Below are 230,686 nucleotides of genomic sequence, written 5' to 3' on the forward strand. Positions count from 1 at the left end.
CACCTAAAACACAACGATCACCAACCTCATAAGCAAAATACTTGGTTACGGCTAGCCCACCAGCAAAAGCAAATTTACAGGCATACCTAATAGTTGTACCTGAAGTTTGGCCAGTAATTCTAGTACTAAAGGCTTTGGGTTTACCAGATACTGGTGTCATAGCAATTTCATTAAACGGACTTTGTTGCCATAAATAAGCAATAACGCCATCCTTATTATCCAGTAATTCAAATGTAAATATCACCTCTGTACCAGATGTTTCAAAATTATAATTATAACCAATATCAAACGCGCCCTGTTGGGCTTCTGAACTTATCCCTGAACATGCGGTATTTACACTAGCAGCAGTGGTTGCTTGAATTACAATGGGATTGTTCAACGCATTATTTCCTGCTAAATCGCTCGCGGTTACTGTAAATGTGTATAAGGTTTCCGCTTGTAAGGCATTAATTCCTAATGATTGTTGAACTCCTGAATCACCAGATATTCCATTTGTTCCGGAATTATAAGATACATTATACACTACCGTACCAGAGTTATCCGTACCATTTAATAATAACTCCACTGAGGTAGACGTAATTGCACCTATTGCAGCCGTGAAATTTGTTGGTGCTTCGGTATCATTACCACCAGAACAATCAGTCCCTACAACATATTGAACATAACTAGTAACAGCAAGTCCACCTGAGAATTCGAACTTACATGCATAACTAAGTGTTTCGCCATTAGTTACGCCGCTAATCATTTTTGTGAATTTATTAGTCTCAACAAAATCCATTTGTGATTCAACAAACGGTGTCTCCTGCCACAAATAAGCGTTCCCAGAAAACTTATCATTATCAAGCAATTCAAAAGTGATGATTACATCAGACCCTATAGTTTCAAAAGTACTTTTATAGCCCATTGAGAACGCCCCTTGCAATGCTGAATTACCAGTTTCTTCACATATTTTAACTTCATCTACAGAAATATTTATAGTCTGAGATGTACCTTCCCCACCTGCATTGTCCGTAGCTTTTGCTGAAATTTGATGCGCACCTATGCTTGCGCCACTCCATTCAAAACTATATGGTTCAGAGTCATCTTCTCCTATTTTTGTAGTACCATCATAGAACTCAACTTTTGCAACAGTACCATCCAAATCGGTTGCCGAAGCCGTAATCATTATGTCTTCACCTTCCTTAAAGACTGAATTATCTGACGGGTTTGAAATGGATATTGTTGGAATCACATTACCTGTTTGAGTAACAATGATTAGCGAGGTACTATTGGATGTATGGGAACCATCATCAACTGTAAGCTTGACTTTATAAATCCCTTCTTCTAAACTAGATACATTTGGAGAAGCCACTGTTGTGCTAGAAAATGCTATTGTTGATGGCCCATAAATCTGTTCCCAATTATAGTTTAAGACCGGTGTATCGGCATCTGTACTTTGAGAGCCATCTAATGTTGCTGTTGTATTGGGTAATATAACTGATACATTATCTCCCGCATGCGACACTGGCGGGTTATAGGACAAATCTCCTGTACGTGCAAAGGTAATTCGCCCTATATTTAGTTCACCATTATCAAAAACCATTTTCAAGACATGGATTCCTTTATTTAATTCAATGTTGTTGACAGTCTTATTGGCCCAGGTAGTCCAATTCGAACTGCTTGTGGGTGTTACCAAAATATCTGGACTAATTTTAGTTCCTTCTATCTCAAAATATAATGGACCTCCGCCGGCGGGATTTCCAGACGCATATCTAAAGGACAGGTCATAAACGCCAGCTGTTTGCACATCAATAGTATATTCAACCCACTCACCAGCTGAAATCCATCCTATTATGGCTCCTTCGGATGCATTAGAGGCGGCATCAACATATTCCTCCTTTCTGAAATCACCTTGATTGTTTTGAGAGACATCAACATACGCTATACCCTGACTATTCCCTCCTTCATAGGCATCATAATGAGCTGCATCAAATGTTCCAGGAATTTGAATGGCTGTTCCTGTGTAAGGCACTTGTTCACCAACTTGAATGTTTACTATATTAGTCACGTTAAATTGCGCGCCTTCATAAACTTTGGCATACATACCGTGCGTTCCTAAAACAAGGTTACTTGCCTTTATTTGATAAGGCGCCGTCGTTATCTCCCCCAAAAGTATTGTACCGTCAAAAAATTCCACTTTAGATACGGGTCCGTTAGTTTGAACAGATAAGTTTACGCTCCCATTGGGGTATGCTTGATTAAAATCACTTGACAGGACTCCAGATACCCTAACATCTTTATTCGTGGCTATTTGATTGGCTGGAACATCTAATGTAAACCCATTAGAAAACGTTACGGTAATTGGAGCGTCTGAATAGTTATGCGCTACATAGGTAATATCTCCATTTTTATTAAATGCGGCCGCAATAGGATAATCGGCTGTTAAAGAAGCTTCAAGAGTGCCCATGGCATTCATAGCATGCAGCCAGTGGTACGTTTGCACATCTGAAACTCCAAACTTCATTATTCTTGTTGGGTAAGAATTATATAAATCAATTGCCTGTTGAGGATCAATAAAACAAAGATATTTCCAAATGGTATCATGCCATAAATTTGGATTAGTGCTTGTTGTACTTAATATTTCTGTATATGTTTTTAGTTCTTCCCAAATTTTTGAAACATAAGCTTTGTTTTGTCCTAAATAAAGCGAACCGCCATGCATAGGATATAATTCTATGCCATAAGATGCCGTGATATCTGATGTCCAGAAGGTGCCGTTATCATAAGAATTACCCCAAACTCTAGACACCAAACTGTATTGCTGTGACGGCCCAAAATTACGTTCACTCATATCAAACCAGTATTCTTCTATAGCCGTTTGTTCTGTCGTATAAAGATATATTCCTAAATCTCTAATGGCGTCGTTTCCTGTAATGGTTCCCCAATGAATCAATGATGAATTAAATTGCATACTTTCTGAGGTCGACTCTTGATCATTTCCTTGAGGAAAAGAAGCCATTCCATTTGCCCAACAATGTCCTCCATACGGACTAAAGTTTCTTAGAAAAGGAAATTGAGAATCATTTCTATCTACTGAAGCAGCATCTCTAATTAATAGGTTAATCATACCACCCCAATCATCAGCCCATCCTGGCTCAAATTGTTCCATAAAGGCAGCAGCATGTATGAAATATCCCCAATGAAAATGATGGTCATTAATATTGGTGTCTTGTCCATGACCCGCCGGATAGCCCAACATAGCAGACCAGGTATTATTATAATAAAAAAGGAATGCCTTCTCTCCAGATTGATATGTTAACCAGTCTTCCAGCCTTTCTTTAATAGTCGCCATCATTTTATCCCTTGCCTCCTTATTTCCAGTTTGATCGGCCACTCTGGCAGATTGAATTAGACGGTTCATTACCTGACCTTCATTGTAAGAATCAGTCCATGTAGCTAATTGATCATTCTCAATCTGAGCAATTTTAGCCTCTAATTCAGAGGGGTCAAAACCTTCACTATAATTTGCCATATAAGGCATAGTTGGCAAAATACCACGAAATGTGTTTTCAACTATAAATCCATTTCCGTCGAGAGTTTTTATTTCACCTCTTACCCCTTCATAGCTGTATCCATTGGGTGTTGCCGACATAGAAGACAAATTATCCCACTGGTGGGGTAACAAGCCTTGTAAAATATTAGTTTCGCTACCTTCCATAGCAACGGTAGTTACCAAAAAATTTGTTTGAACGAGACCTGTATTTGCATTATAAGACCATTCTGTTGTTGTATTAGTTGGAAACACGTAGGCATATTTTTTGTATTCATTCGCAACCGTGTTTACATTGGATATACTTTGGGGTAACATGGCCATAGACCAATAATTTTTACCATTTAAAGTTGATGTATATGTGCTCCCATTATTAGTCCACGTACCACCTGAAGGTGCGTAAAACACAAAATCTGCATCGCCACTAGCATTTTCTATGATTAATAATTCACCAATAACAGTTGCTGTTCCTCCATTGACTTTAATCTCTAAAATGTCATCAGCTTCCTTTTCAAAATAAAGAAAGGGCATCCCAATACCTGACGTAGCTTTAAGCTCGTGACTGCCATCATTCCAATTCATAGTGACCGTCCAATCGGAATAATCAGAAACTGTAGCTCTGTTTGTATTCAGTCCGGACAACCCTATTTCAATAGGTGCAGAATCACCTATAACGCCAAATGGAATATAGGTTACAATTAATCCTGTATTGGTGGTTTTCATGGTCATGGGATAATTAAATAAATTATCCGCATGATCTTCTTTTATCAATTTGGACCACCAATCATTAGTGGGCACTGGTTTTCCTGCAGTAGCACCCGATAATTGAGGTGAGCCCGACGGGAAACCGTTTCGCCCTGCTTCATCAGTTCCTGGGAAATTGGTTGTATAGCTACCACTGCCTACCGCTACTTGAGCTGTAACGTGCATGGCAAAAGAGATAAATACTAATAATAACAACCTAAACGGTGTTACATTTGAATGATTCATAGTGTAAATTTTAGAAAAACTTGTTAATTTTTAACAAGCTTTACGGTGTGCATGTTTCCTTCTTGCGTACTAAGTCTTGCTATATAAATACCAGCCTGTAGGTGCTCAGCATCAATTTTCACTGAAGTACTTTTAGAAGATAGTGACATGACGCTTTTACCTAAAACATCAAACACCTCAACCATGGAAAGTATTTGATTTTGTGTGTTGATGTTCCAGCTACTAGAAGATGGATTCGGGCTTACTGATAAACCAGTTAAATCAAAGCCATTTACACTGAGGTTACTTTCACTGGTAAAGTATATATTATCAATAAAAACAGTCCCTGTGCCTCCGTCATCAACAAAATTATACTGATAGACATCTTGAAGATTCACTCCTTGGCCACCATAAACTGATAATGGGATAAAAACACTTGTCCAAGCGTTCTTCACGATGGCTTCGCTCCCTCCTGTACCCAGAACATATTGTTTATCATTAGTAAGCGGGTTTTCAGAATTCACTCTAAATGCAAACCTTGTAGCATCTGTTGTCCAATAATCAAAATGCACGTAGGCATCACTTGAAACATCCGTATTTCGAAAACCAGCACCATAATATCCAAGATCGACTTCTAAAGCTTTATTACCATTATTTTCTATATCTACCTCCCTAAATGATTCGGAAAAGTTATAGAGGTACTCAATGTTTGTATACGTTTCTCCATAAACACTTTTAACCTTATTAGCCGGTATAGTTGGAATTGGTGCATCTTTAGAAGGTGTAGCTCGTGGTGGCACATTAACTGCACCTGCAATATCATCAATAAGATAAACATCGGTTTCAAAACTTTGGAAATCAGGAAAAATGATAAGATTTCGGTAGACACCTAAGTTAGGTCCAAAATCTAGCGTGATGGTTTGCCATCCTGTCCCTATTGTATTAAACCTTACTTCAGCGGTATAAGGAGGTGTTCCGCCCGAAAACTTCAACATATGATTCCCGCTTCCTGATCCATTCAAAGGGTTTATTCTAAAAGTGATGGTATTATTATTATCATCAGACAAGTCCACATATTGATCAAGTTCAATGGTTTGAGCCGAACCAAATTCAGCGTAATCATAGCTTGTAAGCTCCCCAACTGGATTACCAGAATCAAGGGGGTCTACTGCTAAACCAAAATTACAGTCAAAACAGGTGAAAAAATAAGCAGGATCTGTTGACTCTTCAAAACTTATTGGTAAGGATTGCGAAAACCCTAAGATACTTGAAGTCAAAAAAAGGAAAGTAATTATTTTCATAAGAAAGGGAGTTTAGTTTTAGTTTAATTTCAAAGGTCATCCATAATCCGTTCTTTAAGAAAAAAAACACCCCAACAAAACCACTACAAAACAACCATTAACCCTTTTTTACTAATACAAAACCACAACATCTATAATTCTAAAAGCAAGCAAAAGATAAAGCCTTTAAACAAGAAAAGAGTGTGACCATAAAATCACACTCTTTACAAACTACATAATAAACTACTAAACTATCTTTTTATCAATTTAATACTTTTAGAACCGGCTAATGTTTGTACAGTTGCAAAATACAAACCAGCTTTTAAGCTTGTTCCGTCAATACTAACTTCTTTTCCGTTTGCATTTATTGATAACACACCTTTACCTAACACATCTACTACAGTAACAGAAGTGATATTATTGTTTGCAGATTTAATATTCCAAACACTATTTGATGGGTTTGGATAAACTTTAAAACCAGCTATTTCATTATCATCAACACCTAAAGTTGTATTTTTATGTAAGTAAATATTATCATACCACACATTAGTTAAATTTGCCGTTGTGATACCTATTTGTGCAACATCACCTCTAGTTAGGCTGCCACCAACAACACCTCCTAATGAAGTAATATCAACATCTACTGAAACCCAAGAATTAGCAACAATAGCAGGAATAGTACCTGTATTAATATTAACTTCTAATGCAGATGCTTCTCCTCCTCCACCAGCAAAATCGACCAACTTTACGTTAAACACATCTCCAGTTAAGTCAGCGTCATCCGTAAAAAAGTCAAAATGAATATGTGTGAAACCGGATAAATCTTGTCTATCACTCTGAAAATCTATACCATGACATTCTATTCCTGCATTCTTTTGTAACGTATTGTTACCTGCTATCAAAATTGGTGTTACAGCTGCTCCACCACACCATCCGGCGTCAAAGTTATCATAAGCTATACCTCCTTCATAAGAATCACTATAAATAGAAACAACATCAGATGCCATCCTATTTGGAGGAAGAGGTGCTTGTACATTTGGCGGTGTAGGACCGGGAGGAGTGACAGAAATATCATCTCCAGCAATAGCGGTAAAATTATCAATATAAGAAAGACTTACAGCAGCATCAAACCAGCCACCAGCAGGGCCCGATGAAGAATCATAAAAAGGATAGAAAATTATAGCAGAAAATTGATCATTTGGAGGATTATATCCTGGTTGCCCCGTATCTGCGGCAACATTAAAATCAGCAGTTAACTTAGCCCATCCACCACCTGGGTGTGTTACAAAAGTTTTAGAATTTTGAGCCTCAGAAGAACCAGCATCTGCGCTCGCTAGTTTTACAAGAAAATTTCTTCCTGACATGGAGTAAACATCAAAACTCACTGTTTTATCTGCTGTTCTCATATCTATTTTTTTGTTCTGCATCATAAGGCTTGCTCCTTGCCAATTCTGACCGGCAGCCTCAGTAATTAGTTGTAATGACTTCGTCCCAGTACCTGCAGATTCAGCAGAACTTACTGCAACTGTGGCGTTAGGCCCGGCATCAAACCAAGCAGTTTCGGGTTCAGCGCCTTCAAAATCTTCCAGAATAGCTTGCTGGGAATACCCTAAAGAAATAACCAATAGGATAAAGAGAAATGTAATTTTTTTCATAATTAGGTTTTAAGAATTAATAATCGGCTATTCAATATTTGAAATAACCATTTTTGTAAAGTTAAAACCTCATCAATGCATAAGCCATAAAAAAAGCCTATACAAAAAACATACATGACAATAAAAACACTAAATTATTGAGAATATCTCAAAACAACAAGCCTTAGCACTAGAGTTTAAAAGCTTTCTTGTTTTAAGGATTAACAGAACATAAGTCGGAGCAAAGCGTCTTTTTTAAGATATGTATTGGTAATGTTGTGGTAAAAAAATCAGGCTGTATACCTGTAATATATTCTTAGATAGTCATTGACTTACAAAAAAACAGAAAATCAAAGTATCAGGTAAAAAATAATCATTAAAATAATCTAATTAACATGGCCGGTAAAAACATTTGAGACATCATTATTATTAGTCACAAGAATTAAGAAATTATTGTTTTGCTTTATTCTAGAAATAGATCGACTGTCATTTGGCACATAGAAACCGCTCTCCTGGGGGGGCATAAAGCTAAAATTATTTTTACCATCACCTAAAAGTATGGCGCCATATCCAGCGTCATATCGTGTGGTTTCCACCTCAACACCATAATGATTTCCTACCGTCATAATATCTTGAAATCCATCTTTATTAAAATCCTGAACTAACGACGATTTTAGTGGTGATAATTGAGCTTGTATAGGTAGTGCTTTTCGGCTAAGAGTTCCATTATTATTAATCAGTATGATACTTTCAAAATTATTAATCTCATATACTACAGCCCCTTTTATTTTATCTTCTGGTAGAATTTCCAACAATTTAGATGAGGCAAAGCTATTATAATCTTTAAATTTTTCAGACACATAAGGCATTTGCTGGCTTGTACACTCTCTTCCTCTTAAAGGCACATAATCATCTTTATAAAATTTAGCTAAAACCACATCATTCGTACCATTATCGTCAAAATCATTAGAATAAACTTTAAACGGATGTTCTTTTGATGCTTTGAATTTATTATTCCTGCCTAAGTTACCAACAATGTAATCATCATCACCATCATTATCTAAATCACTAGCCGTTATGGACCACCAAATACCCCTTGTATCTTCCAGTCCAAAGTTATCAGAACTATTTTTAAATTCTCCGTTATTATTAGTCAGCAAAGTAATTTTCATCCATTCACCTACCACCATGAGGTCATCATCACCATCTTTATCTATATCAGTAAAAACAGCATCTGTAACCATACCAATATTCTCAAGATCGGGCGCTAATTTATTATCTGCTTTTTTAAAGGTGCCTTTGTCATTAATTAACAAATAGCTGCTTGCAGGAAATGGGTATTGCTCTGCTATTAGTCTAGTCCCAACAAACAAATCTAAATCACCATCTGCATCAATATCAGACACCTTTACACATTGCGTACTTTCATATATTGCGGGTACTGCGTAGTCCTTTTTTGTAAATTGCCCCATTCCGTTATTGAAATATAAGCGATCCTTTAAAAATTTATTTCCTCTAATGAACTCATTGCCACCACTAGCAACATATAAATCCTGGTCACCATCATTATCAACATCAAAAAACACACAGCCCAAATCTTCAGCAGCCCTATCGTTTTCCCATGGTTGAGAATTGCTCTTTTCAAATTTTTTATTTTCTTTTTGTAAATAAAGGATAGCGCTAGATCCAGCTGCTCCACCAATAAATACATCTTCTAAACCATCTGCATTGACATCTGCCACTGCTGAGAATGGACCATTTTCAGATAATCTATGAGGTAACAATATCTCTTTTTCAAAATCGTTGAAATCATTTTCTTCATGCTTATATGCCAATCCTTGATCAGATGCATTAGAGGCAATAAGCAATCTTGGTTTTTCTATAGTTTTTATCGCTCGTATTTCCGCGCTGCTATATTTAGCTGTTAGCGTTTTATTTGCGCTAACATCCTCAAAGCGATTTACTTTTCCGTCTGGCCAAACAACTTCAACTTTTTCAACTTTTATTTCTTTTCCTAAACCAAAAAACAATCCTGGTTCTACAGAAGATATAAAACCTCTTGTTACGCTATTTTCGGCAACTTGCTTTATACCATTGTGATGAATAATGGCTTTGGCGCCATAGCCAAAAACATTCTTATCACTACCTTCTAAGTTTATTTTTAAAAAATTACCTGTAGCTTTGTTTTTATAAACAAATGCCGGCGCATCCATATTATTAATCACAACATCCAAGTCACCGTCATTATCTAAATCGCCATAGGCCATTCCACTAGAAAAACTAGGGGTATCAAAGCCCCAATCTTTAGTCACTTTTTCATACTCAAAATTTCCCTTATTTCTAAATACATAATTTGATATGCGTTGCGAAGGTGCATCTTTACTAATTTGAAATAGTTTTTCTGGCGTTATAGTTTTAGGGTCAAGATTCCTTAAAAGCGCTAAATAATCATTGTTATCCACATCTTTCTTTATACCATTTGACACCATGATATCTTTCCAACCATCATTATCTAAATCTACTAAAAGACTAGACCAACTCCAATCAGTATTGGCTATTCCCGCCAAATTTGCTACATCAGAAAAACTCCCCATGCCTGTATTAATCTGTAATGCGTTGGCCATATATTGATGATGCGCCCCGGCATCAACTAGAGTATTAAAGGCTTCGATACTCATAGAAGCCATATTCGTTTTTGATCGATAGTGATCTTCAGGAGTCATATCAGTTGTGATTAAGTCCATAAGACCATCGTTGTTTACATCTCCAGTATCAGAACCCATACTCAAATTGGTAATGTGTTTTAACTTCTCATTAATGACATTACGAAACGTACCATCGCCATTGTTATAATACATAAAATCAGGTTCGGCATAATCATTGGCAACATAGAGATCCATCCAACCATCATTATTAAAATCTGAGGCATTAACACTCAGGCCATATGCTAAATCTCTAGAAATACCAACCTCATCAGATACATCCCTAAATTTTCCATTTTCATTTTTATAAATCCTATCCTTAAAGAATTCATAATGCTTAGAGGGAATTTTATTTACTAAAGCAATTTTTTTATCAACTACTTGATTAACTTGATACATATCTAAGTCGCCATCATTATCCATGTCAAAGAATAACGCTTGAGTAGAGTATCCAACATCTGCCAATCCATATTTCATAGCAGATTCAGTAAAAGTTAAATCATGATTATTAATGTAAAGTTGGTTTTTTCGATCTTCGAGATTCATAGAATTTCCATTTCTACTTACATAAATATCAAGGTATCCATCTGCATTGACATCGGCCATGGTCACACCCCATGTCCATCCCGCGTTTTTTGCAACTTTTGACTTTTTAGTAATATCTTCAAATTGAAAATTCCCTTTATTAAGATATAATCGATCAGAAACTTGATTTCCACCAAAAAAAATATCCGATAACCCATCATTGTTTAAATCACCTATAGCCACACCCGACCCCACATAAATTTGGCTATAGAAATAATGATTTAAATCTTTAGTTTCCCTAAGTCTATTATTAAAATCAATACCCGTAACTTCCGGTGCTAATAACTCAAAACCTCCAACCAGTTTTTCTGGATAGAGGTTTCTATTTGTATTTTCACAAGCTAATACTAAGAACAAAACAGTAAAAGCAATACATCTCAATTCCTTCATTCTAATCATTTTGTAGGATCTAATTTTTATAACAATATATGAACTAAGTTCCGAATATCACAATGCGCATGAATCAACTAAGATTGAACAATCTTTTACCACGGGATTTGAAGGATTTTTCAACAAACTTAATACGTTCATCTTTATCCCAAAGCCCCCAATACGCTCCAACATCGCCCTCAGCACCAACTTTCCAAGATTCATCAAAAGAAGAAAAATAGAACATTTCTATTTGATCTTCGTTAGACCAATTTTGTCCGTTAATAAAATATTTTATAGCGTTCTCAAATGATGGCAATGCACCATGGAGTCCTTCCCCTTGACTTGGCCAGCCTGTTTCAGTAATAATCACCTTTTTTCCGTTAGCTGCCTTAGTAGCTTGAGCAAACATATCTTTCATATACAACAGAGAATATTCCAAACTACAGCCTTCCCAATACGGATAGCAGTTGGCTAAAATAACATCACATGCTTCGGTAATCTTTGGCCGTTCAGTAAATTCATAATAAGCATCCACATACCCCATAGGTATTTCAGGGATTGCTGTTTTTACTTCCTTCATGAAGTCCAGTAATTCATCTTCTGTTAAATCTCCACGATACATGACTTCATTACCTACGGCAGCTATATCAACATACCCTTCTTTAGCCAGTTGAATTAGACCGGCTATCTCCTTTTTATTAATTTCTGCATCGTTCCCTAACCATGCTCCTACTAGCGTTTTTATACCATATTCCTTCGCAATTCTTGGAATAGCCTCATTACCATCAGTACATGAAAACGACCGTATCCATTTTGTATATGGTTTTATTATTTCCATGCGTCTTCTTATTTGTTCTTCGGTTATCTGTGCACCAGGTTCTTGTCCTTCTTCGTAAGGGCTAAAACACAAACCATGCATCCCTCTATTTAATACTTTTTCAAAAACGTATTGTAAACCTTTTGTTGTTTTGTTATCCAGGTTACCTCCTGACAGCGACATTATTTTATGATTTCTTCCACTTGACATAACTCTAATTTTTATCTATTATTTTCTATAATTCTCCTCTACGGGCTACTAATTGTTCTTTTATATCACGTGCTCGTGACTCACTTAAACTGTACTTATACATAATCCAAATGGCCATACCAGCCGTGATTGACGGAATAAGAATATCTGCTATTCTTAAACTATTCATGGTCTCGACACTTTGTGTTGGTGCATCTGAAATAAAGCCTACTAATTTTAGAACCAAACCGCCTAAAAACAAAGCAATGGATTGACCGATTTTAACCATCAACCAATAAATAGCTCCAAAAGTACCTTCCTTTCTCGGCATGCCGTTTTCTAACTCATCCAGATCACAAACATCGGCAGTCATACTCATCATGAGCGTAAATAGCCCGCCTAAACCAAAGGCTATAAATGGTATAGGCATAAAAATCAACCATGGAGACCCTTGACTTGTGTCAATGCTAAACCATGTCATCCCGATACTTTCTAGAAATGGATTTAACCCTTCAAAGACCGAAGCAACACCACTGTTCAAAGATTGACCAAAACCAGTCTTATTAAAACTTTCGTTGAGCTCTGTATTAAAGCCCCACCATTTTAAGATATACCCCACAATAGAAATAACTGTGGAAATAATAAATGCCCTGCGTTTACCCCATTTATTAGCCATTTTTGAAATAATAGGAATAACAAGAAAAGCAGTTGTTACCGCGGTGATGGTTGAAAACCACGCTGGCCAAGTTCCGGCTTGGGCATAACTACCATTGTACATATAAAATACAATAATATACACACTAAATGCTGCCACCAATTGAAACCCATTAAACACCAAAAATGTAGCGCCACAAAGCTTCATGAAAGGCTTATTTTTTGACACCTGCATTATGCCTCCCCAAAGATCCTTTAAATTAGAAGCCAATGTTTTGAAGGTTATTTTTTTTCTGTTTTCCATATGCGAAGAATCAATGCCTCTACAAAAAATAGCAGGTAGTAATCCTAAAACCCCGCATAGACATCCTACAATTATGGATAAATGTCTTACGCCTTCAGCTTGTGTTTCATAAATATTAGGATCTGCAATGATTACCCAAAACCAAGGTACTATCATCCAAGCAATCTGACCCATGGTATTAGAAAAGGCCATTAATCTCGTCCGTTCATTATAATCCGAAGTCATTTCATATCCCAAACCAACTAGAGGTGTGGCATACATGGTATTTCCGGCCAAGAATAGGATGGTCAAAATCAGAAAATACCAAAAATTATACATTTGAGAGTTTTCCGGAGACATCTGCCATGTTAAGGCAAATAAAATGCCACTTAAGATGGCACCAACAAAAATAAATGGCCGTCTTCTTCCCCATCTGGATTTTGTATTATCTGTGATAAAACCCATTATAGGATCTGAAACAGCATCAAATAATCTAGGAAGCGCGCCAAGTATACCTGCATAAAGCGGATCCATACCAAATGCGGTCAATAGAAAAAACATAAAGAACCCTAGGGCGCCTGGTAACAAATTAAGAACAAAATGGCCAGCTCCAAAGGCGGCTTTTTGACCAATAGGGACTTTATCTTTTGCAGTAGTTTTTACAGTTGGCATATGGCTTTGGTTTTAATTAGTTTGGAATCACAACAGTTTGAATTGCTTTAGCATCTATCGAAAATTCCATGGTGTTTTCATTTAATAATAGGTTAATACTTTTTGGGGTTTCTGTTTCATTATAAATCACAACAGCTATGGTGTTATCGGTGTTCTTAGCTGCGGTGACCATCAGGTCATTATCTGAATTTTCTAATGCTATAATTTGAGCCTCTGGCCGTATATATTTACTAAAATGCGCCATGGTATAGTATAAAGGTGTGAAATACACCTCATCCTTATCTGTATCAACAATGACAGGGGCTACACACCAGTTTTTAAACCAATTTGGCCCGCCTTGAATATCTAATACCATATTCCAATCTACCCAGCCGTCAACCCAATTATTCAAACACCCTATAATATCTCTGGCATATCGATTTACAGGTGCATACTTTGGGTGTAAATATTTATTCTCCTCCGTGGCCCAATCATAACCCCAATCCGTAGCTTCTTTTCTCCAGTACCAGGCATCATCTTGCCATTTTGGAACTTCAGAATCTACACATGCTTCCGTTTGAATTAATAATTTATCTGGCGCCTTATGGTGGGCGTCTTGCAATTCTTGTGGAAAAATTTCATAGGTGCTATCATACCAATGAATGGCTGTTCCATCAAAATATTTTGAAGAAGCCTCTGTTTTATACATAGAATCCACCCAATCTTTTAAATGTGCTCGGTTTTGGTCGAATCCTAAAATCTTAAGATCCCCTTTACCGTCTGCCTCAAGTTTTGGTCCCAAATGATTTTGCACAAAATTGGTCATCTCATCAGGGGTATAATGCATACTCTCCCAATTATTACCATTACCCATAGGTTCGTTTTCAACAGTAAAACCCCAAATATCTATGCCTTCAGCTTTGTAAGCATCTGCATATTTTGAAAAAAACAGCGCCCAGGTATCATAATATTCAGGAAGCAATTTGCCTCCAACCCAGCTGTTATTATCTTTCATCCATGGCGCGGCAGTCCATGGCGACCCAAATAACTTGAACCCATCTTCTGATACTACCATGGCATCCTTAATCATAGGTATTAAATCATCCTTATCTTCTTCAACACTAAAGTGTTCTAATGTTTTATCACCTTCAACTGGGGTATACGAATAGTTGGATAAAGAAAAATCACAAGAATTCATATGTGTTCTTGTTAATGAATATCGCGCACCGTCTTTAGCGAAATAGGCTTTTAAAATAGTATCTCTATTTCCTTTACTTAATTGGTTTAAAAGATGGGCTGAAGCTTCTGTAAAAGCACCACCAAAACCTGTGATTGTTTGCAGTGTTGACTCCGGTTTTAACACAATCGAAACAGCACTATCCGACCTTTTGAAATTAGTTACTTTACTAAGTTTATTACCTTTTTTAGAGGTTTCAAAAACTTCAAAACGCATCATATCACTTTTTTCTTTTTGTTTAATACAACTAGCGGATAAAAGAACCGCCAATATGAAAACTATATATACCCTCTTATTCATTGTTATTGGTTTAGTTGTTTATAATAGGATTTAATAATATCAAATGTTTCTTTCTTATTTCGGTCTATATCCACCATACCCCAATACTCCTCATTTGGTGTGCCATCATAGGGCACTCCGCTGCTATTTGGTGCCCATCCCCCCGGATCTTGAGTATCTAAATTTCCGGCCTTCCACCAACCATCGGTAAATGAAAACATAGTTACTCCAGAACAGATCTCTTGATTATTAAAAACACTTTCTAAAATATTAGCATTGGCGTCTGCTTGCGCTTTTTCATTAATCCCAGCTTCATAGCCAGCCTTGGCAATGGTCATATAGCTATCCCCTCCGGCCTCAGATAAATACATAGGCTTATCACTCCTTTCTTTCCAAGCTTCGAAGATATCTGTGGGGTCATCCCATCGATATACATTCATACCCCATACATCTATATTTGGTGAAGACTTCAATGCTAATTCATCGGGTAATTCGCCATGCGCTGTGGTTACTGGATGATTTGGATCATTTTCATGAACCAGTTTGGCAGCATCATTCATGGCTTGATACCAATTTTTTAAATCACCATCAAACCATTCGGGATGATAATTATATTCATTCCCCAATTCCCACATTAATATCACAGGATGATTCTTATATGTATTCACGTAATCAATAAAAGTTCCTGAAAGTATATCAAAATGTCCGCCTTGATTATATCCAAAACCTACTATTAGTTTTATACCTGCTTCTTCAATGGCATCAAGTACTTCTAGATTATCTATGGGTGCATATACACGAATGGTATTAATCCCAGCCTCTAGCATTAAATCTAAATCTTGGTTTAAATTCTCAAAACTTCTTTGCTCAGCTCCTTTAGCCACTGGGTGATAACATATTCCCTTAATAGTAAAAGGTGTATTATTTACCATAATTGAACGTCCAGACACTTCAACAGCATTTGTGTTATCAGCACCTTTACAGGATAATAAGCCAGTAATCATTAATAAAAGAAGTATTCTTTTCATCATAATTAATATTTATTCTTAATGTTGAGGCACTAAACCATATTCTGATGGTGGTACTAAAACATCATTTAAAAGTGACGCTTTGTCTCCGCCATATGTCTTTCTTATTTCTTGACCATCCCGAGTTAAACCATCAAAAAGGCCTTGATCTACCAATTCCCAGAGTCCATATTTAGCCTCTCCTTTGAGATTAATTAAACCAAAGTGGTTTTCAGATCCCAAACTATTTTTGGCATCTTTCCATTGCTCATCAAAAGCTTCAAAATAAAAGCAGGATACACCTTCCTTATTAGACCATTCTCGCATTAATTGATAATATCTGCCAGATTTATATTCATCTGCAGCCTTTGAACCAGAAACGCCATAATGACCATTAGAAACAGTCGCCCAGCCCGTTTCTCCAATATGGATGGGTTTATCGACACCAAGACTTTTCATATACTTTGAAACCTCATCATATTGATTGATAGCAAAATCTCTAGCCCTAATCATAGCGGATTCAATTTTTTCAATCTCAGACAAATGGTTTTCATCTTTCGGAGCTATCCAAAACGCAGGATTATAATGTGAATTATGCATAGGATATGTGTGCATTGATATATAATCAACAGACTTGATTAATGCCTCCAATTCAGGTGTATGATATGAAGGATCTCCCCCGCCCCAAGAAGCAAAATCATCTGAACTTGTAATCCAAAGGTCTTTGGGTAGTTTTCCAGAATTCTTCAAACCTTGCAAATGGTTTACCCACTTTAAAATAACATTAGGTCTAACAAAATAACTTGTTGCCCATCGAATCATAGCTTCATTACCTACCGCAATTATCTTTACTATATCTGGGTATTTGTTTGCTAAGGCTACAGCCCTGTCAATTTCGGCTTCATTATAATCAGCCTCTACCTCATGATTCACTGGCAAATCTGTCCAGGCATTTTGACAATCAATCCATGCACCTAACATCACATACATTTCGAAACTAGGGTCTTCCTTTTTAAGTTCACTAATTGCCTTTAATAAGTTTGAAGCATGCGGTAGCGGTATTTGTACATTATAAGTACGCAAAACCCTTATTCCCATAGCTGATAGGATTTTCATATCTTCCTTTAACTGGGGTATTGTTGGTTGAATTTCTCTAGACTTCTGCCTATATCCTCCGTAGGAAATAGCTTGGTAGTCTGGATTACCTAAAATATCTGCTGCCGTTATATGTTTTTCTTCAATCACTTTTTCATTTTGTTTTTTAACTTTATTTGCACATCCCAAGACTGCAATTAAAGCGGTTAGTAGACCTATTTTCTTTATATTAAAAATCATTGCATTCTAAATTTAATTTTCCCTATTGACTAACTAATATTTGAGTCCATATCCATATTCAAATAGTGGTTCTATTGAATCATCCCAAAAATTAGGTCCATAAAGGCCTTTATAATCATCTACAGATTTAGGCCAAGAATGCGGGAGTTTCCCCATGAAATTATAATCCCCATAAAGTACCTCTGCAATGCCATCACCTTCAGACCCTGGTAGCCATGCGGCTATAAAGGCATCAGCCTGTTCTAATGGTTCAGTAATGACTAAAGGTCGTCCTGAAATTAAAACCACTACAGTTTTGACACCGGCATCAGCATAAGTACTAATATAATTTTGATGTGCTTCACTCAAGGTTAGCTCAAAATTTGTAGTATCGTTGATATCCCCAAAAAATTCAGCATAAGGCTGCTCACCTACCACTATTAAGGCCACATCAGCATCAAAATGTGTTCCTGTTCCTTTTACATCATAAATAATTTCTGCCTGAGATTCTTTTTTTAAACCATCCAAAATTGTTGTGGCCCCAATATAATTTTTAGTCTCTCCTTGCCAAGAAATTGTCCATCCACCAGATTGAAGACCCGAGTTATTGGCATGTTCGCCAACAACAACTATTTTACTGTTCTTATCAATTGGCAAGGCGTTATTCTCGTTTTTCAGTAAAACGAGTGATTCCCGCACCAGCTGCTTTGCTATAGTCCTATGGGGAGCGCTACCAATTTTGGAAACTAAAGTTGAGTCAGGCAAAGGGTTTTCAAACAAACCTAACCTGTATTTCTGGCGTAATACCCGTTTTACGGCGTCATTAATGCGCTCAATTGAAACAAAACCAGTTTCCACACCTGTCTTTAAACCCTTTTGAAAAACGTCGAGATCACCATCAACCGCCATGACCATATCGATACCAGCGTTGATAATTTCATTCCGTCCATATCTGGAATACCCTTTCCAATCGGTTAATACAATACCTTCAAAACCCATTTTAGTTTTTAAAGTATCCGTTATCAACGCTTTGTGCGCATGCATAGGCTTATCCATTAGGGTATTAAAAGAGGCCATAACAGATCCCACACCGGAAGCCACCGCAATACGGTATGGCGGAAGTAAGCGTGCACTAATCTCTTGATTGGTAAGGGTTGTATTTCCGCCTTCAATACCATCATCCGTAGCACCGTCTCCAATAAAATGTTTGGCCGTAGCCAACACCGTAGTTTTATCAGCAAGTTGCCCTTGATGCCCACTTATAGAGACCAATGTCATTTCTTGCGTAAGCCCCGTATCCTCAGAAAAAGCCTCATAAACACGTCCCCATTTTTCGTTGTATGGGATAGCAATACAGGGTGAAAACACCCAATTAAACCCTGTTGCTTGAGCTTCAATCGCTGTTACTTGAGCGGCTTGTTTTACCAAACTCATATTTCTTGATGCCCCCAAACCAATATTATGCGGAAATATAGTCGCCCCCGGAAAAGTATTTTGACCATGAACGGCATCTACACCAATTAAGAGCGGAATACCCAAACGTGTGGATAAGGCTTCTTTTTGAAGTTCAACAAATCTAGCTTGCCAACCCAAGGCATCTTCTCCCGGTAAAGGGCCGTTGGTATGGATTACAGAGCCTATAAACTTAGTTACAACATCTCCTTTTTTAATATCATAAAAATGCCTTACCTGCGTCATCTGACCTATTTTCTCTTCTAAAGTCATTAAGCCCAACAAAGAATCTACTTTTCGCTCTATAACAATCGCAGGGTCATGTATTTTTGCAATCGAATTTTGACAACTCAAAAGCATAACAAATCCCATAGTGATAAAAACCAAACATGATGCTATGTTATGACGCTGGATCATTCTACTTTTTTACAGAAACAATTATTTGATTAATATCACCAGTCCTTTTAAACAACATAGCTGTAGTAGAGCTATCTAATTTCAATCCCTCAATTTCATTGTGACTACCATTATTGTTTATTATGATTACCCCCTCTAAATCAGATAGCTTGTAAATAATTGGTACTTGACAATAGGAGAAACAAAGCGTATCCTTTTCCAATGCTATACTATTTGACTGACCACTTATATCTGTATAATTGTATACCGATGGTTCTATAAGAAACTCTTTTCGTTGCAATAAGAATGGCTTAAATTGTAATACACCATCTTCTACAAAGACACCTAGTTCACCAAATCTGCTTAAAATATCTTCTTTAACCTGACCAGTCATTCCTGGTTGCTGTGCGCCTTTTGTAGCAGGCGTGTGAGAATAAGGATCTGTTGGAAAGGCTCCATATAGCTCTGGCGATTTATGCACACCAATACCGGCGTTTATTTCATAATAATGATCTAAGAGTCTCCCAATCACGGCATCCGATTCTTTATTTTTTATAGCAAGCAAACAATTCTCCTGTACTGCAAGTAAAAGTTTTGATACCATATGCCAGTAAATAGACCCTAGCCCTTCATAACCAAAGAAAGTACCAGATCGTCCGGTAAAAGATTTATGGTCAAAAACAGATTCAAACATATCAAGTAATGCATCTGTATCCTCATCTACTAAAGACTTATATGTATCTTTTGGCAAAGTATTTAAAGCCGCTTTGAGACTATCAGCATTATTAAAATTACCGTTAAAATGGTAATTACCTAAAACATCCTGCTCAATAATTAAGGTATTATTATCTCGAATTAACTGTTGTAGTAAAGCAGATTGCTCTACCTTATTGGCAGGAATATTATTCTTTTTATCAAATCGAGGTAATTCTTTATTTGGATACAATATGTAACTATATTGATCTTCTCTAAAGAGGGCGCTACCCTTAAGACCATCCAGTAAATCAAGAGCTTCTTTTGGAGACAAATACCCTGAACTTAATACCGCAACCTGACCTTCAAGCATTTCTGACAAGTAAGAAATTGAAATCTCTTTGTCATTCTCAACGGTCATCAAATTATAAGCATGATACATATTGTCGGCACGTTTATTAACTGTAATGGTATGCTGTAAAAATGATTGAGTTACTTCAATAAATTTTAAAATATCAGATGTATTTAATGATGTTTTACTTCCCGTAAATGCTGAAGAATAAATGGTGGCTCTATATGTACTTCCCGCTTCTCCTAAACCATCTAACACTAGTTTTCTATCTGCATTTGAAATTGGCCCAGATAAAATATTTTTATACTTATTTAAGACTCCAAATACGGTATTAAAGAATACCTCTAATTCCTCTGAAAGTTCAATAGTTTCTGAATCAGATTTTGATACTATGCTTTCGAAAAAGTTTAAAAAACGATTTAAATAATAAAGTGTCACCATAGACACCCCATTCCCTACTAATGCATTATTAGCATCGTTCCATTCTGGACGTTGTGTATTTAACCAAATACCGCCTTCAGGAATGAAATTTGACATTTTCGCCAAAACAGTCGCTAACAATTTCTCAATAAGATTTACTTTATAAATGGCGTTGTTCTGATCTCTTAACAAGGCACCATCTGCACCTATTTTAGCCCTGCTGACATTTATCTCTGCATCTAATTTATGATCAAAATCAATGGTGTCTTTAGGATTCTTTAAGGTATCTTGATAACTCTTTATTTTATAGGGCACATTAGCATAAACAAAAATATCTTGAGTAAATAAAGATACTAATCGATTAGGATAGTGATCTTCTATGAATTCTAAGAATTTTAATAAATAGATGATTTGATGATCACCCCAATAGCCAATATATGACCATGGATCATCTTCTTCTATAACTTCCCAATCGAAGCCATCTTTTGTTACGCGATAAGGATTATAACCTTCAAATGTGGTCGCATTCAAAAATTTATGAATCATACTTTCAATAAACTCCGGATAAGAGTGCGCAAGTGCTTCCCAATTCTGGAAAATATCGCGCCAATTCCCTTCATAATCTAAAATTTTAGATCCGTCTATTTCACTTCTGGTATTTATAGAAAACTTATTCCAAGGCCTACTTGGATCACCATGACGTCTACTAAATTTTAAAGGCAAATATTCTAGGCATAGCCTTTTAAAATCTTTATCAGTATCCTTTAACGCTATGTCTTGTATATGACTAAAAGTAAACCTATTGGGCAAATTCTCTAAAGACTTCATTTTGCTTTCAAAAACATCTTTATTAGCCTTAGAAATATAAGTTAGAAAGTCATCCTTCTCTATGAAATAATCATGATCAAAAATACCTCCACGCATTATATTGAATAACGTGTTTGCAAAATGTCTTGTATTTATTAGCGAATCAGCTGTAAGTTGCAACCCATCTGAAGCACCTGACAATTGCACAAGATTTTTTGTTCCGGCTTCAATATCCTGTTCCAACATTTCAGCTAATGTATTTTCATTCTTAATCAATTCAGCGATAGAAACCACATCTGATATAGACTGATTCACATTGGCTACAAACTTCCACTGCTCTGAGGCTTGAGGCTTAAGATTAAGAATTGAAGACATAAAATATGCTCCTTTTTCGGCCTTTACATCATCTTCCGGTGTTAGGGACTTCCCTAACCTAAAGTTATCTAACTGCAAGGAAGAAACTAAATAGGTAGGTTTATCCATCCCTAAAGACCAAACAACATTGGACTTTAACGCTTCACTTGGTTCTGCTTTATCAACAATTATGGCGCTAAGCGCAAATACACCTACCCCTGAATCTGATAACAATTCACTTTTCTTGTAGGCATCTACTAAATTACTTCTACTATTTTGCAAATCGGTAGTAACTCCTGAAGGCAATATATTTTGTAAACCATCTAAAACGGTCACCTCTACCTTTTCATTGTTATTATTAATGAGCGTGGAACTTTTAACAAAACCAAATCGATTACTTGAGCTCCATTTATATCTAAAAGTTAAGCCTAGGTTCTCGTTAATTTCTTCAAATACTACCTTATTTCCATACGTATTTTTATAAAGATTTCTACGTGTTTGATAAAGTCCCATTTGCCGCTGTGAAAATGGCTCCCATATCTTAATTTCACCATCAACATGGACCTGAAAAATAGTTTTACTACCGGTAATATCCGCCGACTCTGTTATTTTATCGTCCGTATAATAGGGAAACAAAGAAGACTCACTGTTTTTTCTACCTGCCGTTAACCCGCCATTACTGGATATAAACATCCAATGATTTGAATCACTTACGATGCTCATAAAAAATGGACGCATGGCATCACTATTCGAAATTTTGTAAAAATTCTCATTATCGAAAGTCACCTGTTCTCCCCTAACATGTATATCACCTGATGCCATTTCTCTAGTTTTATTTATTGTTGTTTGATTCATTTTTTTCTAAATTATCATTACTAACTTTTAAAGTTTTAATCAACTTTTCACTAATAACTCTTCTACTTCTTCAAGTGTTTTTCCTTTTGTTTCAATAACAAATTTGTAAACAAATAAAACAGCACAGAACGATAAGATTCCATAAATAGCAAAAGTGATTGTTGGTCCTAAATTTGACAATTCCCATGGAAATACTTGAGTAACTGAAAAACTTATTAATGAGTTAAAAAAACCAACTACCGAAATAGCGATTCCTTTAATTGAACTTGGAAATATTTCTGATATTAGCGTCCACATTACGGGACCTAAGGATATGGCAAAAGAAGCCACATAAAGCAAAATGGCCATTAAAACTAAAGAAGCATTTATATCAATAAAATTTGTAATCTCGTTCCTTTTGAAGTCTAAAAATGCGGCATCATCCAGTTTCAATTGCACGGCAGAGAAAAGCTCTGCCTGATTGTCAAAAGTTCTACCTTCTAATTCAGTCAATGCTTCCTTTATTTCAGGATTACTAACTTTACTTAACGTTTCCCTATTGAAATGGTAGGTTGCATTTTTGAAGGCAAACGTTGCCATTAATAAGGCAATTGTCATTGAAATTGTACCAATTAACAATAGCGGTTTTCTTCCTAATCTATCAATTAACCAAATAGCTACAAGAGTAAAAACTAAATTTGTAAGACCTACAACAATAGCTTGTAAAAATGATGAATCCGTGCTACCTCCGGCTTGTTCAAAAATGGTAGGTGCGTAGTAAAAGATTGCATTAATACCGGTAATTTGTTGAAAAAAAGCAATACCCAAAGCAATTATCATTATGGTGGCATATTTGCTCTTAAAGATGTCTGAAAACTTTCCTTTAGTTTCCTTTTTAGAAGTACTTCGTTTAATTTCTTCAAGTGTTATATTGGCATAATCATCACCGCCAATTTTTGTTAAAGTTTCAAATGCTAAAGCCTCCTTATTCCTTCTAACGACCAACCACCTTGGACTTCTAGGCACCGCAAATAATGAAATCAAATATATTAGTGCCGGAATGGCCTCTACACCTAACATCCATCGCCAACTATCGTTCTCCAATTGCACCAAAAAGTAGTTTGAAAAATAAGCCACTGATATTCCAATTACAATATTTAATTGGTTAAAAGACACCAGACTTCCTCTTAATTTGGGTGGCGCAATTTCAGCAATGTAAATTGGAGCAATTAAAATAGCACCTCCAATACCAACACCACCAATTATTCTGGCAATGATAAACTCAAAATATCCTGTAGCCAATGCAGACCAGGTTGCAGAGACCGAAAACAAAAGTGCAACAAAAATGAGCACTTTTTTTCTACCAAAACGGTCACTCATTGGTCCAGCCAATAAATTTCCCGCCATGGCTCCAAAAATGACACAACCAACGGCAAACCCAAGCATCTCATCTGTCATTTCAAAATAGACAGTAATGCCCTTTATAGCCCCTGAAATAACAGCACTATCAAAACCTAATAAAAACCCACCTAAAGCTACAATTAGACTTATTAGTATGGTATAAGGTTTATTTAATTTGATATTATCCTGCATATTTTTGGTTGTTTCTAAACAAAAGATTGAATTGAACGCTAAATCTTTTAATTCAAGCTGTTATTAATGCCTTGATTATACTGTTCAGAATATGCTCTTAGCTATACTTAATGAACACTATACTTATCTTAACCTGTTTTTCGTTTCTGCTTTAACTGATTGATATATCAGATCAGTTAAAACAAGACATACTAAACTAAAATGTCGATATAAGCCTGTGTTTAAATTAATTGTAATCGCGATTCAAACTATTCCAAAACCATAATGACACAACTCTGAGATTAGAGCTTCTGTTTATTAATCTAACTGGTCATAAAAAAAAGGGTCGGCCGTTAGAAAAACCGACCCTTTTCACAATCTATTTATACTATTGGTATACTCTTATATAATCTATCTCAAAAGTGTCCTGAGTAAAATTAGGATCAACTGTTCCACCAAGACTTCCTCCCATAGCGAGATTTAATATCATAAACATATCTGCGTTATATGGAATTTCTGAGTTATTATCATATGAGAAAAAGAATTCATCATCCACTGACATTTTAATAGTCTCTGCAGTCCACTCAACCGTATAGTTATGGAACTCAGAAGTGGCATCTTCTACATCAATTCTACCAACAATGGCCTCACCTCCCGAGTTACCTGGGAAATGTAAGGCGCCAGAAGTTTCACTTTTATTCTGTCCGGTTTGCTCCATGATGTCAATTTCACCACAATTTGGCCATCCTACTTCAGTGAAGTTAGCTCCTAGCATCCAGATTGCCGGCCAAGTACCCTGAGAGACTGGTAACTTAGCACGACATTCTATTTTCCCATACGTATACTCTTGAAGCCCTTCTGTTTTTATTCTTGCAGAGGTATACCCGCCATTGCCATCAGCAATAGCCGTAATTTTAAGCATACCGTTTTCAATTACAACATTCTCTGGGTTGTTGGTATAGGTTTGTAATTCTTGATTACCCCAGCCACCTGCACCTAGGTCGTAAGTCCAATTAGCTGCATTTGGCGCACCATCTGTATCAAATTCATCTGACCATACAAGATCTTCAAAACCGCCTTCTGATTCATTAGGGTTTTGTGTTTGGAATGTACAATACCAAACCAAGCCCGGATCTACACCATCAACAACTCTAACATAAAGCGTGCTGTTGGTAATTGTAATGATTTCAAACAAACTGTTAATACAGTACCAGCTCATAAAGCCACCATCTGACAAAAAGATACTAGTTCCTCTATAACTTGGATCTTGAGCATCTTCAGTAGCTATAGAAGAGGATGGAATTAATGCTACACTACTTTCAATTCCTAATGCCGGAGCAACATCACTACCATGACAGGTATCGCCATCAACGCCTAAAGCACCAGCAACTGTTCCAGGAACATAAGCTTGACCAACTACTTGTTGAAACGTTAAATTACCATCAGCATCCTGAGTAAACACTAACTCAGCGTCATACATACATAATTTATCTGGATGAAAAGGGTCAGAGTTAAAGAAGGTAGGGAAGGTATGATCTCCTGGGTTTGGAGAATCTTTCACATTACTTCCTAAAGCAATATTTGAAGGCTTATCGGCCGCCCAGTACCAGGTTTTGCTATTTCCAGAACCACCACTTAAAAAGTCCTTGGCCTCGATATCTTCAAAATCGCTGCGTACAGTTACATTCATTGTTGTGCTAGATTGTACACCACCTGTACCAACGGCATTTACAACAACTGTGTACGTATTAACCCCTACACTTGTAAAACGATGTGTTACCTTACCTGTTTGATTGGTTTCAGTAAAACCATCGCCAAAATCAAACTTATAGGCTAGAGCTCCACTGGCAGTGGCAACAATATTTACCAAGCCACTTCCATCGCCATCTGCATCAGTACAATCTTCACAGATTATTTCGGCAGTAAGGGTCACATTGGTTGGTATTTTAACCGCCCCAAACGTTTGATCATCATCCTGACAACCTGTAAAAATCATTGCCAGAGCTAGGAATAAACCTAAGCCATAATATTTATACTTTATATTTCTCATAATTTATTTTTTTAGATTTTCACAAGTTTATATTGCCAATAAGTTCCTCCACCTACATCAATACTCACGTTTATAGTGTTAGCATCTGCAAAAGTGACATTATATACCACAGCATCTGGTGCGGCATTTGGATCAGAAATCTCAGAACCATTCACGGCTTTTGGCAGACCTATATAAGACCCTTTGCCATTTAGAGTAAATGTTCCGGCTCCACCATCATAAGAATATGTTGCTGGAATTGAGCCATCATGAGGTGCTACAGGAGTTCCACAAGAATCTCCTCCGCCTTGCCATCCTTCAATCCAAGTTTCAGCACCTGGAACATTTTGGAACGATCCATCTGCGCCAAACACATATAAATCATCATAATAACATGCTCTTCCTGTTACACAAGCAGGATCACAATTCCACCAGCTTACATCTCCAAGAGAAGGACCAACACCTAAGGCACCGCCTTCATTTGCTAATTGCCAAGTTCCAGTTAAAGGCGTGGTTACTACCCCTGCTCTAATCAATTTAAATTGCCAGAACGTACCGCCTCCAACATCAATATTAACTGCAATAGTATCATTATCTAAAAACTCAAGATTATAAGTTATTGACGCCGGAGCATCTCCTGGGCTTGATAATTCTCCGCCATTGTAAGCTTTTGCTAAACCAATGAAAGCGCCAACGCCACTTAAGGTAACAGTACCTGCACCCTCATCATAGACATAGGTTGCTGGGTTAGATCCATCATGAGGTGCAACTGGAGTACCACATGAGTCTCCGCCACCTTGCCAACCTTCAGTCCAAGTTTCAGCACCTAAATCATTTTGGAAAGATCCATCGTTACCAAAAATATACACATCGTCATAATAACATGCTCTGGCTGCAACACAATCCGCATCACAATTCCACCAACTAACATCACCAACAGAAGGTCCAACACCCAAAGCACCACCTTCTGGAGCCATTACCCATTGTCCTGGTAATCCTGTTGCACCACTTGAAGGGATGGTTTGATTAATATCATCTATATAAAATGTCCATTCTGGTCCTCCGGCACCAACTGTACCAAAATCAAAGAAGTACACTAATTTTTGATAAGATTGAGATTCATCAATATCAGAGAAATCAAAAACGGCTTCTTCCCATGTACTAGTACCTTCCAAAGTAACTTCCTTCTCAACAAAAATTCCAGCATCGTCAAGGTTTTCAATTTTCAATAGAAGTTTACCACCTGCTCTTGGAGACCACACATTCATTTTTATAGCTTTTTTCAAGCTAAAATCAATTGGTGAAGACATAGTGATTACGTTTCCTGCCCATACTTCTGGACCACCTTTTACAATTTCACCTACTTTTGAAGATGAATTTCCATTGGTATCGGGATTATCAATTACTGCTGCAGAAGCACCACCAAACCCAATAAAAGCAGAAGCGTCAAATACCTCAAAATCTACAGGAAATACTACTGGTGCAGAAATGGTAACTGTTTGTTCTAGTTCGCTAGATTCAACACCTCCACTTAAGGCAACTACCTTAATATTATAATCACCAACACCTGGATACTCGTTACTAACAGTACCGTCCAACTCTAAAGGCGTACCTTCTTCATCTGGATTAGTAGTGTCAAAAAATACGAGAAAACTTGATGCATAATCCGCCGTAGCCGATACATTAAGTACAAATGGATTTGCGCCATCTATCGCTGTATTAATTGTAATATTCTCAGGAGCTCTGAATGACACATTTACCGTTTGTGTACCTGTAGCTGATTTACCATTGATACCTGTAGCCGTAATAATGGCCTCAAAAGTACCTTCGGCATACATATGCTCAGCATATTCCCCAGGAGCTAAAGATTCTGAAACTTCAGAACCATCTCCAAAATCAACTACAAAACTTGCCACACCATCACCTGTTGGGGTAATCTGCGTCAACCCTGTGTTATCAGGAATAACATTTACACCAGCAGAGATATTAGTTGGTGCTGCTATATTTTTAACAAAATCGACGTTCTCATCCTTATCGCAGCCAAATATCATCAGCATAGCGATAGCACAAAAACTAGTTATATATTTCATTGTTTTCATAATTTTTCTTTTTTTTAGTAATTCGGGTTTTGTGACCAATTTCCATTAGCAAATTGAATCTCCTCGATTGGAATTGGGAAAATATTATGCTTTCCCTCTACAAATCCGGGGATTCTTGATCCATCACCAGTTCTAACCAGGTCAAAGAAACGGTGTCCTTCTCCCATAAGTTCTAAACGTCTTTCTCTAGCTATTGCACTTGTAAGATTACTACCCGAGTCGGTTATATCAACAGAGTTGTCATCAACGCCATAAGCACGTCTTCTCACTCTGTTTAAATACTCTTGTGCTTTTGTATCACTAATTCCCCCAGTATTATAAGCTTCAGCAGCCATTAATAGCACATCTGCAAAACGAATGGCTCTGTAATTCCCAGGATTTGTTAAGTTTAAATCACCGGCAGCTTCTGAACTTCTTTTTCTTGGAATATATTTTCTATTAAAATACCCAGTATGTTCATAGCCTGTCCCAAAAGTAGCACCTTCTTGTGCAGCCCATGCGTCAATATCTAAAATTGCTATGTCCTTACGTAAATCAGCATCTTCAAAAGCATCATAAGATTCTTGAGTAGGTACATTAAAACTAAATCCAGAAGAAAACAATGGACCTGTGTAGTTTCTTATACCACTAAATCCAATGGCAACATTACCTTCACTACATTGCAAACAATCAAATCCTGCACCTTCAACATCTGTATATTGAACTTCAAAAACAGCCTCTATACTATTTTCGCCTTCAGCCTCCCAAAGCATTTCATAATCTTCAACCAAATCATAAGGTCCCATTTCAATTAAATTGTCAAAAACCGTAGTAGCCTCACCGTATTTCTCTTGGTATAAATAGGCCTTACCTAAAAGTGCTTGAGCAGAACCTTTTGTCGCTCTTCCCGCCTGAGGAGCAGTGTAAGTCAAATTAGCTACAGCATATTGCAAGTCTTTTTCAATTAGAGCGTATACATCAGCTACTGGCGAACGCGGAATCGATGTTTCATCACCTATTTGAAAGCGAGATTCTTTCAACGGTACAGGACCAAACCATTTTACCAATTCAAAATAATAATACGCTCTTAAGAATCTAGTTTCAGCAATAAGTGCCTCCCTACCTTCAAAGTCGATTTTATCCTGAAATTCCATAATGAAATTTGTTCTACTCACACCAGCGTACATCCAGTTCCATACATCTCTTAAATTACTATTTACAGGGGTATGAACCATGTCATCAATTTGTTGCCACCCAATAACATCGGTAGCGCTTTCACCTCCACAAAGGGTATTATCAGAAGCGATTTCCCCAAGAATGGCATTCACGTATGAAGATTGTAATAAATCATAAGCACCTACAAGGGCATCATAATAATCTGATTCTGAATTAAAGTAATTTTCGGAATCAATATTGTAGACTTGAACATCTTCAAGGTACGCATCGCCACAAGAATGAGCTCCAAACACAACCACTGCAATGGTTAAAGCTTTCGTTATTTTATTTATATATTTTTTCATCTTGTATATTATTTTAGATTGATAGATTTAAACCAATAATAAATTGTCTCGCAATAGGGTAGAAACCATAGTCAATTCCTCCTCCAATAGCAGCCCCATTTGTCGCTGCTGGATCATAACCATTATATTTTGTAATGGTAAACGGGTTGTTTATTAAGGTATAAATACGAAGCTTTTTGATGCCAATTTTTTCAACAACATCATCCCCTAAAGAATAACCTAACTGAATGTTTTGGACTCTTAAGAATGACGAATCTTCAACATAAAAATCTGAAAACAATCTATTAGTTGTTCCTCCATTAGTCACTCTTGGAACAGAGTTGCTAGTACCTTCACCGGTCCATCTATCTAAATACAATTTCAAGCGGTTTACATTAGATTGATCACGCTCATAGTTTCTAACGGTCTCTTTTCCTAACTCTGCATACATGTATGCTCCAAAATCCCAGTTTTTATAATCAAAGCTTAAATTAAGCCCCATAATATAATCTGCTTGAGGTTTTCCCAATTTGGTTCTATCTGCATCAGTAATTTCACCGTCATTATCTATATCTAAAAAGCGAATATCTCCTGGAGCTGCATCCGGTTGTGCTGAAGCATCAACTTCGGCTTGATTTTGAAATAAACCATTGGTCTTGTACCCTAGGAAATACCCAACCGGTTGACCTGGTTCTAAAACTGCTATTTGTGGTTGACCAACACTAAAATCACCACCTCTTGAAGGAATATTGTCTCTTACCTCAAGTACTTCACCTTCAATCTTAGTAACGTTATAGTTTATGGCAAAAGCTGTGTTATCATTAATTTGATTTTTATAACCTATTGCTAATTCAATACCTGTATTTCGTGTAGTACCTGCATTTACAGTTGGTAATCCCGCTCCGGGAGCAAAACCACCTAAAATACCTGAAACAGGAAAACTAGAAATTAACAAATCTTCTCTATCTTCAATGAAATAGTCAGCTACAATAGTTAGTTTGTTATCAAACATGTTTAAATCTAAACCAACATCAAACTTTTTTGCTGTTTCCCATGAAGCATCAGGGTTTGGTATTCTACCACTGGCTCTACCGTTAGTAATTGCACCATCTAAAACATAAGTTGCTTCACCATCTAAAAGGGCTCTATATAAATCAGCACCAGTATTATTACCCAGAGTACCAAAACTACCTCTTAACTTCAAGAAATTAATCGTTTCCGAATCCTCCAAAAATGCTTCATCAGAAATTTTCCAACCTGCGGTTACAGAGGAGAAGTAATCAATTCGATTATCTGGAGAAAAATCAGAAGATCCATCTCTACGAATCATTGCAGATAATAAGTACTTCCCTTTATAATCATATTGTACTCTACCAAAGAATGAAGACAACCGACTATCATAGGTATAAGAATTTGCATTTTTTGTTTCGCTTATTCCATTAGCTAACTGTATTTCAGCAAAATCCCACGAGTTATTGGGTACGTCAAAACCTGTACCACTTAAATTATCTCCCCAATCTCTAATAACACTTGTACCAAGTGTAAACGTTGTATTATGGTTTTCAGCAAAAGTTCTTTGATAATTACCAAAGGTCTCCCAAGTGTAAGAATTATTAGTGTTTCTATATTGGTTTACACTGCTTCTTGGGTTATTAAATACTTTACCTGAACCATATTCCACCTCAGGGCTAAATGTTTTTCCTTTATCATTATAAGATCTTATACCAAGACGAGAAGTGAATGACAAACCTTCAATAGGCGTATAGACCAACTGAAATGTACCCTCAATAGCATTTCCATTATAATCGTTGTACGTGTTAGCTATTTGAGTTAAAGGATTAATCACCTCGTTTCCTAAAAAACCAGAAGGATCTCCTTCATCAACACCATACGTTGGTGCGTAATTAAGCGCGTTAAATAACGGTGTCCCTAAAGCATTTTCACCAATGGTTTGTCGGTTTGAATTAAAGTAGTTTGCGGAAGTTGTAAACTTCAACTTTTTGCCTATATCAAATCCTAGTTTGATTTTAACATTGGCTCTTCTAAAATTTGATTTTTCAGGTGAAATAATACCTTTTTGGTCTATATAAGATCCCCCAAAATAATAAGTACTTGTTTCTCCACCACCTGAAGCACTAACATTATGGTTCATTATAGGAGCGGTAGTAAACAATTCATCCTGCCAGTTGGTTCCTACGCCTAAACCACTTACATCAGGATAAGGTAAGGCCTCACCATTTGCTGCATGGCTTTCATTAAGGATTAGGGCATACTCCGTAGCATTTAAATATGGCAATTTACGTGTAGTTTGTTGCACACCAGTAAATCCGTTATAGTTGATTTTTAATGCCTGGTTCTTTTTACCACTTTTAGTAGTTACCAAAACCACCCCGTTTGCACCTTCTATACCATAAATTGCTGCTTGAGCATCTTTAAGAATTGAAAAGGTTTCAATATCACTAGGGTTAATGGTGTTTAAATCTCCTTTGTAACCGTCAACAATTACTAAAGGTCCATTGTCACCGTTTGAACTAACACCTCTAATTAAGATGTTGAATCCACCACCTGGTGAACCCGAGGGAGCGGTTACTGCTACCCCAGCTGAAGTACCTTGTAACGCCTGGGCTGCATCTACTGGTTTTAAATCCTCAATGGTTTGTGAATCTACAATGGCCACTGCCCCTGTAACATCCTTTTTCTTTTGTGTACCATAACCAATAACAACTACTTCATCTAGTTGCGCTAAGTCTTCTTGTAAGACAATAGTTAAAGGTTCATTGCTTGTGATAGTAATTTCTTTAGTTACATATCCTATGTAACTAACGGTAATTATCGAACCCGTTTCAACCTCGTTTAAAGTAAAATTACCATCAAAGTCTGTTGTAGATCCTTTGCTAGTATCCTTTACAATAATGTTTGCCCCAGGAACTGGAAATCCTGTTTCATCCTGAACAACTCCACTTATGTCCACATTTTGTGCACTGGAGTATGCTATAAAGAATAAGGTTAAAATTTTGAATAGCGTGTGTCTCATAAAATTGTTAGTTTTTGTTTTAAGTAAAATTATCGAATCACATTGTTGATTTAATAATTTACACCGCTACAAAAAACATACAATTCAAAAAAAAGGACACATTTTTATTAAAACCCCAATAATTACAAGGTTTTAACATAGATTTAAGGAAATTAAATTTTTAACCAAAAAACCACTTTTTAAGCCAATGTTGTGGTCTTGTATAGGTATAAAATAGCTGTGTTGTGGTTTTAAATTTCCAAAATATAATCCGTTAAGCTTGATTCATGCTTTAGATTCATTTTTTTCCTCAACCTATAACGTTTAACCTCAACACTTCTAGATGAGATATTTAACAATGGAGCAATCTCTTTTGATGACAAATTAAGTCTCAAATAGGTACATAACCTTAAGTCATTTGAAGTGAGTTCTGGGTGAAGAGATTTAATCTTTTTCAAAAAATCCTTATCGGCATTATTAAACGCCTCTTCAAAAACATGCCAATCATCATTATTGTTTAGATTCCTATCAATTATCTTAACCACTTGTTTGATGCTCTTACTATCTTCTGTACTTAATAATTCCTTTTTAATACTATTCAAAAACTCATTCTTTTTAATTAAACTCATAGTAGAAATACCAAGCTCTCTATTCTTACTTTCAATATCCTGCCTCAGCTTATCATTATTAAATCGCATAAGCTGCTGCTTATTTTCTAACTCCTTTAATTCCAACTCGCGCTGAGACTCTTTAAGTAATACCTCCCGCTGTTTTCTATAATACCTTGTATATACATTATGCATAAACAATGAAAATAAAAGCACTAGTATAACATATATGCCGATCATCACATTGGTTAAAAACCATGGTCTGTCAATACTAAATTCATACGACGCCGTATTTTCGGTCACTCTATTCCCAACACGTGCCCTTAATTTGAATACATAATCCCCAAATGATAAATTTTTAAACAGTGTATGAGCATCCGTAGACCAATCGCTCCATTCTGGATACATACCTTCAAGCTTATATTGATATTCTGTATCAATATACTTATCAAACTCTGCTACACTAAAATTAAAAAGCACATCGCTCTCTGAATTTTCAAAAAATCCTTTTTCCAATTTATTAACTGTATCAGGCGGCGCGTTAAATTTGCTTTTAACAATCGTGTTAAGGACCACATTATAATTCTTTTTAGGTAGTCTTTCCAAATCTACCATAGTATACCCTGTAGAAGTACCAATTAAATAGCGCTCTTTATCAATATGGGTAATATTTTCATACCCCGTCAAACCTCTTGGTAAAGATTGTGATAAGGATATCGAATTAATTTTTGGAACATCACTTAACTTACCTGGTGACAAATAATTTAAACTGTATTTTGAAAAAGCCCATAAGGTATTGGTCAATGGGGTATTAATTAACTTCCCTGAAGTATATTCATTACTTTTAAAAAGTGTGCTCAATACCGAATCTTTTACAAACTTATTATATTCATCTTGGTATGTGAAAACACCTTTTTTACAGCCGAACAATAGTTTATCCTTATATTTCACAATACTAGAATGAAGCTCTTTATCTACTGCTGGAATTTTTTCTATTTTTAATGCCTTTTTAAAATCCTTATCTACCTCTAATTTAAATACCCCTTTATATTCATGGCTTATGAAAATATGATTATTATATAATTCATAAAACCTACTTGACAAATCAAAACCTTCAATTCTATTTCTTAGCACCCAATTACCATTTTGGTTTTCTATCACATACAATCCATTGTAATTGCCCTGAAGCAGCCAATTAGGATTTCCAGGAATCGCTTTAATATCCCAAGTCCCATGATCAATGCCCTTAATTTTTTTGGCCTCTCTCCCGCTTACTATAGAGGTTCCTGTATCATGACCACAGAACAAAACATCATCAAAAACAACTAAATTCCATACAGATTCCTGAATTCCAGAAAGTAAAGCAAACTCTCCATCACTATTTAAAGGTTTATAAAACAAACCTTGATTAGTTCCTAAATACAAAACATCATTAAAGACTGTCGATGTATGCACCGTTCCTAATTTACCATCCTCATCCTTATAAGTAGTAAATGGAGATTTAATATTTATACAATTTATTCCATTTTCCAAAGCCAACCAGATATTGCTATCCTCATCCTCAAAAACCGCATGCACCGTATTATTACTCAGACCATGTATTACATCAATTTTATAATCCAGTTTCCCGTCATCAGTTAAATGAAGAATACCATCAGATCTTGTTCCTAAAACAAAGCTTCCATCTCTTAACTGAATACTTCTGAAAACACTTACTTCAGAAAGCACGTTATTAGCTGTTATATTCCACTTTGAAATACCATTATTAGATAACACATAGAACCCTTCGTTTTCGGTTTCTACTAATAAGCCATCATTAGTTTTATATATATTAACAAGCCTATTGTATGCCACAATCGGATTATCAGAAACTAACTTAGCATCCCCATTTTCTATTTTATAAATACCTTCATTGGTTTTTTGGAAATAAATACTTTCATCCACCTCAAACATTTTGTAAATAATTGATTGGGATTCTATAGTACTATAAGTACCATCTAATTTATTATATATATATATGCGCCTTAAGGATTGAAACAATATATAATCTTCAACACTAAGGATATTCCAAAAGCTTTCTTCTTCAACAAATTCTATTTCTAAGGCCTCAGAAAGGGAAGAATAGAATAAGATGCCGAAATCATTTTTTTGCCAATACCCAAAATCGTTGTTACTTCCGGAATAAATTAAATTATCAATTACACTAACAGATCGCATTATAGTTTCATTCGGCGATTCATATAGTTTCCAATAAGCGCCATTATACTCTAAAAGTCCTTTATTATTTGCGACATAAATATTTCGATCTTTAGATTGGGCAACACTCCAATTCTGTGTTTCAGCCTCGTAATCAGTAGCTGAAAATACTTCTATAGGAGGCTGTTCTTGTGCAGTTAATTTCAAAACAAAAAACACACACAACAAAAAGTGATTATAATCTATTAGTTTCATTTTAGCCATTAATTTAGTTGTAGTGTTAGCAATATATATAAAATAAAGGAATTAAGCCTGTTATTACCAATTTTGTATGGTACTCAACTCAAGTAAAAACAAACAATACAGGTTACGGAAAACACAATACATTAAACTGCTTAGATAACGATAACAAAAACACAAGGTTTTTACACCCTATTTCTTTGGCAACTCTATAGGTTGGGGTAAAGTAATATTTTATGACGCAAAACACCAATTTCAGAATACGGTAGCAGCATAAATCATAGCATCTCTAATAAAGAAAAAACACATGCCAAGCCCTTGGTAAGCCTATTTTTGAAATAGATTCCTATCTAGCAGATCCTTCTAAGCTAGAGCTCAGCATTTTTAAGACAGAAGACCTACTTTTTAAAACAACTATAGCGCCAAGACCTAAAAATGAACAACCTGCATGAATCAAACAAAACCATGCAAATAAAAAAAGCTTCAATCATTTGATAAACAAATCATTGAAGCCTTTTAATTGTGACCGCGAAGGGATTCGAACCCCCAACCCTCAGAGCCGAAATCTGATATTCTATCCAGTTGAACTACGCAGCCATTATATCCTGAATTATAGGATTATATGTTATGATAATTTCGATTTCACGATAGTAGAAATAGTTTTCCCATCAGCCCTTCCTGCCAACTCCTTATTCACTATTCCCATGACTTTCCCCATATCTTTCATCCCTGACGCACCTATTTGATCTATAGTTGCAACAACCACTTTTTCAATTTCCTCATTAGTCAAGGCTTCAGGTAAAAACTGGGCTATCACTTCAGCTTCAGCCAATTCAGGAGCAGCAAGGTCTTCTCGTCCTTGTTCCAAATAAATAGCCGCACTATCTTTGCGTTGCTTTACTTGCTTTTGAAGTATTTTAAGTTCCTGCTCTTCGCTTAAATCTTCTTTTACACCTCTTTCAGTTTGAGCTAATAATATTGCCGATTTAACCGCACGTAAAGCTGTTAGCGCTACCTGATCCTTAGTTTTCATTGCGACTTTTAAGGCCGACATAACATCTTGCTGTAAACTCATTATTTCTTTATTTGACTGCGAAGATAAAAAAAAGTTGGATGCCTAAACTTAGAAGTACAAATAAAAAAGAATTATTACTATCAACATTTTAATTACATCAAAACCTATATGGCACAGGTCCATTTTAAAGACAAAACAATCCCAATTAAAAACCCGAAAAGCTGAGGGAGGCCTATTCGGGTTCATTACATAGTAAAAGTTAGTCAATGGAACTTTAATTAATCTACGTTATCATGCAAAAAAGAATTATTACTTCTTAGTTGAATATCATCGTTATCATCTAAGCCAATACTTGTTCGTGACATATCAGTTTCAGATGAATGTTTAGCTTCATTTAAATTAACGCCCTGACGTTTGTAGGCAGGTACTTTTTCAATATCATCAATTTTAGAACTATTAAATTTATAGTTAAAATCTTTCATTTTACGCCTACGCTCTTCAGCCCGCTCCTTTAGTAATTCTGAAATAGGCGTGTTCATTGGGTCAATTTCCTGAGCATCATCTTCTTCAAGCACAACGCTTTTCACAACCTTTCTTTCAAAAGCAATATCATTATCTTCTTCTATTGGCTCAGCTACGGCATCCTTTTTACTTAAAGAAGACTCTTCGTCTGAATAATCATCTAAAGCATATCGAATATCGCCATCTTTATTAGTCTCTGTGACAGTAATGAGCTCAACATAATCATTTACAGCAATATCTTTAACATCGTCATCAATCAAATCATAAGATACCACATCCTCAACTTTTCTCTTTTCAAATTGATCCTGATCATCCTCGGATAAAGGCAAATCAAAGGTTAACGTAATTTGCTTCTCTTCTTCTATATATTCAGAAATAGTGTCTTGTTCAAGTAAACTATCTAAATCCGTAGACATTCGCGTCACCGGCTTAATAATGAAATCTTCTTCATCTTCAATAGTAGCAGAAACCTCATTATAGACAACGTCTATATTTTTTATTAAATCAGACGTTGAAATTAAATCTATGTTATGGTCTGTCTTTTCTGTTTTTTGTTTGATTGTAAATTGTTCAGCATCATCCTCTTCAACATCTAAATCTAAGGTATGACGAACAACAGGCGTTTCTTTTTCTTCTTTCAGCTCAATTACAGGTGCAATGATTACCGGCTCCTTTTGCGCTGCGTCTAACTCTTGATCTTCACTAAGAGAATGCACTACTTTTTTAGTCTCTGTATTAGAAATCTCATCCTGTTGTTCAATATTAAAACCCGTAGCAATAATAGTCACGGCAATAGATTCTTCAAGCGTTTCATCTTCACCAACACCCATTATAATATTAGCGCCATGACCAGCTTCATTTTGGATATGATCATTTATTTCCCCTATTTCATCAATTGTAATTTCCTGAGCACCAGAAACGATAAGCAACAATACGTTTTTAGCGCCGGTTATTTTATTGTCATTCAATAGTGGTGAGTCTAAAGCATTGCGAATGGCATCTTGAGCACGATTTTGGCCAGAAGCTAATGATGAGCCCATTATTGCGGTACCACTATTACTCAATACCGTTTTAGCATCACGTAAATCAATATTTTGTGTATAGTGATGTGTTATTACTTCGGCTATACCACGAGCAGCAGTAGATAAAACCTCATCAGCTTTAGAGAAGCCAGCTTTGAATCCTAAATTCCCATAAACTTCACGAAGTTTATTATTGTTTATAACAATAAGCGAATCAACAACACTTCTTAATTTTTCAATTCCTTTTTGAGATTGCTCAAGACGCATTTTCCCTTCAAATTGAAAAGGCATAGTCACAATACCAACGGTTAAGATATCCAAATCCTTAGCCATTTTAGCAATTATAGGAGCCGCACCAGTACCCGTACCTCCTCCCATTCCGGCAGTAATAAAGACCATTTTTGTATTAGAGTCTAACATTTGAGAAATATCATCAAAACTTTCTACTGCAGACTGCTCTCCAATATCGGGATTTGCTCCAGCCCCTAAACCTTCTGTAAGCGTAAGACCTAATTGGATTTTGTTTGGAACACCACTATTTTGGAGGGCTTGGGCATCCGTATTACAGACGTAAAAATCTACACCTTTAATACCTTGTTGGAACATATGGTTAATGGCATTACTTCCGCCACCACCAACGCCTATAACTTTAATTACGTTTGATTGATTCTTGGGTAAATCAAATGAAATACTTTCGAATTCTTTGTTGCTGCTCATAAATTCAGTTTTACTGGGGGTTTGTACTTTATAATTTTAATTCAATGGTTTAATCACTCAGCGTTATCTAAAAAATCTTTAACGCGCTCTGTCAACTTATCAAGGAATGAGCGTCTTTCCTTAATAGGTGCTTCTTTTGGTTCTTCTTCAACAGAGGTATCTGATTCTAATAAATCTTCAACATCCTGCTGCTGCTCAGTTTTCTTACGTTCTTGTCTTTTTAATCCGTCTAATACAAGACCAACGGCTGTAGCGAAAAGAGGGCTTGTGATATCGTCATCACTATCGCCAGCCAAATGTTCATTGGGATAGCCAATTCTGGTATCCATTCCGGTTATATACTCTACTAATTGTTTTAGGTGTTTCAACTGACTGCCTCCTCCAGTTAAAACTATACCTGCTATTAATTTTTTCTTTTGCTCTTCATGCCCATAATTCTTAATCTCAACATAGACTTGTTCCACAATCTCCACTACACGAGCATGAATTATTTTTGAAAGATTTTTTAAGGTTATTTCTTTAGGCTCGCGACCTCGTAATCCAGGAATTGACACAATCTCATTATCCTTATTTTCTCCAGGCCATGCCGAGCCAAATTTTATTTTTAATAATTCAGCTTGTTTTTCAATTATTGAACACCCCTCTTTGATATCTTCGGTAATAACATTGCCGCCAAAAGGAATCACTGCAGTATGACGAATAATTCCATCTCTAAAAATGGCTAAATCAGTAGTTCCCCCTCCTATATCAATTAAAGCGACACCTGCTTCCTTCTCTTCCTGACTTAAAACTGCATTAGCTGATGCCAAAGGCTCTAGTGTAATACCTTCTAAATTCAATCCGGCACTTTGAACACAGCGGCCAATATTTCTAATGGAAGACACTTGCCCCACTACAACATGAAAATTGGCCTCTAACCTTCCACCATACATACCAATAGGCTCCGTTATTTCAGCTTGGCCATCAATTTTATATTCTTGAGGTAAAACATGAATAATTTCTTCTCCCGGAAGCATTACCAATTTATGAACCTGATTGATTAATCGATCAATATCATCATCATCAATTACGGTATCAGAATTAGACCGTGTTATGTAATCACTGTGCTGTAAACTTCTAATATGTTGCCCTGCAATACCAACGGTAACATCTTGAATCTTCATTTCTGCAGCAATCTCAGCTTCTTGAATGGCCTGTTGGATGGATTGAATAGTTTGCGTAATATTATTTACTACACCACGATGAACACCTAAGCTTTTAGATTTACCAATACCTAAGATCTCAACCTTACCGTATTCATTCTTACGCCCAATCATGGCCACAATTTTTGTGGTTCCTATGTCTAATCCTACTGCTAAATTATGCTCCATGGCTTAAATTTTGGTACATATTACTTGGTTCTCAAACCGTAAATTCACTTTACTATACTTATTGAGTGTATTATCTTTTAAGTTTTTAAGATAAAACGCTTTTAAATTATTTACTTTTTTATCTAACAAATCAACACTTCCTAATTGCACTAAAAATTTATACTTCCTAAGTCTCAAAGCAATCGCCCCATTAACCTCTTGATGTATTTCTATAACATGTCTTTTTAAGAAGTCATCATCATTAATTTTACGTGCAACCTTATAAAGGTTTTGTAATTTGTTTTTTTCAACATAACCAGTAACTAATGGTACTCTAGCAGAATAATTTTTTGACAATGGCATAAATAAACCTTCGTCATCAATGTAATAAGATGCATTTGTACTAACTCTCGCAATTGGTGTTTTTTGCTCTATTTTAGCTTTAAGTAAACCATTTACAGCAACATACACCTCTGCAGTTTTTATCATAGGATTAGATTTGAGGGCTTTTTCTAATTCATTCAAATCTAAAGTTTCTTTGGGCACGTTTTTAACACCTCCACAATTTTGTATTAACAATTTACTAACAGTTTCATTAGTTATAAAAAGATTATTTTCACTCACAAACTCAACCTGAGGCATGGAGATCGCACGATTCGCATTCCTAGTCGTCGAAAAAGCGAATAAAACGCCTACAACGCCCAACAAAACAATCATCCTTATGTAATCCCAATTAACTCGCATTACTCAATCTTCTTTTTATATGTTGCACTTCATCCCCAATATCACCAGCCCCCATTGTTAAAATAACCTGAGCATCACTAACACTTATTTCATCCAACAATTTTTCTTTTGTCACTAACTTTTTATGCTCACAATTAACCTTACTCAACAACCATTCAGAAGTCACGCCGTCAATTGGTAGTTCTCTGGCCGGATAAATATCTAGCAATATTAGTTCATCAAACTGTGATAAACTTTTTGCAAAATCATCTATAAAGTCTCGCGTCCTAGAATACAAGTGTGGTTGAAAAACCGCAAGCACTTTTTTCTTAGGAAACATTTCTTCTATTGCGCTAAAAACAGCATTAATTGCTTCCGGATGATGCGCATAATCATCAATAAGCACAAGGTCATCTCTTTTAATTTGGTAGGTAAATCTGCGCTTAACACCGCTATAAGATGCTAAAGCTTTGGCGAGCTGTTGGTACGGGCAACCATATTCTACAGCCATCGCCAAGGCTATTAATGCATTCGACAGATTGTGTCTACCGGGTAGGTTAAATTCTAAATTTTCAAGGACCATCTTTGGTGTTTTCACATCAAAAAAATAGGTTCCTTCTTTTATTTTTATATTTTGTATTGAATAATCAGAATCATCATCAATGCCATAAGTCATACCTTCTAAGGGCAAACCGTTTCTAAAAAACAGCTTTCCGCCTGGCTTGATTCGCTTAGAGAAATCCTGAAATGATTTCTCTATTTCCGAGGCATCACCATAGATATCCAAATGATCTGCATCCATTGACGTTATACAAGCCAAATTTGGTGATAAGGTTAAAAAAGACCTATCAAATTCATCTGCCTCTACAACGGTAACCTCAGTCCCGTTAAGAATTAAATTAGAATTATAATTCTCGCTAATACCGCCTAAAAAAGCTGTTAAGGGAACATCACAAACATTCAATAAATGCCCTAAAATACTTGTTGTAGTTGTTTTTCCGTGGGTTCCAGCTACAGCTAAACAAAACGTGTTTTCAGTAATCATACCTAAAACTTTAGATCGCTTAACCACTTGAAAATTGTGAGCCATGAAATAATTCAATTCCTTATGACTTCCAGGAACAGCAGGCGTATAAACCACTAAGGTCGTATCTTTATCTAAAAAAACAGGATTAATCTGCTCAACGCTATCAACGAAATGCACAGCAATACCTAAAGTTTGTAAACTATCAGTTATTTCAGTTTGCGTTCTATCATATCCACTTACACTTTTTCCTTTTGCTTTGAAATATCGAGCCAAGGCACTCATACCAATACCTCCAATACCAATAAAATAAACGTTATGTATTTGATTTAAATTCATTTATTTTCTTTCAATATCTCTTCTATTTCGTTTGCAATTTCATCTGTTGCATCAACCAGCGCTAACTTTTTTATATTCTCCCCTAGTGATTTCTGTTTTTCACTAGATGCTACCAATTGCGAGAACTTATTTTCAAAATCCGCATCTAGATCTTCCTCCTTAATTAACATAGCCCCTTGCTTATCTACAATGGCCATAGCATTTTTTGTTTGGTGATCTTCAGCCACGTTAGGCGAAGGAATAAAAATAACTGGTTTACCTACAATGCATAATTCCGAAACGGAACTTGCTCCGGCTCTTGATATAATAAGATCCGCACTTGCATAGGCCAAATCCATAGTATTCAAAAACTCATAAACCTGAACATGCTTTGTATTGCCATAAATTTTATACTGCTGATAATAAAGCTTTCCACATTGCCATATAATCTGTACATTTTGTGCATCTAGAAAATCCAGTTTATTTTCTATCAACTGATTAATACGCCTTGACCCTAAGCTACCGCCAATAACCAATAAGGTTATTTTTTCAGGCTTTAAATGAAAAAAGGCCTTCCCTTCATCAACCTTTGCGGCAATACTTAAGAGTCCTTTTCTTACTGGGTTTCCTGTTTTTATAATCTTATCTGAAGGAAAGAAACGCTCTAACCCATCATAGGCCACACATATTTTTTTTGCTTTCTTCGCCAACAACTTATTCGTTATTCCAGGGTATGAATTTTGTTCTTGAATTAATGTAGGCACATTATTAGAAGCCGCAACGTGCAATAACGGACCACTAGCAAAACCACCTGTTCCAATAGCTATATCAGGCTTAAAAGCCTTAACAATCTGGCGGGCCTTCCAAAGGCTACTAAGTACTTTAAAAGGAAAGCTTAAATTCTTCAAGGTCAACTGACGCTGTACACCCGAAATCCACAAGCCTTCTATCTCATATCCAGCCTCTGGCACTTTCTCCATTTCCATTCTATCCTGAGCGCCAACAAATAAAATTTTAGCATCAGGAAAACGAGATTTCAACTCATTTGCAATAGCAATGGCCGGATAAATATGACCTCCTGTTCCCCCTCCTGATAATATGATATTATAGCTACTCATTTATAATGCTTCTGACAGTATTTCTAATGGATTTTCCTCTCTAATTTCTTGCTCTTTTATTTCTTCTCTTTTTGCGCTCACACTCAAAATTATCCCCACTGCCAAACAAGTCATCCAGATAGAGGTTCCTCCACTACTTATTAACGGCAGTGTTTGACCTGTAACCGGAAATAATTCTACAGCCACAGCCATATTTATTAACGCTTGAAAAACAATAGGCAAACCAACGCCAAGCACTAACAACTTACCGAATATAGTGTCAGATTTTTGTGAAACAATTACAATTCTAAATAACAACCACAAATACAGGGTCATAATCACACCGCCTCCTATTAATCCATACTCCTCAATAATTATGGCGAAAATAAAATCTGAGGATGACTGCGGTAAAAAATTCTTTTGCATGCTCTTACCGGGACCAACACCTTGAATTCCGCCTGTTGCAATAGCAATTTTAGCCTTTTCTATCTGATAATCTGCCTCTGTATCTTCAGGGTTTGAGAAGCTTTCTATACGCCCCATCCATGTATCAACCCTATTAGGCATAGCATCTGGGAAAGCCTTAGCTATCAATATAAATAATGTCAACACCAAAAGCCCTGAACCTATAATAACCGCCAAATATCTTATAGGATAACCACCGAGAAAAACCAACATCACCACCATTAAGAATATAATGGCAGCTGTAGAAAAGTTTGCCGGAAGAATCAATATCAAAACTAAAAAAACAGGCACCCAAAGTGGTAAAATAGATTCTTTAAACGACACCTCTTTATCACTAACCTTAGACATATATCGAGCGACATAAACCATGAGAACCACTGCTGCCAAAGTGGACGTTTGAAAAGACATACCAACAAAAGGAATCTGAATCCATCTGCTCGCATTAGCCCCCGCTATTGTTGTTCCTTGTAGCATTGTTAAACCTAACAACACCAAGACAATAGGAATCATTACCAAAGACAACCCCTTAAAATATCGATAAGGAATCTTATGTACACCGTACATAATAGCAAATCCCAATACAAGATGCACAAAATGTTTGATAAAAAAGGAGAAGGTGTTACCGCCTTCACCCTTATAAGCCAAATTACTGGCAGCACTATAGACGGGCAGAAATGACAAAATAGCCAATAACGCTACTATAGCCCAAATAAGCCGATCTCCCTTTATATTTTTAAATAGTGACTGCACGTATTATTAGTATTATTATTACAGTTTTCTAACCGCGTTTTTAAATTGACGTCCTCTATCTTCGTAGTTCTCAAACAAATCAAAACTGGCACAAGCAGGCGACAATAATACACTATCCCCAGCTTCAGCAATTTTATAAGCAATTTTTACAGCTTCACTCATGAACTGCGTTTCAATAATGATGTCTACCATATTTCCAAAAGTGCTCATCAATTTTTCATTATCGACACCCAAACAAATAATAGCTTTTACTTTTTCATTAACAAAAGAAAACAACTCTTGATAATCATTTCCTTTATCTACACCTCCAACAATCCAAACTGTTGGTGCATCCATACTTTCTAATGCATAATACGTAGCATTTACATTGGTCGCTTTAGAATCGTTAATATATTGCACCTTATTAATTTTAAGCACCTGCTCTAAACGATGTTCTACACCTTGAAAGTTTTCTAAACTCTCTCGAATCGTTTGTTTTCTTATTTTTAATAAATGCGCTACAGTAGAAGCTGCCATTGCATTTTTAATGTTGTGCTTTCCTTCTAATGCTAATTTTGATGTTGGCATAATTATCTCTGTATTATCTATAGTTATTTTAATATTTTCTTTATCTAAATAAGCCCCTTTTTCAATGGTTTTAATTAATGAAAATGGCAATAATGTTGATTGAACTGGATGATATTTTAAGTGATTCACGATGACTTCATCATCAGCATCATAAATCAAATAATCATCTTTTGTTTGATTCCTTGCAATTCTGAATTTAGATGCGATATAGTTTTCAAATTTATAATCATATCTATCTAAATGATCTGGAGTTATGTTAAGCAAAACAGCAATATGCGGCTTAAAACCAATACAATCATCCAACTGAAAACTGCTAATTTCAAGGACATAGTTTTCAAAATCTTCTTCATACACCTGCTTGGCAAAACTATCTCCAATATTTCCAGCCAAACCCACATTTAATTCTTGTCTCAAGATGTGATGCGTTAAGGTAGCTGTTGTTGTTTTCCCATTACTCCCTGTAATACCAACTAGGGTGGCATTAGTAAATTTTGAAGCGAATTCAATTTCAGAAAGCACTGGAATACCACATTTACGAATTTCCCTCACCAAATCTGCAGTTTCAGGAATACCGGGACTTTTCATTATGATATCAGCATTTAGAATTTTTAATTCTGTATGCCTTGTATCCTCCCATTCAATCTCATTATGTATAAGAACTTCTTTGTACTTCTCTTTTATTCCGCCTTTATCCGAAACAAAAACTTCATACCCGTTTGCTTTCGCCAAAAGCGCCGTACCAATGCCGCTTTCTCCTCCTCCAAGAACAACCAGCCTTTTCATTTATCTTATTTTCAATGTCACTATTGAAACAATCGCAAGCAATATCCCCACAATCCAAAATCTTGTAACAATTTTACTCTCATGATATCCTAGCTTCTGATAATGATGATGCAACGGTGACATTTTAAATATGCGCCTTCCTTCTCCATATTTCTTTTTAGTATATTTAAACCAACTCACCTGCATAACAACCGATAAGTTTTCTGCTAAAAAAATTCCGCAAAGCACAGGTATAAGCCACTCCTTCCTTACCGCTATAGCAATAACAGCGATAATTCCTCCAATAGTTAAACTTCCAGTATCACCCATGAAAACTTGAGCCGGATATGTATTATACCAAAGAAAACCGATAAGCGCTCCAACAAAGGCTGCGATGTAAATTGTTATTTCCTCCACACGTGGGATATACATGATATTGAGGTATTCTGAGAAAATAATATTACCCGAAACCCATGCAAAAATCCCTAAAGTAAGCACAATGATGGCAGAGGTTCCAGCCGCTAAACCATCTATTCCATCCGTCAAATTCGCCCCATTAGAAACCGCAGTAATTATGAAGATAGACACCAGAATAAAAACTATCCAAGCATATTTTTCCAGGGATGGACTGATCCATGTTATAACTTTAGCATAATCTATTTCATTTCCTTTAACAAAAGGAATGGTTGTCTTTGTTGATTTTATCTCTGCACTAAACAATTTTGAAGCTTCAAGATCTGGGTTTTCAGCTAGCAACACTTTTTGCTGCTCCAAAGGCAACTTTTCTTTCATTGTTACATCTTGGCTGAAAAACAACGTTGCTCCCACAATTACTCCCAATCCTACTTGCCCTAATACCTTAAAACGCCCTTTTAAGCCTTCTTTATCATTTTTAAACTTTTTGATATAATCATCAATAAACCCAATGGTTCCCATCCAAAGTGTTGTAACAATCAAAAGAATAATATAAATATTGTCAAGTTTTGCCAATAATAGCACAGGAATCAAAGTAGCAAGAATAATAATAACTCCTCCCATTGTTGGCGTTCCCGCCTTTTCTTTTTGCCCCTCTAAGCCTAAATCTCTTATGGTTTCACCAACTTGCTGTCGTAGTAAAAACCCAATAATTCTTTTACCATAAATAGTTGAAAATAACAGCGCAAAAATCATTGCCAAAGCCGCTCTAAAGGTTAAAAACCCAAAAAGTGACGCTCCCGGAAGCTGAAACTGTTTTTCTAAATACTCAAATAAGTAATACAACATTTAGTGTAATATTTGTTTTATTTTAAATCATTTCCTGACATCTCAGGAATGGCCCTTCTAATTTTTTAATCGCTTCAATAATTCCTTTACAATATTTAAATCATCAAAATCAAAGCGTTCACCCTTTATTTCCTGATACGTTTCATGACCTTTACCCGCAATCAAAATTATATCATGGGGTTGTGCCATTTGACAAGCCGCCTTAATAGCCTGTTTTCTATCCTCTATAGTCAATGTTTTTTTAAAGTCTTGAGGCTCTACACCTGCTTCAATCTCATTTAATATATCTTCAGGCTTCTCGCTCCGTGGGTTATCACTAGTAAAAATTACCTTAGTACTTAGTGCTGATGCAATATGTCCCATGACCGGACGTTTCGCTTTATCTCGATCACCACCACAACCTACAACCGTGATTAATTCCTCATTTTTAGTACGTATACTATTAATAGTCTCCAATACATTTTTTAATGCATCAGGCGTATGAGCATAATCAACAATAGCCGTGATTTTATCTTCAGAAACCACATATTGAAAACGCCCGCTTACACTATCTAGATCGCTTATTAAACGGAGTATCTCAACCTTTTCAAGGCCTAATAATTCTGCTACTGCATAAATAGCCAATACATTATAGGCGTTAAAACTTCCTATAAGCTTGGTCCATACTTCACTTTCATTAATTTTGAGCAATAAGCCGCTAAATTGATTTTCTAATATTTGTGACTTATAATCAGCATATTGCTTTAAAGCATATGTATATTTTTTAGCTTTGGTATTTTGAAGCATAACCAAGCCATTTTTATCATCAACATTTACCAAAGCAAAGGCATCTCCTGAAAGCGTATCAAAGAACCTTTTCTTTACATCACGATATTCTGCGAAAGTTTTATGATAATCTAAATGATCATGAGATAAGTTAGTAAAAACTCCTCCTTTAAAAGACAACCCCTCTGTACGGTTTTGATGAATACCATGCGAACTCACTTCCATAAAACAGAATTCGACTCCTTCAGCATTCATTTGACTTAAATACTTATTTATAGTGAACGAATCTGGTGTTGTATGCGTTGCTTCATATGCCTTATTATCTACCAATACTTTGACCGTAGACAACAAACCAACTTTATAGCCTGCTTTTTTGAATAACTGATACAACAAACTTGCCACCGTGGTTTTCCCATTAGTACCTGTAACGCCAATCAACTTTAAATTCTCTGATGGGTTATTATAGTAATTGGATGCTATAATAGCCAAAGCTTTACTCGAATTATCAACTTCAACATAGGTTACACCATCCACTAGGTTTTCTGGCATACTTTCGCAAACAACACTCTTGGCACCGTTTTCAACAGCCTTATTAATAAAATCATGACCGTCAGAAACCACTCCCCTATTAGCAACAAATAAATCACCTTCCATGATTTTTCGACTATCAAAATCAACCATACGCACGTTAACCGTTGTATTTCCTACAACTGCATTTATGGTTACTTTGTATAGTATATCTTTTAATGCTTTCATGAGGCTCTTAAGACTACAGTTTGATTTGACTTTAATTTTTTATTCTTATTAATGGATTGCGCCTTCACTATACCATGTCCTTCCAACTTAACATTTAGATCCACTTGCATGTTCTCCAATAACACGATAGCATCCATAGCCGGCATGCCTATTAAGTTTGGCATAATAGTCTTATAGGTTTGTGCCGTATGATAAAAATTTTCATAATCTTCATTAACATCAACTGCTTGAACCTCTAAAGACGCCACCTCATCAACCAAAGGCGTATCTGTGTATATTTTTTTCGCTACACGTTTAAAAACAGGACCAGACACGTCTGCACCATAATAACCGATACCTTTTTCAGGTTCATGAATAACCACAATACATGAATACTTTGGATTTTCAGCAGGAAAATACCCTGCAAACGAAGAAATATAATTCAACTTTTCTTTATCCCTGTAATCCTTTTGACAAGTCCCCGTTTTACCAGCCATTGAAAAGTTTTTTGCATACAACCTATGCCCTGTACCATGATCTTTTTCCACTACATTTTTTAACAGGGCTTGCAACTTTCCTATAGTTTCTTTTGAACAGATTTGCTCATTAATAACCACTCTCTCAAAAGGCTCTACTACCTTATCAAACTCCTTAACCTCCCTTAAAAATCGTGGCCTAACCATTACGCCATCATTAGCAACAGCATTATAAAACGTGAGCGTTTGCAATGGCGTAAAAGAAACTCCATAGCCATATGCCATCCACTGTAAAGCTATACCACTCCAACGTCCATTTTTAACCCTAGGGTCCGGTATAATTGGAACTGGCTCACCTATTATAGGCAAACTCAAGCTATCGTTTAAATTCATCTCATACAACCTATCAATAAATTTTTCAGGTTGTTTTCTATATCCTTGATCAATCACCTTAACAATACCAGTATTAGAGGATACCTCAAAAGCTTTTGAAACCGTTATCTTTCCGTAACCGCCACGTTTTGAATCACGAACTTTTTTACCATAAAAACTTAAAACACCCTTTTCCGTATCTACAACATCACTGGTATCAACAACCTTATCTTCAAAAGCTGCAGCCAAAGCCATCAGCTTAAATGTTGAGCCAGACTCATGACTTTCTCCAACAGCATAATTTAAACGCTCATAATAATGTCCGTTTTTATTTCTTCCCAAATTAGAAATCGCCCTTATCTCACCGGTCTTGGTCTCCATAACCACCACGCAGCCATGGTCTGCTCTATATTTTTCCAATTGTTCTAAAAGTGCATGATGCGCTATATCTTGAATGTTCACATCAATTGTAGTATACACATCATACCCATCTTTAGGCTCAATTTCGTTTGCATCACTTAAAGGCTTCCATTGCCCCTTCCCTATTTGCTGTTTTTTGCGTTGCCCATCAACCCCACGCAAATATTTTACGCCAAAAGCTCCATCAATCCCTGGCCTAGTAATATTACCTTGATCATCAATCCGCTCATACCCTATTGTTCTTTGAGCTATTCCACCCATAGGATGTTCGCGCTTAGTAGTTTGCTCTACAATCAAGCCACCTTTAAAAGCACCTAAACTTAGTAATGGAAAATTGCGAATACGCATATAATCAGAATACCCAATATTTCTTGCTAACAAATAATATCTGTTTCTGTTTATTCTTGCCCGACGAAGGTCTTTTTCTAATGTATGTGAAGCTTTGCCTGTATACAAAGACAATGAATCACATAGTGGTTTTACATACTTTTCAAACCTTACAGATGAAGGCGTCAAAGCATCAAAGCGAATATCGTATCTCGGAATAGATGTAGCCAAAAGATTGCCATGCACCGAATATACATTGCCGCGATTTGCCGGAATCACAACATCCTTAACAACGCGTTCTGTTGCCAGGGCCTTGTATTTTTCACCTTGAAGAAACTGAATGCTCAATAACTTAAAAACAACAGCAATTCCAAATATGAACATGCAGCCTGCCACAAAATACAAACGATTCAATATGTTTTTATCATCTACAGCCAATGTTACCTGCTAATTTTGAGTTTTCACTTTTATTTTTTGTGGTGGGTTTTCTGAGACCACCAACCCTTTTTCTTGCATTTCTTTTACCACATGCGATTCCATTTTCAACATCATCAACTTAGACCGGCCATCTACAAAAGCCGAACGCATTTCTTTAACTTCATTTTTTAAGCGCGCTACTTCATACACCTTTTTATCAGCACTATGCGAACTAGCAATCATCACCAAAGCCAATCCTGAGATAAACAGTATAAAGCGCCAATTTTTAAATGCGTCATCACTAACTAAAAAAGTCCCCTTTAATATGTTATAAATATTACGCTTCATCTATAGTTTCTCTGCAATCCTTAGCTTTGCACTTCTAGCTCTATTGTTTTGTTTTATTTCTTCTGCAGACGGCACAATTAAACCATTTACTTTCTTCAATGGCACCTCAAAATTGCCAAACATATCGCGCTCTGGCTCCCCTTCAAACAAGCCATTTCTAATAAACCGTTTCACCAACCTATCTTCAAGAGAATGATATGATATAAAGCTTAACCGCCCTCCTTTTTCCAGCAATTGCGGCGTTTGCAATAAAAACTCTTTTAAAGCCTCTATTTCTTGATTAACCTCGATTCTTATGGCTTGATAAATTTGCGCCAACACTTTATTTTCATGACGTGGCGGCAAAAATTTTCTCAATACTGTTTTCAATTGCTCACTAGTTACAATAGGCTCATGCTCTCTATACTCCACTATTAACCTAGCCATTGCAGGAGCAGCACGCAACTCACCATACTGCAAAAGCACCTGCTTTAATTGCTCTTCCTTATACTCATTAACAACATGAAAAGCAGATAGTTTGTTTTGTCGATTCATTCGCATATCTAAATCAGCCTCAAAACGCGTTGAAAACCCACGCTCCGCAACATCAAATTGATGCGATGACACGCCAAAATCAGCAAGAATACCATCCACCTTCTTAACCCCATGAAATCTTAAAAAACGTTTGATATATCTGAAGTTTTCATGAATTAAAACAAACCTATCATCATCAATTTCATTCCTTAACGCATCAGCATCCTGGTCAAAAGCAAACAACCTGCCTTTTTCACCCAACCTACTCAACATTTCTTTACTATGACCTCCACCACCAAAAGTGACATCCACATAAACGCCATCAGGATCAATAGCCAAGCCATCAACCGTTTCTTTTAACAATACAGGGTTATGATATTCCATGGTCGTCATCGTCTTGTCCCATTACCTCTTCAGCTAAATCTGCAAAATCAACCGCAGCATCATCAATAGCTTGTTCATACAAATCTTTATCCCAAATTTCAATAATATTGATAGCAGAAGCCACTACAATATTTTTAGAAATATCAGCAAAAACCGTCAAGTCCTTCGGAATCAGTAACCGCCCATTAGCATCTACCTCTACTATTTTTGCTCCAGCGGTAAACCGTCTGATAAAATCATTATTCTTTTTCTTAAACTTGTTCAACTTGTTCATTTTCTGCATCAAAACCTGCCACTCTCTCATAGGATAAAGCTCTAAGCATTTTTGAAAAACTGAACGTCGAACCACAAAACCCTCTTGCAACACTGACGACAACTGCTTTTTGATAGCGACGGGCATCATTAATCGACCCTTCACATCAACTTTACAATCGTATGTCCCTGTTATTAAGCTCAAAGCAGTTTGTTGGAAATAATTAGTTTACTTTTCAAATATATCGAAAATTTTACCACATTTTACCACTTAATACCACTTTGTTAATAAATTTTCGACTAAATAGGTTTTTAGACCGATTTAAAACAGGCCCGTTCAACGAGAGCGCTATCTTCCACCAAACGAAACACTTCTGTATGTGAGATTAGGATTGTTAACATCTTAATATTAATATTCCCAATTACAGCTATATGATTTTGCTTTGAAAAGAATTATTATAGTGGAAATATCAATGAAATACCTATATTTGTTTTGAACGACTGACTAATTAATGAATGGCGCATAGTTTAAAAAAAGAAAAAAAATATAGCTATATTGAGGCTGGTGAAGGCACACCCATAATCATTTTACATGGTCTTATGGGAGGTCTAAGTAACTTTGATTCTGTTACTGATTTTTTTAGTGCAAAAGGATATAAAGTTCTTATTCCCGAACTACCTATATACACCATGTCTTTATTGAAAACCAACGTAAAGAGTTTTGCGAAATACCTGCATGATTTTATAGTTTTCAAGGGCTATAAGGAAGTTATAATATTAGGAAATTCATTAGGTGGTCATATTGGATTATACCACACTAAAATGTACCCTGACACTGTAAAAGCTCTTATTATTACAGGAAGTTCTGGATTGTACGAAAGCGCCATGGGAGGTGGATACACCAAGAGGAGCGATTATGAGGTTATAAAAAAGAAAGCACAAGATGTTTTTTATGACCCCGCGGTTGCCACTAAGGAGATTGTTGACGAAGTTTACGAAACGGTTAACGACCGACACAAACTAATTAAAACGTTAGCCATTGCCAAGAGTGCGATTAGACATAATATGGCTAAAGATTTACCAAAAATGAAAAATCCAACCTGCATCATTTGGGGCAAAAACGATAATGTAACTCCCCCGGAAGTTGCTGAAGAATTCAATGAACTTTTACCTGACTCTGAATTGCATTGGATAGACAAATGCGGCCATGCGGCCATGATGGAACACCCAGATGAGTTTAATAAAATCATGAATACATGGTTAGAAAAAAGAGGATTTTAAAACCCTACTAAAAGTCACCTCTTTATATACAATCTCTTCTATAAACCTAATGATCTGAGTTATGAAAATTAAATCTGCTGAATTTGTTGTTAGCAATTCTGATGTCGCTAAATGCCCAAAAAGCAGATTACCGGAATATGCTTTTATTGGTAGAAGTAATGTTGGTAAATCTTCATTAATCAACATGCTAACCAGCCGTAAAAGTTTAGCAAAAACCTCAGGAAAACCAGGAAAGACACAACTTATAAACCATTTTTTAATTAATAAGAATTGGCATTTGGTTGATTTACCTGGATACGGTTATGCACGAGTTTCCAAAAGCTCAAAAAAAGTTTTTCAAAAATTTATAACCCAATATTTTGGCTTACGAGAACAACTCGTTACCGCATTTGTACTTGTTGACATAAGACACACCCCACAACCTATTGATTTAGAATTTATGCAATGGTTAGGAGAAAACGGCATACCGTTTTCAATAATTTTCACAAAAGCCGATAAATTAAAACCTAATGCCATCACAAAGCATATTGAAGACTACAAAACCATTCTATTAGAAACGTGGGAAGATATGCCTAACCACTTCATTACATCCTCATCTAAGAGCATTGGAAAAGATGACGTTCTAGAATACATTGATGAACTAAATGGAAATATGGATTTAAATCAAAACTAATACCTCCATAAAATACACGAGTTCAGCAAGCCATTGCAAAACAAGCAACATTGAGAACTATTAATTAAGCTTGATATGAGCAATGTAATCATCCAGCACAAGATTAATTCTTCACATCTAAAGCGTCCCGCAAGGCATTACCAATCAACATAAAGGCCATCACTAAAATCATTATACAGAGCCCGGGTATTATAGCTAAATAGGGTTTTCCTAGAATTATATAATTGTAGTGATCTTTTATCATAGCCCCCCAACTAGCCATAGGAGGTTGAGCACCAATACCTAAAAAGCTTAACCCACTTTCAATTAAAATAGCTGCTGCAAAATTAGCTGCAGAAATCACAATTAAAGGCGCCATAATATTCGGTAAAATATGCTTTACAATAATCCTATAATCCGTGTAGCCTAATGCTCTTGCTGCAGTAACATATTGCATTTCTTTAGTACTGATTATTTGACCGCGTACTATTCTGGCCACCTCAACCCACATGGTTAAACCAACCGCAATAAAAACTTGCCAAAACCCCTTACCTAAAGCTAAAGTAATGGCGATGACTAAGAGTAACGTAGGGATAGACCAAGTTACATTAATCACCCACATGATAACTGCATCCACTTTACCGCCAAAATACCCCGCTGCACTCCCCATTAACAGACCAATAAGAAGTGAAATAAATACCGCTACAAAACCAATAAAAAAGGAGATACGCGCACCAACCAAAACACGACTTAACAAATCGCGACCGTATTTATCGGTACCAAACAAAAATGTTCTTTCTACGATAAACCCTTCAACAGACTGGTTTGGAAATATTGAAAGTTCAATTGTTTTCTCAGCACCCTCTATGCCATCCGCAGCATATTCTTGATAGATCAAAACACCATCCTCAACACTAAAATCAGAAATTGGAACTTCAGTATTTGTATTTTTTTTTCCAAACAGAATAGCGTCTAGCCCCCCTTGCTCCTCTTTTCTATCTGAAGGAATCGTTAGCATATCTATAGAAAATCCGGGTTTTTTAGAATGAATCGCTAAATGCATTTGGTTTGCATGCTGGGTATTATCTGGAGCGAAGATGTAAGCAAAAACAGCAATAAACCCAACAAAAATGATGAAGCAAAAACTAAAAACGCCCCAAAAGTTTTTTTTAAACTTTTGGAGCGCTAACCCTCTTAATGAGTTTGATTTATGACTCATAAATTTTTTATTACTTCTTAACAGTAGAAGCCACTTTTTTAATTCTATAAGAAACTTTTAAATCCTCTAACACATTAAGCGCCTCTTCAATGTACACATCTTGACTTAGACTTTGATGCCATCTTTCACGCTTTTCCTTTAAATCTGTAGTATCTTGTTCAAAAAGTGCTTTCTCGTAACTAGTAGAATCAAAAGTTAAATTGGTTTTATAATCTGAAATGGCATCAAACTGCTTTGACTCCTCCTCATTTAACTCGTTTTGAGCACTATACTTTTCATAATTTAAAGAAAACACCGTTTCATCAATCTTGCCTTTAACCCACTTCGCATTTTTATCAATTAATTTTAATTGCTCGTTATTACTCATTCGGGTTTTGCTTCTCGCCACAGTTGCATCATAGTCAAAGTAATCCTCCCAAGGCGTATAATCGGCAGCATCAATTTCATCCCATGGTAATGGATTTCCTTTGTCCTTCTCACCAACATCAATATAGGTAAAACGTCCGGGTACTTCTACATCACTTTTCACTCCTTCTAATTGAACGGATCCACCATTAACTCTATAATACTTTTGAGTGGTTAAGGCTAGAGCTCCTAAGTCGCCGCTCGTATTATTTCTCAACATATTATTCAAATTAATCACATTTTGAACTGTCCCTTTACCATAAGTCTGCTTACTCCCTATTATTATGGCACGCTTATAATCTTGCATAGCGGCAGCCATAATTTCAGACGCTGATGCTGAAATTTCATTTACTAGAATCACCAAAGGCCCATCCCAAGCAATACTCTTATCTCTGTCTTTTAAAACCTCTTTTGACTCTCCTGTTGAACGCACTTGTACCACTGGTCCATCTTCAATAAACAAACCTGCCATATCTACAACCGTAGGTAAAGATCCGCCACCATTATTACGTAAATCTAGCACCAATCCTTCAATACCTTCATTTTTCAAGTAGTCAATTTCCTTTTTCACATCTTTCGCAGCGTTGACATTTTTATAATCTTCAAAATCAACATAAAAGGCAGGTAAATTTATAACGCCATATTTTTCACTATCCTTTTCAACTACAGAAGATTTAGCATAAGTTTCCATTAACTCAACCACATCCCTAGTAATAACAACGTCTTTAAGACTACCATCTACTTTTTTAACAGTTAAGGTAACTTTCGTGCCTTTAGGCCCCTTGATATATTTTATAGCATCACTAATGCGCATCCCCACAATATTCACTGGAAATTCTTCATTCTCTTGTTTAACTTTCAAGATAATATCCTCAACTTCTAGCTCCTTACTACGCCATGCCGGACCACCAGAAATCAATTCTACAATCTTTATGTAGTCCATGCGTTTTTGCAATCTCGCACCTATACCTTCTAATTTACCTGACATACGCTGGTCAAAATCTTCTTTATTTCTAGGTGCTAAGTAGTAAGTATGCGGGTCATATTCTTCAACTATCGTGTTCACAAATAAGGCAAACCAATCTTCACGTTTTAAATCATCAATACTATCATTAAAATAAATATCAATAGATTTTAATGTCGCCTCCCTAGCTTCAACTTCCATAACCTCTTTGGTCTTCATTACATATTCAGGATCTTTTTCTTTAGCAAGCTTTTCTTCCTTAAACAGGTCGTCATAATTAGAAATTGTAGAAAACTTTAGTTGCTTTCTCCACCTGTCTTTCATTTGCTTTTTATTCTTAACAAACTCACTATTCTCATAATTGGTATCAAAAGATTCGTCTAAAGTATAATCAAAAGGTTCAGCTAACACTTCTCTATAAATCTCTTTTGCACCTTCAATTCGTTCAAGCATGCGTTCATTTACAATATTGAAAAAAGTAATATCTGTATCCTTTAATTGATCATCAATTTCTAACTTATACTTTTCAAAATCCTTAATATCTGATTGATAAAAATAACGTTTTACGGGATCAAGAATTTCAATATAATCGTTGAACAATTCCTCTGAAAATGAATCATCCATTGAAATCGGGTCAAAATGTCCCTGTTCTAAAACAAACGTTATAATCTGAATTAGAAGCTTATCTTTATCCGGGTTGCTAAATTTTTTCGTAGTAAAACTACATGACGCAAATGCTAGGAGTAGCAAAAGTGACAGTACTTTATAATTCCTTCTCATAATATTTTTCATCTATACAAATTTGTTCACTTCTAAAAGCGCAACTTATTTTTCACTAAAATAAAGAAAAAACCATGCCATAACAGGGAATTGCTACTAATTTTTTGTTAAACCAAACAAAATGAGACTTTACTCACGAATTTATGTATTTTAGCGAAGCTATATGAAAAATGTAAAATGAATAAAAAACCACTTATTTTAGTTACTAATGATGATGGTATCAGTGCACCAGGAATAAGGACTTTAATCTCCATTATGAATGAGATAGGTGATGTAGTTGTAGTCGCTCCAAATAGTCCGCAAAGCGGCATGGGCCATGCCATAACTCTTGACTCTACATTGTTTTCTGAAGAAGTGCATTTTGATGATGGGCCACAAAAAGAATACAGCTGCTCAGGTACACCTGCAGATTGCGTGAAACTAGCTGTAAGACAGATTTTAGGAAGGAAACCTGACCTATGTGTTTCTGGAATTAACCATGGATCAAACGCTTCAATTAATGTGATTTATTCTGGCACCATGAGTGCAGCTATTGAAGCAGGTATTGAAGGAATCCCTGCCATTGGTTTTTCCTTACTTGACTACAGTTGGAATGCAAATTTTGAAGCTTCAAAAACTTATGTTAGCACAATAACCAAGCATGTTTTAGAACGTGGTATACCAGAAGGAATTGTCCTAAATGTAAATATTCCGAACATAGAAAAAGACCTTATAAAAGGCATAAAAGTATGCAGACAAGCTAAAGCAAATTGGGTTGAAGAATTTGACAAACGTAAAACACCTCAAGGAAAAGATTATTATTGGCTTTCTGGAAAATTTGTTAATTTAGACGGTGGTGAAGACACAGATGAATGGGCACTTGCCAACAATTTTGTTGCTGTAGTACCCACACAATTTGATCTTACAGCACATGACTTCATAAAAGATTTAAACACTTGGAATTTAAATGAATAAAAAAGACATATTTATAGGCATGTTCATTGGTTTAGTAGCAAATGCTATTGGACTTTTTTTTGCCGCCAATTTATTAGGACAAGGTGAAGATTTTACCCATGTCATACAAGCTGCAGCAAAAGAAGGGTTTCTTGGAAAACTTATTAGTCTTGGGGCTATTTTAAATTTACTAGCCTTCTTTATTTTCATAAAAAAAAGACAAGATTACAGGGCACGAGGCGTTCTATTAATAACAGTATTTGTTGCCGTTTTTACTTTTGTATTTAAACTCTTCTAGACAAGATGAAATACTATATTCTAGTTGGTGAAGCCTCAGGCGATTTACATGGATCAAATTTAATAAAAGCCTTATTGAAACAAGATAATGATGCCGATATTAGATTTTGGGGTGGAGATCTTATGGCATCAGCTGGAGGCACGCTAGTTAAGCACTACAAGGAACGTGCATTTATGGGATTTACTGAAGTGATTATGAATCTCAATAAAATCTTCAAACTAATAGCATACTGCAAAACTGATATCAGTACATTTAACCCTGATGTCGTTATTTTTATTGATAATTCAGGTTTTAATTTACGTATAGCGCAGTGGGCAAAAGCTGCAGGTTACAAAACCAACTACTATATTTCTCCTCAGGTTTGGGCATCTAGAGCTAGTAGAGTAAAAGCTATAAAACGAGACATTGATTCCATGTTTGTTATCTTACCTTTTGTAAAACCTTTTTACAAAAAGTACAATTATGATGTCACTTTCGTTGGACATCCTTTAATTGATGCCATTGCACATAGAAAACAAGTTAAAGAGCATGAATTTAGAAAAACCCATGAATTAAGTGATAAGCCAATTATTGCCCTACTTCCTGGAAGCAGAAAACAGGAAATTACTAAAATGCTCAATATCATGCTAAGTTTAGTCGATGATTACCCAGATTATCAATTTGTTATTGCGGGCGCTCCAAGTCAAGATTATAGTTTTTATAAAACTTTTATAAAGTCTATTAATGTCCACCTTATTGAAAATAAAACCTACGATTTACTTAGTATTTCAACCGCAGCATTAGTTACATCAGGCACGGCTACACTTGAAACAGCTTTGTTTAAAGTACCCCAAGTTGTTTGCTATAAAGGGAGTGCTATATCTTACCAAATTGCAAAACGTATTGTAACTCTAAAATTTATATCATTAGTGAATTTAGTGATGGACAGAGAAGTTGTTACTGAACTGATTCAAAAAGAATTTAATAGGAAAAGACTCAAAGAAGAACTTGACAAAATACTGGACAAGGATTTTAGAGAGCAAATGTTTTTGGATTACTTTGAATTAGAACGGACACTTGGCGGCGTAGGCGCTAGCGAAAAAACTGCTCGTCTTATTTATAATGGCTTAAAAAACTGATTCATGAAACCCTACCTACTAGTTTATGTTGTTCTTACCATGCTTATCAGTTGTAAGTCATCTAAAAAAATCTATAAGAGAGATGCCACTGCTAATGAGATTAGTGCGTCAACTCATGGACAAAAAGAAACAGAACGAGAATCTTTTAAAGACATCAAACCTCAGAAAAGAGAAGCTAAAGCCTCAAAATCAATAGAAAAAAATATTATAGATTATGCGAAACAGTTTGAAGGCGTAAGATATAAATGGGGCGGTACTACAGAAGCTGGAATGGATTGCTCCGGACTGATCTACGAGTCCTTTAAAACTTATGAAATCGTGCTTCCTCGAATATCAAGAGATATGGCCAAGAAAGGAAAGAAGATATCTTTAAGAAAAGTTAATCGCGGAGATCTATTATTTTTCAAAACTGGCAACAGAAGAAACTCTATAAATCACGTAGGGTTAATAGTGGCTATTAAAAACAATGATATTGAGTTTATTCATGCCACCAGTAGCAAAGGCGTTATAATTTCCAAATTAAACGAAGCATATTGGCAAAAAGCCTTTTTCGAAGCTAGGCGTATTTTGTAAGATTTTTTATATATTGTAAGAGCATGAAATTGCTCAATTTCAATATTATAAAATTAACATTATGCCTTATAATCGGGATACTTATTTCCCATTTTATAGGAATCACTTTAATAGCTTGCGTTTACCTTACTATAGCACTCCTAGCCTGCCTATTATTACTTTTAATTCGATCAAAAAAAAAGATCCAAAAAGATTATTGGTTTGGATTATGTGCCATGTGCGCCATGATTTCTATCGGCATGCTAACAAGCAGTTTTCAAAACAAAAAAAACCGTTCAAGTCATTATACCAATCAATTTAAAAAAACTGACAGCTTAAAAGTCATAACATTTAAGGTTAGGGCCGTTTTAAAACCAAGTGCATACCATGACAAATATATTATTGATTTAAAATCTATTGATAATGCCACGGTTTCTGGAAAAACACTTTTAAATATTGAAAAAAACAGGTTATCAGAATCACTTAAAATAGACGACATCTACATTAGCAAAATATTATTCAGCAAAATAAATACTCCCTTAAATCCTTATCAATTTGATTACAAAAACCATCTTGCCAAAAAATATATTTATCATCAAATCTTTATTACCAAAAACCACCTATTAAAGGTACAACGCAGAAAAACAACCTTATTTGGTTTTGCAAATTCCATTCGTGAGTACATTAACAAAAAACTCAAACCATACAACTTCAAACCTGATGAATTAGCAATCCTTAACGCCTTACTATTAGGTCAAAGACACGACATTAGTGATAAGATTTACACGAACTACGTCAACGCCGGTGCCATTCATATTCTAGCCGTTTCTGGTCTACATGTTGGTATTCTTTTACTCATTCTAAGCTATCTTTTCAAACCTTTAGAATGGTTCAAACATGGCAAACTCATCAAGACTTTATTACTGGTCAGTTTTCTTTGGTGTTTCGCCCTAATAGCAGGATTATCAGCTTCTGTAACTCGTGCGGTTACCATGTTTAGTATTATAGTCATTGCCCTAAACCTAAAAAGACCCACAAATATTTACAATACCCTAGCCATAAGTATTTTAGTTATTTTACTTTTTAAACCTATGCTTTTATTTGATGTAGGCTTTCAACTGAGTTATTTAGCTGTTTTAGGAATCGTAACAATTGACCCTTTACTATATAAACTTTGGCAACCCAAATCATGGGTGACAGACAAATTTTGGCACACCTTCACGGTTACCATGGCTGCCCAATGTGGTATTATACCTTTAAGTTTATACTACTTCCATCAATTCCCGGGCCTATTTTTTATTTCAAATTTAGTCATCATTCCTTTATTAGGCATAATTTTAGGGTTAGGCGTTCTCGTTATTTCTTTAGCCACCACTAATCTACTACCGCAAATAGGCGCAGATATTTATGGTTATATTATAGCTAGAATGAATGATTTTATTGGCTGGATTGCACTTCAAGACGCCTTTCTTTTTCAGCACATTTCCTTCAGTAGATTGAACCTTTTTTTATCATACCTATTTATTATTGTTTTCATAAAGTTTCTGATTCAGAAGAATTATGGAGCACTTAGAACACTCTTGGTTGCTATATTAATTATTCAGTCTATACTCATATATAACAGACTTAAGCCTAAACAAAATGAATTTATTATTTTTCATAAAAGTAGACATAGCCTAATTGGCAATACCGTCAATAACCAACTGACAATAGCTCATGACATAAGCAGTCAAGCAAAAAATCAAGATATCATTACAAAAAATTACGCTACCGGACGTCATATAAACGCCATACATCACAGTACTCTTAGATCGGTTTATCAATTTAACAATGAAAAATTACTCATCATAGATAGTTTAGGAATTTATAAAGTAAAATCCTTTAGACCTGATTACGTTCTACTCCGACAGTCTCCAAAGATAAATCTAAATAGGCTGATTGACTCACTACAACCAAAACACATAATCGCTGATGGCAGTAATTACAAATCCTATATTAAATTATGGGATGAAATTTGTAAAAAAAGAAAAATCCCTTTTCATCCAACACATAAAAAAGGCGCCTATATTATTTCTTATTAATAGCTAAAGCTCTTTTGCTACAATTTTATTAGCAATGTCCAGCCATTTTTTAGAACCACCACGAACATAACCTGTACGACCAAGACTTTCTAAGTTAGTTCTGCCATCAGGCATTACTTTTGGTGACACAAAAAAAACTGTTGGATAGCCTCTAACACCAAACATACTTTGCAAATTTTGATTTTGACCTCTAGTTCTTTCGTCTTGCGGCGTTCTTTTAGGAAAATCTACTTCCACTAAAACAATATCATCAGACCATGTTGCAAAATCTGAAGTATCAAAAACCTCTTTTTCTAGCTTTGTACACCAGCCACACCAATCAGAACCGGTAAAGAACAACAGCATTTTTTTATTCTCTTTAGTTGCCAAATCAACTGCTTTTGACATATCTGTATGCCATATTAGTTCTTGAGACTCAGCATTCCCAGACCACAATAATAAAGCAAATAATGGTAATACAAAACTATTTACAAAACTAATATGTTTACCCTTTAAACTCAGATGTAAACGCTTTATAGTATTCATTAAACTCTTCTTGAGTTGTTATATTCTTATGGTCGTTCTGATTGAACATTTTTAAATACAATTCCAATTGCGGCGGGGTTTGATACCCTCTAATGGGTGCTATTACCTCAGCCTTTTCATCCAAAAACACAATCGTAGGATAGGCATTTACTTGCAAATAACGCGCCAATTCATGCACTGAGTTTCTTGAATTTACTCTAGCTGGGTCATAACTAGGATTTGAAAACGTCTTCTCTTTATAGGTTATAGCTTCATTACCTTCACCATTAAATTTAACAGCATAAAAATTTTTATTCACATAATTAGCCACATCTGGATTTTGAAAAGTCTTTTTATCCAATAACTTACATGGACCACACCAATTGGTATAAACATCCATCATAATTTTTTTTGGCGTCTTTTTTTGCAGCGCTAAAGCCTCATCTAAACTTAACCATTTTATTTCTTGTGATATGCCGCTTAAACTTATAAGCCCCATAATCAATACGAGTACTAGTCCTTTTTTCATAATAATTTAGGTTGAAAAACTTGGTCCGAACTTACAAAAAATGCTCCAAATTAGGAGCATTTGAGATATTTTTAACTTTTTATTCGATTAACGAACACCATGCATGAGTTTTTTCAACAACGGATGCAATAGCAATGATACAAGACCTAAGCCAATAGGTATTAGCGTAAAAATCAAAAAGAAAAAAGAAAGCCCATGCTCACTTGTAATCTTTTCAATATCACCGCCTACATAATGTGCTAGTTTATTCCCAATAGCTATAGCCAAGTAATAAACACCAAACATAAAGGCGATCATTCTTGCAGGAATCAATTTACTCAAATAAGATAAGCCCATTGGAGACAGACACATTTCTCCAAGGGTATGAAACAAATAAGCAAAAACTAACCAGGCCATACTTAAGCTTGCTGTTTGTGCCCCTAGAGCCACATCTTTAGCTCCAAAGGCTAAAAACCCAAAACCTAAGCCCAAAAGAAAAAGTCCCAGAAAATATTTAACTGATGCCGGCGGATTGTATTTACTATCCCACCATTTGGTAAATAGCGGTGCGAACATGATAATAAAAAGTGAATTCAAAATTGCGAACCATGTAATAGGAACCTCGGTTTCGGTAGATTGAAATTCGATATAAACCTTATATATCACAATAACCCAAACAATAATGAAACTGCAACCCAATATAATATTTGAAAGCCCTATTTTATTAAACGTTTTTCTAAACAAACTCAACAATACATAGGTAATTACACCAAGCGGGACTATAGTCACAATTAAATCAACAATCTTAAACGTTGTTGCTGCATTTCCTTCTAAAATTCTATTAGTAAAATCTCTTGTATAAATGGGTAAAGACCCCGCTGCCTGCTCAAATGCGGCCCAGAAGAAAATAGTGAATATACAAAATATAGAGAAGGCTATCATTCTATCTCTTTCTATAGGCTGATACCTCGGTATTCTAATCAATAAAAGTAAAATAAAAGAAATTGCTGCAAGTAAGGCAAAAAACAAAGAATCGCTTAATCCGGCGATTGTAAAATTAAAGGTTTGTATATCACCTATCTTACTCAGCGGATCATTTATGATAAAAATTATAGCGGAAACGATAAAAACACCTATCAACAAATAATCCAGTATTGAAAAATGATTTAGTTTTATCTCTGAATTTAAAGCATCATTTGTTGTAGTTTTCTCCTCAACCGTCGCCTTAACAGGCTTATCACCAAGGTTTCCAAAAAGAGGTTGTGCAAAATAAAACTGAAGCATCCCTAAAAGCATAAAAATACCAGCCAAGCCAAAACCAAAACTCCATCCTATCTTTTCACCAACCCATCCACAAAGCATAATACCAATAAAAGCGCCTGCATTAACACCCATGTAAAATATGTTGTAAGCGCCATCTTTTTTGTCATCATGACCCTCATACATTTTAGAAATTATAGATGTCATATTGGGTTTAAAAAAGCCATTACCAATAATTAAAAAAGCAATACCAATATACAAGAAGGTGGGTGTTTCAATAGCCATAGAAGCATGTCCAATGGTCATGAGTAAGGCCCCAATAACAACCGCCATTCTGTATCCAATTTTATTATCAGCTAGCCAGCCACCTAACAAGGGGGTTAGATAAACTAACATAGCATAAGTTCCTAAGAGAGACAAAGCTGCTGATGAACTCCATTCCCAGCCTGGATTTTCTCCCAAAAGGGAACCAGTTAAAAAAATCACCAATATGGCTCGCATCCCATAATAAGAGAATCGCTCCCACATTTCTGTAAAAAACAGTACAAAAAGCCCTGCTGGGTGCCCTAAAACTTTGTCTTTAAAAAATTGATCTGTCGCGTTTTCTGCCATGATTTTATTTTTAGTTATCTGCTAAGTCAAAACCTTCTGCTTCCTCAAGATGCATATCGCCCTCTTCATCTTCAACGCCATGTGTTAATACCTCTAACTTCTTTCGTACTAAAAGCACCAAAGCACCTAATACTACACAAAAGACTGCTATACCCGTAAATATTGTATATTCTCCTAAGCTTTCTGACCATTCCCCCAATAAACCAGCAAGTTTACTTCCAAAACCAGTCATAGCAAAATAAACCCCCATCATAATTGAAGCGTACTTCACAGGAGCTAATTTGGTTATAAAAGATAATGCCACAGGAGACAAACATAATTCCCCTACAGTATGAAACAAGTAAGCCAAAACCAACCAATACATTGCTGATGTACCTGTAGACTCAAATTGAGCAGTTGCCCCTGTCATAAAAAAGAAACCTGTTCCCATTATAATTAATCCAACGATCATCTTAAACAAAGACGTAGACACTTTTCCTTTCAATTTTCTATTGGCCCAAAACAAGGCCACAGAAGTTCCTAAGAAGATAATAAACATGGCATTTAACGACTGAAACCAAGACGCAGGAACTTGCCACCCCATTAACATTCTATTGGTTTTTTCCATAGTATAAATATTCATTAGTCCTCCTGCTTGTTCAAATGCTCCCCAAAACACAATAACTAATAGAAAAGAGATTAGTAGCACAACCACCCTATCTTTTTCAATTTTAGTTAATGGCTTTTTCAATAACGCCTTCTCTTCTTCATTCTGAGAAGCCCCAAGGAAATTTCCAACACTGGCTAAATGCTTTTGACCAAGAACATATTGCAATATCCCTAATCCCATACCTATTCCTGCTAGACCAAATCCATAATGCCAACCATATACTTCTCCCACATAACCAACAATTAAACTAGAAAGAAAAGCACCAACATTAATACCTATATAGAAAATGGTAAAGCCCTTATCTCTTCTAATATCCCCGGTTTTATATAAACCACCAACCATGGTTGATATGTTAGGTTTTAGCATACCGACTCCGCATACAATAAGTATTAACCCAGTGTAAAATGCCCACATTTGTTCAACCGCCAAAATACTATGTCCAAAAAGCAACAATACACCGCCAACAAGAACAGATTTTTTCTGTCCTAAAAATTTATCAGCAATAATTCCCCCGGGTATAGACATCACGTAAACCATCATAGTATACCAACCATACAAAGCCAAGGCTTCGCCATTTGTCCAACCTAATCCAGCATTTTCAACATCCGTCTGAGCCACTAAATACAAAACCAAAATAGCACGCATACCATAGTAAGAAAACCGTTCCCACATTTCAGTAAAAAAGAGCACATATAATCCTACCGGATGCCCAAACAGTTCTTTTTGCTTTATCGTTTCTGAATTCGCCATAAATATTTTTGTTGTTGGTTAGTATTATTTTTTAATCTTCAATATCAAGATTAAATGACTCATGAATAAATTTAGTCATTTTTCTAAACAGATGAAGTCGTGTATTTCCGCCATAAATGCTATGATTCTTATCTGGATAAATAGCCCATTCAAAATCCTTATCCGCTTGAATAAGCGCTTCTGCTAGTCGCATCGTATTTTGAACATGCACGTTATCATCTGCAGATCCATGTACCAATAAAAAATCACCCTTTAATTGATCGACATGACTTAAAGGTGAATTATTATCATAACCTCCTTCATTTTCTTGAGGGGTAGTCAAATAGCGTTCTGTATAAATGGTATCATAAAACCTCCAACTTGTCACAGGAGCTACAGCAATAGCCATCGAAAACACATCATTGCCTTGAAACAGACAATTACTACTCATAAAACCACCATAACTCCAGCCCCAAATCCCTATTCTCTCTGCATCAATATACGGAAGCTCTCCTAATTGTTTAGCCGCTTGAATCTGGTCTTCAACTTCATATTTCCCTAATTCATTTTGAGTTACTTTTTTAAATTTAGCACCTTTGAATCCGGTACCCCTGCCATCTATACAAACCACAATTACACCTTGTTGAGCAAGTAATTGATACCAGTAATCATTAGCAGAATACCACTTATTAGCTACTTCTTGTGAACCTGGTCCTGAATACTGAGTCATTAACAAAGGGTATTGCTTAGACGCATCAAAGTCAAGTGGCTTTATAGTCCACATATTCAATTCATTTCCATTTACACTAATACTACCAAACTCCTTTTTAGAAAACTTATAGGTATCAAGTGTTTTAGCCACAGCTTCATTATCCTTTATCTTTTTAATTAAATCTCCCGATTTGGCTTTATGTAACGAATATGTTGTTGGAGAAGTTGCACTAGTATGGGTATTAATGAAAAACGAAAAATCTGCACTAAAATCAGCTTTATTTGTACCATCATTTTTTGATAGTCTAGTTTTATTTCGCCCGTTTAGCTTGATTCCAAATACATCTCTATTAATAGAACCATTTTCTACAGATTGATAATAAACCGTCTTATTTTCTTCATCAAACCCATAATAATTGGTCACTTCCCAGTTTCCTTTAGTCACTTGAGTAATCAATTTTCCATTCTTATTATAATGATAAATATGATTGTAACCATCTTTTTCACTGGTCCAAATAAAACTATTATCTTCTAAAAAGGTTAAGTAATCAGTTACCTCAACATAAGCTTCATCCTTATCTTGAAGAATTAGTTCAGCTGAGTCTTTATCTGTATCAAACATCCACAAATCGAGTTGATTTTGATGTCTGTTTATAAATTGCGCACTTAACACCTGAGGATCATTGGTCCATGCTATTCTTGGAATGTAAAAATCTTCATAAACCGTTGTTGTTTTTAACGCTTCCAAAGTATTAGTCTTTAAATCATAGACATGCAAAGACACTTCAGAATTAGGCTCACCTGCTTTGGGATACTTAAAGACATGTTGCGTTTGATACAAAGTTTCGCCATAAACATCCATTGAAAATTCAGGGACTTTAGTTTCATCAAATCGAATAAAAGCAATTTTATCATTATTAGCATTCCAGTCAAAGGCTTTTACAATTGAAAACTCTTCTTCATACACCCAGTCTGCAATACCATTAATTACCTTATTTTTTTCACCATCTGATGTTATTTGAACAATTGTATTAGACACCAAGTCTTTAACATACAAATTATTGTCTTTGGCAAAAGCGAGTTTATTTCCGTCTGGAGAAAAGGTAGGTTCTTGAATTTGATCTTCAGAAATTAATTCCAAACCTTTTGTTTGCACATCATACACATAGTAATGCCCTTTTGATGACCTCCTGAATATAGGTTCTTCATTAGCAGTAAGTATTACTTTCTTTTCGTCCTCACTAAAGGTATAGTCTATAAAATAAGGCATTGCTTCCAGATCTTTAGAACTTACGATAGTGCTTACTTTTTCTAAAGTCTCATAATCGTATACATCTATAGATGTACTTCTACTAGCTCTATCAAAGTTTAATACTGAATACTGCTTGCCATTAGCCATTGAATGCAAGGCATCCATATAATCCTGTCTAAAAGTGCCGTTTTTCCAAATATCTTCAAGTGTAATTTCTTTAGTTTGTGCTGTTAGTATTGAGGAGATTATAACACAAACAAAAAAGGAGAATTTTAGGTATTTCATCAAAATAAATGTTTATTCCATAAAGCGATGTCAAGATTACTAAAAAATCTTCAAAATACCACACTTATTAACACTTAAATAACCCGTTTCAAAAAGATTTTGTTACAATTTAATACCAAGATCTTATCTTTGCGTTACAAATTAAAATCTATGAGTAAATCTATTTCAGGCTTTTCCAAACTTTCCAAATCAAAAAAAATTGACTGGATTGTTAGTACGTACTTTTCAAATGCGGAAAGTGCCAAAAACATTTTAATACAGTATTGGAATAACAATGAAAAACTGCAACAACTTCATGATGAATTTATTGAAAACACGATAACCAATTACTATTTGCCGCTTGGTGTAGCTCCTAATTTTTTAATAAACGACAAACTCTATACAATTCCAATGGCCATTGAAGAAAGTTCGGTTGTAGCGGCAGCTAGTAAAGCTGCCAAATTTTGGCTAGAACGTGGTGGATTTAAAACAAAAGTTATATCAACAACTAAAATTGGACAAGTTCACTTTAAGTTTTCAGGTAATATAAACACTTTACAACCTTTCTTTAATGCGCTCAAACCAAAACTTATTGAGGAGTCTAGTGATATTACAAAAAATATGACCAAGCGAGGTGGGGGCATACTTGATATTGAACTGCGTGACAAAACCGCCGAACTAGAAAATTATTACCAATTGCATGCGTCTTTTGAAACCTTAGATGCCATGGGTGCCAATTTTATAAATTCTTGTTTAGAGCAATTTGCAAAAACACTTAAGTCTGAAGCATTAAAACACCAAGGTTTTTCGGAAGACGAACGAGGTATTGATGTTATAATGAGTATTTTATCAAACTATGTACCTGATTGCCTTGTAAGAGCAGAAGTGAGTTGTCCAGTTGAAGATTTGAGTGAAAACAAAGCCTTGTCTGGTGAAGCCTTTGCCCATAAATTTATAGAAGCGGTTAATATTGCCGAAATAGAACCGTTCCGAGCCGTTACGCATAATAAAGGTGTAATGAATGGTATTGACGCTGTGATTTTAGCTACCGGAAATGACTTTAGAGCTGTAGAGGCAGGTGTTCACGCCTATGCCTCGCGTCATGGGAGGTACAGCAGTTTAACTCATGCCAAAGTAGAAGATGGTATTTTTACATTTTGGACAGAAATCCCTTTAGCCTTAGGAACTGTGGGCGGTTTAACAGGGTTACACCCGTTAGTAAAATTATCGCTAGAAATGCTCCATAACCCTTCTGCTAAAGAGCTCATGCAGATTGTAGCTGTGGCGGGACTGGCTCAGAATTTTGCAGCATTACGGTCCTTAACTACCACCGGAATTCAACAAGGACATATGAAAATGCATCTCATGAACATATTAAATCAATTTGAAGCTAATACTGACGAAAAAGAGGTGCTCACTGCCCATTTTAAAAACAATACAGTATCACATAGCGCGGTCACGGAAGCTTTAAACAAATTACGGGTTGACGGTGAAAAGTAAAACCTTTTACAGTAACGGCAAACTGCTTATCTCAGGTGAATACGTGATACTTGACGGCGCTAAAGCTTTGGCACTACCAACCAAACAGGGGCAGTCTTTAAATATTGAACCTATTAATGATAATAGGCTATTATGGGAAAGTTTTGATCATAAGGGGGACCTTTGGTTTAGTGATGTTTTTGAGATAAAAAATGGATCCATTGAAAGTCGTAACTCCAATGAAATTACACAAAGACTTATTCAAATATTACAGGCAACATTTACTTTAAATCCGGCTTTTATAGATAACATAAAAGGATTTAAAGTCACTACATTATTAGATTTCCCAACTAACTGGGGACTAGGAACATCATCGACATTAATAAATAATATAGCTCAATGGGCAGAAGTAAGCCCCTATAAACTTCTAAGCCAAACCTTTGGAGGCAGTGGTTATGATATTGCCTGTGCACAACATAGTACAGGTATCATATATCAAATCGAAAACGAGATACCAACAGTAACTAAAGTTGAATTCAATCCTAACTTTAAAAACAACCTGTTTTTTATTCATTTAAACAAAAAACAGAATAGTAGGGCAGGCATTAAGCACTATCACGAAAACAAAAAAGACATTACCGCAGCACTGGCGGAAATAAATGATATCTCCATGGCAATGGTTGAGGCTAAAACATTGGATGAGTTTGAACACTTAATCCATCAACACGAGGGTCTCATTGCCAAAATAACAAATCAGACACCTGTAAAATCGCTATTTTTTAAAGATTTTAATGGTGCCATAAAAAGTTTAGGAGCTTGGGGTGGTGATTTTGTCTTGGCAGCCTCAAAAGAAGACCCAACGCCTTACTTTAACTCCAAAGGATATCATACTGTGCTTCCTTTCAATGACATTATTTTGAATTAATATGTTTTTGATTACATATCATTTCAAAATAAAATTCGCACTTATACTTTGTTTATTATCATTAACGAACATAATGTATGGCCAAGATGATAAAGAAATTAAATACGCCTTAGAAATTTCATCAGATAATGATGCATTTGCAATTTGGGAAAATTTTGACAGATACTATACTTTTGGTATTGGGCCAAAATTCTATCTAAAAACAGAAAAACTACTTGGATTACAAAAATTATTCAAGAAAAAAAACGATTACTTCTTTGCGTTTGGCTTACGATCAGAGGGCTACACCCCTACGAGACAATCCTATGACTCTACTTTACCTTCAGATTCACTTTCATTTGACAGACCTTTTGCAGGACTACTTTATGGTACATTAAAAGCTACTTATACTTTTGACCAGGCATTTATAAAAACTGAATTCCTTTTTGGAGTCATGGGACCATCAGCCTTTGCCAAGGAAATTCAAAACTGGCTACATAGCCAATTACCAACCAGTGATGAAGTTGAAGGATGGGAATATCAAATACCCGACCAAGTCATTATTAATTTTAATATTCGAGGAACATATACCATACATAATATTACGGATTGGTTTGATATTTACGCTTCTGCAGAAGCGCGCTTAGGAAACTTGTATATAGATGCCACACCCTTAATAGGCCTTAGAATTGGTAAGTTTACCTCACTCACTAAATCTACGGTGTACAACAATCATCTTTTAGCACCACTAAACATTAAGGAGATTTTTTTCAGAAGTTCTTTTGCAGCCACTTTTACCGCCTTTAATGGCACGGCACAGGGAAACCTATTCAATAATGACTTTCCTTATACTTTAAATAGTATTAACCATTTTCACACCACACTATCAAATGGTATATTCATAGCTTTTAACAAAGTTTCATTGGGTTATGATAATATTTTCACCTTTGGAAAGGTTACCAAAGGGTCGCAACACATATATGGACGACTGAATTTTAGGTATCGCTTTTAAATAATCTCAGTTTGGTATATAATTAATTGGTACAGTTTTTTAATTAGAATACCAACGATAAAGGCTCTCAACTCCTTCTTCAAGATCAACGGTATGCTTCCAGCCCAATCCATGCAACTTTGAAGGGTCAGTTAGCTTTTTCGTCGTACCGTCAGGTTTAGTTGTATTAAAGAAAAATACTCCTTTAAATCCAACCTTATTCTTAATAACCTCCGCTAAGGCTTTAATGGATATATCAACCCCAGTACCTATATTGATATGGGTATTTCGGATTTCCTTATTTGACTTGATATAACAATCGGCAAACTGTCTATTTTCCATTAAGAAAACACATGCATCTGCCATATCTTCGCTCCACAAAAATTCCCTCATAGGTTCTCCTGTACCCCATATCTCTAAATGAACGCCATCTTCTTTTCTTTGAATACCATACTTATCAAGCACTTGGTAAATTTCATCTTCTGCTGAAGAACCATTTACACCCTCAATAGGTAGACGTTCCAAATCTCTACGAATGGCATTCCAATCACCTTCCTCAAGAGCCTTACCCAAATGCATCTTACGAACAAGGGCCGGCAAAACATGAGACTTCTCTAAATCAAAATTGTCATTAGGACCATATAAATTTGTAGGCATAACAGAAATGAAATTGGTCCCATATTGAAGATTATAGCTCTCGCACATTTTAATACCTGCTATTTTTGCAATTGCATATGGCTCATTGGTATATTCTAAAGTACCTGTTAATAGGCTATCTTCTTTCATTGGCTGAGGACAATACTTCGGATAAATACAAGTACTTCCTAAAAACAACAGTTTTTTCACCTTATTTAAATAACTCTGATGAATCACATTATTTTGAATCATAAGGTTGTCATAAATAAAATCGGCGCGATACACATTGTTAGCAACAATACCACCAACTTTAGCTGCTGCAAGTATAACATAATCAGGCTTTTCTTGCTCAAAAAAAGCTGCCACAGCAGCTGTTTCTGTTAAATCTAATTCTTTATGAGTTCGTGTTATAAAATTATTATAACCTTTTTCTTTTAGGTTCTTTAAAATAGCACTCCCAACCAAACCTCTATGACCCGCAACATAAATTTTAGAGTTTTTTTTCATAAATAAGTTTTTCTCATTATAACTATTGAATCCCATTAGCTTATAAAAGGCTATTCAGCTTGGTTTAGAATTTCATGTCCAGCTTTGAGCAAATCAACATCCTTCTTCATTAACTTAACATCAGATTCCATCATATCTTTCACCAGAGCTTCCAAGTCATATTCTGGCACCCAGCCTAACTTTTCCTTGGCTTTCGTAGGGTCACCAATTAATAAATCAACCTCTGTTGGACGGAAATAAGTTGGATCAACAGATAAAACCTCTTTCCCTATTTCTAATTGAAATTCTTTATTGCTGCATGATTTTACATACGCCTTTTCATTAACGCCTTTTCCCTTAAATTCTAATTCTATTCCAACCTCAAGAAAAGCCATATGTACGAAATCTCTAACTTTAGTAGTCACTCCAGTAGCAATAACCCAATCTTCAGCCTTATCAGCTTGTAAAATCATCCACATCATTCTTACATAATCCTTAGCATGTCCCCAATCTCTTTGGGCTTCAAGATTTCCTAAGTATATTTTTTCTTGCAATCCTAATGCTATTTTAGCAACTGCCCTTGTAATTTTTCTAGTTACAAAAGTTTCTCCTCTTCTTGGAGATTCATGATTGAACAATATCCCATTACAAGCATATAAATTGTATGCCTCTCTGTAGTTCTTGGTAATCCAAAATCCATAAATTTTAGCAACTCCATACGGAGAACGAGGATAAAAAGGTGAGTTTTCATCATAAAAACCTCTTTCATTTTTGTTTTCTGGCAAACCTCCATAAAGTTCTGAGGTAGAGGCCTGATAAATTCGAGTTTTCTTTTCTAAACCTAAAATACGCACCGCTTCCAAAATCCTTAAAGTTCCCAATCCATCAACATTACCTACATACTCCGGACATTCAAAGGACACTTTTACGTGAGACATAGCACCCAAATTATAAATCTCATCTGGTTGACACTCTTGAATAATCCGTGTTAAATTCATTGAATCTGTCAAGTCACCATAATGCAATTTTAATCTTAAGTCTTTTGCATGAGGATCTTGATACAAGTGGTCAATTCTATCTGTATTAAATAGAGAAGCTCTTCTTTTAATACCATGAACCATATAGCCTTTACTTAATAATAATTCCGCCAAATATGAACCGTCTTGCCCCGTAATACCAGTAATTAATGCCACTTTCATAACAACTATTTTTTTCAAAGAATTTAATATTCTAGTTTGATTATATTCTATATTATTTGGATTGCAAAGAAAAGAATTAATAATTAACTCTACTAAACTAATGTCTTTAAAATTTATATGTTCTATACTTTAAAACTCTTTTGAAAAGACACAAAACATTGCCCCTCTTTAGTGCTGACATCACATTTACAACATTATATTTAGTTTAAATAAACTAAAAACTTGTTAGATACCCTAAATACAGATAATCTGAAATTTAAAATTCATTTTTTATTCTTAAAATAGCTAATTTTAAGATTTACACTTTTCATAGAAGTATTCTCTTTTGCGGATAGGTTTTACTATAACAAGAAAAACCAGCATTTTAATAAATTTGCTTCCTTTTTATATTTATAATCATACCTACCCCTTCTAATAGAACCCGAACTCGGTTTTTACCAACTTCTTGAACTATAGCTTGATTGCTTCCTGCTTTTGATTGCCTAGTTCCCAACAAGTCATTTTTGATTGAGATTCTATCTCCCGGGGTTAATTCCGACAGACTACACGATTCAACATTACCATCAGACAACCAGTGCTTTATGGCATCAATCTCCTCATTTCTGACAATTGCTGGTTTCCCTAGCCAAAATAAATACCTGATAATACCCGGCACTGAAAAAACCAATTCCCTTTCTTTATCTAACAATCGAACGAACAGGTAGGATTTAAATAAAGGCGCTTCAATCGTTTTTTTTCGATCGCTCCAAACTCTAACTTCCTTGACAACTGGACAGTACACCTCGATTTTTGCCTTCAAGAGCCTTTCAGCAATTTTTTTCTCATTTTGAGGCTTAACATAAAGTACAAACCATTTTTTTTCCATAAGGTTAATTATTGGCTCAGATATTTGTGTGTTTTCAACTATATTTTTTTAATATTCACCCGTTGATTCTAGACCTCTTGTTTAATATATTAAGAAATAATCAATAAAAAAACACTAATAATACAATGACTATCAGTGTTTGTTTAAATTTTTCTATACCTTTTATTTGTCGGGGTGGCAGGATTCGAACCTGCGACCTCCGCGTCCCAAACGCGGCGCGATAACCGGGCTACGCTACACCCCGATTTATGGTTATCTCTAACGGGATGCAAATATATATCTTTTTATCAATTACACTAGGCTTATTTTTATTTTTTTGAATATTAAAAACTTGATAAATTTTTCATGCTTAAAATTGTATCTTCCATTTTTGTTTAGACGTCCTTAAATGATTACCTACACTATAAAACCAGTACTGTATTTATTCCTACTTATAAGTCTATTGAGTTATAGTCAAGAGTCTTCTACAATTAAGGTTATAGACCAAGAGGACAAGTTTGTTTTACCCAAAGTAACCATTATTAGTCTATCTACTAAAGACTCTATACACACAAACTATAACGGTAGTTCTCAAACCTTAAGTTCAGGCACTTATTTATTCAAAAAAGACGGGTATATTTCAAAACACCAAAGCATCAATAATTCAGAATTACAAATCATTGAACTTCAAAAAAACCCTGCGCAATTAAATGAGGTTATTATTAATTCCAATCAAATGCCTAGTAAACTGAAAAAATCAGTAAACTCTTTAAGTTTAATATCTGCAAATGATATTATGCTTGGTAATAATATTGATCTATCCCAAACTCTTAACAGAGCATCGGGCATCTTTATGCAATCAGGAGCATTAAACACGAATAGACTAACAATTAGGGGTATTGGGTCCAGAAATTTATTTGGCACAGCAAAGATAAGAGCCTACTTTAAGGATATCCCTTTAACAAATGGTAGTGGAGAAACGAGTATTGAAGACTTTGAATTAGGTGCCATTTCTAAATTTGAAATTATAAAAGGAGCTGGTTCCACCACCTACGGCACAGGACTAGGGGGCACCATACACATAACACCTAAAAACGGGCTATTCAACAAAGCAAAACTAACAAGTGAACTAAGTGCGGGGTCTTTTGGGTTATTGAAAGGTATTATAGGTTTTAGTTATGGCTCCAAAAAAGAAGACATCAATGCTCTCTACAGCAATACGCATAGCGATGGATACCGCGATAATAATAATTATAACCGGCAAACATTTACTTTTAGCTCAAACCACTTTCTTAACAAAAGCAACCAAATATCATTACTCTTTAGCTATGTCGATTTAAAAGCTTTCATTCCAAGCTCCTTAAATGAGGACGATTACCTAAACAATCCTGAATCCGCTGCATTTCAATGGAAAAGCGCAAAAGGCCATGAAGACTTCAAAAGAGGAATCATAGGGCTATCTTGGGAACATGATTATAGTCTAAAAACCAAACAAATTACCAGCCTATTTTCTTCACTAAAAGATGCTTATGAGGCAAGACCTTTCAATATATTAGAAGAAAACACAAAAGCGTTGGGTATACGAACTAAAATTGTAAGTGAATTAAAACTCTTTGAAGACACTATTAACTATGCCATAGGTTTTGAAGTTTTCAATGACCAGTATAAACATCAAACCTTTCAAAACTTATATCAAGACTTCCCTCCCGGAACAGGAAGCGTAAAAGGTGATCCATTGTCCAATTTTAAAGAGCAACGCTACTACTACAATATATTTTTAGATTCAAATTATGCCCTAAACCCAAGAACAACCCTTGTGTTTGGGATAAACATGAATCAGACCTTCTTTAATTTAGAAGACCGCTTTCCTACTTCACCTGAAAACCCAGATCAATCTGGAGATTTTAAGTTCGATATTATTGCGTCTCCAAAATTTGGTATTTCTCATTTAATCACAAATAACATAAGTCTATACTCCAATATCAGTCATGGCTTCTCTCCTATCTCCTTAGAAGAAACATTGTTACCCAATGGCCTCATAAATAACAATATTAAACCTGAGACGGGTTGGAATTATGAATTAGGCACACGAGGTACATTATTCAACAACAAATTAAACTTCCAAGCTTCTATCTTTCGCATGGATGTTAAGAATCTCCTAGTTCCCAGACGTACAGATTCAGATGAATTTATTGGTATTAATGCTGGAAGAACACAACATGATGGTCTTGAGTTAAATCTGGGATATAATATAGTTAATACTCATACTGTAACATTAGATTCTTTTTTAAGTTATACTTTAAACGCTTTCACATTCAAAGAATTTATTGATGACGATGCTGATTACTCAGGAAACGACTTAACTGGGGTTCCTTCAGAGGTTTTTAATTTAGGTTTGGTTTGCAACTTCCAAGTTGGCATATATGCTAATATAAATTATCAATATGTAGGTGAAATCCCAATAACAGATAGTAATAACTTATACTCAAACAGTTACAAACTCTCAAATTGCAAAGTAGGCTTTCAGAGAAATCTAAACAAAAACTTAAATTTCAATGTTTTTTTCGGCATAAATAATATCTTTGATGAAACCTATGCATCACAGCTTTTAATCAACGCCTCTGGTTTTGGAGGTAATGCGCCTAGATATTATTATCCAGGAAACCCAAAAAATTACTACGGAGGCCTGAATTTAGCTTATAAATTCTGATTTTGAAAACTAATAAAAAGAGATTATGAAAAACCTTCAATGCTTGTTATTCTTTTCAATTACAACCCTTTTTTCCTGTGCTCAGCAAGTAGAATCAGAGATTAAGGCCGTATCTAATTTAGACATACAATACACAACGGAACTAATAGTGCCCGAATTAAATATTCCTTGGGGCATGACGTTTTTACCTGATGAAAGTTTGCTGATAACGGAAAAAACAGGCGACATCATCCATTATAAAAATGGACAAAAAATAAGTTTAGAAAATGTCCCCGAAGTCTATGTTCGAGGTCAAGGTGGACTGCTAGACATCATAGCACATCCGGATTACGAGAATAATGGTTGGATATACATAAGCTATAGTTCTTCTAAAGGCGAAGGGAAAGGCGGTAATACGGCAATCATGCGTTTTAAATTAGACAACAATACTCTTGTTGAAAAGGAATTACTCTACAAAGCGGAAGGCAACACAAAAAAAGGCCAACACTGGGGGTCTAGAATTGTATTTGACAATGAAGGCTTCTTATATTTTTCAATAGGTGATAGAGGAAACCGAGATGTAAACCCCCAAGACATTACTAAAGACTGTGGTAAAATATACCGTTTACATGATGATGGTACAATTCCTACTGACAATCCTTTTGTTAATGAAGAAAATGCCAAAACAGCCATATTTAGCTATGGGCACAGAAATCCACAAGGACTAACCCTAAACCCTTTTACCGGAGCACTTTGGAATCATGAACATGGTCCCAAAGGTGGTGATGAAATAAACATCATAAATGGAGGCACTAATTATGGTTGGCCTGTAATTTCTTATGGTATTAATTATGACGGGACTGCTTTTACTGAAATCACAGAAAAAGAAGGCATGGAACAACCTGTATTCTATTGGGTACCATCTATCGCTCCAAGTGGGATGACATTTGTTTCATCGGAAAACTACCCGCATTGGAAAGGAAACATACTCGTGGGATCCTTAAAATTTGAATATCTAGAACGTCTGCTCCTAGAAAATGAAAAAGTAATAAAGCGAGAAAAACTATTTGAAGATATTGGCAGGGTACGGCATGTTATTCAAGGTCCAGATGGCTACCTGTACATCGCCGTTGAGGACAAAGGCATCTATAAAATCATTTCAAAAAATTAAATCATGAAGGTTATTCCTATACTTGTATTAATCTTAATCAGTAATTTAATCGACCACTCAAACTACACGCAAACTACACCTTTAAAAGAAAGTATTTCTCGAGGCAGTGTCATTTATGAAGATTTCTGTATGCAGTGCCATTCTCCAGACGGCAAAGGTGTTGAACATGTTTTTCCGCCACTAGCCAATTCAGATTTCTTATTACAAAATAGGGTACTCAGTATTAAAGGCATCAAATATGGTCAAAAAGGAGAAATTAGTGTTAATGGCAAAACGTATAATGGCTTTATGCAACCCATGGGATTAGATAATGAAGAAATAGCCGATGTCATGAATTATATAAATAATAGCTGGGGCAATAAGTCAGAAAACATGGTCACTGAAGAAGAAGTTGCTGCCATCAAAAAATAAGCAATATTTCGCGTTGGATTTTTACATTTAATTAACTTTGTAAAAAGAGTTACAAACCAAAAACAATGTTGATAATAGGTATAGCAGGTGGCACTGGTTGTGGGAAAACCACTGTAGTTAACAAGATATTAAATGAGCTTCCCGAAGGAGAAGTTGGTGTAATATCTCAGGACTCATACTACAAGGACACGTCTCATTTATCCTATGATGAACGAATTAAAATAAATTTTGATCATCCCAGATCCATAGATTTCGATTTACTAGCTTCACATTTAAAAACACTTAAACAAAACACACCTATTGAGCAACCCGTATATTCTTTTGTAAAGCACAACCGAACAGGAGACACTACGTTAACATTACCTAGAAAGGTGATGATTATTGAGGGGATATTAATTTTAACAAATCCTGATTTAAGGGATATGTTTGACATTAAAATTTTTGTGCATGCTGATAGCGATGAACGTCTCATTAGAAGGCTTAAACGAGATATTGCTGAGCGCGGTAGAGATTTAGATGAAATCCTTACTCGCTATCAAAACACTTTAAAGCCTATGCATAATCAATTTATAGAGCCCATGAAGGAATATGCAGACATTATAATACCCAACAACAAACACAATACTGTTGCGATAGATATAGTTAAAACAATAATTGCAGAAAAACTTTAAAATGGGATTAAAAGACAATAAATATTTAAAACCATTCAAAAACATATTCTTATTAATATTGGTTGTTTTTGCTATTTGGATGTTATTTTTTGATGCCAACTCATGGCTTATTCATCATGAATTGAACACTGAAATTAACGATTTAGAAGACGAAAAAGAATATTATAAAAAGGAAATTGAAAAGGATAAGAAAGATTTAAAAAAACTGAGCACAGACGAAGGTCTAGAAAAATTTGCGAGAGAAGAATACTATATGAAACGTGATAATGAAGATATTTTTATTATCGAGTATGAAGACAGTCTAAAAACAGAAGTTAATGACTAAAGGCTTATTTGATGAGTTTGATCCTGTTTCTTCAAAACAATGGAAGCAGAAAATTCAGTTCGATTTAAAGGGCGCTGACTACAATGACACGCTTCTTTGGAAGACCAATGAAGACATTGCCGTCAAACCCTTCTATCATCTAGATCATTTTAAAAGTACGCCACCAGCATCAAATACAAAGGCAACCAGCTGGAAAATATGTCAAACAATTTATGTTTCTGATGTATTAGAATCCAACTTAAAAGCTTTTGATGTTTTAGAACGTGGCGCTGAGACAATAAAATTTATTATCCCATCCAATGCGATTTCAATTAAAAACCTCATCAGCAATATAAATACAGATGAAACACGATTAATATTTGATTTACAGTTTCTATCTAATGACTATACTGAGAATCTATTAAAACTGGTTCCTAGCTGTATAATTAGCACTGATATTATTGGACATCTTGGCAAAACAGGAAATTGGCATAATACGCTCGCTAATGATTTTAAATATTTAGAATCCTCCATTACTCAAACATCTTCTATTACTGTTAATGCAAGTTTATATCAGAATGCGGGGGCAAATATGATTCAGCAATTGGCCTATGCTTTGGCACATGCTAATGAATACCTCAACAAGTTAGACTCCAACATTAATTCAATTCAAGAAATCGTTTTTAACCTTTCCGTAGGTACTAATTATTTTTTCGAAATCGCTAAACTTAGAGCTTTAAGGATGCTATGGAATACATTAGCTTCAGAATACCAAATACAAACAGATTGCCTAATAATTGCCTATCCAACAAAACGAAACAAAACGCTTTATGATTATAACACGAATATGCTTCGTACTACCACCGAGTGTATGAGCGCTATTCTTGGTGGTGCTAATATTATTTGTAATCTACCTTATGATGCTATTTATCATAAAGACAATGAATTTGGAGAACGCATTGCTAGAAATCAATTATTGATATTAAAACATGAAAGCTATTTTGACAAAGTTAACAACCCCGCAGACGGCGCATACTATATAGAAAGCATAACTAGCCAGTTGGCGGAAAAAGCATTGATTTTGTTTAAGAACATTGAGGCTTCGGGTGGCCTTTTAAAGCAATTAAAGGCTGGGACTATTCAAAGAAAAATTAAAGAAAGTAATGCCCGCGAACAAAAACAATTTGATAATGGAGAAGAGGTGCTTTTAGGCACAAATGTATTTCCCAATACCAAAGACAAAATGCAAAAAGAGCTCGAACTCTATCCATTTGTAAAAACAAACACAAGAAAAACATTAATTGAACCCATAATAGAAAAACGTTTAGCAGAACATTTAGAACAAAACCGATTAAAAAATGAAAACTAACATGAATTCCCAATTTAACCTTATTGCTGTTTTATTAGTATTTACTTTTTTTAACTGTAAACAGCAAAACACTTTTTCAGACTACAAATTTGCCGACAAACCACAGGCTATCTCTTGCGAGGGTTTAAATTCCAAATTATACAATGAAGCCCTCTATAGTTTTGAAGATGATATTCTAAACTACTATCAACAACAAAAATCAACTTCTACTTTAGTGCAAGCGTATTCCCAGTTCCTAAGAGGTTCTAATTATGGCAGGCTTAAATTAGAAGATTTTGTTTCAAAGCATACATTAGATGTTTTCGAAGCCTTAAAGGAAGAGGCTGATTTATGGGATGCCAATAATACTGAAAGTCATTTGAACTACCACGGAAAAACAATACGTTGTATTTCTGAAAACATAAAAGACGCTAATCTTAAAGCAACCCTTAATGCACTCATCTCTACAAATAGTATGAGTCCAAAATTATTTGGCGCTCCATTATTAACAAAATACAGAAATGCCCTAAATGATAAATATCTAGCATTATATATCACTCTAGACTTGTATTACTCTAATCTTTTTGAATTAAACTTAGACCTAGTTAATTTAGATAAACCAGAGCAGCAAGTAGACTTTAATAAACTACCACCTGCATCTAACCCTGACCCGCATGCAGGACATAATCATTAATTGATTTGAGAAAAAACCTGCAACATATCACTCTAAAAAGCGAAGCTAAAAGTCAAAAGCCTCAAGCACCTAGCTCTTTTTTAACTGCTGAAGCTATTGAAGTAAAATCAACATATTCAAAGGAAGATATTGATGACTTAAAACAAGTTAATTTTGTAGCTGGTGTAGCCCCTTTTTTAAGAGGGCCTTACAGTACGATGTATGTTCGCAGGCCATGGACCATTAGGCAATATGCTGGATTTAGTACTGCTGAAGAAAGCAATGCTTTTTACAGACGAAATCTCGCGGCTGGCCAAAAAGGGCTATCCGTGGCATTTGACTTAGCAACGCATAGAGGTTATGACTCAGACCATGAGCGTGTTGTTGGAGATGTTGGAAAAGCTGGAGTAGCAATTGATTCGGTGGAAGACATGAAAATTTTGTTTGACCAAATCCCGTTAGATAAAATGTCGGTTTCCATGACCATGAATGGTGCTGTACTTCCAATCATGGCATTTTATATTGTAGCAGCTGAAGAACAAGGTGTAAAACCCGAACAACTTTCTGGAACGATTCAGAATGATATCCTGAAGGAATTTATGGTGAGAAATACATACATCTACCCGCCTACGCCTTCCATGAAAATCATCTCAGATATTTTCGAATTTACCAGTAAAAACATGCCTAAATTCAATAGCATTAGCATTTCCGGATATCATATGCAGGAAGCAGGAGCCACCTGTGATATTGAATTAGCCTATACCTTGGCTGATGGATTGGAATATATAAGAAAAGGGTTAGCTGCAGGTATGGACATTGACACCTTTGCACCGCGATTATCATTCTTTTGGGCAATAGGCATGAATCATTTCATGGAAATTGCAAAAATGCGGGCAGCAAGAATGCTTTGGGCTAAACTGGTAATACAATTCAACCCAAAAAATGAAAAATCATTAACGCTTAGAACACATTGCCAAACTTCAGGTTGGAGTTTGACAGAACAAGACCCTTTCAACAATGTTGCAAGAACTACTATTGAAGCTGCAGCAGCTGCATTTGGAGGTACTCAAAGCCTGCACACCAATGCACTAGATGAGGCCATAGCATTACCTACCGATTTTTCAGCGCGTATTGCAAGAAACACACAAATTTTTCTACAACAAGAAACTAAAATAACAAAAACCGTAGACCCTTGGGCTGGCAGTTATTACGTTGAAAAACTAACCCATGACATTGCTAATAAAGCTTGGGGGCTTATTCAAGAAATTGAAGATTTGGGCGGCATGACCAAAGCCATTGAATCGGGAATTCCTAAAATCAGAATTGAAGAAGCGGCAGCCAGAAAACAAGCACGTATAGACTCGGGGCAAGACATTATTGTTGGAGTGAATAAATACAGGCTCAAAGAGGAAGCTCCAATTACAACCTTAGAGATTGACAATCAAACAGTGAGACAATCTCAAATAGAGCAATTGCGGCACATAAAATCAACACGAGATTCTGAAAAGGTAAAACTGGCTCTTGCAAATTTATCGACAGCAGCCTCTTCAGGAGAAGAAAATTTATTAGCTTTAGCTGTTGAAGCGGCTAGATTGCGCGCAACATTAGGTGAAATAAGTGACGCATTAGAAATCACTTTTGGCCGATATAAAGCACAAATAAAATCATTTTCCGGGGTGTATAGCAAAGAAATAAAAGACGACAAATCCTTTAAGAAAGCGCAAAAATTAGCTGATATTTTTGCAGAACAGGATGGGCGCAGACCACGTATTATGATAGCCAAAATGGGGCAAGATGGTCATGATCGAGGAGCTAAAGTCGTGGCCACAGGCTATGCAGATGTAGGTTTTGACGTGGATATTGGCCCCTTATTTCAAACGCCACTTGAAGCAGCTAAACAGGCTGTTGAAAATGATGTTCATATTTTAGGGGTTTCATCGCTGGCTGCAGGACATAAAACTTTAGTTCCACAAGTTATAGAAGCCTTGAAAAATTATGGTCGTGATGACATCATGGTTATTGTTGGTGGTGTAATTCCAAAACAAGATTATCAATTTTTATTTGATGCCGGTGCTGTAGCGGTTTTTGGACCCGGCACAAAAATAAGTGAAGCTGCTATTACTATTCTTGAAATTCTAATAGAAGAATAACTAAAATATTCAGCCGCTATCTATACCTTTTAAGTTTGCAAGGTTCACTACTTTAAGTTAATAAATGTTAATTTCAAAAGCATCTACAAAAAAGTACTGTAACTTTATTTTGTTTTTAACTACAAACACATCTATAACCAAGAATTACTTCTATGAAAACAGCAATAACTCTAATAGTATGCTTCATTTTAACCATTTCAAATCAATTAATAGGCCAAGACCTTAATAATCAGATTGATTTATCAGCAAAAATTCCGGTCGACAAAAATGTAAAAATAGGGAAACTAAGCAATGGGATCACCTACTACATTAGAAATAATGAAAAGCCAAAAGACAAGTTAGAATTAAGATTGGTTGTAAATGCAGGCTCTATTTTAGAAGATGAAGATCAACTAGGGTTAGCGCATTTTATGGAACACATGAATTTTAACGGAACTACACATTTTAAAAAGAATGAATTAGTAGATTACCTGCAAAGTATAGGTGTTAAATTCGGTGCCGATTTAAACGCTTACACCAGTTTTGACGAAACCGTTTATATTTTACCAATTCCTAGTGATGATCCAGAGAAATTAGACAAAGGTTTTCAAATTATTGAAGATTGGGCGCATAATGCCTTGCTGGACCACGAAGAAATAGATAAAGAACGAGGTGTAGTACTTGAAGAATATAGGTTAGGAAAAGGTGCTGACGAACGCATGCTACAAAACTATTTACCAAAAGTATTATACGGTTCAAAGTATGCCTCTCGCCTACCGATTGGCACTAAAGAAATTTTAGAAAATTTTGATTATAAATCTCTAGAGCGCTTTTACAAAGATTGGTACAGACCTGATTTAATGGCCATAATTGCCGTTGGAGATGTTGACACAAACACGCTAGAACAAAAAATAAAATCTCATTTTGAGCAAATTCCGGCAGCTGTTAATCCTCGACAAAGAGAGACGTTTTCCGTGCCTAACCATAAAGAAACACTAATAGCCATAGAATCAGATAAAGAAGCGCCATTTTCTAGGGTTCAGGTTTTATTTAAAGATGAAGGCAACATCCAAAATAAAGTAACACTTGCTGACTACAAGGCTATGATGACCAAATCGTTATTTACTCAAATGATAAATAATCGCTTGGATGAATTAAGAAATAGCGAAAACCCTCCTTTTGTTTATGGAGCTAGCTATCATGGAAAAACGTGGGCAAAAACTAAAGCAGCTTATCAATCTTTTGCAATGACTAGTGAAACAGGTCAAATTGAAGGATTAAAAACGTTACTTGAAGAAAATGAACGTGTAAGACAATATGGTTTTTATGAAGGTGAATTTAATCGGGCAAAAGCTAATATTTTAGCAAGACTTGAAAAAGCCGAAAAGGATAAGGACAAAACACCATCTAATAGGATTGTTGGTGAGTACATTAGGAACTTCTTAAATAAAGAACCCATACCTGGCATTGCATGGGAATATAACTTTAATAAGGCGAACTTACCTAGCATTACATTAACCGATGTAAACAATATAATTAACAACTATTTAAAAACTGAGAACCGAGTTATTGTGATTACGGGTCCTGAAAAAGAAGGCATTACCAAAGTTACTAAAGCTGAAGTCGAAGCACTTTTAAAGACAATGCAAGACTTGAAATTAGAACCTTATGATGACAAAGAATTAGCAAATTCTTTAATTTCAGAATTGCCAACACCTGGGAGTGTTACCAATACAACTTCTAATGAGACTTTAGGTACAACACAATTAATTTTAAGCAATGGCGCTAAGGTTACCTATAAAAAAACCGATTTTAAAAATGATGAAATTTTATTTAAAGCCTTTAGCTACGGAGGAACCTCTTTGTACTCCAATGAAGATTACTTATCTACAGCTCATGCAAACAGGGCATTAACCGAAGCCGGTGTAAATAATTTTGACAAAATAACATTGAACAAAATGCTTTCTGGAAAAATAGTTTCGGTCAATCCTAGCATTGGCACTTACAGTGAAAACTTTTCAGGTTCAGCATCACCTCAAAACCTTGAGGAATTACTTCAATTAACCCACTTATATTTTACAGCTTTAAATAAGGATGAAAAGGCCTTTAATTCTTTCATCAATAAACAAAAAGCGATTTTAGCTAATGTTTTAGCCAATCCTCAGTATTACTTCCAAAATGAGATGGGCAAATTCCTAAACGCGGATAACCCAAGATATGTTGGTTTTCCTAGCCCTGATGATTTAGATAAGGCAAATTATGATCTGGCCTATCAAAAATATAATGAGCGTTTTGCTGATGCTGGTGATTTCAACTTCTATTTTGTTGGAAATATTGACGAAAATAAGTTGATTGAATATTGCTCAAAATATTTAGCTAACCTTCCTACTAAAAATAAAAAGGAGCATTATAAAATACCCGATTACAGACCTCTAACAGGCAAACATACCAAGATTGTTGAGAAAGGAGAAGACCCAAAAAGTAGTGTAAGAATTATTTATCAAGGTGGTACTACCTATGATGAAAGCGAAGCTCAGGCTTTTAAAAGCTTGGCAGAAATATTAAGTATAAAACTTATAGAAAAGCTAAGAGAAGAAGAAAGTGGTGTTTATGGTGTTGGTGCACAAGGGCGCATTCAAAAAATACCGTATGGATGGTACAACTTGAGTATTGGTTTCCCTTGTGGCCCTGAAAACGTTGAGAAACTTAAAAAGGACGCCATCAATGAAGTTGAATCTATTATACAAAATGGACCAACAGACAAAGATTTAGCGAAGATTAAGGAAGCTCAAATTTTAAAAAGAAAACAACAGCTTAAGGAAAATAACTATTGGATTAATTTACTCAAAAACGCAGACTTTTATGATAAAGACATCTCTAATGTATTTAATTATGAAGCACGTATTAATGCTTTAACCAAAGTTCAAATTCAAGATGTGGCTAAAAAGTATTTAACTGGCGATTATATTTTATGCATTCATAATCCAGAGAAATAAAAAAATCATTACTAATTTAGATCGCTAATTAAGGCGCTTTGTTTCTTCCTGCTGTTTGTTAACATTTTGGATTTTTATTCCTAATAATAAATCGTATTTTTGGCGGGAATAAAACCAAATCAATTCATGGGGAAAATCATTGCGATTGCTAATCAAAAAGGTGGTGTAGGTAAAACAACAACATCAATCAATTTAGCTGCTTCACTAGGTGTATTAGAAAAGAAAGTATTACTAATTGATGCTGATCCTCAAGCCAATGCAACTTCGGGAATTGGGATAGATGTGGAATCCGTTGAAGTAGGAACGTATCAGCTTTTAGAACATTCTAACAGTGCTAAAGATGCGATTATAAAAACCAGTACGCCAAATCTTGACATTATTCCGGCGCATATAGATTTAGTTGCTATTGAAATAGAACTCGTAGATAAAGAGTCTCGTGAATACATGCTAAAAAGTGCCTTGAAAGACATCAAAGATGATTATGATTACATTTTGATTGATTGTGCACCGTCATTAGGTTTGTTAACGCTTAATGCTCTAACCGCTGGAGATTCTGTAATGATTCCTATACAGTGCGAATATTTCGCGCTAGAAGGTCTTGGTAAGCTATTGAACACTATAAAAAGTGTGCAAAAAGTCCATAACCCTGAATTAGACATTGAAGGGTTACTTTTAACCATGTATGATTCGCGTTTGCGCTTATCTAATCAGGTTGTTGAAGAGGTTCAAAAACATTTTAATGATATGGTTTTTAAAACCATTATTCAACGTAATGTTCGATTAAGCGAAGCACCGAGTTATGGTGAAAGTATAATTAACTATGATGCTAGTAGTAAAGGTGCAAACAATTACTTAAGTTTGGCAAAAGAAGTTATCAATAAAAACTCCTAATATTATGGCTAAGGCAACTAAAAAACAGGCTTTAGGAAGAGGTTTATCAGCCCTATTAAATGACCCAAGTAACGACATCCAATCGGTACAGGACAAAAATGCTGATAAGGTTATTGGGAATATTGTTGAATTAGATCTTGATTTCATAGAGGTTAATCCGTTTCAGCCTCGTACTAATTTTAGTGAAGAATCATTAAGAGAATTAGCTTCTTCGGTAAAAGAACTGGGTATTATTCAACCTATCACGGTTAGAAAACTTGACTTAAACAAATACCAATTAGTTTCTGGAGAACGCAGATTTAGAGCTTCAAAATTATTAGGTTTAGAGACGATTCCTGCCTATGTAAGAATAGCTAATGATCAAGAGTCTCTTGAAATGGCTCTTGTAGAAAACATTCAACGTCAAGATTTAGATCCCATTGAAATTGCACTGTCATATCAGCGCTTAATTGATGAAATTAACCTAACGCAAGAGCAAATGAGTGAGCGTGTTGGGAAGAAGCGCTCTACCATAGCCAATTATTTACGCTTGTTAAAGTTAGATCCTATAATTCAGACAGGCATGCGCGATGGATTTATTTCCATGGGACATGGTCGTGCTTTAATAACTATTGAAGACCAATCCATTCAATTGGACATATACGAAAACATACTTTCTAATAAATTATCAGTGAGAGAAACTGAGGGATTAGTGCGTGACTATAATACCTCTGAAAGTGATAATAGGAGCTCAAAAGTTAAGGAAAATGAGGATATGCCAAAATTTGTTAAAAAAGGCATTACAGCATTTTCAGAATACTTTGGACACAAAATTGACGTTAAAGTCTCTAAAAACGGAAAAGGAAAAATCACCATTCCTTTTCACTCAGAGGAAGATTTTAACCGTATTAAAAAATTAGTTCAAGGTGATTCTAAATAAGCATCTTATAGCATGTCTTCTAACTACTTTTTGTTGCCTTTTTAGTTTTGGACAGGAAGGAGAAGAAACAAAGGAAGAAATTCCTAAAGTAATTGCTGTTGATTCGATAACTACAACTAGAAAACCCATAAACCCGCTTTCCCCTGCCAAAGCAGCATTTTATTCAGCGCTTTTACCTGGATTAGGTCAAGCTTACAATAAGAAATATTGGAAAATACCCATTGTTTGGGGAGCCATTGGTACGGGCATTTATTTTTACGTAATAAATGACAAAGAATATGACCGTTATAGAGAAGCCTATAAAAGTAGATTGGCTGGGTTTAAAAATGATGAGTTCTATTATGATTCTAATGGTAATTTACTAGAATCACCGCGAGTCACTACAGACGGATTAATACGTGGGCAAGAATTTTACAGACGTAATAAACAAGTATCCTTATTGGTAACTTTTGGGCTTTATGCCTTGAATATTATTGATGCCAATGTTGATGCACACTTAATGCAGTTTAATGTGGATGAAAACCTATCTTTGGCTCCGCATTATGAATTTAACGAAATAGATGCTTCAAGCAATCTGGGATTAACCTTAAATTTTAAATTTTAACCCAATAGGGAATTAAACAAAACATATGAATATAGCTTTATTAGGATACGGGAAGATGGGAAAAACCATAGAACAAATAGCCATTAAACGTGGGCATAATGTGGTTTTAACTGTTGATAAAGGAGATACTGATTATGATATAACTAAGGCCGATGTTGCCATTGATTTCAGTATCCCATCTGTGGCATTTGATAATATTTCTAAATGCTTAAATAACAATGTTCCCGTTATTTCTGGAACTACAGGATGGCTAGACCGTTATGACGAGGCTGTTGCACTTTGTAAAGAAAAAAAGGGTGCTTTTATATATGCATCTAATTATAGCCTAGGCGTTAACATCTTTTTTGAACTCAACAAAACTTTAGCTAAAATGATGAGTGCTTTGAAGCAGTATAACGTATCTATGGAAGAAATTCATCACACTCAAAAACTTGATGCACCAAGCGGTACGGCCATATCATTAGCCAATGATATAATTGACCAACACAATAATTACGATGCCTGGAAACTAGACGAAAGTGACAATACTACCATTCCTATTGTTGCTAAAAGAATTGAAGACGTTCCTGGAACGCATACTGTAGATTATTCAAGTGAAGTGGATACAATAACCATAGGACATATTGCTCATAACAGGCAAGGATTTGCTTTAGGGGCTGTAATTGCAGCTGAATGGATTGCTGATAAAACAGGTGTTTTCACAATGAATGATGTGTTAAATATTGGTTAACGCCCATTCCATGTGTAACATTAAAACAAATAAGCTCTACTAACAAAACATTAAAAGTACTAGATTATGACATTATCGCAGTGGTTTATTTTCATCCTAATTATCCAAGTAATTCACGGCTTAGGCACTTGGAAACTATACGTAAAAGCAGGTAGACAAGCTTGGGAAGCTTTTGTGCCAGGGTACAATGGTATTGTTTTAATGAAAATTATCAATAGACCAGTGTGGTGGGTTATTCTTTTATTTCTGCCTATTGTAAACCTTATCATGTTTCCTGTAATATGGGTTGAAACTGCCAGAAGCTTTGGCAAAAATCAAACTATTGACACTGCCTTGGCTATACTTAGTTTAGGTTTTTATAATTATTATTTAAATTATGTTGCCGATGTAAACTACATTGAAAACAGAAGTCTTCAACCTAAATCTGGTGCGGGAGACTGGGTAAGCTCCATTCTATTTGCTATTGTTGCTGCAACTATTGTACATACTTATTTTATTCAACCATTTACGATACCGTCTTCGTCATTAGAAAAATCACTGCTTGTTGGAGACTTCCTATTTGTTAGTAAATTTCACTACGGAGCTAGGGTGCCTATGACCACGGTAGCAGCGCCCATGGTACATGATACGTTACCAAAAATTGGCGCTAAATCGTATTTATTTGATGATGATTTTTCAAAACGTAACACATCTTGGAAAAACAAATTACAACTGCCTTATTTACGCTTTCCTGGATTTGAAGATATAGAACGTAATGATATTGTAGTATTCAATCAACCAGCAGACACGCTTCTGGATATGAATGATTTCAGACCAGACAGAAACTATTATAAACCTATTGACAAAAAGACCAACTTAGTAAAACGTTGCGTAGGAATTGCTGGTGACACGCTAGAGGTAAGAGACGGCTATGTCTATATTAATGGGAACAAAAACGAATTACCAGATCGTGCACATTTACAATTTAGTTACTACGTGCAACCAAAAACCAATAGGTTTAATCCTGCTTTTTTAAAAAGCAGATATGATATTACTGATGGTATCTACCCGACCAATCCACAGTATTCTAATTACTATTTTTCAGCTGTTTCAGATGAAGCTATAGCCAAATTTAAAAACAATCCTAATGTAGGTAGTATTACGAGAAATGTTCAAGAAAAAGGCGTACGAGATCCAAATATTTTCCCTCATGACCCGAATTACAATTGGAATGTTGACTTTTTTGGCCCATTATATATCCCAGAAAAAGGAAAAACCATTACTATCAACCTTGAAAATTTACCTTTATACAAACGTGTTATCTCTGAATACGAAGGCAACACACTCCAAGTAAAAGGTAATCAAATACTCATTAATGGTGAGGTAACAGATACCTATACCTTTAAACAAAACTATTATTGGATGATGGGTGATAACCGTCACAACTCCATTGATGCTAGAGCTTGGGGCTTTGTTCCTTTTGACCATGTGGTAGGAAAGCCTGTTTTTATATGGATGAGCTGGGACGGCCTTAAAAATCCAAGATGGGAGCGATTCTTTACAACCGTTAGTGGTGAAGGTAAAGCAACCTCATTCTTTATTCCGTTTTTAATACTACTTTTTGGATGGTTTGGTTTCAATAAATGGAGAGAAATCAAAAAATCAAAAGACTAATTTGTATATAAAATAGTTTCTCAGCTAAACTGAGAAACTACTTGCTATGAGTATTATAGTACATCCAACATATTTCCCAAGTATTGCTCACTACGTTGCCATGGCCAATACTGATGAAGTATGCTTTGAAACAGATGACAACTTCTTAAAGCAGACCTACAGAAACCGTTGCTATATTTACGGTGCCAATGGAAAAATGGGCTTAAATATCCCTGTAATTCATTCACAAAAAAATCGTCAGAAATATAAAGATGTCAAAATATTTAATGATGATAACTGGCAGAGCAATCATTGGAAATCTCTTTTATCGGCTTATAGAACATCGCCATTTTTTGAATATTATGAAGACGACTTGAAACCGCTGTTTCATGAAAAAGCAGACTATATATTAGACTTTAATTTTAAATGCTTAGAAGTCATCAATGCCTGCTTACAATTAGAAGTAAAAGCGTCTAAAACGAGGCAATATAATAAAGACATAGTTGATAAAACGGACTTTAGATTTCTGGTTCATGCAAAAAAGGAAGTCAATCAGGCTTTTGAAAAATACACCCAAGTTTTCAGTAATAAGCATGGTTATATTTCTAATTTAAGCATATTAGATTTACTTTTTAATGAAGGCCCGAATAGCTTGAATTATTTAGAATCTCAAACTATATCCTCAGACTAATGCTTCAAACCCTAGCGCATTACGGTTGTCATTTTGGACTGCCACTTATTATTGCTTTAGTCTGGTACAAATCTAAATGGAAAATGGCCTTTTTGATTATGGTAGCGGGTATGCTAATTGATTTAGACCATTTACTCGCAGATCCAATCTTTGATCCCAACAGATGCAGTATCAATTTTCACCCCTTGCACACTTATTACGCACTTGCAGTGTACCTCTTTCTTCTAATTCCAAAAAAAACGCGCTTAATTGGACTTGGATTAGTCATACACATAGTAGCTGACATGGTTGATTGTGCTTTTATGTAGCCTAGCTACTTATCTAAACTGAGTGTCGCCATTATAGGAAAATGGTCTGAATAATGCTCAGTATAACTGCTGTACCCATTGACATTAAATCGATCATCGGCAAGAATAAAATCTATTCGAACAGGGAAAAACTTAAACTCATAGCTGCGCCCAAATCCATTTCCAGCTTCCTTAAAGGTATCGTTCAAATCCCCCTTAATAATTCTGTACACATAAGAAAATGCCGTATTATTAAAATCACCACATACTACCATTTTGTATGGACATGCTTCCTTATGTTCTAAAAACAATTCGGCTTGTAATTGCTGCATTTTGAACGCTGTACTTACCCTATTCAGTAAACGTTCAGAATCCTCCTTTTTTAGATTTTCTACGGCCGTATTAATGCGCAAGGATTGCAAGTGAATATTATAAACCCTAATGGTATCACTTCCTTTTACAATATCAGCATATATGGCATTATTAGCTGTTTCAGGAAATTCAATGGATCCAGAATTAACTATGGGAAATTGAGAAAAAATAGCCTGTCCATATCTTAATTTCCCATTGGATAATTTTTCGAACTTATACTTAAAAAAAGACAAATCTATATTTTTATGCGGGTGATATTCTTGAACACTCAACACTTCTGGAGATTCCGTTTGTATAAACTCGATAATTTTAGTTTCAACACCGCTTTCAGGAATCCATCCATACAAATTAAAAAGCCTCACATTATAATTCATGATTTTCAAATTGCTGGGATTCTCAATCTTTTTTGAAGACGAAAATTTGTATAGCGTACCAAAAGAAAAATAACCCAAACAAAGTACCACCAAAGATAGAAGACATTGTTTTTTTAAGCGAATAACCCAATAAATGAAAAATAATATATTCAGAATAATTAAAAAGGACACGCCTAAGTTAACTACAGCTAATATTGAAAAGGGCTTAGGAGGCAGAAAAGGCAGAATAAATGATAACAACAGCAGTACTGCCGCAATGCCATTTACCAAATAAATAATTTTATTTATTAAGCCTAGATTTTTCATAGGTTACTTACCGGCTCTAAACAAGAATTCTTTTTCCTCCGAAGTTAAGCTATCATAACCACTTTTACTGATTTTATCCAAGATGACATCAATTTTCTTCTGATTATTAAACTCCTTAAAGTCGGTTCTAGTATAACCACCAACTTTACTTTTATTTTTATGGACTGTTTTTAATGGTCCTTTTTTAGAGGCTTTAAACAGATTAAGAAAACCAGTCATATATTTTTCAAAACCCCTTCCTATATCTTGACCTTTAATCAATTGTTTGGCATAAAAATAGCCTAAAACGGCCCCACCAATATGTGCCAAATTACCACCAGCATTACCAGTTGCTGGATTGCTAATTCCTGCGAACACGCCTAAAACATCAAAAATAACAATAGCAACACCTATATACCATAGCTTGAGATTGAATGTAAAAAAACGAATATCCTGATTGGGCATATAAGCACATAAAAAAATTAAAAGGGCTCGCACTGCAGCCGACGCTCCTAACAGCCTTGAATTAACTTGAAAAACACTAGGCAACAAGGTATAACATAACATAAACAATAAACCTCCAGACATCGCCCCTAAAAAATAAATGTTAAGTGCCATTTTAGAACTAAACATATTCAAAAACATACGTCCTAAAAAATACAACCACAGCATATTGAAGAGCATATGCATAAGATCAAAATGTAAAAAAGCATAGGTAATGATACTCCAGGGTTTTAATATAAAGTCTGCAATATCACTGGGCAATGTCATCCAACCTAAGAACGGCTTAAGGAAAAGTGATAAAACAAAAATCAACACATTAAGCGCAATAATTTTTTCTAATACATTCAAATTAGAAAGCTTCTCTTTTATATCTTGATTAAGATTAGTCATTAATACCAGCGGTTTTGATTGAACTGATTCTTTTTCCAGTACCACATGATAAAAAAGCCAGTAAGGGCGCCACCTACGTGCGCCATATATGCTGTATTACTCGGACTAAAAAACGATTGCCCAGTTAATCCAGAAACTAGGTCTAAAATGATAATGCCCGGAATAAAATATTTCGCTTTTATAGGGATGGGTAAAAATATCATCATCAATTTAGCTTCAGGATTCATCATTCCAAAAGCCGCCATAATGCCCATGATACATCCTGAGGCACCAACCATACTTGCATTATAAGCTGGAAAAATTGCTTTAAGCTGTGCCAATTGGGACTGCGTTATTCCAGAAACAACCTCATTATTAGTAAGCATATGTTTAATGCTTTCTGAAGACACTCCTGATTCAATTAAGGCATTATAATTAGGGATGTATTGAAAATAGTAAAATCCAACCTGCAAGAGTACTGCCCCTAGCCCTGCTGAAATATAAATGAATAGAAATCGCTTAGAACCCAATACCTGTTCAACGGGTGTACCAAACATCCAAAGCGCAAACATGTTAAAGAAAATATGCATAGCCCCCCCATGCATAAACATATGTGTAATAATTTGCCAAGGTTGAAATGCATCATTTTTTGGAAAATACATGGCGAACCATTCATAAAATAATGTTCCATTTCCAATGGTCAAAGTACCAACAAACATAATCACGTTTATGATTATTAAATGTTTAACGGTTTCTGATATCCTCATCATATTCTAAATAAATTTTTTATCTAATTCATCAACACTCATAGTAATGAAGGTTGCTCTATTAGTTGGAGATACATTAGGTTCTTTACAAGCAAATAATGTGTTTACCAAATGCTCTTGTTCTTCTTTTTTTAAGGCTGTACCAGTCTTGATAGCCATACTTTTAGCCAATGATTTTGCCATTAAATCTGAGGCACTAAAATTACTATCAGGCACCTCATTTTGAACATCACTTACCAACTGCTCTAAAATTATAGACACCTCACTTTCCGGAACTCCAACAGGAACGCCTGTTATACCAAGCGCTTCTTCACTCATGATTTCAAACACAAAACCTATATGTTCTAAATCGCCTTTCAACTGCTTGATAACTTCAATATCTTGCGTTGAAAAATGCAATTCCAGTGGAAATAATAATTGTTGGCTAGCAGCTTCTTTAACGGTTAGGTTCTTTAGATAATCTTCATACAACACACGTTGGTGTGCCCTATATTGATCAATTACCAACATCCCTGACTTAATGGCACTTACAATGTATTTATTATGTAACTGATAGGTAGTATGGGATTGTTCAACTTGAATATCCTTATCAAAAATTGATGCTGAATGTTCTTCAGTTTCAAATTGAATACTACTAAAATCTTCTTGATTTTGGTTGCCTTTAGATTCTAGACCCACATAGAGACTTTCCCAATTGGCTGGTGATTCTTTCTTATATGCAACAGCATTAGTCTTGAACTTGGTCTCTTCTTGAAATGGGTTAAAACTTCTATCAACCTCAACTTTTGGCGCACTAGTCTTATTGGTTTTATAGCTATAAGGTGTATCCAAATTAGGATCTCGATCAAAATCCAAAACCGGTGCAATATTAAATTGGCCTAGACTATGTTTAACTGCTGAACGCAGTATAGCATAAAGCGTCTGTTCATCGTCAAACTTAATTTCTGTTTTAGTAGGATGAATATTAATATCTACAGTATTTGGGTCTACTGTTAAATTTAAAAAGTAGCTAGCGTGGGTGCCGCTTTTCAATAAACCTTCAAATGCTGAAGTTATAGCATGATTTAAATATGGGCTTTTAATAAAACGGTTGTTTACGAAAAAATACTGTTCACCTCGAGTTCGTTTCGCAAACTCGGGTTTCCCCACAAAACCACTAATGGATAAAACCTCAGTATCTTCATTAACAGGCACCAACTTCTCGTTGGTTTTATTTCCAAAAATATTAACTATGCGCTGACGGTAATTACTTACTGGCAAGTTAAAAGACTCACTTCCATTGTTATACAACACAAAACCAATGCTAGGATGTGCTAGTGCTACGCGATGAAATTCATCAATGATATGCCTTAGTTCTACATTATCAGACTTTAAAAAATTTCGCCTCGCAGGAATATTAAAAAAGAGATTCTTTACGGAAACTGAGGTTCCTGTTGGCGTAACAATAATATCTTGTGACGCGACTTCACTGCCTTCAATTACAATGGCATTTCCAACATCATCAAGCTCTTGTTTTGTTTTTAATTCTACATGAGCAATAGCCGCAATACTAGCTAAAGCCTCTCCTCGAAAGCCTTTAGTGCTTAGTTGAAATAAATCTTCAGCCCTTTTGATTTTAGATGTAGCATGTCGTTCAAAACTCATTCGGGCATCAGTATGACTCATCCCCTTGCCGTTATCTATTACTTGTACAAGCGTTTTCCCAGCGTCCTTGATGATAAGCTTAATAACGTCAGCTCCGGCATCAATAGCATTCTCAAGGAGTTCTTTAACCACTGAAGCGGGGCGTTGTACAACTTCTCCAGCAGCAATTTGATTTGCAACATGATCAGGTAAAAGTTGTATGATGTCTGCCATATATTACTTAGAAAAGAAAATAGATAAATCGAAATCGATGACAAACAAAAATACCAAAACCAGAATAGCCACAATAATTAGAATCCGTCTATTTGCTTGTTCATCTGGATTATTTTTAAAATCATCTAAGGCATCATTGAATTTACCTTTTAAACCTTTATTTGCACCTACCGTTTTTCGGTATGCATCAAATTTATGTTTAATCTCAAAAGGATTCCCCTCTCCTTTATCATCAAAATAACGAGGGGTATAGCTGAATTTCTTGTTTTTGCGCGTTTTTAAAAGTCCCATAATTTCTTAGTTTTCTGATTACATGTATTTCTTTTCAAGTAAATACATACAAATCAATAATAATACCAAAAGCAAAAGTAAAGTCCTCATTCGTAAAACGCCTTTTGTAATAGGCTTTTGGCCAGAGCTCTTTCGCCATCTCGAGATAAAATCCTGAGTATTAGATTCGGTCTTAGAACTAGAATCTGATTGATTATCTTTAGAAAACCTAGGTTGATAATTGAACGTTTTATGTTTGCGCTGTTTAAACAAAATCTAGTACTGTTTATCTCTCAAAAGTACTTAAAATTAGATAGAAATAAAGAATTGGAACGCTAAAAATTGTTAACAAAAACACAAGAGTCCGTTAGAAAAAAGCAACTCTAATTAACCGTTAAAACAACTACGAAAAGCAACTAATATTTTTAAGGAATGTAAATCGACCTAACTATTTTTGCGCAGTTCTGCCATTTTAATAGCGGCTACTGCAGCTTCAGTCCCTTTGTTACCATGTTTACCTCCAGATCTTTCAAGACCTTGTTCCATGGTATTATCTGTTAATACACAGAAAATAACGGGGGTTTCACGCATCACATTTAAGTCTTTAATACCTTGGGAAACACCTTCACAAACAAAATCAAAATGTTTGGTCTCCCCTTGTATTACACTCCCAATGGCGATAACAGCATTAACCATTTGTTCTTGCATTTTTTTACAACCGTAAATCAGCTCAAAACTTCCTGGCACATTCCAACGTATAATATTATGTGGTTCTACACCATTTTCAATTAAGGTATCATAGGCCCCTTTATAAAGACCTTCTGTAATAGTATCATTCCACTCAGAAACAACAATCCCAAACCGAAATTTACTCGCGTTTGGGATTGCTGTTTTATCGTAATCTGATAAGTTTTTGTTTACCGTAGCCATATAAAGCTATTTATTTATTTGCCAATACTTGGGCTTTACCAATAAATACATCAACCTTTGCGGCTTCAGTAGAATTAGAATAGTCTTCCTTTATTCTTTTAAAATAGCCCAAAGCTTTATCTGATTCTCCTAAGTCCATCGCGATAGACCCTGCTTTAAACAAATACATTGGCGTTGTATATTCATTATCTCGCATTTTAAATGCTTCTTCATAATACCCTAAGGCATCTTCTGGCTGATTTAATTGCACAAAAGCATCTCCTATATTTCCTTTTGCTAAAGGCGCCAATATTTCATCATTACTTTTAAAATCACCTAAATAAGCAACTGCATTTTCGTAATCTTTTAACCTAAGGTATGCTGTTCCTGCATAGTAACTTGCTAAATTAGCTGAAGGCGTACCACTGTATTCTTCAATAATATCTAACATACCAAATTTACCTTCACCTCCATTTAACGCTAAACTGTACAAAGAATCTTTTTGCGCAGCTGCACCTGTTACAGCCTCATCAAAATACTTCTGAGCCTGAAACATGTCATTCATTGCTTCGGTTTGTTTTGGTTGAGAAATAAATTCTTTGTACCCTAAAGAACCTAGTACAACTACAGCAACCAAACCAATAATAATAAAAATATATTTTTGATTTTTAGCTACAAAATCTTCTGTTTTTGAAGCTGTTTCATCAAGGGTGTTAAAAACCTCAGCGGTAGTTGATCCTTCCTCAATATTATGCTCTTTCTCTACTTTAGTTTTTGGTTTGTAACCTCTTTTATTATAAGTTGCCATTTATTCGTTCTAAATTATTGTGGCGCAAAAATATAATTTTTCTTCATAACTAAAAGGGTATTTATTTGATATTTTTCAATAATTTGCACTTCTTTTAAGCCGTTTACATAACTAATTGGTCGCAAAGTAGCTTTTTGTATGATTTTAAAATCACTTTCTTTACTGAACTACAAAAATTTTAATGATAAATCATTCATTTTCAACGAAAAAATCAATTGTATTGTAGGAAATAATGGCATAGGAAAAACGAATGTTCTTGATGCCATTTACCATTTATCATTTGGTAAAAGTTATTTTAATCCAGTAGCCACCCAAAACATAAAGCATGATGAAGATTTTTTTGTAATTAATGGAAATTATGAAAAAGAAGACAAAACTGAAAAAGTTGCAATTAGCTTAAAACGGGGACAAAAAAAAGTAATAAAGCGCAATGGCAAGGCTTATGAGAAGTTTAGTGATCATATTGGTTTTTTGCCATTGGTCATTATATCACCTGCAGATAGAGATTTAATCACAGAAGGCAGCAGTACACGTAGAAAATTTATAGACAGTGTGATTTCGCAAAGTGACAAAGGCTATTTAAACCAACTTATTAATTACAATAAAATATTAGCACAAAGAAATGCCCTTCTGAAGTATTTTGCCTTAAATCATACATTTAACCAAGATACGCTTGATGTTTACAATACACAACTTACAGATTATGGCACATTAATTTTTAACAAAAGAGATTCGTTTTTAAAAGAATTTATCCCTATTTTCAAATCAAGATATAAAGCCATTAGCAATGGCAATGAAGTGGTGGACTTAGTTTACCGAAGTGATTTATATGAAAACGAATTAACTACTCTATTAAAATCAATTATTAATAAAGATAGGGCGCTTCAATACACCAGTGTTGGCATTCATAAAGATGACCTGCAATTTAACATTGCTTCGCATCCCATAAAGAAGTTTGGTAGTCAAGGGCAACAAAAGTCATTCTTAATAGCGCTTAAATTGGCTCAATTTGATTTTATAAAAGCACAAAGTGGCGTAAATCCAATTTTGTTACTCGATGACATTTTTGACAAGCTGGATGAACAGCGTGTTGCACAAATCATTAAATTAGTGGATGATGAAAACTTTGGACAACTTTTTATTAGTGATACGCATGGTGAACGTACGGAACACGCAGTAAAACAAGTACATCAATCTTATGAGATTTTCAAACTTTAATTACGGAACTAATAAGCAGCAATTGCTTTGACTCGTCCATAAGACCAAAAACAGGAAACAAAAAAGAACTGACAAATCTTTATAAAAACGGGGATTCCATACCAATTTAATTCTGGTATTGGCAATCCAATTTTGATATTAGAACAAAGGGGATTAAATCAAACTTTCTAAATTTTGTATTTAAAATTTAAAAAGATTAAAAAAGAAAAACATGGCAAAACGTAATAACGAAAACCAAAGTATTTCAGACATATTAAAAGAATTTGTAGAAGTCAACAAATTAGAAAAAGGTCTAGACAAAGTTAATGTTAGAGAAGCCTGGGCGAAACTAATGGGCAATGGTGTTAATAATTATACAACCTCAGTGAATCTAGAACGTGAAACGTTGTATATTCAATTAAGCTCAAGTGTACTTCGTGAAGAATTAAGCTATGGTAAACAAAAAATAATTAAGATGCTTAATGAAGAATTAGGAAAAGAGACCATTAAAAAGCTAATATTAAGATAATTATGCACCCTTTTATTATCGAAATATTTTATTGAAAAACATCATGATGTTATTATTTATATTATATTTGCGACTTAATTTATTATAACACAAATACAATGAGTAAAGGTACCGTAAAATTTTTCAATGATTCTAAAGGATTTGGTTTCATAGTTGAAGATGACAACAACAAAGAACATTTCGTACACATTTCAGGACTTATCGATGAAATTCGTGAAGGTGATGCAGTTGAATTCGATCTACAAGAAGGTAGAAAAGGATTAAACGCCGTAAACGTAAAAGTAATCTAAGATATATACTTTAACAATTACAATTAAAAGCCTATCATTTTTGTGATAGGCTTTTTTGTGAAATACAGTTTAAGAATAAAAAAATAAATCTCATAAGGCAATTATGGGATTTTTTATTTTAAAGAAATAAACAATCAATTTCTAAAAGGCTGTATTTTTTTATAAGAAAGACTGCGCCACAACCATTCAGCTGGTCCGTATCTATAATATTTTAACCAAATAGGGCTAAATAATAATTGAAAGATCCAGATAGCACCTACCACATAGTATAATTCGTAACGCTGCAGTTTTCCAAACATTCCAAAACCAAAACCTAAAAAATAAGTGGTACAAATAATAGTATGCATTAAATAATTAGTGAGGGCCATTTTACCCACAGCAGCCAAGGCATTTTGCAAAAACCCTAAAATGCCAGATTTAATAAATAACATAAATAAACCTATATGCCCAAGGGTGGTAAAAAAGCGTCCTAATTGATAGGTTTGTCCCGCCTGACTCCTTTCAACAATACCAAAATTACTATTTACTTCTATCATGGTTTCATAATAATTAACAGTCAAACCTACCCCATAACCAACTAGAAGTAATATAAAATAGAATTTAAAAGTTCTCGAGCCTTGAAATATATTCCATTTAAAAAAAGCGATACCAATAAGCATAAAACTTAAAATATCCCAGACCCAAAATTCATAAACCACATTAGCCTGCATAAACGTATTCACACCAAATCTACTTTTAACTATACTCCAGTAGCCCTTTCTATTCTTTTCATTGGCTTCATTAATTTGCTCTTCTGTTTTCTTACTTTTAAGAAGCTCTTCCCAGGCGCCTAAATCTTCCTCTTGCTCCTTAGTCAATTCAACATTCTTATTATCTTTTTTCAATTGTTCTACTTCTAAACCTTTCGTTCTGGTTGTTAAATTTTCATGATATTCATTGACGCTTTTTATACTGCCAATAGTCAACAACACCAACCCGGCAATTAATAAATACTTAGCTTTTGTGTTACGTAAAGGAAAAAGCATCAACCCAAATAAAGCATATGGATACAAAATATCTCCAGGCCAAAGCATGAGATAAACATGAATAATTCCAAAAAGTAACAGCCAAAGAATTCTGCGATAGTACAAATCGGCAACCTTTATCCCGCCTCCATTTCGTTCTGCTCTAGTTGTTAATAATATAAATCCTGCTCCAAACAACATGGTAAAAAGACCGCGCATAGTCCCCTCAAAAAACATGCTATCCATTATCCAAACCTTTAAATTCCAACCTGTTGAACCTCCAGAATTTGTAGGATCACCATAAGCATACGCAAGTCCAAAACCGGTTATATTCATCAATAGAATACCCAACAAGGCTATACCTCGAATAATATCAAGCGAATTAATACGATTGTTTTGTTCTACAGGACGTAGTTCATTATTAATATAATTAGACATTAAACTTAAGATTAGATGGTTAGTGTTTTTAAAGATATGTTTTTAAAAACACATTGAGGTTTAATAAGGCACAAAAAAAAAAGCTCATAACTATAATCAAGTCATGAGCTTTTAACTGTAAATATGTTTAAAAGAGTATTTAAAACATCTCTCTACCTGAAAAATGAAATGCGCCTTCAATAGCAGCATTATCATTACTATCACTACCATGAACAGCATTTTCACTGATAGAATCGGCAAACATTTTTCTTATTGTACCCTCCGCAGCCTCAGCAGGATTTGTGGCCCCAATTAAAGTCCTAAAATCATCAACCGCATTTTCTTTTTCTAATACAGCTGCCACAATTGGTCCGCGTGTCATATATTCAACTAATTCTGCAAAAAACGGACGTTCATTATGTATTGCATAAAATGTTTCCGCATCCGCTTTAGTCATTTGAGTTAGTTTCATAGCTACAATTCTAAATCCTGAAGCTGAAATCTTTTCTAATATTGCCCCTATGTGTCCTTTCTCAACAGCATCTGGCTTAAGCATTGTAAATGTTCTATTTGTTGCCATTTAAATTGTTTTATTTGCCTGCAAAAGTAACATATTTCCATTTAAAAACAAGGTTATCAATTTTAAAAAAATTGTATCTTCGCCACCTATGAATAGGCAAGACATTTCCAGTATAAAAGCACTTTTATCTACTACCCAAAATATAGTTATAGTACCGCATAAAAACCCAGATGGTGATGCTATTGGCTCCACTCTGGGATTGTATCATTACCTTTTAAAAGATCATCATCAGGTGCAAGTTATAGTACCAAATGACTATCCTTCATTTTTAAAGTGGATACCAGGGAATGATACTATCCTAAAATACGATTCGCAAACTACCAAATGTGCAGAATTAATTAATAATGCTGACATTATTTTCACTTTAGATTTTAATGCTTTTCATCGTACAGGTGATATGGAAACTATTTTATCCGAGTCTCAAGGTTTAAAAATAATGATTGATCATCATCAATCTCCTGATGACTATCCTACCTATATGTTTAGTGATGTTAATATGAGTTCAACCGCTGAAATGATCTACCATTTTATTGACATGCTGGATGATAAAAACGCTATTGATTCTACTATTGCCACTTGCCTTTATGTTGGAATAATGACAGATACTGGCTCCTTTAGATTCCGTTCAACCACTGCAACAACGCACAGAATAGTTGCTAGCCTTATTGAAAAAGGTGCTGATAACACGCAGATTCATAATAATGTTTATGATACAAACAGCTATGAGCGCATACAACTTTTAGGTTGTGCATTAACCAATTTAAGAGCAATACCAGAATACAAGGCCGCATATATAACGCTCTCTCAAGACGAATTAAACAGGTACAATTATAAAAAAGGAGACACCGAAGGGGTCGTAAATTACGCACTTTCATTAGATGGTGTCATATTAGCGGCAATATTTATTGAAGATAAAAAAGAAGGCATCATCAAGATATCATTGCGATCAAAAGGGGATTTTTCTGTAAATGAAATGTCAAGAGCCCATTTTAATGGCGGAGGACATACGAATGCTGCTGGTGGCAGGAGTCACTTATCGCTAAGTGATACTGTTGAAAAATTTATTAGTATCTTGCCTTGTTATAATAAAGCCCTAAATAATGAATAAATTAATACCTTTAATCATACTGCTTTTAGTTTTTGGCTGTAAAACTCCTGAAGCTAGAAAACCTGTTTCAGTACAAACAGGTTCGTTTATTGATGAGTCTGTAGAACGCAATAAAAAACTAAACGCTAAAGAGCAGGCCTCCATCGAGAACTTACTTAAAAAACAAAATAAGGAATACCTGACTTCTGAAAGTGGTTTTTGGTATTATTACAATACCAAAATTGAAACTGACACTTTAATCTCACCTAGTTTTGGTGATGTTGTTAACTACAACTACAATGTTAAATCATTAAATGGTCAACTTATTTATACCAAAGCCGATTTAAAAACACAAAACTATATCATGGACAAAGAAGAGTTATTTACCGGACTTAGGGAAGGTTTAAAACTCATGAAAACGGGTGAAACCGTAACCTTTTTGTTTCCATCTCAAAAAGCCTATGGCTACTATGGCGATGAAAATAGAATTGGAAGTAATACCCCATTGATTTGTGAAGTAACCGTTAATGCTATTACCCCTAACTAAATCTAAAGGAATGCTCTTTTTAAAAAACACATTCAAGTTTTTATTAATATTACTATGTTTTTTTACAAGCGCCTGTAAATCTCAATACCCAGAACTTGAAGACGGTATATATGCTGAATTCATTACAAGTAAAGGTATCATGGTTGCAAAACTGGAAGACGCAAAAACACCAGTAACCGTTGCAAACTTTGTATCATTAGCTGAAGGCACAAACACCTTGGTTAAAGAAAAATACAGAGACAAAGCTTACTTCAATGGCACCATTTTTCATAGGGTAATAAATGATTTTATGATTCAAGGCGGTGATCCCACTGGTACAGGATCTGGTAATCCTGGCTATAAATTTATAGATGAATTTGATCCAGATTTAAAACATGATAAGCCTGGTATTTTATCTATGGCAAATTCAGGCCCCAAGACCAATGGAAGTCAATTTTTTATAACTGAAATTCCTAAACCCCACTTAGATAATAAACATACTGTTTTTGGTGAGCTTATTATTGGCCTAGATGTTCAAGATTCCATTTCTAATGTAGCGGTTGACAAAAATGACAGACCTTTAAAAGAAGTCACCTTAAAAGAATTAAATATTATTAGAAAAGGCAAGACTGCTAAAAGTTTTGATGCTAATAAAGTTTTTACCAATCATTTTGCTGAAGTGGAGCGCATTGAAAAAGAAAAAGAAGCAAAGAAAGCCGCTATTTTACAAGCAACATTAGATAAATTCGAAAAGCAAAAAGCAAATGCAAAAACTTTAGAATCTGGACTGCAATATTATATATCTAGCAAAGGCACTGGTGAAAAACTGCCTTTAGACGCTCAAGTGGTAACGCATTATGCCGTGTATTTTGAGGACGGTAAAATTCTAGAAACTAGTAATGCCGAAATAGCTGAAGCACTAGGCATACTTAATGAAAGACGTAAGGCTGCTAATAAATACCAGCCCATTACTGCCGACATAGGACCTAATGCAGGTATGATTCCTGGTTTTAAGGAAGGTTTACAACAATTAAGTGTTGGTGATAAAGCCACTTTATTTATACCCTATCATCTGGCCTATGGTGAATCTGGAACAAGGGGAATCCCCGGAAAAACAAACATTATATTTGAGGTTGAAATAATAGAACTTTTGAAATAAAACGAGTATCATGATGCATGCATTAAAATTTGATTGGAATCCAGTAACAGGATTAGATATTGTAGGTAATTTTAAACTGCATTTTTATAGTCTCATGTGGGTTATTGCATTCATTTTAGGGTGGCACATCATGAAGCGCATATTCACAAAAGAAAAAGTATCTTTAGATTACTTAGACCCTCTATTTATATACACCGTTTTAGCCACCATGCTTGGCGCTAGATTAGGTCATGTTTTATTTTATCAATCCGAATTAATTTCTGAAGATTTCTTTAGCATCTTTTTACCTTTTAAGTTTAAAGGTGGATTTGAATTCACAGGTTTTCAAGGGCTTGCTAGTCATGGTGCTGCTATTGGAATTATAATAGGGATGTATCTATATAGACGAAAATACAAATACAAATCTGTGCTATGGATATTAGATAGAATTGTAATACCAGTTGCTTCTGGAGCCGTATTTATCAGAATCGGTAATTTTATTAATTCTGAAATTATAGGAAAAATAACAGATTCAAATTTTGGTGTTCGCTTTATTCAGGATCAATATTATAAAAGTGAAATTGTACAACGTACAGGTATTAAAGATGTACAAAAAGCATATAATGCCGTTACTGATGCCCCACAATTTCAAAATCTATTAGAAGCTGTACCTTACAGACACCCCTCTCAACTTTACGAATCATTTTGCTATATTTTTGTTTTCCTAATTCTGTGGTATTTTTATTCCAAAACACCTAAAAGAGATCAGACCGGCTTTCTTTTTGGATTATTTTTAGTCCTACTTTGGACGGTTAGATTCTTTATAGAATTCACAAAAGAGCCTCAAAATATTGAACGCGGTGATTGGGTATTAAATACCGGACAGTGGCTAAGCATCCCTTTTGTATTAATTGGGTTTTACTTTATGTTTGTTTTCAAACCAAAAACGGCGGTTAAATAATCATGGTTTTAAGGCGATATACCTTGTTAATACTCCTTAGTGGTTCATTTAGTTTATCGAACTGTAAGGATGAAAAAAAATCAATTAAACAAACCGAAGTATCGTTTACTAAAGAAGGTGAGCTTGTCATTTACAAAGCGGCAGATTCAACCGAAGTTAAAATGGATATTGAAATAGCGGACACCGACTTTGATATAGAAACAGGATTAATGTATAGAATTTCTATGGCTCAAAATCAAGGTATGTTGTTTGTTTTTGAAGATGAAAAAGAGCGTTTTTTTTATATGAAAAATACAAAAATCCCTTTAGATTTAATTTATATCAGCGCCAACAAAAAAATAGTTAGCTTTCAAAAAAACGCCATACCTTTTGATGAATCTTCCTTGCCTTCACATGAGCCAGCTAGATATGTACTAGAAATTAATGCAGGACTAATAGATAATCTATCTATTAAAGTTGGCGATAGCCTTCATTTTTCAGATTGAGAATAACCATAAATAAGCGAATGAACTAATATAATATTTAATTATGCATGTATAATATTTACTTATATTAACATAACATTAAATAATATACTTTTTTTTTTTACCAATCAGCTTTTTCCTATTTTTATAAAAAACTAACCCCCTTATTTTAGTTTTTCTACCTGCACTATTTATCAAAATCTATTAATTTCTAATTCATTATGAAAAAACCATTATTTCTACTCTCAATCTTATTATCCTCTTATTTAAGCTTTTCTCAGACTGATAAAACCATTGATTCTACAGCTGTTTTTGTTTTAGATAAAATGAGTGATATCATTGGTGATTTAACTTCTGTTACTTTTGACATAAACACCTCTGTAGACAAGGTGTCCGCATCAAACAACTTGATAAAAAGCTATTCTAAAACAACTGTTACATTTTCTGGACCGGACAAATTATTAGTTAGAACAGATGGCTCTAGAGGTCAATCTGGATTTTGGTATGATGGTGAATATTTTACGTATTATAATTATGACGAAAATAATTATGTAACGCTTGAGGCTCCAGACACAACCCTAGAAATGATTGACCAGATGCATTTAGATTTTGATTTTACATTTCCTGCTGCCGACTTTTTCTACCCTAATTTCACAGATGATGTCCTTGAACATTTTAATACCATTAAATTTCTCGGTAAAAAAACGTTAGACAATGAAGAATGCTATCATATACTAGCCAGTAATGATAATATAGATGTTCAAATTTGGGTTTCAAATAAAACCTATTTATTGCCTAAACACTTTGTAATTACTTACAAAAAAGAATCTAATCGACAATATGAGTCCACCTTTAGTAATTGGTCTTTAAATCCAGATGTTCCTGATAGAGTTTTTCATTTTCTTACGCCACCAACGGCCAAGTTAATTAACATTTTAAAGAAATCTTAACCATATACCAATTAAAAATCATTGAGCATGACAGCGCATAAAATCAACATAAAACATACATTAGGTCTAATACTAATATTTATAGCACTCATCTTTCCATCTGACTTATTAGCTCAGAGAATGCGAGGTGGCGGTGGAGGTATGAGAGGTGGTGGCGGTAGCCGTTCAGTTTCAAGACCTACACATACACCAAGTAGATCGAAACAAGCTGCAAGACCTTCTACGTCTCAAAGAACACCAAAACGTAGTATAAATGGCGGAAGCACAAAAACTAAAAGTAGAGACTTTTCTAATAAAAAGAAAACTACAAATAGAAGCACTACTAATAAAACTAGACCAAACACCAATAATCGAGCGACTACTGGACAAGGAAAAGTTACCAATAGAAAAACGTCTAATGTTAAGAATAAAACGACCAATAGAGCAGGTAATAAAAGTGGCAATAAAATTGGAAACAAGACTGGAAACAACAATCGAGTTGGCAACAATACCCGTATAGGTAATAATAATGTCAATATTAATGTAAATAATAGAAACACCTATGTTAGAGGTGGTAGTAGGGCTTATGTAAGGCCTCCTTATAGGTATGGCGGCTTTGGGTATTACTGTCATAGACCCTATTTTTACCATCCTTACACCCCTTTTTATTGGGGCCCAGTTTATCATCCATGGGGCTTCTTTGTTGCTACATTAGCTACAACAGCCATTATTGTTAGTATTACCAATGATGACACTAATGAAAAGGAAGAATATAATTATGAAAACGGAAATTACTATCTCAAAACCGAAGATGGCTTTGTTGCCGTGCAGGCACCCATAGGAGCAGAAGTCCCAGAGATTCCCAAAGAAGCTCAGAAAGTGGAAGTCGATAATAGCACCAACTACTACTATGGTGGCGCATTCTATGAGGAAAACAAGGATGGCTATATAGTAGTACCAGCAACTGCAGGAACTATTGTACCAGGTTTACCTGAAGGCGGAGAAGAAGTTAAAATTGGTGATGTTACTTATGTTCAATTTGGGCAAACCTATTACCAACCTATTCAAGTTGACGGTAAAGACATGTATGAGATTGTAGAGGTTAAACAAGAAGGCTAAAAATCACACCAAATCTAGAAGGCTATCTTTTAAACCTTGACACCTACTTTAGATTATGGCAATATATATTTTAATAATGTATTGCTATGAAAAAGACCATATTTATCATTGGGGCTTTATACATATTTTGTGCTTGCCCTTACATTTTAAGTGCCCAAAAATTTGACAGATCTGTTAAAACCATAGAAAACTTTGAAGGATCCATCCCGAATCCAGAGCAAGATCAGGAAGTTTCAAAAAAACTTTCTGAACTTGAAAAAAAGACAGGTAAAAAACCAAATATAGTTTGGTTGATAGTTGATGATATGGGCTATGGAGACCCAGGGTGTTATGGCGGAGGGGCTGCAATTGGCGCAGCTACGCCTAACATGGATAGATTTGCGGCTGAAGGCTTGAAACTAACGTCCTGTTATTCACAACAAACCTGTACATCAACACGGTCTGCCATCCGCACAGGTAGGTTACCAGTTCGCACGGGATTGATTCGACCAATTCTAGCTGGAGACATATTAACGCAAAACCCATGGGACACTGAAACAAGCATTGCTACGTTACTTGGTAAAGCTGGATATTATACCTTATTAACTGGGAAATGGCATATTGGAGAAGCTGTGGGCATGCGACCTCATGATGTAGGTTATGATGAATTTATGGGCTATTACCCGGCTCAAAAAGAAATCTCTCAAGGTGTAGATCCAAGACGCTACCCTGATTTAGTATTAAACCCAGAAAGAATGGCAGATTTTGAAGGCATCAGGCCGGACGATCACCTGCAACATGGATTTAAAGGCGGTAAAACTGAGAAAGTAAGCCAAGTGAAATCTATTGAGGACATGGGTAGAGCAGATCAAGTGCTTACGGATTTCACCATTTCAAGAATTCAAGAATTAGCTCAATCAGATCAACCCTTTTTCATTGATCACAACTTCATGAAAGTTCATGCCGATAATCATGATAATCCTGATTATCCCGGTTTAAGCGCTGCAAAATATGCCTACAAAAATGCAGTTGCAGAAGTTGATATGCATATTGGAAATATCGTTAAGGCTCTAGATGAAGCTGGGGTATTAGAAAACACTTTCATTTTTATTACCTCTGACAATGGCCCACAAATGGATTCCTGGCCAGATGGCGGTTACACGCCTTTTAGAGGTGCTAAAGGAACCACTTTTGAAGGCGGCGTCCGTATTCCTGGAATAGCTTATTGGAAAGGCATGATAACCCCTGGACGCCAGAGTGATGATATTTTTGATTTGATGGATCTGTTTGGAACAAATCTAAGGCTAGCTGGAATTTCTACAGACCTACTACCTAAAAATAATTATTATGATTTTATTGACCAGTCGAGCTTCTTGTTTTTAGAAGACGGAAAAACTAACAGAGAGGCTGTATACTTTTGGTGGGGTAAGGAATTAATGGCTATTCGTATGAAAGAATATAAACAGCACATCAAGGTTATTATTCCCCAAGATACTCATATGTGGATTGATTATTCCACAGTTCAAGATGTAGGTCTAGCACCATGGATGTTTAACTTATATATTGACCCAAAAGAAGAAATGCCAGTAGGCCATAGACGCAGTGCATGGTTAGCAACTCTAGGCGCGAAATTAAAAACGCATGCCGCTACCTTTAAAAAATATCCGCCTAAACAAATTGGCTTATAATTAATACCATTGGTAATGTTTAAAACCAGACATTTTCTTGTTTTCACAATAGGATTGTTACTCATCAGTATAGTCGCTCATTCTCAAGGCGATGGGCCAAGATCATACTTATTAGGACCTAAAGGTGTTATTGGTGCAAATCCAAAATATTTGAATTTAAATCAAAATTTGGTACCGGCTGGAAATATTTATTTAACCGACTCAGACATTAATGTTAATGTATTCCCTACAACCTTATTTTATAATTTTGGTTTAGGTGAGCGATTTGCACAAGTTCAATTCATGTTTAACCCTGCAAATGCCTCCGGTACAATTGTTACTGATCAAGATGAAACGTTTACCGGATTGAATAATTCTGGATTTTCAGATGGATTTATGGCCTTTAAAGTAGGTCTAATTGGGACTCCTGCCCTATCCATCAAAGAGTTTGCCCAACACACCCCGGCATATTCTATGTTTGGCTATCTAAGAGTTTGGTATTCGGGATCATACGACGCTTCTAAACTATTAAACCTAGGTACTAACAGGTTTACCATTGAATTTGGAACCCCCATGAGTTTTCCTTTATCTAAAAATTCAAAAAGACCTATTTGGATAGAATCTTACCCCTACATACAATTATACACTAAAAACACTGATCCTTCTATAATTGTACAAGGGAATGAAGCTATACAATATCCCCTTTTTGGAATTGAAAATCACCTTACACATAATCTAACAAAAAAATTCTGGGCAGGAATAGACTTGAGGTATGCCATTGGAGGTGAATCTGAAATAGATGGTCAAGCACAAGATAATAAAATTAACGTTTTAGGAGGAGGCCTATCTGCAGGCTATCAAATACTACCTTTTCTTGGAGCTACATCAAGCTATGGGATAGTCCTTGCAGGAGACAATGGGTTAGACGGAAATATGTTCCGCTTAGGCTTAGTCTTTGTATACGCCAAAACAGAAAAAAATTAAAACACTATAACTATGAAACCTTTTCAATTAATCTGTATTGTTCTTGTATTTAGTTGTCTTACGCTTACTAATTGCAAAAATGAGCAAAAAACAATTACGGAAGAATCAACTGTAAAGCAGAGTGATGCAAATCAAGAAAGTACTATCCCTTATTTTGAAAACAAGGAAGCTTTTTTTGGTGAAACACATATGCATACCTCCTACTCATTAGACGCCTATATTGGCGGCAATAGACTTACACCAGATCAATCGCTTCGTTTTGCACAAGGTGAAGAAATGCTTTTAGAATTAACTGGTAAAAAAGTGCAGCTTAAACGACCTTTAGATTTTGCTGCTGTGACCGACCATTCTGAATATATAGGTGAAATGCAAACGGTTATGAATCCCAATGCTAAGGGTTATAATTCAACGGAAGCAAAACAATTAAGAAATGTTAAGGGCTTGGAAGAAGCCGAACAATTATTTCTTGATCTCGTTGTTAAAAGTAATAGGAGTGCCACACCGCAGCACCCCCCATTTTATCAAGGGGTTACCACCACTATGGATGCGTGGTCCTTAATGAACGAAGCCACCGAAAAAAATTATAAACCCGGTAAATTCACAACACTCCATGCCTTTGAATGGTCCGGTGCACCCGCAGGGGGCAACCTTCACAGAAACATCATTTTTAGAGATACTATTGTGCCTGATTTACCTGTAAGTTACATAGAAGTAAATCGTGAAACCGAGCTTTGGGCTTGGTTGGATCAAATTACAAAGAATGGGTCTACCGTATTGGCAATTCCTCATAATTCAAATGCCAGTAAGGGCATGATGTTCGATGAAAATATGCCTGATGGTATGCCACTAACTAAGAATTACGCCGAAAAGCGTGCACAGTATGAACGCACCATTGAAATTATGCAAATAAAAGGCGCCTCAGAAGTTTATCCAAAGTTCTGGCCTAATGATGAGTTTGCCCAGTTTGAAAATGCAGAGTCTTTAAAAAATTATAGTGGACGTTTATTTGAAGAAAAGAATTTTGTTCGACACGGATTAAAAAAAGGTCTTGAATACCAAATCAAATTAGGCGTTAATCCATACAAATTAGGATTCAATGGAGGAACCGATAATCATAATGGAGAGATGAGTAATGTTGAAGAAGATAACTATTCAGGTAGTCATGGATTAACAGATGGTACAGCTCAGGACAGAGTTATAAATGAAGTTCCAGGTTGGGCAAAAACCTATGACATAAACCCAGGAGCTATCACAGGAGTATGGGCGAACAATAATACCCGTGAAGGCATTTGGGATGGACTTTACAATAGAGAAACATTTGCAACAAGTGGTCCTCGAATGAAAGTTCGGTTTTTTGCTGGCTATGGATATAAGGACAGGTATGAAAGTTATGACGATTTTGCAAAAGATGGCTATGACAAAGGGGTACCTATGGGCGGTGATTTAATAGTTAACCCAAACGAAAAACCAAAATTTTTAATTTGGGTTTTAAAAGACCCAATGAATGCCAATCTTGATAGAGTTCAAGTTATAAAAGGTTGGTATAAAGACGGGAAACTTCAGGAGAAAACTTATAATGTAGCCGTATCAGACAATAGACTAAACGCCAATGGAAGTGTAACCCCAACTGATGCCCAAGTGGACCTAAAAACAGGTGCTTTTGATAACTCGAAAGGAGCAACACAGTTCAGTCTCACCTGGTCTGACCCGGATTTTAATGCCGATGAAATTTCATTTTATTACGTGAGAGCACTTCAGCTTCCAACAGCAAGATGGACGCTTTGGGATGAAATTAGAGAGGGTGTTGTTTACCCAGATCATGTTGCAAAAACTGTTCAAGAACGCGTTTGGTCAAGCCCTATTTGGTACACCCCTAAATAATAGAATTAAAGCCGTGAATAAAAAGAAAAAAATAATACTCCGAATTTCATTAGTACTCTTTGGTCTAATCCTAATTCTTCTGTTATTTCTACCTACTATTATTAAGAACTATGCTATAAAACATAGTAAAGAACTTGTTGGAAGACAAATAGATATTGAAAACTTAAATTACAACTATTTCACGAGCACACTTGAAGTAACTAATTTTAAGATGTTTGAAAGTAATGAAACAGATCACTTTACAACTTTCAACACCTTAATTGTAGATCTTGAACCGCTAAAACTCATTAAGAATAAAATTGAAATAGAGGAAATCTTTCTAGAAGGCTTAATGGTAAAAACAGTTATGAAGGATTCTACATTTAATTTTGATGATTTAATAAGGTTTCATTCTTCAGAAGAAGATACCAGTTCAGATTCAGTGGAGGAAGAACCTTTTAAATACAGCCTTTCCAATTTGGAATTAAAAGGGGCTAATTTTTATTTTGATAATCAAAATGTGGGTAGAGAAACCCAAATTGAAGACTTTTCTTTTCTTATTCCATACGTAGGTTGGGATCAAGAAACAAAAAGTAATGCCGACTTAAAATTTAATTTCAAAAAAGGAGGTTATTTACAATCTTCACTAAACATAAACCCTGTAAATGGTGAATTTGACGCATCCATTTCCATAAAAAACTTATACTTAAACGCTTTTTATGAATACCTTTTAGAATATGCCAATATCAATAGCATCGATGGGCAATTAAATGCAAAAATTAGTATACAAGGCAACACCAATGAAGCTGTAAAATCATTGGTTTCGGGCACGGTAGATGTTAATAATTTTAAAATGACCGATACCAATAATAAAGAATTTCTTGCCGCCAAAACCATTCATTCTTCTCTAAAAGAAATAGATTATTTTAACAGTTCTTATACCTTAGACACTCTAAATATATCAGAATCATATACTTATTTTAAACTCGATTCAATATCTAATAATTTCTATAGCATATTTAAACTTGATGAACCTTCAACTTCTGATCAAGAACAAAATGAAAATGTGTCAATAAGTGATTCAACAGCTACAAATGACAATGCCATTTATTATGCCATAAACAGCTTTAGTATTCACAACAGCAAATTGGATTACACTGATAATTTAACCGGTAAACCCTTTGATTACCATTTAAATAATATTGAGATTAATTCTGAAAAAATAATCAGCGACTCAGAATGGATAGATATTAATGCTAATATGCTACTTAATAATAGAGGAACGCTTAAAGCCGAAATAGGTTATAATCCGTCTAATACCCTGTATTCAGAATTGGATATCGTGATAGAAAACTTCCTTTTATCTGATATTAATATTTATTCCAACTACTATACTGGTCATGATATTTTACAAGGGGATATGTATTATTATTCTAACTCAAAAATAACCAATGGAGACATTGTCAGCGAAAATAAACTATTAATCAAAGAAGTCACCATAAACACCACTGATCAAGGACTTTATAAACTACCCCTTAAGTTTGCTTTGTTTTTACTGAAAGACAAAAATGGTGATGTTAATTTAGATATCCCAGTGCGGGGAGATCTAAATGACCCAGAAGTTCAAATAGGCAAAATAGTATGGAATTCCTTTAAAAACCTAATTGTTAAAACCGTTGCTAGCCCTGTTAAATTTCTTGCTGGGCTGGTTGATGGCGACCCCAAAGAACTTGAAGGTATGGATTTTAAATACACCGATACCATTCCTAATGAAAACCAGTTTAGAAAATTAGACAAGCTTTTAGAATTAGAGACCAAAAAAGACGGTCTTAAAATAGAATTAGTGCATTATGTAGATCGAAATCTTCAGAAGGAAGAAATTGCTTTAGACTTAATGGGTCAGCAATTTAATGAAGAAACTAAAAAGGATTATTTAAAAGATGAAAAAGATTTTGAAGCCTATCTACAAACAAAAGTTGCCTCAGATTCTATTAGTACAAAAGAGGCTATTTCAAAACTTACAAACGCAATTAATTTAGATTCTTTATCAAATTCATACAATCAGAAGCTCATAAATAACGCACAGTCCTATTTAAAAATTACCAAAGCCTCAACCCATATTGAAGTTAAACAGTCAAACCTTGATGATATAAAGAACACAGGTTCTCTTTCAAGATTCAAAATGAATTACAACCTTCTTGAAGATTCGGAAGACACTATATCTAATAATACAGATTCGCAACGATGAAAACAAAAACATTCTTAGTATCACTATTTGCATTGGCCCTATTCTATGCCTGCAAAAATGAATCAAAACAAGCTATTGAGGCACGAAGACCTGAAGCGCCAACCAAAGTTGATTCTAAAACCGAAGGAACAACTAAAGGTTATAACAAAAATAGGAACCCTTATTTTGGAGAAACTCATTTACATACGGGATGGTCTTTTGATGAGGCCATTTATAATGTAAAATTAGGTCCCGAAAACACGTATCGACATGCTAGAGGAGAAAAGGTATTACACCCAAATGGCGACACGGTGCAATTAAAATTACCATTGGACTTTATGGTTGTTTCAGATCACGCCGAATATTTGGGCGTTTTAGTAAGAATGTATGATCCTACCGATCCGCTTTCAAAACATCCTATGGCTAAAGCAATCGTGGGCTCTGGAAATGACTTAGACGCTTCCACAAAAGCATTTTACGGGTTGGTTTCTCAAACTATTCAGCCAGACGGCAGTACAAAACCAGATGAAACACTTAATAGCCCTGAATTAAAACGCACCATATGGGATGAGTATATAAAAATAACAGATAAGTATAATGACCCCGGAAAATTCACCACCCTAGTTGGCTATGAATGGTCTTCACAGCCTAATATGAATAACCAACATAGGAATGTGATCTTTAGGTCGAGTTCTAATTTACCGGTACCATTTTCGTATTTCGATTCACAACATCCCGAAGATTTATGGAAATGGATGGACACTCAAAGAGATAATGGACATACACTTTTGGCTATTCCGCACAATGGAAATTTAAGCAACGGAACGATGTTTTCTATGACTGATTCTTTTGGAAACCCAATAACCTATGAGTATGCTCAAGCACGAATGCGCAATGAAAAATTAACTGAAATAATTCAAACTAAAGGACAGTCAGAAACACACCCGCTTATGGCGCCAAATGATGAGTTTGCGGGATTTGAAATTTGGACTAAGCCAGTTGCTGGTCCAGGAGTTGTTAAGATTAAAGAAGGTAATTATGTTCGTAATGCCTTTTCCAATGGTTTAGTTTTGGAAAAAAACATTGGTGTAAATCCTTTTAAATATGGCGTTGTAGGGGGCGGTGATATTCATACCTCAATTGTATCACACGAAGAATATGCGCATACAGGAGAACATAATTTAAAATCTAGTAGTCCAAAAGCAAGGCTTTTAATTAATGCTCCTAACGAACCTTCAAAAATAGAGCAAGGTACAGCCGGCTTATCCAATGTATGGGCAGAAGAGAATACACGGGAGTCTATTTATGATGCTTTAGAACGCAAAGAAACTTGGGGTACCAGTGGACCAAGAATTATAACAAGAATTTTTGCTGGATATGATTTTGGAAACACACAACCAGGAGATGAAAATTGGGCTGAAATTGGTTACCAAAAAGGCGTTCCAATGGGAGCAGACATGAAAAAGAATACCAATGACAAACCGGTTCAACTCATGGTTTATGCATTAAAAGGGCCCAATAGCGGAAATTTAGATCGCATACAAGTTGTAAAAGGTTGGCTAGATGCCAGCGGTGAAAATCACACAAAGATTTATGATGTGGTTTGGTCTGGAGATCGAAAAATTGATGCTTCTGGCAAGCTACCTCCTGTTGGAAATACTGTAGATATTCGGGATGCTTCTTATACCAATACGATAGGTAGTTCTGAGTTAAAAACAAAATGGACGGATCCTGATTTTGATGCAAGTCAACCAGCATATTATTATTTAAGGGTGATTGAAATCCCAACACCCAGATGGTCTACTTATGATGCAAAAGCATTAGGAATAGCGCCTCCAAAAGATTTCCCTGCAACTATTCAGGAACGCGCTTGGTCCAGTCCTATTTGGTATAATCCTGATTAAAAACGGATTTTGAAAAAACCTTCAAAGGTTTATACCATATTTAGATTGGAAGTACCAATAATTGGGCAAACCCTACCTAACGCTCAGCTTGATGCAACAGGATTATCCGATTTAATTTCTGTAGATGTTATTGCTTTTAAAACCAAGATTGGACTATTAGGTATAGGGCCTTCATTAATAATACCAACGGCTAGTTCAGAATTCTTAGGCGCTGGCAAATGGAGTCCGGGTCTAGCAGGAGTTATTATGAATAAAGGCTTTGGAATGACTTTAGGCCTGTTTGGTCAACAATATGTATCTGTAGGTGGCAATTCAAAAAGACCTGATCAAAATTATATGTTATTTCAACCTATTGTCACAAAAATATTGGATCATGGTTATTTCTTAAACTTTCTCTAATTATGAAATTTCATTGAAAAAACGACGATTATAACATCCCCCTTGGATTGAATTTCGGAAGAGCATTTGCCAAAAATCTATCTATGTTTTTAGGAGCTGAATATGTAGTAAGTGCTCCGGGGAAAGGCGATTTCACCATTCGACTTAACATTAATGCGATGTTTGCAGCAGCAAATTAACTAATAGGAAATAGCTTGGTATTTTAAACTGATATCATTTACAATAGATTTTAGCTATGCCAGAATTAATGATTATTTAATATTAACCTTTGTTTATACTATTGAAAAGGCTTATTTTTAAAACTTAACTATTAATATTAATTCATGAAAACATTAACACAATTTGGAGTATTCCTGATAATATGTTGTCTAGCATTATCGGTAAACGCTCAAAAAAAACCCAATATCCTTGTGATTTGGGGAGATGACATTGGTCAATCCAATATCAGCGCCTATACAATGGGCTTAGTAGGTTATAGAACCCCTAACATTGATAGAGTTGCCAATGAAGGTATGATTTTTACCGATTATTATTCTGAACAAAGTTGTACTGCCGGCCGTTCGTCTTTCATATTAGGACAGAGTGTATTTAGAACTGGACTAAGTAAAGTAGGTATGCCGGGAGCAGCAGAAGGTATCAATGAAAAAGACCCAACTATTGCAGAATTATTAAAACCTTTAGGCTATCGCACAGGTCAATTTGGAAAGAACCATTTAGGTGATCGTGATGAAATGTTACCAACTAATCATGGTTTTGATGAATTTTTCGGAAACCTATATCATTTAAATGCTGAGGAAGAACCTGAACTAGAAGATTACCCAGACCCTGCTGAATACCCTAATTTTGCAAAAAGATTTGGCCCTCGTGGTGTTATTCATTCGTATGCTGATGGAAAAATTGAAGATACTGGCCCTTTAACAAAAAAGCGCATGGAAACAGTTGACGACGAAACTATTGCTGCTGCTAAGAAATTCATTAGAGAGGCTGTAAAATCGGGAGAACCATTTTTTGTATGGTGGAATGGAACAAGAATGCATTTCAGAACACATGTAAAAGATGAACATAGAGGTCTTTCTGGACAAAATGAGTATGGCGATGGTATGGTTGAGCACGACATGCACGTAGGTGAGCTTTTAGATTTATTAGACGAATTAGGTGTTGCAGACAATACCATAGTACAATATGGCACAGATAACGGCCCGCATAAAAATTCATGGCCAGATGCAGGTGTTAATTCCTTCAGAGGAGAAAAGAATACCAACTGGGAAGGTGGTTGGCGAACGCCATCGATGGTGCGTTGGCCAGGAAAAATCAAAGCCGGTTCGGTTTCTAATGAAATCGTTTCAGGAATGGATTGGATGCCAACGTTTTTGGCTGCTGCTGGAAATGAAAACATTAAAGATGAACTGTTGAAAGGGAAATCAATTGGAGGAAAAACCTATAAAGTGCATTTAGATGGGTATAATATATTACCTCATTTAACAGGGGAATCAGAAAAAAGCCCTCGTCATGAAATATTTTACTTTTCGGATGATGGCGATTTAACCGCTTTACGTTATGATGACTGGAAAGTTATTTTTATGGAACAAAGAAGTCAGGGTACTTTGCAAGTTTGGGCAGAACCATTTGTAACCTTACGTATCCCTTTATTATATAATTTAAGAAGAGATCCCTATGAATTTGCTACAGTAACATCAAACACCTATTGGGATTGGTATTTAGACCATGTTTTTCTGTTGTTACCTGCATCAGAGTATGTTGGCAATTTTTTAAAGACATTTCAAGAATATCCGCCACGCATGAAAGCCGCAGCGTTTAATTTAGATAATGTTATGGATAAACTTGCTGACCCTGGGAATAATTAATTTAAATAAAAATCTCTGCTATAGAGGGATATTTATTCCTCTTTAGCTAATTACAAACACTAAAAATAAAAGTTATGAAAAAAGTATTATTATTTACAATGGCCGTTGCCTTTACCGCAGTTTCATCTTTATCTGCACAAACTATGCCTTCAGTTAAATCTACTGATTTAAAAAAGGCCAGCACTGAGCTTAGCTCAAGTCAGACAGATCAAATCAAAGAAGCTTTAATGAAAGACAAAGGGCTTCAAGAGAAAACCATAGATCATTTAAAATCTAATCCTGACACCAAAGACGCTCTTATGGGGTTGGCGGCAAAAAATGCAGGTGGTCTTAAAGGATTGATGAAATCTGTATTAGGTGACAAATCGTTAAGTCAAGCCGCAGTTGATTTTATAAGTAAAAACCCGGATCTACTGCAACAAGCCATGAAAATTGTAGGCATGTAAATTATAGGTTAATAAAATTATTAAAAAGCACAAGTGTATAGCTTGTGCTTTTTTTATTGCTAAACTTTGATAAAACGCTTTTTAGAATTAAGTTTACATGATACATAATTCATGCTATGAGATCCATCCAATGGTTTGTTTTCATCCTTTTTTTCGCCCTATCTATTGGTTATGCCCAAGAAGGAAATTACAAATTCAACAATTTTGGAAATCGATCTATTCTACTTGCTGGAAATGTTACCGGTAGTGTATCTGATTTAGGTTTAACCTATTACAATCCTTCTTTTCTTGCCAACAGTGACAATGTGGGTTTTTCTTTAAATGCAAAAGCCTATCAATTGGTAAATGTAAAACTTACTGGGCCTAATCAAGAGGGTGCTCAATTAAGCAATACTAGTTTTAATAGTGCATCAACTATGGCTGGTGGTGTATTTAACCTATTCAATACTCGTTTCGCCTATTCTTACCTTAATAAATCGAACAATAACGTAAACCTAAATTACAGCAGTAATTATTTAAATGATGCCATTTTAGAACAATTCCCTGATGCGCAAGATCATAATGCTAAAATAAATTTAAACTCAAACCTAAAAGATCATTGGACAGGAGGCTCTTGGGCATATAAATTTAATAAAAACCTAAGTTTAGGGGTGTCTGCATTTGTTTCTATCTACAGCTATAGAGGGAACTCTGCTTTAAGCCATGTCGTTCAATCTACAAACAATGAAGTGGCTTACTACCAAGATGTTGTTGGTTTTAACCAAAAATCTTATGGTTTATTTTTAAAACTTGGCGCAAATTATAAATTCCCAAAGTTCCATCTAGGCTTAAATATAAATTTGCCATACCTAGAGGTTGTTAGCGAAGGAGGCTTTTCATATTCTAAAATAGTCTCTGGAGTAGGCCCCCAGTATAACACATATCTTGACTATAGTTTCGACAATCTATCTGCACAGCGAAAAGAACCATTAGGAATCTCTCTAGGAGCAGGAATACCAATAAATAGGGGTAAAATTCATTTAAACATTGACTATGTTAATGGTTTATCAAATTATAATAAAATTGACATCCCTGATATTGATATAGGTACCGGAGAATTGAGTCCAATAAATTTTGACGAATCTCGGAAAGCAGTGATTAATTTTGGTATTGGCGCTGAGTACACCTTAAGAGATAATTTAAAAGCCTATGGTGGTTTATCTACAGATTTTAATGCCTATGACAATAGTGCAAATATTTTCGATTTAGCAGCTTCAGAGAATAAACCAATAAACATAGGTGAGGATTTTCTACATGTGAGTTTAGGGGTAGACTGGAAACTAAAGTGGCTGAGTATAATATCTGGTATTACTTATTCAAATAGTGAAAGTAACTTTTTCAGTCCATACACTATAGACTTTGGAGACACAAGTATTGATAATGAACCGAATACTGAATTAAAATATACACGCTGGCAATTTGTGGTTGGAATTGATGTTCCTATTCTAAATAAAAAAATTAAGAATTTTGGTATAGGTCAATAAATTATGTTTTTCTACAATCAGTAATTCAACATATTGAAACTAAAATCAAAGTACAATATCTCAATAAAAAAAGCCTATCAACTAAAATTGATAGGCTTTTCTATTTCAAAAAAAAACGTTTTATTAGTTTTTCTTTTTCTTCTCTTCTAATTTATTTACGGTATCATACATTATAGGTGTCGCAATAAATAACGATGAATAGGTACCAACAATAACACCTACTATTAAGGCAAACATAAAGCCTCGAATAGAATCACCACCAAAAATAAAGATTGCCAATAATACCACTAATGTAGTTAAAGATGTATTTAATGTTCTACTTAATGTACTGCTTAATGAGGCATTAACAACTTTATCAAATTTCCAACTGGTGTGTTCGTTAAAGAATTCACGAATTCTATCAAAGACAACCACCGTATCATTTAATGAGTACCCAATTACGGTTAGAATAGCCGCAATAAAGGCTTGGTTAATCTCCATATTAAAAGGCATAAGCTTGTATGTTAATGAGAATACACCCAAAACAATCAATACATCATGGAATACCGCCGCAACAGCACCCAATGAATATTGCCATTTTTTAAATCGGAATAAAATATATAGGAACACCACAATAAGAGATCCTAATACCGCCCAAAGTGATGCTTGCTTAATATCATCAGCAATGGTTGGAGTTACCTTATAAGATTCTAATAATCCAACTTGTTTATTTACATCATTTAAATCAATAAACTCTTCATAAGAAATCCCTTCTAAATGCGGTACCAAAGCTGTATAAAGTGATTTTCTGATTTCTTCATCAACCGCTGAACCAGATTCGTTTACTTTAAACTTCGTTGTAATTTTCAACTGGTTTTCAGAACCAAAAGTCTTAGCATCTGCACTACCAAAAACAGCAGGATCAGATAATAAAGTTGTGATTTCAGAAGCCGAAACATCTTGAGCAAAACGCACTTGGTATGTTCTTCCTCCAACAAAATCAACACCTTGATCTAAACTATTTGTAAATAAAGACCCTAAACTCAATAGAATAAAAGCACCTGAAATGATATAGGCTATTTTACGTTTCTTTAAGAATTCAATGTTTATATTTCTGAAAAGGTTCTTAGTTATTCCGGTTGAAAAATCCAACTTACCACCTTTATTAGCATACCAGTCAATTAACAATCTTGTAATGAAAATTGCTGTAAATAAAGACGTAGCAATACCAATTAATAAAGTCGTTGCAAAACCTTTAATTGGTCCTGTACCAAATACAAATAATATCAATGCTGTTAAACCAGTAGTAATATTGGCATCTAAAATAGAAGATAAGGCATTACTAAATCCATCTTGAATCGACTCTAACTGCCCTTTTCCTTTGGCTAACTCCTCACGTATACGCTCAAATATAAGTACGTTAGCATCAACTGACATACCAATAGTTAATACAATACCAGCAATACCAGGCAAGGTAAGAACCGCTCCTAATCCAGATAAAACACCAAAAATTAATATGATGTTCAATATCATAGCGATATCTGCAAATCCACCTGCTTTACCGTAGTAGAAAATCATCCAGATTAATACTAAAGCTAGTGCTATTAAGAAAGACATAGTACCACTTTCAATAGCCTCTTTACCTAAAGATGGTCCTACGACCTCACTTTGAATAATATCTGCAGAAGCAGGTAATTTACCAGCACGTAATACATTGGCTAAATCAATGGCCTCATTTAATGTGAAATTCCCCGAAATTGAAGAAGAACCTCCTGCAATAGGTCCGGTAGTTACACCTGGAGCTGAATATACAACATCATCTAAAACAATAGCAATTTGACTCCCTTGAGAATAAGCATTCCCAGTCATTTCTTCCCATATTTTAGCACCTTTTGCATTCATTTGCATAGACACCTCAGATTTTCCTGTTGGCCCAAATTGGTTTCTAGCATCAGTCACAACGGCACCGCTCAACTGAGGTACATTTTCTCTATTGCCTACTAAGGCATATAGATCTACCAATTCACTATCCTTTTCTGGTTTTCCAAAAACAAACTTAGCATAACGTTGCTCTGCTGGTAATAAAGCTCTAACTTCAGGTCTGCCTAAATAATCAATAATTTTAGCCTTGTCTTTTATTTCAAACTTAGCAATTATTGGTCCACCTTGGTAGCCTTGACCTCTAAGTAAATCAAAAATTGGATTAACAGATTGAACAGCTGTTGAATCTGTTTCTGCATCACCTAATAAATCATCAATTTGTGAGTCCTTTGCTTCTTCTTCTCCTTCAGATGCTTCAACATCTGATGCTTCAGTATCTAATGACGCTTTTAAAACTTCATTCGCTTGAGCTAAAAACGGAAAGAATTGCTCTCCTTTATATGCATCCCAAAATTCTAGTTGGGCCGTACTTTGTAATAAACTAGTTGCACGCTCTACATCTTTAACTCCTGGTAATTCTACTAGAATACGACCAGAATTTCCTAAACGTTGAATATTTGGAGACGTTACACCAAACTCATCAATACGTTTACGTAATACTTCAAAAGCAGATACTATAGATTCATCAATCTTTGTTTCAATAATACCTTTTACATCATCATCAGACATACTTCCATCAATCTCACCATCAAGCGCCTTGGTATAAAATATATCGGGAGATGCTAATTTAGTATCACCTTTAATAGCATCAAAAGCAATGAAAAAATCTTCTAAATAGGTGTTCTGACTATTTACTTGTAGTTCTGAAGCGTCTTCTAAAGCCTTATTAAACACAGGGTCGCTAGTATTATTAGCCAATCCTTTTAATATATCTTTTACTGATACTTGAAGAATAACATTAATACCACCTTTTAAATCAAGACCTAGATTCATGGCCTTTTGCTTCACCTCATTATATGTGAATTTTGCAATACCAATATTATAAACAGTATCCGTAGCGATTGACTGTAAATAATTTGCTTCTTCTTGACTGCGCTTAGCACGATAGTCATCTTCTGTTTCAGAAATCGCATTAATGGCTATTTCTGAAGCCTCATTTTCTATTTGACTTGATTTGAATGTGAATGATAGCTGATAAAGACTTACCAATCCAAACAAAATAGCAAATAGTTTTACTAATCCTTTGTTTTGCATTTTTTAGTGTTTTTGGTCAATTTTTTTAAAACGGGCAAATATAGAATTTACACCGAACTTTGACAATATTTTAATTTTTAATAAGATAGAACACCTTCTACAGACATATAGAAAGTGAATTTATATGGAATATTTTAGGTCATTACACTTTACAAGCTAGTTTCTATGAACTCTTATTTTAATTCATGAACAGCTTCTAAAAAACCCTTAGCAAAGTGGGCCAGCCCGAACTTCAGGAATTTGATGTAGTTTTTCTCCGAGTTCAATAGATATCGACCTAAGCACTTTGTAAGCCACTTTTGCCCTATTACTAAAGCTACTATCATGACAATTAGCAGCGACAAAAGTTATATTCGGATCTAAAAAGCGATCACTTTTAACTTCAACTTCTAGCGTAAACGTGCCATCAAAATCCCAGCCTAAATCTGAACCCGACTGAATTTCGTATACATTAAGATTATACGATGCACTGTGATTATCTTGTGAAGGACGTTTTTTAGATTCATTACCTTCTTTTCCTGTTTGATAAGGAAGTTCTAAATGATGGGTTTCAGCAAGACTATTCTTTATACTGGAAATATCAGCATCACAAAAATAACTTATTTTCAGTTTGTCATTGCCGTGTACCTTTACTTGAATATTCTCTACGCCAAAGGCTTCCAGCTGTTCCTTAACACTTAAAATTGTTTGTTTAGCATCTTCAGATGTCAATGCAACATCTGTAAAATGTAATACAATTTCTTGGTTAGGCACCACCCGTTGCTGCTGGGAAACAACACCAAACAAGGTAAGTAAGAAAATAAAAGCACTAATGCACCATCTTGCTATCATGCGCCAAATATAAAAAAATAAAGACTGTATTGCTACAGTCTTTAAATAATTATCATTTTAAGGTCTTGGAAATTATAATTCCAATAATCCATTGGTCTTTTTCACACCTTCAGCACTCGCTTGCATGTGTGCTTTTTCAGCATCGCTTAAAGGAATATCAACAATACGCTCTATGCCATTTTTACCCAAAATTACTGGTACTCCAATACAAATATCATTCAAACCATATTCACCTTCTAACAAAGTTGAACATGGGTACATTTTCTTTTGGTCACAAGCAATAGCTTGAACTAAACCGCTTACAGCAGCTCCTGGCGCATACCAAGCAGAAGTTCCTAACAATTTAGTAAGTGTTGCCCCTCCTACTTTCGTATCTGCAGCAACTTGATCTAAACGCTCAGCACTTAAAAACTCCGAAACTTTAACACTATTTCTTGTTGCTTGACTTGTTAATGGTACCATACCAGTATCACTATGACCTCCAATTACCATACCGTCAACATCACTAATAGGCGCTTCTAAAGCTTCTGCTAACCTATATTTAAAACGCGCAGAGTCTAAAGCTCCACCCATACCAATAATTCTGTTCTTAGGTAAACCTGTTGCTTTATGAGCTAAGTAAGTCATGGTATCCATAGGATTACTCACAACAATAAGAATTGTATCTGGAGAATGTTTAATTAAGCTTGAAGATACTGTTTTAACAATACCAGCATTGATTCCAATTAATTCTTCTCTTGTCATTCCAGGTTTACGAGGAATACCAGAAGTAATAACACAGATATTACTTCCTGCCGTTGCACTATAATCATTGGTTATACCTGTGATTTTAGTATCAAATCCATTTAATGAAGCGCACTGCATTAAATCCATAGCCTTACCTTCGGCATAGCCTTCTTTGATATCAAGTAATACCACCTCTGACGCGAAATTCTTAATAGCGATATACTCTGCACAACTTGCACCTACTGCTCCTGCTCCTACAACTGTTACTTTCATTTTATTCTTAATTTATTATTAGTAATTTGATTTTTAGTTGATCACAAAATATTCAAAATTAATATCAGAAAAATTGATGATATGAATCATGAATATGAGTCACTTTTTTTGAGTTGAAAAGGATAAAAACAAACAGATGCAAAATTACGAATTAAAACACTCTTAAAGAAAAAAGTACAGAACAAAATCCCATAGTTTTTTAATGATAAACACAGTAAATCTTTACAATAGAGCAAGCATCTTTATCGCCATCCAAAGTTTACCCCTACTGAAAAGACATCAAAATCAGAAATTTGATATTCCGCATTCAATCTAAAAAAACCTAATTTCAATTTAGTGCCTATGGTACCTCTAAAATCTGATATATTGCTAGACACAGAAAATGGATCAATAATAGGGTCTGCTGAAATGGAGCCATTAGTAACAATATACTCCCCTTTCAAATCCGATTTTGAAGTCCCCGAAATAAGCCCGATACCACCGTAAAAATTGATAATTGGCCATCTGGTTGAACCAATTAATTGAAACAGCCAAGTACTTGTACCGTTTTCTACTTTCTGATTATCACCTGCTATGCCTACTGCCCCAGGAAAATGATATGTTGTTTCTACTTTAGTATATGCAACTAATCCAGAAATAGATACAGGCATATAAATATCATCTGAAATCCATTCTGTAAATTCACCTTGCAGTGCGCCACCATACATATTATAATCCACATCATCAATACTAATTACCGGCATAAAGCGTGCCTTGACTTCCAAGCCATGACTCAAGCCTAAAGCACCTTGTATAAATGCTGTAGGAATAAAATTCACATTTTCAGCTTCCAGACCAGAAGGTAAATCTACTACAACTTTTTGGTTGCCAAATATGGGGTCATCATAAGTAATAGTCACTTCGACATTGGGATTATTTTCTCCTAAAATAGTGGCTACTTGCTGGGTCTTAGAACCTGATGAAAACACAACATTATTATATAAGTCTGTATTCATCACGAACATTTTCTTTTCTTCTTTTATAGGTCCGTAATTACCATTAACTGAAATTTCAAAAGCGCCCAATGGCTTCGCTTTGGCTGAGTTAAACCAATTGGCATTCATACTGTGCATTAAACCATTGGCGCCCGGTTTTAGATAGTCATGTGTAAAGCGTTGGGCATCTTCTACACCCGCCGCTAACAACGCATCTAAACTACTGTCTTTTTGAGCTATAGATCGGGGTATCACAAAACACAGCGTGAGAAGTAGCAGGATATTTTTCATTATTTTAATGTATAGATTTGGTAATTCAAATATAGACAAAACAACCAAAACAAAGCACTTTAACGTTCAAAATAACACTTCGTCGATCTTAAGATCTATTAAAACGCTATAACGTGTTAAAACCAAATGCTCACAACATTAATTTCATCAAATAATACTACATTCACCTTTTGCAACGTATGTAATAAAAATTAACGCATGAAAAAGATTGTAATAGCTTGTACTATTGCCTTACTCTTCATTGCTTGTTCGGATGACTCCAACAGTAATGAAACCCAAACTGTAAATAAAGCACTTAACCGTCAATCTACTGGTAGTTCGTCAAATGATTTATTATCTGATGATCAATTCAAAAGTATACGTATTGAATTGGTATATATAGAGGGTTTTGAACCTAGTGATGAGGCCGTAGATAATTTTGTGTCTTTTCTAACTAATCTGTGCTTTAAGCCTGATGGTATTACCGTAGAAAAACGATCCCTGAGTTCGCCGGAACAAGAAACCTATACCATAGAAGAGATTGCCGATATAGAAAGAGAGGAACGTAAGTTCTATAATACTTCAGACCAAATTGCAGTTTGGGCATTATTCATGGATGGTAAATCTGATAAAGATGAAGGTGACCGAGTAGTTTTAGGCACGGCCTATTGGAATACCTCTTTTGTTATTTATCAAAATACGATTCAAAGGTTAAGCGATAGCCCTTTTGAACCCAGTAGAACCAAATTAGAGTCCACGGTAATCAATCATGAATTTGGCCATATTTTAGGCCTAACAAATTTAGGGGCTCCTATGCAAACAGAACATGAAGATGAAGAAAACCTCAAGCATTGCAATGTAGAAGACTGTTTAATGTTTTGGGAATCGGAAGTATCAGGCGGTTCTTTTAATCCACTTAACAGGAATAAAATCCCAGAGCTTGACGCCCAATGTTTGGCTGATTTAAGAGCTAATGGCGGAAAATAAATACAATAAAAAAGCCACTTAAAAATTAAGTGGCTTTTTAAAATATTTAGAAATTTTTAAGCATCAATATTAGCATAAATAGCATTCTTTTCTATAAAATCTCTTCGTGGAGGCACCTCATCTCCCATTAACATAGAAAATATACGATCTGCTTCCGTACCATTGTCTATCTGTACTAAACGCATGGTTCTAAATTCAGGATTCATAGTAGTATCCCAAAGTTGTTCTGCGTTCATTTCACCAAGACCTTTATAACGTTGTATTTTCGATCCATCTCCAAACTCACTTACAATCTCATCACGTTCTTTATCTGACCATGCATATTGTTTTTTTGCACCACGTTTCACTAAATATAATGGCGGTGTCGCAATATAAATATGACCATTTTCAATTAACTCCTTCATATACCTAAAGAAGAACGTCAAGATCAACGTTGCAATGTGACTACCATCAATATCCGCATCACACATTATCACCACTTTATGATAGCGTAATTTCGAAAGATTTAAAGCTTTACTGTCTTCTTCGGTACCTATAGTCACCCCTAAAGCAGTAAATATATTTTTTATTTCTTCATTCTCAAAAACTTTATGCGTCATGGCTTTTTCAACATTCAATATTTTACCACGCAAAGGAAGAATAGCTTGAAACTCTCTATCACGACCTTGTTTAGCCGTTCCACCTGCCGAATCTCCCTCAACAAGGAATACTTCACATTTTTCAGGATCTTGCTCAGAACAGTCTGATAATTTACCAGGTAAACCACCAATACTCATAACCGTTTTTCGCTGCACCATATCTCGCGCCTTTTGTGCGGCATGACGTGCTTGGGCAGCCAAAATCACTTTCTGAACTATAATTTTAGCGTCATCAGGATGTTCTTCTAAATAATCCGTTAACATTTCAGAAACGGCTTGACTTACTGAAGCAGAAACCTCTCTGTTTCCTAATTTTGTTTTTGTTTGCCCTTCAAATTGTGGTTCTTGTACTTTTACTGAAATAATAGCCGTTAAACCTTCACGAAAATCATCTCCGGCAATATCAAATTTTAGATTTTTTAATAAACCAGATTCATCAGCATACTTTTTAAGCGTATGCGTTAAACCACGACGAAAACCAGTTAAATGCGTTCCTCCCTCATGTGTGTTAATATTATTCACATAAGAATGTAAATTTTCTGCATAAGAGGTGTTATAAATCATAGCAACCTCAACCGGCACACCATTCTTTTCCCCTTCAAAAGAAATAACATCTTTCATTAAAGGCTCACGTGTTGCATCTAAATATTGGATAAACTCAGATAGGCCATTTTCAGAATGAAAAGTTTCTCCCTCAAATTCACCATCTTCCTTTTTATTTCTCTTATCAATTAAATGAACAGTAATTCCTTTATTTAAATAAGCCAACTCACGCAATCTACTCGCTAAAGTATCATAACTATACTCTAAAGTCTGAGTGAATATAGTAGGATCTGGTCTAAAAGTAACTATGGTACCACGCTTATCCGTTTCCCCTATTTGTTTTACTGGGTAAAGGGATTTACCACGCTCATATTCTTGCTCATAAATAGCGCCATTTCTATATACGGTAGCTTTTAAATGTTCAGACAAGGCATTTACACAACTTACCCCAACACCATGCAATCCACCAGAAACTTTATAAGAATCTTTATCAAATTTACCACCTGCTCCAATTTTGGTCATTACCACCTCCAGAGCCGAAACACCTTCTTTTTTATGTAAATCTACCGGAATACCACGACCATCATCCTCTGTTGTAATAGAATTATCTTCATTAATAATAACTGTAATATTATTACAATGTCCCGCTAGTGCTTCATCAATTGAATTATCTACAACCTCATACACTAAATGATGCAAACCTCGGACACCTACGTCTCCAATATACATTGAGGGACGCATGCGCACATGCTCCATGCCTTCTAAAGCTTGAATACTATCAGCCGAATAATTATGCTTATTAAATTCTTCCTTTCCTTCGCTCATATTCTTATAATTGTCTTAATTTAATTTTGATTTCATGTCATAAAAAAAGATGCCTATTTAGCATCCTTCTGAATACAAACAAATATACAAAAATTTGCCCCCCTTAGAAAGCTTTTTATCGGCGCAACTGTAAAATTATCAACATTTGTTAATTTCTCAAAAACAGCTTAAAATGGCTAAAAAGCACCTTAAAATTGATTTTCATAGATTTGCATTAAATTTTAAAATGTGAAATAAACAAACCTCGGCTATGCCCTTATTTTAAGTTTTTAAATTTTAATGAAAAAGGATAAAACAATTCAAACGTTGTAGTTTTTACCAGAAAAAAAAATATCATGAAACATGATGTATGTCACTTAATGAAGTAAGAATTGAATATATTTTTGTCGTCTATTTTAGAACCAATCTCAAATGAAAAGCAGAAAAACACAAATTTTCAAACTACTATTTCTTTTACTGATTTGCCTACCAAGTATAGCTATTAGTCAAGACAAAAAGGATTTCAAACCAACATTCAATTGGGATGTTACTGGTCAAATTTGGGCAAGATATTCAGATTTAAATGAAGGCTCCTTGATATATGATGAACCCACTACCCAGTTTTTTGATATTTCTATTAGGCGCTTGCGTATACCAATATCGTCACAAATAACCCCCAGAATATTCGCTTATGCCATTTTTGGAGGAAACAACTACAATTTCAAACAGAAAACATTTACTATTGAAGTTTTAGATTTATACGTTGAATATAAGTTTGCCGATTTTTTGGAAGCTGGATTCGGTAAATCTGGATGGCAAGGACTTAATAGATGGAATATTAGATCAGCTAAGACCATGATGGGACTAGATTCACCACTATTTACCTTAAATACTGTTGAAATAAATGATGACTTAGGACGATTATTTGGAGCTTGGATTAAAGGTCAAGCTGGTAAATTTGATTATCGCATTGCCTTCAACCGTCCTTTTGCTGTAACGAATATACCTGACGGTGAGGTTAATTTTGCTAATAACAAACCACGTGTAAAAACCTCAACCTATGTAAAATATCAAATATTTGAACATGAATCTAATAAATCTGCCTACCAAACTGGTACTTATTTACAGACTAAAAAAGTATTCAACTTTGGTGCTGGTTACCAATTTCAACCCAAAGCCATGAGTGATGGCGACGCAGCACTTCCAGGCACAACCTTCTATGATATGGAACATTGGGCCATTGATTCTTTCTTAAATCTTCCATTAGCCAATGATGCAGCGATTACCGCATATTTAGGTTACTATGATTATGGTTTTGGTAAAGATTACATACGTAATGTAGGCGCAAACAACCCAACAACCAGTGGTGGAACCGATTTTAACGGACCCGGTGTCGCTTTCCCAATGATAGGTACTGGAACGTCTTGGTACATGCAATTTGGTTATGCTTTTAAACAAACTGAGGTGTTTAATCAACCTATGATTATTCAACCTAACATTGCCATTCAGCACTCAGATTGGGATGCTCTAAATGATAAAATGACCGTGTTTGATTTTACTACTAACTTTTTAATTAATGGTTCTCATGGTAACAAAATAAGTTTAGGTTATCAGTATCGCCCCATATTTGATGCCGTGACAATAGAACAAAAGGATTATAAAGGTATGGCCGTTTTACAATACCAAATTTCATTCAGATAAGCACATCAACCCCTATTAATAGCAACGCAAAAAGTAGTAAAACACCATTTTACTACTTTTTGCATTAAAAACACTTTCAATATTTTGAATTATTTTCCGTTTTAATATCGAATTCACTAATGAAATAGCTGATATACTGAAGAATTCAAAGCAATAAAAAGCGCGATATAACTTTAAACCCCTCAGACTGCATTCTACATAAAAACTTTCGTAATTTTACGCGCTTAATTTTGAGTAATAAATTAAACATAAAGACATGAGTAAAATTATGACCGTCGATGTTCTATCGAGCATTAAAGGAGCGCAGCCTTCAGAGACTGTGAACAAATTATTTGAAGTAATTAAAAATGCGAATACAACAAATAATAATACCTTTAATGGAAATCATAATAATGCAGTGTCTTTAGATAACTTGAGAGACGACATAGTAATGGATAGTTCTGCAATTGAGAAACAAATCATTATTGAAAATTTCCCAAAAGAAAAAAATGGTTATCTAGTTGTTTCTAAAGTAATTGAAGAGTAATTATGGAATCCCAAATACATAAAATTCACCAGCAACTGGTGAATAATGAAATCACCTGTACAGCATTAGTACAAGAGAAATTAGAAGCTTTAAAACAAAACTCAAACAACACTGTAAACGCCTTACTAGAAACCTCGGCCCTTAATTTAGCAGCTAAAGTTGATGCTAAGATTAAAAATGGTGAACCAATAGGATTATTAGAAGGCATTCCTTTTGGAATCAAAGATGTTTACATGGTTCAAGGTACTTACACTACCGCGAGTTCAGAATTACTTAAAAACTATAAATCAGCATATACAGCAACAGCGATTCAAAAATTACTAGATGCTGGAGCTATTCCTTTGGTTAAAGAGAATTGTGACAGTTTTGGACATGGGTCTTCAAGTGAAAACACCATTTTTGGAGCAGTAAAAAATGCGATCAATCCTGATTTAGTTGGAGGCGGATCTAGTGGAGGCTCTGCTGTAAATGTTGCCAAAGATTACACCGTATTTTCTATTGGTGGTGATACAGGTGGTTCTGTACGCCAGCCTGCTGGTTATAATAATGTCTATGGTTTAAAACCAACTTACGGCCGTATTTCACGTTTCGGGTTAATGGCTTACGCCTCGTCAACAGATTGTGTTGGTCCCATTGCAAAATCCATTGAAGATATTCGTATTGTTTTAAATACAATGAGCGGGCAAGACGTAAAAGATCAAACTACATATGCTTCCGCGGAAATAACTCAGGATGATATTCAATCTTCTGACAGCATACAAACCGTAGGCTACTTTAAAAATTTTATTGATAGTGAGGCTATTGATCCTCAAGTGAAATCTGATTTCTTAGCCGCTATAGACAAAATTAAAGCAAAGGGCATTGCTGTAAAAGCGCTAGACTTCTTTAAGTCTGACACCTTAGTTTCAACATACTACACCCTAGCCATGGCTGAAACGGCTTCTAATTTGTCTCGTTTAGACGGCACCAACTACGGAAATCGTATAGAAAGAGACACCTTAAAAGAAACCTATTCTATAACACGTTCCGAAAATTTTTCAGACGAAACAAAACGAAGAATTGTTGGTGGAAATCAAGTACTATCCCAGGGCTTTTCAGACGAAATTTATTTAAAAGGATTAAATCTGAGAGATCAAATTTCGGAAAATTTCGAGAATGACTTTAAAGAAGTTGATGTCATCATATCTCCTGTTACACCAAGCACACCGCCTAAAATTGGTGATAGTTTAAAAGACCCTTTGGCCATGTATTTATCTGATGCATACACGGTAGGTTTTAGTTTAGGTCAATTACCAACTTTAACCATACCACAAGGAACTGCTACAGGCTTGCAACTTACTGCCGCAAAAAATAATGACGAACTTGTTTTGAAGTTTGCTAACTTCTTAAAAGACCTCATATAATGGAACTGGAACACTTAAACGAACTTTTAAAACAACACGAACTAGAGTTAGTTATTGGGCTAGAAACCCACGTTCGATTGAATACTAAAACCAAGTTATTTTGTTCTTGTGCCAATCAAGAAATAGATACGCCTAATCAAAATATTTGTTCAGTTTGCACAGGACAAATGGGTGTTTTACCAGCAATTAACAAAGAAGCTATAAGAAAGGCAATATACTTTGGTAAAGCTGTTAAATCTACTTTCGAAAATGAAGTCATTTCATGGGACAGAAAGCATTATGAATATCCTGACAACCCCAAAAACATACAGATTACGCAGTTTCACAACCCAGTGATTCCAGATGGGCAGGTTTCTTGTTATAGAAATGACGGCTCTCAATTTACTGTAAATTTAACACAGGTTCATATTGAGGAAGATGCTGCAAAATTAATGCATGAGAAAAAAGTTTCGTTGGTCGATTTTAATAAAGCTGGTGTACCGCTTATTGAAATTGTGACCGAACCATGCATCCGGCACATTGAAGACGCTTCTACCTATGCGCAATACATTCAACGTATTGTACAAAATTTAGGTATCTCTGAAGCTAACCTTGAAAAAGGTGAATTTAAGTCAGATGTCTCTGTATCACTTCGAAAAAAACGCGATTACAATTTAAATCCGCGTACCGAAATAAAAAACTTGAACTCGTTTAAGTTTATGGTCGATGCCCTAAAGGAGGAAGTTGAAAAACAATTAAACTACTTTTTAGAGCATAAAGAATTTAGACCCGATCAAACTACAGTGTTGTGGGATGCAGAATTGAAGCAAACCAAGACCATGCGAAAAAAGGAGTTCGAAGCAGATTACCGTTTTATTTCTGAACCAGATTTACCATTTGTGAGCATTAAAAATGTTGTAGAATCTATAGATGTAGATCTGAGTACCTTGCCGTATGCCGTTGAATCTATTTTAATTAAAGGCGGTGTTTTACCACAAGATGCAAAATTCTTTACAGCAGATTCTTTACGTTCAGAAACTTTTGTTGCCATAAACAATGTCATTAAAGATCCTTCTTTTGTTGCAAAAACCTTAGTCAACAATATTGGAGCTGATGAGTATGCAGACATTCACAGAATAGAACATCTCATTGAAATATTTCAACTATTCAAAGCGGAAAAAATCACCTCTGTATTGGTGCAAAATGCCATTACATCGTATTTAAAAGATAGAAGTTTTGATTACAATAGATATTTTGAAGACAATACCATTTCTGAGTCTCAAATAGAAGATGCCATTAATAAGGTCATTTCTGAAAATGAAGGGATTGCCAATGATATTAAATCTGGTAACCAAGGCAAAGCAGGTATTTTAGTTGGAAAAGTCATTGGTATTATTGGAAAAGGGGCATCGGGAAAAATAATCCGCGAAGGAATTCTGAAAGCACTTGCGGGAGGGCCTGGCAGCGAAAATAAAGAACAAGGAAGAGCAACAGAGCAGGCAACACTTCAACAACAAACAACAAGTAAAAAGGAAGAAGAGGTATTACCACAAATCCCCTTAGTAATAAAAGACGAATACAGAACTCACGTAATATCTGACGTTACTGATGAAAGTATCAATGAAAGCATCACGCTTTCTGGGTGGGTATCTAGTGTGCGTGATCATGGCGAATTGATGTTTATTGATTTACGTGATTCTAGTACACAAATATTCCAAGTACGCTTAAGTAGAGAATCGTTTGCTAATTTAGATGAGTTGGTAAAACTAAAACCCGAATCGGTTATTACTGTCTCTGGAACGATTGTGCAACGTAAAGAAGATGATTATAACGCTGCATTAAGGACAGGGAAAATTGAATTAGAAGCTACGGCATTAGACATTTTAAACCTTTCTAAAACCTTACCGTTTGAAATTAAAAGAGCGACTAAAACCAATGAAAATGTTCGTTTTCAATATAAATATTTAGACCACAGAAATGATGACGTCCGTCGGGTTATTGTAAATCGTCATAAGGTCATTAAGATGATGCGCGACATATTAGACGCCCAAGATTTTCTTGAAATTGAAACGCCTATTTTAAGCGCAGGAACTGATGAAGGCGCACGCGAATTCATAGTTCCAACCCGCAAACAAGCAGGTTCGTTCTATACTTTACCGCAGGCACCTCAGCAATTTAAACAAATGCTAATGGTTTCTGGTTATGAAAAGTATTTCCAACTAGCCCGTTGTTTTAGAGATGAAGATTCTCGAGGTGATCGCCAACCAGAATTTACACAACTCGATATTGAAATGGCCTATGCCAGTATGCAACAAATCATTGATTTAAACACAAACATGTTTAATGGTATTGTTGAGAAGGTTTATGGTAAAAAATGGATATTGCGCCCTTTTGAAGTCATCACCTATAAAGAAGCTATGGATGATTATGGCTGCGATAGACCAGATTTACGCTTCGGTTTAAAATTAAAAGATATTACAGAAATTGTTAAGGACACTACATTCCAAGTCTTTAGTAAACCTATTGAAGAAGGTGGTATTGTAAAATGTATTAAAGTATCTGCCGAAGAACAAGGCAATAAACGTTTATCAAAAGGTCAGATTGAAAAATTAACAGCCTTAGCACAACAACATGGTTTAGGAGGATTAGCCTATATTATAGTAAATGAAAACGATTTGCAATCGCCAATAATTAAATTCTTAGGGGAAGACATTGCTGCTGGAATCATAAAAACTACGGATGCTCAGGTTGGTGATATTGTTTTCTTTTCAGCTGCAGATTATGCTACCGCTAATAAAGCCTTAGATGCTGTACGTCAAGAATTAGGAAAGATGTTACGTTTAATTAATCCTAAAGAATTAAGACCGGCATGGGTCATAGATTTCCCGATGTTTGAAAAAACAGATGAAGGCAGATGGACATTTACCCACAACCCTTTTTCAATGCCTGCTATTTACGATTTAGACAAACACATGAATGGTAAGGACAATGAAATTGGAAGTATTATCGCCCAGCAATACGATTTAATCTTAAATGGTTATGAAATTGGAGGCGGTTCTGTCCGTGCTCACAAACCAGAAATTCTTGAGGCCACTTATAAAAACATGGGCTATAATAAGGAAGAGATGATGAAGAGTGTTGGCACCATGTATAAAGCCTTCCATTACGGTGCACCACCGCATGGCGGCATTGCCTGGGGTGTTGATAGACTCATGATGATACTGGAGAAAAAAGCTTCCATTAGAGAAGTGATGGCATTCCCTAAAACAGGAACCAGTGAAGATTTACTCTTTGGCGCACCATCTCCATTATCTAATAAAAAGGTTGAAGAAATGAATGTTAAGGTGATAGGCCGTTAACAACGCCGCTTAAGTATAACTAAAAAAGCTTCAGAATATCTTCTGAGGCTTTTTTAGTTATACGTTGTAAACTTTAACACTCTAACCCGACTTTTATAAAAACTTTAAGATTAATTGAGTTTATCTTTAGAATCTAAAATTAAAACGTATTATGAAAAAATTTACAGTGTTAACGAGTATAGCATGTATTATGCTAATTTCTTTTAATATGAATGCCCAAAAATTTGCGAAGATGGACAAAAGTCCTATGGACGCCACTTTTTATAGAACTGCTAGAAATGCACCGGCTTTTGTAAAAGTTGTTTATAGCAGACCGCAACTTAAAGACCGTTCATTAAGCAAATTAGCCCCTAATGACAAAGTATGGAGAACTGGTGCCAATGAAGCGGCAAATATTACCTTGTACAATGACATGAAAATTGGAGGTAAAACGGTTAAAGCTGGTGAGTATTCACTTTTTACAATACCAGGAGATTCAGAATGGACCATTATTATTAATAAAGACATTAATGTTTGGGGCGCCTATTCTTATAATGAAGCTCAAGATGTTATTCGAATAAAAGCTCCAGTTAGCAAATCAGATGAGAGCCTTGAAGCTTTTTCTATTGCATTTGATGACAAGGGAACAATGCATTTAGGATGGGGAACCACAAGGGTTGCTGTGCCTTTTTTAAAATAATAAAACCACTTGATAAATAAAAAAGCCCTGATAAATCAGGGCTTTTTTTATGCTTTTATTTTTTTTCACTTAAGGAATATTTAAATACTTATGTGTTTGCAAAGACACTTTCCATTTAGGATTCGCCATCACATAATCAACAATTTCTGGCACCACCTTATCTCGCTTACTCCATTCTGGTTGTAGGTATAAAATACAATTTTCATTTACCTTAGCAGCTTGCGCCTCCGCAAAGCGAAAATCATCCTTATTATATACAATAACTTTAAGTTCATGCGCTTTATCATAAACTTCTTGAGTAGGTAACTTTAGTTTTTTTGGTGATAAACAAATCCAATCCCAAGTACCTGTTAACTTATAGGCTCCAGACGTTTCAATATGCACTTGCATGCCTTTGCCCTTCAATTGGCTGGTAAGTTCTGACATGTCCCACATTAAGGGTTCGCCACCTGTTATAACAATGGTATCACTATATTTTTTCGCGTTTTCAACAATGTTTTTTGTAGCTGTTGGTGGGTGTAAATTGGCATCCCAACTTTCTTTCACATCGCACCAATGACAGCCCACATCACAACCACCCAATCTTATAAAATAAGCTGCTGTGCCTTTATGATAACCTTCCCCTTGAATGGTATAAAACTCTTCCATTAGTGGAAGCATTTCTCCCTTATCAACTAATTCCTGTAGCTCTTTTTTCATCGTTGGCAAAGATACTCCTTTGAAAGCTAATTGTTCACATTTTTCTATACCTTGTTCATTTGAATTGCGCCAGAATGGTTATTTTTATCAAAATTTATAGAGCATGGGTAATAAGGAAACTTTTTTCAAACATATAACAGAAGCGAATACCACAAAGGGCGATTTTATTCCGGTTGGCGCGGCTATGTTGGATGGTGAAACCATCAACGGGGCCCATGTGAAGATTCCGTTAAAAACCATGAATAGACATGGCCTTATAGCGGGTGCCACAGGAACCGGAAAAACAAAGTCCTTACAAGTTCTAGCCGAAAATTTAAGTGATAAAGGCATCCCTGTATTACTTATGGATATTAAAGGCGACTTGAGTGGTATTGCACAACCAAGTCCGGGTCATGTAAAAATTGACGAGCGTCATGAAAAAATTGGTCTTCCTTTTGAGTCTAAAGCATTTCCTGTTGAAATTTTGACTCTATCAGAACAAAATGGTGTCCGCCTTAGAGCAACTATCAGTGAATTTGGACCGGTATTGCTCTCTAGAATTTTAGATTTAACTGAAACACAATCTGGAATTGTCGCAGTAATATTTCAGTATTGTGATGATCATAAACTACCACTATTAGATTTAAAAGATTTTAAAAAGATATTACAATACGCTACCAAGGAAGGTAAAGCTGAATTTACTGAAGCTTATGGTAGAATTTCAACGGCATCAACAGGAGCTATTCTTAGAAAAATTGTTGAATTAGAGCAGCAAGGTGCTGACTTATTTTTTGGTGAAACGTCTTTTGACACCCAAGATTTGCTGAGAATTGATGAACAGGGTCGGGGCTACATTAATATCATAAGGTTGACTGATATTCAAGATAGACCTAAACTGTTTTCAACATTTATGTTGAGTTTATTGGCAGAAATATATTCAACGTTTCCTGAACAAGGTGATAATGACCGACCAGAACTCGTTCTATTTATTGACGAAGCCCATTTAATTTTTGATGAAGCGTCTAAAGCCTTGTTAAGTCAAATTGAAAGTATTGTTAAACTCATAAGAAGTAAAGGGGTAGGCTTATATTTTGTAACCCAAAACCCTACGGATGTTCCTGAGGAAGTTTTAGGCCAACTTGGTTTAAAAATACAACATGCCTTAAGAGCCTTTACAGCAAAAGATCGAAAAGCTATTAAACTTACGGCGCAAAACTATCCGGATTCTGAATACTACGATACGGAAGACATTTTAACATCTTTAGGTATTGGGGAGGCCTTAGTTTCAGCTCTTGATGAAAAAGGAAGACCTACGCCGCTGGCAGCTACTATGATGCGTGCGCCCATGAGTCGTATGGATGTTTTAACCGATGATGAATTAAAAACCCTTCTCGCTGAATCTAAATTGGTAAAAAAATACAATGAAGATATAGACAGAGAAAGTGCTTATGAATTACTCAATCAGAAAATAAAAGACGCCGAGGAAGAAGAAGCCAAAGAACAAGCAAAAAAAGAACGCGAAGCATTAAAAAAGTCCGAATCGAAAAGACAAACCTCAACTTCACGCCGAAGATCAAGCACACGCATGAATCCTATTGTTAAAGTACTTACTAGTGCTACATTTATTCGTAGTGTTTTTGGTATCTTAACCAAAGTATTAAAGAAATAACTAATTATAAATATAACAACCTACAAACCTATTTTTATGCGCCATTTAATTTTAGGCATTATTGCCTCAACTATTTTATTTACAAGCTGTACTAAAACTCAGAATCCATTTGAGATTTCCAAACAGCATATTGGTCTTTTAACAGATTCTACTCAAGTTAAAGATCTAGAAAGTATCTTTTCAAATGATTCCGTTGTAAAATACATTGCTGGAGATGAGTTTATTGGAAACACTAACAACATTCAAATATTTGAAAAAGGTGGAAAAAAGTTATTATCACTAACACCAAAATATGTTTTAGACTCTACGTCAACTATTAGTACGGTAAGAGTCTTAGATGACCGATACAAAACGGCAGAAAACATTAGCACCTTAAGCACGTTTAAAGACATTCAAGCTCAATATAAAATATCACGAATGAGCAACCTAATCAACTCCGTTGTTGTTGCTGTTGATGACATTAATGCTAGTTTTACTATTGACAAAAAAGAACTTCCTGCCAATTTAAGATTTGATATGAATCTAAAATTTGAAGCGACCCACATTCCCGATGAAGCCAAAATAAAGTACTTTTTTGTGAGTTGGGATAATTAATACAACGCCTATATGAATCCAATCTTATCAAGGTTACTCGTTAAAATAGCTAAAAACAAGCTTGAACGAAAACAAGCTAACCAGCCAGTTAGTCAAAAAGAAATAGTGCCTTTGGTAAGAAATTTTCAAGTTGAACTAAGACACGCCTTACAGGAATATCTTTATATTATTATTGGTGTCTTTTCTGCTGGTTTTGGATTAAAAGGCTTTTTGCTTCCTAACAGCTTTATAGATGGGGGCGCTACAGGTATTTCGCTTTTATTAGAAAACATGACGTCCTTAAACCTGGGCATCCTTCTTATTTTAGTTAACCTGCCATTTGTAATCCTTGCATCAAAAACCATTGGTAAAAAATTTGCAATAAAAAGTATTATCGCTATTTCCATGTTAGCTATCGTGGTGCATTTTATACATTATCCAACAGTTACAGATGACAAATTACTAATAGCTGTATTTGGCGGCTTCTTTCTAGGCTTTGGTATTGGAATGTCTATGCGCGGCGGCAGTGTTATTGATGGTACTGAGGTCCTCGCTATTTTTTTAGGTAGAAAATTATCACTCACTATAGGTGATGTTTTATTACTTATTAATATTGTCATTTTTTCTGCTGGCGCCTATATTCTTTCTATCGAAACTGCACTGTATGCCATGCTGACCTATTTAGCTGCGGGTAAAACAGTAGATTTTGTAGTTGATGGTGTTGAAGAGTATGTTGGCGTGACCATTATTTCAAACCAGCATAAAGAAATGCGAATAATGCTTACCCAAAAGTTGCGCAGAGCCTGTACCATTTATGCGGGAAAAGGAGGTTATGGAACTAGTGGAGAAAGTCAAAAGAAAGATATTATTTACACCGTAGTAACCCGATTAGAACTGGCTAGACTTCAAACAGAAATTGACAAAATAGACAGAAAAGCCTTTATAATTATGGGCATTGTAAAAGATTTACGTGGCGGTATGATAAAGAAAAAACCACTAAAGGATCAGCATTAAAGCTTTAGCTGAATAAGATTGATGAAGAAAACATATACCATTCAAAATAATCCATTTGTTGTTCCAACAACAGATGGTAAATCTATAAAGGAGCATTTTGGAAATGCCACTGATGGAAACTCAGCAATTAGTATTGCACACATGAAAGCCCCGGCTGGATGGAGTGAACCTTTCCAAACCCCTGAATTTGATGAATTCACGGTTATCATTCGCGGCAAAAAACAGTTTATTATAGAAGGAGAAACTATCGTTTTAGAGGCAGGACAGTCCATAAAAATTGAGAAAAACACAAGGGTGCAATACTCCAATCCCTTTCCAGAAGTCTGTGAATATATTGCCATATGCACTCCAGCTTTTTCCATGGATTTGGTTAACAGAGAAGAATAAATGAAAGAATATCTTCCTAAGTTAATAAGCGTTTCTTTAAACTTTTTAAGTCATTTTGCCCCGAGTTATACCGCTAAATTAGCAGTACTGCTATTCTCCACGCCAAGAGATGCCCAATTAAATGAGGAGGCAAAAACCTATTTAGACACTGCCAATCAAAACGATGTTGAGGTTAACGATTTTTTAATTAAAACCTATCAGTGGTCAGGAAAAAAAGCGACTGTTTTACTTGTTCATGGATGGGACAGTAATTCCTTTAGATGGAAAGACCTTATAGAGCGCTTAAAACAACAGGACTACAACATTATTTCTATAGATGCCCCAGCCCATGGAGCCTCAGGCAATAAAATATTTAACGCCCCTTTATATTCTGAGTGCATTCATGAAGTCGTCCTTAAGTTTCAACCGAGTATTCTTATTGGTCATTCCGTTGGTGGCACTGCATCTGCGATTGCCTTAACCAACTATAAACTACCCACCATTAAAAAGCTCGTATTACTGGGCGCGCCGTCCAACCTGGATATCTCTGTTCGCAATTATGTCTCAATAATGAACTATAATAACAAAGTGCATAAGGCTATAAATCGTTATTATTTAAAACACTTCAACCATTTACCAGAATACTATTGCGTAGAGAATTTTTACAAGAATATTGAACCAAAAGGGCTTATCATTCATGACCGAAGGGATAACATTATTTCATACAAAGAGGCCCTTGATATTCATAGAGCCTATAAAAACTCTGAATTAATTAAAACCATTGGTTTAGGACATCGATTAAAATCTGACAAAGTATATAAATCCATTTTAAACTTTCTTAAGGCCTAACTTTTGTATTTTTGACGTATGGAAAAACAGCAATTAAAACGTATCAATAAATTTTTAAGTGAAGTTGGCTATTGTTCTAGACGTGAAGCCGATAAACTAATTGATGCGGGAAGAGTTACAATTAATGGTATTGTGCCAGAAATGGGAACAAAAATAGCACCTAGTGATGTTGTAGCCGTGGATGGGGAAGTTATTAAAAACACAAAAGCAGCCTTTGTTTATCTTGCCTTTAATAAACCTATAGGTATTGTTTGTACAACAGACACCTCGGTAGAAAAAGATAATATCATTGATTACTTAAATTATCCTAAACGTATTTTTCCAATAGGCAGATTAGATAAGCCTAGTGAAGGTTTGATTCTTTTAACAGATGATGGTGATATAGTAAATAAAATTCTTAGAGCAAGTAACAACCATGAAAAGGAATATATTGTTACAGTAGATAAGCCCATTTCGCAAACGTTTGTTGAACGTATGGCAGGAGGTATTTATATTGAAGATCTTGGTAAAAAAACAAAAAAATGTAAGGTTGAAAAGCTAAGTACTTACAAATTCAAAATTATACTCACCCAAGGCTTAAACAGGCAAATTCGTAGAATGTGCAGTTACCTCAACTATGAAGTACAAACTTTGCAGCGTGTTAGAATTATGAATATTAAATTGGACATGCCCATTGGTGAATATCGTGAATTAACCGAAGATGAATTTAAAGAACTTAATGCACTAATCAGCCATTCTACAAAGGTATACGAAACGCGTTCTAGCAAAAAAAACAGACCGAAAAACAACTAATTATGCCACAACCCTTTCACTTAGCAATACCTGTTTATAACCTAGACCATTGTCGTGTGTTCTACAGAGATGTCTTAGGTTGCGAAGAAGGCAGAAGTAGTGACCACTGGGTAGACTTTAATTTTTTTGGACATCAATTGGTAATTCACTATAAACCAAAAACACAATCAGAAGAACTTCACACCAATCCTGTAGACGGTAAAGACGTTCCTGTACCTCATTTTGGAGTTGTGCTTTCTTGGCAGGACTTTCATGCCCTTGCCAAAGCTTTAGAAAGTAAAAAGATACACTTTGTAATTGAACCCTATATTAGGTTTAAAGGCTTACCTGGCGAACAGGCCACTATGTTTTTTTATGATCCTTCTGGAAATGCTCTTGAGTTTAAGGCCTTTAAAGACATGGATCAGTTATTTGCTAAATAGTCTTCCTATTACTACAAATAAAAAAGGGAAGATAAATCAATAAAAAATATGGTATTATTATAATTTGAACAACCAGCACATACATAGGCCACTCTCCAAAATAATCAAGTAGAGATGCCGATACCGGTTTTTCATTTAAATAAAAATAATTTGCGTTCATTACACTATTTATAATAACCATCATCAATATATACACTTGAAAAGCGAAAAACGACTTAAATACACTTTTTAGTTTGGGCCTGTAGTCAAAAACGAAAGTGGCATAAAATATTATAATTAATAAGCCTAAGTGTACCGTCCAATATCTAAAATAGTCAAAACTGGGAAACCCTTCTTGAATATCAGGCGTTAAAACACCTTGCAATGTTCCGCCTATAATCCAAAACAACAGTAATTCATACATCCAATATTTTTTGTAATACGTAAATACAGGAATAATTAGCCCCAACAGACTGCAAAGATAAAGCGGTAAATCGGTAGTGAATGAATAGGTACCGAAAAGCATTTTGTTTAAATGGAATAGAATAAGAACGGCGCTAATAAGACAGGCTAACCCATTCAGTACTTTCCATTGTTTTTTAGGCGCCCATTTTCTTTTAGCATAACGAATTAGATAGACACCAAATAGAACAAATAAAAGAATAGGCACTAGGTGCTCAACACTTCCAAAAACAACCCTGTGAAATAAAAAAATTGCATTGTGAATTAAAAAACTCATAATGCAATTTAGTTAAATATTATACATTTTACTGATTATGCCTTTCTCTGGCAAGCAAGGTGTTTTTTAGTAACATGGCAATGGTCATAGGTCCTACACCTCCGGGAACGGGCGTAATATAACTGGCTTTTTTACTAACGCTTTCAAACTCAACATCACCAGCTAATCTATATCCATTTTTTTTGGTAGCATCAGGAACACGTGTGATTCCCACATCAATAATCACTACATCATCTTTAACCATCTCACCAGTTAAAAATTCAGAAATACCAATGGCAGCAACAATAATATCAGCCTCTTTAGTAATAGATTCTAAATTCTTAGTACGACTATGAACCACTGTTACTGTAGCATCTCCTGCCTTTCGTTTCTGACTCATTAAAATACTCATTGGACGCCCCACAATATGGCTTCTGCCCATCACAACAACGTTTTTTCCAGAAGTTTCTACTTGGTACCGTTCCAATAGCTCAAGAATACCGTACGGGGTTGCTGGCAGAAAAGTAGGTAAATCTAAAGCCATTCGCCCAACATTGACAGGATGAAAGCCATCCACATCCTTATCAGGGTCTACAGCCATCAGTACCTTTTGCTCGTCAATTTGATCGGGTAAGGGCAACTGCACTATAAAGCCGTCAATATCATCATTAGTATTTAAGTCATTTATTTTTTCTAGCAATTCCTCTTCTGAGGTATACTCTGGTAATTCAATAAGTGTAGAGTTAAACCCAATACGCTGGCATGCTTTTACTTTTGCATTCACGTAAGTCATACTCGCCCCGTCTGAACCTACTAGAATAGCGGCAAGATGTGGTACTTTCTCCCCGTTAGAAACCATTGCCTTTACATGGTCAGCAATCTCTTCTTTAATATCGTTACTTACTTTTTTACCGTCTAAGATTGTCATTAAGTGGACTTTATAAGATTAAAAATGAAATTTGTAAGATTAACGCATATTCTGCATCATTTGCATCATCTTTTTGCCGCCTCCACCTTGCATCATCTTCATCATTTTACTCATTTGATTGAACTGCTTTAAAAGTTGATTCACTTCTTGTACTGAGGTTCCAGAACCTTTAGCTACACGTTTCTTTCTACTTGCATTTAAAACTGAAGGATTTGTACGCTCTTTAGGCGTCATAGAGTGAATAATAGCCTCAATACCTTTAAAAGCATCATCATCTATATCAATATCTTTCATCATTTTTCCAGCACCAGGAATCATACCCATAAGGTCTTTCATATTCCCCATTTTCTTAATCTGCTGAATTTGCTTTAAGAAATCATCAAAACCAAATTGATTCTTGGCTATTTTCTTTTGAAGTTTTCTAGCCTCTTCCTCATCAAATTGTTCTTGAGCACGCTCTACTAAAGACACAACATCTCCCATCCCGAGAATACGGTCTGCCATACGTGATGGATAGAACACATCAATAGCTTCCATTTTCTCGCCTGTACCAATAAATTTAATGGGCTTGTTAACCACTGACTTAATAGAAATGGCAGCACCACCGCGGGTATCACCATCTAATTTCGTCAGAATTACACCATCAAAATTCAAGACATCATTAAAAGCTTTTGCTGTATTCACAGCATCTTGCCCTGTCATGGAATCCACAACAAATAAGGTTTCTTGCGGCTGAATGGCTTTATGAATATTTGATATTTCGGTCATCATAACTTCATCAACTGCCAAACGCCCCGCGGTATCAATAATTACCACATTAAATCCATTCGCCTTGGCGTGTGCTAATGCAGCTTGAGAAATAGCAACAGGATCATTATTTCCTCTATCACTAAAAACCTCAACACCAATTTGCTCACCAACTACATGTAATTGATCTATCGCTGCTGGGCGATATACATCACAAGCAACTAATAAAGGTTTCTTTGTTTTTTTATTTTTTAAATAATTAGCAAGTTTTCCTGAAAATGTTGTTTTACCAGAACCCTGTAAACCAGACATTAAAATAACACTTGGCGTTCCTGAAAGATTAATACCTTCAGCATCACCTCCCATAAGCTGTGTTAATTCATCCTTAACAATTTTCACCATTAACTGTCCTGGTTGTAACGTAGTTAATACGTTTTGACCTAAGGCTTTCTCTTTAACGGTTTGCGTAAACTGTTTTGCTATCTTAAAATTAACATCGGCATCTAAAAGTGCTCGCCTTACCTCCTTAAGTGTTTCGGCAACATTAACTTCTGTAATACTACCATGTCCCTTCAGAACGTGTAAAGCTTTATCTAATTTATCACTTAAATTATTAAACATAATAAGTTATTCAAATTTTGGAAAGTGCAAATTTAGTGATTTGCTTGCTATTATAGAAACATCGTCAAACAAAAGTAAAGACATAAAAAGTTGCTAAAATAAAATTATTGGCCTTTGTAAAGAAAACTTTTTATTTACCTCCGCTTCTAATAATAATTTTTAATTAAAACCAGCTAGTCACCGCATAACAACAATGTTTTTACAATTAAATGGAATTACAGTATATTTAATGTAAGTAATAGCTTTTTCCTTAAATTTTAGAATTACCTTTTATGTCCATACTAAAAAAAATAAATAGTGTATTAACTGAGTTTTCTCAAATAAATACATGGATTTTAAAAGGTTCAAGCGGTTCTTCTGAGGAGTCCATAGAAATTGTTTTTATCGGAAACGAAAAACAAAAAAATTATATTGCCCAAATTGTTTTTAATTCTGAATGCGAACACCAATTTCTTGGTAAACATTCTTTGTGGTCACTTTACTTTTTTCTAAATAAGTCAAAAAACAAGTTTGATATGGTTTTCATAGAAGGGCATATTTTTCATAAGGTTTTTTTTAAGAGACGAAAAGACTTTTTTGTTCCGATGTGGTTAACAAGTACAGTAAATCTCCCTTTAAAACCAACAAGTAGATCTGCAAAGGACGATATGAGGCGGATTAGAAAAAATAATCTCAGCTACGAGGTTGCTAATTCAATTGAAAAGTGTCATCATTTTTATTATTCTATGTATTTGCCAACAGTTCAATCAAGGCATGAGGAAAGAACCATTCCAATGAATTATGAAAGTATGATAGATAAAATTAAGAATCATGAAGGAATACTACTCATGATTAAAATGGAAAATAAGGATATCGCAGGTATTGTAATTCTAATGCAGGACGATACCCCTAGATTATGGTCTTCTGGTATATTGCATGGCGACACTTCATATTGGAAATACGGCGCTATTGCTGCAACATATTTCTTCTCATCTGATTATTTAACTAAAAAAGGTTATAACACAATGAACATGGGATTATCACGAGCATTTATCTCGGATGGTGTATTACAATACAAAAAAAATTAGGTTCTAAATTTGTCAATCAAGGCAGAAGAGGTTTTATTATACGAACCAATACCCTTTCAGAACATGTTCAGTATTTTTTTATAAATAACCCGTTTGCTCAACTAGATAAAAAGGAACTAAAAGGCGCGATATTTACCGATGAACATAAACTGAGTACAGGCCAAATAAAAAGATACGATTCAGAGTGGAACCTTAGCTCTTTTGCTGAGTGCAGTATATTCAGAATTAATAATTCAGAACCCTATTTTAAGAAAACGTATAATTTATAACAGGTAAATTACATTCTTTCAGGAACTTCAATTCCCAATAAACCAAACGCATTTTTAATTGTATTTGCTACAGTATTTGACAAATGCACCCTAAAGGATTTTTCGATGGCGTTATCAGCGCCTAAAATTGAAACATTTTGATAAAAAGAGTTAAAGGCCTTAACCAATGCCTTCTTTTCAGATTCAGAATAACCATCCAGTTTCCCTAGTTCTTCTGAAATATCTTCGGCTGTGGTAGACATATCCTCAATTAAATCATCAGCATCAACCATAGTAACCTCTCTACTTTTCATTTTTCCACTAGGTAAATCCACCATAACATAGCTTAAATGATATAAATTATCAGCCCTAGTGAATCCAAGTTTTTTCAAAATTAAAAACAACACTTGAAAATGGTAATCTTGTTCATTACCTAGAGTATATAGCATACCTCCAACATCCGGGTAGTCTTTTATTCTCTGAATAGCGGTACCATCAGCACGCTGAACAATCTTTTTATCTAAACCTTCATCTGTTAAATCACACCAAACTGAACCATCTTCTTCTTTTTCAAAAACACCAGTTTTCAACCCTTCAGTTATTTAATTGATTTTTTTCGATTACAAGTATCTAGTTTACATTACCCATAGGACTTAGTTAACCTATAAAACTAATATCACTCTATTCTATATTTTTTATTCAAAGTTCCTACCATAATTTGCGAATTGAAAATGAAAAAACCACAATTGAAATCTAATTTATTGTTTTTTTAATATTGTAAGTCATAACTTACTAAAATCTATGAAATACCATTTTTACCGATTAAAAGCTTGTTTTTTTCGAAAAACCAAGTATTTTAGCAACTCGATTTTTTCTTTTTTTTACTTTACTCAGAAAAACAAAATATGGCATCTCTTAATCCACTTAGTTCAAATTTAGATTTGCGAAAGGCAAAACACCTACTCAGACGTGCTAGTTTTACGTATACTAAGGAGCAGATAGATACTTTTGTGGGTATGCCTGCCATAGCTGCTGTAAATAGTTTGACACAAGCGTCTGCCAATGCATTATCAGCACCATACGATCCATTACCAGGCGATAATCCTGATGGGTTTTGGACCTTTTCACCTGAACTCCCAAATTCTTTTGAAGGGCAAGGCAGAAAACGAGCACAAGTAACTGCTTGGTGGTGGCATAATGCTATGCAACAAACAACGCTTAAACACAAACTATCTTTCTTCATGCACACAAGCTTTGTCGTTGGAAAGGATACGGGAGTAGGTTCAGCCACTTACTTTTTTGATCATATCAATTTATTAGATTTTTATGCTCTAGGAAATATTAAAACTTTAGCAAAAAAAATCACATTAGATAACGGGATGCTGGATTATCTAGATAACACACAAAACAATAAGAATAATCCAAATGAAAATTATGCTCGCGAATATTTAGAGCTTTTCACTGTTTTAAAGGGCGAACAAATTGGACCAGATAATTATACCAATTATACCGAATCTGATATACAACAAGCTGCAAAAGTGTTTTCTGGTATAAAAAAACGTCCTGAAAGAACGGATATTGATACAGACACTAATATACCCATGGGGTATATAAATGTAAATCAACACGACACTGATGATAAAATATTCAGCTCTGCATTTGGGAATCAAGTAATTTCTGGAAAAGACACAGAACTTGGCATATTGGATGAATTAGAAGATTTTGTTGAAATGGTTTTTGCTCAACCAGAAACAGCCAAAGCCTATTGTAGAAAACTCTATAGATATTTTGTAAAAAGTCACTGGAATGAACAAGTAGAAACAGATATCATTACACCTCTAGCCGAAATTCTTATAGCCAATGATTATGAGATATTACCAGTTGTAACTACACTACTTTCTAGTGAACATTTTTATGATACCGATGACAGTAATGCTACCGATAATATTATTGGTGGCATCATAAAGAGTCCATTGCAATTACTCTCAGAAGTATGTTCAATGTTTGAAGTTGAATATCCCGACCCTACCAATAATGCCTTATTTTATTATAGAAATTTCTTTCATTATTTTATACATAACAAATATTTCCCTGCTGCAGGGATGGAATTTTTCAATCCTGATGAAGTAGCTGGCTACCCTGCATACTATCAACAACCAGGTTTTGACAGAAATTGGTTTGGCTCAAACACCCTTATTGGCAGGTATAAACTTATTGAAAGCTTAATTGAAGGTAAAAACACGATTTCAGGAGGCAATATTTATGCGCATCTAGACGCTGTTACTTTTGTTAAAAATAAGATTGTAAATGCTGCAGATCCAAATTTACTAATTACTGAAATCGCCGACCTATTATATCCCGAGAGTATTGATGACGATAGAACAAATTACTTCAAAAGTTTTTTAATTGATGAAGGTTTTCCTGATTACTACTGGACCGGAACATGGAATAAGTATCTATCTAATAATGATGAGACTACTGTAAAAACCCGTTTAAATGCTCTAATTATTGCTATGATTAATGCAGCAGAATTTCAATTAATGTAAGCCTTGACAACATGAAAAGAAGACATTTTATAAAATTATCATCAGCTGCTACAGCTATTGCGCTTACACCTTTTGAATTACAAGCGGCAATGAAATCATTTATGCCTTATACGAGTTGTCCTGACATTTCAAATAGAAAGCTAGTACTCATCAATTTAGCGGGTGCTAATGATGGTTTAAATACTATTATACCCTTGAACCAATATGACATTTATAGCAATTTAAGACCTACGATAAAAGTACCAATTTCAGGTATAAATAAGTATATTACCTTAGATAGGACGTTACCGGATAACCAACAAATTGGTTTAAACCCAGCACTTACAGGACTTAAATCACTCTACGATAAAAGCTGGTTAAGAATCATGCAATCCGTGGGTTATCCTTCACAAAATAAAAGTCATTTTAAGTCTACCGATTTATATTTAACGGGAAACGACGGCAACAGTCTATTAAATGGAACAGATACAGGCTGGATGGGCCGTTTTATGGAATTGTACTATCCTGATTTGGTTGTAGAAAATTATCCGTTAGCCGTAGAAATTGGTTCAAACAAAACTTCTTTAGGCTTTCATGCTGAAGAAGCTCATGGGTTATCATTAAATATTACCGGACAGGATCCTGCCGGTTATTATTCTGTATTAAGTGGCTTAGGAGGCATGCCTCCTTTAAATATTCCAGATTCAGATTATGGCAACCAATTAGAGTATATAACGAATATTGATGCCGTTTCAAACACCTACGCTGAATCAATTTCTAAAGCTTTTAACTCCGGCAACAATGATGTAAGCTATCCAGATACAGATTTATCGAATCAGCTAAAAACTGTAGCACGTTTAATTAGTGGCGATTTAGGCTCAAAAGTATACATGGTTCGTATTTCTGGTTTTGACACCCATAATGAACAAGTACAAGGTGTTGGTGAAGCCATAGGAAAACATCACAGCCTGCTAACGGACTTATCAGGTAGCATGGAAGCCTTTATGAATGATTTAGAAAGTCAAAATCTAGCCGATGATGTCGTTGGCCTTACCTTTTCAGAATTTGGAAGAAAAGCTAAGGAGAATGGAAATCTTGGTACAGACCACGGAGAAATTGCCCCTATGTTTGTTTTTGGCAAGCCGGTTGCAGGAGGTGTTTCGGGTACAAATCCTAATTTAACTGAAGCTACAAGTTCCAACAACTATCAAATACAGACCGTACAATACGATTACAGACAAACGTTCGCAACCTTACTTCAAAATTATCTTGGTGCCGATAATGCTATTATTGACGCTACATTTTTTAATCATACTTTAAATGACAGTTTCGTTAATTTAAAGATAGAAGATATATTAAAATCTGAGTTTGATACATCAAAAGGATGTGTTGCAAACACAAACACCCCTTCAATAGATAATAAAAACTGGTTGGTTTACCCTAACCCGATAAGAGATATTGTTAATATTTCTGGCATTAATACCCCTGAATCTTTATCATTTAGAATATACAATGCATCGGGTGTTTTATTAATGAACAAAACAGAAACTGTAATTGATGGTAAAGTAACCCTCAATTTATTTAGTTTTAGTAGCGGTGTGTTTTTTTTTGAAATTCTATCTGGAGGCAGCAAAGAAATTCATAAAGTCATCAAAATATAGCTTGTTAATCAATAATTCCAAATTTGTCTACAATTGAAATAACGTTTATGAAAACAACAAAAAGCATTTGGACTTTACTCATTCTTACATTTATTGCATCTTCATGCCACTATGACTTAGATGACATAACCGAAAACATTCTTATTATAGATCCTAATGACGAAGAATACATTGAATATAAGTGGTGGATATTGACGCATAAAAGTTATGAAGCTCCAGGAATATATCTTTACAATGAAACTACAGAAACTATTGAATTAAAGCTTGATTTACCCAAGAATCTAGAATCACCTCATGCCTTGGCCTATGACGGTGAATCATTATGGATTGGAGGAAATGATGAGAATGAATCCATCTATGAACTTGACCCAGAAAATGGTGCAATTATATCTGAAATTAAAAATATACAAACGGAAGGCATTGCTTTGTTAAATGATCACTTATACTATTCTGATTACAAAATCATCAATAAAATAACAAAAGACGGAACCTCAGTTGAAGAAATATCTACACAAAACTCTTCATACAATATTCCCGATATAGCAATTGATGATAATAATTTATATTACTTACGGTATTCTGAAAAAGACCCTGTTATAAAAATAGGTTTATCAAATCGAAAAGAAAGCAAAATCAATCTAACCGAAAGCACAGGGACTTATTGTTTAACTGTTTCCGATAATGAAATAATCACAATAAATCCAATTAATGAAATCCTTCGATTTAACTTAGAAACAGGGGTATTCATCTCAAGGACACCAACCAATATAAAGGGTTGGATAACGGCAATCGCTCCCTATAACAACAAATAACAGGAGTTCACCGTTTACATTCTTTCAGGAACTTCAATTCCCAATAAACCAAATGCATTTTTAATTGTATTTGCGACAGTATTTGACAAATGCACCCTAAAGGATTTTTCGATGGCGTTATCAGCGCCTAAAATTGAAACGTTTTGATAAAACGAGTTAAAAGCCTTAACCAAGTCATAAGTATAATTGGCAATTAAAGCAGGACTATGATTATCGGCGGCATTTTGCACCACTTCTGGGAATAATTGAAGCTGCTTAATGAGCTCCTTTTCTTTTTCCTGCAACATTAAGCCATCAAAAGAAACAACTGTATTTAAGTCGGCTTTTCTTAAAATAGATTGTATCCTAGCATAGGTATATTGAATAAAGGGCCCTGTGTTACCCTGAAAATCAATAGATTCCTTCGGATCAAATAAGATGCGCTTTTTTGGATCTACTTTTAAAATATAATATTTTAAAGCTCCCAAACCAATTGTTTTGTAAAGGGCCTTCTTTTCAGATTCAGAATAGCCATCCAGTTTCCCTAATTCTTCTGAAATATCTTCGGCTGTGGTAGCCATATCCTCAATTAAATCATCAGCATCAACAACAGTACCCTCTCTACTTTTCATTTTTCCACTAGGTAGATCCACCATACCATAGCTTAAATGATATAAATTATCAGCCCAAGTGAATCCAAGTTTTTTCAAAATTAAAAACAACACTTGAAAATGGTAATCTTGCTCATTCCCCACAGTATATACCATACCTCCAACATCTGGGTAGTCTTTTATTCTCTGAATAGCGGTACCAATATCTTGGGTCATATAAACAGCAGTACCATCAGCACGCTGAACTATCTTTTTATCTAAACCTTCATCTGTTAAATCACACCAAACTGAACCATCTTCTTCTTTTTCAAAAACACCAGTTTTCAACCCTTCAGTTACAAATTCTTTTCCCAATAAATAGGTATCACTCTCATAATAAAGCACATCAAAATCAACGCCTAAATTTTTGTAAGTTTCACCAAAACCATCATACACCCAACCATTCATCTTTTTCCAGAGCTCTACCGTTTCTTGATCGCCTGCTTCCCATTTTAAAAGCATCTTTTGAGCTGCAATTAATAAAGGTGCATTCTTTTTAGCATCCGCTTCATTACTGCCTTGTTCTATTAAATCTTGAATCTGCTTTTTATATTCTTGATCAAATTTCACATAATAGTTACCTACCAATTTATCTCCTTTCAAACCTGTATTTTCAGGAGTTTCTCCATTGCCAAATATTTCCCAGGCTAACATACTTTTACAAATATGTATACCGCGATCATTTATAATTTGTGTTTTATACACTTTCTTTCCCGAAGCCTTCAATATTTCGGAAACACTATAACCTAAAAGATTATTTCTAACATGCCCTAAATGCAATGGTTTATTGGTGTTTGGTGAAGAATATTCAACCATTATTGCCTTATCGGCAGGGTCCGGACTTAAAAAACCGAAAGATTCATCCTCCTTAATCCCGTCAAAAAATGAAACATAATAAGCATCACTAATCTCAATATTTAAAAACCCTTTAACTACATTAAATGCCTTTACTTCTTCTACATGATCTACAAGATAATGACCAATAGCCTCCCCTATCTGAACAGGATTACCTTTAATAAAACGTAACATTGGAAAAACAACTACCGTAATATCTCCAGCAAACTCTTTTCTTGTAGCCTGAAATTCAACAGTTTCTAAATCAATATTGAATCCAGCTTTCACTGCTTGTTTTACGTCGTTGGTTAAGGTATCTAGAAGATTCATTTTTCTTGTTTTTAAAGGCTGCAAAGATATGAAGTTTTTTATGTTATTCTAATATTAACATAAAAGCTTAGACTTCTCAAGTGTCTGAAATTCAAGTCAATTTAATTACATACAAAAAACCTAAGAAACAAAGAAAATTTTTCTAAAAAAAAAGCCGTTTTTCTTTTATATTTGCCGTTAATCTATTCGTCTAATTTATTGGTATTAAACCCTAGAAATTAGATTTTGACTAGCCATTTTTTAATTTTGTATTGTTATTACTTCCATTACGTATGGAAAACTAAACAAACTAGAGTTACAACTTAATAAATACGTTCTATTTTCCCTCAAACTTAGAACCCCCCAAAGTTTTATTAAGTATTGTGACTTAAGCGTTTTATGAGGAAACTAATTACTTTATTAATTTTAGTGTCTATTTCCTTTGGATTCTCACAATCCAATGAGATAGATAGTCTTGCTTTGGAATTAGCTTTTCAAACTCAAGACTCCCTAAAAGTGGATACCTCATTAAAGCTCATAGAATCTCTATATGAAATTAACGACTACGATAGAGCAATAAAATACATTATAGAAATTGAAAAGCTCTCAAATGCAATTAGCTATAAAGACGGCATTGCTAAAACTATCTATTATAAATCCTTAATATACGGGCAGAAAGGCGATTACCTTAATGCGATAAGCGGCTTTCAGAAATCCAAAAGACTATTTACCTCCTTAAAAGACACTCTAGGTATCACAAGAATAAATAATAGCATAGGCTTGCTAGAAATAGAACGTGGTAATTTTAGCAAGGGGCTGAATTATTCATTATCTGCCATAAATGAATTGGAAAAAAGAGGTCTTAAAACAGAACTAAATAAAGCATACAGTAACTTAGCTAAAGCCTATTACAATATCGCATCCTTTGATAAAGCAATAGAATTCTACACAAAAGCCTTATTAGTCCAAGAAGAATTAAATGACTCCAAAGGAATATATGAGTCCAATAACAAATTGGCCGAATTGTATTCACGAAATAAGGAACACCGAAAGGCCATAGATTTTTACAGGAGAGTTTTAAGGAGTGAAGCATCCAATAGCGATGCTGTAAAAGGTTCTATTTTCACCAAATTGGGTGGTGAATATTTACAGTTTAATGATTATGATAACGCAAAAAAATATTTAATACGAGGTTATAACATAAGTATACGGACAAAAAACAAAGTTGATTTATTACCAGCCCTAAATTATCTAGGAGATTTAAACATAAAGGAAGGCAGATATACTATTGCTGAAAAACAGCTTCTTGAGGCTGGTAAAATAGCGAAGGAGCTTGGAAACGAAAGAGAGTTACTAAAACATTATGGGCTAATGAAGTCTTTAGATTCCATAAGAAACCGATATGATAGTGCTTTTATTTGGCAACGCCAATACTACGAATTGCGTAATCGTCTAAAGGAAAAAGAGTCAAAATTATTACCTAAATCAGTTGAACCTATAGAATTAAAACCCATTTTTGATGAGAACGCCAATCAGACAAACTCAGAACAAAAGCCTGAACCTTCTTCTGAGAGTGTCATTTCATCAAATAAGAAGCTTAACAATTTTAAGATTATTTTTTACGGTTTACTTGCTGCTCTAGCTATCGTATCAACGTTTCTAGTATTGATTTATTTGAAACGGAATAATAATATCAAGTACATGCAGCAACTTGAAGAGAAAAATGTCAAGATTGAATTGCAAAATGAAGCTTTCCTAGAACAAACTAAACATTTGGAAAACGTTAATAATGTCAAAGACAAACTGTTCTCCATTGTTTCTCATGATCTTAAAGACTCGCTTTCTTCTATTAATGGTTTTATTGATTTACTCAAGGACGGTTCACTTTCTAGAGAAGAATTTGACAACTTAATTCCGGAATTAAGTGAAAATGCAAATAATGCCTCGCTACTATTATTTAATTTGTTGAATTGGTCTAAGTCTCAAATGCAATCTTTGAAACCAAAACCAAGTTTATTTGATATTCAAGAAGTATTTGAAGACAAAGTAAAACTTGTAGAACAACGTATGGAAAACAAGGGCATTACACTAGTAAATCATTCCTTACGGGACTTTGCCTATGCCGACAGAAGTATGTTTGAAATAGTAATTCAGAACCTACTGGCTAATGCCTTAAAATTCTGTAAATCAGGTGACAAAATCACCATAGCAAATCATATAAGCAACGGAAGCTGTATAATAAGTGTGGCTGATACCGGTATTGGTATCTCTAAAGCTAACATCGACAAACTATTTAATAGCAGTTCTTATACTACAATGGGGACAAATAACGAAAAAGGTACGGGACTTGGCCTTTCCATTTGTAAGGAATTAGTTGACCTTAATAATGGTAAAATCTGGGTACAGAGCACGCCAGGAATAGGTAGTACGTTTTATGTACAACTGCCAAAATCAAGACCTTCTTCTTAAAATCCGTTTATTACCTTAAGACCTTGGTAAAAACACTTCTGCCATCATACAACGGGCACTACCCCCACCACAAGTTTCAATAGTTTTTAAATCGCTATACATAAGATTACTATGCTTTTCTAAAGCCTTAATTTGATCTGGTCTGAGTGAATTATAAGCTGCTTGACTCATAATTAAGTACGATTGATCGTTTACTCCTTTTACTTGCAACATATTACCAGCAAAATCATTAATTTGAGCTTCAGTGATAGCGATAATTTCCTTACCATCTTCCTTTAAATGTTTGATAATATTTTTACGTTCCTTTTTATCATCGATACTATCTAAACAAATAACGGCAAAAGTTTCACCTATACACATCATTACATTGGTATGATATATGGCTTTACGCGCACCATTTACGGTCTGATTTGCAGTAAATATCACTGGGCTATACTCAAAATCTTCACAAAACTCAATCAACAAATCTTCATCTGCCCGTGGCGATAAGGCACAATAGGCTTTTCTATTTACGCGATCTAAAATCAAGCTACCGGTACCTTCTAGGAAAACCTCCTCCTCTTCAGCATCGGTATAATCAATAATGTTATTAATAATAAATCCATTTTCCTCTAGAGCTACTAAAATATCCTCCCTTCGCTCTAAACGTCTGTTTTCAGCAAACATGGGATACAATCCAACATTGCCATTTGCATGGAAGGACACCCAGTTATTTGGAAAAATAGAATCAGGGGTATCGGCCTCCTTATTGTCATCTACCACCACAACTTGTACACCAATTTGTCTAAGTTTATTTACATATTCGTCAAACTCCCGTTGCGCGTGCGCATTAACAGTTTCCGGGGTAATATGTTTCAAGGCCTTTTGATAATAATTATTAACAGAAGTTTGCTCATTCATCCTAAAATTTACAGGACGAACCATTAAAACAGTATTAGTTACTTGTTGCATATTATTCAAATATTATTACTCTAAAGTCGCACAATTTAAATGAAAAAATAATTTTAAAAACGATAACAACTAAGCAAACTTCAAACCTAACTAATGCACATTCAAAAGGCTTAAAGACACAAAACTTATGCTTAGTCTGTTTTTTATTCTTTACTAAGTCATCTTAATTATATAAATCAATCCCTTATTAAGGGTAATGTCGTACATCTTAGCAAGCCTTCTTGTTTACCTATTTCAGCATAGGGTACCTCTTCAACAATAAACCCTTGTTTTTTAAGCCACGTATTCAATCTAGTGAAATTGCGCTCAGATATTATGACATCGTCTGATATAGAAAATACATTACTATACATTTGATACATTTCTTCCTTAGTAATTTCAAAGATATTTTCTTGTCCAAAAAAACGAACTAACCAATTATATTCATCGGTATTAAGGAATCCATTTTTATGTAAAATAGCTTTCCCTTTTCCTAACGGATTAAAACAACAATCTAAATGTAATGCATTTTCTCTGGGGTTAGTATTTGACTTGCGTAGTTCAAATGACTTAATTGTTTTATTGGGAAACAGTTCCTGAAGAGCAATTACGGCATCCATATTGGTTCTTGCCGTAATAAAATTTGAATAGTCTTCACCTGAATAAGTTCCAACAAAAACATAGTCATTCCAAGGCATTACATCTCCCCCCTCTACATGACACTCAGGAGGCAAAATAATACGTTTATCAGGGGCTACTTGATTCCAAATATAATCAATGGCGTGTACTTCTGCTTCTCTATGAGGTAAAATATTAGCCTCAATCATAATATCATCGATAACAAATGCGATATCCCTTGAAAAAATTTGGTTACAATCTTGAATAACCTCCGGGCGATATACTTTTACGTCATATTTTTCAAAAACGCGTTCAACCTCTGACATTTCGCGTATCATATCTACTTCCTGTGGATAGGTACCGGCTAGTATATGTTCAATGCTTTTAGGGTCGTAGCATGCTTCAACTTTAGGAGTTGGTCCGTTTTTTTCGGCAGTACCAAGCACTACTTCTCTTAAACGCGACACTTCATTATTTACATTTAATTTCAACATAAACAAATAACAATTAACAAAGTTATGAGGCATCAAAACTAATAATAATTAAATTATTCTTAGTAGATATTCGTTAAAAAAAGAAAAGTTTCATGAAAACTTCATGAAACTTAACAATTATTTAAAATATATTATTGCTTAGCGCTCTTCTACAGGAACAAATTTCCTTTCTGTTGCACCAATATATACTTGTCTCGGTCTTCCAATAGGCTCCTTACGTAAACGCATTTCTCTCCATTGCGCAATCCAACCAGGTAAACGACCTATTGCAAACATAACGGTGAACATTTCAGTTGGAATACCCATAGCCCTGTAAATAATTCCTGAATAAAAGTCTACATTAGGGTATAATTTTCTATCGACAAAATAAGGATCTTCTAAAGCTTCTTTTTCAAGTCCTTTTGCAATTTCCAAAATAGGATCATTGATACCTAAATCATGTAACACTTGATCAGCGGCCTTCTTGATTATTTTAGCACGTGGATCAAAATTCTTATATACACGATGTCCAAAGCCCATTAATCTAAAAGGATCACTTTTATCTTTAGCTTTTGCCATATATTTCTTAGTATCACCACCATCTTCTTGAATAGCTTGCAGCATTTCTAATACTGCTTGATTAGCCCCACCATGAAGTGGTCCCCATAAAGCGGAAATACCAGCCGATAATGACGCAAATAAACCAGCGTGAGAAGACCCTACAATTCTTACTGTTGATGTTGAACAGTTTTGCTCATGATCTGCATGCAGTATTAATAATTTATCTAAGGCATCAACTAAAACCGGGTTCTGTACATAACAACTGTTAGGTCTAGAAAACATCATCTTTAAAATATTCTCAACATAACCTAATGAGTTATCACCGTAATCTAAAGGCTGCCCTTGCTTTTTTCTCATGGTCCAAGCCACCAATACTGGCATCTTACCAAGAATTCTGACAACAGACTTATACATATCCGCTTCAGAATCTACATCTACTGAAGACGGATTAAAAGCAGTTAATGCGCTTGTTAAAGACGAAATAACACCCATTGGATGGGCTGCTTTAGGAAAAGCATCTAATATTTTTTTAATATCTTCATCTACAGCAGATTCTGCTTTAATATCGTCATGAAATTTATCATTCTGTTCTTTAGTAGGCAATTCTCCAAAAATCAATAAATAAGCTACTTCTAAGAAGTCAACTTTATCAGCTAAATCTTCAATTGCGTAACCGCGGTATCTCAAGATTCCTTTTTCTCCATCTAAGAAAGTGATTCCACTTTCACAAGAACCTGTGTTCTTAAAACCAGGATCAACTGTAATTACTCCGTTAGTGTTAGCTCTTAGTTTAGAAATATCAATTGCAACTTCATTTTCTGATCCCTTAACTACAGGGAATTCATATTTGTTACCATCAATTTCAATTGTAGCTGTATTTGCCATATGCTTTATTAATGAATTTATGTTTTTTTTGCGGTTCGCTAAATTACGAAATATCCACCTATTTTTAGTGATTTTACAGAATGATTTAATGAATTAACATATTATTATAAATGCAGCAAAAAAAAAAGCGATTATTAAAAAATAATCGCTTTTAGTTACAAAGTCTAATTTTGTCTTTATTTTATTTTAAAGGCATTTTCCTGCGGGAAGTAAGCAACCTCTCCAAGCTCTTCTTCTATACGAAGTAACTGATTGTATTTAGCCATACGATCACTTCGAGATGCCGAACCTGTTTTAATTTGACCACAGTTTAATGCTACTGCTAAATCTGCAATTGTATTATCTTCTGTTTCTCCAGAACGGTGAGACATTACAGTAGTATAACCAGCATTTTTAGCCATGTTTACAGCAGCTATCGTCTCAGTTAAAGATCCAATTTGGTTTACTTTAATAAGAATTGAGTTTGCAATACCTTCATCAATTCCTCTTGACAAACGTTCTACATTAGTCACAAATAAATCATCACCAACCAATTGAACTTTATCTCCAATTAATTCAGTAAGGTATTTAGTACCTTCCCAGTCATTTTCATCCATACCATCTTCAATAGAAATAATCGGGTATTTAGAAGCTAACTCAGCTAAGTATTCTGCTTGCTCCTTAGAAGTTCTGATCATACCTTTATCACCTTCAAACTTAGTGTAATCATACTTTCCGTCAACAAAGAATTCAGCTGAAGCACAATCTAAAGCAATCTTAACTTCGTCACCAAATTTATAACCGGCATTTCCAACAGCTTTTGCAATAGTATCTAAAGCATCTTCAGTTCCTCCAGGTAAGTTTGGAGCAAATCCTCCTTCATCACCAACTGCAGTACTTAAATCTCTATCGTGCAATACTTTTTTAAGGTTATGAAAAATTTCAGTACCCATTTGCATAGCATGAGTAAATGTTTTTGCCTTTACAGGCATAATCATAAACTCTTGAAATGCGATAGGCGCATCAGAGTGAGACCCACCATTAATGATGTTCATCATTGGTACTGGAAGTGTATTTGCAGAAACACCACCTACATATCTGTATAATGGCATATTCAATTCATTAGCAGCTGCCTTAGCTACTGCTAATGACACCCCTAATATAGCATTAGCTCCAAGTTTTGATTTATTTGGCGTTCCATCCAAATCAATCATCATTTTATCTATAAGGTTTTGTTCAAAAATAGAAACCCCTAATAACTCTTCAGCAATTAACGTGTTAACATTTTCTACTGCTTTTAAAACACCTTTACCCATATAAGTATCTCCACCATCGCGTAATTCAACAGCCTCATGTTCTCCTGTTGAAGCTCCTGATGGCACAGCAGCTCTTCCTAATATATTATTTTCAGTTACTACATCAACTTCAACAGTTGGATTCCCTCTTGAATCTAGAATTTGTCTAGCGTGAACGTTAATTATTACACTCATAATTGGTTTATTTTAAATCTTTTATATTATTCCAAATTTACGGCTAAATCTTGTTTGTTTTTAGATGTTTCTGAAGAAATTAACAAAAGGTCATCTATAACGTTTTAGTTCAACAACACCTCGAAATTAGCCTATTATTCTTAAGCTGTTGTTTCAACTTATTTTTTAATGTTTTCGATAAACTGGTCGAACAAGTATGCTGAATCATGAGGTCCTGGACTAGCCTCTGGATGATATTGTACAGAAAAAACATTTTTGTTTTTCATGGCCAATCCTGCAACCGTATTATCATTTAAGTGCACATGGGTTACCACTAATTCCGGATTGCCCTCTGCTTCTTCTCTATTTACAGCAAACCCGTGATTTTGAGATGTAATTTCACCTTTACCAGTTATCATATTTTTTACTGGGTGATTAATACCTCTATGACCATTATGCATTTTATACGTTGATACGCCATTGGCACGTGCAATGACTTGATGCCCTAAGCATATACCAAATAACGGTAAATCTCTTTTTATTATTTCTGCAGCCACCTGTTGTGCTTCAATTAATGGTTCCGGATCTCCAGGACCATTTGACAAAAAATAACCGTCTGGTTTAAATGCTTCTAAATCTTCAAACTTAGAATTATAAGGAAATACTTTTATGTATACATCTCTACTTGCAATATTCCTTAAAATATTCTTTTTAATTCCAATATCTAAGGCAGCCACTTTATAGGTTGCATTTTCATCTCCAAAATAATATGGTTCTTTTGTTGACACTTGTGAAGCTAATTCTAGCCCTTCCATATTAGGTACTTCTGCAAGTTGCTTTTTAAGTCCTTCTATGTTATCTACCTCTGTTGAAATTACGGCATTCATTGCACCGTGATCTCTAATATAGCTTACTAGGGCTCTTGTATCTACATCAGAAATGGCTAACAAATTATTTTTATCAAGAAATTCTTCTAATGAACCATCGGCATCATCTCTTGAATACTCGTAACTAAAGTTTTTAACAATAAGACCTGCGATTTTTATGCTATCAGATTCAACCTCGTCATTATTAACACCATAATTACCAATATGTGCATTGGTTGCTACCATTAATTGGCCATAATATGAGGGGTCAGTAAATATTTCCTGATACCCAGTCATACCAGTATTAAAACACACCTCTCCAAATGCAGTTCCTTCCTTATTACCAACTGCTTTACCGTAAAAAATAGTCCCATCTGCAAGAATTATGATGGCTTTTTGTCTTTTTTGATATTTCATTCTAAAAAAAAGTTTTACAAAATTGCACAAAAAAAAGGATAAACTAAAATAGTTTATCCTTTATATTTAAATGCTTATTAACATTTATTCTTCTTCGTTTGATGCTTGAGTTTCAACTGGAGCTGCAACAGGTTTAGAACCACCTCTTCTACTTCTTCTAGTTGTTTTCTTCTCTTTCTTACCAGCATTATAGATTTCATTGTAATCAACAAGTTCTATCATTGCCATATCAGCATTATCACCTAAACGATTTCCTAGTTTAATAATTCTAGTATAACCACCTGGTCTATCTGCAACTTTACTAGCTACATCTCTAAAAAGTTCAACAACAGCTTCCTTTTGTCTAAGGTTAGCCATAACAATACGTCTGTTATGTGTAGTATCCGTTTTAGACTTAGTAATCATTGGCTCTACAAATTGTTTTAAAGCTTTTGCTTTAGCCACTGTTGTATTAATACGCTTATGCTCTATTAAAGAACAAGCCATATTAGCTAACATTGCTTTTCTGTGAGCTGTTTGTCTTCCTAAGTGATTTACTTTTTTTCCGTGTCTCATGACCTTTGTTTTATCATCTTGCTACCAAACTCTATTAAGAGGAGCAAAATATGATTATTTAATCTTTATCTAATTTATATTTACTTAAATCCATCCCGAAATTTAAACCTTTAACATTTACAAGCTCTTCAAGCTCAGTTAAAGACTTTTTACCAAAGTTTCTGAATTTCATTAAATCATTTTTGTTGAATGACACTAAATCTCCAAGAGTATCAACTTCTGCAGCTTTTAAACAGTTAAGTGCACGAACAGATAAATCCATATCTATTAGTTTCGTTTTAAGCAACTGGCGCATGTGAAGTGATTCCTCATCATAAGTTTCAGTTTGTGCAATTTCATCAGCCTCTAAAGTGATACGCTCATCAGAGAATAACATGAAGTGGTGAATTAAAGTTTTAGCTCCTTCTGTTAAAGCATCTTGTGGTGTTATTGAACCATCAGTAATTATTTCAAAAACTAATTTTTCATAATCCGTCTTTTGCTCTACACGATAGTTTTCAATACTATACTTAACGTTTTTAATAGGAGTGTATACTGAATCAGTAAAAATAGTACCGATTGGTGCAGAAGCCTTTTTGTTTTCTTCTGCTGGTACATATCCTCTACCCTTTTCAATGGTAATTTCCATATTATAGGTTACTTTAGGATCTAGGTTACAGATTACTAATTCTGTGTTTAATACCTGAAATCCAGAAATAAACTTCTGAAAATCTCCAGCTGTAATTCTATCTTGACCAGAAATTGAAATAGATATTGATTCATTATCAATATCTTCAATTTGTCTTTTGAAGCGAACCTGCTTTAAGTTTAAGATAATTTCTGTTACATCTTCAACTACACCAGCGATTGCTGAAAATTCATGATCAACACCTTCTATTCTAACTGAAGTAATTGCAAAGCCTTCTAAAGAAGACAATAACACACGTCTTAACGCATTACCTACAGTTAGACCGTAACCTGGTTCTAATGGTCTGAATTCGAATTTACCTTCGAAATCAGTAGAATCAATCATGATTACTTTGTCTGGTTTTTGAAAATTAAATACTGCCATTTTTTTCTTCGTTTTAATTGTTATTTGGTTGCGCGATTTATAAGTTTGAAGAAGACGAATAAATCCTTTGGCCAAATACCAATATGATTAATTAATTATTTAGAATATAATTCTACAATGAATTGTTCGTTTATGTTTTCTGGAATTTGAATTCTAGCAGGAACAGAAACATAAGTTCCTTGCTTTGTATCATTATTCCAAGTAATCCATTCATAAACGGTACTTGAATTAGAAAGTGATCTTTCAATAGACTCAAGTGATTTTGATTTCTCTCTTACAGCTACAACATCACCCGCTTTTAATTGGTAAGAAGGAATATTTACCAACTCCCCATTTACAGTAATATGTCTATGCGATACTAATTGTCTTGCACCACTTCTCGTTGGAGCAATACCCATTCTAAACACCACATTATCAAGTCTAGACTCACATAATTGTAATAAAACCTCACCTGTGATACCTTGAGCAGCTCTAGCTTTCTTAAATAATCCTCTAAATTGACGTTCTAAGATACCGTAAGTATACTTAGCTTTTTGTTTCGCCTCTAATTGGATTGCATATTCAGATTTCTTTCCTCTACGTCTTGCGTTTCCGTGTTGTCCAGGAGGATAATTTCTTTTTTCGAAGGATTTATCTTCTCCGAAGATAGCTTCGCCAAATTTACGAGCTATTTTTGTTTTAGGACCAGTATATCTTGCCATTTTAAAATTGTTTTGAGAGTGATTATGAATTAAGGTCTTAATCTTATCCTTCGATAATCTTTTGATCTCTCGTTAATACTTGTTTATTTTTTTCAGTTTGCAAATGTATACAAAAAATTAATACCATCTGCCAACCAGATGATATTAATTTTTCTATTTACTTGACTATAATCAGGTTAATCAACCGTGATTAAACTCTTCTTCTTTTAGGAGGACGACAACCATTATGTGGTAAAGGCGTAACATCAATAATTTCTGTTACTTCAATTCCAGCATTGTGTATTGAACGAATAGCAGATTCTCTACCATTTCCTGGACCCTTAACATAAACCTTTACTTTTTTCAATCCAGCTTCTGATGCTACTGCAGCAGCATCCTCAGCAGCTAATTGCGCAGCATAAGGTGTATTTTTCTTAGATCCTCTAAATCCCATCTTACCTGCAGAAGACCATGAAATTACGTCTCCTTTTTTGTTTGTTAATGAGATTATGATATTATTGAAAGAAGCAGTTACATGCGCCTCTCCAACAGCATCTACAATAACTTTACGTTTTTTTGTACTTGTCTTTGCCATATTTTCTAGTGCTTAGTATTAGTTATAGTCGCTAGAATCCTAAACCGTAATTTCAAACAGATTCCTTCCAACGTCTAAAGACTAAAGACTAAATTTATAAATAATTAATTATGCCTTCTTTTTGTTAGCAACAGTTTTTCTTCTACCTTTTCTGGTTCTAGAGTTGTTCTTAGTACGTTGACCTCTTAACGGTAAACCAGATCTATGACGAATACCTCTGTAACATCCTATATCCATTAATCGCTTAATGTTTAATTGTGTTTCAGAACGTAATTCACCTTCGATAGTGTAAGTTCCAACTGCTTCACGAATACCAGCTATCTGGTCATCCGTCCAATCTTGAACTTTAGTACTTTCATCAACTTTAGCCGTTGCTAAAATCTCTTGAGCTCTACTTCTCCCTACACCGTAGATGTAAGTTAAAGAGATTACTCCTCTTTTGTTTTTTGGTATGTCTACACCTGCAATTCTTGCCATAATTACCCTTGTCTTTGTTTAAATCTAGGATTCTTTTTGTTTATCACGTAAAGTCTGCCTTTTCTACGCACAATTTTACAATCTGCGCTTCTTTTTTTAACTGATGCTCTTACTTTCATCTTGTTAGTATCTATAAGTTATTCGAGCCTTTGTTAAATCATAAGGACTCATTTCTAATTTTACTTTATCTCCAGGTAACAACTTAATATAATGCATACGCATCTTACCTGAGATATGTGCCGTCACTATGTGACCGTTCTCTAATTCAACACGAAACATAGCATTTGATAATGCCTCTATTATTGTTCCGTCTTGCTCTATTGCCGCTTGTTTTGCCATAGTATAATAATTAAGCTACTGCCTTTCTATTTTTACCTGTCTTCATCAAACCATCATAGTGTCTATTCAACAAATAAGAATTTATTTGCTGCATGGTATCTATTGCTACCCCTACCATAATTAACAAAGATGTTCCTCCAAAAAACAGAGCCCAACCTTGTTGTACACCCATAAGCTTAACAATAAACGCTGGGAATATGGCAACCACTGCCAAAAATATAGATCCTGGCAAGGTTATTTGAGACATAATTTTATCTAAATACTCCGAAGTTTCAGAACCTGGACGAATACCTGGAATAAAACCACCACTACGCTTTAAATCGTCAGCCATTTTATTTGTAGGTACTGTTATTGCCGTATAGAAGTATGTAAATACAATGATTAATAAAGCAAATGTCAAGTTATACCAAAATCCGAACATATCAGAATAATTGGTCTGCATCCATGCTCCTGCCGCAGTCTCTTTCAAGAAAGATGATCCACCTATTAAACTCGGCACAAACATTATGGCCTGTGCGAATATAATTGGCATAACACCTGAGGCATTTAGTTTTAATGGAATATATTGTCTTGATCCTGCCATAGCGCTTTTCTCATAACCACCAGTAGCAGTTCTTCTTGCATATTGCACGGCAATTTTTCTAACACCCATTACCAACATAATAGATGCTAATATGATTACGAACCAGATGACAAACTCAATTAATACCATCATTAAACCTCCATTTCCACCACCTTCTAATCTTGTGGCTGCATTCTGTAAAAATGCTTGTGGCAACGTAGCTATAATACCTACCATAATTAATAGTGAGATTCCATTACCAATACCTTTATCGGTAATTTTCTCACCTAACCACATGGCAAATATACATCCAGTTACTAAGATAGTTACTGAAGAGAAATAGAATAAAAATCCTGTTCCTAATAAAAATGCGCTTGGTGGAATACCTAAGGCAGGTAAACTTGCTAAATATCCAGGAGCCTGTAATAAACAGATAGCGATGGTCAACCAACGCGTAATCTGATTTATTTTCTTTTGCCCACTTGCGCCTTCTTTTTGAAGTTTTTGCAAGTAAGGAATAGCAATACCCATTAACTGTACAACAATAGAAGCAGAAATGTAAGGCATAATACCTAAAGCGAAAACCGAAGCATTAGCAAAGGCACCTCCCGTAAAGGCATTAAGCAATCCTAACAAACCACCGTCTGTCTTTTCTGCTAAACCTCCTAATTGTGCCGCGTCAATACCAGGTAAAACTACCTGTGCACCAAAACGGTAAACTAATAACAGACTCAAAGTTACTATGATTCTGTTTCTTAGTTCTTCTATTTTCCAAACATTCTTTATTGATTCTATAAATTTCATACTTATAATAAGTCTTATATAGTTACAGCTTCTCCTCCTGCCGCTTCAATTGCAGCTTTTGCCGAAGCAGTAAACTTATGAGCAGATACTTTTAATTTTGCTTTTAATTCACCTCTACCTAAAATTTTAACTAGATCATTCTTTCCAGCTAAACGGTTAGTAAATAAGGTTTCAAAATCAACTGTATCTTTAATTTTCTTATCATCAACTAATTGTTGTAAAGTATCTAAATTGATACCTTGATATTCAACACGGTTGATGTTAGTAAAGCCAAACTTAGGAACACGTCTTTGAAGAGGCATTTGACCACCTTCAAAACCTAATTTCTTAGAATAACCAGAACGAGATTTAGCTCCTTTGTGACCACGAGTTGCCGTACCACCTTTTCCAGAACCTTGTCCTCTACCAATTCTTTTTCCTTGGCTTTTTACTGAACCTTCTGCAGGTTTTAAATTACTTAAATCCATTTTTCAGTTTATATTTTTAAGCTTCTTCAACAGAAACTAAATGTGAAACTTTAGCAACCATACCAAGAATATTTGGTGTAGCATCGTGCTCTATTACTTGACCAATCTTTTTAAGACCTAGAGCTTCTAAAGTTCTCTTTTGTCTTTGCGTACGATTGATTGCGCTTTTAACTTTTTTTACTTTAATCTTTGCCATCTCTGTCTGTATTAAGCGTTAAAAACTTGTTCAAGTGTAATTCCTCTATCTCTAGCGATAGCATTTGCATCTCTTAACTGTAATAAAGCATCAAAAGTTGCTTTTACAACGTTATGAGGGTTTGACGATCCTTGAGATTTAGATAATACATCATGTACACCTACGGCCTCAAGAACTGTTCTTACAGCACCACCAGCAATAACACCAGTACCAGGAGCAGCTGGAATAATATTTACTCGAGCTCCACCATATTTACCTTTTTGTTCGTGTGGTAATGTTCCTTTAATAATAGGAATTCTTACAAGGTTTTTCTTCGCATCTTCCACTGCCTTTGCAATAGCACTAGCAACGTCTTTAGACTTTCCTAAACCTTGTCCAACAACACCAGCTTCATCTCCAACCACAACGATTGCTGAGAAACCAAATGCTCTACCACCTTTTGTTACTTTAGTAACTCTTTGTACTCCAACTAAACGATCTTTAAGATCTAATCCACCTGGTTTTACTAATTCTGCACTTTTATATTTTTTAAACATAATTTCTTAGAATTTAAGTCCTGCTTCTCTAGCTCCTTCAGCTAATGATTTTACTCTACCATGGTATAAATACCCTCCTCTATCAAAAGCGATAGTTTCAATACCAGCCTTTATAGCTTTTTCAGCAAGTGCCTTACCTACTAATTTTGCTACTTCAGATTTAGTTCCTTTTGCAGTACTAATGTCTTTATCTCTTGAAGATGCAGCACCGATAGTAGTACCAGTAACATCATCAATTATTTGAGCATAAATTTCTTTATTACTTCTATAAACAGCTAATCTTGGTCTTGCCTCTGTACCAGAAACAACCTTACGGATTCTGTTTTTTATTCTTAGTCTTTTTTCGTTCTTTGTCAATGCCATAACTTAATTATTAAGCTGATTTACCTGCTTTTCTTCTTATTTCCTCACCTACAAACTTGATTCCTTTTCCTTTGTAAGGTTCAGGCTTTCTAAATCCGCGGATCTTCGCAGCTACTTGACCAACAAGTTGTTTATCGAATGATGTTAGCTTTATCAAAGGGTTTTTTCCTTTTTCTGATACAGTTTCCACTTTTACTTCTGGAGCTACATTCAGAATGATGTTATGAGAAAATCCTAAAGCTAAATCTAATTTTTGTCCTTGGTTTGATGCTCTATAACCAACACCAATCAATTCTAATTCTTTAGTCCATCCTTTAGATACACCTTCTATCATATTGTTCATTAAAGATCTATATAAACCGTGTTTAGCTTTTTGATCTTTAGTATCAGAAGAACGCGTAACTAAAACGTTACCGTCTTCAACTTTAATTTCTATAGAATCGTAATTTTGTGTTAACTCTCCTAATTTTCCTTTTACAGTTACTACGTTATCTTTAACATCAACTGTTACACCTTCTGGAATGGCTACTGGATTATTTCCTATTCTTGACATTTCTTTCTGGCTTTAAAATTAGTAAACGTAACATAAAACTTCTCCTCCTACGTTATCTCTTTTGGCTTGTTTACCTGTCATAACTCCATGAGAAGTTGAAACAATAGCAATACCTAAACCGTTTAAGATACGTGGTAACTCATTAGCACCAGCATACTGACGTAAACCTGGTGTACTAATTCTTTGAAGTTTCTTAATTACTGATTCTTTTGTCTCTTTATTGTACTTTAAGGCTATTTTTATAGTCCCTTGTACAGTTGAGTCATCAAATTTGTAACTTAAAATATATCCTTGTTCGAATAATATTTTAGTAATGTCTTTCTTTAAATTAGAAGCAGGAATCTCCACCACTCTGTGGTTGGCACGCACTGCGTTTCTAATTCTTGTCAAATAATCCGCAATTGGATCTGAGTACATAATGAATTGATTTTGTGGTCTTGGTTTTCGAATTATTTCGAACCTTAAACCTGATTATTTAAATAATATTACCAACTTGCTTTTCTTACACCAGGGATAAGACCTTGATTGGCCATTTCTCTGAATGTTACACGTGAAATTCCAAAAGTTCTCATATAACCTTTTGGTCTTCCTGTTAATTTACATCTATTATGTTGACGGATAGGAGATGCATTTTTAGGTAACTTTTGCAATGCTTCATAATCACCAGCTTCTTTTAAAGCTTTGCGTTTCTCAGCATATTTAGCAACAGTTTTTGATCTTTTTACCTCGCGGGCTTTCATTGATTCTTTAGCCATGTCTTAATTCTTTTTAAAAGGTAATCCTAACTCGGTTAATAATGATTTTGCTTCTTTATCAGTATCTGCGGTTGTTACAAAAGTAATATCCATTCCAGAAATTTTGTTTACTTTATCAATGTTAATTTCTGGGAATATAATTTGTTCAGTAACTCCTAAATTGTAATTACCACGTCCGTCAAATCCTGTCGCTTTAATTCCGTTAAAATCCCTAACACGTGGAAGTGCCGAAGTTACTAAACGGTCTAAAAACTCATACATTCTTTCACCACGTAAAGTCACTTTAACACCAATTGGCATTCCTTTACGTAATTTAAATGATGCAACATCCTTTTTAGATAATGTAGATATTGCTTTTTGTCCAGATATAGTAGTTATTTCTTCTACTGCGTAGTCGATCAACTTTTTGTCTGCCACTGCTGCTCCAACACCCTTAGATATCACTATCTTAGAAAGTTTAGGAACTTGCATTACATTCTTATATCCAAATTCGTCTGTAAGAGCTGCAATTACTCTGCTTTTATACTCTTCTTTAAGTCTAGGTGAATATGCCATAACTATATTACTTCATTAGATTTTGTTGAAAACCTTACTTTTTTACCATCTTCTATCTTAAATCCAACTCTAGTTGTTTCTCCTTTTGAAGTCAACAATGATAAGTTAGAAATATGAATAGCAGCTTCTTTCTCTACGATTCCACCTTGAGGATTTTGTGCACTTGGCTTAGTATGTTTCTTTACCATGTTTACACCCTCAACAATCGCCTTGTTCTTTTCTATTAATACCTTTTGTACTTTACCTTCAGATCCTTTATGGTCTCCAGCAATTACTTTAACGGTATCTCCAGTTTTTATTTTAAGCTTTGTCATCTTAAATTTATGTATTAAAGCACTTCTGGTGCTAATGATACAATCTTCATGAATTGTTTATCACGAAGCTCTCTTGCAACAGGACCAAAAACACGTGTTCCTCTCATCTCACCCGTTGGGTTTAATAAAACACAAGCGTTATCATCAAATCTTATATAAGATCCGTCAGGTCTTCTTACTTCCTTTTTAGTACGCACAACAACTGCTGTAGAAACTGCTTTTTTCTTAATGTTTCCATTAGGAGTTGCATCTTTAACAGACACAACAATTTTGTCTCCTACAGAAGCATATCTTCTTTTAGTACCTCCTAAAACACGGATAACTAAAACTTCTTTTGCTCCAGTATTATCTGCTACTTTTATTCTTGATTCTTGCTGTAACATAATTATTTAGCTCTTTCTAGGATTTCTACTAATCTCCAACATTTAGATTTACTTAAAGGTCTTGTTTCCATGATCTTTACTGTATCTCCAATATTACAATCGTTTGTCTCGTCGTGTGCAACATATTTCTTAGTCTTTAACACGAACTTACCATACATAGGATGTTTTACTTTTTTCACCTCAGAAACCACAATCGATTTCTGCATTTTGTTACTTGTAACAACTCCTATACGTTCTTTTCTTAAATTTCTTGTTTCCATCTTTCAGCAGAATTATTGTAATTCTCTTTTAGTTAATTCAGTCGCAATTCTCGCTACAGTACGTCTAATACCACGTAACTGAATTGGATTTTCTAAAGGAGATATTGCATGAGCCAATTTTAGGTCTGAATAACTCTTTTTTGATTCACTAAGTTTCTCTTGTAACTCAGCTACAGATAATTCTTTAATTTCTGATTGTTTCATAATATCAAATAAATTATGCTTCGTAATCTCTAGCGATTAAAAACTTAGTTTTAACTGGTAGTTTTTGTGCTGCTAAACGTAATGCTTCTCTTGCAACATCTAATGGCACTCCACCAATTTCAAATAAAACACGTCCTGGTCTACAAACAGCTACCCATAATTCTACAGCACCCTTACCTTTACCCATACGTACTTCAAGAGGCTTTTTTGTAATAGGCTTGTCTGGAAATATTTTAATCCAAAGTTGACCTTCTCTTTTCATGTAACGTGTGGCAGCAATACGAGCCGCTTCAATTTGACGTGATGTTATAAACGTTGCGTCTAATGCTTTTATTCCAAAAGTTCCATTTGAAAGTTGATGCCCTCTTCCAGAGAGACCTTTCATACGTCCTTTTTGTTGTTTACGAAATTTTGTTCTTTTAGGCTGTAACATTTTTCTTTACTTTATAAAAAATTACTTTCTACGACGTGATTTGTTGTCTCTGTTTCCGCCACGTCCTCCGGCTCCACCTTTTCCTTGCTTCTTAGATAATCCAACAAGCGGAGAAAGCTCTCTTTTACCATACACCTCACCTTTCATGATCCATACCTTAACACCCAATCTACCATAAGTAGTGTGTGCCTCAACTAAAGCATAATCAATATCGGCTCTAAATGTTGATAAAGGAATACGTCCATCTTTGTAGTGCTCAGATCGCGCCATTTCAGCACCATTTAAACGTCCACTAATCTGGATTTTAATTCCTTCAGCATTCATACGCATAGTAGCAGCAATAGCCATTTTGATTGCACGTCTGTATGAAATTCTATTTTCAATTTGACGAGCGATACTAGATCCTACTAAAAACGCATCAAGTTCAGGTCTTTTAATTTCAAAGATGTTAATCTGAACTTCTTTTCCAGTAATTTTCTTAAGCTCTTCTTTTAACTTGTCTACCTCTTGTCCACCTTTCCCGATAATAATACCAGGTCTTGCAGTAGTGATAGTAACGGTTACAAGTTTTAAAGTTCTCTCGATGATTACTCTACTTACACTAGCTTTAGATAAACGCGCGTGAACGTATTTTCTAATCTTATCGTCTTCGGCAAGTTTATCACCATAATCGTTTCCTCCGTACCAGTTAGATTCCCATCCTCTGATAATTCCTAAGCGATTTCCGATTGGATTTGTCTTTTGTCCCATACTTTTATTAAGCTTGTGTGTTATTATTAGCTCCAACTACGATAGTAACGTGGTTTGAACGTTTTCTAATTCTGTGTGCACGACCCTGAGGTGCTGGACGCAATCTTTTTAACATAGATCCGCTATCCACTTTTATCTCCTTTACAACCAATTCAGCCGATTCAATATCCGCCTCCTCATTTTTAGCTTGCCAGTTAGCAATTGCTGATAATAACAATTTCTCTAAACGACCTGAAGCTTCCTTTTGGTTGAATTTTAAAATATTAAGTGCATGTTCTACTTTTTCGCCTCTTACTAAATCGGCTACTAAACGCATTTTTCTCGGTGATGTAGGACAGTTATTAAGTTTAGCAAAAGCAACGTGCTTTTTTGCTTCCTTAATAGCGTCTGCCATTTGTTTTTTACGACTTCCCATAGCTTACTACTTTTTACCTTTATTTTTAGCACCTGCATGTCCACGGAATGAACGTGTTGGTGAAAATTCTCCTAATTTATGACCTACCATGTTTTCAGTAACATATACTGGTACAAATTGACGGCCATTGTGTACTGCAATTGTTTGACCAACAAAATCTGGAGTAATCATTGAGGCTCTAGACCACGTTTTGATTACTGTTTTTTTGTTTGACTCAACATTAACAGCCACTTTCTTTTCTAACTTATAATGAACGTAAGGTCCTTTTTTTAATGATCTTGCCATGTCTTATTTCTTTCTACGTTCTACAATATATTTATTACTTGCTTTCGTCTTAGAACGTGTTCTATAACCTTTAGCTGGTATTCCATTTCTAGAACGTGGATGTCCTCCTGAAGACTTACCTTCACCACCACCCATTGGGTGATCAACTGGATTCATTACTACTGGTCTAGTACGTGGTCTTCTTCCTAACCATCTTGTTCTACCCGCTTTACCTCCTACCATTAATTGGTGATCAGAGTTAGATACAACACCTATTGTTGCCATACAATCCGCAAGAATTAATCTTGTTTCACCTGAAGGCAATTTAACTGTTGCAAATTTACCATCTCTTGCCATTAACTGAGCAAAAGCACCTGCACTACGCGCCATAACAGCACCTTGACCAGGACGTAATTCTATACATGAAATAATTGTTCCTAATGGAATTTCACTTAAAGGCATTGCATTTCCAATTTCTGGAGCTACACCTTCTTTACCAGAAACAACATTTCGCCCAACTTGTAATCCATTTTGAGCAATGATATATCTTTTCTCACCATCTTGATAGTTCAATAATGCGATAAAAGCTGTTCTGTTTGGATCGTATTGAATCGAAGCTACTTCACCTGGAATCCCAGCTTTGTCTCTTTTAAAATCGATAACACGATACTTTCTTTTATGACCACCACCTATGTAGCGCATGGTCATTTTTCCTTCACTGTTTCTACCACCAGACCTTTTATTCGGTTCGAGTAAACTCTTCTCCGGCTTATCAGTAGTAATGGCATCATAGCCATTTACTACTCTAAAACGCTGTCCTGGTGTGATTGGTTTTAATTTTCTTACTGACATTAGTCTTTAATTACATGTTACTGTATAAATCAATCATTTCCCCTTCCGCCAGTTGTACAATTGCCTTTTTAACAGCATTTGTTTTACCATATTGAATACCAGTTTTTGTGTGCTTGGTACTACGATCTGGACGGACATTTATAGTACGAACTTTTTCAACAGAAACACCATAAGCAGCTTCCACCGCTTTTTTGATTTCTACCTTGTTCGCCTTTGTGTTCACTGAGAACCAATAGCAGTTCTTTAACTCGCTATCAGCAGTCGCTTTTTCTGTGATTATAGGTTTAATTAAGATACTCATCTGTTTCTTATTTACTTAAGTTTGTTTCAATTCCTTCTAAGGCACCTTCTAAAAGCACTACTTGACCTGCATTCAAAATCTTGTAAGTACTTAATTCTGAAGCCGTTATAACTTCTGAGCCTTTCAAATTGCGCGATGACAAATATACGTTATTATTTGACCCACCCAACACAAACAGAGATTTTTTGTTTTCAAGCTCTAAAGCCTTTAAAACCGCTGTAAAGTTTTTCGTTTTTGGAGCATCAAAATTAAAGTCTTCTAAAACTGTAATTGACTTCTCTCCTGCTTTAATACTTAAGGCAGACTTACGCGCTAAACGCTTTAAGTTTTTATTAAGTTTAAAACTGTAATTTCTTGGTCTTGGACCAAACATACGTCCACCACCTTTAAATACACCAGACTTAATACTACCTGCTCTTGCTGTACCAGTTCCTTTTTGCTTTTTTATCTTACGCGTAGACCCTGAAATCTCACCTCTTTCTTTAGATTTGTGAGTACCTTGTCTTTGGTTTGCTAAATATTGTTTAACATCCAAATATACTGCGTGATTATTAGGCTCAATAGCAAACACATCCTTAGAAAGGTCTGCCTTTCTACCTGTGTCTTTTCCGTTTATATCTAAAACTGCTACTTTCATTATTTTCTAATAATTACATAAGCGTTTTTGTGACCAGGAACACATCCTTTAACCACAAGTAGGTTCTTTTCAGTAACTACTTTTAAAACTCTTAAATTTTGAACTTTAACTGTGTCTCCACCCATTCTTCCTGCCATTTTCATTCCTTTGAAAACTCTTGCAGGGTAAGATGCAGCTCCAATAGATCCTGGCGCTCTTAAACGGTTATGTTGACCGTGAGTAGCTTGACCTACACCACCGAAACCATGACGTTTTACAACACCTTGAAATCCTTTACCTTTTGATGTTCCTGCAACATCAACAAATTCTCCTTCGTTGAAATGTTCTACAGTGATAGCATCTCCTAATTTGTACTCCTCATCAAAACCTTTGAATTCAACAACTTTGCGTTTTACAGAAGTACCCGCTTTTTTTGCATGACCTAAGTCTGCTTTAGTAGCGCTTTTTTCTGTCGCGTCATCGAAACCTAATTGAAGTGCCGAATAACCGTCAACTTCTTCAGTTCTGACTTGGGTAACTACGCATGGCCCAGCTTCGATTACTGTACAAGGAACATTTTTCCCGTTTTCATCAAAGATGCTGGTCATACCGATTTTCTTTCCAATTAACCCAGACATATTTATTTATTTAATTTATTACTATTTGTTATTAAAATTCAAGGCTGAAAATACGTTTCAGCCTTGAATTGTATTTTTACCGTTTTTCCCTCGCTCGCAGCTCAGGACATGTAAGTTTATAACTAAACTTTAATCTCTACTTCAACACCACTTGGCAATTCAAGTTTCATTAACGCATCAATAGTTTTTGATGACGAAGAGTAAATATCTAATAATCTCTTATAAGAGCTTAATTGAAATTGTTCTCTTGATTTCTTGTTTACGTGTGGAGAACGTAGTACAGTGAAAATTTTCTTGTGCGTTGGTAATGGAATTGGTCCAGTTACAACAGCTCCAGTGCTTTTTACTGTTTTTACAATCTTATCAGCAGACTTATCCACTAAATTATGATCGTAAGATTTTAATTTTATTCTAATTTTTTGACTCATTTTCTTAGATTTTAAGCTTCAACACCTTTAGCTGCTTTGATAACCTCTTCTGATATATTAGAAGGTGTTTCAGCATAGTGTGAAAATTCCATTGTTGACGTTGCACGACCTGAAGATAATGTTCTTAATGTAGTAACATATCCAAACATCTCAGATAATGGCACAGTAGCTTTCACAGTTTTTGCACCAGCTCTATCACCCATATCACTAACTTGCCCTCTTCTTCTGTTTAAATCTCCAACAATGTCACCCATGTTTTCTTCAGGAGTAATTACCTCAAGTTTCATTATAGGTTCCATGATTACAGCTTTTGCAGCTTTAGCACAGTTTTTAAATCCTAATTTAGCAGCCAACTCAAAAGATAATTGATCAGAATCCACATCGTGGTAAGATCCATCTTTCAAAGTTACTTTCATAGCATCTATTTCGTATCCTGCTAAAGGTCCATTTACCATAGCCATTTTAAATCCTTTCTCAATTGAAGGGATAAATTCCTTAGGAACGTTACCACCCTTAATAATAGATTCGAATTGAAGACCTACTTGACCTTCATCAGCTGGCTCAACCGTAAATACGATATCAGCAAATTTACCACGACCACCAGATTGTTTCTTGTAAACTTCTCTATGATCGGCAGAAGCTGTAATAGCTTCTTTATATTCTACTTGTGGTTGACCTTGGTTAACCTCAACTTTAAATTCACGCTTTAAACGGTCAACAATTACATCTAAGTGAAGCTCACCCATTCCAGAAATAATAGTCTGTCCTGAAGCTTCATCTGAACGTACTGTAAACGTAGGATCTTCTTCAGCTAATTTAGCTAAGCCCATTCCTAATTTATCAACATCAGCCTTAGTCTTAGGTTCAACCGCAATACCAATTACGGGATCAGGGAAGTCCATAGATTCTAATACTATAGGATGTTTTTCAGCTGAAAGTGTATCTCCTGTTTTAATAGATTTAAATCCAACAGCAGCTCCAATATCTCCAGCTTCTATAAAATCAATTGCATTTTGCTTATTAGCATGCATTTGGTAGATACGAGAGATACGTTCCTTTTTACCAGAGCGGTTATTTAAAACATACGAACCTGCATCTAAACGACCAGAATACGCTCTAAAGAATGCTAAACGCCCCACAAAAGGATCAGTAGCAATTTTAAATGCTAAAGCAGCAAACGGTTCCTTTACATCTGGCTTACGTAAAATTTCTTCACCAGAAGCTGGATCAGTACCAACAATACCCTCTTTATCCGTTGGAGAAGGCAAATAACGACATACAGCATCTAACAAGAACTGAACACCTTTATTTTTAAATGCAGAACCACAAATCATTGGAATAATTGCCATATCCATCACAGCAGCTCTAAGTGCAGCATGCACTTCTTCTTCTGTAATTGAATCTTCATCTTCCATGAATTTCTCTAAAAGATCCTCATCATAACCAGCCACTTCTTCTATAAGTAGTGCGCGGTATTTACGAGCTTCTTCTTTCATATCTTCTGGAATATCGATCACATCAAAAGTTGCCCCTTGAGTTTCATCATGCCAAACAATAGCACGATTTTTTACTAAATCGATAATCCCTTTAAAATCTTCTTCGTCACCAATGTTTAAAACGATAGGCACCGCATTAGATTTCAACATATCTTTTACTTGTTGACAAACACCTAAAAAGTCTGATCCTTGACGGTCCATTTTGTTAACAAAACCAATTCTAGGAACTTTATAGTTATCAGCTAGTCTCCAGTTAGTTTCAGATTGAGGCTCAACACCATCAACTGCACTAAACAAGAATACTAAACCGTCAAGTACACGTAAAGAACGATTTACCTCAACCGTAAAATCAACGTGACCCGGTGTGTCAATTATATTAAAGTGATATCCTTTTGTTTCTGGCGTAGGTTCTCCGTTTTCAATTGGAAACCTCCACTCACATGTTGTAGCAGCCGAAGTAATTGTAATACCTCTTTCTTGCTCCTGCTCCATCCAGTCCATTGTAGCAGCACCATCATGTACTTCTCCAATTTTATGTGAAACACCAGTATAATAAAGAATACGCTCTGTAGTAGTAGTTTTTCCTGCATCAATATGTGCAGCAATACCTATATTTCTAGTGAATTTTAAATTTCTTGCCATTTCCTATTAAAATCTAAAGTGAGAGAATGCTTTGTTTGCTTCTGCCATTTTATGAGTATCAACTCTTTTCTTAACAGCCGCTCCTTCTTCTTTGGCTGCTGCTAAAATTTCTGAAGCTAAACGCAATGCCATAGATTTTTCGTTTCTTTTACGTGCATAGCTAATTAGCCATTTCATTGCCGTTGAAACTTTACGATCTGGACGAATTTGCATAGGAATTTGAAATGTAGCACCACCAACACGACGGCTACGTACTTCTACGTGAGGCATCACATTTGATAAAGCATCTTTCCAAATTTCTAAAGCTGTTTTTTCTTCGTCAGTTTTTTTCGAATCTACAATGTCAATAGCATCATAGAATACCTTAAAAGCCACAGACTTTTTACCATCCCACATCATCATATTAACGAAACGAGTTACTAACTGATCGTTAAAACGTGGATCCGGCAAAAGCGGTCTCTTTTTTGCTGCTCTTTTTCTCATGTCTTCTTCTTAAAGTTTTAATTACTTTTTAGGGCGTTTAGCACCATACTTAGATCTACGTTGCGTTCTACCTGAAACACCTGCTGTGTCTAAAGCACCACGTACAATGTGATATCTAACTCCTGGTAAATCTTTTACCCTTCCACCTCTAACCAATACTATCGAGTGCTCTTGTAAATTATGTCCTTCACCACCGATGTATGCATTAACCTCGTTACCGTTTGTTAAACGAACCCTTGCTACCTTACGCATTGCTGAGTTAGGTTTTTTAGGAGTTGTTGTGTAAACACGAGTACACACACCACGTCTTTGCGGACAAGAATCTAAAGCAGCCGATTTACTCTTCTTGGTTATTTTGGCTCTTCCTTTTCTTACTAATTGCGAAATTGTTGGCATATATATTAATATAATTTTTATTACCCTCTTTTTAAGAGGCGTGCAAAGGTAGAGATTAATATTAAAATTTCAAACCCTAAATCATTAATTTTTAAGAGTTTTCAAAAATATTAACTTCCCTTATATTATTAGGTTATATTTTCCGTTAGATTTACAGAAAAAAATTAACCTCCTAAAGTGCGAAAAATAACTTTTCTAGTCCTTTATATATATGTCCTTTTTTCTTTTCAAGGGTTTGGTCAGGAAATTCGGCTTAAAATCTCGGGAAACACAGAAAAAGAAACCAAGGTTTTAGATTCTTTAGGATACAACAAAATACATCCAAACTACAACTCAATCAAACGAGAATTAGACTCTTTACAAAACAAACTAATTAATATTGGCTTTCTTGAGAATGAATTACTCGATATCACAAAAAAAAACGACACTAGTTTTACTTCAAACATTAATTTAAAAAACAAATTCAACACCATATATATATACTACAACAATGAAGAAATTGATAAATCTACCTTAAACTTAATATCTAATGCTGTCCTTGATGATTACTTTGTTTTAAAAATTGCAGACATTGAAAAGGCTTTAACATTTATAAATTCGGAAATTTCAGAAAAAGGCTATCCTTTTTCTAAACTAAAGCTAGTTGATATCACCAATGAACCTAATGCTACTTTAAAAGCTAATTTAGCCCTAGAAACTCCTGATAAAAAAAGAACAATTAACGACATAGTCCTTAAGGGCTATACAAAATTTCCGCAGTCCTATTTAAAGCATTTTTTAAAAATAAAGCCTGACCAAGTTTTTGACCTCAATACTATACAAACCAAAACCACCCAACTCAACAACTTGAAATTTGCAAAAGAATTAAAACCGCCTGAGGTTTTATTTACCAATGACTCTACAACACTTTACCTATATATAGAAAAAACCAAAAGCAATGCTTTTGATGGTTTTTTAGGATTTGGCACCAATGAAGAAACAGGCAAACTACAATTTGACGGGTATTTAAACTTAAATTTAAATAATAATTTGAATTTTGGAGAATCACTTAGGCTATTATATAAAAGTGACGAAAACGACCAACAAACTTTTGAAGCAGATGTATCACTGCCCTATTTATTCAAGTCGCCAATTGGTGTAGATTTATTATTACGAATATTCAGAAGAGACTCTTCGTTTACAACAACCAATCAATCAGCCAAAATTCATTATCAAATCAACCCTAAACACAAAGCCTTTGGAGGCATACTGGCAACAGAATCGAACAACTTACTTTCTAACAATACAAACCAAACCATTACAGACTACAAAACACAATATTACACCTTTGCCTATCAATTTATAAATCCGCAAAACTACAACGCGTTATTTCCAATAAACTCTAAAGTATTTTTAGAAACTGGTTTTGGAGACCGAACCACCGATAACGGTTCGGAAAAACAAACTCAACTTTTATTTGAAGCACATAAAATTTTTAATCTGAACTTAAAAAACAGTTTTTACATAAGACTGAATGGCGCACATTTGATTTCAGACTCGTACTTTGAAAATGAATTAATGCGATTTGGTGGAATTAATTCCATTAGAGGATTTGAAGAAAACAGTTTATACGCCACGCTCTATGGGGTAGTAAATACCGAGTATCGCTACCAAATAAGCAACACCATTTTTATACACTCCATTATTGATGCCGCTTATTTTGAAAACAAAATAATCAATACTGATGAAAAGCTTTTTGGTTACGGCTTTGGTTTCGGGCTATTAACTAAGGCTGGATTATTTAGGTTTAATTATGCAAATGGCAAAACAGAAAATAGCGCCTTCAATTTAAGTAATTCGAAAATTCACATCAGCTTAACTACGAATTTCTAATTTTCCAACTATAAGACAGTCAATATTTTAAACATTTAACAATAATCCTTTTCTTATTAATATTTTTTAACAGTTTTTGATGCAATACTCCTGATTTTTAACTTTTTATTAATACATTTAAGGAGACTAATTCAAATACTTTTAACATGAAAACAAAGTTTAGTAGAATGCTTACGCTACTTTTAGCGTTTGTTGTGCAACTCACATTTGCACAAGAAAAAACTATTACAGGAACAGTTTCTGATGAAGCTGGGCTACCACTGCCTGGCACTACTGTTCTGGTCAAAGGTACTAGTAACGGTACCTCAACAGATTTTGATGGAAATTATTCAATTCAAGCAAATACTGGAGATATTCTAGTTTTTAGTTTTGTTGGATACTCAACCCAAGAAGTTGCGGTTGGTGCATCAAGCACAGTAAATGTATCATTATCAGAAGATGCTGAGTCATTGGAAGAAGTGGTTATTACTGCTCAGGGTATTAAAGCTAAACCAAGATCTCTTAGTTATGCTGTAGAATCTGTAGACTCTGGAGATATTACCAATGCAAGAGAGACCAATGTTGTATCGGCATTAAGCTCAAAGGCTGCTGGTGTTCAAGTAACAACATCTTCTGGTTCTGTAGGTGCTTCGGCAAACATTAGAATTCGTGGTAATACATCTATTACGCGTTCTAATTCACCTTTATTCGTTGTAGATGGTGTTCCAATCAACAATGACTCTTACAGTGAAGATCCAACCCAAAGCAATAACAACTCCAGTTTAGGGGGATCAGATTTCTCAAATAGAGCTATTGACATTAATTCTGCCGATATTGAATCTGTAAATATCCTAAAAGGAATTGCTGCACAAACACTTTATGGTCTGCGTGCTGCTAATGGCGTTGTTCTTATTACAACTAAAAAAGGTAAACAAGGAAAAACAAGAGTCACTTTAACAACTTCGGCAAGTTTCTCTGACATAAACAAAGGACCAGATTTACAAAAAACTTATGCCCAAGGTAGGCATAATCCTGATGGTAGCGGACTTCAATATAGAGGCCCAGAAACTTTTGAAGGAGATTCATGGGGTCCTTTAGTCTCTGGCTTAGAATACGACGGTGATACCTCTTACCCATTTCATAGATATGGGGCGCTCGTGCCAACTGGAACAGGAAACGGAAGAGCTGCTGAAACCTATGATAACTATGATTTTTTCAAAACAGGTGATGTTTTTGATGTTAATTTATCAGCTAGTGGAGGCACAGACAAAGTGAATTATCGCGCTTCCATGGGTAAACTTGTTCAAAATGGTGTAGCGCCTAACGAAGAATTTATAAGAAAGACTTTTAGAGTCGACTTAGAAGCTAAACTTTATGAAGACTTAACCTTAGATGCTTCGGCTCAATATTCAAATTCTGGTGGTTTTAGAGTCCAAAGAGGATCTAATATCTCCGGTGTAATGCTAGGTTTACTGCGTAATACGCCAACCTTTGATATGGGTAATGGAAAAAAAGGACAAGCAGCAGCTGATGATCCTTCATCTTACTTCTACGACATTCCAGGTTCAGAGTTACCTGGACACAGAAGTTACCGTGATGGTATATACAACAACCCCTACTTCACGGTAGCAAGAAACTCAAATACTGACGATGTAAATCGTCTTATCGGAAAAATGGGTTTAACATATGACATTAATGATTGGTTGATATTTAAAACCTCTGCTTCCATTGATAACTGGGCGGATACTAGAAAAATTGGCTTTGATATACTAGATGCCAGTTTTGGCAATGGACGCGTTATTAATGATGTGATCCAAAATCAAGATGTTAACTGGAATGCGTTGCTTTCTGCTTCTAAAGATTTAACTGAAACTCTTGGCCTAACGGCAACTATAGGTTATGACGGATTTTACACCAAGAATAACAGACAAACCGTTATTGGCGATGGCATGGCTATTCCTGGATTCTTCAACCTATCAAATGTTAGCACAACTCAGGCATCAGAAATAACCAATAGAAAAAAACTAATCGGTGCTTTTGCTACAGCCACATTAAGTTTTAATAATATGCTATTTTTAACACCTTCTTTTAGAAATGACTGGACATCTACCTTACCTGAAGGAGATAACACTTTTCAATCGTATTCTTTAGGTGGTAGTTTCATTTTTAGTGAAGTCTTAAACACTAATTTTATTAATTATGGTAAACTAAGGGCATCATATGGTAAATCAGGAAACGACGCCCCAATATATGCAACAGCCACTAATTTTAATGGCACGCTAGCTAGTGGAGATGGCTTTATTCAAAGTGTAACTTTTCCAGCTTATGGCACAGTATCATTTGAAAGAGATGGACGAAAAGGAAATCCTAATCTAGTACCTGAAACAACTACAGAATTTGAAGTTGGTATTGAATTATCCATGTTAGATAGCCGCTTAAAGTTTGACGCTACCTATTACAACAAAGAAACCTCAGATCAGATTGTACCTATTGATGCAGTACCATCATCTGGATTCGTTGAAAGATACACTAACATCGGCCGAATCTCGAATAAGGGTGTAGAATTAACTCTTGGCGGCACTCCGGTAAGAACTGATGATTTTAACTGGGACATCAATGTAAACTTCACCACCTATGAGAACGTTGTTGAAGAATTAACTGAAGGACTTGAAAGTTATGTATTAAATGGATTCTCAGGAACAAGTTCTCGTGCCGTAGCCGGTGAATCTTACGGCTCTATTTATGGTGCTAGATATGCCAGAAATGACGAAGGCACTATTTTAATTGATGACGATGGCTATCCTGCACTAGCAACTACTGACGGCGTTATAGGTGATCCAATTCCAGATTTCTTAATGGGCATAAGTAATACATTCTCTTACAAAAACTTAAGCCTTTCTGTGCTTCTAGACATTAGAGAAGGTGGAGATGTTTGGTGTGGCACCTGTGGTATTCTTGATTATTTTGGTGTTTCAACCGAAACCTTGTTAAGAGATCAATCAACGATATTCGAGGGTATAGTGCAATCAACTGGTGCTCCAAACAATCAAGTAGTACCTTACTCAGACCCTACAATAAGTGAAGGTAACAACTTTTGGAGACGATACGGTTTTGGTGATGTAGATGAAGGCAACGTTCATGACGCCTCTTGGTTCAGGTTAAGAGAAATAACTTTAACCTATAGCTTGCCGAGTAAATTACTCGACGGAACTTTTATTGACGGCGTTTCAATATCAGCTTACGGTAGAAACCTCTACTTAAGTACCAAATACCCGGGCGTTGATCCAGAAACGAACTTAACAGGAGACTCTAATGGTATCGGATTAGATTACTTTAATAACCCAAATACTAAGAGTTACGGCTTTGATATTAAATTAAATTTTTAAAAAACTATGAAAACAATAAAATATATATTAAGTGTTTTAATACTTAGCGCAATGGTGTTTTCATGCACTATCACTAATGTTAATGTAGACCCTGATAACCCATCAGCAGACAAAGTAAATGCGGGTGCTATTTATCCGGGAATGATATCACAAACACATAGAAATTCTGTAGCACTCGTTGGAAGGATTGCTGGACTAATTACACAACAATATGATGGTTTAGACGCCCAACAGATTGCCTATGCTCAATACCTTATTGGTGAAAGTGATATCGATGACCTTTGGGATTTTGGCCTCTATGGAGCAGGGGCATCAAAAGATTGCTTTGTTATAATCTCAAACACTGAAGGTGATGTAAGTGCCTTAGCCAAACTCTATATGGCCGCAAACATGGGAGTAACAACAAGCTGTTGGGGCAATGTTCCTTATTCTGAAGCTTTTCGAGGTGATGGCGAGACTCCGATAGCAAGTCCTACCTATGACGACCAAGAAAGTGTTTATGCTGCTATTCAAAACCTGCTAAGCGAATCTATTGCTGAAGGCGTTGCGTTTGGAATTGGTGAGTTTTATGGCACCGGAGGAGGTGGAGCTGATTGGGTTAAAACAGCTCACGCCTTAAAAGCACGTTATTACATGCATCTGACTTCTGTAAGCTCAAGTGCTGCAGCAAGTGCCTTAGCTGAAGCTGAGCTAGCATTTTCAAGTAGCGCCGAGCAACCCGATTTTGTTTATAGCTTACCAGCCCAAAATGCCAATCCTTTCTACCTGTTTGACAATGATAGACCAAGTACTTTAGGTATAGGTACTACTTTAAAAGAAATGATGGTTGGAGATCCAAGGTTACCGTTATATACTACTGATGGCGAAGATTTCGCTGGTGTTCCTGGTTTATTTTGGGGTCAAGCAGACTCACCTACCCCTTTAATTTCTTATTGGGAAGTTAAATTTATTGAAGCTGAAGCTTTGGTAAGAACTGGTGGAAGTGATACTGATGCGTTACAAGCAATGAAAGATGCTGTGGGAGCAAACATGCAATATATTGGGGTGGACGCAGCAGATATTACAACATATGTAAATGCCTTAACGCTTGCTGGTACCGAAGCAAACAAAATTGAAACAATTATCAATGAAAAGTACAAAGCTTTATACGGTAATGCACCTATTGAAACATGGGTAGACTATAGAAGAACAGGTTTTCCAGCTTTAACACCAAATCCAGATGCACAGTCTTCGTTAAACCCATCTAAAATAATACCTAGAAGGTTTTTATACCCTATTACCGAACGTACAACAAATAAAACAAACTACGATGCAGCCATTTCTGCACAAGGGGGGCATTTATTGGATGTAGATATGTGGGCTTTTCCAAAGTCTGATTAAGTTGACCTCACATTATTACGATTATGTTTAAAAAAAACACCAGTGATTTAATCATTGGTGTTTTTTAATTAACTATGACATCAAGAAAAAAAACACCCTGCACATCCACAACCGTATATCATAATCTGAATGTTAGAAGTAATTTTAAAAACTAGAGCATGCACGGCTTACTAAGCTCTTTTCTTAAAACAAAGTGAGTGAGCAAATAAAGCCACCAGATATCAAGTAAACACCTTCTTTTAATTCCTTAATTCGCTTTTTTTGCTAAGAGAAGATTTTAACTTTAAACCAATAGCCTTCAAGTATATAATTTATTCGCCACTCATCCACCTAATATATCAGCTACCCCTTAAGATCTAACCAGAATAATAAAATTTCACACCAAATTATTAAGCCTTTTATTTAAATTAACTTTGAATGTAACATAAACACGCATTACCAAAGGAAGAAAAACCACTATCACAAACTATCCTTAGTTATTTATCAGAAATAATTAAAATTTAGAAAATCAGTGCTGTTATTTGGTGAATTTATTTCCAATTATAACATTTTTCAAAGTTCTGCGGTTATTTTGCTATTCGCATTTTACATTTTTCTACCAAAACCTTCCATTAGAACTAATCGAAATTCAAAAAATTTAAAGGATATTTTTTGAGAAACTACAAAATCCCAATAAAAAATGCTCTATTTCCTGAAAATTTTCACTTAAACCAATATTTTAACTATTGTTTGTTGTTTTTTTAACTTTTTATTTTCACTTTTGGCATCGACTAATTCAAATAATTATAAAATGAAAACAAAGTTTAGTGGAATTCTAACGCTATTACTAGCGTTTGTTGTGCAACTATCGTTTGCACAAGACAAAACTATTTCAGGAACTGTTTTGGATGATACAGGCTTACCCCTGCCCGGAACAACTGTCTTAGTAAAAGGCACATCAAATGGAACATCAACAGATTTTGATGGAAACTACTCAATACAAGCTAATACTGGTGATGTACTAGTGTATAGTTTTGTTGGGTATTCATCAAAAGAAGTAACAGTTGGTGGTTCAAACACGATTAACGTTACACTGGTGGAAGATGCCGAAGCTCTTGAAGAGGTAGTTGTAACCGCCTTAGGTATCAAAAAAGAACAACGCCAGTTGGCTTATGGTACCAGTCAAGTTAAAGCTGCCGAATTAACACGAGCAAGAGAAGCTAACATTACTAACTCTTTACAAGGTAAAGTTACTGGTGTACAAATTACCAACTCTGGTGGTAACTTAGGTGGATCTTCTAAAGTTATTATCCGTGGTGTTTCTTCACTTTCAGGAAGAAACAATCCGTTATGGATTGTTGATGGCGTTATGATTAATGACTCACAAACAGTTTCTGGAGATGCTAATAGAATTACCGGGAACAGAGATTTTGCCAATGGTGCTTCTGTAATCAATCCTGATGATGTTGAATCTATTAACGTTCTTAAAGGAGCTGCAGCAACGGCGCTTTATGGTTCACGTGCATCAGCAGGTGCTATTGTTGTAACCACAAAACGTGGTAAAGAAGGTGCTGGACCAACAGTGAGCATTAATTCTTCTTTTAGATTTGATAATTTATTCAGAACACCTGACTACCAGCAAGAATACGCCGGAGGTACTGCTGGCAGATTTAATGCAGGTTGGGGTGCCGATTGGGGACCAAGAATAGCTGGTCAAACGGAGGAAAACCTTGCAATTACTGGTGCAACTGGCCCTTTAACTGCAGTAAAAGATAATGGTGTAGGTCATTATTTCCAAACAGGTCAAACAGCAATTAATAACTTTGCTATTTCTGATGGTAGTGAAAAATATGATTACCGTTTAAGTGTAACTAATTTAGATCAACAAGGTGTTTTACCAGGTGCTGAATTAGATAGAATTACCGTAAGTTTAAATTCAGGTGTGAGACACAGTGAAAAACTTGAATCTCGTTTCAATGTTCAGTATACCAAAACAAAAACAAGAGGTACTGGTGCTTCAGGAGCAAATGATCCTAACATTTTTAGTTTATCATCTTTTAGTAGTACAGTAGACCCAAGAAACTATATTCCTTGGAAAGATGCTTCTGGCAATCAAATTAATAAATTATCAGACAATCAAGGTATCGAATCTAATAACCCATATTGGTTACGTTATGAAAACTCAAACAACAGAGATGACGATAGAGTTTTTGGTAATTTCGAAATTACATACAAACCATGGAAAGACTTTGCTTTTACAGGAAGAGTTGGTGCTGATATGTTAGATGATAGAAGACTTATTGAAAACAGCAAAGGAACCGTTGGTAGACTACAAGGTGATTTTGTAAGTGATGAAATTAGACGTTTTGAAGTCACTTCTGACTTTATTGCAAACTATAATAAAAATTTATCTGAAGATTTAAATTTAAATGTCGTTGTCGGTTCACAGTACAATCAACGTATATTCCAAAGACAAACGATTACTGGTGTTAATTTATTAATTCCTGAATTGTTTAGTCCATCTAATGCAGCACAAGTAATTGCAGAAAGAGATTATGCTGAGTCTCGAGTAATTGGTCTTTATGGATCAGCCGAATTAGATTATAAGAACTTTTTAACACTTACCGTTACAGGTAGAAATGACTGGTCTTCAACATTACCTAAAGACAATAATAACTACTTCTACCCTTCTGTTGGTGCTGCGTTTGTATTTACCGATGCGTTTAACCTTGAAAGTAATTGGTTGTCATTTGGTAAGTTACGTGCAAGTTGGGCACAGGTTGGGAATGATACCGCGCCTTATCAATTAGATTTTAGATTTTTACCCGAAGTGACTGCAGATGGTCAATATGGTTTAGATTTAAATTTCCCTATGAATGGTGCCTTAGCTTATCGTGCTACCACTACCATTCCACCAGAAGGCTTAAGACCTGAACAACAAACGTCTTATGAAGTTGGATTGGAAATGAAATTTTTTCAGGGACGATTAGGTTTTGATTTTTCTTACTTTAATACTAGAAATGAGGATCAAATTCTTAATGTACCAATACCTGAGTCTACTGGATTTGGATTTAATACACAAAACGTAGGTCGTGTAGATAATAAAGGTTTTGAAATTGCCTTAGACGCTATACCTGTTCAAGCAGGTGACTTCACTTGGAGAACAAACATCAACTGGTCTAAAGTAGAACAAGAAGTAGTAAGCTTAACGTCTGGTGTAGAAAGAATAACAATTGCCTCTGGTTTTTCTAGTGTACAAGTTATTGCAGAGCCAGGTAAACCATTTCAACTTAGTGCGATTCCTTACCTAAAAGATGAAGCCACAGGTAGACCAATTATTGATCCAAGTACCGGTAGAAGACAAGCTGGCGCCGTTCAATCTTTTGGATCAGTACTTCCAGATTGGACAGCAGGCTGGGTTAACAACTTTAGCTATAAAGGTTTTAACTTATCGGCAACTATAGATGCCAAATGGGGTGGTGTTATGAAATCATCTACTGTTGAAGATTTACAACAACAAGGACTGGTAACTGAAACCTTAAGAAATAGAGAAGGTAGCTTCATTGATACAGCAGGTGTACTTGATAACGGGGATGGTACATTTAGAGAGAACGATGTGCCTGTATTAAACGCAGAAGACTTCTGGGCTAACTCTCTTGATGGTAATGGCGGAAATGTTTCAGAACCTTATATTTTTGACGCCTCTTTTGTTAAGTTTAGAGAATTGGCTATTTCATATACGTTTAACAACAGACAACTAGGTGAAGGTTTCCTACAAGGTCTTACAGTAGGTATAGAAGGAAGAAACTTAGCGTTACTTTACTCTAAAGTGCCACATATTGACCCAGAAGCAAGTTTATTTGGATCTGGTGCTGATGGTTTTGGAGTTGAAAGAGCAAGTGTGCCATCAACAAGAAGTGTTGGTTTCAATGTAAGATTAACGTTTTAATATTTAGATAAAATGAAAAAAATATATTCAATAATAATATTATCAGCAGTTTTTACTCTGAGTTCTATTTACTCATGTAGTGATAACCTTGATATAAATACAGATCCGCTCGCAGCGACATCTGCCGATCCTAATGCTGTTTTACCATTTGTGTTTGGTGAATATACAGCACGGAAAGTGTCTGAATTAGGCACAAGAATTTGTGACGTTTCACAGTACATATCTAACACCTATAACAGTCCTAATAGAGGTGCTGTAAGTGGCACTTTATCAGGAAATACTTGGGGTGTATGGTATGTGGGTATGCTAGGGAATTTATCTTTAGTAAAAGCCGATGCTGCCGCTGCTGGATCTTCAAGTAATAATGTAAATGGTATTGCTACAGCTTTGATGGCAAACACCTTTCTTGAGTTGACTGCCCTTTGGGAAGACGTGCCTTTTACTGAAGCCTTAGACGGGGTTAACTTTCCACAACCTAAATTTGATGATCAAGAGACGGTGTTAAATGGTGTAGTTGATTTATGTGATGAAGCCATGGCTTTAATAGATTCTCACAATACTGATGGTGAATTTCAAATCACACCAGCAAGTGATATGTACTACGGTGGTGATATTGCAAAATGGCGTATTTTTGCTAATTCGTTAAAGTTAAGAGCACTTATGATGCTAAGAAGCGGTGGTGCTAATGTTGATGCAAAAATTAATGAAACATTAGATCAACCGTTAATGACTTCTAATGACCAAACAGCTTATGTTAATTATGTGGGTACACCTGGTGCGCAGAATGCAATGTTGACAATTGTTACTGCATTTTTTGGACCAGATAATGAAAGCCAAAATGTTTTTGGACCTGGAGATCCAATTGATGAGCTTTTAAGTGGTTCTGGGGACCCTAGATGGGATTTATGGGTTGCTAGAAATGATTTAGACGCTCCTGGAAATGACATCTTCCCAGACCCAGAAACTTCTGTTCTAAGCAATAACATCATTAGAGCTGATCTTCCTGACGTTTTAATGTCTCCAGATGAAATTGATTTGTACAAAGCAGAACTTGCATTAGCAGGATTCGCAAAAGCAGGATCTGCTGATACCAATTACAGAAATGGCGTAAGAAACTCTATTAAATGGTGGGGACAAGATATTCCTGGCGTTTTAGCTACAGTTTCTGATGCTGATATTGATGCCTATGTAAATGGATTAGCTGCACCAACAGCTAATGATATCTATAATGAGCAATTTTTAGCGGCGTTTAACAGACCAATTCTAGCATGGAATCATGTAAGAAGAAATAAAATACCTGTCTTAGATCCGCCACCTGCAACTAGTATATCTACCATTTTAAAACGATTTACTTATCCACCAGATGAAATTGGTAACAACCCAAATACACCTGCGAATAAGCAAACAGACGTACCAATGTGGTTTGAAAACTTATAAAAAAATAGAAAACATGAAAAAAATAGTTTATATAATTTTAGTCGCATTAGTAGCAGGATTCTATTCTTGCGAAACTGATTATGATGCTGAAGACCAAGGAATTACCCTTACAGATTTACCAAAATATGTGGCTTTCTACGTTGCTGGTGCCGGTTCAACAATCGCCGATGTTGATGTTGATGCGGGTAGCGATACTGATGATGCTGTTAATGTACAAATACCCGGTGGTACACTTAGCGATGTTACTGTGAATTATACTTTCAGTGGTACAGCAGTATATGGTACAGATTATACTGTTGATGGTGCTTCTAGTACAGGTGGAAGTGTAACCATTGAGTATGGCACCACTCCTAATGTAGATGGATTACCATTTAATGCTGATATTGTTGTAGAAGCCTTGCCTGGAGCAAGTGACTCAACATTAACAATTACCTTATCAAGTGCTTCCAATGCAGAAGGAGAAATTGCTGTAGGAAGGGGTGGTACAGACCTATTAAAAACAGTTAATGTTAATATTACGGCAGCAACTCCATAATACTCATTAATTTCTTTAAATAGTTTTTAAAATCCAGAGAATATTTTTCTCTGGATTTTTTTTTTCCAAAAAAACATGGACTTAAAATCCAGTTTTCGTCTATTTTTACCAAGCCTTTTAGAAGAAAATAATCTAGCCTTTATATATACAACCCTCAATTTCATTTTCTACCTTTGCAATAATGGAAAACCAAACACAAATATTCGGTATAAGAGCTATCATTGAAGCCATTAATTCAGATAAAACCATAGATAAAGTATTTCTTCAAAAAGGATTAAAAGGGGATTTATTTTCGGAACTTGAATCCTTGCTTAACAAGAAATCTATTAACAAATCTTATGTTCCTGTTGAAAAATTAAACAGGCTAACTAACAAGAATCACCAGGGTGCTGTCGCACAAATCTCTCCTATTGAATTTCACAACATGGAGGACTTAGTTCTAAATGTCATAGCATCAGGAAAGACACCATTGTTCTTACTTTTAGACCAACTTAGCGATGTTCGTAATTTTGGAGCTATTATTAGAACTGCCGAGTGTACAGGTGTTGATGGCATTATCATCCAGAAAAAAGGAGGTGCTCCCGTAAATGGAGACACCATAAAAACCAGTGCTGGCGCCGTCTTTAAAATCCCAATTTGCAAGGTTGACCATATTAAAGATGCCGTATTCTTTATGCAAGCTTCAGGAATAAAAGTCATTGCTGCTACCGAAAAAACCAATGACACTATTTATGATGTATCTTTTAAAGAACCATGTGCTATTGTTATGGGCTCTGAAGGGCGTGGAATCAACCCATCTATTATAAAAGTATCTGACAACAAAGCTAAACTACCTCTATTGGGAGACATAGAATCCCTTAATGTTTCCGTGGCGTGTGGGGCTTTTCTTTATGAAGTGTTACGTCAACGCCGTTAATCCTCTTTATTTTCCTTGTAAGTGTAATTAATTACCGGACGTTCTTCCTCGGCTTCTTTGGTTTCTATAAAATTCCCGTTTTCATCAAAATGCTTTAAAAAAGGATCATCATCTTCATTATAATCCTCTTGCTCCCAGGCATACTTTTTGGGCTTAGCAATTTCTTTTCTAAAAATCACAGCAAATAATAAACCTGTTAACAAACCAGCAAGATGGCCTTCCCAAGAGATGCCTTGTTCAATAGGCAAGGTATACCAAATCATACTACCATATAAAAAAACAACCAATAATGACAAAGCTATTAACCTGTAATGCTTAGCAAATACACCTTTAAAGAATGTGAAACTGACTAAAACATAAATTAAACCACTAGCCCCTATATGATAAGACGGTCTTCCAATACACCAAGTGAGCAGACCAGAAAGTATAATACCCCATAGTAATACTTTCCATGCAATAGGTCTATAGAAATAAAATAAAGCCATTGAAAGCACAAATAATGGTATGGTATTGTGATATATATGTTCAATATCACCGTGAACAAAAGGACTCACAAAAATACCTCTTAAGCCCTTTAGCGTTTGTGGATAAATGCCGTATTTACTAAAATTATATCCAAAACGGACTTCAAACCAAAACACCAACCAAATACCAAGTATAAAGAAAATGGGGTAAGCCAGCACTCCTGTTGAAAATTTAAATTGATTGCCATTATCCATTAATCTAAAGATAACAAATAGTTTTCCAACATTTGATTTCGTGCTAAATTGGCAGCTTACATTTATTTAACATTTCCACGCGTAATAAAGTATTCCTTTTATGCTTCACAAGGGAAATAAAGTTAACACCACCTTGCTTTTATTCAACGACAGATAAAAACTTAAATAAATTACTTTAATTTTACAGTTATGAATGCAAATGAACCATTAGCTGAGCGCCTCAGACCAAAAACCTTAGAGGATTATGTTAGCCAAACCCACTTAATTGGTGAGCATGGCTCATTAACCCAACACATTAAACATGGTTTAATTCCCTCTATGATTTTTTGGGGACCTCCCGGCACTGGAAAAACCACTTTGGCCAATATAATAGCCACGGAATCTAAACGCCCATTCTATACTCTAAGTGCCATAAATTCTGGGGTCAAAGACATAAGAGATGTCATCGAAAAAGCGAAGCAAAGTGGCGGTTTGTTTACTACCAAAAACCCCATTCTCTTTATTGATGAAATACATAGGTTCAGCAAATCACAACAGGACTCACTACTACAAGCAGTTGAAAAAGGTTGGATTACGCTAATAGGCGCAACCACAGAGAACCCCAGCTTTGAAGTTATTTCTGCACTTTTATCACGCTGTCAAGTCTATATTCTTAATGCTTTTGACAAGCAAGATTTGGAAACCTTATTAAAGCGAGCAATTACAACTGACGAAGGGCTATCTAAAAAAAACATTGTTCTAAAAGAGACCAATGCCTTACTAAAAATTTCAGGAGGTGATGCCCGAAAATTACTTAACATCTTTGAGCTTATAGTAAACGCTTTTGATAGTGATGATATTGAAATAACTGATGAAATTGTCCTTAAAAAAGTTCAGAATAATACAGTGCGTTATGACAAAACTGGAGAACAACATTACGACATTATATCGGCCTTCATAAAATCCATTCGCGGTAGTGATCCAAATGCAGCTGTTTATTGGTTAGCCCGCATGATTGAAGGTGGTGAGGACGTCAAATTTATTGCCCGTCGATTATTAATAGCGGCAAGCGAAGATATTGGCAATGCCAACCCTACTGCCTTAGTTATTGCTAATAATACATTCCAAGCTGTATCAACCATTGGCTATCCTGAGTCACGAATTATTCTTAGTCAATGTGCTACTTATTTGGCATGTTCACCCAAAAGTAATGCGTCTTATATGGCCATTGGCAATGCCCAAAAGTTAGTCAGGGAAACAGGCGATTTAAGTGTACCATTAGAAATTAGAAATGCCCCAACCAAATTAATGCAAGAACTAGGCTTTGGCGACAATTATAAATACGCTCATAATTACTCAAATAATTTTGCTAATCAAGAATTTCTACCTGAAGACATTAAAAATACAACACTCTATCAACCAGGAAATAATACTCGTGAAAATGCGCACAGAGAATTTCTAAAACAACGATGGAAAGACAAATATGATTATTAATATATTTCGTTTTCCCTAGTGGCCTGTCATTCCATCATAATTGGTCCATAAGCATTATGTACCTTATGACATTTCTTCTTTTGTAGAAAACAGAGTTATGTATTCAATACGAAAAGCCCTTAAATAAAACGCATTTTCAATATGACATCTTAGGTTATGGGAATTATGGGCTAAAACTTAATATTTAAAACCTCTTGCCTCAGTATATTACTCTCATAAAATTCAACTACCCAATTATCCCCTTTTTTAAAAATAATGGCGCTTTTACCTTCAACTAAAAACACATCCTTTAGGTTTGTCTTTCTTACTTTATAAAGCACCTTAGGGGTACTATCAACGAGTTGATAACCGTTCTCTATAGCTTGGGCATACAATACTTTATTAAACCCTTTTGTTTCAGAACTCGTAGGCGCTTTAGATTCATTTACAACAGCGGCAGTAGTAACTGCCGCTGCAGGTACAGCAATTGCAGCACCTGATGGCGATGTTCCCGGGCTACTAACAACCCCTTGATTTTTTTCGCTTTCTAACTGTTGGATTTGTTGCTTTAATTCTTTTATTTCTTCTGATTCACTGTCCGCTGCTCCTGCCGTAGCCGATATGGCCAGAGCATTATCACTTGGCGCATAGGCGTAATTAACGGTCTCTAACGACTCAAAAGCATTTCGTAACGCCTTGGTATACGCCACTTTATATTCTTTATCTCTACTCGTGCCAATTTCTGACTCATAAATCAGCTTATCATTACAGTCATTCAAAATAATTTTCAATTTCGTAGTAAACATTCCTGAATCTTTAAATACATCAGCATTCATGGCTAAACATCTATTACTATTTAAATCTTGAGGATAATCTGAACCTTGCATCAACGCGGTAAACCCATATTTTTCAAATAAAAATTTGGACAATGAATTTAATTGATATTGGTCATTCTCCTTTAAAAAGTCATACTTGTTTGGAACAATGACATACTTATAATCATTCACACTCGATTGAGAAAACAAGGATGTTATTAAAAAACATGTCATCAAAATGGTAAAAATATTCGTCTTCATTTTTTATTAAAAATATAGTTAAACCCTAACTGTAAAGATAAACCTTCTGCATTATAAATGTTTTCATATTGCAAAAAATTATCAGCCATTACATAAAACCCAAAACCACTTAATTGTGCAGCTACTCCCAAGCCTAAATTATAAAAAGAATAGGAATCTAGTGTATAGGTCCCTTTTAAACTTAAACCCTCAAATAATTTCCTATAATAATATACGGTAAGCGCCATTTGAGGCTGCTTTGGTCTACTTATGGCATACAACTGTGCTCCCACTGCATTTAAATATCCACTATCTTCTGTAGTGCAATCGCAATCTTTTTTCTTTTTCTTTCCAAAAGTATAATTAAGAGAGCCATTAAATTTAATTGGGCGCCATGTAGTATATTTAGTGCCTGTAGTGTCCACATCAAATAAGTCTTCAAAATCCTCTTTCAAGGCGTCCCAATAATCCTGAGCAGATTGCCCATTAGCAACATCTGGAAAAAGGGGATTAATACCCTCAAACACATAATTTCCATTAACGACATAATTTTCAACATCTTTAGAATGGCTAATAAAACCAACATCCAACACACTCCCATCAAGTCGCCACTGATCTGTGATATTATATGTAAACCCTACATCAAACCCAAGGCCTAAATTACCACCAAAAAAGGCTCGCTTACTTATTTCTTTTAGGTCCTCGTTAAAACCTGAATTATCATCACTAGTTAAACTGGCAATCCCAGAGGTTCTAACCTGCATATCTAAATTAAAAATATGTTCGTAAATATTATTAGTACCCCGACGTGTGGTAAAACTGCCCTTATTTTTAGTTGCATCAATATCAACAACACTAGAATACAACTTGCCTCTTATACCATAATTAAAACGGCTGTTAACTTTTTTATTATAGCCTAAATGAAATACCGAAACCACTTCTGCCCTAGCACTTAAATCACCGGCATTAAAAACCCTATTTATATTATTTTGGTTGCCTTCTAAGGCTAACTCAATATAATCGGTAGGAATATAACTTATGACATCAAGCTCTTGATAAACACCAAAACTTAAATATTCTGTTTTTTCGAAAGTGTTACCAATAGCAAAACCTCCTGAAAAGACTTCTAACTGCTCGTTAGCACTTAAAAAATCCCTTGAATCTGAATTATAAACGACGCTTCTAAATTTTTCATTAAAATTGACCCCATTAGCAGAAAAGAGATCGTATACTGTAGGGCCTGAGGTACCGCCATTAATATGCACATGAGACAATAAAGGTACTCCAATATACCCCATATTTGACACTTCTGCTCCAGGGTTTAGCAATAAGGATTGTGGAATTTCATTAAATCCATATAAAATCTGTTTGTTCTGCGCAACAGAATATACACAGAGAAAAAACAGTAAGTATGCCCTATGCTTTTTCATTCGGCAGCCGCTATCTTGAAATAAAAATTAGAAGAAGATTGTAATTCAACCCTTCCCGTTATGTCATCAGGAATAGGATCTTCAGCTATCAACCTTAAAGTAAAAACAATTTTTATTGTACTTTTCAAAGCTAATAACGTGTCCCCCTCAAAGGTCTCGATATATTCTGTAAAGACTTCACTCCCTTCAACAGCAGCCTCTTGTTCAATTGAAAAGCGGTGAACTAAAACATCTAAATCATCTAAAAAGTCTACTTGTAAATTAACATCTCTATTCAAAGCATTCTTGCCAAGAAAAACAAATTCAGCTTTTACTAAGTTTTCAACAATAAAGGTATCTGTAAAGAGGTCTATTATTAAAAATTCCTGAATAATGTCAATTTCGGAACCAGATTCCACAAAGCTAGATGCCGACTCATCAAAAAACACCAAACTAGATGACATTACAGGAGTCAACTCCAAATCATTGGCCTGGTCAAAATCAACTTCTTTAACACAAGAAAAAAATAACAAAACCAAAATTAAAGGTAAACATGGCTTTTTTATAGATCTGGGAATCATAAAATTGAAGGGGCTTAATATGTTACAGATACCTTTTTAACGCAGAAAGCGCATCAATTTGTATAACATCCTCACTAATTTTTGTTTTTCTTGTATCAAAAAACACAACATTCATACCTACATCCATGGCCCCGAGTATATCGGCTTCATAACTATCACCTATCATAATACTCTGAGAAATATTGGCCTTAGCCGAATTTAATGCATATTTAAATATCTTAGGGTTAGGTTTCTTAACACCTACCATTTCAGAATTAGTTACCGTTTTAAAATATTTAATAATATTTGAATTGGTCAATTTTTTATGTTGCACTTCATCAAAACCATTAGTAATAATATGCAAATTATAATTCAAACTTAAATAATCAAGAATGTCATGCGTATTCTCAAATAAATAATTGAATGATGTTAAATACGTTATATAATCTTCAGAAAGCTTATAAATAATGTGTTCCTCTATTTTATAATTAATGGCTTGAAACGTCTCATTGAGTCTTACAAATCTTAAATCTTCCTTTTCAATAAGACCTTCTCTATAGAGTTTCCAATACTTCAAATTAATAGGCTCATAATGCGAGACAAACTCTTGGAGGGGCACTTCTATATTATTTAGACTAAAAATTTTTTCAAATGTCAATGCCGAATTCTTATCAAAATCCCAAAGCGTATGATCTAAGTCAAAAAAAACATCCTTTATGTTATTAATTTTCATCGACTGAATTTAATATTAAATTAAACAATTCTTTAAAGCCCTTCCATCTCATATCATCACCAAAGGTATAATTATGAAAAACAGGAATAAACGAGCCATTTACCTGCTTAACCTCATCAATCATTTCATTTAAAACCTTTTTCTTATCCAGAAGTGATTTGTGTTTCAGTAAAGCATAATCCATCACTTGATAAGGAAATACCATTAAGGGTGTTTGTACTTCATAATCTAAATCGTAAAATAAAAATGGTGAACAAGAACCTGCTCTAAACCCAATTTGATTGACATAGCCCATGGTATAATCTTCCTGAACTTCAAGAGTTATCAAGTTTCTGTAAGCATCAGGTAAATTAAGTTTTGAAAAAGATTGCCTTGTAGCCTTTAAATTGGTGTTTAAGATTTCCTCCATTTTTATTTTTTCTTTTTTTAATGTTGAGCTATTCTCAATGGCAAGAAAAGAAACCTTAAGACCAACTCTACAATAATCTCCAACGTGTTTGATAAGAGAAACAAACTTCTTTTTATTTGGATTTATACCTTTATCATAAGTAGAATAATCACCAATTAGAAAAAAGAATAGAAATTTGTACTTAGAGTGTCTTTGTCTATTTATAATATATTTAAATGTATCATAGGGATCATGTTTAAACCCTAGCAGAACTATAAACCTAAGGTATAAGCTTTTAATTTTTAGTCTAAAAAGGTCTGCCGTGATCCCACCAAAATTACGCATCAAACCTTTTAATTTATAATTATACGGACTTGGTACATCTATAACAGGAATAATATTATATGTTCTTTCAGGAAAAACAAATTCTGGAAACTGTTTTTGCAAAGCATCTTTAAATTTATAAGCCCAAATATCAACAACAGGTTGATGTAAAAAGCCTTCGTTAAAAGCAAGACTTTCTTTAGCTGAAAACCGTCCGTATTCATCCTTTACATGAGGCAGATATTCTTCATAACGCGATAGTAAATAGAAAGAAGCCGAAAAAATATCAAAAGGAATGGAACACTTTTCGCCTATATAAAAGAAACACTTTGTAGTATCCCAGGAATGGACATTAATATCAACATCTCCTAGGCCTTGCTCAAATAAGATATCATGACTCTTAACAAAAAACTCATTACCAAGTTGTTGCTTTGCATAGGACATTTTCAAACTGTCATGTGCAATAAACTCTTCAATTTTAGCAGTAAAACCAACCTTTATACCCAGTACGCGGGTACAAATATGTTTAAAAACATAATTTAATCTTGGTGATTTTTTTTTTGTATAAACTAGAAGCATTACAATAAGTTTTCATCGGCAAAACTAAAGTATGCATTTTCAGTTATAATTAGGTGATCTAGTACTTTTATATCTATACTCAATGCTGCTTTTTTTAACTTTTGCGTAATTAGCTTATCCGGTTCACTGGGCTTTAAGGTCCCAGAGGGATGATTGTGACAAAGAATAAGACCTGTTGCACCCACCTCTAATGCCATTTTAAGTACGAGTCTAACATCAACAAGGGTTCCAGTCATACCGCCTTTACTTAACTGGTTTTTAAATATAACTTTATTGGAATTACTTAGGTAGATTATCCAAAATTCTTCGTGTTGCAAATCACCTAAGATGGGTTGCATCATTTCAAATACAGAAACACTAGACGTAATAATTAATTTCTCCATGGCTTTCTCTCCTCTGCGTCTTCTCCCTAATTCTAAAGCAGCAACAATAGTTATTGCTTTAGCCTCCCCAATACCTTTAAAATCCATAAGCTGTTTAACAGACCGTTTTCCCAACTCATTAAGGTTATTATTCGTACTCGCCAAAATGCGTTTACATAAAGCTACAGCGCTTTCATCTTTATTCCCAGATCCTATTAAAATGGCGACCAGCTCAGCATCACTAAGCACTTGCTTTCCTTTATTCAATAATTTTTCACGGGGTTGATCGTCTTGACTCCAATTTTTTATGGAAAACGATGTTGAATTTTCTTGCATTTGATAAATATAATTATTGTAAGCCTTACAAACAATTAATTCATTAACCACAATACATTTATCATTTGAGAAACAATCTATTTAACTAAACGGAATAAGCCCAAGAAGTATAATCTAATATGGTAAACTACGCGCGACTAACACATATTATGCCCACAAAATATTATAAATAAATAGTTGTACTACTCAAATACAAGATAAGTGCAACCCAAAATATTAAAATTTCAACTAACTTAGCCTTAGACCTAAATTCGAGCTATTTAAAAGACGGCTGAACTAACGAATAACGCGTAATTAAAACACATATTTCATTTGAGTTATCCGCCAAAACATCATCAAGACAACGATAAAAATCATATAATTGAAGTTATTAAGGCTTATCCTTTAGCAACCCTCATTTCTATAAAAAACAATAAACCATTTATAAGTCATTTACCTCTAATTTTGAATAATGATAAACTCATTGGTCATATTGACAAAAACAATCCTCAAGCAGAACTATTAGCTAATAACAGCCCTATAACAGTAATCTTTTCTGGACCTCAATGTTATATTTCGCCTAGCATATATGAAGGCGACTCTCAATTACCAACATGGAACTATATCAAAGTGCATATTGAAGGAAAGGTTATAGCCATAAATGACAAAAATGCTCTAAAACAATCGTTGATAGGAATGACTCAATTTTTAGAATCTCCTGAACACAAGTACGTTTTGGAAGCAGATAATCCTAAAATGGCATTATATCTGGATTACATTGCAATGTTTGAAATAGAAATAACGGGGTGGGAAGGAAAATTCAAACTTTCTCAAGATAAACAAAAGACAAATTTTATAGCAGCCAAAAACATGCTAATTGAATCAACAAAAAAGAATATTGAAGAATTTTTAAAAAAACTATTATAGGCATTATCTTTACTTTGCTTTAATAAATTTATCCCGGAATGAATAAAAAAATAATATTTTCAAAACAGACTTTCCTAATAGCTTTTTTGGTTTTTGTAAATTTATTATGCTCAGCTCAGAGGTCAGAGACTACTTTTTTTAATGATTCTACTAAAACAAAGAAACCTCAGCCCATTGACATTCTGGATGTTGTTAAGGAAATTCAAATTGCAAATGAGAAAATAAAAGAATCTGAGATAAAAAGCAAAATTAGTAAGGATATAAAAAAAATAGACTCTCTTATACCTATCCAGCAAGAAGATATACTATTAAATAAAAAACAGGCCGAAATATTCATTAAAGCCAATCCCAATAGACAGAAGATAAATAACATTCTTAATAAATGGAATATTTACAACAGTTATCTTGAAGCTTGGCAAATCACTATAAACAATAGCATTCAGCGGAATGCCAGAAGCCTAAAAGAAACAGACTATAATGAGAAAGTATGGCAGCTAACGCTTGAAAGTTCAAAAAAACAAGATGTTCCAACAGAAATAATTAGTAACATCAACAGTGTTTTTCATGACTTTAGAAAATTAAAAAACACATTATCTCAAGAGAACAAGAAATATCTAAGTCTTGAATCTAAGATTAATGATCTTAATTCAATTACACTTGATATAATCGATCAGCTTGAAAACTTGAAGACATCTCCAATCTATAACGTTTTATATAGACGCCATGAACCCTTGTGGAAAACTACAATTCCCGAAACTAAAGTTGAAATACCTCGTGGCGGTGATAAAGAATCTGGAGGGATTAAAATAAAAAACACGCTTGACTTCTTTAAAACATTTGAACACCTCATCTATTTATACATAGTTATTGTTCTCATTATTATTGGTTTCTTAAGATATATAAAAAAAGGAATTGCATTATTTGAATATGATCAAAATAATGCATTTCTGAAAAAATCTTTGGATTTAATATCTCATAAGCCAAAAGTCATTATAGCATTTATCTGTATGATTATTGCTAAATTTTACTTTTCAAATGCACCAAAAATTGTAGAAGACATTTTCACATTTCTCGTTCTAGTTTTAGCGGTACCTATAGTCTATAAAAGCCTTACCGAAAAATTCAGAAATGTTGTATTTGTCATCATTTTCTTTTACCTATATAATACAGCCAAAGCTTACATATGGTTTGAATCTTATCAATACCGAGCTTACTTGCTTCTTGAAGCTTCACTTGTAATGTTAAGTCTTTATTACTTTACAAGACCTTATAAAAAAACAAGAAAACTACCTTTAAAGGATCTTTCTTTATTTTTTGTTAAACTCACGCCCTTAATATACCTCTTATGCTTAACCTCTATAATCTCTAATATTCTTGGGTACACCAATTTAGCAGATGTTTCATTAAAAATATGTACCCAAGGCAGTGCCATAACCTTGACATTCTATGGCATACTAAGAATTCTAGAAGGCACCTCCTTAGCATTAATGCACCGTCATTATGGATCTAAAGGAAACGTCAATCTCTTGAAAAAAGTAGCCGTAGAAAAAAAGGTCTTGAAATTTGTTCAGACCATTGTTTTTATCCTGTGGTTGCTGTTCTTTCTTAATATTTTGGACCAATTTAGCACCTTCATTGATTTCTTCAACAACCTGCTAACAGAACCTTATGTGGTTGGTAGCATTACCTTTACCATTGGAGACATCCTCTCCTTTATACTAATACTAATAGGCTCATTTATAGCCACTTCTTTTATAGGTTTTATCATTGATGGAGACGAAGGCGCCTTAAAGTTTTTAAGGCTTCCGAAAGGTGTTCCTAATGCCATTTCTTTGGTTATAAGGTATCTCATTCTAGCCTTTGGTATTGTCTTTGCCTTGTCTTCTTTAGGTATTGATTTAGGAAAATTCAATTTAATGGCTGGAGCTTTAGGACTTGGTATTGGATTTGGCTTACAAAATGTTATTTCAAACTTTGTATCTGGGCTTATTTTAGTTTTTGAACGCCCAATTTTACCGGGTGACACTGTAGAGGTAAATAACCTACTAGGTACCGTAAATAAAATTGGAATTAGGTCATCAAACATCAGCACTTATGAAGGTGCAGATGTCGTAGTGCCTAATAACAACTTGGTAGCTAACGATCTTATCAACTGGACCTTATCAAATAACATAAAACGAGTTGAAATTTTAATTGGAACGACTTACGGTTCTGATCCAAACCAAGTATTAGAAATACTTTTGGAATGTGCTACCAATTATACACAAGCTATGAACGACCCTGCTCCAGTGGCTCTTTTTAGTGATTTTGGAGACAATTCTTTAAATTTCAGATTAAGATTTTGGGTACATTTTGAATTGGGGCTTAAATCAAAAAGTGATGTTTCAATTGCAATATATAATAGCTTTAAAGAACACGGCATTGAAATACCGTTCCCTCAACAGGATATTTACATAAAAAGCACCCCTGATAAGGAAGAATAATTCAAAACTGAATGCCTTCTACTTATTTTTAGTTTCAGGCAACACGTGAAATTATGTAAACATTGTTTTTATTTCATCAAAATCTAGACCGCCGTAATTTCCCGAACTCATTAAAAGCAAAGCTTTGCTTTCAAAGTTCTGAGAAAACAGAAAATCTTTAAAGTCAACTGGATTCGTATAAATTATTAAATCCTCTCGTTGAAAGGCATTTGCTATTTGCTCATGTGTTACCTCTTCCAATTTCTTTATCTCAACGGCATGGGGCGAATAAAATACCACAGCAACGTCGGCCGCATCAAGTGCGCCTTTATATTCCTTCAAGAAGTCGGCATTCAAACTGCTATAGGTATGTAATTCTAAACAAGCAACAAGTGTTTTGTTTTGATATTGTTCTTTAACGGCTTGGGTGGTTGCCTCAACCTTACTCGGTGAATGGGCAAAATCTTTATAGGCAACGCTCGTTTTTCCTTCTGCTATTTTTTCTAAACGCTTACTTGCGCCCTTAAAGGTTGCTATAGCTTCGTAAAAATCATCCTCATCAATACCCATATGTTGACAAATCCATTTAGCACCAGCCAAATTATTTAGATTATGCTTCCCAAATACTTCAATAGGCAAGTATCCTTCCGGTGTTTCTATAAGTGTTTGTCCATCTTCAACAGTATATTCTGGAGTATGATAGGCAATTTTTCTAATGGCATTTTCACTCGCTTCTACTACCCGTTTCACTTCTTGATCTTCCTCATTATAATTAATACTCCCTCCTTTCACAATAGAATCTACAAAAATGCTAAACTGTTCTACATAATTTTCGTAGGTAGAAAAAACGTTTATATGGTCCCAAGCAATACCACTCAAAAGGGCAATATTAGGTTTGTATAAATGGAATTTTGGACGTCTATCAATTGGAGAGCTTAAATACTCATCTCCTTCTAAAATAATAAAATCATTAGTTTCAGTTAGTTTCACCATAACATCAAAACCTTCCAATTGTGCTCCTACCATATAATCAACATCTCGATCATGATAATGCATGACATGAAGAATCATAGAAGTAATGGTTGTTTTGCCATGACTACCACCTATTACTACTCTGGTTTTATGTTTTGATTGTTCATACAAAAACTCAGGATAACTATAAATTTTAAGTCCTAAAGCTTGCGCCTTTAGCAACTCGGGATTATCAACTTTGGCGTGCATTCCTAAAACAATTGCATCTAAATCCTTGGTGATTTTTTCAGGAAACCAGCCAAACAATTCTGGCAAAAGCCCTTTCGCCTCTAATCTAGACTTTGAAGGTTCAAAAATTGAGTCATCACTTCCTGTAACCTGATATCCTTTATTATGTAATGCCAATGCTAAATTATGCATAGCTGCTCCACCAATTGCTATAAAATGTACGTTCATATTGTTATTTTGTGTTTCCCTTATAACTTCACAATTGCTACTTTGTAGAAAATGTAAAGAAAAGTAAATATATGAATTGACGCCCTAATGTAGAAGACTGAAAGTAGAAGTTTTTAGGTTAGGTCTTTTTGTAAATCTTTTTTACTAAGTCTTTATAAATAATAGAGTCTTAAACCATTAGGAAAGATCTAATATCTACATCTCTAAAATAACCTCTTTTTGTTTCCAAAAGGTTTCAATTTCAGGCAATGCCGTCACCGCTAAATTAATATACTTTAAGGCTTTTGTCTTGTTTTTTTTATGAGTTTCTATTTGTGCTAAACGATAATAGGCCCAAGCCTTAGGTACGCCATCTTTTGCGGAGTAATTTCCTAAATATTTGTGCAGACACTGCTCACCTTTATGGAGTTCTACATTATACTCTGCAGCTACTTTGCCTATTTGATAATGAAGGGCATTACGTTGATGCTTCTTTTGGGCATACTCAATATTCTTTATTGCCTGCTTTGGTTTAGCTTCCGCCTCGTAAAATTTAGTCAATTTATCATAACATACTATCGAACCACCTTCTGTAATTGCCATTTTATAATATTTCTCTGCTAATTGGGGTTCATCAGTATATTCATAAATATATCCTTTGGCCAAATAGCCATCCACTTTTGACAAATCCTCTAGCTCCTGCGCATATGCAAAGGACTTTTTTATGCTACCACCCAAAATCCCAGGAAGCTCCATATAAAATTCTACCAAGGCCCAACGTACATCAATATGGTTTTTATCTAAGGTAGCTGCTTTTTCAAAAGAGTATTTAATAGCTCCTATATAACCTAAGGCACTCAATTTATTATCTAAGGCCTTCATAGCCAAAACACCAGCGTACTTATAATGATAATTAGCACTGTTATTATTTGCTTCTACCAATGATTCATAGACATCTATGGCTTCGTCCCATTTTCTTTGATACCCGTAAGCATCACCTAATAGTTCCAAAGCCCTTAAATTGGATGCATGATTTGCAACATATAGAACTAAAATACCTTCAGCCTTTGAGTATTGTTTTTGTTTAAGTAATTCATCAACACTTTCAAGACTTATTTGAGCGAAAGTAAGTGCAGGCAAGAGTAATAGAAGAAATATTTTAAACATAGGGCAACTATATTAATACGCAAAAATAAACTTTCTTCCATAGTAAGACGTCAATCAAGAAATTTTGTTGTGCCACCAGGTGCGTTGTTTTACCTTTAAAATGTTTAACTTCACTCAACCGAAGAACCCAATTACGCCTTTTCGATAATTTGGAATACCTTTTGATTGTAATTTTGTGAGAAATACTGCAAAATGAAGCACATACTACCACTTTTAATAATCTTACTTTCTACAAGCCTATCTATGGCTCAAAATGATAGTTACGAAAATTTATGGAAAACTGTTGAACAACATGAATCTAAAGGCTTAGCCAAATCGGCTTATGATGTTGTTAAGACCATCAAAACCAAGGCCTCTAACGATAATAATAGTCAGCAATTAATAAAATCCATGCTTTATCAAAGCAAGTTTGCATTGGTTTTAGAGGAAGATGCTCAATTAAGTATTATTAACGAGTTTAAATATCAAATAAAAATTAGTGCATCGCCAACTAAAAACATTCTTGAAAACCTATTAGCAGAATTATATTGGCAATATTTCAAACAACATAGAAGGCAATTCTACAGTAGGAGCAAAACTTCAGAAAAAGTAAACGCTGAAGATTTTAGAACTTGGGATTTACAAACCCTATTTAACGAGGTGCATCTGCATTTTCAAAATGCATTACTGAATCCTCAGATGCTTCAACACATTGATTTAAAAGACTATTCTAGTCTATTAAACAACCAAAAGGAATCAAAAAAACACAGACCTACTTTATATGATTTTTTAAGCCATAATGCCTTAGAGTTTTACAAAACTAATGAAACCCATATTAACAAACCTGCTTACAAGTTTGAAATAGACAACCCCGATTATTTATGTGATGCAGGAACCTTTTCAGATTTAAAAATCACTTCTAAAGACACAATGTCTTTACAACTACATGCCCTAAAAATTTACCACTCTCTAATACAATTTCATTTAAAAGATAAGGCACCTGTAGCTTTAGCTGACGTTAATATTGAGCGCTTAAAATTTGTTAATCAACATGCCGTTTTTACTGACAGATCATCGCTATTGTTGGAAACATTAATATCAGAAAGTGAAGCTTTAAAACCACATGAAGTATCAGGGTTATATGATTTTGAAGTTGCTAGCCTCTTGTATGACCAAAGTAAAAGCTACCAGCCTAAATCGAACATTGAGAATCGTTGGAAGGCTAAGGAGGCCGTAATGATTTGCGATAAGATTGTCAGCACATTTCCAAATAGCAAAGGCGCAAAAAAAGCTCTGGCTTTTAAATCTGAAATAGAAAAAACAAGCCTTCAAATAACCACAGAACAGTTTTTACCCATACAAAAGCATGGACGGTTACTGATACAATACAAAAACATAAATTCACTTCAATTTAATATTTACAAACTATCTGATACCCAGTTTAATCAATTCCGAAAGCTATACAGAAAAGAGGAACAACAAACATTTATATTAGGTTTAAAGCCTTATGAAACTTGGGAAAGCCCCCTGAAAAATGAAAATGATTACCAAAGGCATAGTACTGAAATAGTTATACCTAAATTAGATAATGGACGTTATTTGGTAGTTGTTACATTAGGAGAAAATAATGACAACACCTTCGCTTTTTCCAGTATACAGGTGACTAATATGGCATTGGTTGAAACAGAAACCAAGCAGTCCAAAATTTTTCAAATCATAGACAGAAATAATGGTGATCCTATAGTAGATGCTGACATCAAACTTTCTTACTCAAAACCGAATCAAAAAAATGTCTCTAAAAACTATACATCAAATAATTTAGGACAAATTGAAATTGAAAAAAATGGCAGTTGGTATAGTAATGTTAGGTTTAACGTAAAAAAAGGCAATGATCGCAGCTATTTTGGAGACTTCTATGTCAATAGATTGAATCTAGAGGTAGAGGATCACGTTAAGTACAAATCTTTCTTATTTACAGATAGAAGTATTTACAGACCTGGACAAACAGTATATTTTAAAGGGATTGCCATGGCAAGTAAAAAGGGAAAATCTGAAATTTTGGCTAAAGAAAAAGTAGCTGTGGCTTTATATAATGTAAATAATGAAAAAATAAAAGAACTTAAACTCATTACCAATGATTACGGTTCTATTTCAGGAACTTTTATTTTACCTAATTCTGGTCTAAATGGCAGATATCACATTGAATTCCAAGCAGCATCAAGAAGCAAAGACTTCTTTACAGAACACTATTTCTCAGTTGAAGAATACAAAAGACCCAAGTTTGAAGCTAAATTCCAACCAGTAACTAAAACCATAAAAGTTAATGATTCTGTAACAATTAAAGGCATCGCATTAGCATATGCTGGCAGTAACATTTCAGATGCCAAAGTGGTATATCGTGTACATAGAAAAGTTGAATTACCGCAATGGTATTATTGGAATCGTCCTTGGATCAACCTTGAAACTCAAGAAATAACACATGGAGAAAACACAACTAATGAAAAAGGGGAATTTTCTGTATACTTTAAAGCCATTCCAGACCAAAATACAGACAAAAAAAACTTACCCGTTTTTCATTACGAAGTTACTGCCGATGTGACCGATATAAACGGAGAAACCCAAAGTGCTTCCATACTCGTCAAAGTTGGATATCATAGCCTTACAGCCAAGATGAATCTTGATGAGAAGCTCAACAAAACAAATAAAGAGCACACCATATCCCTGGATACGAGAAATCTAAATGGAGCGTTTGTACCTGCCAATGGCCTTATAAAGATTTATAAATTAAAGGCACCTGATCACGTGTTAAGACGACGTCCTTGGGCTGCTCCAGATTATCAGGTGATATCAAAAGAAGACTTTAAAAGACTATTTCCAAATGACCCATATGGAGAAATGCAAAATAATAGAATACAAGAAAAGGGCAAACTTGTATTAGAAAGAGCATTTAATACCGAAACCTCTAAAACATTTAAACTGGGTAACATAAAAAAATGGGAATCCGGAGCCTACCTAATCACTTTAGAAAGTAAGGACCGGTTTGGCCAACTTGTCAAAGATCAAATCACGACAACATTGTATAGTGATAAAGACAAAAAACCTGCCGACAATAATCTATTCACAATTTCTACAGATAAACCCACTTATAATATAGGAGACACGGCATCTATAACATTCGGGGCATCTGCTCAAGATTTAACGGTTACGATATCAATTGAGAAAAATAAAAAAATCATTAAAACGGAAACAATTATATTAAACGGTAACAAACAAGTGATACGTATTCCTGTATCTCCATCAGACTTAGGGGGTTTTGCAGTGCATTATAGTTTTGCCGCATTTAATAGCTACCAATCTGGTACCCAAACTATCGCTGTACCTTACCCGAAATCCAATTTAAGTATTGAAACAGTAACATTTAGAGACAAATTACAACCTAGAACTGATGAAACTTGGCAATTTAAAATTAAAGGTTTCCAAGGCGATAGTATAAGTGCTGAACTGTTGGCTAGTATGTATGACGCCTCACTAGATCAATTTAAACCACATCAATGGCGTTTTAACCCTTTGATGAATACTTCATTCTTTTCACAAAGTGGCAATTCGGCACACCACAGTTTTGGAACTAAAAATTTCAGGGTACATCATAGTCGTGTGAATTTTAACCTTCCACAACAGTATTACGATCAATGGAATTGGTTTGGGTTAAATTTTGGCTTTAGCAATACACTAAGTATAAGAGGATACTCAAGCGCTGCTAAATCACTAAGCGGCGGAACTCCTGGTATTGCAATAACAGAAGATTCAATATCTGCTGAAGATAATATCACTTTTGATTCAAGGGATGAACTAGATGAAGACGCTTTGGAAGGCTATGGAACCATGAACAAAAAAGAAATAACAGGCAGCTCCAATGAGGTTTCTAAAGGTCCTTTAAATTCAGAGGACACACCAAACTTTAACACGATTAAAATTCGTAAAAACCTTCAAGAAACCGCCTTTTTCTTTCCACAGTTAAAAACAGATAAAGAAGGCAATGTGAGCTTCAGCTTTAAGTCTCCAGAAGCCTTAACAAAATGGAAGGTACAATTATTAGCACATACTAAAACCTTAGGTAACGCCTCAAAAACCTTAACAACAGTGACGCAAAAAGAACTTATGGTTATTCCTAATACACCACGCTTTTTGCGCGAAGGTGATAGCATAACAATTAGTTCAAAAATTGCAAATCTTACAGAGAATCAACTTACTGGTCAAGCCCATTTAGTTTTAACTGATGCCATTTCAGGAAAAGTCCTATCGCAAAAGTTGATTAGCGATTCTGATAATTCTCAATCATTAGAGCAACTAGCAAAGCCTGAAAGACGCTTTACTGTTGATGCAAATGGGAACACCCAAATTTCATGGAAACTTTACATTCCCGTAGGTATTGATGCTATAAAATACAAGGTCATTGCAAAATCAGGAGATTTTAGTGATGGAGAACAAAATATCCTACCCGTGCTATCAAATCGCATCTTAGTTACTGAAACTTTACCAATGTGGATTAGAAGTAATCAGACTAAAACATTCTCTTTAGATAAGTTAAAAACCAATACATCGTCAACGCTTAAACACCATAAATTAACCTTGGAAATGACTTCAAACCCTGCTTGGTTTGCGGTACAAGCACTTCCTTATCTAATGGAATATCCTTATGCGTGTAATGAACAAACCTTTTCCAGATATTATGCTAATGCTTTAGCTAGTCATATAGCAAATTCAAATCCAAGAATTCAAGACGTTTTCAGCCAATGGGCTTCTCAAGACATACTTATTTCTAATCTAGAGAAAAACGAAGAACTAAAATCTATTTTAATTCAAGAAATACCATGGTTACGAAACGCCCAAAGTGAAACCGAACAGAAAAAACGCATTGGGTTATTATTCAACTTAAATAAAATGAATAGTGCATTACAATCTGACTTCAATAAACTTGCGGCCAACCAAATGAACTCTGGTGGTTGGGCATGGTTTAATGGCGGAAGAGATAACAGGTATATCACGCAACATATTATAAATGGTTTTGGACATTTAAAACAACTGGGGATTACTCAAAATAATGTCGAAACCGATATGATAGCAAAAGCAATTGATTATCTGGACAAGGAATTTGTTAAAACATACAAAAACCTAAGAAAGCATAATAAAGAAATTGATTTAGAAAAAGACCACTTAAGTTATTTGCAATTGCATTACTTATATACACGTAGCTTCTATCCTAACATAAAAAAATCAGAGCAAGTTGAAACTATTATTAAATATTACCATACTCAAATACAAAAGTATTGGTTAAATCATCCATTATATTCAAAAGGATTGATGGCATTGGTATCCCATAGAAATAATGATTCTAAAACGGCAATGAAAATATTAAGGTCTCTAAAAGACACTAGTATTACTTCAGAAGAACTAGGCATGTATTGGAAATCTAATACAAACACATGGCATTGGTATCAAGCACCAATTGAAACGCAAGCGCTTTTAATTGAAACTTTTTCTGAAATTGAAAACGATACTAAGACTATTGACAATTTAAAAATCTGGCTACTTAAAAATAAGCAAACCAATCAATGGAAAACCACAAAAGGGACTACTGAAGCAATTTATGCCTTACTATTACAAGGCTCAAATTGGTTGAGTGTAACAGAAATGGTCGATGTGGTTATTGGCGGCCAGAATATTGATCCGGTCAAATTAGAAGATGTAAAAATTGAAGCTGGAACTGGATATTATAAAATACCTTGGGATGCCTCCGAAATTAGACCAGAAATGGCCGAAGTAACGCTCACAAAAAAAGGAGATGGCATCGCTTGGGGAAGTTTATATTGGCAATACTTAGAAGATTTAGACAACATATCAGCAGCTGAAACTCCGCTTAAGTTGAAGAAAAATCTATTTTTAAAAACCAATACAGATACGGGTGAGGAAATCACAGAAATTACCTCAGACACCAGATTGAATGTCGGCGATTTAGTACGAGTTCGAATAGAATTGCGCAGTGACCGCAATATGGAATTCTTACATATGAAAGATATGCGTGCTTCTGGCCTAGAACCTATAAATGTCATATCCAAATACAAATGGCAGGATGGTCTGGGCTATTATGAAAGTACTAAAGATGCTTCTACTAACTTCTTTTTTGATTATTTACCTAAGGGCGTTTATGTATTTGAATACGATTTGCGCATCAATAATGCTGGTCATATGAGCAATGGTATTACAACCATTCAGAGTATGTATGCTCCTGAATTCAGTAGTCATAGTGAGGGGGCTAGAATTAAAATAGATAACTAGTAACAAACTAAATACCCTCAAAACCAACAGTTTTACTAAATTTGCCCAAGTTTCAAGAATAATTGGTTTGAATAAAATAAGACCCCAAAATATTATTTCTCAAAAACCTATTTACACAGGTGCATTAGTTTTACTACTGGTACTATCCTGTGGTGTAAAAAAAAACAGTATTGATTCGGATCATACTATCGAGGCACCGTCTAAACTAATTTTTTTAAATTACAGTATTACTGAAAATACTCAAGGTAATAAGTCTGTTAGTTTTATTAACAAAACAATTGTTGATGGCAAAGCAAGAACTGTTGACAGCAAATATCAAACAACAGGAATCAAAGGCGATTTAAAATGTTCACAACTCGATCAAAATGGGCAATACCTTCAAAGTGTTTACATTAAGAATCCATTAAATAAAAGGATTGAATATATTAATGATTCTCTTCAATTTGAAAGCAAAGCCCTTAAATTAAAAAAATCGTCATTTTCTTTGCGCTTGCCTTTATACCCTAAAACTAGAAGCATTGTTATTGCTGAAGTCACAGACTCTTTGAGCAACACCAAACGCCTTAACATGAATAAATTAGACCTTAAATGAAACAAAAATTAATCTTATTAATATTTTTAATAGGTGCGAATTGGATTCATGCTCAAGTCTTTGATACTGAAAAAATAAAAGATTCTGGGGACAATGATAAAAGGCTAAATCTTGTTATTTTAAGCGAAGGTTATCAAGCGAGTGAATTCGATAAGTTTAAAACAGATGCCGAAAGCATAGTTAATGCCATGTTCTCACAATCTCCATTTTTAGAATATTCCAATTATTTTAATGTCCATATAATTAAAGTACCATCGAATGAAAGCGGTGCTGATCATCCAGGAACAGCTGTTGATGTCACTGAACCTCATAATATCCCGGTTAGTAGTGCGGACACATATTTTAATGCGACCTATGACGCCTTTGGATATCACAGGTTTTTATATTACGGTATTGACTATAATGATGCTATTGAAGCTGACTTAAAAATAAATGCTGTTTTAGCCGCTAATTTCCCAACCTATGACCAAGCGTTAATAGTAGTGAATTCGGCAGAGTATGGCGGAACGGGTGGTGAATTTCCTATTGTATCAAATGGACCTGATGCAAACGAACTTGCCATACATGAACTTGGGCACTCTATGTTCAATTTAAAGGATGAATACGTATTACCTGATGCATATTACGGGGAAGCCATTAACATGACTCAAGAGAATAATATAAGCCTAGTGAAATGGAAAAATTGGATAAATACGAATGGGATCAATGTCTATCAGCATGGCACCACTGGAGTTCCTGCTGCTTGGTATAGACCGCATCAAAATTGTAAAATGCGTTATTTAGGCGTCCCTTTTTGTTCGGTATGCAAAGAAGGTATGGTGGAAAAAATACACGACCTAATCTCTCCAGTAGAATCCTTCTCCCCAAATAATAAAAAGGTTAACAACCCGAGTTTTCCTGTAAATTTTGTCCTCAATTTAATAAAACCCCAGCCAAACACATTAACTAACACATGGACGCTTAATGGCAATTATATAAATGATAATGTTGATGCCATTTCAATAGTGGCTTCTGACCTCGAAATTGGAGAAAACGTTTTAATTGCTGTTATTGAAGATGACAGCAATTTAGTGGATGTAGACAATCATAATCTTAGCAGTCATATATATACCGTACAATGGACCATCAATTATAGTACTCTAGGCATCGAAAATATTAAAGGCAAAACCAACGAGTATCGTATATCACTTTATCCAATTCCGGCAAAGCATGTATTAAACGTAAAAATTGAAAGCGCGAATTATCAAAAATTATCTATTAAAATCACAAGTATGGACGGTAAAGTCGTTTCATCCATTCCTATAAACAGTCCTACCAGTACTCAAATTGACATTAGTCATTTAAGTACTGGTATATATGTAGCTAACTTCTATTCCGGAACCTCCTTAATTTCAAGTGAACGCTTAGTTAAAAACTAAACTACTTAGTTGGTGGCATTGTTGGCCTAACCTCTATTTTACTAGGTAATGTTCTTGGATTCATTTTAATTAAGTCAACCACCAGTTCACCTATGTCTTCAATTTGAATCTTCCAAGCATCCTTACCATCAGGACTATTGCCATTGAAATAAGTTGAAACAGAACCTGGCATAATAGTACTAACCTTGACACCATATTGCCTTAGATCTAACATAACCGATTGCGTAAAACCTGTTAAGCCAAACTTGCTAGCATTATAAGCAGACCCTTTGGCAAAGAAATTGGTCCCAGCTAAACTTGAAATTGTAATAAAATAACCTTTTGAGTTTTTTAATGCATCAAGAGTTGTTTTTATAGTATAAAATACACCGGTTAAATTCGTATCAATGGTTTCTTGCCATTGCTGCAATGTTAAATCTTCTATACTTGCAAAATGCCCTAATCCTGCATTGGCAATAACAATATCAATTTGCTTAAACTCGGTTAGTATCTGTTTAACCGCTTTTTGTTGACTTTCAAAATCACGCACATCGGCTTGAACACCAAGAGCTCTTGCATTTAATCCGAGTGCATTTAATTCTGACGCAGCTGTATTTGCTGCGGCTTCACTACGGCTAGTAATAGCCACATGCACGTCTTGTTCTAATAATGCCTTGGCAATGCCGTATCCTATACCTTTTGAACCTCCTGTTATGAGTGCTACTTTATTCTTCATAATTTTCTGTTTTAAGTAAAGCTACAAAATGTAAGGTTTATAGAGGCAAAAATAAGGTTATGATACGCATAATATTTTTGTATTTATTTATCCTCCGGCGGGTACTGATATAAAACTTTATCGACAATAGCCTTTAACATAGCACTTCGTTCTTCCGGAGAAGCATTGGGATTGAAACTTGATTCACTCACAGATTGCCAAAACAGTTGTTTCTTATTATGATCTACAAAATCAATAGTAATTTCTCTACTAATATTACCTTGCCCCACAGGAATCCCTACAGATACTCCGCCACCAACATTACCACTTGTTCCTCCCATACCTATTCCCACAGTACTTTTTGGACCTTCTTGATACGATTTGGATTTTATATCAATAAAAAAATCTGGAGTTTTAGAAATGCTATATCCTTTTTCAGTCATCTTGGCGTCTAGAGCGTCCAAAAGTCTACTAGTATCTAGTTCGCTTAATCCAGTATTCATATCAGCAAAGTACTGGTAAGTCCTATAGTTTTCAAAATTAGTTGTTCTGTCATAATCGTAATTAACACGAATAGGCGCACAGGATACCAAAAGTAGCACTGCGGCAATTAAAAATAAACGCATACTCTTAAGTTTTGATAAAAATAATCAATAATTATTCCACAATTGAAATGAATACATTGCTCGAGTAAAAAAGAAAGGAATACAAATTTGAAACAATAAAGGTTGGCAAAAATTAAAGTGAATACTTTAGGTATTCAACATTTTCCATAGAGTATCCTTAAGTTCTGTTATCCCTTGTTGCGCTACTGATGAAATAAAATGATAAGGAATTGGCAATTCTTTATCAAGTTCTATTTTAAGCTCTGCTTTGAGTTCATAATCCAACATATCACATTTAGATATTGCTATGATGCGCTCTTTATCCAGCATTTCAGGATTATACCTGCGAAGTTCATCTAATAAAACATCATACTGTTTTTTAATATCATCTGCATCTGCAGGAATCAAAAACAATAAAATAGAATTACGTTCAATATGCCTTAAAAAATAATGACCAAGCCCTTTGCCTTCAGCTGCTCCCTCAATAATCCCCGGAATATCAGCCATTACAAAAGTCTGAAAATCACGATATTTTACAATGCCTAAATTGGGTTTTAGCGTTGTAAATTCATAATCGGCAATTTTAGGTTTTGCAGAGGTCACCACAGAAAGTAACGTTGATTTCCCAGCATTTGGGAAGCCAACCAACCCTACATCAGCGAGTACTTTCAATTCCATTGTTACGTATTTCTCCTCCAAGGGGATACCCGGTTGTGCGTAACGTGGCGTTTGATTTGTAGATGATTTGAAATGCCAGTTTCCTAACCCTCCTTTTCCACCTTGGGCTAAAACAATTTCTTCACCATCTTCGGTAATTTCGAATAGGATATTATTGGTTTCTGTATCCCTTATTACCGTACCAAGCGGTACATCTATATAAGCATCTTCTCCATCAGCTCCAAAGCTTCGCCCACTGCTACCATGTTCGCCATGACCAGCCCTAACATGCTTTTTAAATTTAAGATGAAGTAAGGTCCAAAGGTTAGATTTTCCTCTAACGACCACATGACCTCCACGGCCACCATCACCTCCATCTGGACCTCCCTTAGTAATATACTTTTCTCGATGCAAATGCACAGAACCTTTACCACCGTTTCCGGAAGACACATACATTTTTACGTAATCAACGAAATTCCCTTCTGTCATTGCACTGTTTATTTGTTTGTTTTAATGTGGTTTAGTCGTATTACTTATAAACAAATAAACGAATTAACGCTTATTAAAGATTATCTATTACGGCACTTAAACGCACGGTAATATCTTCAATACTACCTACACCATCAACACCATAATATTTATCTTGGGCCGAATAGTAATCTTTTAAAATGGCTGTTTTATCATAATACTCTTTGATGCGGTTTCTAATAATCGATTCATCAGCATCATCTGCTCTACCGCTCGTTTTACCTCTTCCTAAAAGACGCTCAACTAAAACCTCATCCTCAACTTCTAATGCTATCATAGCGTTGATTTGAGAATCTTTACTATCCATCAATTTAGACAAAGCATCAGCCTGTGCATTTGTTCTTGGGAAGCCATCAAAAATGAAACCATTAGCATCAGCATTTTTTTCTACTTCAGCATTAAGCATATCAATAGTGACTTGATCTGGAACTAACTCACCTTTATCCATGTATGATTTAGCCAACATACCTAATGCTGTTGCATTTTTAATATTGTATCTAAAAACATCACCAGTTGAAATATGAACTAAATTATATTTCGTTTTTAAAAATTCTGCTTGCGTTCCTTTCCCTGCTCCTGGAGGGCCAAATAGCACTAAGTTTGTCATGTGTTGCGTTTCTTTTATTTGATATACTTCTGGTATATTTCGTCCTAACCCATCATAATCTAGGCCGTAACCTACAATAAATTTGTTAGGAATCTCAATACCTACATAATGTAATTTAAAATCCTTTTTATATGATTCCGGTTTATAAAATAGGGTTGCTATTTTGAGGGATTTTACTTTTTCATTCTTAAAAATTCGATAAACCTCAGCTAAGGTATTACCTGAATCTATAATATCCTCCAAAATTACAACTACCCGTCCCGTTAAATCTTGCGTTAAGCCAATCAGTCTTTGAATATCTTCAGTAGACTTAACACCTTCATAAGAAGCCAATTTTATAAATGTTACCTCACACGGTTTTGGATATTTTTTAACGAAATCACTAACCACCATAAAAGACCCATTCAAAATACCCACAAAAACAGGGATTTCATCTCCCACATCTTCGGCTATTTCTAAAACCAAACGCTGTAGCGCATCGTCTATCTGCTTAGCAGAAATAAAAGGTTTAAAATATTTATCGTGTAGCTTTATCACTAGTAATAAATTTTGGAAGCTGCAAAGATAATCAATAGATTAACGAATTACCATTTTTTGATTTATGAATTAGGAACTAATTTAAGATTTAAGTGTATTTTTGCCTATCCTTATTTCGCTTAGAAAAAAACATATAGATGAATTACTTTTCTTCAAATTTCAAACTTGGCATCTTAGGTGGGGGCCAATTAGGTAAAATGCTACTTTATAATACACGTAAATTTGACATTTACACCAAAGTATTAGACCCTAGTAATGAAGCACCCTGTAAAATAGCGAGTGATGAATTCCAGTTGGGTGATTTAATGAATTATGATGCCGTTTATAATTTTGGTAAACAGGTTGATGTTTTAACCATTGAAATAGAAAATGTTAATGTTGATGCCTTAGAAGATCTAGAAAAAGAAGGGGTACTGGTTTATCCTGCATCAAAAACATTAAGGACTATTCAAAATAAGGCAAAACAAAAATTATTTTACGTAGATAATAATTTGCCAACTGCTCCATTTACACGTTTCGCCTACCTTTCAGAAATTGAAGACGCTATTACCAATGGCGGTTTAGAACTCCCTTTTGTTTGGAAGGCAGCTCAATTTGGATATGATGGCAATGGTGTAAAAGTGGTTAGAAAGCTCGCCGATTTAGAAAATTTACCAAAAGGTGAATGTATTGCAGAAGATTTAGTTCCGTTTAAAAATGAATTAGCGGTTATTGTTGCTAGAAGCCCTTCCGGAGATACTAAAACCTACCCCGTAGTAGAAATGGAATTTCATCCTGAAGCTAACCAAGTAGAATACGTTATATGTCCTGCCAGAATTTCTGATGAACTCGCTAAAAAAGCAACAGATGTGGCCTTAGCAGTTTCGAAATCATTTGAACATGTAGGTCTTTTAGCCGTAGAAATGTTTCAAACTCAAGACGACGAAATCCTAATTAATGAGGTAGCGCCTAGACCACATAATTCTGGACACCAAACTATTGAAGCGAGTTACACCTCTCAATTTGAACAGCATATTAGGGCCATTTTAGATTTACCTTTAGGTAGAACAGATAGTAAAGTTGGGGGTGTTATGGTTAACCTTGTAGGCGCAGAGGGTTATACAGGAAATGTGGTTTATAAGCATATTGAAGATATTATGAATATGAATGGTGTTACGCCTCACATCTACGGAAAAAAACAAACAAGGCCGTTTAGAAAAATGGGACATGTAACCATTGTAAATGAAGATTTGGGTGAAGCACGACGCATTGCTCAAGAGGTAAAACAAAGTATTAAAGTTATAAGCAAATAGATATGAGTAAAGTTGGTATAATAATGGGAAGCAAAAGCGATCTCCCTGTTATGCAAGATGCTATAGACATCTTGAAAGGTTTTGATATCGAGGTAGAAGTAGATATAGTTTCGGCACATCGTACGCCAGAAAAATTATTTGATTATGGACAAAACGCTCATACCAGAGGGTTTTCAGTAGTTGTTGCAGGTGCAGGAGGCGCAGCCCATTTACCTGGAATGATTGCTTCCTTATCGCCTTTACCGGTAATTGGGGTTCCCGTAAAAAGTAGCAACTCTATAGACGGCTGGGATTCAATCCTTTCAATTCTGCAAATGCCTGGAGGTGTTCCTGTTGCTACAGTAGCACTTAACGGGGCCAAAAACGCGGGTATTCTAGCAGCTCAGATTATAGGTTCTAGTGACAAATGTGTCCTTGATAAAGTCATAGCTTATAAGGAAGGTTTGAAAATAAAAGTAAATGAATCTGCCAAAAATTTATAATGAAAAAAGCCCTGAAATGTATTTCAGGGCTTTTCAGCTATTAACAAATAATTCTCTTGAGTTAGTCACTCAGCAAATTTGCTCTGGCAAAAGTATAAAAAAATCTACTATGCATACATAGTATGCTAGATTTTAACATATTCTCTGACAAAATGATAAAAAAAACACTCATTACCCCATTTAATACTAAATATAACACACCTCCATTCTCAAATATTGAAAATGAAGATTATTTACCAACATTTAAGGAAGCTATAGCTCTGGCAAGAAAAGAAATTGATCTTATCACAACTAATGAGGCTGCCGCAACCTTTGAAAATACTATTGTGGCATTAGATTTCTCAGGCGAGCAATTAGATCGCATATCGAGTATATTTTTTAATTTGAATTCGGCAGAAACCAATGAAGAAATTCAAAAAATTGCTCAAGAGATCTCCCCTTTACTGTCAGAGTTCAGCAATGACATTACTTTAAACGAGGATTTATTTAAGCGCGTTAAGGCCATTTATGATATTAAAGAATCTTTAGATTTAACTGCAGAACAAAAAACACTACTTGACAAAAGATATAAAAGTTTCTCAAGAAACGGAGCCAATTTATCTGAAGATAAAAAGAACCAATTACGCGAGATTGACAAAAAACTAAGCCAGCTTAAATTAAAGTTTGGGGAAAATGTTCTAGCAGAAACCAATAAATTTGAAATGCTAATTACGGATGAAAATGATTTATCCGGCTTACCCGAAGGAACAAAAGAGGCCGCCAAACAAATGGCAGAATCAAAAGAAAAAGAAGGTTGGCTATTTACTTTAGATTACCCGAGCTATATTCCTTTTGTTACATATTCAAACAATCGCGAATTGCGAAAAAAAATCACCCTTGCAGCAGGTAGTAAATCTTTTAAAGGTGATGCATTAGACAACCAAGAAAATGTACTTGAAATTACCAATTTAAGACATAAGCGCGCTAATCTTTTAGGCTATACTACTCATGCCGAGTTTGTTCTCGAAGAACGCATGGCTGAAACCCCTGAGAAAGTACAGGCCTTTTTAAATGAATTACTATTAAAAGCAAAACCTGCAGCAGAGAAAGAATTCAAGAACCTTGAATCATTTGCTAAAGATTTAGATAATATTGATGAACTTGAAAAATGGGATGGTTCCTATTATGCCGAAAAGTTAAAACAGAAATTATTTAGTTTAGATGACGAACTATTGAAGCCCTACTTCAAATTAGAAAATGTCATAGATGGTGCATTTAAGATTACTAATATATTATTCGATTTAAATTTTGAAGAAATTCATGATATTGACAAATACCATGAGGATGTTTTAACCTATAAAGTGAGTAATGCCTCTGGTGATTTAGTTTCTGTTTTTTATGCTGATTTTTTTCCAAGAGCAGGAAAACGAAATGGTGCATGGATGACCTCCTATAAACCGCAATACATCAAAGATTCTATAAATAGCAGACCGCATATATCCATCGTTTGTAATTTTACAAAACCAACGAAAAGCAAGCCTTCTTTATTAACTTTTAATGAAGTCACTACCCTATTTCACGAATTTGGACATGCACTGCATGGTATGCTTGCCAACACCACCTACCCAAGTTTATCAGGCACAAATGTATATTGGGATTTTGTTGAACTACCGAGTCAAATACTTGAAAATTGGTGTTATGAAAAAGAAGCTTTAGAACTGTTTGCGACGCATTATGAAACAGGTGAAGTCATTCCAATGGATTTAATTGAAAAGATTAAAAAATCGGCAACGTTTCATGAAGGTATGCAAACCTTGCGCCAAATAAGTTTTGGATTACTGGATATGAGTTGGCACGGACAAGACCCATCAAAAATAAAGAATGTTAAAGGTCATGAAAAAGAAGCGTTCGAGCATGTAACTCTTTACCCTGAAACCAATGAAACTTGCATGAGTACGTCATTCTCCCATATTTTTCAAGGGGGTTATTCTTCAGGATATTACAGTTACAAATGGGCTGAGGTTTTAGACGCGGATGCTTTTGAATATTTTAAAGAAACAGGTATATTCAACAAGGAGATTGCACAGAAATTCAAAGACAATGTACTTTCTAAAGGCGGGACAGAGAACCCAATGACATTATACAAACGTTTTAGAGGGCAAGAACCTAAACCTGAAGCTTTATTGAGACGCGCGGGACTAATAGAGAACTAGTATGAGTTCACATTTTTTTTAAATAGCTATACATTTTCTCTCTAGTTTTTGTATCGGGTATTTTTCCATAACCTGCTGTCATATTATCAATCATATGATGCGGTTTTGACGTGCCCGGAATAACGCATGTCACCAATTCATTGGATAGGATAAACTTTAAGAAAAATTGCCCCCAACTATAAATATCATAATCTTTTGCCCAAGTTGGAATTTCCTTTCCTTTGGTCATTCTAAATAAATTACCCTGTTCAAAAGGTCTATTAATTAAAGTTGCCGTTTTATATTTTCTAATGGTCTCAAAAAGGGATTTTTCTGCGTTGCGAGACAAAATAGAATAATTAAATTGTACAAAATCGGGCTGTTCACTTTTAATTACTTTTTCAAGCTCATTATGAGATGAATCTGTGTAATGCGTAATTCCCCAATATTTTATTTTCCCTTGCGCCTTCCATGTTTTAAGTGTTTTGACATGTATTTTCCAATCCACCAAATTATGGATTTGCATTAAATCCATTTTATCCCTTTGCATTAACTTAAAGGAGGTTTCCATCTGCTTCATGCCAGCTTCTTTTCCACTTGTCCAAACCTTTGTGGCATAAAACAAATCATTACTAAAACGAGTGGCTTGTGTTAAATCACCAACAACTTTTTCTGAATTTCCATACATTGGTGAAGAATCTATCAAACGACCGCCTAGCCTATTCATCTCTACCAAGACTTGAGTTAACACTTTACTTTCTTCTTCTGAATTTCCAACATCAAAAGTTTGCCATGTCCCCAACCCAATAACGGGCAATAATTGATTGGACATGGGAATTTTTCGTAATAGCATACCAGTTTCTATATTAAATGATGACAATAAAGGCCCTATTACTAAACTAGCTCCGGCCAGTCCAGATAATCTTAAAACGTCTCTTCTAGTCATGTTTTTATTCATCATATTCTAAAGATAATAAAATCAGCTGAGAATTAAACGTCCTATTTGAAGGTAGTTCTTACTTCCATCAATTAATACTGCTAATGGGAATTCACAAAACTTTATTTAAGCTTTTGACTAAAATTAATTTCTTTATTCACTTCTAATTTATTGGACTTCCTTTACCCAACACAAATTTATAACCCCAAAAAACATACGAAAAACTACAGTAAAATATTCAATAATTTAACCTATTTTTGATTCTAAGAAAACGATGTAAATAATGTCTAGCCGTCAAATAAACCCGAATAATTGGATCGATTTGTATTCCGACTACTTATTCAATTATACCATTTCTAGAGTGAGTGACCGGGTAATTGCTCAAGATTTGGTTCAAGACACATTTTTAGCTGGTTTAAAGTCTATGAAAAACTTTAAGGGTGAAGCCACTGAGCGCACATGGCTCATCTCTATATTAAAGCGAAAAATCATAGATCATTACCGAAAAATAAATTCTAATAAAGGTAAAGCTGAAGTTAGAATTAACTATAAAGAATCTGAAAGTGAGGGTGATTGGCTAGAAGAGCGCGTAGCAGACCCTTTTGATAAAACTGCTGAAGACACCTTACAAAATCAAGAACTTGGTGATGCCATACAAAACTGCCTAGGAAAACTCCCTGCAAAGCAAGCCAATGTATTTAAAATGAAAACAATACTTGGTCATGAAACAGAAACAATTTGTAATGAACTAAATATTACAGCGTCTAACCTCTGGGTAATCATTCATCGCGCTCGAACTGCGATGGCAGATTGTTTAAAAGAAAATTGGTTTTAATTATGAGTAAGGTAAAAATATTTATGCCCTGTAATGAAGCAAATCATGTTTGTGATAAAACACAATATAAGGAGTCTACGCTTTGGGAAAAAATAATTCTTAATTTACATTTAATTTATTGTTCAGCTTGCAGAAAGTATTCTTCAAATAATGGAAAACTTACAAAATTGCTCAAAGACTCTAAAATTGATTGCTTAGATGACAAGAGTAAGGAAGCCATGAAAAAGGAATTTGAAAAAGCGTTAGCTAAAAATCAACCAGAGTAAAAGCCACACTACAGGTAATCCTTCAACCCAAAACGAACTATAATACTTGCTTTGGTCGGTTTTAGAAAAAAACACTAGCATACCCGTAATTCCTGTTATCGTAATTAATCTAACCATATTTACAACGCCCCAATTGTCTTTTAGCACTTCTAATATCAAAAGGACCATTAGTAAAATTATCCCTAAAATTTTAGTGCCCTTAACACCTAATTTTTGAGGAACTGTTTTCAGTGCTAGGTTATCAAATTTGAGGTCCCTTATTTCAAAAGGAATCATGAGTACTAAAACATATATAAAACGCTGAATCGTTATTAAAACCACGTTCTTATTAATAGAATATTCCTCATTAATTACGGGAATCAATACCGTAGCACTCGTCCAAACAAGAGCTATCACAAATACTTTAAGCCCTTCAATACTTCTTAAGGTATGTGCTCTCTTCTTAAAAAATGGGATGGCATAGAAAAAAGTAAGCACAGCACATATCCCTATAATTAATAGTGTCCTTCCCTGCAGTTGATACCCATAAAAGCACATCAATAAAAAACAAATAAAAGAAAGAACCTGAATCAACTTAAGCCAATTGGCCAATTTTCTATGATGAAATTTAACCAATCCAAAATATTTCACAAAATTATATCCCGTTATTGACGCGTAAAATACAAAGTATAAAACGGCCTCGTCATAATGTAACCCCAATTCTAATAATGTAATCCATGTTAGGGCGTAAACTGCTAGAGCTACATGTATACTGCTGTTGATATAGAAATTTAAAAGCTGTTTTAGCATCTTCATTCAGCAAAAATAAACATACCATTCCTTCTAGGGATTTCATTCTAGCTTAATTCAACTTTTATTTTATTATGATAATCTCAATACTAGAACAACATTATGTTAATAAAGACTTAAAATGGATAAAAACTTTCACTATAATGTAATAAAACGCCATGAATATTACTTAATTTTGCGAATTACTTAATAAAAAAAAAGATTGATGAATACAAATGCTTTTGCACTACGTCATATTGGTCCAAGGGAGGAAGATCAAAACCTTATGTTAAAGGCCTTAGGGCTAGAATCATTAGAACAATTAATATATGAAACTATCCCTGATGATATTAAATTAAAAGCCCCGCTTAATTTAGATGATCCTATGACAGAGCATGAGTATTTATTACATATTCATGATCTTTCTAAGCTCAACAAAGCACGGAAAACATATATTGGCTTAGGTTATCACCCTACCGTAATGCCTGCTGTAATACAACGAAACATATTAGAAAATCCCGGATGGTATACGGCCTATACGCCTTACCAAGCTGAAATAGCACAAGGTAGACTAGAAGCCTTGCTTAATTTTCAAACTATGGTTATTGATTTAACAGGTATGGAAATTGCCAATGCCTCCTTACTTGATGAAAGTACTGCTGCGGCTGAAGCCATGAGTCTACTTTTTGCGGTACGT

The 230,686-nt window shown here is 35.0% G+C and carries 194 protein-coding genes, 2 tRNA genes and 1 pseudogene (2 of these 197 cut by a window edge); 82 read left to right on the forward strand and 115 right to left on the reverse strand.

Annotation, left to right across the window (positions count from 1 at the left end):
- The 32 genes from IE051_RS07180 to mraZ form a co-directional block, all read right to left on the reverse strand.
- Positions 1-4,519, reverse strand: partial view of a glycosyl hydrolase gene (locus IE051_RS07180; protein ID WP_189360109.1) — the 5' portion only. Its footprint begins 248 nt before the window's first position; the window shows 4,519 of its 4,767 coding nt (coding positions 1-4,519); the start codon lies at positions 4,517-4,519; its stop codon lies off the left edge, out of view.
- Between the two features lie 23 nt (positions 4,520-4,542).
- Positions 4,543-5,799, reverse strand: coding sequence for a T9SS type A sorting domain-containing protein (locus tag IE051_RS07185; RefSeq protein ID WP_189360110.1), 1,257 nt, complete (start codon positions 5,797-5,799; stop codon positions 4,543-4,545).
- Between the two features lie 230 nt (positions 5,800-6,029).
- Positions 6,030-7,433 carry a T9SS type A sorting domain-containing protein gene (locus tag IE051_RS07190; RefSeq protein ID WP_189360111.1) on the reverse strand — a complete coding sequence of 468 codons (1,404 nt, stop codon included), beginning with the start codon at positions 7,431-7,433 and terminating at the stop codon, positions 6,030-6,032.
- 365 nt (positions 7,434-7,798) lie between these two features.
- A complete protein-coding gene (locus tag IE051_RS07195) occupies positions 7,799-11,089 on the reverse strand; it encodes a VCBS repeat-containing protein (protein ID WP_189360112.1) in 3,291 nt (1,096 codons plus the stop codon).
- A 73-nt stretch (positions 11,090-11,162) separates the two neighbouring features.
- The gene (locus IE051_RS07200) at positions 11,163-12,098 is read right to left on the reverse strand and encodes a glycoside hydrolase family 17 protein (RefSeq protein ID WP_189360113.1); all 936 of its coding nucleotides are present in this window, start codon (positions 12,096-12,098) and stop codon (positions 11,163-11,165) included.
- 25 nt (positions 12,099-12,123) lie between these two features.
- A complete protein-coding gene (locus tag IE051_RS07205) occupies positions 12,124-13,686 on the reverse strand; it encodes an MFS transporter (RefSeq protein ID WP_189360114.1) in 1,563 nt (520 codons plus the stop codon).
- 16 nt (positions 13,687-13,702) lie between these two features.
- The gene (locus IE051_RS07210) at positions 13,703-15,202 is read right to left on the reverse strand and encodes a glycoside hydrolase family 30 protein (protein WP_189360115.1); all 1,500 of its coding nucleotides are present in this window, start codon (positions 15,200-15,202) and stop codon (positions 13,703-13,705) included.
- Positions 15,203-15,204: 2 nt separating this feature from the next.
- A complete protein-coding gene (locus IE051_RS07215; protein WP_189360116.1) occupies positions 15,205-16,212 on the reverse strand; it encodes a glycoside hydrolase family 2 TIM barrel-domain containing protein in 1,008 nt (335 codons plus the stop codon).
- Positions 16,213-16,227: 15 nt separating this feature from the next.
- Positions 16,228-17,523 carry a glycosyl hydrolase family 17 protein gene (locus IE051_RS07220; protein ID WP_189360117.1) on the reverse strand — a complete coding sequence of 432 codons (1,296 nt, stop codon included), beginning with the start codon at positions 17,521-17,523 and terminating at the stop codon, positions 16,228-16,230.
- A gap of 33 nt (positions 17,524-17,556) precedes the next feature.
- On the reverse strand, positions 17,557-19,371 hold the full coding sequence (locus IE051_RS07225; protein ID WP_229796750.1) for a glycoside hydrolase family 3 protein: 1,815 nt from the start codon (positions 19,369-19,371) through the stop codon (positions 17,557-17,559).
- Between the two features lies 1 nt (position 19,372).
- Positions 19,373-22,831: a 1,3-beta-D-glucan phosphorylase, GH149 family gene (locus IE051_RS07230; protein ID WP_189360118.1), complete on the reverse strand. Its 3,459-nt coding sequence runs from the start codon at positions 22,829-22,831 to the stop codon at positions 19,373-19,375.
- 39 nt (positions 22,832-22,870) lie between these two features.
- Positions 22,871-24,403 carry a sugar porter family MFS transporter gene (locus IE051_RS07235; RefSeq protein ID WP_189360119.1) on the reverse strand — a complete coding sequence of 511 codons (1,533 nt, stop codon included), beginning with the start codon at positions 24,401-24,403 and terminating at the stop codon, positions 22,871-22,873.
- 367 nt (positions 24,404-24,770) lie between these two features.
- Positions 24,771-26,432 (reverse strand): family 16 glycosylhydrolase, encoded by a 1,662-nt coding sequence (locus tag IE051_RS07240; RefSeq protein WP_189360120.1) that lies wholly within the window; start codon positions 26,430-26,432, stop codon positions 24,771-24,773.
- 11 nt (positions 26,433-26,443) lie between these two features.
- Positions 26,444-28,510 carry a hypothetical protein gene (locus tag IE051_RS07245; protein ID WP_189360121.1) on the reverse strand — a complete coding sequence of 689 codons (2,067 nt, stop codon included), beginning with the start codon at positions 28,508-28,510 and terminating at the stop codon, positions 26,444-26,446.
- A gap of 14 nt (positions 28,511-28,524) precedes the next feature.
- On the reverse strand, positions 28,525-30,009 hold the full coding sequence (locus tag IE051_RS07250; protein WP_189360122.1) for a RagB/SusD family nutrient uptake outer membrane protein: 1,485 nt from the start codon (positions 30,007-30,009) through the stop codon (positions 28,525-28,527).
- A 13-nt stretch (positions 30,010-30,022) separates the two neighbouring features.
- A complete protein-coding gene (locus tag IE051_RS07255) occupies positions 30,023-33,022 on the reverse strand; it encodes a SusC/RagA family TonB-linked outer membrane protein (RefSeq protein WP_189360123.1) in 3,000 nt (999 codons plus the stop codon).
- Between the two features lie 230 nt (positions 33,023-33,252).
- Positions 33,253-36,060 (reverse strand): helix-turn-helix and ligand-binding sensor domain-containing protein, encoded by a 2,808-nt coding sequence (locus IE051_RS07260; protein ID WP_229796751.1) that lies wholly within the window; start codon positions 36,058-36,060, stop codon positions 33,253-33,255.
- Positions 36,061-36,568: 508 nt separating this feature from the next.
- Positions 36,569-36,642 (reverse strand) — tRNA-Arg (locus IE051_RS07265).
- A gap of 28 nt (positions 36,643-36,670) precedes the next feature.
- The gene (locus IE051_RS07270) at positions 36,671-37,120 is read right to left on the reverse strand and encodes a GatB/YqeY domain-containing protein (protein WP_189360124.1); all 450 of its coding nucleotides are present in this window, start codon (positions 37,118-37,120) and stop codon (positions 36,671-36,673) included.
- A gap of 218 nt (positions 37,121-37,338) precedes the next feature.
- The gene (gene ftsZ, locus IE051_RS07275) at positions 37,339-39,321 is read right to left on the reverse strand and encodes a cell division protein FtsZ (protein WP_189360125.1); all 1,983 of its coding nucleotides are present in this window, start codon (positions 39,319-39,321) and stop codon (positions 37,339-37,341) included.
- 53 nt (positions 39,322-39,374) lie between these two features.
- Complete coding sequence (gene ftsA, locus IE051_RS07280; RefSeq protein WP_189360126.1) at positions 39,375-40,691, reverse strand: cell division protein FtsA; 1,317 nt, start codon at positions 40,689-40,691, stop codon at positions 39,375-39,377.
- Positions 40,692-40,694: 3 nt separating this feature from the next.
- Positions 40,695-41,414 (reverse strand): cell division protein FtsQ/DivIB, encoded by a 720-nt coding sequence (locus tag IE051_RS07285; protein ID WP_189360127.1) that lies wholly within the window; start codon positions 41,412-41,414, stop codon positions 40,695-40,697.
- Positions 41,404-42,756, reverse strand: a complete 1,353-nt coding sequence (murC, locus tag IE051_RS07290; protein WP_189360128.1) for a UDP-N-acetylmuramate--L-alanine ligase — start codon at positions 42,754-42,756, stop codon at positions 41,404-41,406. The genes IE051_RS07285 and murC overlap by 11 nt, the downstream gene beginning before the upstream one ends.
- Positions 42,753-43,853, reverse strand: a complete 1,101-nt coding sequence (gene murG / locus IE051_RS07295; RefSeq protein ID WP_189360129.1) for an undecaprenyldiphospho-muramoylpentapeptide beta-N-acetylglucosaminyltransferase — start codon at positions 43,851-43,853, stop codon at positions 42,753-42,755. The genes murC and murG overlap by 4 nt, the downstream gene beginning before the upstream one ends.
- Positions 43,854-45,047 (reverse strand): FtsW/RodA/SpoVE family cell cycle protein, encoded by a 1,194-nt coding sequence (locus tag IE051_RS07300; RefSeq protein ID WP_189360130.1) that lies wholly within the window; start codon positions 45,045-45,047, stop codon positions 43,854-43,856.
- Between the two features lie 18 nt (positions 45,048-45,065).
- A complete protein-coding gene (gene murD, locus IE051_RS07305) occupies positions 45,066-46,397 on the reverse strand; it encodes a UDP-N-acetylmuramoyl-L-alanine--D-glutamate ligase (RefSeq protein ID WP_189360131.1) in 1,332 nt (443 codons plus the stop codon).
- Positions 46,398-47,639 (reverse strand): phospho-N-acetylmuramoyl-pentapeptide-transferase, encoded by a 1,242-nt coding sequence (gene mraY, locus IE051_RS07310; protein WP_189360132.1) that lies wholly within the window; start codon positions 47,637-47,639, stop codon positions 46,398-46,400.
- A 57-nt stretch (positions 47,640-47,696) separates the two neighbouring features.
- On the reverse strand, positions 47,697-49,160 hold the full coding sequence (locus tag IE051_RS07315) for a UDP-N-acetylmuramoyl-L-alanyl-D-glutamate--2,6-diaminopimelate ligase (RefSeq protein WP_189360133.1): 1,464 nt from the start codon (positions 49,158-49,160) through the stop codon (positions 47,697-47,699).
- Positions 49,157-51,118: a PASTA domain-containing penicillin-binding protein gene (locus IE051_RS07320; RefSeq protein WP_189360399.1), complete on the reverse strand. Its 1,962-nt coding sequence runs from the start codon at positions 51,116-51,118 to the stop codon at positions 49,157-49,159. Before IE051_RS07320 ends, IE051_RS07315 begins: the two co-directional genes overlap by 4 nt.
- Before the next feature lie 63 nt (positions 51,119-51,181).
- A complete protein-coding gene (locus tag IE051_RS07325) occupies positions 51,182-51,499 on the reverse strand; it encodes an FtsL-like putative cell division protein (protein WP_189360134.1) in 318 nt (105 codons plus the stop codon).
- Positions 51,500-52,396: a 16S rRNA (cytosine(1402)-N(4))-methyltransferase RsmH gene (gene rsmH, locus IE051_RS07330; protein WP_189360135.1), complete on the reverse strand. Its 897-nt coding sequence runs from the start codon at positions 52,394-52,396 to the stop codon at positions 51,500-51,502.
- A complete protein-coding gene (mraZ, locus tag IE051_RS07335) occupies positions 52,383-52,853 on the reverse strand; it encodes a division/cell wall cluster transcriptional repressor MraZ (protein WP_189360136.1) in 471 nt (156 codons plus the stop codon). The genes rsmH and mraZ overlap by 14 nt, the downstream gene beginning before the upstream one ends.
- Before the next feature lie 311 nt (positions 52,854-53,164).
- Between mraZ and IE051_RS07340 the strand changes: the two genes are divergently transcribed.
- Positions 53,165-53,929, forward strand: a complete 765-nt coding sequence (locus IE051_RS07340) for an alpha/beta fold hydrolase (RefSeq protein WP_189360137.1) — start codon at positions 53,165-53,167, stop codon at positions 53,927-53,929.
- A 61-nt stretch (positions 53,930-53,990) separates the two neighbouring features.
- Entirely contained in the window at positions 53,991-54,602 is a 612-nt protein-coding gene (gene yihA, locus IE051_RS07345; RefSeq protein WP_189360138.1) for a ribosome biogenesis GTP-binding protein YihA/YsxC, read from the forward strand.
- A gap of 103 nt (positions 54,603-54,705) precedes the next feature.
- Here yihA and IE051_RS07350 read toward each other — a convergent pair whose 3' ends face one another.
- Complete coding sequence (locus IE051_RS07350) at positions 54,706-55,800, reverse strand: ABC transporter permease (RefSeq protein WP_189360139.1); 1,095 nt, start codon at positions 55,798-55,800, stop codon at positions 54,706-54,708.
- Between the two features lie 10 nt (positions 55,801-55,810).
- Complete coding sequence (locus IE051_RS07355) at positions 55,811-57,949, reverse strand: carboxy terminal-processing peptidase (protein WP_189360400.1); 2,139 nt, start codon at positions 57,947-57,949, stop codon at positions 55,811-55,813.
- Between the two features lie 177 nt (positions 57,950-58,126).
- Here IE051_RS07355 and surE point away from each other — a divergent pair, with 177 nt between their 5' ends.
- The 5 genes from surE to IE051_RS07380 are packed head-to-tail and all read left to right on the forward strand — an operon-like array spanning position 58,127 to position 62,931.
- Positions 58,127-58,903, forward strand: coding sequence for a 5'/3'-nucleotidase SurE (gene surE, locus IE051_RS07360; protein ID WP_189360140.1), 777 nt, complete (start codon positions 58,127-58,129; stop codon positions 58,901-58,903).
- Positions 58,896-59,180 (forward strand): hypothetical protein, encoded by a 285-nt coding sequence (locus IE051_RS07365; protein WP_189360141.1) that lies wholly within the window; start codon positions 58,896-58,898, stop codon positions 59,178-59,180. The genes surE and IE051_RS07365 overlap by 8 nt, the downstream gene beginning before the upstream one ends.
- A gap of 5 nt (positions 59,181-59,185) precedes the next feature.
- Positions 59,186-60,298 (forward strand): lipid-A-disaccharide synthase, encoded by a 1,113-nt coding sequence (gene lpxB / locus IE051_RS07370; RefSeq protein WP_189360142.1) that lies wholly within the window; start codon positions 59,186-59,188, stop codon positions 60,296-60,298.
- A 3-nt stretch (positions 60,299-60,301) separates the two neighbouring features.
- Entirely contained in the window at positions 60,302-60,871 is a 570-nt protein-coding gene (locus tag IE051_RS07375) for a C40 family peptidase (RefSeq protein ID WP_189360143.1), read from the forward strand.
- Between the two features lie 23 nt (positions 60,872-60,894).
- Complete coding sequence (locus IE051_RS07380; protein WP_189360144.1) at positions 60,895-62,931, forward strand: ComEC/Rec2 family competence protein; 2,037 nt, start codon at positions 60,895-60,897, stop codon at positions 62,929-62,931.
- A gap of 3 nt (positions 62,932-62,934) precedes the next feature.
- Here IE051_RS07380 and IE051_RS07385 read toward each other — a convergent pair whose 3' ends face one another.
- From IE051_RS07385 to IE051_RS07405, 5 genes are all read right to left on the reverse strand, one after another.
- Positions 62,935-63,456 (reverse strand): thioredoxin family protein, encoded by a 522-nt coding sequence (locus IE051_RS07385; protein ID WP_189360145.1) that lies wholly within the window; start codon positions 63,454-63,456, stop codon positions 62,935-62,937.
- Positions 63,416-63,964 (reverse strand): thioredoxin family protein, encoded by a 549-nt coding sequence (locus IE051_RS07390; protein ID WP_189360146.1) that lies wholly within the window; start codon positions 63,962-63,964, stop codon positions 63,416-63,418. The genes IE051_RS07385 and IE051_RS07390 overlap by 41 nt, the downstream gene beginning before the upstream one ends.
- Before the next feature lie 87 nt (positions 63,965-64,051).
- Positions 64,052-65,815, reverse strand: a complete 1,764-nt coding sequence (locus IE051_RS07395; protein WP_189360147.1) for a peptide MFS transporter — start codon at positions 65,813-65,815, stop codon at positions 64,052-64,054.
- Between the two features lie 10 nt (positions 65,816-65,825).
- Entirely contained in the window at positions 65,826-67,214 is a 1,389-nt protein-coding gene (locus IE051_RS07400) for a peptide MFS transporter (RefSeq protein WP_189360148.1), read from the reverse strand.
- A 31-nt stretch (positions 67,215-67,245) separates the two neighbouring features.
- Positions 67,246-69,441 (reverse strand): S9 family peptidase, encoded by a 2,196-nt coding sequence (locus IE051_RS07405; protein WP_189360149.1) that lies wholly within the window; start codon positions 69,439-69,441, stop codon positions 67,246-67,248.
- A gap of 150 nt (positions 69,442-69,591) precedes the next feature.
- Between IE051_RS07405 and IE051_RS07410 the strand changes: the two genes are divergently transcribed.
- From IE051_RS07410 to IE051_RS07420, 3 genes are read left to right on the forward strand one after another with little or no spacing between them, the layout of a single operon-like run.
- Positions 69,592-70,920 carry a hydroxymethylglutaryl-CoA reductase, degradative gene (locus IE051_RS07410; protein ID WP_189360150.1) on the forward strand — a complete coding sequence of 443 codons (1,329 nt, stop codon included), beginning with the start codon at positions 69,592-69,594 and terminating at the stop codon, positions 70,918-70,920.
- On the forward strand, positions 70,910-71,824 hold the full coding sequence (locus tag IE051_RS07415; RefSeq protein WP_189360401.1) for a GYDIA family GHMP kinase: 915 nt from the start codon (positions 70,910-70,912) through the stop codon (positions 71,822-71,824). The genes IE051_RS07410 and IE051_RS07415 overlap by 11 nt, the downstream gene beginning before the upstream one ends.
- Position 71,825: 1 nt before the next feature.
- On the forward strand, positions 71,826-72,815 hold the full coding sequence (locus IE051_RS07420) for a lipid A-modifier LpxR family protein (protein ID WP_373294343.1): 990 nt from the start codon (positions 71,826-71,828) through the stop codon (positions 72,813-72,815).
- Positions 72,816-72,854: 39 nt separating this feature from the next.
- Here IE051_RS07420 and IE051_RS07425 read toward each other — a convergent pair whose 3' ends face one another.
- From IE051_RS07425 to IE051_RS07440, 4 genes are all read right to left on the reverse strand, one after another.
- A complete protein-coding gene (locus IE051_RS07425; protein ID WP_189360152.1) occupies positions 72,855-73,937 on the reverse strand; it encodes a GDP-L-fucose synthase family protein in 1,083 nt (360 codons plus the stop codon).
- A 50-nt stretch (positions 73,938-73,987) separates the two neighbouring features.
- Positions 73,988-75,115, reverse strand: a complete 1,128-nt coding sequence (gene gmd / locus IE051_RS07430; RefSeq protein WP_189360153.1) for a GDP-mannose 4,6-dehydratase — start codon at positions 75,113-75,115, stop codon at positions 73,988-73,990.
- Positions 75,116-75,479: 364 nt separating this feature from the next.
- Positions 75,480-75,980: a transcription termination/antitermination protein NusG gene (gene nusG, locus IE051_RS07435; RefSeq protein WP_189360154.1), complete on the reverse strand. Its 501-nt coding sequence runs from the start codon at positions 75,978-75,980 to the stop codon at positions 75,480-75,482.
- Positions 75,981-76,149: 169 nt separating this feature from the next.
- Positions 76,150-76,224 (reverse strand) — tRNA-Pro (locus IE051_RS07440).
- A gap of 144 nt (positions 76,225-76,368) precedes the next feature.
- Between IE051_RS07440 and IE051_RS07445 the strand changes: the two genes are divergently transcribed.
- The 16 genes from IE051_RS07445 (at position 76,369) to IE051_RS07520 (ending at position 94,126) form a co-directional block, all read left to right on the forward strand.
- Positions 76,369-78,669, forward strand: coding sequence for a TonB-dependent receptor family protein (locus tag IE051_RS07445; protein WP_189360155.1), 2,301 nt, complete (start codon positions 76,369-76,371; stop codon positions 78,667-78,669).
- 25 nt (positions 78,670-78,694) lie between these two features.
- Positions 78,695-79,819 (forward strand): PQQ-dependent sugar dehydrogenase, encoded by a 1,125-nt coding sequence (locus IE051_RS07450; protein WP_189360156.1) that lies wholly within the window; start codon positions 78,695-78,697, stop codon positions 79,817-79,819.
- A 3-nt stretch (positions 79,820-79,822) separates the two neighbouring features.
- Complete coding sequence (locus IE051_RS07455) at positions 79,823-80,230, forward strand: c-type cytochrome (RefSeq protein ID WP_189360157.1); 408 nt, start codon at positions 79,823-79,825, stop codon at positions 80,228-80,230.
- A 65-nt stretch (positions 80,231-80,295) separates the two neighbouring features.
- Positions 80,296-80,901 carry a uridine kinase gene (gene udk, locus IE051_RS07460; RefSeq protein ID WP_189360158.1) on the forward strand — a complete coding sequence of 202 codons (606 nt, stop codon included), beginning with the start codon at positions 80,296-80,298 and terminating at the stop codon, positions 80,899-80,901.
- A gap of 1 nt (position 80,902) precedes the next feature.
- Complete coding sequence (locus tag IE051_RS07465; protein WP_189360159.1) at positions 80,903-81,226, forward strand: FtsB family cell division protein; 324 nt, start codon at positions 80,903-80,905, stop codon at positions 81,224-81,226.
- Positions 81,219-82,574, forward strand: coding sequence for a methylmalonyl-CoA mutase subunit beta (locus IE051_RS07470; RefSeq protein ID WP_189360160.1), 1,356 nt, complete (start codon positions 81,219-81,221; stop codon positions 82,572-82,574). The genes IE051_RS07465 and IE051_RS07470 overlap by 8 nt, the downstream gene beginning before the upstream one ends.
- Positions 82,564-83,247: a hypothetical protein gene (locus IE051_RS07475; RefSeq protein ID WP_189360161.1), complete on the forward strand. Its 684-nt coding sequence runs from the start codon at positions 82,564-82,566 to the stop codon at positions 83,245-83,247. Before IE051_RS07470 ends, IE051_RS07475 begins: the two co-directional genes overlap by 11 nt.
- Before the next feature lie 5 nt (positions 83,248-83,252).
- Positions 83,253-85,376 carry a methylmalonyl-CoA mutase gene (gene scpA / locus IE051_RS07480; RefSeq protein WP_189360162.1) on the forward strand — a complete coding sequence of 708 codons (2,124 nt, stop codon included), beginning with the start codon at positions 83,253-83,255 and terminating at the stop codon, positions 85,374-85,376.
- Positions 85,377-85,528: 152 nt separating this feature from the next.
- Positions 85,529-88,351 carry a M16 family metallopeptidase gene (locus tag IE051_RS07485; protein WP_189360163.1) on the forward strand — a complete coding sequence of 941 codons (2,823 nt, stop codon included), beginning with the start codon at positions 85,529-85,531 and terminating at the stop codon, positions 88,349-88,351.
- 126 nt (positions 88,352-88,477) lie between these two features.
- The gene (locus IE051_RS07490; RefSeq protein WP_189360164.1) at positions 88,478-89,242 is read left to right on the forward strand and encodes a ParA family protein; all 765 of its coding nucleotides are present in this window, start codon (positions 88,478-88,480) and stop codon (positions 89,240-89,242) included.
- Positions 89,243-89,246: 4 nt separating this feature from the next.
- A complete protein-coding gene (locus IE051_RS07495) occupies positions 89,247-90,161 on the forward strand; it encodes a ParB/RepB/Spo0J family partition protein (protein WP_189360165.1) in 915 nt (304 codons plus the stop codon).
- Positions 90,151-90,765 (forward strand): DUF5683 domain-containing protein, encoded by a 615-nt coding sequence (locus tag IE051_RS07500; RefSeq protein WP_189360402.1) that lies wholly within the window; start codon positions 90,151-90,153, stop codon positions 90,763-90,765. Before IE051_RS07495 ends, IE051_RS07500 begins: the two co-directional genes overlap by 11 nt.
- Before the next feature lie 25 nt (positions 90,766-90,790).
- Positions 90,791-91,495, forward strand: a complete 705-nt coding sequence (gene dapB / locus IE051_RS07505) for a 4-hydroxy-tetrahydrodipicolinate reductase (RefSeq protein WP_189360166.1) — start codon at positions 90,791-90,793, stop codon at positions 91,493-91,495.
- A 66-nt stretch (positions 91,496-91,561) separates the two neighbouring features.
- A complete protein-coding gene (gene lepB / locus IE051_RS07510) occupies positions 91,562-93,148 on the forward strand; it encodes a signal peptidase I (RefSeq protein ID WP_189360167.1) in 1,587 nt (528 codons plus the stop codon).
- 46 nt (positions 93,149-93,194) lie between these two features.
- Entirely contained in the window at positions 93,195-93,818 is a 624-nt protein-coding gene (locus tag IE051_RS07515) for a WbqC family protein (RefSeq protein WP_189360168.1), read from the forward strand.
- Positions 93,818-94,126 carry a DUF6122 family protein gene (locus IE051_RS07520; RefSeq protein ID WP_189360169.1) on the forward strand — a complete coding sequence of 103 codons (309 nt, stop codon included), beginning with the start codon at positions 93,818-93,820 and terminating at the stop codon, positions 94,124-94,126. Before IE051_RS07515 ends, IE051_RS07520 begins: the two co-directional genes overlap by 1 nt.
- A 5-nt stretch (positions 94,127-94,131) precedes the next feature.
- Here IE051_RS07520 and IE051_RS07525 read toward each other — a convergent pair whose 3' ends face one another.
- From IE051_RS07525 to IE051_RS07555, 7 genes are all read right to left on the reverse strand, one after another.
- Positions 94,132-95,157 (reverse strand): endonuclease/exonuclease/phosphatase family protein, encoded by a 1,026-nt coding sequence (locus IE051_RS07525; protein WP_189360170.1) that lies wholly within the window; start codon positions 95,155-95,157, stop codon positions 94,132-94,134.
- Positions 95,158-95,160: 3 nt separating this feature from the next.
- A complete protein-coding gene (locus IE051_RS07530; protein ID WP_189360171.1) occupies positions 95,161-96,030 on the reverse strand; it encodes a rhomboid family intramembrane serine protease in 870 nt (289 codons plus the stop codon).
- Complete coding sequence (locus IE051_RS07535) at positions 96,030-96,779, reverse strand: rhomboid family intramembrane serine protease (RefSeq protein WP_189360172.1); 750 nt, start codon at positions 96,777-96,779, stop codon at positions 96,030-96,032. The genes IE051_RS07530 and IE051_RS07535 overlap by 1 nt, the downstream gene beginning before the upstream one ends.
- Positions 96,780-96,782: 3 nt before the next feature.
- Positions 96,783-98,633, reverse strand: coding sequence for a DNA mismatch repair endonuclease MutL (gene mutL / locus IE051_RS07540; protein WP_189360173.1), 1,851 nt, complete (start codon positions 98,631-98,633; stop codon positions 96,783-96,785).
- Between the two features lie 3 nt (positions 98,634-98,636).
- On the reverse strand, positions 98,637-98,924 hold the full coding sequence (locus IE051_RS07545) for a riboflavin synthase subunit beta (RefSeq protein WP_189360174.1): 288 nt from the start codon (positions 98,922-98,924) through the stop codon (positions 98,637-98,639).
- 423 nt (positions 98,925-99,347) lie between these two features.
- Complete coding sequence (gene ribH, locus IE051_RS07550) at positions 99,348-99,833, reverse strand: 6,7-dimethyl-8-ribityllumazine synthase (RefSeq protein WP_189360175.1); 486 nt, start codon at positions 99,831-99,833, stop codon at positions 99,348-99,350.
- A 10-nt stretch (positions 99,834-99,843) separates the two neighbouring features.
- Positions 99,844-100,620: a tetratricopeptide repeat protein gene (locus IE051_RS07555; RefSeq protein ID WP_189360176.1), complete on the reverse strand. Its 777-nt coding sequence runs from the start codon at positions 100,618-100,620 to the stop codon at positions 99,844-99,846.
- A gap of 138 nt (positions 100,621-100,758) precedes the next feature.
- Between IE051_RS07555 and recF the strand changes: the two genes are divergently transcribed.
- From recF to IE051_RS07570, 3 genes are all read left to right on the forward strand, one after another.
- Positions 100,759-101,838, forward strand: coding sequence for a DNA replication/repair protein RecF (gene recF / locus IE051_RS07560; RefSeq protein ID WP_189360177.1), 1,080 nt, complete (start codon positions 100,759-100,761; stop codon positions 101,836-101,838).
- Positions 101,839-102,049: 211 nt separating this feature from the next.
- Positions 102,050-102,346: a DciA family protein gene (locus tag IE051_RS07565; protein WP_189360178.1), complete on the forward strand. Its 297-nt coding sequence runs from the start codon at positions 102,050-102,052 to the stop codon at positions 102,344-102,346.
- 98 nt (positions 102,347-102,444) lie between these two features.
- Complete coding sequence (locus IE051_RS07570) at positions 102,445-102,636, forward strand: cold-shock protein (protein WP_042242688.1); 192 nt, start codon at positions 102,445-102,447, stop codon at positions 102,634-102,636.
- A 134-nt stretch (positions 102,637-102,770) separates the two neighbouring features.
- Here the strand turns inward: IE051_RS07570 and IE051_RS07575 are convergent, their stop codons facing one another.
- Together IE051_RS07575 and IE051_RS07580 are read right to left on the reverse strand one after the other, a co-directional pair.
- Positions 102,771-104,078, reverse strand: coding sequence for a DUF418 domain-containing protein (locus IE051_RS07575; RefSeq protein WP_189360179.1), 1,308 nt, complete (start codon positions 104,076-104,078; stop codon positions 102,771-102,773).
- Positions 104,079-104,217: 139 nt separating this feature from the next.
- A complete protein-coding gene (locus IE051_RS07580) occupies positions 104,218-104,637 on the reverse strand; it encodes a nucleoside-diphosphate kinase (protein WP_189360180.1) in 420 nt (139 codons plus the stop codon).
- 88 nt (positions 104,638-104,725) lie between these two features.
- On the opposite strand from IE051_RS07580, the gene IE051_RS07585 reads away from it, so the two are divergent.
- The 16 genes from IE051_RS07585 to IE051_RS07660 all read left to right on the forward strand — a co-directional run bounded on the left by IE051_RS07585 (position 104,726) and on the right by IE051_RS07660 (position 123,715).
- Entirely contained in the window at positions 104,726-105,745 is a 1,020-nt protein-coding gene (locus IE051_RS07585) for a DHH family phosphoesterase (RefSeq protein WP_189360181.1), read from the forward strand.
- On the forward strand, positions 105,738-106,271 hold the full coding sequence (gene gldI / locus IE051_RS07590) for a gliding motility-associated peptidyl-prolyl isomerase GldI (protein WP_189360182.1): 534 nt from the start codon (positions 105,738-105,740) through the stop codon (positions 106,269-106,271). The genes IE051_RS07585 and gldI overlap by 8 nt, the downstream gene beginning before the upstream one ends.
- Entirely contained in the window at positions 106,252-107,409 is a 1,158-nt protein-coding gene (locus IE051_RS07595) for a peptidylprolyl isomerase (protein ID WP_229796755.1), read from the forward strand. The genes gldI and IE051_RS07595 overlap by 20 nt, the downstream gene beginning before the upstream one ends.
- A 13-nt stretch (positions 107,410-107,422) precedes the next feature.
- A complete protein-coding gene (lgt, locus tag IE051_RS07600; RefSeq protein ID WP_189360404.1) occupies positions 107,423-108,349 on the forward strand; it encodes a prolipoprotein diacylglyceryl transferase in 927 nt (308 codons plus the stop codon).
- A gap of 2 nt (positions 108,350-108,351) precedes the next feature.
- A complete protein-coding gene (locus tag IE051_RS07605) occupies positions 108,352-108,834 on the forward strand; it encodes a DUF192 domain-containing protein (RefSeq protein WP_189360183.1) in 483 nt (160 codons plus the stop codon).
- A 200-nt stretch (positions 108,835-109,034) separates the two neighbouring features.
- Positions 109,035-109,763: a DUF2092 domain-containing protein gene (locus tag IE051_RS07610; RefSeq protein ID WP_189360184.1), complete on the forward strand. Its 729-nt coding sequence runs from the start codon at positions 109,035-109,037 to the stop codon at positions 109,761-109,763.
- A 27-nt stretch (positions 109,764-109,790) separates the two neighbouring features.
- The gene (locus tag IE051_RS07615) at positions 109,791-110,861 is read left to right on the forward strand and encodes a DUF6515 family protein (RefSeq protein WP_189360185.1); all 1,071 of its coding nucleotides are present in this window, start codon (positions 109,791-109,793) and stop codon (positions 110,859-110,861) included.
- Positions 110,862-110,947: 86 nt separating this feature from the next.
- Positions 110,948-112,528, forward strand: a complete 1,581-nt coding sequence (locus IE051_RS07620) for an arylsulfatase (RefSeq protein WP_189360186.1) — start codon at positions 110,948-110,950, stop codon at positions 112,526-112,528.
- 15 nt (positions 112,529-112,543) lie between these two features.
- Positions 112,544-113,491 carry a transporter gene (locus IE051_RS07625; protein WP_189360187.1) on the forward strand — a complete coding sequence of 316 codons (948 nt, stop codon included), beginning with the start codon at positions 112,544-112,546 and terminating at the stop codon, positions 113,489-113,491.
- Positions 113,492-113,503: 12 nt separating this feature from the next.
- Complete coding sequence (locus IE051_RS07630; protein WP_189360188.1) at positions 113,504-115,372, forward strand: DUF3604 domain-containing protein; 1,869 nt, start codon at positions 113,504-113,506, stop codon at positions 115,370-115,372.
- Positions 115,311-117,599 (forward strand): DUF748 domain-containing protein, encoded by a 2,289-nt coding sequence (locus tag IE051_RS07635; RefSeq protein WP_189360189.1) that lies wholly within the window; start codon positions 115,311-115,313, stop codon positions 117,597-117,599. The genes IE051_RS07630 and IE051_RS07635 overlap by 62 nt, the downstream gene beginning before the upstream one ends.
- Positions 117,596-119,482 (forward strand): DUF3604 domain-containing protein, encoded by a 1,887-nt coding sequence (locus IE051_RS07640; RefSeq protein ID WP_189360190.1) that lies wholly within the window; start codon positions 117,596-117,598, stop codon positions 119,480-119,482. The genes IE051_RS07635 and IE051_RS07640 overlap by 4 nt, the downstream gene beginning before the upstream one ends.
- A gap of 9 nt (positions 119,483-119,491) precedes the next feature.
- Positions 119,492-119,881 (forward strand): hypothetical protein, encoded by a 390-nt coding sequence (locus IE051_RS07645; RefSeq protein WP_189360191.1) that lies wholly within the window; start codon positions 119,492-119,494, stop codon positions 119,879-119,881.
- A gap of 323 nt (positions 119,882-120,204) precedes the next feature.
- Positions 120,205-121,746 (forward strand): arylsulfatase, encoded by a 1,542-nt coding sequence (locus IE051_RS07650; protein ID WP_189360192.1) that lies wholly within the window; start codon positions 120,205-120,207, stop codon positions 121,744-121,746.
- A gap of 74 nt (positions 121,747-121,820) precedes the next feature.
- On the forward strand, positions 121,821-122,192 hold the full coding sequence (locus tag IE051_RS07655) for a hypothetical protein (RefSeq protein ID WP_189360193.1): 372 nt from the start codon (positions 121,821-121,823) through the stop codon (positions 122,190-122,192).
- 116 nt (positions 122,193-122,308) lie between these two features.
- Positions 122,309-123,715: a hypothetical protein gene (locus IE051_RS07660; protein WP_189360194.1), complete on the forward strand. Its 1,407-nt coding sequence runs from the start codon at positions 122,309-122,311 to the stop codon at positions 123,713-123,715.
- Positions 123,716-123,838: 123 nt separating this feature from the next.
- Here IE051_RS07660 and secDF read toward each other — a convergent pair whose 3' ends face one another.
- The 4 genes from secDF to IE051_RS07680 all read right to left on the reverse strand — a co-directional run bounded on the left by secDF (position 123,839) and on the right by IE051_RS07680 (position 129,924).
- A complete protein-coding gene (secDF, locus tag IE051_RS07665; protein WP_189360195.1) occupies positions 123,839-126,829 on the reverse strand; it encodes a protein translocase subunit SecDF in 2,991 nt (996 codons plus the stop codon).
- A 207-nt stretch (positions 126,830-127,036) separates the two neighbouring features.
- A complete protein-coding gene (locus tag IE051_RS07670) occupies positions 127,037-127,660 on the reverse strand; it encodes a hypothetical protein (protein WP_189360196.1) in 624 nt (207 codons plus the stop codon).
- A 72-nt stretch (positions 127,661-127,732) separates the two neighbouring features.
- Positions 127,733-128,659, reverse strand: a complete 927-nt coding sequence (mdh, locus tag IE051_RS07675) for a malate dehydrogenase (protein ID WP_189360197.1) — start codon at positions 128,657-128,659, stop codon at positions 127,733-127,735.
- Positions 128,660-128,901: 242 nt separating this feature from the next.
- Positions 128,902-129,924: a DUF6588 family protein gene (locus IE051_RS07680; RefSeq protein ID WP_189360198.1), complete on the reverse strand. Its 1,023-nt coding sequence runs from the start codon at positions 129,922-129,924 to the stop codon at positions 128,902-128,904.
- A gap of 198 nt (positions 129,925-130,122) precedes the next feature.
- On the opposite strand from IE051_RS07680, the gene IE051_RS07685 reads away from it, so the two are divergent.
- Positions 130,123-130,890: a membrane metalloprotease gene (locus IE051_RS07685; protein WP_189360199.1), complete on the forward strand. Its 768-nt coding sequence runs from the start codon at positions 130,123-130,125 to the stop codon at positions 130,888-130,890.
- 56 nt (positions 130,891-130,946) lie between these two features.
- On the opposite strand, the gene gyrB is transcribed toward IE051_RS07685, so the two are convergent.
- A complete protein-coding gene (gene gyrB / locus IE051_RS07690; RefSeq protein ID WP_189360200.1) occupies positions 130,947-132,896 on the reverse strand; it encodes a DNA topoisomerase (ATP-hydrolyzing) subunit B in 1,950 nt (649 codons plus the stop codon).
- Positions 132,897-133,307: 411 nt separating this feature from the next.
- Between gyrB and IE051_RS07695 the strand changes: the two genes are divergently transcribed.
- The 5 genes from IE051_RS07695 to IE051_RS07715 all read left to right on the forward strand — a co-directional run bounded on the left by IE051_RS07695 (position 133,308) and on the right by IE051_RS07715 (position 140,522).
- Entirely contained in the window at positions 133,308-134,576 is a 1,269-nt protein-coding gene (locus IE051_RS07695; RefSeq protein ID WP_189360201.1) for a porin, read from the forward strand.
- A 256-nt stretch (positions 134,577-134,832) separates the two neighbouring features.
- On the forward strand, positions 134,833-135,102 hold the full coding sequence (locus tag IE051_RS07700; protein ID WP_189360202.1) for a hypothetical protein: 270 nt from the start codon (positions 134,833-134,835) through the stop codon (positions 135,100-135,102).
- Positions 135,103-135,104: 2 nt separating this feature from the next.
- A complete protein-coding gene (locus tag IE051_RS07705) occupies positions 135,105-136,505 on the forward strand; it encodes an amidase family protein (protein WP_189360203.1) in 1,401 nt (466 codons plus the stop codon).
- Positions 136,505-139,843, forward strand: a complete 3,339-nt coding sequence (gene gatB/aspS / locus IE051_RS07710) for a bifunctional amidotransferase subunit GatB/aspartate--tRNA ligase AspS (RefSeq protein ID WP_189360204.1) — start codon at positions 136,505-136,507, stop codon at positions 139,841-139,843. The genes IE051_RS07705 and gatB/aspS overlap by 1 nt, the downstream gene beginning before the upstream one ends.
- Positions 139,844-139,994: 151 nt before the next feature.
- On the forward strand, positions 139,995-140,522 hold the full coding sequence (locus IE051_RS07715) for a DUF2911 domain-containing protein (protein WP_189360205.1): 528 nt from the start codon (positions 139,995-139,997) through the stop codon (positions 140,520-140,522).
- Between the two features lie 69 nt (positions 140,523-140,591).
- Here IE051_RS07715 and IE051_RS07720 read toward each other — a convergent pair whose 3' ends face one another.
- Positions 140,592-141,221: a 7-carboxy-7-deazaguanine synthase QueE gene (locus IE051_RS07720; RefSeq protein ID WP_189360206.1), complete on the reverse strand. Its 630-nt coding sequence runs from the start codon at positions 141,219-141,221 to the stop codon at positions 140,592-140,594.
- Positions 141,222-141,324: 103 nt separating this feature from the next.
- Between IE051_RS07720 and IE051_RS07725 the strand changes: the two genes are divergently transcribed.
- The 7 genes from IE051_RS07725 to IE051_RS07755 are packed head-to-tail and all read left to right on the forward strand — an operon-like array spanning position 141,325 to position 146,885.
- Complete coding sequence (locus IE051_RS07725; RefSeq protein WP_189360207.1) at positions 141,325-142,869, forward strand: helicase HerA-like domain-containing protein; 1,545 nt, start codon at positions 141,325-141,327, stop codon at positions 142,867-142,869.
- Positions 142,870-142,905: 36 nt separating this feature from the next.
- Positions 142,906-143,463, forward strand: coding sequence for a hypothetical protein (locus IE051_RS07730; protein WP_189360208.1), 558 nt, complete (start codon positions 142,906-142,908; stop codon positions 143,461-143,463).
- A 12-nt stretch (positions 143,464-143,475) separates the two neighbouring features.
- Positions 143,476-144,456 (forward strand): YitT family protein, encoded by a 981-nt coding sequence (locus IE051_RS07735; protein WP_189360209.1) that lies wholly within the window; start codon positions 143,476-143,478, stop codon positions 144,454-144,456.
- A 21-nt stretch (positions 144,457-144,477) separates the two neighbouring features.
- Positions 144,478-144,843 carry a cupin domain-containing protein gene (locus tag IE051_RS07740; protein ID WP_189360210.1) on the forward strand — a complete coding sequence of 122 codons (366 nt, stop codon included), beginning with the start codon at positions 144,478-144,480 and terminating at the stop codon, positions 144,841-144,843.
- Positions 144,844-145,671, forward strand: coding sequence for an alpha/beta fold hydrolase (locus IE051_RS07745; protein WP_189360211.1), 828 nt, complete (start codon positions 144,844-144,846; stop codon positions 145,669-145,671).
- A gap of 18 nt (positions 145,672-145,689) precedes the next feature.
- Positions 145,690-146,463, forward strand: coding sequence for a 23S rRNA pseudouridine(2604) synthase RluF (gene rluF, locus IE051_RS07750; RefSeq protein WP_189360212.1), 774 nt, complete (start codon positions 145,690-145,692; stop codon positions 146,461-146,463).
- Positions 146,464-146,465: 2 nt separating this feature from the next.
- Entirely contained in the window at positions 146,466-146,885 is a 420-nt protein-coding gene (locus tag IE051_RS07755) for a VOC family protein (protein ID WP_189360213.1), read from the forward strand.
- On the opposite strand, the gene IE051_RS07760 is transcribed toward IE051_RS07755, so the two are convergent.
- Genes IE051_RS07760 through ffh form a run of 3 tightly spaced genes read right to left on the reverse strand, consistent with a single transcriptional unit; the run spans position 146,878 to position 149,878 of the window.
- On the reverse strand, positions 146,878-147,603 hold the full coding sequence (locus IE051_RS07760; RefSeq protein WP_189360214.1) for a YwaF family protein: 726 nt from the start codon (positions 147,601-147,603) through the stop codon (positions 146,878-146,880). The two genes, IE051_RS07755 and IE051_RS07760, sit on opposite strands and share 8 nt — an antisense overlap.
- Before the next feature lie 28 nt (positions 147,604-147,631).
- Entirely contained in the window at positions 147,632-148,510 is an 879-nt protein-coding gene (gene folD / locus IE051_RS07765) for a bifunctional methylenetetrahydrofolate dehydrogenase/methenyltetrahydrofolate cyclohydrolase FolD (protein WP_189360215.1), read from the reverse strand.
- 39 nt (positions 148,511-148,549) lie between these two features.
- Complete coding sequence (gene ffh / locus IE051_RS07770) at positions 148,550-149,878, reverse strand: signal recognition particle protein (protein ID WP_189360216.1); 1,329 nt, start codon at positions 149,876-149,878, stop codon at positions 148,550-148,552.
- 272 nt (positions 149,879-150,150) lie between these two features.
- Between ffh and IE051_RS07775 the strand changes: the two genes are divergently transcribed.
- Positions 150,151-150,945, forward strand: a complete 795-nt coding sequence (locus IE051_RS07775; RefSeq protein WP_189360217.1) for a BTB/POZ domain-containing protein — start codon at positions 150,151-150,153, stop codon at positions 150,943-150,945.
- Positions 150,946-151,222: 277 nt separating this feature from the next.
- Here the strand turns inward: IE051_RS07775 and argS (IE051_RS07780) are convergent.
- A pseudogene (argS, locus tag IE051_RS07780) lies at positions 151,223-151,795 on the reverse strand (arginine--tRNA ligase domain-containing protein); the annotation flags it as partial.
- Between the two features lie 303 nt (positions 151,796-152,098).
- Between argS (IE051_RS07780) and IE051_RS07785 the strand changes: the two are divergent.
- From IE051_RS07785 to IE051_RS07795, 3 genes are read left to right on the forward strand one after another with little or no spacing between them, the layout of a single operon-like run.
- A complete protein-coding gene (locus tag IE051_RS07785; protein WP_189360218.1) occupies positions 152,099-153,739 on the forward strand; it encodes a DUF1800 domain-containing protein in 1,641 nt (546 codons plus the stop codon).
- 11 nt (positions 153,740-153,750) lie between these two features.
- Positions 153,751-155,379, forward strand: coding sequence for a DUF1501 domain-containing protein (locus IE051_RS07790; RefSeq protein ID WP_189360219.1), 1,629 nt, complete (start codon positions 153,751-153,753; stop codon positions 155,377-155,379).
- 47 nt (positions 155,380-155,426) lie between these two features.
- Entirely contained in the window at positions 155,427-156,191 is a 765-nt protein-coding gene (locus IE051_RS07795; RefSeq protein WP_189360220.1) for a hypothetical protein, read from the forward strand.
- 14 nt (positions 156,192-156,205) lie between these two features.
- Here the strand turns inward: IE051_RS07795 and argS (IE051_RS07800) are convergent, their stop codons facing one another.
- Complete coding sequence (gene argS / locus IE051_RS07800) at positions 156,206-157,984, reverse strand: arginine--tRNA ligase (RefSeq protein WP_189360221.1); 1,779 nt, start codon at positions 157,982-157,984, stop codon at positions 156,206-156,208.
- 378 nt (positions 157,985-158,362) lie between these two features.
- On the opposite strand from argS (IE051_RS07800), the gene IE051_RS07805 reads away from it, so the two are divergent.
- The gene (locus IE051_RS07805) at positions 158,363-160,432 is read left to right on the forward strand and encodes a tetratricopeptide repeat-containing sensor histidine kinase (RefSeq protein WP_189360222.1); all 2,070 of its coding nucleotides are present in this window, start codon (positions 158,363-158,365) and stop codon (positions 160,430-160,432) included.
- A 15-nt stretch (positions 160,433-160,447) separates the two neighbouring features.
- Here the strand turns inward: IE051_RS07805 and ctlX are convergent, their stop codons facing one another.
- The 37 genes from ctlX to rpsL all read right to left on the reverse strand — a co-directional run bounded on the left by ctlX (position 160,448) and on the right by rpsL (position 183,993).
- A complete protein-coding gene (ctlX, locus tag IE051_RS07810) occupies positions 160,448-161,383 on the reverse strand; it encodes a citrulline utilization hydrolase CtlX (RefSeq protein ID WP_189360223.1) in 936 nt (311 codons plus the stop codon).
- A gap of 176 nt (positions 161,384-161,559) precedes the next feature.
- Positions 161,560-162,474, reverse strand: coding sequence for a dimethylarginine dimethylaminohydrolase family protein (locus tag IE051_RS07815; RefSeq protein ID WP_189360224.1), 915 nt, complete (start codon positions 162,472-162,474; stop codon positions 161,560-161,562).
- Between the two features lie 138 nt (positions 162,475-162,612).
- A complete protein-coding gene (locus IE051_RS07820; RefSeq protein ID WP_189360225.1) occupies positions 162,613-163,899 on the reverse strand; it encodes a citrate synthase in 1,287 nt (428 codons plus the stop codon).
- A 176-nt stretch (positions 163,900-164,075) separates the two neighbouring features.
- Positions 164,076-165,368 carry a phosphopyruvate hydratase gene (gene eno, locus IE051_RS07825; RefSeq protein ID WP_189360226.1) on the reverse strand — a complete coding sequence of 431 codons (1,293 nt, stop codon included), beginning with the start codon at positions 165,366-165,368 and terminating at the stop codon, positions 164,076-164,078.
- Positions 165,369-165,526: 158 nt separating this feature from the next.
- Positions 165,527-166,630 carry a glutamine-hydrolyzing carbamoyl-phosphate synthase small subunit gene (carA, locus tag IE051_RS07830; RefSeq protein WP_189360227.1) on the reverse strand — a complete coding sequence of 368 codons (1,104 nt, stop codon included), beginning with the start codon at positions 166,628-166,630 and terminating at the stop codon, positions 165,527-165,529.
- Between the two features lie 84 nt (positions 166,631-166,714).
- Complete coding sequence (gene rplQ / locus IE051_RS07835; protein ID WP_189360228.1) at positions 166,715-167,185, reverse strand: 50S ribosomal protein L17; 471 nt, start codon at positions 167,183-167,185, stop codon at positions 166,715-166,717.
- Between the two features lie 58 nt (positions 167,186-167,243).
- Positions 167,244-168,236 (reverse strand): DNA-directed RNA polymerase subunit alpha, encoded by a 993-nt coding sequence (locus IE051_RS07840; protein WP_189360229.1) that lies wholly within the window; start codon positions 168,234-168,236, stop codon positions 167,244-167,246.
- Positions 168,237-168,331: 95 nt separating this feature from the next.
- Positions 168,332-168,937: a 30S ribosomal protein S4 gene (rpsD, locus tag IE051_RS07845; RefSeq protein ID WP_189360230.1), complete on the reverse strand. Its 606-nt coding sequence runs from the start codon at positions 168,935-168,937 to the stop codon at positions 168,332-168,334.
- A 190-nt stretch (positions 168,938-169,127) separates the two neighbouring features.
- Entirely contained in the window at positions 169,128-169,511 is a 384-nt protein-coding gene (rpsK, locus tag IE051_RS07850) for a 30S ribosomal protein S11 (RefSeq protein WP_054729607.1), read from the reverse strand.
- Between the two features lie 108 nt (positions 169,512-169,619).
- Complete coding sequence (gene rpsM, locus IE051_RS07855) at positions 169,620-169,988, reverse strand: 30S ribosomal protein S13 (protein WP_189360231.1); 369 nt, start codon at positions 169,986-169,988, stop codon at positions 169,620-169,622.
- 2 nt (positions 169,989-169,990) lie between these two features.
- Complete coding sequence (gene ykgO, locus IE051_RS07860; protein WP_013305171.1) at positions 169,991-170,107, reverse strand: type B 50S ribosomal protein L36; 117 nt, start codon at positions 170,105-170,107, stop codon at positions 169,991-169,993.
- A gap of 4 nt (positions 170,108-170,111) precedes the next feature.
- A complete protein-coding gene (gene infA, locus IE051_RS07865) occupies positions 170,112-170,327 on the reverse strand; it encodes a translation initiation factor IF-1 (protein ID WP_007094967.1) in 216 nt (71 codons plus the stop codon).
- A 10-nt stretch (positions 170,328-170,337) separates the two neighbouring features.
- The gene (secY, locus tag IE051_RS07870; protein ID WP_189360232.1) at positions 170,338-171,693 is read right to left on the reverse strand and encodes a preprotein translocase subunit SecY; all 1,356 of its coding nucleotides are present in this window, start codon (positions 171,691-171,693) and stop codon (positions 170,338-170,340) included.
- Between the two features lie 14 nt (positions 171,694-171,707).
- Positions 171,708-172,160 carry a 50S ribosomal protein L15 gene (gene rplO, locus IE051_RS07875; RefSeq protein WP_189360233.1) on the reverse strand — a complete coding sequence of 151 codons (453 nt, stop codon included), beginning with the start codon at positions 172,158-172,160 and terminating at the stop codon, positions 171,708-171,710.
- Between the two features lie 16 nt (positions 172,161-172,176).
- The gene (gene rpmD, locus IE051_RS07880; protein WP_189360234.1) at positions 172,177-172,356 is read right to left on the reverse strand and encodes a 50S ribosomal protein L30; all 180 of its coding nucleotides are present in this window, start codon (positions 172,354-172,356) and stop codon (positions 172,177-172,179) included.
- A gap of 11 nt (positions 172,357-172,367) precedes the next feature.
- Positions 172,368-172,892 (reverse strand): 30S ribosomal protein S5, encoded by a 525-nt coding sequence (rpsE, locus tag IE051_RS07885; protein WP_092847729.1) that lies wholly within the window; start codon positions 172,890-172,892, stop codon positions 172,368-172,370.
- Positions 172,893-172,898: 6 nt separating this feature from the next.
- Entirely contained in the window at positions 172,899-173,255 is a 357-nt protein-coding gene (gene rplR, locus IE051_RS07890; RefSeq protein WP_189360235.1) for a 50S ribosomal protein L18, read from the reverse strand.
- A 10-nt stretch (positions 173,256-173,265) separates the two neighbouring features.
- Entirely contained in the window at positions 173,266-173,808 is a 543-nt protein-coding gene (gene rplF, locus IE051_RS07895) for a 50S ribosomal protein L6 (protein WP_189360236.1), read from the reverse strand.
- An 18-nt stretch (positions 173,809-173,826) separates the two neighbouring features.
- Positions 173,827-174,225 (reverse strand): 30S ribosomal protein S8, encoded by a 399-nt coding sequence (gene rpsH / locus IE051_RS07900; RefSeq protein WP_189360237.1) that lies wholly within the window; start codon positions 174,223-174,225, stop codon positions 173,827-173,829.
- 68 nt (positions 174,226-174,293) lie between these two features.
- Positions 174,294-174,563 (reverse strand): 30S ribosomal protein S14, encoded by a 270-nt coding sequence (gene rpsN, locus IE051_RS07905; RefSeq protein ID WP_042499141.1) that lies wholly within the window; start codon positions 174,561-174,563, stop codon positions 174,294-174,296.
- 3 nt (positions 174,564-174,566) lie between these two features.
- The gene (rplE, locus tag IE051_RS07910) at positions 174,567-175,118 is read right to left on the reverse strand and encodes a 50S ribosomal protein L5 (RefSeq protein WP_189360238.1); all 552 of its coding nucleotides are present in this window, start codon (positions 175,116-175,118) and stop codon (positions 174,567-174,569) included.
- A gap of 2 nt (positions 175,119-175,120) precedes the next feature.
- Entirely contained in the window at positions 175,121-175,432 is a 312-nt protein-coding gene (gene rplX / locus IE051_RS07915) for a 50S ribosomal protein L24 (RefSeq protein ID WP_189360239.1), read from the reverse strand.
- 14 nt (positions 175,433-175,446) lie between these two features.
- Positions 175,447-175,815 carry a 50S ribosomal protein L14 gene (gene rplN, locus IE051_RS07920; RefSeq protein WP_069831953.1) on the reverse strand — a complete coding sequence of 123 codons (369 nt, stop codon included), beginning with the start codon at positions 175,813-175,815 and terminating at the stop codon, positions 175,447-175,449.
- A gap of 2 nt (positions 175,816-175,817) precedes the next feature.
- Positions 175,818-176,075, reverse strand: a complete 258-nt coding sequence (gene rpsQ / locus IE051_RS07925; protein WP_136480162.1) for a 30S ribosomal protein S17 — start codon at positions 176,073-176,075, stop codon at positions 175,818-175,820.
- A 12-nt stretch (positions 176,076-176,087) separates the two neighbouring features.
- Positions 176,088-176,279 carry a 50S ribosomal protein L29 gene (gene rpmC, locus IE051_RS07930; RefSeq protein WP_189360240.1) on the reverse strand — a complete coding sequence of 64 codons (192 nt, stop codon included), beginning with the start codon at positions 176,277-176,279 and terminating at the stop codon, positions 176,088-176,090.
- 13 nt (positions 176,280-176,292) lie between these two features.
- Positions 176,293-176,712 carry a 50S ribosomal protein L16 gene (rplP, locus tag IE051_RS07935; protein WP_189360241.1) on the reverse strand — a complete coding sequence of 140 codons (420 nt, stop codon included), beginning with the start codon at positions 176,710-176,712 and terminating at the stop codon, positions 176,293-176,295.
- A 21-nt stretch (positions 176,713-176,733) separates the two neighbouring features.
- On the reverse strand, positions 176,734-177,462 hold the full coding sequence (gene rpsC, locus IE051_RS07940) for a 30S ribosomal protein S3 (protein WP_189360242.1): 729 nt from the start codon (positions 177,460-177,462) through the stop codon (positions 176,734-176,736).
- Between the two features lie 7 nt (positions 177,463-177,469).
- Entirely contained in the window at positions 177,470-177,877 is a 408-nt protein-coding gene (rplV, locus tag IE051_RS07945; RefSeq protein ID WP_189360243.1) for a 50S ribosomal protein L22, read from the reverse strand.
- Positions 177,878-177,883: 6 nt separating this feature from the next.
- Entirely contained in the window at positions 177,884-178,162 is a 279-nt protein-coding gene (gene rpsS, locus IE051_RS07950; protein WP_042499126.1) for a 30S ribosomal protein S19, read from the reverse strand.
- Between the two features lie 3 nt (positions 178,163-178,165).
- A complete protein-coding gene (rplB, locus tag IE051_RS07955; protein ID WP_189360244.1) occupies positions 178,166-178,993 on the reverse strand; it encodes a 50S ribosomal protein L2 in 828 nt (275 codons plus the stop codon).
- A gap of 10 nt (positions 178,994-179,003) precedes the next feature.
- The gene (gene rplW / locus IE051_RS07960; protein ID WP_189360245.1) at positions 179,004-179,294 is read right to left on the reverse strand and encodes a 50S ribosomal protein L23; all 291 of its coding nucleotides are present in this window, start codon (positions 179,292-179,294) and stop codon (positions 179,004-179,006) included.
- Positions 179,295-179,301: 7 nt separating this feature from the next.
- Positions 179,302-179,931, reverse strand: a complete 630-nt coding sequence (gene rplD / locus IE051_RS07965) for a 50S ribosomal protein L4 (RefSeq protein WP_189360246.1) — start codon at positions 179,929-179,931, stop codon at positions 179,302-179,304.
- Entirely contained in the window at positions 179,931-180,548 is a 618-nt protein-coding gene (rplC, locus tag IE051_RS07970; protein ID WP_189360247.1) for a 50S ribosomal protein L3, read from the reverse strand. The genes rplD and rplC overlap by 1 nt, the downstream gene beginning before the upstream one ends.
- Before the next feature lie 122 nt (positions 180,549-180,670).
- Entirely contained in the window at positions 180,671-180,976 is a 306-nt protein-coding gene (gene rpsJ, locus IE051_RS07975) for a 30S ribosomal protein S10 (protein ID WP_007650482.1), read from the reverse strand.
- Between the two features lie 11 nt (positions 180,977-180,987).
- The gene (gene fusA, locus IE051_RS07980; RefSeq protein WP_189360248.1) at positions 180,988-183,114 is read right to left on the reverse strand and encodes an elongation factor G; all 2,127 of its coding nucleotides are present in this window, start codon (positions 183,112-183,114) and stop codon (positions 180,988-180,990) included.
- A 6-nt stretch (positions 183,115-183,120) separates the two neighbouring features.
- Complete coding sequence (gene rpsG / locus IE051_RS07985) at positions 183,121-183,597, reverse strand: 30S ribosomal protein S7 (RefSeq protein ID WP_189360249.1); 477 nt, start codon at positions 183,595-183,597, stop codon at positions 183,121-183,123.
- A gap of 21 nt (positions 183,598-183,618) precedes the next feature.
- Positions 183,619-183,993 (reverse strand): 30S ribosomal protein S12, encoded by a 375-nt coding sequence (rpsL, locus tag IE051_RS07990; protein WP_019386263.1) that lies wholly within the window; start codon positions 183,991-183,993, stop codon positions 183,619-183,621.
- Between the two features lie 177 nt (positions 183,994-184,170).
- Between rpsL and IE051_RS07995 the strand changes: the two genes are divergently transcribed.
- From IE051_RS07995 to rlmB, 7 genes are all read left to right on the forward strand, one after another.
- Positions 184,171-185,865, forward strand: a complete 1,695-nt coding sequence (locus IE051_RS07995) for a POTRA domain-containing protein (protein ID WP_189360250.1) — start codon at positions 184,171-184,173, stop codon at positions 185,863-185,865.
- A 146-nt stretch (positions 185,866-186,011) separates the two neighbouring features.
- Entirely contained in the window at positions 186,012-189,230 is a 3,219-nt protein-coding gene (locus tag IE051_RS08000; RefSeq protein ID WP_189360251.1) for a SusC/RagA family TonB-linked outer membrane protein, read from the forward strand.
- A gap of 6 nt (positions 189,231-189,236) precedes the next feature.
- A complete protein-coding gene (locus IE051_RS08005) occupies positions 189,237-190,610 on the forward strand; it encodes a SusD/RagB family nutrient-binding outer membrane lipoprotein (RefSeq protein ID WP_189360252.1) in 1,374 nt (457 codons plus the stop codon).
- Between the two features lie 790 nt (positions 190,611-191,400).
- The gene (locus IE051_RS08010) at positions 191,401-194,538 is read left to right on the forward strand and encodes a SusC/RagA family TonB-linked outer membrane protein (protein ID WP_189360253.1); all 3,138 of its coding nucleotides are present in this window, start codon (positions 191,401-191,403) and stop codon (positions 194,536-194,538) included.
- Between the two features lie 12 nt (positions 194,539-194,550).
- On the forward strand, positions 194,551-195,975 hold the full coding sequence (locus IE051_RS08015; protein ID WP_189360254.1) for a SusD/RagB family nutrient-binding outer membrane lipoprotein: 1,425 nt from the start codon (positions 194,551-194,553) through the stop codon (positions 195,973-195,975).
- Between the two features lie 13 nt (positions 195,976-195,988).
- Entirely contained in the window at positions 195,989-196,510 is a 522-nt protein-coding gene (locus IE051_RS08020) for a hypothetical protein (protein WP_189360255.1), read from the forward strand.
- Positions 196,511-196,691: 181 nt separating this feature from the next.
- Positions 196,692-197,426, forward strand: coding sequence for a 23S rRNA (guanosine(2251)-2'-O)-methyltransferase RlmB (rlmB, locus tag IE051_RS08025; RefSeq protein WP_189360256.1), 735 nt, complete (start codon positions 196,692-196,694; stop codon positions 197,424-197,426).
- On the opposite strand, the gene IE051_RS08030 is transcribed toward rlmB, so the two are convergent.
- On the reverse strand, positions 197,423-198,145 hold the full coding sequence (locus tag IE051_RS08030) for a rhomboid family intramembrane serine protease (RefSeq protein WP_189360257.1): 723 nt from the start codon (positions 198,143-198,145) through the stop codon (positions 197,423-197,425). The genes rlmB and IE051_RS08030 overlap by 4 nt on opposite strands.
- A 189-nt stretch (positions 198,146-198,334) precedes the next feature.
- Here IE051_RS08030 and IE051_RS08035 point away from each other — a divergent pair, with 189 nt between their 5' ends.
- On the forward strand, positions 198,335-199,618 hold the full coding sequence (locus tag IE051_RS08035) for a replication-associated recombination protein A (protein WP_189360258.1): 1,284 nt from the start codon (positions 198,335-198,337) through the stop codon (positions 199,616-199,618).
- A 170-nt stretch (positions 199,619-199,788) separates the two neighbouring features.
- Here IE051_RS08035 and IE051_RS08040 read toward each other — a convergent pair whose 3' ends face one another.
- From IE051_RS08040 to radC, 6 genes are read right to left on the reverse strand one after another with little or no spacing between them, the layout of a single operon-like run.
- A complete protein-coding gene (locus tag IE051_RS08040; RefSeq protein ID WP_189360259.1) occupies positions 199,789-200,673 on the reverse strand; it encodes a hypothetical protein in 885 nt (294 codons plus the stop codon).
- Complete coding sequence (locus IE051_RS08045) at positions 200,670-202,082, reverse strand: DUF5723 family protein (protein WP_189360260.1); 1,413 nt, start codon at positions 202,080-202,082, stop codon at positions 200,670-200,672. The genes IE051_RS08040 and IE051_RS08045 overlap by 4 nt, the downstream gene beginning before the upstream one ends.
- Positions 202,079-202,642, reverse strand: coding sequence for a hypothetical protein (locus IE051_RS08050; protein ID WP_189360261.1), 564 nt, complete (start codon positions 202,640-202,642; stop codon positions 202,079-202,081). The genes IE051_RS08045 and IE051_RS08050 overlap by 4 nt, the downstream gene beginning before the upstream one ends.
- Before the next feature lie 22 nt (positions 202,643-202,664).
- A complete protein-coding gene (locus IE051_RS08055; protein WP_189360262.1) occupies positions 202,665-203,354 on the reverse strand; it encodes a YjjG family noncanonical pyrimidine nucleotidase in 690 nt (229 codons plus the stop codon).
- Complete coding sequence (locus IE051_RS08060) at positions 203,344-204,645, reverse strand: polysaccharide deacetylase family protein (protein WP_189360263.1); 1,302 nt, start codon at positions 204,643-204,645, stop codon at positions 203,344-203,346. The genes IE051_RS08055 and IE051_RS08060 overlap by 11 nt, the downstream gene beginning before the upstream one ends.
- The gene (gene radC, locus IE051_RS08065) at positions 204,645-205,343 is read right to left on the reverse strand and encodes a RadC family protein (RefSeq protein ID WP_189360264.1); all 699 of its coding nucleotides are present in this window, start codon (positions 205,341-205,343) and stop codon (positions 204,645-204,647) included. The genes IE051_RS08060 and radC overlap by 1 nt, the downstream gene beginning before the upstream one ends.
- Before the next feature lie 312 nt (positions 205,344-205,655).
- On the opposite strand from radC, the gene IE051_RS08070 reads away from it, so the two are divergent.
- A complete protein-coding gene (locus IE051_RS08070; RefSeq protein ID WP_189360265.1) occupies positions 205,656-206,249 on the forward strand; it encodes an FMN-binding negative transcriptional regulator in 594 nt (197 codons plus the stop codon).
- A gap of 38 nt (positions 206,250-206,287) precedes the next feature.
- A complete protein-coding gene (locus tag IE051_RS08075; RefSeq protein ID WP_189360266.1) occupies positions 206,288-208,732 on the forward strand; it encodes a mechanosensitive ion channel family protein in 2,445 nt (814 codons plus the stop codon).
- Between the two features lie 51 nt (positions 208,733-208,783).
- Here the strand turns inward: IE051_RS08075 and IE051_RS08080 are convergent, their stop codons facing one another.
- Entirely contained in the window at positions 208,784-210,139 is a 1,356-nt protein-coding gene (locus IE051_RS08080; RefSeq protein WP_189360267.1) for a UDP-N-acetylmuramate--L-alanine ligase, read from the reverse strand.
- A gap of 195 nt (positions 210,140-210,334) precedes the next feature.
- A complete protein-coding gene (locus IE051_RS08085) occupies positions 210,335-211,285 on the reverse strand; it encodes a tetratricopeptide repeat protein (RefSeq protein WP_189360268.1) in 951 nt (316 codons plus the stop codon).
- Positions 211,286-211,477: 192 nt separating this feature from the next.
- On the opposite strand from IE051_RS08085, the gene IE051_RS08090 reads away from it, so the two are divergent.
- The 3 genes from IE051_RS08090 to IE051_RS08100 all read left to right on the forward strand — a co-directional run bounded on the left by IE051_RS08090 (position 211,478) and on the right by IE051_RS08100 (position 219,610).
- Positions 211,478-217,600 (forward strand): alpha-2-macroglobulin family protein, encoded by a 6,123-nt coding sequence (locus IE051_RS08090; RefSeq protein WP_189360269.1) that lies wholly within the window; start codon positions 211,478-211,480, stop codon positions 217,598-217,600.
- 67 nt (positions 217,601-217,667) lie between these two features.
- Entirely contained in the window at positions 217,668-218,192 is a 525-nt protein-coding gene (locus IE051_RS08095; RefSeq protein WP_189360270.1) for a hypothetical protein, read from the forward strand.
- Entirely contained in the window at positions 218,189-219,610 is a 1,422-nt protein-coding gene (locus IE051_RS08100) for a M64 family metallopeptidase (RefSeq protein ID WP_189360271.1), read from the forward strand. Before IE051_RS08095 ends, IE051_RS08100 begins: the two co-directional genes overlap by 4 nt.
- A gap of 1 nt (position 219,611) precedes the next feature.
- On the opposite strand, the gene IE051_RS08105 is transcribed toward IE051_RS08100, so the two are convergent.
- The 4 genes from IE051_RS08105 to IE051_RS08120 form a co-directional block, all read right to left on the reverse strand.
- On the reverse strand, positions 219,612-220,325 hold the full coding sequence (locus IE051_RS08105; protein WP_189360272.1) for an SDR family oxidoreductase: 714 nt from the start codon (positions 220,323-220,325) through the stop codon (positions 219,612-219,614).
- A gap of 83 nt (positions 220,326-220,408) precedes the next feature.
- Entirely contained in the window at positions 220,409-220,930 is a 522-nt protein-coding gene (locus IE051_RS08110; RefSeq protein WP_189360273.1) for a DUF4136 domain-containing protein, read from the reverse strand.
- Positions 220,931-221,056: 126 nt separating this feature from the next.
- Positions 221,057-222,055 (reverse strand): GTPase ObgE, encoded by a 999-nt coding sequence (obgE, locus tag IE051_RS08115; protein WP_189360274.1) that lies wholly within the window; start codon positions 222,053-222,055, stop codon positions 221,057-221,059.
- A 73-nt stretch (positions 222,056-222,128) separates the two neighbouring features.
- On the reverse strand, positions 222,129-223,238 hold the full coding sequence (locus tag IE051_RS08120) for an adenylate kinase (RefSeq protein WP_189360275.1): 1,110 nt from the start codon (positions 223,236-223,238) through the stop codon (positions 222,129-222,131).
- A gap of 137 nt (positions 223,239-223,375) precedes the next feature.
- On the opposite strand from IE051_RS08120, the gene IE051_RS08125 reads away from it, so the two are divergent.
- The 3 genes from IE051_RS08125 (at position 223,376) to IE051_RS08135 (ending at position 227,204) form a co-directional block, all read left to right on the forward strand.
- A complete protein-coding gene (locus IE051_RS08125; protein WP_189360276.1) occupies positions 223,376-224,530 on the forward strand; it encodes a 5-(carboxyamino)imidazole ribonucleotide synthase in 1,155 nt (384 codons plus the stop codon).
- A gap of 2 nt (positions 224,531-224,532) precedes the next feature.
- Positions 224,533-225,012 (forward strand): 5-(carboxyamino)imidazole ribonucleotide mutase, encoded by a 480-nt coding sequence (purE, locus tag IE051_RS08130; protein ID WP_189360277.1) that lies wholly within the window; start codon positions 224,533-224,535, stop codon positions 225,010-225,012.
- Between the two features lie 152 nt (positions 225,013-225,164).
- Positions 225,165-227,204, forward strand: a complete 2,040-nt coding sequence (locus tag IE051_RS08135) for a M3 family metallopeptidase (RefSeq protein ID WP_189360278.1) — start codon at positions 225,165-225,167, stop codon at positions 227,202-227,204.
- A gap of 7 nt (positions 227,205-227,211) precedes the next feature.
- On the opposite strand, the gene IE051_RS08140 is transcribed toward IE051_RS08135, so the two are convergent.
- The gene (locus IE051_RS08140; protein ID WP_189360279.1) at positions 227,212-228,129 is read right to left on the reverse strand and encodes an aldo/keto reductase; all 918 of its coding nucleotides are present in this window, start codon (positions 228,127-228,129) and stop codon (positions 227,212-227,214) included.
- A 274-nt stretch (positions 228,130-228,403) separates the two neighbouring features.
- On the opposite strand from IE051_RS08140, the gene IE051_RS08145 reads away from it, so the two are divergent.
- Positions 228,404-228,955, forward strand: a complete 552-nt coding sequence (locus tag IE051_RS08145; RefSeq protein WP_189360280.1) for a sigma-70 family RNA polymerase sigma factor — start codon at positions 228,404-228,406, stop codon at positions 228,953-228,955.
- Between the two features lie 2 nt (positions 228,956-228,957).
- On the forward strand, positions 228,958-229,221 hold the full coding sequence (locus IE051_RS08150; RefSeq protein WP_189360281.1) for a hypothetical protein: 264 nt from the start codon (positions 228,958-228,960) through the stop codon (positions 229,219-229,221).
- Here the strand turns inward: IE051_RS08150 and IE051_RS08155 are convergent.
- Positions 229,198-230,016 carry a UbiA prenyltransferase family protein gene (locus IE051_RS08155; protein ID WP_189360282.1) on the reverse strand — a complete coding sequence of 273 codons (819 nt, stop codon included), beginning with the start codon at positions 230,014-230,016 and terminating at the stop codon, positions 229,198-229,200. The genes IE051_RS08150 and IE051_RS08155 overlap by 24 nt on opposite strands.
- Positions 230,017-230,215: 199 nt before the next feature.
- Between IE051_RS08155 and gcvP the strand changes: the two genes are divergently transcribed.
- A protein-coding gene (gene gcvP / locus IE051_RS08160; protein WP_189360283.1) for an aminomethyl-transferring glycine dehydrogenase crosses the window boundary here: on the forward strand, positions 230,216-230,686 show its 5' portion. The gene runs 2,379 nt beyond the window's last position; 471 of the gene's 2,850 nt are visible here — the first part of the coding sequence; the start codon lies at positions 230,216-230,218; its stop codon lies beyond the right edge, outside the window.

Source organism: Algibacter mikhailovii (genome assembly GCF_014651495.1).
Taxonomy (GTDB): Bacteria; Bacteroidota; Bacteroidia; order Flavobacteriales; family Flavobacteriaceae; genus Algibacter_E; species Algibacter_E mikhailovii.

Bases quoted from the DNA above. Each gene is read 5' to 3' on its own strand.
- IE051_RS07185 (WP_189360110.1), bottom strand. From the start codon at position 5,799: ATGAAAATAATTACTTTCCTTTTTTTGACTTCAAGTATCTTAGGGTTT.
- IE051_RS07190 (WP_189360111.1), bottom strand. From the start codon at position 7,433: ATGAAAAAAATTACATTTCTCTTTATCCTATTGGTTATTTCTTTAGGG.
- IE051_RS07195 (WP_189360112.1), bottom strand. From the start codon at position 11,089: ATGAAGGAATTGAGATGTATTGCTTTTACTGTTTTGTTCTTAGTATTA.
- IE051_RS07200 (WP_189360113.1), bottom strand. From the start codon at position 12,098: ATGTCAAGTGGAAGAAATCATAAAATAATGTCGCTGTCAGGAGGTAAC.
- IE051_RS07205 (WP_189360114.1), bottom strand. From the start codon at position 13,686: ATGCCAACTGTAAAAACTACTGCAAAAGATAAAGTCCCTATTGGTCAA.
- IE051_RS07210 (WP_189360115.1), bottom strand. From the start codon at position 15,202: ATGAATAAGAGGGTATATATAGTTTTCATATTGGCGGTTCTTTTATCC.
- IE051_RS07215 (WP_189360116.1), bottom strand. From the start codon at position 16,212: ATGATGAAAAGAATACTTCTTTTATTAATGATTACTGGCTTATTATCC.
- IE051_RS07220 (WP_189360117.1), bottom strand. From the start codon at position 17,523: ATGATTTTTAATATAAAGAAAATAGGTCTACTAACCGCTTTAATTGCA.
- IE051_RS07225 (WP_229796750.1), bottom strand. From the start codon at position 19,371: ATGATCCAGCGTCATAACATAGCATCATGTTTGGTTTTTATCACTATG.
- IE051_RS07230 (WP_189360118.1), bottom strand. From the start codon at position 22,831: ATGAATCAAACAACAATAAATAAAACTAGAGAAATGGCATCAGGTGAT.
- IE051_RS07235 (WP_189360119.1), bottom strand. From the start codon at position 24,403: ATGCAGGATAATATCAAATTAAATAAACCTTATACCATACTAATAAGT.
- IE051_RS07240 (WP_189360120.1), bottom strand. From the start codon at position 26,432: ATGAGAAATATAAAGTATAAATATTATGGCTTAGGTTTATTCCTAGCT.
- IE051_RS07245 (WP_189360121.1), bottom strand. From the start codon at position 28,510: ATGAAAACAATGAAATATATAACTAGTTTTTGTGCTATCGCTATGCTG.
- IE051_RS07250 (WP_189360122.1), bottom strand. From the start codon at position 30,009: ATGAAAAAATATATAAATAAAATAACGAAAGCTTTAACCATTGCAGTG.
- IE051_RS07255 (WP_189360123.1), bottom strand. From the start codon at position 33,022: ATGAGACACACGCTATTCAAAATTTTAACCTTATTCTTTATAGCATAC.
- IE051_RS07260 (WP_229796751.1), bottom strand. From the start codon at position 36,060: ATGAAACTAATAGATTATAATCACTTTTTGTTGTGTGTGTTTTTTGTT.
- IE051_RS07270 (WP_189360124.1), bottom strand. From the start codon at position 37,120: ATGAGTTTACAGCAAGATGTTATGTCGGCCTTAAAAGTCGCAATGAAA.
- ftsZ (WP_189360125.1), bottom strand. From the start codon at position 39,321: ATGAGCAGCAACAAAGAATTCGAAAGTATTTCATTTGATTTACCCAAG.
- ftsA (WP_189360126.1), bottom strand. From the start codon at position 40,691: ATGGAGCATAATTTAGCAGTAGGATTAGACATAGGAACCACAAAAATT.
- IE051_RS07285 (WP_189360127.1), bottom strand. From the start codon at position 41,414: ATGCGAGTTAATTGGGATTACATAAGGATGATTGTTTTGTTGGGCGTT.
- murC (WP_189360128.1), bottom strand. From the start codon at position 42,756: ATGAATTTAAATCAAATACATAACGTTTATTTTATTGGTATTGGAGGT.
- murG (WP_189360129.1), bottom strand. From the start codon at position 43,853: ATGAGTAGCTATAATATCATATTATCAGGAGGGGGAACAGGAGGTCAT.
- murD (WP_189360131.1), bottom strand. From the start codon at position 46,397: ATGAAAAGGCTGGTTGTTCTTGGAGGAGGAGAAAGCGGCATTGGTACG.
- mraY (WP_189360132.1), bottom strand. From the start codon at position 47,639: ATGTTGTATTACTTATTTGAGTATTTAGAAAAACAGTTTCAGCTTCCG.
- IE051_RS07315 (WP_189360133.1), bottom strand. From the start codon at position 49,160: ATGAAAGCATTAAAAGATATACTATACAAAGTAACCATAAATGCAGTT.
- IE051_RS07320 (WP_189360399.1), bottom strand. From the start codon at position 51,118: ATGTTCATATTTGGAATTGCTGTTGTTTTTAAGTTATTGAGCATTCAG.
- IE051_RS07325 (WP_189360134.1), bottom strand. From the start codon at position 51,499: ATGAAGCGTAATATTTATAACATATTAAAGGGGACTTTTTTAGTTAGT.
- rsmH (WP_189360135.1), bottom strand. From the start codon at position 52,396: ATGGAATATCATAACCCTGTATTGTTAAAAGAAACGGTTGATGGCTTG.
- IE051_RS07340 (WP_189360137.1), top strand. From the start codon at position 53,165: ATGGCGCATAGTTTAAAAAAAGAAAAAAAATATAGCTATATTGAGGCT.
- yihA (WP_189360138.1), top strand. From the start codon at position 53,991: ATGAAAATTAAATCTGCTGAATTTGTTGTTAGCAATTCTGATGTCGCT.
- IE051_RS07350 (WP_189360139.1), bottom strand. From the start codon at position 55,800: ATGAGTCATAAATCAAACTCATTAAGAGGGTTAGCGCTCCAAAAGTTT.
- IE051_RS07355 (WP_189360400.1), bottom strand. From the start codon at position 57,949: ATGAGAAGGAATTATAAAGTACTGTCACTTTTGCTACTCCTAGCATTT.
- surE (WP_189360140.1), top strand. From the start codon at position 58,127: ATGAATAAAAAACCACTTATTTTAGTTACTAATGATGATGGTATCAGT.
- IE051_RS07365 (WP_189360141.1), top strand. From the start codon at position 58,896: ATGAATAAAAAAGACATATTTATAGGCATGTTCATTGGTTTAGTAGCA.
- lpxB (WP_189360142.1), top strand. From the start codon at position 59,186: ATGAAATACTATATTCTAGTTGGTGAAGCCTCAGGCGATTTACATGGA.
- IE051_RS07375 (WP_189360143.1), top strand. From the start codon at position 60,302: ATGAAACCCTACCTACTAGTTTATGTTGTTCTTACCATGCTTATCAGT.
- IE051_RS07380 (WP_189360144.1), top strand. From the start codon at position 60,895: ATGAAATTGCTCAATTTCAATATTATAAAATTAACATTATGCCTTATA.
- IE051_RS07385 (WP_189360145.1), bottom strand. From the start codon at position 63,456: ATGAATACTATAAAGCGTTTACATCTGAGTTTAAAGGGTAAACATATT.
- IE051_RS07390 (WP_189360146.1), bottom strand. From the start codon at position 63,964: ATGAAAAAAGGACTAGTACTCGTATTGATTATGGGGCTTATAAGTTTA.
- IE051_RS07395 (WP_189360147.1), bottom strand. From the start codon at position 65,815: ATGGCAGAAAACGCGACAGATCAATTTTTTAAAGACAAAGTTTTAGGG.
- IE051_RS07400 (WP_189360148.1), bottom strand. From the start codon at position 67,214: ATGGCGAATTCAGAAACGATAAAGCAAAAAGAACTGTTTGGGCATCCG.
- IE051_RS07405 (WP_189360149.1), bottom strand. From the start codon at position 69,441: ATGAAATACCTAAAATTCTCCTTTTTTGTTTGTGTTATAATCTCCTCA.
- IE051_RS07410 (WP_189360150.1), top strand. From the start codon at position 69,592: ATGAGTAAATCTATTTCAGGCTTTTCCAAACTTTCCAAATCAAAAAAA.
- IE051_RS07420 (WP_373294343.1), top strand. From the start codon at position 71,826: ATGTTTTTGATTACATATCATTTCAAAATAAAATTCGCACTTATACTT.
- IE051_RS07425 (WP_189360152.1), bottom strand. From the start codon at position 73,937: ATGAAAAAAAACTCTAAAATTTATGTTGCGGGTCATAGAGGTTTGGTT.
- gmd (WP_189360153.1), bottom strand. From the start codon at position 75,115: ATGAAAGTGGCATTAATTACTGGTATTACGGGGCAAGACGGTTCATAT.
- nusG (WP_189360154.1), bottom strand. From the start codon at position 75,980: ATGGAAAAAAAATGGTTTGTACTTTATGTTAAGCCTCAAAATGAGAAA.
- IE051_RS07445 (WP_189360155.1), top strand. From the start codon at position 76,369: ATGATTACCTACACTATAAAACCAGTACTGTATTTATTCCTACTTATA.
- IE051_RS07450 (WP_189360156.1), top strand. From the start codon at position 78,695: ATGAAAAACCTTCAATGCTTGTTATTCTTTTCAATTACAACCCTTTTT.
- IE051_RS07455 (WP_189360157.1), top strand. From the start codon at position 79,823: ATGAAGGTTATTCCTATACTTGTATTAATCTTAATCAGTAATTTAATC.
- udk (WP_189360158.1), top strand. From the start codon at position 80,296: ATGTTGATAATAGGTATAGCAGGTGGCACTGGTTGTGGGAAAACCACT.
- IE051_RS07465 (WP_189360159.1), top strand. From the start codon at position 80,903: ATGGGATTAAAAGACAATAAATATTTAAAACCATTCAAAAACATATTC.
- IE051_RS07470 (WP_189360160.1), top strand. From the start codon at position 81,219: ATGACTAAAGGCTTATTTGATGAGTTTGATCCTGTTTCTTCAAAACAA.
- IE051_RS07475 (WP_189360161.1), top strand. From the start codon at position 82,564: ATGAAAACTAACATGAATTCCCAATTTAACCTTATTGCTGTTTTATTA.
- IE051_RS07485 (WP_189360163.1), top strand. From the start codon at position 85,529: ATGAAAACAGCAATAACTCTAATAGTATGCTTCATTTTAACCATTTCA.
- IE051_RS07490 (WP_189360164.1), top strand. From the start codon at position 88,478: ATGGGGAAAATCATTGCGATTGCTAATCAAAAAGGTGGTGTAGGTAAA.
- IE051_RS07495 (WP_189360165.1), top strand. From the start codon at position 89,247: ATGGCTAAGGCAACTAAAAAACAGGCTTTAGGAAGAGGTTTATCAGCC.
- dapB (WP_189360166.1), top strand. From the start codon at position 90,791: ATGAATATAGCTTTATTAGGATACGGGAAGATGGGAAAAACCATAGAA.
- lepB (WP_189360167.1), top strand. From the start codon at position 91,562: ATGACATTATCGCAGTGGTTTATTTTCATCCTAATTATCCAAGTAATT.
- IE051_RS07515 (WP_189360168.1), top strand. From the start codon at position 93,195: ATGAGTATTATAGTACATCCAACATATTTCCCAAGTATTGCTCACTAC.
- IE051_RS07520 (WP_189360169.1), top strand. From the start codon at position 93,818: ATGCTTCAAACCCTAGCGCATTACGGTTGTCATTTTGGACTGCCACTT.
- IE051_RS07525 (WP_189360170.1), bottom strand. From the start codon at position 95,157: ATGAAAAATCTAGGCTTAATAAATAAAATTATTTATTTGGTAAATGGC.
- IE051_RS07530 (WP_189360171.1), bottom strand. From the start codon at position 96,030: ATGACTAATCTTAATCAAGATATAAAAGAGAAGCTTTCTAATTTGAAT.
- IE051_RS07535 (WP_189360172.1), bottom strand. From the start codon at position 96,779: ATGATGAGGATATCAGAAACCGTTAAACATTTAATAATCATAAACGTG.
- mutL (WP_189360173.1), bottom strand. From the start codon at position 98,633: ATGGCAGACATCATACAACTTTTACCTGATCATGTTGCAAATCAAATT.
- IE051_RS07545 (WP_189360174.1), bottom strand. From the start codon at position 98,924: ATGGGACTTTTAAAAACGCGCAAAAACAAGAAATTCAGCTATACCCCT.
- ribH (WP_189360175.1), bottom strand. From the start codon at position 99,833: ATGGCTACGGTAAACAAAAACTTATCAGATTACGATAAAACAGCAATC.
- IE051_RS07555 (WP_189360176.1), bottom strand. From the start codon at position 100,620: ATGGCAACTTATAATAAAAGAGGTTACAAACCAAAAACTAAAGTAGAG.
- recF (WP_189360177.1), top strand. From the start codon at position 100,759: ATGATTTTAAAATCACTTTCTTTACTGAACTACAAAAATTTTAATGAT.
- IE051_RS07565 (WP_189360178.1), top strand. From the start codon at position 102,050: ATGGCAAAACGTAATAACGAAAACCAAAGTATTTCAGACATATTAAAA.
- IE051_RS07570 (WP_042242688.1), top strand. From the start codon at position 102,445: ATGAGTAAAGGTACCGTAAAATTTTTCAATGATTCTAAAGGATTTGGT.
- IE051_RS07575 (WP_189360179.1), bottom strand. From the start codon at position 104,078: ATGTCTAATTATATTAATAATGAACTACGTCCTGTAGAACAAAACAAT.
- IE051_RS07580 (WP_189360180.1), bottom strand. From the start codon at position 104,637: ATGGCAACAAATAGAACATTTACAATGCTTAAGCCAGATGCTGTTGAG.
- IE051_RS07585 (WP_189360181.1), top strand. From the start codon at position 104,726: ATGAATAGGCAAGACATTTCCAGTATAAAAGCACTTTTATCTACTACC.
- gldI (WP_189360182.1), top strand. From the start codon at position 105,738: ATGAATAAATTAATACCTTTAATCATACTGCTTTTAGTTTTTGGCTGT.
- IE051_RS07595 (WP_229796755.1), top strand. From the start codon at position 106,252: ATGCTATTACCCCTAACTAAATCTAAAGGAATGCTCTTTTTAAAAAAC.
- lgt (WP_189360404.1), top strand. From the start codon at position 107,423: ATGCATGCATTAAAATTTGATTGGAATCCAGTAACAGGATTAGATATT.
- IE051_RS07605 (WP_189360183.1), top strand. From the start codon at position 108,352: ATGGTTTTAAGGCGATATACCTTGTTAATACTCCTTAGTGGTTCATTT.
- IE051_RS07610 (WP_189360184.1), top strand. From the start codon at position 109,035: ATGAAAAAACCATTATTTCTACTCTCAATCTTATTATCCTCTTATTTA.
- IE051_RS07615 (WP_189360185.1), top strand. From the start codon at position 109,791: ATGACAGCGCATAAAATCAACATAAAACATACATTAGGTCTAATACTA.
- IE051_RS07620 (WP_189360186.1), top strand. From the start codon at position 110,948: ATGAAAAAGACCATATTTATCATTGGGGCTTTATACATATTTTGTGCT.
- IE051_RS07625 (WP_189360187.1), top strand. From the start codon at position 112,544: ATGTTTAAAACCAGACATTTTCTTGTTTTCACAATAGGATTGTTACTC.
- IE051_RS07630 (WP_189360188.1), top strand. From the start codon at position 113,504: ATGAAACCTTTTCAATTAATCTGTATTGTTCTTGTATTTAGTTGTCTT.
- IE051_RS07635 (WP_189360189.1), top strand. From the start codon at position 115,311: ATGTTGCAAAAACTGTTCAAGAACGCGTTTGGTCAAGCCCTATTTGGT.
- IE051_RS07640 (WP_189360190.1), top strand. From the start codon at position 117,596: ATGAAAACAAAAACATTCTTAGTATCACTATTTGCATTGGCCCTATTC.
- IE051_RS07650 (WP_189360192.1), top strand. From the start codon at position 120,205: ATGAAAACATTAACACAATTTGGAGTATTCCTGATAATATGTTGTCTA.
- IE051_RS07655 (WP_189360193.1), top strand. From the start codon at position 121,821: ATGAAAAAAGTATTATTATTTACAATGGCCGTTGCCTTTACCGCAGTT.
- IE051_RS07660 (WP_189360194.1), top strand. From the start codon at position 122,309: ATGAGATCCATCCAATGGTTTGTTTTCATCCTTTTTTTCGCCCTATCT.
- secDF (WP_189360195.1), bottom strand. From the start codon at position 126,829: ATGCAAAACAAAGGATTAGTAAAACTATTTGCTATTTTGTTTGGATTG.
- IE051_RS07670 (WP_189360196.1), bottom strand. From the start codon at position 127,660: ATGATAGCAAGATGGTGCATTAGTGCTTTTATTTTCTTACTTACCTTG.
- mdh (WP_189360197.1), bottom strand. From the start codon at position 128,659: ATGAAAGTAACAGTTGTAGGAGCAGGAGCAGTAGGTGCAAGTTGTGCA.
- IE051_RS07680 (WP_189360198.1), bottom strand. From the start codon at position 129,924: ATGAAAAATATCCTGCTACTTCTCACGCTGTGTTTTGTGATACCCCGA.
- IE051_RS07685 (WP_189360199.1), top strand. From the start codon at position 130,123: ATGAAAAAGATTGTAATAGCTTGTACTATTGCCTTACTCTTCATTGCT.
- gyrB (WP_189360200.1), bottom strand. From the start codon at position 132,896: ATGAGCGAAGGAAAGGAAGAATTTAATAAGCATAATTATTCGGCTGAT.
- IE051_RS07695 (WP_189360201.1), top strand. From the start codon at position 133,308: ATGAAAAGCAGAAAAACACAAATTTTCAAACTACTATTTCTTTTACTG.
- IE051_RS07700 (WP_189360202.1), top strand. From the start codon at position 134,833: ATGAGTAAAATTATGACCGTCGATGTTCTATCGAGCATTAAAGGAGCG.
- IE051_RS07705 (WP_189360203.1), top strand. From the start codon at position 135,105: ATGGAATCCCAAATACATAAAATTCACCAGCAACTGGTGAATAATGAA.
- gatB/aspS (WP_189360204.1), top strand. From the start codon at position 136,505: ATGGAACTGGAACACTTAAACGAACTTTTAAAACAACACGAACTAGAG.
- IE051_RS07715 (WP_189360205.1), top strand. From the start codon at position 139,995: ATGAAAAAATTTACAGTGTTAACGAGTATAGCATGTATTATGCTAATT.
- IE051_RS07720 (WP_189360206.1), bottom strand. From the start codon at position 141,221: ATGAAAAAAGAGCTACAGGAATTAGTTGATAAGGGAGAAATGCTTCCA.
- IE051_RS07725 (WP_189360207.1), top strand. From the start codon at position 141,325: ATGGGTAATAAGGAAACTTTTTTCAAACATATAACAGAAGCGAATACC.
- IE051_RS07730 (WP_189360208.1), top strand. From the start codon at position 142,906: ATGCGCCATTTAATTTTAGGCATTATTGCCTCAACTATTTTATTTACA.
- IE051_RS07735 (WP_189360209.1), top strand. From the start codon at position 143,476: ATGAATCCAATCTTATCAAGGTTACTCGTTAAAATAGCTAAAAACAAG.
- IE051_RS07740 (WP_189360210.1), top strand. From the start codon at position 144,478: ATGAAGAAAACATATACCATTCAAAATAATCCATTTGTTGTTCCAACA.
- IE051_RS07745 (WP_189360211.1), top strand. From the start codon at position 144,844: ATGAAAGAATATCTTCCTAAGTTAATAAGCGTTTCTTTAAACTTTTTA.
- rluF (WP_189360212.1), top strand. From the start codon at position 145,690: ATGGAAAAACAGCAATTAAAACGTATCAATAAATTTTTAAGTGAAGTT.
- IE051_RS07755 (WP_189360213.1), top strand. From the start codon at position 146,466: ATGCCACAACCCTTTCACTTAGCAATACCTGTTTATAACCTAGACCAT.
- IE051_RS07760 (WP_189360214.1), bottom strand. From the start codon at position 147,603: ATGAGTTTTTTAATTCACAATGCAATTTTTTTATTTCACAGGGTTGTT.
- folD (WP_189360215.1), bottom strand. From the start codon at position 148,510: ATGACAATCTTAGACGGTAAAAAAGTAAGTAACGATATTAAAGAAGAG.
- ffh (WP_189360216.1), bottom strand. From the start codon at position 149,878: ATGTTTAATAATTTAAGTGATAAATTAGATAAAGCTTTACACGTTCTG.
- IE051_RS07775 (WP_189360217.1), top strand. From the start codon at position 150,151: ATGTCCATACTAAAAAAAATAAATAGTGTATTAACTGAGTTTTCTCAA.
- IE051_RS07785 (WP_189360218.1), top strand. From the start codon at position 152,099: ATGGCATCTCTTAATCCACTTAGTTCAAATTTAGATTTGCGAAAGGCA.
- IE051_RS07790 (WP_189360219.1), top strand. From the start codon at position 153,751: ATGAAAAGAAGACATTTTATAAAATTATCATCAGCTGCTACAGCTATT.
- IE051_RS07795 (WP_189360220.1), top strand. From the start codon at position 155,427: ATGAAAACAACAAAAAGCATTTGGACTTTACTCATTCTTACATTTATT.
- argS (WP_189360221.1), bottom strand. From the start codon at position 157,984: ATGAATCTTCTAGATACCTTAACCAACGACGTAAAACAAGCAGTGAAA.
- IE051_RS07805 (WP_189360222.1), top strand. From the start codon at position 158,363: ATGAGGAAACTAATTACTTTATTAATTTTAGTGTCTATTTCCTTTGGA.
- ctlX (WP_189360223.1), bottom strand. From the start codon at position 161,383: ATGCAACAAGTAACTAATACTGTTTTAATGGTTCGTCCTGTAAATTTT.
- IE051_RS07815 (WP_189360224.1), bottom strand. From the start codon at position 162,474: ATGTTGAAATTAAATGTAAATAATGAAGTGTCGCGTTTAAGAGAAGTA.
- IE051_RS07820 (WP_189360225.1), bottom strand. From the start codon at position 163,899: ATGGCAAATACAGCTACAATTGAAATTGATGGTAACAAATATGAATTC.
- eno (WP_189360226.1), bottom strand. From the start codon at position 165,368: ATGAGTGTAATAATTAACGTTCACGCTAGACAAATTCTAGATTCAAGA.
- carA (WP_189360227.1), bottom strand. From the start codon at position 166,630: ATGAAATATCAAAAAAGACAAAAAGCCATCATAATTCTTGCAGATGGG.
- rplQ (WP_189360228.1), bottom strand. From the start codon at position 167,185: ATGAGACACGGAAAAAAAGTAAATCACTTAGGAAGACAAACAGCTCAC.
- IE051_RS07840 (WP_189360229.1), bottom strand. From the start codon at position 168,236: ATGGCAGTATTTAATTTTCAAAAACCAGACAAAGTAATCATGATTGAT.
- rpsD (WP_189360230.1), bottom strand. From the start codon at position 168,937: ATGGCAAGATATACTGGTCCTAAAACAAAAATAGCTCGTAAATTTGGC.
- rpsK (WP_054729607.1), bottom strand. From the start codon at position 169,511: ATGGCAAAGACAAGTACAAAAAAACGTAAAGTTATTGTAGATGCTGTT.
- rpsM (WP_189360231.1), bottom strand. From the start codon at position 169,988: ATGGCAAGAATTGCAGGTGTAGACATACCAAAAAACAAAAGAGGAGTA.
- ykgO (WP_013305171.1), bottom strand. From the start codon at position 170,107: ATGAAAGTAAGAGCATCAGTTAAAAAAAGAAGCGCAGATTGTAAAATT.
- infA (WP_007094967.1), bottom strand. From the start codon at position 170,327: ATGGCAAAACAAGCGGCAATAGAGCAAGACGGAACAATAATAGAGGCA.
- secY (WP_189360232.1), bottom strand. From the start codon at position 171,693: ATGAAATTTATAGAATCAATAAAGAATGTTTGGAAAATAGAAGAACTA.
- rplO (WP_189360233.1), bottom strand. From the start codon at position 172,160: ATGGATTTAAGTAATTTAAAACCTGCAGAAGGTTCAGTAAAAAGCCAA.
- rpmD (WP_189360234.1), bottom strand. From the start codon at position 172,356: ATGGCAAAGATTAAAGTAAAAAAAGTTAAAAGCGCAATCAATCGTACG.
- rpsE (WP_092847729.1), bottom strand. From the start codon at position 172,892: ATGTTTAAAAAATATAAAAGTGCAGAATTAGTAAAACCAGGTGGATTA.
- rplR (WP_189360235.1), bottom strand. From the start codon at position 173,255: ATGGCATTGACAAAGAACGAAAAAAGACTAAGAATAAAAAACAGAATC.
- rplF (WP_189360236.1), bottom strand. From the start codon at position 173,808: ATGTCAAGAATAGGAAATAATCCAGTAGCCATTCCAGAAGGTGTAACA.
- rpsH (WP_189360237.1), bottom strand. From the start codon at position 174,225: ATGTACTCAGATCCAATTGCGGATTATTTGACAAGAATTAGAAACGCA.
- rpsN (WP_042499141.1), bottom strand. From the start codon at position 174,563: ATGGCTAAAGAATCAATGAAAGCCCGCGAGGTAAAAAGATCAAAAACT.
- rplE (WP_189360238.1), bottom strand. From the start codon at position 175,118: ATGGCATATTCACCTAGACTTAAAGAAGAGTATAAAAGCAGAGTAATT.
- rplX (WP_189360239.1), bottom strand. From the start codon at position 175,432: ATGACAAAGCTTAAAATAAAAACTGGAGATACCGTTAAAGTAATTGCT.
- rplN (WP_069831953.1), bottom strand. From the start codon at position 175,815: ATGTTACAGCAAGAATCAAGAATAAAAGTAGCAGATAATACTGGAGCA.
- rpsQ (WP_136480162.1), bottom strand. From the start codon at position 176,075: ATGGAAACAAGAAATTTAAGAAAAGAACGTATAGGAGTTGTTACAAGT.
- rpmC (WP_189360240.1), bottom strand. From the start codon at position 176,279: ATGAAACAATCAGAAATTAAAGAATTATCTGTAGCTGAGTTACAAGAG.
- rplP (WP_189360241.1), bottom strand. From the start codon at position 176,712: ATGTTACAGCCTAAAAGAACAAAATTTCGTAAACAACAAAAAGGACGT.
- rpsC (WP_189360242.1), bottom strand. From the start codon at position 177,462: ATGGGACAAAAGACAAATCCAATCGGAAATCGCTTAGGAATTATCAGA.
- rplV (WP_189360243.1), bottom strand. From the start codon at position 177,877: ATGGGAAGTCGTAAAAAACAAATGGCAGACGCTATTAAGGAAGCAAAA.
- rpsS (WP_042499126.1), bottom strand. From the start codon at position 178,162: ATGGCAAGATCATTAAAAAAAGGACCTTACGTTCATTATAAGTTAGAA.
- rplB (WP_189360244.1), bottom strand. From the start codon at position 178,993: ATGTCAGTAAGAAAATTAAAACCAATCACACCAGGACAGCGTTTTAGA.
- rplW (WP_189360245.1), bottom strand. From the start codon at position 179,294: ATGAGTATCTTAATTAAACCTATAATCACAGAAAAAGCGACTGCTGAT.
- rplD (WP_189360246.1), bottom strand. From the start codon at position 179,931: ATGAAAGTAGCAGTTTTAGATATAAACGGAAAAGACACAGGTAGAAAG.
- rplC (WP_189360247.1), bottom strand. From the start codon at position 180,548: ATGTCTGGGTTAATTGGAAAGAAAATCGGTATGACCAGCATCTTTGAT.
- rpsJ (WP_007650482.1), bottom strand. From the start codon at position 180,976: ATGAGTCAAAAAATTAGAATAAAATTAAAATCTTACGATCATAATTTA.
- fusA (WP_189360248.1), bottom strand. From the start codon at position 183,114: ATGGCAAGAAATTTAAAATTCACTAGAAATATAGGTATTGCTGCACAT.
- rpsG (WP_189360249.1), bottom strand. From the start codon at position 183,597: ATGAGAAAAAGAGCAGCAAAAAAGAGACCGCTTTTGCCGGATCCACGT.
- rpsL (WP_019386263.1), bottom strand. From the start codon at position 183,993: ATGCCAACAATTTCGCAATTAGTAAGAAAAGGAAGAGCCAAAATAACC.
- IE051_RS08000 (WP_189360251.1), top strand. From the start codon at position 186,012: ATGAAAACAAAGTTTAGTAGAATGCTTACGCTACTTTTAGCGTTTGTT.
- IE051_RS08005 (WP_189360252.1), top strand. From the start codon at position 189,237: ATGAAAACAATAAAATATATATTAAGTGTTTTAATACTTAGCGCAATG.
- IE051_RS08010 (WP_189360253.1), top strand. From the start codon at position 191,401: ATGAAAACAAAGTTTAGTGGAATTCTAACGCTATTACTAGCGTTTGTT.
- IE051_RS08015 (WP_189360254.1), top strand. From the start codon at position 194,551: ATGAAAAAAATATATTCAATAATAATATTATCAGCAGTTTTTACTCTG.
- IE051_RS08020 (WP_189360255.1), top strand. From the start codon at position 195,989: ATGAAAAAAATAGTTTATATAATTTTAGTCGCATTAGTAGCAGGATTC.
- rlmB (WP_189360256.1), top strand. From the start codon at position 196,692: ATGGAAAACCAAACACAAATATTCGGTATAAGAGCTATCATTGAAGCC.
- IE051_RS08030 (WP_189360257.1), bottom strand. From the start codon at position 198,145: ATGGATAATGGCAATCAATTTAAATTTTCAACAGGAGTGCTGGCTTAC.
- IE051_RS08035 (WP_189360258.1), top strand. From the start codon at position 198,335: ATGAATGCAAATGAACCATTAGCTGAGCGCCTCAGACCAAAAACCTTA.
- IE051_RS08040 (WP_189360259.1), bottom strand. From the start codon at position 200,673: ATGAAGACGAATATTTTTACCATTTTGATGACATGTTTTTTAATAACA.
- IE051_RS08045 (WP_189360260.1), bottom strand. From the start codon at position 202,082: ATGAAAAAGCATAGGGCATACTTACTGTTTTTTCTCTGTGTATATTCT.
- IE051_RS08050 (WP_189360261.1), bottom strand. From the start codon at position 202,642: ATGATTCCCAGATCTATAAAAAAGCCATGTTTACCTTTAATTTTGGTT.
- IE051_RS08055 (WP_189360262.1), bottom strand. From the start codon at position 203,354: ATGAAAATTAATAACATAAAGGATGTTTTTTTTGACTTAGATCATACG.
- IE051_RS08060 (WP_189360263.1), bottom strand. From the start codon at position 204,645: ATGCTTCTAGTTTATACAAAAAAAAAATCACCAAGATTAAATTATGTT.
- radC (WP_189360264.1), bottom strand. From the start codon at position 205,343: ATGCAAGAAAATTCAACATCGTTTTCCATAAAAAATTGGAGTCAAGAC.
- IE051_RS08075 (WP_189360266.1), top strand. From the start codon at position 206,288: ATGAATAAAAAAATAATATTTTCAAAACAGACTTTCCTAATAGCTTTT.
- IE051_RS08080 (WP_189360267.1), bottom strand. From the start codon at position 210,139: ATGAACGTACATTTTATAGCAATTGGTGGAGCAGCTATGCATAATTTA.
- IE051_RS08085 (WP_189360268.1), bottom strand. From the start codon at position 211,285: ATGTTTAAAATATTTCTTCTATTACTCTTGCCTGCACTTACTTTCGCT.
- IE051_RS08090 (WP_189360269.1), top strand. From the start codon at position 211,478: ATGAAGCACATACTACCACTTTTAATAATCTTACTTTCTACAAGCCTA.
- IE051_RS08100 (WP_189360271.1), top strand. From the start codon at position 218,189: ATGAAACAAAAATTAATCTTATTAATATTTTTAATAGGTGCGAATTGG.
- IE051_RS08105 (WP_189360272.1), bottom strand. From the start codon at position 220,325: ATGAAGAATAAAGTAGCACTCATAACAGGAGGTTCAAAAGGTATAGGA.
- IE051_RS08110 (WP_189360273.1), bottom strand. From the start codon at position 220,930: ATGCGTTTATTTTTAATTGCCGCAGTGCTACTTTTGGTATCCTGTGCG.
- obgE (WP_189360274.1), bottom strand. From the start codon at position 222,055: ATGACAGAAGGGAATTTCGTTGATTACGTAAAAATGTATGTGTCTTCC.
- IE051_RS08125 (WP_189360276.1), top strand. From the start codon at position 223,376: ATGAATTACTTTTCTTCAAATTTCAAACTTGGCATCTTAGGTGGGGGC.
- purE (WP_189360277.1), top strand. From the start codon at position 224,533: ATGAGTAAAGTTGGTATAATAATGGGAAGCAAAAGCGATCTCCCTGTT.
- IE051_RS08135 (WP_189360278.1), top strand. From the start codon at position 225,165: ATGATAAAAAAAACACTCATTACCCCATTTAATACTAAATATAACACA.
- IE051_RS08140 (WP_189360279.1), bottom strand. From the start codon at position 228,129: ATGACTAGAAGAGACGTTTTAAGATTATCTGGACTGGCCGGAGCTAGT.
- IE051_RS08145 (WP_189360280.1), top strand. From the start codon at position 228,404: ATGTCTAGCCGTCAAATAAACCCGAATAATTGGATCGATTTGTATTCC.
- IE051_RS08150 (WP_189360281.1), top strand. From the start codon at position 228,958: ATGAGTAAGGTAAAAATATTTATGCCCTGTAATGAAGCAAATCATGTT.
- IE051_RS08155 (WP_189360282.1), bottom strand. From the start codon at position 230,016: ATGAAGATGCTAAAACAGCTTTTAAATTTCTATATCAACAGCAGTATA.